The organism is Pedobacter cryoconitis (genome assembly GCF_001590605.1).
GTDB lineage: Bacteria > Bacteroidota > Bacteroidia > Sphingobacteriales > Sphingobacteriaceae > Pedobacter > Pedobacter cryoconitis_A.
Window position 1 is genome coordinate 2,133,675 of sequence record NZ_CP014504.1, and the last position, 230,686, is coordinate 2,364,360.

197 protein-coding genes, 1 tRNA gene, 2 pseudogenes and 1 riboswitch (1 of these 201 running past the window's edge) are annotated in these 230,686 nt (G+C 37.9%); of the genes and pseudogenes, 79 read left to right on the plus strand and 121 right to left on the minus strand.

All coding sequences use genetic code 11. The annotated features are described in order from the left end of the window. A protein-coding gene (locus tag AY601_RS09155; RefSeq protein ID WP_068399607.1) for a PAS domain S-box protein crosses the window boundary here: on the minus strand, positions 1 to 1,327 show its 5' portion. 881 nt of this gene lie to the left of the window's left edge; only the first 1,327 of its 2,208 coding nucleotides appear in the window; it begins with the start codon at positions 1,325 to 1,327; its stop codon lies off the left edge, out of view. A gap of 532 nt (positions 1,328 to 1,859) precedes the next feature. On the opposite strand from AY601_RS09155, the gene AY601_RS09160 reads away from it, so the two are divergent. Both AY601_RS09160 and AY601_RS09165 read left to right on the plus strand, forming a co-directional pair. Further along, positions 1,860 to 3,242, plus strand: a complete 1,383-nt coding sequence (locus AY601_RS09160) for a PAS domain-containing protein (RefSeq protein WP_068399610.1) — start codon at positions 1,860 to 1,862, stop codon at positions 3,240 to 3,242. Between the two features lie 16 nt (positions 3,243 to 3,258). After that, a complete protein-coding gene (locus AY601_RS09165) occupies positions 3,259 to 3,747 on the plus strand; it encodes a DUF4385 domain-containing protein (protein WP_068399613.1) in 489 nt (162 codons plus the stop codon). Here the strand turns inward: AY601_RS09165 and AY601_RS09170 are convergent. Beyond that, entirely contained in the window at positions 3,744 to 4,037 is a 294-nt protein-coding gene (locus AY601_RS09170) for a hypothetical protein (protein WP_068407351.1), read from the minus strand. The genes AY601_RS09165 and AY601_RS09170 overlap by 4 nt on opposite strands. A gap of 228 nt (positions 4,038 to 4,265) precedes the next feature. On the opposite strand from AY601_RS09170, the gene AY601_RS26205 reads away from it, so the two are divergent. From AY601_RS26205 to AY601_RS09190, 4 genes are all read left to right on the plus strand, one after another. Beyond that, the gene (locus AY601_RS26205; RefSeq protein WP_068399616.1) at positions 4,266 to 5,600 is read left to right on the plus strand and encodes a hypothetical protein; all 1,335 of its coding nucleotides are present in this window, start codon (positions 4,266 to 4,268) and stop codon (positions 5,598 to 5,600) included. Between the two features lie 98 nt (positions 5,601 to 5,698). After that, complete coding sequence (locus AY601_RS26040; RefSeq protein ID WP_232324723.1) at positions 5,699 to 5,995, plus strand: hypothetical protein; 297 nt, start codon at positions 5,699 to 5,701, stop codon at positions 5,993 to 5,995. A 36-nt stretch (positions 5,996 to 6,031) separates the two neighbouring features. Continuing rightward, positions 6,032 to 6,286: a hypothetical protein gene (locus AY601_RS09185; protein WP_068399620.1), complete on the plus strand. Its 255-nt coding sequence runs from the start codon at positions 6,032 to 6,034 to the stop codon at positions 6,284 to 6,286. A 154-nt stretch (positions 6,287 to 6,440) separates the two neighbouring features. Further along, positions 6,441 to 6,704, plus strand: coding sequence for a hypothetical protein (locus AY601_RS09190; protein WP_068399623.1), 264 nt, complete (start codon positions 6,441 to 6,443; stop codon positions 6,702 to 6,704). Between the two features lie 214 nt (positions 6,705 to 6,918). Here AY601_RS09190 and AY601_RS09195 read toward each other — a convergent pair whose 3' ends face one another. Then, a complete protein-coding gene (locus AY601_RS09195; RefSeq protein ID WP_068399626.1) occupies positions 6,919 to 7,665 on the minus strand; it encodes an SDR family NAD(P)-dependent oxidoreductase in 747 nt (248 codons plus the stop codon). An 18-nt stretch (positions 7,666 to 7,683) separates the two neighbouring features. Then, complete coding sequence (locus tag AY601_RS09200) at positions 7,684 to 8,436, minus strand: SDR family NAD(P)-dependent oxidoreductase (RefSeq protein WP_068399629.1); 753 nt, start codon at positions 8,434 to 8,436, stop codon at positions 7,684 to 7,686. A 133-nt stretch (positions 8,437 to 8,569) separates the two neighbouring features. Between AY601_RS09200 and AY601_RS09205 the strand changes: the two genes are divergently transcribed. The 3 genes from AY601_RS09205 to AY601_RS09215 all read left to right on the plus strand — a co-directional run bounded on the left by AY601_RS09205 (position 8,570) and on the right by AY601_RS09215 (position 9,837). Continuing rightward, the gene (locus AY601_RS09205) at positions 8,570 to 8,932 is read left to right on the plus strand and encodes a winged helix-turn-helix transcriptional regulator (RefSeq protein ID WP_232324724.1); all 363 of its coding nucleotides are present in this window, start codon (positions 8,570 to 8,572) and stop codon (positions 8,930 to 8,932) included. A 119-nt stretch (positions 8,933 to 9,051) separates the two neighbouring features. Next, positions 9,052 to 9,279, plus strand: coding sequence for a hypothetical protein (locus tag AY601_RS09210; RefSeq protein ID WP_198163657.1), 228 nt, complete (start codon positions 9,052 to 9,054; stop codon positions 9,277 to 9,279). Positions 9,280 to 9,366: 87 nt separating this feature from the next. Beyond that, the gene (locus AY601_RS09215) at positions 9,367 to 9,837 is read left to right on the plus strand and encodes a hypothetical protein (protein ID WP_068399638.1); all 471 of its coding nucleotides are present in this window, start codon (positions 9,367 to 9,369) and stop codon (positions 9,835 to 9,837) included. 11 nt (positions 9,838 to 9,848) lie between these two features. Here AY601_RS09215 and AY601_RS09220 read toward each other — a convergent pair whose 3' ends face one another. Both AY601_RS09220 and AY601_RS09225 read right to left on the minus strand, forming a co-directional pair. Further along, positions 9,849 to 10,415: a PAS domain-containing protein gene (locus tag AY601_RS09220; protein ID WP_068399641.1), complete on the minus strand. Its 567-nt coding sequence runs from the start codon at positions 10,413 to 10,415 to the stop codon at positions 9,849 to 9,851. A gap of 349 nt (positions 10,416 to 10,764) precedes the next feature. Continuing rightward, complete coding sequence (locus AY601_RS09225; RefSeq protein WP_068399644.1) at positions 10,765 to 11,373, minus strand: hypothetical protein; 609 nt, start codon at positions 11,371 to 11,373, stop codon at positions 10,765 to 10,767. Positions 11,374 to 11,501: 128 nt separating this feature from the next. Between AY601_RS09225 and AY601_RS09230 the strand changes: the two genes are divergently transcribed. After that, entirely contained in the window at positions 11,502 to 12,212 is a 711-nt protein-coding gene (locus AY601_RS09230; protein ID WP_232324725.1) for a M15 family metallopeptidase, read from the plus strand. Between the two features lie 13 nt (positions 12,213 to 12,225). On the opposite strand, the gene AY601_RS09235 is transcribed toward AY601_RS09230, so the two are convergent. From AY601_RS09235 to AY601_RS09250, 4 genes are all read right to left on the minus strand, one after another. After that, positions 12,226 to 13,149, minus strand: coding sequence for a helix-turn-helix domain-containing protein (locus AY601_RS09235; protein WP_068399647.1), 924 nt, complete (start codon positions 13,147 to 13,149; stop codon positions 12,226 to 12,228). 16 nt (positions 13,150 to 13,165) lie between these two features. Then, positions 13,166 to 14,092 (minus strand): SDR family oxidoreductase, encoded by a 927-nt coding sequence (locus tag AY601_RS09240; protein WP_068399650.1) that lies wholly within the window; start codon positions 14,090 to 14,092, stop codon positions 13,166 to 13,168. Between the two features lie 4 nt (positions 14,093 to 14,096). After that, positions 14,097 to 14,987 carry an SDR family oxidoreductase gene (locus AY601_RS09245; RefSeq protein WP_068399653.1) on the minus strand — a complete coding sequence of 297 codons (891 nt, stop codon included), beginning with the start codon at positions 14,985 to 14,987 and terminating at the stop codon, positions 14,097 to 14,099. Between the two features lie 110 nt (positions 14,988 to 15,097). After that, entirely contained in the window at positions 15,098 to 16,009 is a 912-nt protein-coding gene (locus AY601_RS09250) for an NAD(P)H-binding protein (protein ID WP_068399656.1), read from the minus strand. A gap of 201 nt (positions 16,010 to 16,210) precedes the next feature. Between AY601_RS09250 and AY601_RS09255 the strand changes: the two genes are divergently transcribed. From AY601_RS09255 to lepB, 3 genes are all read left to right on the plus strand, one after another. Beyond that, positions 16,211 to 17,014: an SDR family oxidoreductase gene (locus AY601_RS09255; RefSeq protein ID WP_068399659.1), complete on the plus strand. Its 804-nt coding sequence runs from the start codon at positions 16,211 to 16,213 to the stop codon at positions 17,012 to 17,014. 64 nt (positions 17,015 to 17,078) lie between these two features. Continuing rightward, positions 17,079 to 17,984, plus strand: a complete 906-nt coding sequence (locus tag AY601_RS09260) for a helix-turn-helix domain-containing protein (protein ID WP_068399662.1) — start codon at positions 17,079 to 17,081, stop codon at positions 17,982 to 17,984. Positions 17,985 to 18,114: 130 nt separating this feature from the next. Then, entirely contained in the window at positions 18,115 to 19,224 is a 1,110-nt protein-coding gene (lepB, locus tag AY601_RS09265) for a signal peptidase I (RefSeq protein WP_068399665.1), read from the plus strand. Positions 19,225 to 19,417: 193 nt separating this feature from the next. Here lepB and AY601_RS09270 read toward each other — a convergent pair whose 3' ends face one another. Further along, positions 19,418 to 20,053 carry an OmpW/AlkL family protein gene (locus AY601_RS09270; RefSeq protein ID WP_068399668.1) on the minus strand — a complete coding sequence of 212 codons (636 nt, stop codon included), beginning with the start codon at positions 20,051 to 20,053 and terminating at the stop codon, positions 19,418 to 19,420. 342 nt (positions 20,054 to 20,395) lie between these two features. Between AY601_RS09270 and AY601_RS09275 the strand changes: the two genes are divergently transcribed. Next, positions 20,396 to 21,193, plus strand: coding sequence for a M57 family metalloprotease (locus AY601_RS09275; protein ID WP_068399671.1), 798 nt, complete (start codon positions 20,396 to 20,398; stop codon positions 21,191 to 21,193). A gap of 151 nt (positions 21,194 to 21,344) precedes the next feature. On the opposite strand, the pseudogene AY601_RS26335 reads toward AY601_RS09275, so the two are convergent. Continuing rightward, positions 21,345 to 21,654 (minus strand): annotated as a pseudogene (locus AY601_RS26335) (peptidase domain-containing ABC transporter); the annotation flags it as partial. Positions 21,655 to 21,878: 224 nt separating this feature from the next. After that, positions 21,879 to 24,233, minus strand: coding sequence for a TonB-dependent receptor (locus AY601_RS09280; protein ID WP_198163658.1), 2,355 nt, complete (start codon positions 24,231 to 24,233; stop codon positions 21,879 to 21,881). A gap of 286 nt (positions 24,234 to 24,519) precedes the next feature. On the opposite strand from AY601_RS09280, the gene AY601_RS09285 reads away from it, so the two are divergent. Then, positions 24,520 to 24,936: a MauE/DoxX family redox-associated membrane protein gene (locus AY601_RS09285; RefSeq protein WP_068399677.1), complete on the plus strand. Its 417-nt coding sequence runs from the start codon at positions 24,520 to 24,522 to the stop codon at positions 24,934 to 24,936. Here the strand turns inward: AY601_RS09285 and AY601_RS09290 are convergent. Then, positions 24,933 to 27,368, minus strand: a complete 2,436-nt coding sequence (locus tag AY601_RS09290; protein WP_068399681.1) for an outer membrane beta-barrel protein — start codon at positions 27,366 to 27,368, stop codon at positions 24,933 to 24,935. The two genes, AY601_RS09285 and AY601_RS09290, sit on opposite strands and share 4 nt — an antisense overlap. A gap of 130 nt (positions 27,369 to 27,498) precedes the next feature. Between AY601_RS09290 and AY601_RS09295 the strand changes: the two genes are divergently transcribed. The 3 genes from AY601_RS09295 (at position 27,499) to AY601_RS09305 (ending at position 29,748) form a co-directional block, all read left to right on the plus strand. Further along, positions 27,499 to 28,842, plus strand: coding sequence for a sensor histidine kinase (locus AY601_RS09295; protein WP_068399684.1), 1,344 nt, complete (start codon positions 27,499 to 27,501; stop codon positions 28,840 to 28,842). Then, complete coding sequence (locus AY601_RS09300; protein WP_068399688.1) at positions 28,839 to 29,525, plus strand: response regulator transcription factor; 687 nt, start codon at positions 28,839 to 28,841, stop codon at positions 29,523 to 29,525. The genes AY601_RS09295 and AY601_RS09300 overlap by 4 nt, the downstream gene beginning before the upstream one ends. A gap of 133 nt (positions 29,526 to 29,658) precedes the next feature. After that, positions 29,659 to 29,748 (plus strand) — tRNA-Ser (locus AY601_RS09305). A gap of 652 nt (positions 29,749 to 30,400) precedes the next feature. Here the strand turns inward: AY601_RS09305 and AY601_RS09310 are convergent. Beyond that, complete coding sequence (locus tag AY601_RS09310; RefSeq protein WP_232324726.1) at positions 30,401 to 32,728, minus strand: GH92 family glycosyl hydrolase; 2,328 nt, start codon at positions 32,726 to 32,728, stop codon at positions 30,401 to 30,403. 202 nt (positions 32,729 to 32,930) lie between these two features. On the opposite strand from AY601_RS09310, the gene AY601_RS09315 reads away from it, so the two are divergent. From AY601_RS09315 to AY601_RS09330, 4 genes are all read left to right on the plus strand, one after another. Next, on the plus strand, positions 32,931 to 35,297 hold the full coding sequence (locus AY601_RS09315) for a glycoside hydrolase family 3 N-terminal domain-containing protein (RefSeq protein WP_232324727.1): 2,367 nt from the start codon (positions 32,931 to 32,933) through the stop codon (positions 35,295 to 35,297). Between the two features lie 188 nt (positions 35,298 to 35,485). Beyond that, entirely contained in the window at positions 35,486 to 36,655 is a 1,170-nt protein-coding gene (locus AY601_RS09320; RefSeq protein WP_084359534.1) for an esterase, read from the plus strand. Positions 36,656 to 37,032: 377 nt separating this feature from the next. Beyond that, positions 37,033 to 37,692 carry a metal-dependent hydrolase gene (locus AY601_RS09325; RefSeq protein ID WP_335340591.1) on the plus strand — a complete coding sequence of 220 codons (660 nt, stop codon included), beginning with the start codon at positions 37,033 to 37,035 and terminating at the stop codon, positions 37,690 to 37,692. Between the two features lie 400 nt (positions 37,693 to 38,092). Next, the gene (locus AY601_RS09330) at positions 38,093 to 40,672 is read left to right on the plus strand and encodes a TonB-dependent receptor (RefSeq protein ID WP_068399697.1); all 2,580 of its coding nucleotides are present in this window, start codon (positions 38,093 to 38,095) and stop codon (positions 40,670 to 40,672) included. 74 nt (positions 40,673 to 40,746) lie between these two features. On the opposite strand, the gene AY601_RS09335 is transcribed toward AY601_RS09330, so the two are convergent. Both AY601_RS09335 and metE read right to left on the minus strand, forming a co-directional pair. After that, positions 40,747 to 41,313, minus strand: a complete 567-nt coding sequence (locus AY601_RS09335; RefSeq protein ID WP_068399700.1) for a DUF4256 domain-containing protein — start codon at positions 41,311 to 41,313, stop codon at positions 40,747 to 40,749. A 240-nt stretch (positions 41,314 to 41,553) separates the two neighbouring features. Continuing rightward, positions 41,554 to 43,869, minus strand: a complete 2,316-nt coding sequence (gene metE, locus AY601_RS09340) for a 5-methyltetrahydropteroyltriglutamate--homocysteine S-methyltransferase (protein ID WP_068399703.1) — start codon at positions 43,867 to 43,869, stop codon at positions 41,554 to 41,556. 236 nt (positions 43,870 to 44,105) lie between these two features. On the opposite strand from metE, the gene AY601_RS09345 reads away from it, so the two are divergent. Beyond that, positions 44,106 to 44,567 (plus strand): Lrp/AsnC family transcriptional regulator, encoded by a 462-nt coding sequence (locus tag AY601_RS09345; protein ID WP_068399705.1) that lies wholly within the window; start codon positions 44,106 to 44,108, stop codon positions 44,565 to 44,567. A gap of 37 nt (positions 44,568 to 44,604) precedes the next feature. Here AY601_RS09345 and AY601_RS09350 read toward each other — a convergent pair whose 3' ends face one another. Then, positions 44,605 to 44,988 (minus strand): acyl-CoA thioesterase, encoded by a 384-nt coding sequence (locus tag AY601_RS09350; RefSeq protein ID WP_068399708.1) that lies wholly within the window; start codon positions 44,986 to 44,988, stop codon positions 44,605 to 44,607. Between the two features lie 248 nt (positions 44,989 to 45,236). Beyond that, positions 45,237 to 45,422: riboswitch (cobalamin riboswitch) on the minus strand. Between the two features lie 308 nt (positions 45,423 to 45,730). On the opposite strand from AY601_RS09350, the gene AY601_RS09355 reads away from it, so the two are divergent. Together AY601_RS09355 and AY601_RS09360 are read left to right on the plus strand one after the other, a co-directional pair. Next, positions 45,731 to 46,309 carry a Crp/Fnr family transcriptional regulator gene (locus AY601_RS09355; protein ID WP_068399710.1) on the plus strand — a complete coding sequence of 193 codons (579 nt, stop codon included), beginning with the start codon at positions 45,731 to 45,733 and terminating at the stop codon, positions 46,307 to 46,309. A 72-nt stretch (positions 46,310 to 46,381) separates the two neighbouring features. After that, positions 46,382 to 47,350 (plus strand): quinone oxidoreductase family protein, encoded by a 969-nt coding sequence (locus AY601_RS09360; protein WP_068399713.1) that lies wholly within the window; start codon positions 46,382 to 46,384, stop codon positions 47,348 to 47,350. A 57-nt stretch (positions 47,351 to 47,407) separates the two neighbouring features. Here the strand turns inward: AY601_RS09360 and AY601_RS09365 are convergent, their stop codons facing one another. Continuing rightward, on the minus strand, positions 47,408 to 48,406 hold the full coding sequence (locus AY601_RS09365; protein ID WP_068399716.1) for an Rpn family recombination-promoting nuclease/putative transposase: 999 nt from the start codon (positions 48,404 to 48,406) through the stop codon (positions 47,408 to 47,410). Between the two features lie 175 nt (positions 48,407 to 48,581). Here AY601_RS09365 and AY601_RS09370 point away from each other — a divergent pair, with 175 nt between their 5' ends. Beyond that, positions 48,582 to 49,148 carry a Crp/Fnr family transcriptional regulator gene (locus AY601_RS09370; protein ID WP_068399719.1) on the plus strand — a complete coding sequence of 189 codons (567 nt, stop codon included), beginning with the start codon at positions 48,582 to 48,584 and terminating at the stop codon, positions 49,146 to 49,148. A 75-nt stretch (positions 49,149 to 49,223) separates the two neighbouring features. Continuing rightward, positions 49,224 to 50,501, plus strand: a complete 1,278-nt coding sequence (locus AY601_RS09375) for an adenylosuccinate synthase (RefSeq protein ID WP_068399721.1) — start codon at positions 49,224 to 49,226, stop codon at positions 50,499 to 50,501. 43 nt (positions 50,502 to 50,544) lie between these two features. Here the strand turns inward: AY601_RS09375 and AY601_RS09380 are convergent, their stop codons facing one another. Together AY601_RS09380 and AY601_RS09385 are read right to left on the minus strand one after the other, a co-directional pair. Continuing rightward, positions 50,545 to 51,966 carry a serine hydrolase gene (locus AY601_RS09380; protein WP_068399725.1) on the minus strand — a complete coding sequence of 474 codons (1,422 nt, stop codon included), beginning with the start codon at positions 51,964 to 51,966 and terminating at the stop codon, positions 50,545 to 50,547. A 95-nt stretch (positions 51,967 to 52,061) separates the two neighbouring features. After that, on the minus strand, positions 52,062 to 52,682 hold the full coding sequence (locus AY601_RS09385; protein WP_157287808.1) for a hypothetical protein: 621 nt from the start codon (positions 52,680 to 52,682) through the stop codon (positions 52,062 to 52,064). Positions 52,683 to 52,913: 231 nt separating this feature from the next. Here AY601_RS09385 and AY601_RS09390 point away from each other — a divergent pair, with 231 nt between their 5' ends. Continuing rightward, positions 52,914 to 55,925 (plus strand): amidohydrolase family protein, encoded by a 3,012-nt coding sequence (locus tag AY601_RS09390; protein ID WP_068399731.1) that lies wholly within the window; start codon positions 52,914 to 52,916, stop codon positions 55,923 to 55,925. 1 nt (position 55,926) lies between these two features. After that, positions 55,927 to 57,225, plus strand: a complete 1,299-nt coding sequence (locus AY601_RS09395; protein WP_068399734.1) for an amidohydrolase family protein — start codon at positions 55,927 to 55,929, stop codon at positions 57,223 to 57,225. A 95-nt stretch (positions 57,226 to 57,320) separates the two neighbouring features. Here the strand turns inward: AY601_RS09395 and AY601_RS09400 are convergent, their stop codons facing one another. The 8 genes from AY601_RS09400 to AY601_RS09435 form a co-directional block, all read right to left on the minus strand. After that, positions 57,321 to 58,079 carry a hypothetical protein gene (locus tag AY601_RS09400; protein ID WP_068399737.1) on the minus strand — a complete coding sequence of 253 codons (759 nt, stop codon included), beginning with the start codon at positions 58,077 to 58,079 and terminating at the stop codon, positions 57,321 to 57,323. Positions 58,080 to 58,293: 214 nt separating this feature from the next. Further along, a complete protein-coding gene (locus AY601_RS09405; protein WP_068407363.1) occupies positions 58,294 to 61,023 on the minus strand; it encodes a glycoside hydrolase family 3 protein in 2,730 nt (909 codons plus the stop codon). Between the two features lie 72 nt (positions 61,024 to 61,095). After that, positions 61,096 to 62,529, minus strand: coding sequence for an alpha-L-fucosidase (locus AY601_RS09410; RefSeq protein ID WP_068407366.1), 1,434 nt, complete (start codon positions 62,527 to 62,529; stop codon positions 61,096 to 61,098). A gap of 99 nt (positions 62,530 to 62,628) precedes the next feature. After that, a complete protein-coding gene (locus AY601_RS09415; RefSeq protein ID WP_068407369.1) occupies positions 62,629 to 64,236 on the minus strand; it encodes a SusD/RagB family nutrient-binding outer membrane lipoprotein in 1,608 nt (535 codons plus the stop codon). A gap of 114 nt (positions 64,237 to 64,350) precedes the next feature. Continuing rightward, positions 64,351 to 67,617, minus strand: a complete 3,267-nt coding sequence (locus AY601_RS09420) for a SusC/RagA family TonB-linked outer membrane protein (RefSeq protein ID WP_068399740.1) — start codon at positions 67,615 to 67,617, stop codon at positions 64,351 to 64,353. A 75-nt stretch (positions 67,618 to 67,692) separates the two neighbouring features. Then, on the minus strand, positions 67,693 to 68,871 hold the full coding sequence (locus tag AY601_RS09425; protein WP_068399743.1) for an ROK family protein: 1,179 nt from the start codon (positions 68,869 to 68,871) through the stop codon (positions 67,693 to 67,695). Between the two features lie 258 nt (positions 68,872 to 69,129). Continuing rightward, complete coding sequence (locus AY601_RS09430; protein WP_068399746.1) at positions 69,130 to 69,420, minus strand: hypothetical protein; 291 nt, start codon at positions 69,418 to 69,420, stop codon at positions 69,130 to 69,132. 67 nt (positions 69,421 to 69,487) lie between these two features. Then, positions 69,488 to 70,597, minus strand: coding sequence for a hypothetical protein (locus AY601_RS09435; RefSeq protein WP_068399748.1), 1,110 nt, complete (start codon positions 70,595 to 70,597; stop codon positions 69,488 to 69,490). Between the two features lie 211 nt (positions 70,598 to 70,808). Here AY601_RS09435 and AY601_RS09440 point away from each other — a divergent pair, with 211 nt between their 5' ends. The 6 genes from AY601_RS09440 to AY601_RS09465 all read left to right on the plus strand — a co-directional run bounded on the left by AY601_RS09440 (position 70,809) and on the right by AY601_RS09465 (position 79,308). After that, on the plus strand, positions 70,809 to 72,212 hold the full coding sequence (locus tag AY601_RS09440; protein WP_068399751.1) for an alpha-amylase: 1,404 nt from the start codon (positions 70,809 to 70,811) through the stop codon (positions 72,210 to 72,212). Between the two features lie 135 nt (positions 72,213 to 72,347). Further along, a complete protein-coding gene (locus tag AY601_RS09445) occupies positions 72,348 to 73,382 on the plus strand; it encodes a hypothetical protein (RefSeq protein WP_068399753.1) in 1,035 nt (344 codons plus the stop codon). A gap of 590 nt (positions 73,383 to 73,972) precedes the next feature. Then, complete coding sequence (locus AY601_RS09450; protein WP_068399756.1) at positions 73,973 to 76,858, plus strand: TonB-dependent receptor; 2,886 nt, start codon at positions 73,973 to 73,975, stop codon at positions 76,856 to 76,858. A 211-nt stretch (positions 76,859 to 77,069) separates the two neighbouring features. Next, on the plus strand, positions 77,070 to 77,744 hold the full coding sequence (locus tag AY601_RS09455) for an HAD family hydrolase (RefSeq protein ID WP_068399759.1): 675 nt from the start codon (positions 77,070 to 77,072) through the stop codon (positions 77,742 to 77,744). Positions 77,745 to 77,857: 113 nt separating this feature from the next. Further along, on the plus strand, positions 77,858 to 78,349 hold the full coding sequence (locus AY601_RS09460; protein WP_068399761.1) for an Lrp/AsnC family transcriptional regulator: 492 nt from the start codon (positions 77,858 to 77,860) through the stop codon (positions 78,347 to 78,349). After that, positions 78,346 to 79,308 (plus strand): EamA family transporter, encoded by a 963-nt coding sequence (locus AY601_RS09465; RefSeq protein WP_068399763.1) that lies wholly within the window; start codon positions 78,346 to 78,348, stop codon positions 79,306 to 79,308. The genes AY601_RS09460 and AY601_RS09465 overlap by 4 nt, the downstream gene beginning before the upstream one ends. Before the next feature lie 73 nt (positions 79,309 to 79,381). Here AY601_RS09465 and AY601_RS09470 read toward each other — a convergent pair whose 3' ends face one another. After that, positions 79,382 to 79,690 carry a hypothetical protein gene (locus AY601_RS09470; RefSeq protein ID WP_068399765.1) on the minus strand — a complete coding sequence of 103 codons (309 nt, stop codon included), beginning with the start codon at positions 79,688 to 79,690 and terminating at the stop codon, positions 79,382 to 79,384. Positions 79,691 to 79,952: 262 nt separating this feature from the next. Between AY601_RS09470 and AY601_RS09475 the strand changes: the two genes are divergently transcribed. Continuing rightward, positions 79,953 to 80,825, plus strand: a complete 873-nt coding sequence (locus tag AY601_RS09475; protein WP_232324728.1) for an N-acetylmuramoyl-L-alanine amidase family protein — start codon at positions 79,953 to 79,955, stop codon at positions 80,823 to 80,825. Between the two features lie 212 nt (positions 80,826 to 81,037). Here the strand turns inward: AY601_RS09475 and AY601_RS09480 are convergent, their stop codons facing one another. The 8 genes from AY601_RS09480 to AY601_RS09515 all read right to left on the minus strand — a co-directional run bounded on the left by AY601_RS09480 (position 81,038) and on the right by AY601_RS09515 (position 89,723). Continuing rightward, the gene (locus tag AY601_RS09480) at positions 81,038 to 81,610 is read right to left on the minus strand and encodes a DUF1572 family protein (protein ID WP_232324729.1); all 573 of its coding nucleotides are present in this window, start codon (positions 81,608 to 81,610) and stop codon (positions 81,038 to 81,040) included. 129 nt (positions 81,611 to 81,739) lie between these two features. Continuing rightward, positions 81,740 to 82,426 (minus strand): hypothetical protein, encoded by a 687-nt coding sequence (locus AY601_RS09485; RefSeq protein WP_068399768.1) that lies wholly within the window; start codon positions 82,424 to 82,426, stop codon positions 81,740 to 81,742. A gap of 72 nt (positions 82,427 to 82,498) precedes the next feature. Continuing rightward, positions 82,499 to 83,374 (minus strand): AraC family transcriptional regulator, encoded by an 876-nt coding sequence (locus tag AY601_RS09490; protein WP_084359180.1) that lies wholly within the window; start codon positions 83,372 to 83,374, stop codon positions 82,499 to 82,501. A gap of 117 nt (positions 83,375 to 83,491) precedes the next feature. Beyond that, a complete protein-coding gene (locus tag AY601_RS09495) occupies positions 83,492 to 84,934 on the minus strand; it encodes a M16 family metallopeptidase (protein ID WP_068399775.1) in 1,443 nt (480 codons plus the stop codon). A gap of 31 nt (positions 84,935 to 84,965) precedes the next feature. Next, on the minus strand, positions 84,966 to 86,279 hold the full coding sequence (locus AY601_RS09500; RefSeq protein WP_068399778.1) for a M16 family metallopeptidase: 1,314 nt from the start codon (positions 86,277 to 86,279) through the stop codon (positions 84,966 to 84,968). A 200-nt stretch (positions 86,280 to 86,479) separates the two neighbouring features. Beyond that, on the minus strand, positions 86,480 to 88,621 hold the full coding sequence (locus tag AY601_RS09505; RefSeq protein WP_068399781.1) for a hybrid sensor histidine kinase/response regulator: 2,142 nt from the start codon (positions 88,619 to 88,621) through the stop codon (positions 86,480 to 86,482). A 120-nt stretch (positions 88,622 to 88,741) separates the two neighbouring features. Next, positions 88,742 to 89,206 (minus strand): hypothetical protein, encoded by a 465-nt coding sequence (locus tag AY601_RS09510; RefSeq protein ID WP_068399784.1) that lies wholly within the window; start codon positions 89,204 to 89,206, stop codon positions 88,742 to 88,744. A 34-nt stretch (positions 89,207 to 89,240) separates the two neighbouring features. Next, positions 89,241 to 89,723 (minus strand): hypothetical protein, encoded by a 483-nt coding sequence (locus AY601_RS09515; RefSeq protein WP_157287810.1) that lies wholly within the window; start codon positions 89,721 to 89,723, stop codon positions 89,241 to 89,243. Positions 89,724 to 89,838: 115 nt separating this feature from the next. Here AY601_RS09515 and AY601_RS09520 point away from each other — a divergent pair, with 115 nt between their 5' ends. The 5 genes from AY601_RS09520 to AY601_RS09540 all read left to right on the plus strand — a co-directional run bounded on the left by AY601_RS09520 (position 89,839) and on the right by AY601_RS09540 (position 95,485). Then, positions 89,839 to 90,426 carry an RNA polymerase sigma-70 factor gene (locus AY601_RS09520; protein WP_198163659.1) on the plus strand — a complete coding sequence of 196 codons (588 nt, stop codon included), beginning with the start codon at positions 89,839 to 89,841 and terminating at the stop codon, positions 90,424 to 90,426. 19 nt (positions 90,427 to 90,445) lie between these two features. Next, positions 90,446 to 91,435, plus strand: coding sequence for a FecR domain-containing protein (locus AY601_RS09525; protein WP_068399792.1), 990 nt, complete (start codon positions 90,446 to 90,448; stop codon positions 91,433 to 91,435). After that, positions 91,419 to 93,953 (plus strand): TonB-dependent receptor, encoded by a 2,535-nt coding sequence (locus AY601_RS09530; protein WP_068399795.1) that lies wholly within the window; start codon positions 91,419 to 91,421, stop codon positions 93,951 to 93,953. Before AY601_RS09525 ends, AY601_RS09530 begins: the two co-directional genes overlap by 17 nt. Positions 93,954 to 93,955: 2 nt before the next feature. Then, positions 93,956 to 94,909, plus strand: a complete 954-nt coding sequence (locus tag AY601_RS09535) for a DUF4249 family protein (protein WP_068399798.1) — start codon at positions 93,956 to 93,958, stop codon at positions 94,907 to 94,909. A 219-nt stretch (positions 94,910 to 95,128) separates the two neighbouring features. After that, positions 95,129 to 95,485 carry an RNA polymerase sigma factor gene (locus AY601_RS09540; protein WP_068399800.1) on the plus strand — a complete coding sequence of 119 codons (357 nt, stop codon included), beginning with the start codon at positions 95,129 to 95,131 and terminating at the stop codon, positions 95,483 to 95,485. A gap of 83 nt (positions 95,486 to 95,568) precedes the next feature. On the opposite strand, the gene AY601_RS09545 is transcribed toward AY601_RS09540, so the two are convergent. The 7 genes from AY601_RS09545 to AY601_RS09575 all read right to left on the minus strand — a co-directional run bounded on the left by AY601_RS09545 (position 95,569) and on the right by AY601_RS09575 (position 101,121). Next, positions 95,569 to 96,345 carry a glycoside hydrolase family 16 protein gene (locus AY601_RS09545; RefSeq protein ID WP_068399803.1) on the minus strand — a complete coding sequence of 259 codons (777 nt, stop codon included), beginning with the start codon at positions 96,343 to 96,345 and terminating at the stop codon, positions 95,569 to 95,571. 228 nt (positions 96,346 to 96,573) lie between these two features. Continuing rightward, complete coding sequence (locus tag AY601_RS09550) at positions 96,574 to 97,488, minus strand: hypothetical protein (RefSeq protein WP_068399806.1); 915 nt, start codon at positions 97,486 to 97,488, stop codon at positions 96,574 to 96,576. 57 nt (positions 97,489 to 97,545) lie between these two features. Continuing rightward, the gene (locus AY601_RS09555; protein ID WP_068399808.1) at positions 97,546 to 98,472 is read right to left on the minus strand and encodes a TIGR01777 family oxidoreductase; all 927 of its coding nucleotides are present in this window, start codon (positions 98,470 to 98,472) and stop codon (positions 97,546 to 97,548) included. 44 nt (positions 98,473 to 98,516) lie between these two features. Further along, the gene (locus AY601_RS09560; RefSeq protein ID WP_157287812.1) at positions 98,517 to 99,005 is read right to left on the minus strand and encodes a hypothetical protein; all 489 of its coding nucleotides are present in this window, start codon (positions 99,003 to 99,005) and stop codon (positions 98,517 to 98,519) included. 82 nt (positions 99,006 to 99,087) lie between these two features. Continuing rightward, positions 99,088 to 99,594, minus strand: a complete 507-nt coding sequence (locus tag AY601_RS09565; RefSeq protein WP_068399814.1) for a GbsR/MarR family transcriptional regulator — start codon at positions 99,592 to 99,594, stop codon at positions 99,088 to 99,090. A 95-nt stretch (positions 99,595 to 99,689) separates the two neighbouring features. Beyond that, a complete protein-coding gene (locus AY601_RS25305; RefSeq protein WP_157287814.1) occupies positions 99,690 to 100,631 on the minus strand; it encodes a bifunctional helix-turn-helix transcriptional regulator/GNAT family N-acetyltransferase in 942 nt (313 codons plus the stop codon). Next, positions 100,618 to 101,121 carry a GNAT family N-acetyltransferase gene (locus AY601_RS09575; RefSeq protein ID WP_068399817.1) on the minus strand — a complete coding sequence of 168 codons (504 nt, stop codon included), beginning with the start codon at positions 101,119 to 101,121 and terminating at the stop codon, positions 100,618 to 100,620. Before AY601_RS09575 ends, AY601_RS25305 begins: the two co-directional genes overlap by 14 nt. 350 nt (positions 101,122 to 101,471) lie before the next feature. Here AY601_RS09575 and AY601_RS09580 point away from each other — a divergent pair, with 350 nt between their 5' ends. Further along, a complete protein-coding gene (locus AY601_RS09580) occupies positions 101,472 to 103,781 on the plus strand; it encodes a glycoside hydrolase family 3 protein (RefSeq protein ID WP_068399819.1) in 2,310 nt (769 codons plus the stop codon). 94 nt (positions 103,782 to 103,875) lie between these two features. On the opposite strand, the gene AY601_RS09585 is transcribed toward AY601_RS09580, so the two are convergent. The 3 genes from AY601_RS09585 to AY601_RS09595 all read right to left on the minus strand — a co-directional run bounded on the left by AY601_RS09585 (position 103,876) and on the right by AY601_RS09595 (position 107,702). Then, on the minus strand, positions 103,876 to 106,209 hold the full coding sequence (locus AY601_RS09585) for a hypothetical protein (RefSeq protein WP_084359185.1): 2,334 nt from the start codon (positions 106,207 to 106,209) through the stop codon (positions 103,876 to 103,878). After that, positions 106,139 to 107,179, minus strand: a complete 1,041-nt coding sequence (locus AY601_RS09590; protein ID WP_068399825.1) for a hypothetical protein — start codon at positions 107,177 to 107,179, stop codon at positions 106,139 to 106,141. The genes AY601_RS09585 and AY601_RS09590 overlap by 71 nt, the downstream gene beginning before the upstream one ends. A gap of 97 nt (positions 107,180 to 107,276) precedes the next feature. Further along, the gene (locus tag AY601_RS09595) at positions 107,277 to 107,702 is read right to left on the minus strand and encodes a DUF3995 domain-containing protein (protein WP_068399829.1); all 426 of its coding nucleotides are present in this window, start codon (positions 107,700 to 107,702) and stop codon (positions 107,277 to 107,279) included. A gap of 225 nt (positions 107,703 to 107,927) precedes the next feature. Between AY601_RS09595 and AY601_RS09600 the strand changes: the two genes are divergently transcribed. Then, the gene (locus tag AY601_RS09600) at positions 107,928 to 108,578 is read left to right on the plus strand and encodes a response regulator transcription factor (protein WP_068399832.1); all 651 of its coding nucleotides are present in this window, start codon (positions 107,928 to 107,930) and stop codon (positions 108,576 to 108,578) included. Positions 108,579 to 108,633: 55 nt separating this feature from the next. Here AY601_RS09600 and AY601_RS09605 read toward each other — a convergent pair whose 3' ends face one another. From AY601_RS09605 to AY601_RS09625, 5 genes are all read right to left on the minus strand, one after another. Further along, positions 108,634 to 109,872: an MFS transporter gene (locus AY601_RS09605; protein ID WP_068399835.1), complete on the minus strand. Its 1,239-nt coding sequence runs from the start codon at positions 109,870 to 109,872 to the stop codon at positions 108,634 to 108,636. A gap of 205 nt (positions 109,873 to 110,077) precedes the next feature. Then, entirely contained in the window at positions 110,078 to 112,756 is a 2,679-nt protein-coding gene (locus AY601_RS09610) for a TonB-dependent receptor (RefSeq protein WP_068399839.1), read from the minus strand. A gap of 1 nt (position 112,757) precedes the next feature. Beyond that, positions 112,758 to 113,672, minus strand: a complete 915-nt coding sequence (locus AY601_RS09615) for an SAM hydrolase/SAM-dependent halogenase family protein (RefSeq protein ID WP_068399842.1) — start codon at positions 113,670 to 113,672, stop codon at positions 112,758 to 112,760. Between the two features lie 137 nt (positions 113,673 to 113,809). Then, on the minus strand, positions 113,810 to 118,279 hold the full coding sequence (locus AY601_RS09620) for a Pls/PosA family non-ribosomal peptide synthetase (protein WP_068399845.1): 4,470 nt from the start codon (positions 118,277 to 118,279) through the stop codon (positions 113,810 to 113,812). Between the two features lie 475 nt (positions 118,280 to 118,754). After that, a complete protein-coding gene (locus AY601_RS09625; RefSeq protein ID WP_068399847.1) occupies positions 118,755 to 119,735 on the minus strand; it encodes a glycoside hydrolase family 43 protein in 981 nt (326 codons plus the stop codon). Positions 119,736 to 119,912: 177 nt separating this feature from the next. On the opposite strand from AY601_RS09625, the gene AY601_RS09630 reads away from it, so the two are divergent. Further along, on the plus strand, positions 119,913 to 120,374 hold the full coding sequence (locus AY601_RS09630) for a VOC family protein (RefSeq protein ID WP_068399850.1): 462 nt from the start codon (positions 119,913 to 119,915) through the stop codon (positions 120,372 to 120,374). 255 nt (positions 120,375 to 120,629) lie between these two features. On the opposite strand, the gene AY601_RS09635 is transcribed toward AY601_RS09630, so the two are convergent. From AY601_RS09635 to AY601_RS09670, 8 genes are all read right to left on the minus strand, one after another. Further along, on the minus strand, positions 120,630 to 120,833 hold the full coding sequence (locus AY601_RS09635) for a hypothetical protein (RefSeq protein WP_068399852.1): 204 nt from the start codon (positions 120,831 to 120,833) through the stop codon (positions 120,630 to 120,632). A 195-nt stretch (positions 120,834 to 121,028) separates the two neighbouring features. Continuing rightward, entirely contained in the window at positions 121,029 to 121,895 is an 867-nt protein-coding gene (locus AY601_RS09640; protein WP_068407378.1) for a glycine betaine ABC transporter substrate-binding protein, read from the minus strand. 72 nt (positions 121,896 to 121,967) lie between these two features. Next, complete coding sequence (locus AY601_RS09645) at positions 121,968 to 122,798, minus strand: ABC transporter permease (RefSeq protein WP_068399855.1); 831 nt, start codon at positions 122,796 to 122,798, stop codon at positions 121,968 to 121,970. 1 nt (position 122,799) lies between these two features. Then, the gene (locus tag AY601_RS09650) at positions 122,800 to 124,038 is read right to left on the minus strand and encodes a quaternary amine ABC transporter ATP-binding protein (RefSeq protein WP_068399857.1); all 1,239 of its coding nucleotides are present in this window, start codon (positions 124,036 to 124,038) and stop codon (positions 122,800 to 122,802) included. Between the two features lie 17 nt (positions 124,039 to 124,055). Continuing rightward, positions 124,056 to 125,279, minus strand: a complete 1,224-nt coding sequence (locus tag AY601_RS09655; RefSeq protein ID WP_068399860.1) for a hypothetical protein — start codon at positions 125,277 to 125,279, stop codon at positions 124,056 to 124,058. Positions 125,280 to 125,818: 539 nt separating this feature from the next. Continuing rightward, positions 125,819 to 126,616, minus strand: a complete 798-nt coding sequence (locus AY601_RS09660; RefSeq protein WP_068399862.1) for a hypothetical protein — start codon at positions 126,614 to 126,616, stop codon at positions 125,819 to 125,821. Between the two features lie 103 nt (positions 126,617 to 126,719). Next, positions 126,720 to 130,385: a phosphoribosylformylglycinamidine synthase gene (gene purL, locus AY601_RS09665; RefSeq protein ID WP_068399865.1), complete on the minus strand. Its 3,666-nt coding sequence runs from the start codon at positions 130,383 to 130,385 to the stop codon at positions 126,720 to 126,722. Positions 130,386 to 130,487: 102 nt separating this feature from the next. Next, entirely contained in the window at positions 130,488 to 131,279 is a 792-nt protein-coding gene (locus tag AY601_RS09670) for a methyltransferase domain-containing protein (RefSeq protein ID WP_068399867.1), read from the minus strand. Positions 131,280 to 131,389: 110 nt separating this feature from the next. On the opposite strand from AY601_RS09670, the gene AY601_RS09675 reads away from it, so the two are divergent. Further along, on the plus strand, positions 131,390 to 131,992 hold the full coding sequence (locus tag AY601_RS09675; protein ID WP_068399870.1) for an HD domain-containing protein: 603 nt from the start codon (positions 131,390 to 131,392) through the stop codon (positions 131,990 to 131,992). Positions 131,993 to 132,098: 106 nt separating this feature from the next. On the opposite strand, the gene AY601_RS09680 is transcribed toward AY601_RS09675, so the two are convergent. The 3 genes from AY601_RS09680 to AY601_RS09690 all read right to left on the minus strand — a co-directional run bounded on the left by AY601_RS09680 (position 132,099) and on the right by AY601_RS09690 (position 134,218). Next, positions 132,099 to 132,635: a DUF3828 domain-containing protein gene (locus AY601_RS09680; RefSeq protein WP_068399873.1), complete on the minus strand. Its 537-nt coding sequence runs from the start codon at positions 132,633 to 132,635 to the stop codon at positions 132,099 to 132,101. Between the two features lie 173 nt (positions 132,636 to 132,808). Further along, positions 132,809 to 133,330, minus strand: coding sequence for a DUF3828 domain-containing protein (locus AY601_RS09685; RefSeq protein ID WP_068399876.1), 522 nt, complete (start codon positions 133,328 to 133,330; stop codon positions 132,809 to 132,811). A 45-nt stretch (positions 133,331 to 133,375) separates the two neighbouring features. Continuing rightward, the gene (locus AY601_RS09690) at positions 133,376 to 134,218 is read right to left on the minus strand and encodes a DUF3828 domain-containing protein (protein ID WP_068399880.1); all 843 of its coding nucleotides are present in this window, start codon (positions 134,216 to 134,218) and stop codon (positions 133,376 to 133,378) included. A 312-nt stretch (positions 134,219 to 134,530) separates the two neighbouring features. Between AY601_RS09690 and AY601_RS09695 the strand changes: the two genes are divergently transcribed. Beyond that, a complete protein-coding gene (locus tag AY601_RS09695; protein WP_068399883.1) occupies positions 134,531 to 135,586 on the plus strand; it encodes an endonuclease/exonuclease/phosphatase family protein in 1,056 nt (351 codons plus the stop codon). A gap of 17 nt (positions 135,587 to 135,603) precedes the next feature. Then, complete coding sequence (locus AY601_RS09700) at positions 135,604 to 136,647, plus strand: hypothetical protein (RefSeq protein ID WP_068399885.1); 1,044 nt, start codon at positions 135,604 to 135,606, stop codon at positions 136,645 to 136,647. A gap of 6 nt (positions 136,648 to 136,653) precedes the next feature. Here the strand turns inward: AY601_RS09700 and AY601_RS09705 are convergent, their stop codons facing one another. The 7 genes from AY601_RS09705 to AY601_RS09735 all read right to left on the minus strand — a co-directional run bounded on the left by AY601_RS09705 (position 136,654) and on the right by AY601_RS09735 (position 147,033). Further along, entirely contained in the window at positions 136,654 to 138,468 is a 1,815-nt protein-coding gene (locus tag AY601_RS09705; RefSeq protein ID WP_068407381.1) for a 7TM diverse intracellular signaling domain-containing protein, read from the minus strand. Between the two features lie 184 nt (positions 138,469 to 138,652). Then, entirely contained in the window at positions 138,653 to 139,537 is an 885-nt protein-coding gene (locus tag AY601_RS09710; protein ID WP_068399888.1) for a polysaccharide lyase, read from the minus strand. 430 nt (positions 139,538 to 139,967) lie between these two features. Continuing rightward, positions 139,968 to 141,101 carry a sensor histidine kinase gene (locus tag AY601_RS09715; RefSeq protein WP_068399890.1) on the minus strand — a complete coding sequence of 378 codons (1,134 nt, stop codon included), beginning with the start codon at positions 141,099 to 141,101 and terminating at the stop codon, positions 139,968 to 139,970. A gap of 13 nt (positions 141,102 to 141,114) precedes the next feature. Continuing rightward, positions 141,115 to 142,164, minus strand: coding sequence for a sensor histidine kinase (locus AY601_RS09720; RefSeq protein ID WP_157287816.1), 1,050 nt, complete (start codon positions 142,162 to 142,164; stop codon positions 141,115 to 141,117). Further along, complete coding sequence (locus tag AY601_RS09725; RefSeq protein WP_068399895.1) at positions 142,161 to 143,588, minus strand: S41 family peptidase; 1,428 nt, start codon at positions 143,586 to 143,588, stop codon at positions 142,161 to 142,163. Before AY601_RS09725 ends, AY601_RS09720 begins: the two co-directional genes overlap by 4 nt. A gap of 48 nt (positions 143,589 to 143,636) precedes the next feature. Further along, positions 143,637 to 143,819, minus strand: coding sequence for a class I lanthipeptide (locus AY601_RS09730; RefSeq protein ID WP_068399898.1), 183 nt, complete (start codon positions 143,817 to 143,819; stop codon positions 143,637 to 143,639). Between the two features lie 91 nt (positions 143,820 to 143,910). Continuing rightward, entirely contained in the window at positions 143,911 to 147,033 is a 3,123-nt protein-coding gene (locus tag AY601_RS09735) for a lantibiotic dehydratase (protein ID WP_084359189.1), read from the minus strand. 378 nt (positions 147,034 to 147,411) lie between these two features. Here AY601_RS09735 and AY601_RS09740 point away from each other — a divergent pair, with 378 nt between their 5' ends. Further along, positions 147,412 to 148,152, plus strand: a complete 741-nt coding sequence (locus tag AY601_RS09740) for a LytR/AlgR family response regulator transcription factor (RefSeq protein WP_068399904.1) — start codon at positions 147,412 to 147,414, stop codon at positions 148,150 to 148,152. Between the two features lie 7 nt (positions 148,153 to 148,159). Here the strand turns inward: AY601_RS09740 and AY601_RS09745 are convergent, their stop codons facing one another. Together AY601_RS09745 and AY601_RS09750 are read right to left on the minus strand one after the other, a co-directional pair. After that, positions 148,160 to 148,957 (minus strand): NIPSNAP family protein, encoded by a 798-nt coding sequence (locus AY601_RS09745; protein ID WP_068399906.1) that lies wholly within the window; start codon positions 148,955 to 148,957, stop codon positions 148,160 to 148,162. A 38-nt stretch (positions 148,958 to 148,995) separates the two neighbouring features. After that, a complete protein-coding gene (locus AY601_RS09750) occupies positions 148,996 to 149,685 on the minus strand; it encodes an ATP-binding cassette domain-containing protein (RefSeq protein WP_068407383.1) in 690 nt (229 codons plus the stop codon). A 735-nt stretch (positions 149,686 to 150,420) separates the two neighbouring features. Here AY601_RS09750 and AY601_RS09760 point away from each other — a divergent pair. Continuing rightward, on the plus strand, positions 150,421 to 150,930 hold the full coding sequence (locus AY601_RS09760) for a GNAT family N-acetyltransferase (RefSeq protein WP_068399911.1): 510 nt from the start codon (positions 150,421 to 150,423) through the stop codon (positions 150,928 to 150,930). Positions 150,931 to 150,995: 65 nt separating this feature from the next. Here the strand turns inward: AY601_RS09760 and AY601_RS09765 are convergent, their stop codons facing one another. Beyond that, positions 150,996 to 152,102 carry an alkene reductase gene (locus tag AY601_RS09765; protein WP_068399913.1) on the minus strand — a complete coding sequence of 369 codons (1,107 nt, stop codon included), beginning with the start codon at positions 152,100 to 152,102 and terminating at the stop codon, positions 150,996 to 150,998. Positions 152,103 to 152,225: 123 nt separating this feature from the next. Here AY601_RS09765 and AY601_RS09770 point away from each other — a divergent pair, with 123 nt between their 5' ends. Beyond that, positions 152,226 to 152,624: a winged helix-turn-helix transcriptional regulator gene (locus tag AY601_RS09770; RefSeq protein ID WP_068399916.1), complete on the plus strand. Its 399-nt coding sequence runs from the start codon at positions 152,226 to 152,228 to the stop codon at positions 152,622 to 152,624. Between the two features lie 13 nt (positions 152,625 to 152,637). Here the strand turns inward: AY601_RS09770 and AY601_RS09775 are convergent, their stop codons facing one another. The 3 genes from AY601_RS09775 to AY601_RS09785 form a co-directional block, all read right to left on the minus strand. Next, positions 152,638 to 154,020, minus strand: coding sequence for a L,D-transpeptidase family protein (locus AY601_RS09775; protein ID WP_068399919.1), 1,383 nt, complete (start codon positions 154,018 to 154,020; stop codon positions 152,638 to 152,640). 222 nt (positions 154,021 to 154,242) lie between these two features. Beyond that, complete coding sequence (locus AY601_RS09780) at positions 154,243 to 154,977, minus strand: DNA-formamidopyrimidine glycosylase family protein (protein WP_068399922.1); 735 nt, start codon at positions 154,975 to 154,977, stop codon at positions 154,243 to 154,245. A 25-nt stretch (positions 154,978 to 155,002) separates the two neighbouring features. Further along, positions 155,003 to 155,458, minus strand: a complete 456-nt coding sequence (locus tag AY601_RS09785) for a ferritin-like domain-containing protein (protein ID WP_068399925.1) — start codon at positions 155,456 to 155,458, stop codon at positions 155,003 to 155,005. Between the two features lie 245 nt (positions 155,459 to 155,703). Here AY601_RS09785 and AY601_RS09790 point away from each other — a divergent pair, with 245 nt between their 5' ends. Continuing rightward, on the plus strand, positions 155,704 to 156,255 hold the full coding sequence (locus tag AY601_RS09790; RefSeq protein WP_068399928.1) for a Crp/Fnr family transcriptional regulator: 552 nt from the start codon (positions 155,704 to 155,706) through the stop codon (positions 156,253 to 156,255). A 16-nt stretch (positions 156,256 to 156,271) separates the two neighbouring features. On the opposite strand, the gene AY601_RS09795 is transcribed toward AY601_RS09790, so the two are convergent. Together AY601_RS09795 and AY601_RS09800 are read right to left on the minus strand one after the other, a co-directional pair. Then, the gene (locus tag AY601_RS09795) at positions 156,272 to 156,811 is read right to left on the minus strand and encodes a YceI family protein (protein ID WP_068399931.1); all 540 of its coding nucleotides are present in this window, start codon (positions 156,809 to 156,811) and stop codon (positions 156,272 to 156,274) included. Between the two features lie 101 nt (positions 156,812 to 156,912). Further along, positions 156,913 to 157,500: a Crp/Fnr family transcriptional regulator gene (locus tag AY601_RS09800; protein ID WP_068399934.1), complete on the minus strand. Its 588-nt coding sequence runs from the start codon at positions 157,498 to 157,500 to the stop codon at positions 156,913 to 156,915. Positions 157,501 to 157,637: 137 nt separating this feature from the next. Here AY601_RS09800 and AY601_RS09805 point away from each other — a divergent pair, with 137 nt between their 5' ends. Further along, positions 157,638 to 158,084, plus strand: coding sequence for a MauE/DoxX family redox-associated membrane protein (locus AY601_RS09805; RefSeq protein WP_068399937.1), 447 nt, complete (start codon positions 157,638 to 157,640; stop codon positions 158,082 to 158,084). A 40-nt stretch (positions 158,085 to 158,124) separates the two neighbouring features. After that, positions 158,125 to 158,397, plus strand: coding sequence for a hypothetical protein (locus AY601_RS09810; RefSeq protein ID WP_068399940.1), 273 nt, complete (start codon positions 158,125 to 158,127; stop codon positions 158,395 to 158,397). Between the two features lie 66 nt (positions 158,398 to 158,463). Here AY601_RS09810 and AY601_RS09815 read toward each other — a convergent pair whose 3' ends face one another. The 6 genes from AY601_RS09815 to AY601_RS09840 all read right to left on the minus strand — a co-directional run bounded on the left by AY601_RS09815 (position 158,464) and on the right by AY601_RS09840 (position 165,976). Continuing rightward, a complete protein-coding gene (locus tag AY601_RS09815) occupies positions 158,464 to 159,822 on the minus strand; it encodes a TlpA family protein disulfide reductase (protein ID WP_068399943.1) in 1,359 nt (452 codons plus the stop codon). A 26-nt stretch (positions 159,823 to 159,848) separates the two neighbouring features. After that, positions 159,849 to 161,219: a RagB/SusD family nutrient uptake outer membrane protein gene (locus tag AY601_RS09820; protein ID WP_068399946.1), complete on the minus strand. Its 1,371-nt coding sequence runs from the start codon at positions 161,217 to 161,219 to the stop codon at positions 159,849 to 159,851. A 10-nt stretch (positions 161,220 to 161,229) separates the two neighbouring features. Further along, positions 161,230 to 164,265, minus strand: a complete 3,036-nt coding sequence (locus tag AY601_RS09825) for a SusC/RagA family TonB-linked outer membrane protein (protein ID WP_068399948.1) — start codon at positions 164,263 to 164,265, stop codon at positions 161,230 to 161,232. 264 nt (positions 164,266 to 164,529) lie between these two features. Next, positions 164,530 to 164,829 (minus strand): hypothetical protein, encoded by a 300-nt coding sequence (locus AY601_RS09830; protein ID WP_068399950.1) that lies wholly within the window; start codon positions 164,827 to 164,829, stop codon positions 164,530 to 164,532. 1 nt (position 164,830) lies between these two features. Next, positions 164,831 to 165,427, minus strand: a complete 597-nt coding sequence (locus AY601_RS09835; RefSeq protein ID WP_068399952.1) for a TlpA family protein disulfide reductase — start codon at positions 165,425 to 165,427, stop codon at positions 164,831 to 164,833. Between the two features lie 72 nt (positions 165,428 to 165,499). Then, a complete protein-coding gene (locus tag AY601_RS09840; RefSeq protein ID WP_068399954.1) occupies positions 165,500 to 165,976 on the minus strand; it encodes a hypothetical protein in 477 nt (158 codons plus the stop codon). Between the two features lie 415 nt (positions 165,977 to 166,391). On the opposite strand from AY601_RS09840, the gene AY601_RS09845 reads away from it, so the two are divergent. Both AY601_RS09845 and AY601_RS09850 read left to right on the plus strand, forming a co-directional pair. Further along, positions 166,392 to 166,664 carry a helix-turn-helix domain-containing protein gene (locus AY601_RS09845; RefSeq protein WP_068399957.1) on the plus strand — a complete coding sequence of 91 codons (273 nt, stop codon included), beginning with the start codon at positions 166,392 to 166,394 and terminating at the stop codon, positions 166,662 to 166,664. A gap of 62 nt (positions 166,665 to 166,726) precedes the next feature. Next, positions 166,727 to 167,221, plus strand: coding sequence for a hypothetical protein (locus AY601_RS09850; protein ID WP_198163660.1), 495 nt, complete (start codon positions 166,727 to 166,729; stop codon positions 167,219 to 167,221). Positions 167,222 to 167,546: 325 nt separating this feature from the next. On the opposite strand, the gene AY601_RS09855 is transcribed toward AY601_RS09850, so the two are convergent. Further along, positions 167,547 to 169,733, minus strand: a complete 2,187-nt coding sequence (locus AY601_RS09855; RefSeq protein WP_068399960.1) for a family 16 glycosylhydrolase — start codon at positions 169,731 to 169,733, stop codon at positions 167,547 to 167,549. 71 nt (positions 169,734 to 169,804) lie between these two features. Between AY601_RS09855 and AY601_RS09860 the strand changes: the two genes are divergently transcribed. Beyond that, positions 169,805 to 170,638, plus strand: coding sequence for a glycosyltransferase family 32 protein (locus tag AY601_RS09860; RefSeq protein WP_068399963.1), 834 nt, complete (start codon positions 169,805 to 169,807; stop codon positions 170,636 to 170,638). A gap of 411 nt (positions 170,639 to 171,049) precedes the next feature. Here the strand turns inward: AY601_RS09860 and AY601_RS09865 are convergent, their stop codons facing one another. The 3 genes from AY601_RS09865 to AY601_RS09875 all read right to left on the minus strand — a co-directional run bounded on the left by AY601_RS09865 (position 171,050) and on the right by AY601_RS09875 (position 174,771). Then, positions 171,050 to 172,984, minus strand: coding sequence for a DUF262 domain-containing protein (locus tag AY601_RS09865; protein WP_068399966.1), 1,935 nt, complete (start codon positions 172,982 to 172,984; stop codon positions 171,050 to 171,052). A 685-nt stretch (positions 172,985 to 173,669) separates the two neighbouring features. Then, positions 173,670 to 174,233 (minus strand): hypothetical protein, encoded by a 564-nt coding sequence (locus tag AY601_RS09870; RefSeq protein ID WP_068399969.1) that lies wholly within the window; start codon positions 174,231 to 174,233, stop codon positions 173,670 to 173,672. After that, positions 174,223 to 174,771: a hypothetical protein gene (locus AY601_RS09875; RefSeq protein ID WP_068399972.1), complete on the minus strand. Its 549-nt coding sequence runs from the start codon at positions 174,769 to 174,771 to the stop codon at positions 174,223 to 174,225. The genes AY601_RS09870 and AY601_RS09875 overlap by 11 nt, the downstream gene beginning before the upstream one ends. A 539-nt stretch (positions 174,772 to 175,310) precedes the next feature. Between AY601_RS09875 and AY601_RS09880 the strand changes: the two genes are divergently transcribed. Then, positions 175,311 to 176,105, plus strand: coding sequence for a hypothetical protein (locus AY601_RS09880; RefSeq protein ID WP_157287818.1), 795 nt, complete (start codon positions 175,311 to 175,313; stop codon positions 176,103 to 176,105). After that, a complete protein-coding gene (locus tag AY601_RS09885) occupies positions 176,071 to 176,502 on the plus strand; it encodes a hypothetical protein (RefSeq protein WP_157287820.1) in 432 nt (143 codons plus the stop codon). The genes AY601_RS09880 and AY601_RS09885 overlap by 35 nt, the downstream gene beginning before the upstream one ends. 49 nt (positions 176,503 to 176,551) lie before the next feature. On the opposite strand, the gene AY601_RS09890 is transcribed toward AY601_RS09885, so the two are convergent. The 5 genes from AY601_RS09890 to AY601_RS09910 all read right to left on the minus strand — a co-directional run bounded on the left by AY601_RS09890 (position 176,552) and on the right by AY601_RS09910 (position 180,934). Further along, positions 176,552 to 177,880, minus strand: a complete 1,329-nt coding sequence (locus tag AY601_RS09890) for an MvaI/BcnI family restriction endonuclease (protein WP_068399981.1) — start codon at positions 177,878 to 177,880, stop codon at positions 176,552 to 176,554. A gap of 2 nt (positions 177,881 to 177,882) precedes the next feature. Continuing rightward, positions 177,883 to 179,121, minus strand: coding sequence for a DNA (cytosine-5-)-methyltransferase (gene dcm, locus AY601_RS09895; protein WP_068407389.1), 1,239 nt, complete (start codon positions 179,119 to 179,121; stop codon positions 177,883 to 177,885). Positions 179,122 to 179,299: 178 nt separating this feature from the next. After that, a complete protein-coding gene (locus AY601_RS09900) occupies positions 179,300 to 179,719 on the minus strand; it encodes a very short patch repair endonuclease (protein WP_068399984.1) in 420 nt (139 codons plus the stop codon). 710 nt (positions 179,720 to 180,429) lie between these two features. After that, entirely contained in the window at positions 180,430 to 180,714 is a 285-nt protein-coding gene (locus tag AY601_RS09905; protein ID WP_068399987.1) for an IS110 family transposase, read from the minus strand. Next, on the minus strand, positions 180,707 to 180,934 hold the full coding sequence (locus AY601_RS09910; RefSeq protein ID WP_068399990.1) for a hypothetical protein: 228 nt from the start codon (positions 180,932 to 180,934) through the stop codon (positions 180,707 to 180,709). Before AY601_RS09910 ends, AY601_RS09905 begins: the two co-directional genes overlap by 8 nt. Before the next feature lie 257 nt (positions 180,935 to 181,191). Here AY601_RS09910 and AY601_RS09915 point away from each other — a divergent pair, with 257 nt between their 5' ends. From AY601_RS09915 to AY601_RS09925, 3 genes are read left to right on the plus strand one after another with little or no spacing between them, the layout of a single operon-like run. Further along, positions 181,192 to 182,211 carry a hypothetical protein gene (locus AY601_RS09915; RefSeq protein ID WP_157287822.1) on the plus strand — a complete coding sequence of 340 codons (1,020 nt, stop codon included), beginning with the start codon at positions 181,192 to 181,194 and terminating at the stop codon, positions 182,209 to 182,211. Further along, positions 182,195 to 183,715 carry an LA2681 family HEPN domain-containing protein gene (locus AY601_RS09920; protein WP_068399996.1) on the plus strand — a complete coding sequence of 507 codons (1,521 nt, stop codon included), beginning with the start codon at positions 182,195 to 182,197 and terminating at the stop codon, positions 183,713 to 183,715. The genes AY601_RS09915 and AY601_RS09920 overlap by 17 nt, the downstream gene beginning before the upstream one ends. Positions 183,716 to 183,730: 15 nt before the next feature. Then, positions 183,731 to 184,633 (plus strand): hypothetical protein, encoded by a 903-nt coding sequence (locus AY601_RS09925; RefSeq protein WP_068399998.1) that lies wholly within the window; start codon positions 183,731 to 183,733, stop codon positions 184,631 to 184,633. Here AY601_RS09925 and AY601_RS09930 read toward each other — a convergent pair. Further along, complete coding sequence (locus AY601_RS09930) at positions 184,620 to 184,787, minus strand: hypothetical protein (protein ID WP_157287824.1); 168 nt, start codon at positions 184,785 to 184,787, stop codon at positions 184,620 to 184,622. The two genes, AY601_RS09925 and AY601_RS09930, sit on opposite strands and share 14 nt — an antisense overlap. A 549-nt stretch (positions 184,788 to 185,336) precedes the next feature. Beyond that, positions 185,337 to 185,498 carry a hypothetical protein gene (locus AY601_RS25625; protein WP_157287826.1) on the minus strand — a complete coding sequence of 54 codons (162 nt, stop codon included), beginning with the start codon at positions 185,496 to 185,498 and terminating at the stop codon, positions 185,337 to 185,339. A 223-nt stretch (positions 185,499 to 185,721) separates the two neighbouring features. Here AY601_RS25625 and AY601_RS09940 point away from each other — a divergent pair, with 223 nt between their 5' ends. From AY601_RS09940 to AY601_RS09960, 3 genes are all read left to right on the plus strand, one after another. Further along, complete coding sequence (locus tag AY601_RS09940) at positions 185,722 to 185,973, plus strand: hypothetical protein (protein ID WP_068400007.1); 252 nt, start codon at positions 185,722 to 185,724, stop codon at positions 185,971 to 185,973. A gap of 412 nt (positions 185,974 to 186,385) precedes the next feature. Next, positions 186,386 to 186,583, plus strand: a complete 198-nt coding sequence (locus AY601_RS25630) for a hypothetical protein (RefSeq protein WP_157287828.1) — start codon at positions 186,386 to 186,388, stop codon at positions 186,581 to 186,583. A 642-nt stretch (positions 186,584 to 187,225) separates the two neighbouring features. Continuing rightward, positions 187,226 to 188,557, plus strand: coding sequence for a hypothetical protein (locus AY601_RS09960; RefSeq protein WP_157287830.1), 1,332 nt, complete (start codon positions 187,226 to 187,228; stop codon positions 188,555 to 188,557). 21 nt (positions 188,558 to 188,578) lie between these two features. Here the strand turns inward: AY601_RS09960 and AY601_RS09965 are convergent, their stop codons facing one another. From AY601_RS09965 to AY601_RS10045, 14 genes are all read right to left on the minus strand, one after another. Continuing rightward, the gene (locus AY601_RS09965; RefSeq protein WP_068400030.1) at positions 188,579 to 189,490 is read right to left on the minus strand and encodes a DUF5677 domain-containing protein; all 912 of its coding nucleotides are present in this window, start codon (positions 189,488 to 189,490) and stop codon (positions 188,579 to 188,581) included. Between the two features lie 11 nt (positions 189,491 to 189,501). Next, positions 189,502 to 190,302, minus strand: coding sequence for a DUF5677 domain-containing protein (locus AY601_RS09970; protein ID WP_068400033.1), 801 nt, complete (start codon positions 190,300 to 190,302; stop codon positions 189,502 to 189,504). A gap of 409 nt (positions 190,303 to 190,711) precedes the next feature. Then, entirely contained in the window at positions 190,712 to 191,524 is an 813-nt protein-coding gene (locus AY601_RS09975) for a hypothetical protein (protein WP_068400036.1), read from the minus strand. A 524-nt stretch (positions 191,525 to 192,048) separates the two neighbouring features. Further along, positions 192,049 to 193,602 carry an IS66 family transposase gene (gene tnpC / locus AY601_RS09980; protein ID WP_068400039.1) on the minus strand — a complete coding sequence of 518 codons (1,554 nt, stop codon included), beginning with the start codon at positions 193,600 to 193,602 and terminating at the stop codon, positions 192,049 to 192,051. A 178-nt stretch (positions 193,603 to 193,780) separates the two neighbouring features. Next, positions 193,781 to 194,137, minus strand: a complete 357-nt coding sequence (tnpB, locus tag AY601_RS09985; RefSeq protein WP_068400042.1) for an IS66 family insertion sequence element accessory protein TnpB — start codon at positions 194,135 to 194,137, stop codon at positions 193,781 to 193,783. Beyond that, positions 194,137 to 194,439, minus strand: a complete 303-nt coding sequence (tnpA, locus tag AY601_RS09990) for an IS66 family insertion sequence element accessory protein TnpA (RefSeq protein WP_157287832.1) — start codon at positions 194,437 to 194,439, stop codon at positions 194,137 to 194,139. The genes tnpB and tnpA overlap by 1 nt, the downstream gene beginning before the upstream one ends. Positions 194,440 to 194,529: 90 nt before the next feature. Beyond that, positions 194,530 to 194,832, minus strand: coding sequence for a hypothetical protein (locus tag AY601_RS09995; RefSeq protein WP_068400050.1), 303 nt, complete (start codon positions 194,830 to 194,832; stop codon positions 194,530 to 194,532). Continuing rightward, positions 194,829 to 195,158 carry a nucleotide pyrophosphohydrolase gene (locus AY601_RS10000; protein ID WP_068400053.1) on the minus strand — a complete coding sequence of 110 codons (330 nt, stop codon included), beginning with the start codon at positions 195,156 to 195,158 and terminating at the stop codon, positions 194,829 to 194,831. Before AY601_RS10000 ends, AY601_RS09995 begins: the two co-directional genes overlap by 4 nt. A gap of 975 nt (positions 195,159 to 196,133) precedes the next feature. After that, on the minus strand, positions 196,134 to 196,472 hold the full coding sequence (locus AY601_RS10015; protein ID WP_068400062.1) for a DUF4280 domain-containing protein: 339 nt from the start codon (positions 196,470 to 196,472) through the stop codon (positions 196,134 to 196,136). Further along, positions 196,453 to 197,256, minus strand: coding sequence for a hypothetical protein (locus tag AY601_RS10020; RefSeq protein ID WP_068400065.1), 804 nt, complete (start codon positions 197,254 to 197,256; stop codon positions 196,453 to 196,455). The genes AY601_RS10015 and AY601_RS10020 overlap by 20 nt, the downstream gene beginning before the upstream one ends. Before the next feature lie 4 nt (positions 197,257 to 197,260). Further along, the gene (locus tag AY601_RS10025; protein WP_068400068.1) at positions 197,261 to 197,512 is read right to left on the minus strand and encodes a hypothetical protein; all 252 of its coding nucleotides are present in this window, start codon (positions 197,510 to 197,512) and stop codon (positions 197,261 to 197,263) included. 761 nt (positions 197,513 to 198,273) lie between these two features. Beyond that, positions 198,274 to 200,127 carry a RagB/SusD family nutrient uptake outer membrane protein gene (locus AY601_RS10035; protein ID WP_068400073.1) on the minus strand — a complete coding sequence of 618 codons (1,854 nt, stop codon included), beginning with the start codon at positions 200,125 to 200,127 and terminating at the stop codon, positions 198,274 to 198,276. Between the two features lie 4 nt (positions 200,128 to 200,131). Then, the gene (locus AY601_RS10040) at positions 200,132 to 203,278 is read right to left on the minus strand and encodes a SusC/RagA family TonB-linked outer membrane protein (RefSeq protein WP_084359191.1); all 3,147 of its coding nucleotides are present in this window, start codon (positions 203,276 to 203,278) and stop codon (positions 200,132 to 200,134) included. A gap of 148 nt (positions 203,279 to 203,426) precedes the next feature. Further along, complete coding sequence (locus AY601_RS10045; protein ID WP_068400078.1) at positions 203,427 to 204,533, minus strand: family 43 glycosylhydrolase; 1,107 nt, start codon at positions 204,531 to 204,533, stop codon at positions 203,427 to 203,429. Positions 204,534 to 204,879: 346 nt separating this feature from the next. Here AY601_RS10045 and AY601_RS10050 point away from each other — a divergent pair, with 346 nt between their 5' ends. From AY601_RS10050 to AY601_RS10060, 3 genes are all read left to right on the plus strand, one after another. After that, positions 204,880 to 206,439, plus strand: coding sequence for a DUF6377 domain-containing protein (locus AY601_RS10050; RefSeq protein WP_198163662.1), 1,560 nt, complete (start codon positions 204,880 to 204,882; stop codon positions 206,437 to 206,439). Between the two features lie 729 nt (positions 206,440 to 207,168). After that, a complete protein-coding gene (locus AY601_RS10055) occupies positions 207,169 to 208,104 on the plus strand; it encodes a proline dehydrogenase family protein (protein ID WP_068400086.1) in 936 nt (311 codons plus the stop codon). A gap of 189 nt (positions 208,105 to 208,293) precedes the next feature. Then, entirely contained in the window at positions 208,294 to 209,832 is a 1,539-nt protein-coding gene (locus tag AY601_RS10060) for a WG repeat-containing protein (protein WP_068400090.1), read from the plus strand. On the opposite strand, the gene AY601_RS10065 is transcribed toward AY601_RS10060, so the two are convergent. Genes AY601_RS10065 through AY601_RS10080 form a run of 4 tightly spaced genes read right to left on the minus strand, consistent with a single transcriptional unit; the run spans position 209,823 to position 212,392 of the window. Beyond that, positions 209,823 to 210,308, minus strand: a complete 486-nt coding sequence (locus AY601_RS10065; RefSeq protein WP_068400093.1) for a transposase — start codon at positions 210,306 to 210,308, stop codon at positions 209,823 to 209,825. The genes AY601_RS10060 and AY601_RS10065 overlap by 10 nt on opposite strands. Before the next feature lie 56 nt (positions 210,309 to 210,364). Continuing rightward, entirely contained in the window at positions 210,365 to 211,063 is a 699-nt protein-coding gene (locus tag AY601_RS10070) for a hypothetical protein (protein WP_068400097.1), read from the minus strand. A gap of 34 nt (positions 211,064 to 211,097) precedes the next feature. Continuing rightward, positions 211,098 to 211,562, minus strand: coding sequence for a hypothetical protein (locus AY601_RS10075; protein WP_157287834.1), 465 nt, complete (start codon positions 211,560 to 211,562; stop codon positions 211,098 to 211,100). A 56-nt stretch (positions 211,563 to 211,618) separates the two neighbouring features. Beyond that, positions 211,619 to 212,392, minus strand: a complete 774-nt coding sequence (locus AY601_RS10080; protein ID WP_068400103.1) for a hypothetical protein — start codon at positions 212,390 to 212,392, stop codon at positions 211,619 to 211,621. Positions 212,393 to 212,523: 131 nt separating this feature from the next. On the opposite strand from AY601_RS10080, the gene AY601_RS10085 reads away from it, so the two are divergent. The 5 genes from AY601_RS10085 to AY601_RS10100 all read left to right on the plus strand — a co-directional run bounded on the left by AY601_RS10085 (position 212,524) and on the right by AY601_RS10100 (position 216,456). Continuing rightward, the gene (locus AY601_RS10085; protein WP_068400106.1) at positions 212,524 to 213,231 is read left to right on the plus strand and encodes a hypothetical protein; all 708 of its coding nucleotides are present in this window, start codon (positions 212,524 to 212,526) and stop codon (positions 213,229 to 213,231) included. Positions 213,232 to 213,300: 69 nt separating this feature from the next. Beyond that, complete coding sequence (locus tag AY601_RS25635; protein ID WP_157287836.1) at positions 213,301 to 213,441, plus strand: hypothetical protein; 141 nt, start codon at positions 213,301 to 213,303, stop codon at positions 213,439 to 213,441. Positions 213,442 to 213,632: 191 nt separating this feature from the next. Beyond that, positions 213,633 to 214,130 (plus strand): hypothetical protein, encoded by a 498-nt coding sequence (locus tag AY601_RS25640; protein ID WP_157287838.1) that lies wholly within the window; start codon positions 213,633 to 213,635, stop codon positions 214,128 to 214,130. 223 nt (positions 214,131 to 214,353) lie between these two features. Continuing rightward, a complete protein-coding gene (locus AY601_RS25920; RefSeq protein ID WP_068400112.1) occupies positions 214,354 to 215,778 on the plus strand; it encodes a hypothetical protein in 1,425 nt (474 codons plus the stop codon). 69 nt (positions 215,779 to 215,847) lie between these two features. Continuing rightward, positions 215,848 to 216,456, plus strand: coding sequence for a hypothetical protein (locus AY601_RS10100; RefSeq protein WP_068400115.1), 609 nt, complete (start codon positions 215,848 to 215,850; stop codon positions 216,454 to 216,456). 248 nt (positions 216,457 to 216,704) lie between these two features. Here the strand turns inward: AY601_RS10100 and AY601_RS10105 are convergent, their stop codons facing one another. Further along, entirely contained in the window at positions 216,705 to 217,382 is a 678-nt protein-coding gene (locus tag AY601_RS10105; protein WP_068400120.1) for a macro domain-containing protein, read from the minus strand. A gap of 246 nt (positions 217,383 to 217,628) precedes the next feature. Then, positions 217,629 to 219,233 (minus strand): hypothetical protein, encoded by a 1,605-nt coding sequence (locus tag AY601_RS10110; RefSeq protein WP_068400124.1) that lies wholly within the window; start codon positions 219,231 to 219,233, stop codon positions 217,629 to 217,631. A 333-nt stretch (positions 219,234 to 219,566) separates the two neighbouring features. On the opposite strand from AY601_RS10110, the gene AY601_RS10115 reads away from it, so the two are divergent. Continuing rightward, on the plus strand, positions 219,567 to 220,301 hold the full coding sequence (locus tag AY601_RS10115; protein ID WP_084359193.1) for a DUF4369 domain-containing protein: 735 nt from the start codon (positions 219,567 to 219,569) through the stop codon (positions 220,299 to 220,301). A 200-nt stretch (positions 220,302 to 220,501) separates the two neighbouring features. On the opposite strand, the gene AY601_RS10120 is transcribed toward AY601_RS10115, so the two are convergent. The 4 genes from AY601_RS10120 to AY601_RS10140 all read right to left on the minus strand — a co-directional run bounded on the left by AY601_RS10120 (position 220,502) and on the right by AY601_RS10140 (position 223,623). Beyond that, a complete protein-coding gene (locus AY601_RS10120) occupies positions 220,502 to 220,762 on the minus strand; it encodes a helix-turn-helix domain-containing protein (protein WP_068400130.1) in 261 nt (86 codons plus the stop codon). A gap of 206 nt (positions 220,763 to 220,968) precedes the next feature. Beyond that, positions 220,969 to 221,523: a peptidoglycan-binding protein gene (locus AY601_RS10125; RefSeq protein ID WP_198163663.1), complete on the minus strand. Its 555-nt coding sequence runs from the start codon at positions 221,521 to 221,523 to the stop codon at positions 220,969 to 220,971. A gap of 402 nt (positions 221,524 to 221,925) precedes the next feature. Beyond that, positions 221,926 to 222,588, minus strand: coding sequence for a DUF6266 family protein (locus AY601_RS10135; RefSeq protein WP_068400139.1), 663 nt, complete (start codon positions 222,586 to 222,588; stop codon positions 221,926 to 221,928). Positions 222,589 to 222,843: 255 nt separating this feature from the next. Further along, positions 222,844 to 223,623 (minus strand): hypothetical protein, encoded by a 780-nt coding sequence (locus AY601_RS10140; protein ID WP_068400141.1) that lies wholly within the window; start codon positions 223,621 to 223,623, stop codon positions 222,844 to 222,846. Positions 223,624 to 224,261: 638 nt separating this feature from the next. Between AY601_RS10140 and AY601_RS10145 the strand changes: the two genes are divergently transcribed. Further along, entirely contained in the window at positions 224,262 to 224,717 is a 456-nt protein-coding gene (locus AY601_RS10145) for a hypothetical protein (RefSeq protein WP_068400144.1), read from the plus strand. 182 nt (positions 224,718 to 224,899) lie between these two features. Here AY601_RS10145 and AY601_RS26340 read toward each other — a convergent pair. Further along, a pseudogene (locus AY601_RS26340) lies at positions 224,900 to 225,073 on the minus strand (hypothetical protein); the annotation flags it as partial. A 379-nt stretch (positions 225,074 to 225,452) separates the two neighbouring features. On the opposite strand from AY601_RS26340, the gene AY601_RS26210 reads away from it, so the two are divergent. From AY601_RS26210 to AY601_RS10165, 5 genes are all read left to right on the plus strand, one after another. Further along, positions 225,453 to 225,584, plus strand: coding sequence for a hypothetical protein (locus AY601_RS26210; protein WP_257722239.1), 132 nt, complete (start codon positions 225,453 to 225,455; stop codon positions 225,582 to 225,584). Positions 225,585 to 225,809: 225 nt separating this feature from the next. After that, complete coding sequence (locus AY601_RS10150) at positions 225,810 to 227,147, plus strand: C1 family peptidase (RefSeq protein ID WP_068400147.1); 1,338 nt, start codon at positions 225,810 to 225,812, stop codon at positions 227,145 to 227,147. A gap of 360 nt (positions 227,148 to 227,507) precedes the next feature. Then, positions 227,508 to 228,953, plus strand: coding sequence for a hypothetical protein (locus AY601_RS10155; RefSeq protein ID WP_157287844.1), 1,446 nt, complete (start codon positions 227,508 to 227,510; stop codon positions 228,951 to 228,953). A 10-nt stretch (positions 228,954 to 228,963) separates the two neighbouring features. Next, positions 228,964 to 229,383: a hypothetical protein gene (locus AY601_RS10160; RefSeq protein ID WP_157287846.1), complete on the plus strand. Its 420-nt coding sequence runs from the start codon at positions 228,964 to 228,966 to the stop codon at positions 229,381 to 229,383. A gap of 325 nt (positions 229,384 to 229,708) precedes the next feature. Next, entirely contained in the window at positions 229,709 to 230,272 is a 564-nt protein-coding gene (locus AY601_RS10165) for a hypothetical protein (RefSeq protein WP_068400156.1), read from the plus strand. Positions 230,273 to 230,686: the final 414 nt, after the last annotated feature.

Sequence of the window (230,686 nt, forward strand, 5' to 3'; positions counted from 1 at the left end):
CATTTTTCAAACTATTGATAATCCTTGTTCTATCTTGAGGATAATAGTAAAAATCAGAAACAGGCTGACCAATAATGGCCTCTCTGGAAAAGCCGGAATATTGAAGAATTGACGGGCTGATTTCAGTTACTAATCCAGCTTGATCAGCTTGATAAAATACGTCTTGTACATTTTCAAATATAGAACGGTATTTCTTTTCGCTTTGCTTCAGGTCACCTTCAATTTCTTTTCTTTTCGTGATGTCTTCAATCTGTGATACATAATGAAGTGCCCTGCCCTGGCTATCTTTTAACATCGTTGCCGCAATTACGACCCAGATGATATCGCCATTTTTATGAATATACCGCTTTTCAACTTTAAGACTTTCGGTAACATTATTAGCAAGATCAATAAGTTTGGCAATACTTTCCGGTAAATCGTCCGGATGTGTAATATCCTGTATACACATAGACTGCAATTCTTGTTCAGTATATCCTGTTATCAGACATAAACTAGCATTAACACGTTTCCAGCATCCTTCAGGAGAGATTAAAGCCATCCCCACCAAAGAGTGTTCAAATGCCCGGCGAAATTGTTCTTCACTCTGGTACAGATTTTCTTCAAGTTGTTTATGTTTCGTTATATTAAAACAAACAGCTCCTACTAAACTCATATTTCCTGAAGAATCTAAAAAAGGAAATTTGAACGTCATAAAGTATTGAGGAAAACCATCCTGGTCACGAATAGTTTGTTGAAATTCTTTATTTTTCTTTGTTTTCAGGATTTCTGAGTTATTAAGGAACGCATCTGCTGCCACATCATAACCGAAAATGTCTCTTTTATTTTTACCTATTACTGTAGACGGAAGATGATGCGTATTTAAAAAATGTTTATTTGCATAGGTTAAAACATTAGCTGAATTAGTGATCCAGCAAAGACCAGGTATATAGTCCATAAAAACACGAAATTGTGCCTCTTGATGCTTACTGCTTTTTATTTCTGTAATATTTTCACAATATAAGACAAACCCTCCGCAGCCTGATGTACTTGCAGTCCATTGATTAATTTGCCATTTGATCCAGATCTTGCTTTGATCAGCAGGATCGATCCTCTTTGTTTCTCCCTGGTAATTAATACCAAGCAGACAATTATCAAAAATCTCCTGCCACTTGTGACTATTCACAGGGAATAGCTCACTATGCAATTTGCCAACGACTTGCACCCCTTCAAGCCCATTGATGACCAGCCATTGATTAGACACAGCCTGGAATCTCCTATCTAAGTCTAAAATAGCCATGGAGACCGGGCTATTGTTTAAAATATTATTTAAATCAGCGAAAGAAAGCATAATTTACAAATCAATTAATTTTTAATTAAAATTACATCTGGTCAATAATCTGAAAAGTTAAACATAAGCCTAAATTTATTTGAGATCGTTTATGATTTCAGATACTTAATAAGGCACTTAAGACCAAAAAAATAACATTTCAGAGATAAAAACTATATATTAAACAATATAACGCTTTAATTCTTTAGTGTTACATTATACCAACATACGTAAAAAATAGATTCTGGTTTGTTATTTAATATTTAAAACTTTTAATATATTATTTTTGTTAAATAACCAGAAAACGTCAGTTATTTCATTAAAAACGAAATACTATTATCATAACCAAATATCACACGAATTGTTGTTTTGATTAAAAATGATTAAACTTTCTTAAAAAAAAGGTTGTTTTTACTTAAAAACACAAACAATCAGTTTTCCGATACTAATTAGCTTATTATAGTATAGCTATACATTTAATATTCAATGCGCGTTCAGCTACTATTTTCCTATGCCTGTAAGCTTATTTATAAAAAATACTATTCAATAATTTATGGACTTTCGAAATAACCTTTATAAAGATACCTTCCAGCTGAGCCCACAGCCAATGTGGATTTATGATATCGACACCTTACGTTTTCTTGAAGTCAATGAAGCTGCTATACGCCATTATGGATATTCCAGAGAAGATTTTCTAAGCATGACTATCAAAGAAATAAGGCCAAAAGATACTATCCGTAAATTTGAGCTGGCTATGGAGAATGTTCACAGGTATAAAGAGCGTTTCACGAACAAACGCTATAAACACTTAAAAAAAAACGGGGATATTATTTCTGTCGAGATTAAGAGTAATCTATTTGAATTAGATGGAAGGTCCGTTGAACTTATAATCGCTACTGATATAACTTCACAGTTACAATATGAACAAGCAGCAAAAAGATTAGAAGAAACGCTGCTCCTCAGTGAAAACAGATTTAAAGCACTCGTACAAGCAGGATCAGATTTAACAGCTGTAATCGATATGGACGGAAAATATAAGTTTCTAAGTGAAAGCTGTATCAGTTTGCTTAAACTATATCCCGAAAAAATGACAGGTAAAATTGCCTATGATTATATACACCCCGAAGACCGGGAAAGAGTTAGAGAACAGATAAATTCTTTGCTTGAAGTTGAAAGGATTCACATAGAACCTTTTAGGTTCCTGAATGGCGATCATGAATGGCGATGGCTAACTACTACCGCAAGAAATATGCTAGGAGATCCCGCTATTTTAGGTATTGTGACAAATTCTACTGACGTAACTGAACTAATCAATAAAAATGAAGAACTAAAGCTAAGCAATGACAGGTATAAGTTAATGCTTAGAGCAGCAGATGAAGCTATCTGCGATTGGGATATTGAAAATGATATAGCTAATTGGAGTGTGGGTTTTAATGAAATTTTTGGTTATAATCTGGACGTTTATAATAATACATTATGGTCTGACAATATCTTTCCTGAGGATAAGGAACAAGCTTTAAAAGAGTTAAATGATGCAGTAAAAAATCCAGAAACAGAAGTGCTGCATTCTGAATACCGATTTTTTAAAGCAAATAGAGAAGTTGCTGTTATCCATTATAGAGGCATATTTCTGCGGGATAAAGACGGAAATGCAATTAGAGCTATTGGCTCTTACAGAGATATTACAGCTTATAAAGAGACCATCTCCCGGGTGCAAAGACAGACTATGCAATTGCAGGAAATTGCATGGACACAATCCCATAAAATCAGAGACTCTCTCGCGAAAATAATTGGATTAGTTGACTTGCTCAAGAATGAAGATTTTACCACCGATTCTCAAAAAGAGATTTTAAATTATTTAAATGAATCCGCAACTGAACTGGATAAAGGAATCAGAAATATAGTAAGTATCGCCTATACTTTAGATAAATCTTAATACCCGATTATTTAGCATGACCAGGCAACGAAAACCCACCTACCTTAATTTTGATAAGGAAAGCTATCCCTGGAAACCAGACATAGACTATCGGGAAAATCCGGAAGCCTACAGCGTGGGAAAAGGAGAACAAGGTGTATTAATCTGCGAACCCTACAAAGCAGAGATCGGAAGCCACTGGCGTTTTAAAACTCCAGAAATTGCGAGCAAGAGCAGTGAGGAAATATTTATCCTTTTCCAGGAATATATGAACAACAATGATTTCGTGGGCGCAGACATGGCCAGGAAATTCCTGCAAATGGGCTACACTCGTGCCAGACGTTATGCAAACTACAAAGGCGGAAAAAAATATGACAAGGAAAACGATTATGCCCAGCTGGAGCGCGGAACAGGGGAAACAGAAAAAGCAGCATCAGCAGCCATCTTTTATAAAAAATGGAAAGCTGCTGAAGCCGATATAAAATATGCTAAAATGAAGTCAGCATGGAAAAAAGAGCGGGGTTAACCGGCTTTCAAAGTCAAAAATTCCACCAGGTGCTGTTCCAGCAATTCGGTGTTATAAGTTCCCTCAGTTGTATGATCTGTGAGCTCCAAACTATTATCGCCTACGGTAACAGTATAAGCATTACCTTCAATAATTTCCGGGAAACTGATGTTGACAATGTCTGAGACATGAGCAAACTCAACTGCCAGGTTACTCCCCAATTTTTCATTTACATAAGCAGGAAATTCAGTTTTTAAAAGATCAAATAAGCTTTCAGAACTTAATGGTTGTACGTTGTTTATAGAAATCATATGTTTTTTTTCATAAGCATCCAATAATGGTGCCCCAAAATCCAAACAGCCATTTACCCTTTCATATGCAGCTAAAATGACCAGGTCTGCAAAAAGTGTATGATTTGAACGAATAACTGCCTAAAAGAATATTATCCGGTAATTAACAAAATTTAAATAGTCTCTTAAACTTTTTCGTCATTTGTTTATCTTAGTTTTAACGAAAACTAATTAGTCCGATCAATAACTATGAAATTTTTCATTACAGTCCTTCTCTCTTTAATTTGGTGTTTACCAGCAATTGCTCAATCTCCTGTGAGCAATGCAAAAACAGATACGCAAAAATATCTTCTTGAATATGATCCTGCTGTATTACGTATTGAAGGCAATTCGTTACCTATAGGTATTGTAGTACTAGCTGACAAAGGGCAAAAATCACAAACTAAGGGTTTTTTAAATGGCCTGGATGATTGGTCGAAATATAAAATAGAAGTAGATAGCGGCAATTATTCAAATGGAAAAATCAAAATAAAAGGTAGCAGAACAGCCTATAAAAAGGGAGATTCACTCACAGTTAATGTCTACACAAAAAAGTGGTTTTGGGGTGGGAAAGACAAATGGTTATTCATGCAGAAAATACCTTATAATTATGAAACAAACATCAATATTTTAACTGCAGGGAATTTTTCGAAAGCACCTGGCGATCACGTTCCGTTTGGTGTCCGGAAATTCTTTGATAACAAAATGTTTATTGACAAATGGGCCCCGGTTAAGAAGAATTTAAAAGATTTTGTTTTCCTGTTTAATGGTATTCATATTTCAAGATCAAAAGGTGATTTAAAAATTGATAACGACCCAACCAAAATTCAAAACAATAAAATACAGTTAATTACTTTATTAGCTAAAAACACCGCTATCACTGATACGCTGAATGTTTTACTGGATTATGTTGCAAATTATAAGTTCAATACGCGATCTAACGGAACAGGTTATGATTTAAATGTTATGGCAGATATTTATTATGATTCGGCTATTAATGCGCAATTGTTAAAAATTAAGATACAAAATCAGACTACGCATCAAATCTATAATTATTGGGTAAATACAAATGGAGGTTCGATTGCTATTTCAAGTAAAAGTGCTCATGGAAGCGATGGTTTAAATGGCTCGGATGGTGATTCAGGTACGTCGGGATCTCCTGGTACAGTTTCTTCTACTGTAGAGACAAAAACAAATACCGATGGAACAACTACCACTATTACCAATACAACAACTGGTCAGGGTGGAGATGGTGGAAATGGTCAGGATGGGGGAAATGGTCAGGACGGCGATGCAGGTGGTAACGGCGGAAACATTACTATTCATTATTCCCGCGATGTTACCCCCTATTTAAACTTGATTCAAGCATCTAGTATCCCGGGCAGAGGTGGGTCTGGTGGCAAGGCTGGCAAAGGCGGTGCGGGTGGAAGTGGAGGCATTGGAAATCCGAATGGAAATAATGGTTCAAATGGCAGAGATGGCCGCAATGGTTTCGATGGTTATAATGGACGGAAGGGAAATGTTACTTTTAAAATGACCGATTAGCTAAGGTAAAACTTGAGCTGGTTATAGCTGTATCTGTTAAGGGTTGTCTTTTAAATGAGGATTTAGGGAATTATGATTTTTTATAAATAGATAAAGCTATGGCAAAAAATAAATTACTGCGAATGGACAATCTCGGAATCGTTGTGGAATCGCTCGATGACACTATCTCTTTTTTCACAGAAATAGGCTTAAAACTCGAAGGCAGGGCTACGGTTGAAGGCGAATGGGCTGGTCGTGTTACCGGACTTGATTCTCAGTATGTAGAGATTGCGATGGGCAAAAGATGGACTTCTAATCGGCTTGGCGGTCTCCGTACCCCTATTTTGATAGGACTAACGCTTTTTGCATTTGGATTTTCAGGCCTGTTTACAGCTGGTATGCATACTTCTTTCTGACAGTTATCAATTCCATTCCTGCTTATTTCTTTAGGTATGGGCCTTGCTGTTCCTGCAATGACTACTGGTATTCTTTCCAGCGTTGACAAGACACTTTCAGGAACTGCCTCTGCAGCTTTGAATACGGTTAGACAAGCGGCTGGTGCAATTGTTGTTGCTATTTTTGGCGCTATTGCAGCAAATGGTGGAAGTGCGATTTTACATGCGATAACCGTAAGTATTATAGCTGCTATTGTGTGTACAATTCTTACTATTGTGCTCAGTCAGAAGTACCTTAAAAAGGGAATTTAATAGCCCCCTAACAGGATCCTGCAATATTAAAAAGAATCTATCGCAATGGGTGGATCGTTGCAATTGATCAGCTATTGATCACTTGTAGTGTTTGTGATTAATTTCCTGTCAATTTTGTATATTAGTTTTATCACACAAATTAAACTTAAATCTTATGAAGTATTCAATTGACATTAAATCAGTTACGATTGGTCTTTTTATCGCAACACTATTATTCGGCGCTTTTAGTTTTAAACAAGATGGTGCTGAACCAGTTGGAAGGTATCAGACAGCGGTAGGAGTAAATGGAGTGGTTATTTTAGACACTAAAACGGGTGCATATATTACCAACACTGACGCTACTAACAATGGATGGCGTAAGGGCAACTTTGCTCATACTTCTGAAATAGTTACCGCTACAAAAGATAAAAATCTTTAATCAAGGCAGAACATTATTAAGCCTGCTTGGTGAAACTAGTTTTACATTTTTAAGACTAGTTTCACTAATAGCTTATATTACTATAGAGAATTTTAATTAAAACCAGCAGAAAACAATAACCCCTCTCTATTTGCCTTAAAGAGGGGATTATATATTTAGTTATGCACTATGCTAAGATGTTCGGCAAGCATCTCTTTTTGATGTTGTTAAATAATTATAATAATCCACCTGAAACGGTAATTCTTTCACCGGTAACCCAACCAGCGTCTTCTGAGGCCAGAAAAACTGCGACTTTTGCAATATCTATTGGTAGCCCAATGCGCCCTAATGGTGTCAAAGCAAGAAATTGTTTTTCCATCTCACTACCAGGTCTCCCATCTGCGGTGGAACCCTCTGATTCTGTCATACCGGGAGCTATGGTGTTGACTCTTATATTTCGATGCCCAAGTTCTTTAGCCAGTGTTTTTGCCAGACTATCAACAGCAGCTTTAATAGCGCAATAAATCAATGTGCCTGGTATTGGGTTCAAACTTATAGTGGAACTTAAATTAATGATACTTCCTCCTTTTTCGCCAAACATAGCCACGGCTTGTTGTGCGCAAAACATATGCGCCATAAGACCGGTATTAATCTGTAATTGAAAGGTTTCTTCGCTGATGTCCTCTAATTTTTCATACCTCCACACACTTGCATTGTTGACCAGGATATCTAACCTGCCATAAGCTTTTTTAGTCTCCTCAAAGAGTCTGTTTATCTCAGAAATCTTTGAAATATCTGCTTGTATTGCAATAGCTGTTCCACCATTTTGGATAATCTCTTCGACAACTTTGTCTGCTGATTCTTTACTGGATGAATAATTCACCACTACTTTGGCACCTTCTTTTGCATATTCTTTAGCAATACCAGCGCCGATTCCTTTTGACGATCCTGTAATGACCGCAATTCTATCTTTTAATTTCATCTATTTTATTTAATTAATTTATAATTGTCCTCCAGAAACTTGAATTCTTTCTCCAGTTACCCATCCAGCATCATCTGACGCTAAGAAAACAGCAACTTTGGCAATGTCAAGGGGCTGTGCTATCCGCCCTAGTGGAATTTGCGCAAGAAGTTGCGCTTCCCACTCACCTCCTATAAAACCCTGTTCATGAGCACCTTCTGTTTCGGTTATACCAGGAGATATCGTATTGACTCTTATTTTTTTTGGACCCAACTCTTTCGCAAGTACTTTAGTTACGTTATCTATAGCTGCCTTTGTTGCAGCATAGATTAGTGTACCAGGCATGGGATTTATACTTACAGTAGAGCTTATGTTTATAATATTACCTCCATCTTTTTCCATTACCCCTGCAGCTTTTTGTACACAAAGAATAGCACCTATTAAATTGGTGTTGAGGTTAGCCTGTAAAAGTTCTACTGTAATAGCTTCGAGCATAACAATATCATAAATACCAGCGTTATTGACCAGGATGTCTACTTTCTCAAACGCTTGTATGGCTTCATTAAATAGCCTTTCAACGTCTGTCGCTTTTGATACATCAGCTTGCACGGCAATTGCTTTACCGCCAAGTGCCCTAATTTCATCAACAACTTTCGTAGCGCTGATTTTGTCCTTTGCATAGTTTACAACCACTTTCGCTCCTGCTAAGGCATAGGCTTTGGCGATGCCTGCGCCTATGCCTTTTGATGCTCCGGTTACTATAGCAACTTTATCTTTTAATTTCAATGTCATTTGATTAAACTTTAGTAGACTACAAAACTATATTGTATATACCTTTATGGAAAGTACCTACTTTTTAGTAGCCTAGCTACCAAAAAGTAAGTAATCTGATTATCAGTATATTAATATTATATAAATGGCAAAAATGACAAGAAAATGTTCTGATTCACCAACTTGTTCAGTGGATTATGCATTTAGAAGAATTGGTGGCAAATATAAAGGCAGGATCTTATGGTCTTTAAATGAGTATAAAGTTATACGGTTTGGAGAGTTAGGAAGGATTTTAGCAGATGTGACAACCAAAATGCTAACACAAACCTTAAGGGAGTTGGAAAAAGATGATTTAATTATCCGAAAAGTCTATCACCAGGTACCGCCTATGGTGGAATATTCTTTGTCGGAAACCGGATTGGAACTTATTCCTTTTATAACCTATTTAAAAGAATGGGGAGATAAGAAAATTGCAAAAGAGAAAGGTAAAATTGAAATAGCTTCACAACTGATCTGATTGCTGTACTGCCGCGGCATTGACACGATAGAACAGAAATTTAAGGAATTATATTTGGCTTCTGCCTACCCTATTTTACGCGCGAAGAAGCTATTCAGTTAATCGTAAATGTCTCAGATTTGCTAAAACCAGGTGGCGTTTTTTATCTGAGCACTATGGAGGAGGATGAGCACAACAAATCGAGATATCAAATAGCTGGTGCAGGGGATCAGGTGTATGTAAATTACCATCAGGAAGGTTATTTATCCAAAGTACTCCGGGAGAACAACTTTGAGATCATTAGTTTAAAGCGCTTTAGTTCTTTAGATACGATTATCGATCTGGTATGGATAGGGAGATTGAATTGAGTATGTTAGCACTGAAAAACAGATTTAAAGCTCAAATTAGAATTAACTAAACACGGATGTATATTCGTTTAAATAAGACATACTATCTTGAAAGAACAATATTTGACAGAAATTGAATTACCTGTTTGGGCTGACCCACAGGGTGATGTAATCCTTGAAAAATCAAGAGATTATTGTTATTTATATTTTGACTGTTGGTTAGAAAAAGAACTATGGATTAATGAAGAAGTTACCTGGGCCGATTATATTGGAAAGATTACTTTTAATAATGCCTGGGCGGTCAAGTCTCTTGACATTGAATTTTATGATATATATCCGAAAGAAGAATCGATATATAAATCTTCAATTTGTAGAGTTGAAAATTCATTATGGTTAGAAGAAATGACTATGAAAAGGTCAAAAACCTATAAGGAATGGCTTTCTTGGGACGAAAGAATTTATAAACATTTTCACTTCTCCGGACACGATAATTATTTTGACATTATTGCAGAAAATTATAAAGTTGAAAAAATCCTGAAAAAAGACATTAAACATTATGAAAATCTATGGACACAATGACTAAACACAAATTATTTATAAAGTTCTTTGATAACCTCATCCAGGTTGATTGCACTTTGAACAATCATCTTTGCGGCATCTTTCATATCACCAATTTCGGTACTGGTTTGCATTATTTTGCCAAGTCCAATTAAATTTGCGACATGCCGTCTTACTGAATGAGAGTGACTTATTTTCACCTGCTGGAGTTCGCTGGTAATTTTCATCAGTTCTGTGATATCATGACCAATACAATAAATTCCGGCAGGAACCCCTGTATCATCAAAAACAGCCTTGTACTCCCAGCGTGTAATAATGAACCCACCATGTCCATCATATTTACGAATAGTTGCCGGAAAAACCGAATCAGGATTTTTAAAGGCCATTTCTGAAACAATTTGACAGGTTTGCTGATCATCAGGATGCATAGTTATGGCATAGTTCTTACCGACAAGATCTCCATGGATAGGTTTGAAAATGTCTGCATAACGTCTATTTATATAGCTATAGTTAGAATTCATATCTACCGCTATAAGATAATAGGTCCCTGAATCTCCCAATAGAGATTTAATAACTTCAAATTGTTGATTACCGGTCATTTATATAAATAATATAGTCAGCTATCACAAGTAAGCAAACAGATTACTGCCATTGCCCAGTTTATAATACCATCATTTCCTTAAATATACATTACAAATGAATAGATTATTTAGTTTTCACATAAAAACTATCTGGCTTATTCAGAAGTATTCAGAATTTCAGTTTTCCAGGATTTCAGATTAAAGTGAATGCTTATCCTGATTTACCTATTCGTAGTGAGATATATAATTTTGCACTTATCAATCGCGCGAAAATGGCATTGCGACCACCTGACAAATCTACGGGAAATTTCGTAAAAGTAGTACAGCGGATTTCTGTGAAAATAAAAATCACTTTATCTAAAGATGCTTATTTAAGTACTTCCGGATACATCATATTATAATATTCCTTAATGGATATAACCTTAGGATCAGTGCTATTCTCCATCCGTGTTCCTCTTTTTACAAAAATAAAATTGGTAGTAAAAAAGTTTCTATTACTCTTATCATTCGAGATTCCCTGATACATAAAAATCCATGCATTTAGAGTGGGTATATCCCAAAAAAAAGATTCGCCATTTCCTTGTGTGTTTCTTCGCTCGTAATTTGGATATGTCTTTTTTAAATAGCTGACAATGGACTTCGTTTCTTCTTGATTAACAGAAGCATAGTTAAATCCTAAGTAGTTTGGTTTATCCTTATCGGCAACAAACAAAGACAAATTATTATAATCTGCAAGGTTTCCATCAGGAAAAGAATAGGTACTGAGTTTAATGCCGCCCAGCACATAATTATCTGGTTTATTTGTAGTATAATTTCTCAATCCAAGATTACGGTCCTGATCCTTTTTCAATTGCTTATCTCCCTGAAAAATGCTTAATACATTTTCATCAAATTTTAATGCTAAAAGATCAGTTCTTGTCTGTGATTTACAAGAGATCACAGTAATTCCTATCAGAAGTAAAAGAAAATATTTCATAGAATTATTTTTTATGATTACCAAATGACTGGTTAATAAGTTCAATTCATATAATCAAATATAATATTTTTATCTTCAACGTAATTTGCATCCGTTCAGGTTATTATTATTAATTTGATTCATTATAAATGATATTAAACTATCCGCCATATCCAATCAATAGTATGCTGAAAACAACTGCAATATTGCTTTTTGTTTTGCTTGCACATCCCCTGTCTGCACAGCCAAAAAACAGCCTAAAGGTCATCAATTCCTTGAAAGTCTATCAAAACACTTATGCGCGGGATCCAAATCAGGAGTTGATAGAGCTCAAAAAAATAATCCCGGACTTAGTTCTGGATATTCGGTATGCAACGGCAAACAATTTCATGAAACAGGTTATGTATCCGCAAGCGCGCGCTTTTGCCAGAAAACCAGTTGCAGAACAGCTCAAAAAAATCCAGGCACACCTCCGCAAAAAAGGATATGGATTAAAAATTTATGATGCTTACCGTCCTTACGCTATCACGGTTTCCTTTTACAAAAGAGCTTCTGATAAACGTTTTGTAGCCAACCCGGCAAAAGGTTCCAAACACAACCGCGGCTGTGCGGTAGACCTTACCCTTATCGATTTCAAAACGAAGAAAGAAGTTCCGATGCCCACCCCCTATGACAGTTTTGCTCCGGAGGCTGCCGCAGCTTACCAAAAATTACCAGCTGCCATTATCCGTAACCGGGATTTCCTGATCCGGACAATGCGGACATATGGTTTCAGGGTCATCAAAAACGAATGGTGGCACTATGATTTTATAGGATGGCAGAATTATGCTTTGATGGACATTCCTTTCAAAAGTCTTTAAGACAGACCTGCATTTAATTGAAGGAATGCCTGAACTCCATGGGTGAAAAGCTGGTCTTGGTCTTGAAAAGTTTGCTGAAGGATTGCAAATGTTCAAAACCCAATTCGTAAGCGATCTCACTGATCGATAGATTGGTAGTAGAAAGTTTTTCTTTAGCCAGGTCAATTAACTTATTGTGCAAATGTTGCTGCGTATTCTGTCCGGTAAGGGATTTAAGCAGACTGCTAAGGTAACCTGGCGAGATGTTTAAGTTCCCGGCAATATAAGTCACACTGGGCAGCCCTTTTTGAGCCAATGCGCCGCTGTTAAAATAATTGATCAGCAGATCTTCAAGTTTGGTCAATATTTCGTGGCAGGTAATCTTTCTGGTGAGGAACTGGCGCTGATAAAATCTTTCAGAATAAGTGAGCAAGAGCTCTAATTGAGCGATGATCACACTTTGGCTAAAACGGTCAATATTTGCATTGTACTCCTGTTCGATATTTTGTGCAATGGTGGTGAGCATCGTTTCTTCTTTATCGGATAAATAAAGTGCTTCATGAACCGAGTAATTAAAGAATTCGTATTGTTTAATGGTTTTGGCGAGCGGTGTGTTCCACAAAAAATCAGGATGGATCAGGATCATCCAGCCTTCGGGACGGTGTATCACACTCCCCTTTTCAATCTCCACCCCAAATACCTGACCGGGCGACATAAAGAACAATACACCTTCGTCAAAATCACTGGCCTGCTGACCGTATTTAAATTTAGTGTTCTTGACTCTTTTCATGGAGATCGAATAAAAATCATAGATCAAACTGAACGAGCCTTCGGCCAGTGGCCTGTTGAGCTCATCCATATGCACCAGGCTAATAAGCGGATGCCCAGGGTTGGGCAGTCCCGCTGCCCGCTGATATTCGGTGATTGTATGGAAGCGAAAAAGCTGGTGATTATTCATAGCTATACTAATTTCGTTATTTTTTATGATAAACTGCAGCGAACTCTTGTGCGAAATCAGCGAGTTTGACTTTACCCATTTTTGGCTGGCTCTTGTGAAAATTCTCCAGTGTTTTTCCGCTGTGCATCGCAGCCTGCATTTCTACCAGCGCTCCGGCGAGTTCTTCGGGTAATTTGGCCATCTTCAATCCTTGTAACATTTCCTTGTCCGAGAGCAATACCCATTTGAGCCAGGGTTTACCTATAGCTGTGCCAATGATCTTTGCGGCTTCATTACAGGTCATTTCCTCACTGCCCACGTAACGGATGGTTTTCCCTTTGGTCAGTAATACCAATTCCTGGGCAACCGCATCTGCAATGTCCGCTGGAGAAACAAAAACAACCCGGTCATCTCCGCCATAGTTTCCCATCAAAAGGCCCATCTTGCCAGTGAGCAAGGACCACAGGCCAGAGTAACGCAATGTCAGGAATTTGCCCAGGAGTCCCCTGCCTTTAATGAGGTCTATGGATTGGTAGAAATTGGTATAAAATGAGCCCGGCCGCATGATCGTAATGGAAGCGTCCAAATCATCAAATAGATGTTCGACGTTTTCGGCTTTAACCAGATCTGCCGCCCACCCGCTCATAACCACGATCTGTTTGGTACCAGCTTCCTTGAGTGCCTGTGCATAATTCTGTGCCATCCGCCGTAAATAATCACCCAGATCTGGCTCGGTAAAACTCAGGGGGATCATGGCGTAAACAGCATCTGCATCTTTGAATGTATGCGTCAAAAAGTTGACATCTGAAATCGATCCAATTGCAGGTATCGCACCTGATTTTTCGATAGCTGTTTTTTTCTCCGGGTTACTGCTGACCACGGTTACAGTATGCCCCTGTTTAACTAATATTGCTGTCAGCGGTTGACTGATATTTCCTAAAGAACCGGTTATAATAATTTTCATTGCTTTATTTAGTGTAAACGCCGTTTTCAATATCAACAAGTAAGGTAGTGTTCTTTGGCTGCCAGTTTAAATGTTCTTGTGTCCAATTACTTGATGCAGGACAGTCAATAGCAGCCATGTGCGAGAACCATCCAAAATGTCCGGCTGCTGCTTCAGGCGCTACCGAAACTATTGGAATATTCAGTTGTTTACCTATGGCTTCGGCTATCGTTTTAAGTGTGATAGCTTCCTCGGCAGAAGCATGATAGCGAGTACCTGGAGTAGCATTCTCCAATACTAGCCGGAATAAATGAGCGGCATCCAGTACGTGTACAGCATTCCAGCGGTTTTGTCCATCACCAATATAAGCAGATACTCCTTTTTCTTTGGCGATATTGACTAAAATGGGTATGAAACCATGTTTATCCTGGTCACTATGTACCGATGGTGATAAGCGAATGGCTGCCGCACGTACATCCAGTTTGGCTACCGCATCTGCTGTTTGTTCAGAAGCACGTGGCCAGGCAGGATCGACTGGCGGGGTTACATCTTCGGTAGCGAGCTTTCCCGGGCTAACCAGAGCTGTACCTGAGGCAACGATAAAAGGGCGATCAGAACCTGCCAATACCTCTCCAATAGTTTCAATAGCAACTTTATCTGTCTCGCAAACTTCCGCAAAGCGCGTAAAGTCATGAATAAAACCAGTGTGGATAACACCGTCAGCCTGAGCAGCGCCACTACGCAGACTGCCGAGGTCTTCAAGGTCTCCGCGATGAACTTCCGCGCCAGCATCGATCAGCTTTTTTGCCGATGCTTCTGAACGGGCCAGCCCCAGTACCTGGTGACCAGCATTTATTAATTCCTGCACAATGGCAGTACCAATGAAGCCTGTAGCTCCGGTGACAAATACACGCATAATTAATTTTCTTTTGTTTACACAAAAATGGGCTGTTTTGGCCAGCTCGATTTATCCAAATCTGCTTTTGATTTAGCCAAAACCCCGAAAGCGACAACAGTGGTAAGAACTTATTCTTCCTGCTGGTAAACCGCAGCAAAGTTTCTCGCAAATTCAGCAAGTTTGACTTTACCCAAAACTGGTTGATTACGGTAATAGTCTTCGTACAATTTGCCAGTACCCTGATTGGCTTGCATTTCTATAAAGCCTTGAGCAATCTGAGGATTAAACCCTACGCTTAACCAGGAATTTAAAAGCTGTTCATCGGAAATGACTTTCCATTGCAAGTCAGGCTTTCCGATCGCGCTTCCAAGCACCCGGGCAATTTCATTAGGCGATACTTCTTCGCTGGCAATATAACGCATAGTTCTTCCCTCAAAAGGCCGGGCAATTTCTTCTGCTATCACCACCGCAATGTCCAAAGGAGAAACCCATGGTTCTTTTTGATCACCACCGTAGTTAGAGATGATAGCACCTTTGTGTTTGATAGTTGAAATGAAGGAGAACATATTGGTATAGAAACCTACTGGGCGTAAAGTTTTAACAGATACTTCGGCAGGCAACTGTTTCAATATATGCTCCACATTATGGTGAAATACTAAAAAGCCATTTCCTTTATCCATGTGTGCGCCAATACTGCTGAGATGGATTACTTTTTTGACTCCTGATTGTTCGATGGCCTGCTTATAATTAAGTCCAATCTGGCTAATGATACTAATAAAATCTACTTCTTCATCAGATTCGTCTCCGCCCGCGGCATCGAGCGTTTCCATGAGATATACGATATCTGCACCTTGAAAAGTCCTGGTTAGAAAAGAAGCATCTTGCATGGAGCCAATGGCTGCTTGTGCACCAAGCGCTTCAATTGCTGGCTGTCGCTTTGCTTGACTACTAATGACTGTTACGGTATGACCGTTTTGTATTAAAGTCCGGGTAAGGGGTTTTCCAATGTTTCCGATGGAACCTGTAAGTATAATGTTCATAAAATTTGTGTTTTGTTGAGACAAATTTCGGAAGCAGTGTAATGGGAAATATAACCAAATACCTATTTGTTGTAGCCAAATGGCGGAGTCAGTTCAAAATTATTAGCCCTTACCCAAACCTGGATACAATTAACCTCGGTTTGGAAACACAGATTTCTAATTTATCCAGAATCTTTGTGCTGTAAAATTAAAAGCAGAAAAATGAAAAAGACAATTTTTATCACCGGAGCATCAGCGGGTTTGGGAAAGGCAACTGCCAGATTATTTCACTCAAGAGGTTGGAATGTAATTGGTACGATGCGGGATCCGAAAAAGGAAACGGAACTCACTGAATTGGAAAATGTAACTATTTTACCAATGGATGTAACTAACCCGGAACAAATTAAGACTACTGTAGCTAAGGCTATTTCTTTATACACTATGGATGTAGTCTTTAACAATGCAGGGTATGGCTTGATGGGCGCCATGGAAGCATTGAGTGATGATCAAATTTTAAGACAGCTTAACACTAATCTTTTAGGAGTATTACGTGTTACGCAAGAATTCATTCCACATTTCAGAGAAAAGAAAAGTGGTTTATTTATCAGTACAACCTCAATGGGCGGGTTATTTGGATTTCCGTTGCATTCTATTTATCATGCTACAAAATTTGCTATAGAAGGGTGGTCAGAGAGCATGTCATTTGAATTAGGTTTACATAATATAGGTATCAAAACTATTGCTCCGGGTGGTATTGCAACAGATTTTACAGGAAGATCACTCGATAGAAGTTCGCATCCTGAATATCAGGAAATAGAAGACAAGTTATTTTCAGCTATAGATGGAATGATGGAGATGGCTTCGACTGCAGAACAAATTGCTGAGGTAGTTTATGAAGCAGCAACTGACAATAAGGATCAAATCCGTTATCTGGCTGGTGAAGATGCAAAAGCTATGTATGCACGCCGGTTAGAAATTGGCAACGAAGAATTCAGGAAAGAAATCAGAAAGCGAACATTAGGATAAAAACTAATAGAGATAATTGAAAGAAAATTGCATTGCTTGTTGTAAATTTAAAAAGCCAGTTCAAATGAAAATTATTAATTCCATAGCAGAAAAACATCGTTTGATGTCCTTACCTGATCCCTTACATCCATTGGTGAGTGTAGTCCGCATTTCAGATCTGCGTTTTAAAGAGGATCCGATATGGAGACAGTTTTCTGTCAATTTCTATTGTATATCCCTGAAAAGGAATATTGCAGGAAAAACAAAATATGGTCAGCAATATTATGATTACAATAAAGGTGTGATGACGTTTCTAGCGCCTAAACAGGTAATGTCGCTGGATGCGGATCAAATGGATATACTCAAACCTGCATCTGGATATGCATTATTTATCCATCCTGATTTTCTTTACAAACATCCGCTTGCAACTACAATCAAAAATTATGGGTTCTTTTCTTATGCCGTAAATGAAGCATTGCACCTTTCGGAAAAAGAAGAAAAAAATGTGGAAGAGATCTTTCAGAAGATCGATGAAGAATACCAGCACACTGACCGGCATACGCAGGATATCATTCTTTCTCAAATTGATCTGTTGTTAAGTTATTGTAACAGGTTTTATGAACGACAATTCATTACCCGAAAAGCTGTAAATCATGATGTGCTCACCAAAATGGAATTATTGCTAAACGAATATTTTGACAAAGAGAAAATCTTGAAAACAGGCCCTCCTACTGTCGAAGCGCTGGCTGATCAACTCCATATGTCGCCCTATTATTTAAGCGATCTTTTACGCAATCTCACCGGACAAAGTGCTCAGCAGCACATTCAGGAAAAACTGATTGAAAAAGCAAAAGAATATCTTTCGGTAACCAATCTTTCAGTTGCCGAAATTGCTTACCAGTTAGGTTTTGAATATCCGCAATCTTTCAATAAACTGTTTAAAAAGAAAACCAGCATTTCTCCTTTAAAATTCCGGCAAACGTTTAATTAACAAGCTTTAATTCATTTCCAGAGGGTATACTTTATACAGGCTGTTTTTCCTGTTGATTTTTTTTTCATTATCGACAGGCTTGTAACAAACCTTAAATTTCATTGTCAAAAGCTTACTAAAAACTAAAGTTATGAAATGGAATTTCCCACTCAAGAAAAATACGGGAACAACCAAACCCAGAAAAACAAAAAAACGGGAATGGTTTGATGCCTTGTTATTTGCCCTTATCGCCTCGACTGTTATCAGGGGTTTGATATTTTCAGCCTACGCTATTCCTTCGGGCTCAATGGAAGGAACGTTACTGACTGGCGATTATTTGTTTGTGAGCAAAATCAGCTATGGGCCAAGAATGCCCTTTACCCCTGTTCAAAATCCTTTTCTGGAGTCTACAATTACAAAATACCATATCAAAACATATTGGGATGGTATAAAATTGCCATACTTTCGTTTACCGGGTTTAACAACGATTAAAAAGGGTGATATTGTGGTATTCAATAAACCAGAGGAAGCTGATCCAGCTTATGATAAACCTGTAGATGTAAGAACGAACCTTATTAAACGTTGTCAGGCCACCCCTGGAGATGTGCTGACGATTGTAAATTCGCAGGTTTATATCAATGGAAAAGCTGCTCCAAATGCTGAAAAGGCCCAGACATCTTATCGGGTCATCACTTCTGGAGATATGATTAATCCTGATATTTTTCGCGATATGAATATTGAAGTCTGCCAGCAAGTTGATCTCAATACTTATGAAATGATTATCCCGAAAGAACAATTGACAACTTTTAAAGGATTCTCTTATATCAAAAGTGTAATACCAGTCGTTGAGCCGGTGGGTAGTTATGATGCAAATGTTTTCCCTCACAACGAAAGATTCAAATGGAATGCGGACAATTTCGGCCCACTGACTTTACCGAAAATTGGCATGTCAGTACCGCTAAATCAAGAAAATTTAATCTTATACCGCCGGGCGATTGAGTTGTATGAGCACAATAAGGTAGAATTAGAAGGAAAGGATATCTTGATCAATGGTAAAAAAGCAAAAAGCTATACGTTTAAAATGAACTATTACTGGATGATGGGTGATAATCGCCATAATTCATTGGATTCACGTTTCTGGGGATATGTGCCCGAAGACCATGTAATTGGGAAAGCTTTAATTACCTGGATGAGTGTTGATTCGACAAAAACCTTTCCGAATAAGATAAGGTGGAACAGGCTTTTAAAGCCGATTGATTAACAAAGATTTGATTTAAGCTGAATCTAAATAACATCAAATACTAAAAGTATAAAAAGAGGGTGCATTATACACTGCCCCCAGAAAGTGTCTAACTTTTTGAGGGCAGTGTATAATGCACCCTCTTTTTACTTTCAATACCAAGACTCTTTTCGTTTATTTTCAATACCAGGATTCTTTTCCTGCAACCTTGATGTTAGAACCTCTTTCCGATACCCAGGCTAAATAACCAGGGGTCTATTTTGGTATTGGCAATTACAGTTGCGCCACCAGCAACGCTTGATATGGTAGTTACAGTTGCGTCTGTTCTTAGCCAGATTTTCTTTACATCAATATTCAGGAATAAGTTTTTACCGATATCAAAATCACTACCAACCTGTGCAGCGAATGCAAATTTATTTTTATAGTCTGTATGTGCTATAGCAGGGCCATTTTTGGCGCCGTAAAAAATTGTATAATTGACACCGGCACCTATATAAGGTAAAATGCCTTTTGCAACTGGTGCATGGTACAGAAATGTTAAGGTTGGTGGTAATAGCCACACTTTACCCACGTTTACATTTCCCAAAGCAGTCTCTGTAGCTGTTATTTGATGACGGGTTGTACCCAGGATTAAATTTGCAGAGAAATTTCTGGTTAAGAAATAAGTAAAATCCAGTTCAGGAATTACCGTCGTACTAATATCTGCCGATCCACCTATTGTAGTAATAGTTGCACTAGCTTCAGGAGCAACTACTGTTCCACGTAATCTTACGCGCCACTCCCCTTTTTGTTGCGCCAAACTTGTCAATGTCACGCTTACCAAAAGCGCTAGTATCCATACTTTTTTCATAATGAAATCATTTAAATTATGATCAAATGTATTTAGCACTACCCGGTCTCCAAATGAGCTTAAACAGTTTTCAGCATGATCTATATCATGAAAAAATTATCAATCGGCACTATGATATTTGCATAGACGATCTGATGATATAATTGATTTGTCTTCCATCACAATAAAGGATTTTTGATTATCATTTATCATTGCAAACTTACCTCGCCCCTATCCAATAAAATTAACCATAGAAGAATAATATTTCAATAAAAATCAAATAAAATCTAATTTTAGATAAAATATGCACTTATAAAACGTATATTCATTCAAAATCTAACCTTAATTTAACCAAAGGAAAACATGAAAAAGGAATTTTGTAAAAAAACAATCAAATTGCTGTTTACGCTGGTCTGCCTGAGTATTGTTGCTACTTCTTGTAAAAAAGATGAAGCCACGACAAATCCAAAAGCAGAAGATAATATTAAACAGCTTACTGCTTATCTCACCGGGAAAGGATTCAGAGTCGAAAACATTGCTTATAAAGACGGAAGATTCATCCTCGAAAAAGATATTGTAATGACCCGGGAAGACGTAGAGACAAGGATGAAAAACGAAAGTACTCCGCAGACCGAACACTGGAGAGGACCTTACCTTGTTAAAGATCCTTATCATAAAAACATTAAGTACTATATGGATGCTGGTGTACCATTTGAATGGAATAGTGCAGTGTTGGGCGCAGTAATGAACTGGAATAATATGGAGGATCATTTTTATATGACGCTCAATATGTCATTATTAGCATCCAGCGCTGGTGGGGATGTCAGGGTATTCATGGGATATGAGGATGCGAACTGGATAGCAAGAGCTTACCTGCCAGGATCAAATGGCAGAGCTGGCCAGAGTATTGAGATCAACAGCAAATTCAATAATTTGCCGGCAAGTGAGAAACTTTTCGCAATTACACATGAAATCGGTCATACCATTGGTTTCAATCACACTGATGAGAACAAGGGATCATTTATCAGGGGATTTATCCCTTACTTTGATACTCCTGTTGTTGATCCGGGATCTATTATGAATTCTACTGTATTACCCTGGAGCAATTTTACTGCTGGAGATGTTCTGGCTACTAAGAATTTATATCCAAAAATATTCTGATAACCCTAAAGGATAGGCAATATGACATGAAGCAGTATTATTCTGCTTCATGTCATATCTTTAAGTCAATACTATTTTAAACTGTCCATACTAATAGCCCATTTGTGAAAAATATAAAGGCATACCAATCAATTGATATTTTGACTCATGCTCAGCTTCCTAACTCCAGTTGATTTTTCACCAGATCATAATATTCCTTTTTAGAGGTTACCAATTCCTGATGACTACCCTGCTCAACCACCTGTCCATGATTCAGAACGATAATTTGATCTGCATTTTTCACCGTCGATAACCGATGAGCAATAACCAATACGGTTTTACCTCTAAAAAATGACTGTAAATTATCATGAATTATTTTCTCATTTTCTGCATCTAATGCTGAAGTAGCCTCATCAAAAAACAGGTAATTCGGATTTTTATAAACTGCTCAATATACGCTGTTTCTGTCCCCCGGAAATACCATTTTAATCATAAAGGCAATATTTGTTGATTAACAAGGTTTTAAGAATAGCCCCTTGAATAACTAAATTTATTAATTTGATTAATAATCAGATTAATTATAATCTCAATAAAGAACATGAAAGAGAAGAGATTATATGCTGTTTCATTTGGCACCAATTAAAAATTGAAAATCAAGTCTTTGAAACGAAGATTTCAACAGGTATTGATCTGCTGCCCCTCGATTTTACAATCTTTGTGATTCATTTTGCAGCCCCGATTCGCGGTTATCCTTTGTCTTAATCTTATTGTTGCCAAACCGATAAGTAAAATTCAAGCGTATCTGACGAGTTTCCCCTGCATAGGTAGTATGGAGCAATAAATTATTCAGTTGTGTATCTGTATTGATCTTGTTTGTTCTCCATAGATCAGTAACAGCCAGTCTGATTGTTGCTTTGTCTCTCATTAAATTCTTTTGCAAGCCAAGGTCAAGCTGTGAATTGCTTTTTACATAAGTATTCAGACTACTTATATTTTTTGAGTTCACCACACCAGCAACTTCAGCTGTAATATGTCCAGGCAAGTTAAAAGTTTGTTGTATATTAATTGTACCTGCAAAACGGCTGCGGCTATAATCTCCATATTCCAGAGTTCCTACTTTATTCTCTAAGCGGTACCCTATCCCTGTCAGGCTCACATTCCACCATTTTGCCAGCGCAACCTGTTGGGTAATGGTCAGATTAAGATTATTCTGGAACCCTATATTTCTGGGTATCATAATAATTCTGTTCTCTTCCAAAACCTCAGTTATTCCACTACTCAGATCGCTTGTTCTGGTATAACCAGCAGATATCGTTGTACGCTTATAACTATACTGCAGTGACAGTATGTTCGCATATTGAGGCTTAAGAAATGGATTTCCTTTCCAATAAGAAAGCTCGTCAACAGGATACGAAAATGGATTCAGATCATTATAAGCAGGACGATCAATACGTCGGGCAATACTCAAATTATAAGTACCTGAATGCCCCGTTTTATAAGTAATCCCGGCTGTTGGAAAGACATTCAAATAATTTCTAACTACTAAAGCCGGCGACTGGTTGCTCCCTTCTCTTGGCTGTAAATTTCCTTTAGAATGCGTATTTTCTAATCTAACACCGATATCCATGCTCAATTTATCATTAACAGGTGTCTCATACTTTAAGTATCCTGCGGTTATTTGTTCTTGATATTTGAAGGTATTTGATACGTTTATATCAATAATATTTACACCGCTATTTATAGCATACTGATCAAATATATTATCAGCATTTACACTGGAAAATTTTGCACCAGTTACCATTCTCCCCTTCCCAACAGGAAAACCATAGTCTATTTTAGCCGCATACAATTTAATATCCCGGCTATTGGCCACCAGGAAATTATTGGAAGATTGAAAATCTCCATTTGGAGCATAAAAACTATTTGTACTCAGGTTTTTTGTCGCTGCATCGAAGATTCCATAATCTGCATCTATATCCAGGGTCGTATTATTGATGCTTTTATACCGGTAATTTAAGTTGAAATTGTACCTGTTGGCCTTTTGATCCGGATAAGCACTCTGGCTCTTTAACGTTTGTAAAAGCTCGCCTGTTGGCTGATCATAAATATTCGTTAAAGGGGTGATCAAACCACCACCGCTCGAAAAATTACCATTCATCACTATTCCAATTGTTTTGGTCGTGTCTATAGCATAATCAGCGCCTAAAGTTGACCCTATACTACGCCGCTTATCTACGTCATGATTCGAATTCAGATAAATCTTTCCATTTGTTGTCCGGTCATTGTCATAGTCCATCGCAAAATGTCCAAAATTATGATTATAACTGCCAAAGAGATTGACTTTTCCTTTACGGAAGTTAAGATTCATATTGGTATTTTGTTTCAAAGTTTGTCCGTATGCAATCCCATTGTTGATGCTCCCATTGAAACCTTCAGCAATTGATTTCTGAAGGACAAGATTAATAATACCACCGGTGCCGGAAGCGTCGTATTCTGCAGATGGATTTCTAATAATCTCGATAGATTTTAAGTCGGAAGAAGACATAGTTTTAAGCAGCTGTGCAAGTTCTGCGGCCTGTAAATAAGTTAGTCTGCCATTGATCATAACCAGTGCACCATTAGCCCCATTCAGCGTAATTGAGTTATCCTGATTGACAATTACCCCAGGAGTTTTCTTTAAAGCTTCCAGTACATTTGTACCCTGCGCAGTTATACTTTTCTGGATATTATATATCATTTTCCGGCCTTCAATCTTTACAATAGGCTTATTACCAGAACTCTGAATAACGACTTCCTTTAAGCTACGTGCCGTTGTTTCAATTTTAATCACTCCCAAATCCACACTTCCAGCTAATTTCAACAACTCACTTTGATAAGACAATGAACCGAGATAACTCACTGAGATTACATAAGTTCCAGCAACTGCAGTAAAAGCAAAAGCCCCATCTATATTCGTTAATTCCTGTTTAAGAACCTGACCTGTATGGCCATCCTTTAAAAATAAAGTTGCACCATCAATTGCCACGTTAGCTGTGTTCTTAATGATACCTTTTAAGATCATGTTGTTCTTATTATTGCTTTGTGCGAAGCCAGTTGAGAAACATAGGAGTAGAAAAATTAACAGGATATTTTGCTTTAAGTTAGAATCAATCATAAATAAAGAGCTGTGGTATTTCGGTTTCGTTACAGTATAGTGGAGAGAAAGTTAAGATAAATTACCCATTGGATCGATAAAAATTCAAATTCGCCATACTGAACTATAACAGACACCACTTCATTTTGGGACATTTGTCCCTACCCATAGCCCAAAAATCTTCAGACATTGGTATTAACCAATAAGGAAAAATATGATACTTACAATCCTGACTTATTCCATCACTGGCATCTTCATCGCACTTTGGTCTTACGCATCTTTTCCAAAGTTCCGTAACCTGAGATATTTCAGAGCAATACTACGCAGTCAGGCAATTCCCAAATGGATTGTCTCACCCCTTACTATCTTACTGCCTTTAACTGAAATTGGTATTATTATTCTCCTGATCAACTCGGCCACCAGATTATTTGGAATGTATTTATCATTAACAATGATGCTCATCTTTACAATTTATGTAGCCGGAATAATGTACCAGGCATATGACCGTTATCCATGCCCTTGCGGAGGGCTTTTTAGCCATATGGGGTGGAGAAAACATTTCAAAGTGAATATTGCCCTGACCGTACTCGCTTTAGTCGGCGTAATCTTGCTGGAACGTTTATCACATTAATTCTTTACCCGCTTCTGTTCGCTTTCCGCTCCATTTCCTTCATGTTTACGCAGATTAGAGATAGCTTTACCGAATCTATAGTTCAAAGAAAGAACCGCGGTACGGCTATCACCTACATTATGATAATCAGCGCTGGTCAGTGCTAAATTATTAATCACACCACTATTCACATACGAATGAAACACATCATTAACCACTAACTTAACCGTGGTACTTGGTGATATTTTTTTAGCAACCGCTACATTTACCCTTTTCTGTTCACCAGCAACAAACTGCGCATTCGTTACTTTACTTTGGTAATAACCATCCAGCTGTATTGTCCAGTCTTTTCTACCTTTAAATTGTAAAATTGGCTTTAGATAAAAGAAAGTCCCTTTCGTATCCAGTTCACCAGTATAAAATGCACTGACTGTATGGATATTGATTACCTGTCCATAAAAATGAAAGTTAAACCAGGAAGCCAGATCAAAAGTCCCATCAAAAGATAGCGACTTCACTATAGTGCTCCCGATATTGCCAGGTCTGCTGTAATAAATACCATTCACAATTTCAATAGTTTCATTTACCTGATCTATTGATTTCCCATAACTTAAAGACGTGGTAAACTTGCCTTTATAAGTATGCGAAAGCTCTATATTATTTGTATAAGATGGCTTCAAAAATGGATTCCCAGTATAATAAGTAAACTTATCAATCGGTGATAAAAATGGATTTAAATCTTGATAGTATGGTCTGTCAATTCTTCGCCCATAATCAATACTTAACAAATTGGTACTTGCGGTATCCAATTTATACTGTAAATATATTGTAGGAAACAGTCCGGTATAGTTACGTTTAAAAGTTGAATCCGTCTTCTGTATATTTCCTAACTGGTGTCCGTTAGAAATTGTATGCTCTAGTCTCAGTCCAGCCTGTACTGTTAAACGGTTAAATTCCTTATTCGCATTCATATAGGCAGCATTGATATGTTCTTTATATAAAAAATGATTAGTCTTATCGTAATCAGGTTTGGTGATCTGGTTTACTGTATAAAAATAATCAGCAATATTGTCCGTCTTTGTATAACTGGTTTTAAATCCAGTTTCCAATTTGACGCCATTTTTCAAAGGATGTGAGTAATCAATTTTAGCTGAATATATATTTATCCCGGCAGGCAGAGATCCTGTTAATAAATAATTGTTTGCTGGCAGTCCATCTTTCAGATAACTATTATTATCAAATGATTGATCATTCTGAGTTTTGTAATTGACATAAGCTATATCTGCTGTTAATTCTCTGCCATTTTTATCGTACAAGTGCCTGTAATTTAAATTTAAACCCATATTTCCAAATTTATTCTGCTCCCTGTTATCAGCTAATACTGTAGAGTCAGTCAAATTCTGAGCATTCGTAAAAACGCTCTTAACGAACATTTTCTGTTTCAAAGGACGGTACAACCCGGTCAGACCAACACCAAAAGTAGTTTTGTCAGATAAATAGTAATCCATACCGACGTTGCTTGTATAACTTTGTCCTGTTGTCCGGGAAAAAGAATTCTGTAAGAAATTAGAAACGACTTTCCCATTAATATCTTCAAAATGGCGGTTAATATCCAGGTCGCTATAGTTATTAATCACAGCAAAACCTAAATTACCAAACAGGTTCACTTTATTATAGCGGTAATTGAAGTTAAAGCTCTGGTTAGTCCGCGTATATTTACCCTGAACATAGCTAAGATTAATCCCTCCATTAAATCCTTTCAATTTGCTCTTCTTTGTCCGGATATTGATTATCCCACCATTGCCCGCTGCATCATATTTAGCAGGTGGATTAGGCATCAGTTCAATCTGGTCAATAGTGGACGAAGGAAGTGACTTTAAATAGCTTTCTAACTCAGCTCCTGAAAGATAGGCTGGCTTATCATCAATAAATAGAGTAGCGCCCTTTCCCTTTAAACTTACCTTACCGTTTTGATCAATCATAATTCCAGGAGATTTTTCCAGCACTTCCAAAACAGTACTTCCTGCATTGCTGAGCATTGCGTCAACATTGATCACGGTACGGTCTATCTTTTTTTCAACCAGAGCTTTCTGACTGCTTATTTTTACCTCCTGTAAAGCTAACCCAGTTTGCTGCAGCCGGATTACAGGTAAAACTGTATTCACTTGTAATTGGAAATTACCTCCTTTATAAACTGAATATCCGATCATTATCACAGCGACCCGGTAATTACCTGCGTTTAAATGAGTTAAATTAAACGTCCCTTTTGAATCTGTCATTGTGGTTTGCACTGGTACTGAATCCGCAATTTTATAAAGATAAACAGTAGCGCCATCCAATGGAATATTGCTATTAACCTGGCCACTTAATAGTAAATTACTTTGTGCAGCCGCGAAATTTGAAATTGTAATTAGCCAGGTGACCAATAGCGTTATAATTCTAGGTTTCATCATCGTTTATTTGAGTTGAAACAAAAATGCTGTCGTTCTACAGAAGCGATGGTTAATAAAGTGTTAATGAAGAGTTAACGGGCCCCTTGCTATAACCTTTTATACTTAGCTATGCTTATATTTGACACAGCAGATGAATAAGAATCATACCACCAGGGCACTTCTAATAGCATGCGTAGTTATTGTATCCACCTTATCATTTATTCAGTTTTATCTGGTCAGGAATACTTACAGGCTCACCAGAGATCACTTTTATACAGAGGTAAAAGAAGAAATAGTGAAGGTTACCAACTCCCCGGCTATGATTTCCTTAGCAGAGCAAATCAGGGCAGAGTTGCGCCAAGCTGTAATCCAGTATGTGACCAACCCAATGAGCAAACCTGGTTTTATAAAATTATTAAAAAGCAACACGAAGGAAAGCGGTCATAAATTAAATATTTATCTAAAAAAAATGCTGGATAAAAAACCTAACCTTGAAGGCATAATTTATAAATCACAATTTGATGAAATCATCTTTGAGATCAATGGAAAATCCGATACATTGCTGACTGCCCCTGCAAAGCCTGTTGTATTTTCCGGGGATGATTTCCATACAGCGCATACAATTATTTTAAATAAAGATGTGACGCTGAGTACTGGAGAGGATTTACGTATTACAATCAGGCAATCAAATTTCATGGATATTTCTAAGCAGGAAAATGAAGTTATCAAACGGATGTCTGGTGTGTTATTTCTCGCTATTGGTTTAATTGCAGCTGTGATTATTTTATTATATCTGGTTTTTAGTGCGATGATCAGACAAAAGAAACTAGCAGAAATTAAAACAGATTTTGCAAATAACATTACGCATGAGCTGAAAACTCCTTTAAGTTCAGTGAGTATAATATTGAAGAGCATTTTGTTAAAAGAAGTACAAGCAAAACCGGCTCTGTTGAATGACTTGCTGCAATCATTAAACAGGCAGCATGGAAAAATAAGGCAGCTAGTGGATAGCGTACTGGACAGTGCAATGGTAACGGCTACAAAAGTGGAGCAAAAAGAACTCGAAATCACACGTTTTCTGCAGCACTATGCCGATGATTTAGCTATTGCTAATCATGAGCTGATCGCTAAAATAGAGACAATTCCGCAAACGTTACTGACCAATGCTGCAACATTAGAAAAGATATTAAATATATTAGTTGATAACGCTGCAAAATATAGCGAAGAAGGTGTATCAATTTATTTAACTGCTTTTAAAACCCAGACTCATTATCATATAGAAATCACCGATCAGGGAGCTGGTATTCCCTTAAAGTATCAACAACATATCTTTGATAAATTTTACCGCATTCCAGAGCAAAATAAGCATACCGTTAAAGGTTTAGGCTTGGGATTATATCTAGCTAAACAAGCAGCCTTACAACTCAGCGCGGAGCTTACTGTGAGCAGCAAACCGGGCAAAGGCAGTACCTTTATAATCAGTTTACCAGTATGAATATCAAAGTATTAATTGTAGAAGATGATATTGATCTGGGAAACCTGTTAAAACAATATCTGGAAATAAACAAATTTCAAGCTCACCGGGTATATAACGGTATTGAAGCCCGCGAAGAACTGAAAAGAGAAACTTACGATATTTTGATCATTGATGTAATGATGCCAAAAGAAGATGGATTTACTTTGGCAGAAAAACTAGTGCAAACTTATCCGCAACTCCCCTTTCTGTTTGTAACTGCCCGTAAGCTAAAAGAAGACATACTACATGGCCTGAAACTTGGCGCTGATGATTATATATTAAAACCCTTTGACGCGGATGAATTGATTCAGCGCGTCCGGAATATTTTAAAACGAACTAAGATTAATCCAGTTGCCCAGGAAATCATTCGAATTGGCAGTTACAAATTCGAACCAGGGAATTTAATACTGACTTCTTCCGAAGATCAAAAGATACTTACAGAAAAAGAGGCTGATTTACTTCATTACCTCTGCCTGCATCAGAACCAGATCATCAAACGAAATGATATACTCAATCACCTTTGGAAAGAATCCGATTTCTTTAACGGCCGGAGTATGGATGTATTTATTAGCCGGCTCAGAAAGTATTTAGCAAAAGATAAAGCCATTTATATAGAAAGTATAAGAGGAATTGGCTTCCGTTTTATCACTGATAACCGATGATATTACAAGTTCTCCGACAAAAATACCGCCTATTTTGATCTAAACAGCATTTTTTCCGATTCATAATGAGGCATTTAAACACATAAAGCAGATTAACGTTTGCAGAAATGCGCATTATTTGTACTTTTGTCGCGGAGAGTTGGCAGAGTGGTCGATTGCGGCAGTCTTGAAAACTGTTGACTTGTCAAAGGGTCCGCGGGTTCGAATCCCCCACTCTCCGCCAAACAAAAATGCTGCCCGATAGGGTGGCATTTTTTGTTTTAAATCGGCCTGAGCCCTTCAGCTCAGAGGCCAGATTAAAAACAAAAAATTGCTATTGAGCGCAGCGAAAAGCATTTTTGTTTGAAGCCTCCCCCCAAAGGGATCAGCGAGCGCAGCGAGCTAATCCACATTGGAGGATAAACCCAAGAACCTCGCCCACTATTGAAACCTGCGATCGGAGCGAAACCAAAATCACTCCGTTCAGAAGAATATGTATAACGTATTAATAGAAAAATGAAGTCATGGGATTGGAAGGGGCTTTTCCCGATCCAACTTTTTTAAAATTCTCTAGATCTATTTTGCTAATATGCTCTGTAAAGAGATTTTCGAAGTAGAATAAATAAATCCAGCTCTTCTATTAAACTTCAGCAAACCACAGAACAGCAGAGGATAAGTCATAGTACTATAAGTGGTCGGTGTTGGTAAGGGGTTGGTAAGGCCAATGGCCTTACCAACCCCTTACCAACACCGACCACAATACGACCCAGAATAGTAGTACCTATGTTAACACAGCTAGTTTTAATTGTCATAATAATAGGTTTATAAGCATTAATTACTATTGCTGCAAATAACCATAATTTCATTTCCGGTTATTTGTTTTCTGTCTTTTTGACTTATTCCCTACCAACCTCCAACTCCAAAACCCCGCCCTTAACCAAATCTTCAAACCCAATCGACAAACCCTTCAAATCAACCCCATTAAACCTACCACTCTGGATATAAATATCACCTGGATTCTGTTGATTAACCTTAATCAGAAACTCATTCTTCCTCAACTCTTTAGGAAGTTTAATCCTTACCATATCAAACAACGGTGCCCCTACTAAAAAAGAAGGATCAGGCCCTGTCAACCCTTTTACATCAAACAGCCCTATGGAAGACAATACATACCATGCACCCAACTGCCCTTGATCCTCATCCTGACCATACCCATAACCATGTATACCATCAGTACCATAAAATTCATTACAAATTGCCCTAACCCATTTCTGACTCAGATCCGGCCTTCCTGCATAATGAAACAACCAGGACACATGTAAATTTGGCTGATTCCCATGATTATACAAACCCTGGATTCCTGCAAAAGCATCAATCTGTTTTCCGCCACCAAAGGAATTTTTCTGAGAAACAGTAAAAATACTATCCAATCTACTGCTGAAAGTTTCCTTTCCAATCAAACTCACCAGTTGCTCTGGCGCCTGAGGCACATAAAATGTATACTGCCAGGCATTACCTTCCTGAAAACCTTTCCAAGCTTCGAAAGGATCAAATTTATCTAAAAATCTCCCTTCACCATCCTTAGGCCTGATGAATTTTGTGGCCGGATCATAGAGCAACTTCCAGCCCTCAGACAGTTTACTGAACTGTTCATAATCTTTTGTTTTGTGAAGAGCCTTAGCGAAAGTTGCCGCTGCAAAGGCAGAAAAAGAATATTCTAAGGTATGAGAAGCCCCAAAAGGAGAACCTTGCTTGTTTAATTCCGGGCTACCAGTCTGATCTTTTACATAAGGTGAATAGCCCTTCTTCACAAAAACGCCCACGTCTAACTTTCCCGCACCCGGAATCCGGCTTTTAGCTTCCAACTCATTTTTTCTTACCGCTTCATACGCAAGAGGGATATCATAATTCCGGATTCCTGCATTATAAGCTGCTGCAATCGCTAATCCCGTAAAATTCGTTCCAACACCAGATACATATTTACTAGTGGCAATACCATCACCCAGCCAACCTGCATCCTTATAAACCAACAATTGACTTTGTACCCAGTCGTTATAATATTCCGGATAAGCAATCGCCCAGAGTTGGGTCAGGTTCCAGAAGGCACCCCAAATAGCATCCGTATTATAATGATGATATTCAGGAATACCATTTTTCAGTAATGGGATCTGCCCCACACTCCCATCATTTTTAGGATAAGCACCATTCACATCACTTGCCAGGCCTCTGCCTAAAAGCGCGTGAAAGAGTCCGGTATAAAACTTAATACGATCGTTTTCCAACCCACCTTTTACTTCAATCCTGCCTAATGCCTTATTCCAATTTTGAATAGCATTAGCTTTTGCCTTTGCGAAGGTTAATCCTGAAGCTTCCTTTGTCAGATTAAGTTTTGCATTGTCTACCGAAGTATAAGAAAGACCTGTTTTTATTCCAATTTGCTCGCCTTTTGTTGTTTTAAATTGCAAATATATCCCTGCTCCTTTTCCCCGAATCGTCTTAAGCCCTTTAAATTGTGTACTATCCCTGAATGCACCATAAGAGGCCGGTATTTGATCAAGCACAGCATAAAAATACAGCGTCACATTTGCTGATTCCTGATACTTTTGAACATATACAGGTTTGGTAATCACATAACCCCACACATGGCCATGATCATAAGTTACTTTTGCATCGAGCACAGGCCCGCTCTCTCCCATCTTGTGACCAATATCAAAGATAACATTGGCACTATCTGTTTCCGGAAAAGTATACTGGTGAAAACCAACTCTTTCTGTTGCAGTAAGCTCTGCTTTAATCTGGTAATCCTTTAAAATCACCCGATAATATCCAGCGGTAGCATATTCGTCAGACTTATCAAAAGATGAGCTGTATCCCGAATTTTTCTCCTCCTTTTTACCGGGAAATGTTTTCAGCTTTCCTACTGTTGGCGCAAATACGATCCCACCAATTTGAAACTCATGGAAATTTGCAAAGCCCTCTATAGACCTATGGCGATCGTCATAACCTACAGCTTCCCATCCTGATGGATTGCCTTCACTCCCATTCGTGCTGGGTGCTAGTTTCGCCATGCCAAAAGGAACTGCTGCAGGAGTATAGAAAAAATACCTGCTATGTGCAGAACCGATATTAGGCCTCACATATTGAGCTGGCCCACCCTCTTTTTGTGCAAAAAGTAAGGTTGCCTGAATACTAGTTAACAAGAGGAGAACAATCCTTTTCATCATGGTTTAAGGTTTTGGGTTTATTAAACAAACAATAAATGTAAATACAAAAAGACTCAAATGTACATACATAATTGACAAATATATTTTAAATTCTCAACAATCCAAAACACATTCAAACAACTCATTAAACCGACAAACCTCTCATATTTCATAAAAACAATTCAATTACGCTAAGTTAATATTCAAATTTAGCTATACTTGTATGTACATATATTTAGAAATCAACATGACGAACAGACTTACCCTATTAGCCTGCTGTGCTTTTCTTTCCTTACCTATTAGTTCCTATTGCCAACAACCGCTTTACAAAGACGCCAGTCAATCTATAGCGCTGAGAACTCAGGATTTAATCCAAAGAATGACACTCAAAGAGAAAATAGGTCAACTTTTAAGTCCGCTGGGATGGGAAATGTATGAACGACAAGGAAATGGGGTTAAAGTATCTCAAAAATTTAAAGACATCGTTGCCGAAAAACAAATTGGGATGCTCTGGGCAACATTCAGAGCAGATCCATGGACACAAAAAACATTAAAAAACGGTCTTAATCCTGAAATGGCAGCAGAAGCAGCAAATGAATTACAAAGATATATGCTAAAAAATACGCGCCTTGGTATTCCGATATTTCTGGCAGAAGAAGCACCTCATGGCCACATGGCAATTGGTACAACTGTATTTCCAACCGGCATTGGTCAGGCTTCTACCTGGAACCCGTCGTTATTAGAAAAGATGTCAGCAGGTGTAGCTAAAGAAGTGCGTTTGCAAGGAGCCCATATCAGCTATGGCCCTGTGTTGGATTTATCACGTGATCCCCGCTGGTCTCGTGTGGAAGAAAGTTATGGTGAAGATCCTGTACTAACAGGTACGCTTGCTGCTGCTATCATCAAAGGTACCGGGGGAGGAAAGCTTTCTGATCCTTATAGCACAATAGCTACACTCAAACATTTTGTAGCCTATGCAATTCCTGAAGGAGGGCATAATGGAGCAGCTGCAAGTGTTGGTGAACGGGAACTTCGTGAATATTACCTCCCTCCTTTCAGGTCAGCTGTAAATGCCGGAGCCAAATCAATTATGGCCGCTTATAATTCCATAGATGGTATCCCCTGTAGTTCCAATAGTTTCTTATTGACTGATATTTTGATTAAAGAATGGGGATTTAAAGGTTTTACAGTATCGGATTTAGGAAGTATAGAGGGGATAAAAGGAAGTCACCGAATTGCGCGGGATTACACTGAAGCTGCTGTACTGGCAATCAAAGCAGGTTTAGATGCGGATCTCGGAGGGAATGCTTACCCCAACCTGGTCGCTGCTGTTGAAAAAGGGACAATCGAAGAACGTTTTATTGATACTGCAGTATCCAGAATACTCCGTTTAAAGTTCGAAATGGGTTTATTTGAACATCCTTTTGTAAACCCTCAAAAAGCTAAAACGGAAATTAATACGCAAGAACAAATCTTGCTTTCCAGGCAGGTTGCCAAAGAATCTATCATCCTGTTGGAAAATAAAAATAACATTCTCCCTTTAAAAAAGGGAATCAAATTGGCTGTGGTAGGCCCTAATGCGGACAATGTATACAATATGTTAGGTGATTACACAGCTCCACAAGCCCAGGGAAATGTGATCACTATAGTACAAGGGCTTCGTGCTAAATTAGCTGCTGCGCAAGTAAGCTATGTTAAAGGATGTGCCATTCGTGACACTATACAAAACACCATTCCTGAGGCAATTGTTGCCGCACAACAAGCAGATGTGGTTATCGCAGTAGTAGGTGGATCAAGCGCCCGGGATTTCAAAACAGAATACGCAAAAACAGGAGCCGCAATTGCAACAGATCAAACCATCGGAGATATGGAGAGTGGTGAAGGATTCGACCGCTCAACGCTCGGCCTTTTAGGTAAACAAATGGATTTATTAAAGGCCTTAAAAAAGACAGGTAAACCTCTTATTGTCATTTATATACAAGGACGGCCACTAGACATGAACTGGGCTGCTGAAAATGCGGATGCATTACTTTGTGCCTGGTATCCTGGCCAGCAGGGCGGCTCAGCAGTTGCAGATGTCTTATTTGGAGATTATAATCCCGCCGGCAGACTTCCAATCTCCGTTCCCAGAAGTGTCGGACAAATCCCCATTCACTACAACAGAAAAAGCCCGCTTGACCATCGTTATGTTGAAGAAGAGGCTACTCCGCGTTATGCTTTTGGTTACGGCAAAAGCTATACGACTTTCGCTTATCATGAGCTGAATATCAGTAAAGAAACTTCTAAAAGTACTTATCGGGTCTCATTTACCTTAGAAAATACAGGATCATATGATGGAGACGAAGTAGTCCAGCTTTACTTGAAAAACCAATTTGCTTCAACTGCTCAGCCTATCAGGCAATTGAAACATTTTGAACGGGTTAATCTCAAAGCGGGTGCATCAAAACGTATAGAATTTATCATAACAGCTGATGACTTATCGGTCATTAATATGGATATGAAAAAAGTATTTGAATCCCGAAGCACATTCACCATCATGATCGGATCATCTTCCGATAAAATCCAATTGCAAAAAGAATTGGAAATTTAATTAAACAAGAGAATTGTTTTTTCAGCTTTAGGATGGAACAGTAGTTGGGGCACTGAAATATCCGATAGTTAACATTATAGAAAAAAAAGGTAATATTACCAATAGAATAGAGTAGCTTGGGGAAAATGAAAGGTATATATCTATCTGGATTTTGATAATAAAATGAGATCGGCTATAAAATGAAAGTTATGAAATATATCAGTATGCTACTCCTTAGCTTCTTTGCGTTCAATGGTTACGCGCAGGAGAACCTTAATTTTGGCAAACAAAAGGAGATTATCTCTCCAGAGGTCCATGAAAATGGCACGGTTACTTTCCGGTTAAAAGCACCTGCTGCCAGAAAGGTAGAAGTGCAGGGAGATTTTCAACCCGCTGGCAGTAATAGCGCTGGTACTGATCGTATGGTCTTAAACGCAGATAGTGTCTGGACTTTTACAACTAAAGTTCTACCCTCAGAATTATATAGCTATTCCTTTATAGTCGATGGATTAAAAATACGTGATCCCAATAATGTTTATCTTATCAGAGATGTAGCTTCTGTTGTAAATGTATTTCTTGTTGGTAAAGGCATTGCAGATTTATACAAGGTCACAGATGTTCCCCATGGAACGGTTTCCAAGCGCTGGTATAACTCAGATGGATTAAAAATGTCCCGTAGATTAACTGTTTATACACCTCCTGGCTACGAGTCGACTAAAGAAAATTATCCGGTACTCTACCTTTTACATGGTGTAGGTGGTGATGAAGAAGCGTGGATGCAGCTTGGCCGGGCTTCACAGATATTAGATAATCTTATAGCCACAAAAAAAGTAAAACCTATGATCGTTGTAATCACTAACGGACATACCATTAACAGCGCTGCTCCAGGTGAATCGAGTAAAGGTATGTATAAACCCGTTATGATGACACCAGACGTATTTAATGGTGATATGGAACAGTATTTCCCTGAAATAATTAAATTTACGGAAAGCAATTACCGTATTAAAAAGGATAAAGCCAACAGGGCTATAGCTGGCCTTTCAATGGGTGGTTTCCACTCGCTTTACATCTCGGCAAACTATCCCAATACTTTTGCTTATGTAGGTCTTTTTTCTCCGGCAATTTTACCTCCTTCAAACAATCAGCAACCAATCTATCAGCAACTTGACAAAAAACTTAGCATACAAGCGAAAAATGGCTTTAAACTTTACTGGATAGCTATTGGCAAAAAAGATTTTTTGTTTAAAAACGTAGAGACTTACCGTAAAAAATTAGATACCATCCCTTTAAAATACGATTACGTAGAAAGCGAGGGCGGACACACCTGGTCTAACTGGAGAGCTTACTTAACAGAATTCTTACCTTTACTTTTTAATTAAATTTCCGGAAATTCTACAATAGAATAATCTTTAACAAAAGACATAGAAGCCGGAAATAATAATCCCTTTTCCTGAACAGTTCATTTGGCAATTAATTTGTTATCCTCAGGTAATACCTGTTTGGGTTTGTGTAGAATTTATCGGAATAGCTGATGACTTACTGGTCATTAATATGGATATGAAAATTATTTGAATCCCGCAGCACATTCACCATCATGATCGGATCTGCGTCAGCTAAAATCCAATTACAAAAGAACCAGACAAATCATTTAACTTTATGAAATAATTTTCAGATCAGATAAAATACATGGATACAAAAGGAACAACTTTACAATTATTAGGACACGCCACTTTTAAAATTATAAGGCCTGATTATTATTATTGATCCATGGCTAATTAATAATCCATACATCCCTGCTGATTTAGCAAAACAAGACAATATTGAGCTGATTCTAATTACTCATGGCCATGAAGATCATTTAGATATCCGTTTTAAGGAAATCCTGGATGCTACAAATCCAACCATAATTGCCAACAATATTTGCAGGTGGCATTTAATAGCACAAGGGATAGATGAAACCCTATTTGAGCCCATGAATTTAGGTGGGACATTATCACTATTTGATATCGAAGTAACTATGGTCAATGCTTTTCACCATTCCCATATATACGTTACTGATAAGACAATTACTTCACCACATGCTGCTAACGGTTTTATTATCAAAATGTCTGATGATACTACAATATATTTTGCTGGTGATACCTGCATTTTTGGTGATATGAAACTCATTTCTGAGATATATAAACCAAATATTGCGGTACTTCCTATTGGGAACCGTTCTATGATGGGGCCTTTAGAAGCCTCACATGCTGTAAAATTACTAGATGTCAAACACGTAATTCCTTTTCATTACGGAACATTTGCAGGCTTTACCCAAACACCGGATGAATTTATAGCGCTTACAAAAAACTATATCAATACCGAAATCCATATAATGAACGCAGGGAACACTATCATCTGTACAGAACTTGACTAAGGATTAAAAACAAATCAACATTTACAGGCGTAAATGTTGATTTGTTTTCTAACCATAATATGCTCTTAATCATAACATTGCAGGCTTTACCCGCCCTTTACAAATAAAAACTACAAAATCTATAGATTTAATCTTTTTAAAGAAAAAAGAATCCTATATTCGTGTAATCAAAATAAATCTTTACAATGAAAACAGATTTACATTTTATAAAAATGAAAAGAAAAACAGTTAAAGAAGGAATCCTCTTTCTATCAAACTGTTGCTGTTGATTCTGTTCAGTAATCACTGATTATAACTAAAACACCTCCAAACATCATATTTTGAAACCTGGCCGGATGCTAAAAACATCCTCATGGCTTTGCTATGCAATAATCACCCAAAACCATTGAATTTTAACATTATGAAGAAACATTTACTCATCATCCTTTCACTCTTGCTAACGGCAAATTTTGTCTTTGCCCAAAGTGCGATAACGGGCGTTATAAAAAGTAGTAACGGCGTTCCAGTACCACATGCTACACTATTGATCAGAGGGACCAAGAATTCTGCAACTGCTGATGCAGATGGCAAGTTCAGTATTGATTCAAAGCAAGAACTTCCATTTTACTTGCGTGTGAGCTCAGTTGGTTACAAATCTCAGGATTTTCAGATTTTAAAGCTTCAGGATACACCTTTCGAATTAGTGCTGATTGAAAGCGCATTATTGGATGAAATCGTTGTTACCTCAAGAAGACGTTCAGAGGTGCTACAGGATGTGCCTATTGCCATTACTGTTATCGGAGGTCAAGCTGCAGAAAATGCAGGAGCTTTTAACGTTAACCGTTTGAAAGAGCTGGTTCCTTCAGTACAATTATATGCTTCAAATGCAAGAAATACGACACTTAATATCAGGGGGCTAGGTTCGACATTTGGCTTAACCAATGATGGTATTGATCCTGGAGTAGGATTTTATGTAGACGGAGTTTACCAGGCGCGTCCGGCAGCTACTTCTACTGATTTTCTTGACATTGAACAAATAGAAATACTGCGTGGCCCGCAAGGAACATTATTTGGTAAAAACACAACTGCAGGTGCATTTAACATCACTACTGCCAAGCCATCTCAAACACCAAGCGGAAAAGTTGAATTGAGTTTTGGAAACTATAATTTTATGCAGGCCAAAACATCGGTAACCGGAGGTGTTGGAAAAAATCTTGCAGCCAGACTATCCATCTCAGGAACTCAAAGAGATGGCACAATTTTCAATACCAAAGAAGAACGCAGATATAGCGGACAGAACAATCTTGGTTTTAAAGGTCAGTTCTATTATACACCTTCAGATAAGCTGCAAATCTTGTTTAGTGGGGATGCAAGCATCCAGCATCCTGCAGGTTACCCGCTGGTAATTGCAGGAGTCACTGCAACAGAAAGAAGTCCTTACCGCCAATATGCTAAAATTGTTTCTGACTTAGGCTACCAACAACCTGTAGCAGATCCTAAATCCAGAACAATCAATACGAATACGCCTTGGAAACATGACCAGTCAATTGGTGGTTTATCTGTAAATGTAGATTATAAGATAGGTAATGGAACGCTTACTTCAACTACAGCCTGGAGATTTTGGAATTGGAATCCTACAAACGACAGGGATTTCTCTGAATTATCTGCATTGACTAAATCTCAGGGAACATCCCGCCATGATCAATATTCGCAAGAAGTAAGATATGCTGGTAATCTGTCTGAAAAAGTAAGTGGTGTAATTGGTGTATATTTCCTTGGTCAGAATTTAAAAGGACTAGGTCAAACAGAAGAAGTAGGTAAAGATCAGTGGAGATTTGTACAAACAAGTAATACTGGTGCACAGGCATTATATTCAACACCAGGTTTGTTAGATGGCTACGGTATCAAAACTAATTCAACTATTAAATCATTGAGTGCTGCTGTATTCGCACAGGTTGATTGGGAAATTGTGAATCACCTGCATGTTTTACCTGGATTAAGATATACTTATGATAAAAAAGATGTAGACTATGACAGGACAACTTATGGAGGCCTGCAAACATCAGACCCTGCTTTACTTGCATTAAAAACAGCGGTTTATGCCAATCAGCGGTTTAATACCAACGTAGATAACAATAATTTGTCTGGTAATATCACAGTTTCATACCGCCCTACCACTAAATTAAACGCTTATGGAACTTTTTCTACCGCTTATAAACCAGTTGGTGTTAACGTAGGCGGCTTGCCAACTACCGCGACCGGAGAGGCAGATTTGTCTGTGGCCGTTGTAAAACCAGAATATGTTCAACATTATGAGTTAGGTCTTAAAACCAAACCTGTTAAAGGGGCGATAGTCAATGTCAGTGCCTTTAATACAGACATCAAAGATTACCAAACGAATGTACAATCACCTCAATTAGGGGTAAACAGAGGCTATCTTGCCAATGCAGAAAAAGTTAGGGTGAAAGGTTTGGAAGTTGATGGAATTTATCAAATAGGAAGATTCTTAACCTTAAATGCTGCTCTTGCTTATCTTGATGGCAAATACGTGAAATTTACAAACGCTCCCCTGCCATTAGAGGAAACCGGACATACAGAACTTGTGAACGGTGTAGCTACGCAGGCAGCATTTAAAGATGCTTCAGGAGGCAAGTTACCAGGAATATCTAAATGGAATGTTTCTGGTGGAGCAGAGTTCAGCAATCCAGGTAAACTGGCTACTACAACAGGCAGATATTTTATTGCTGCCGATGCGAGTTACCGTTCAGAATATTCATCAAATCCGACACCTTCAAGGGTCTTAAATGTTGAAGGCTATTCGTTATTGAATGGTAGATTAGGGTTTAAGTCAGATAAATTCTCTGCATTTATTTGGGCGAGAAATATTGCGAATAAAAATTATTATGAACAATTACAGGCAGCTGCAGGTAACTCTGGCTTATATGCTGGAGTTCTTGGTGATCCAAGAACTTATGGGGTAACATTACGTTATAATTTATAATAACTTCCAGGTTATAAAAGAGCCGTCTTTTTATGGAGACGGCTCTTTTCACCCTTTTACCAGCTTACCTATCTCTAGACCCTTAATGAACCACGGAAACCACGGGCAGCATAATAAGATTCCGCTCCATTGTGATAAACAAAAACCGTTTCATAACGCCGGTCACAAAAAACAGCTCCGCCTAATTCCCTTATATTCGCAGGTGTTTTTATCCAGCTTGACGTTTTGGTATCAAACTTTCCCATTTGCTGTAAATACTGGTATTCTTCTTCAGTTAAAAGTTCAATACCCATATCTGCTGCCACATCAATAACATTATTTTCCGGTTTAAATTCTTTCCTTGATTTATGTGCTTCAAGGTCATAACAAAGACTTCTGCGCCCCTTAGGACTTTCTGGTGAACAATCATAAAAAATGTACTCCCCTGTCTTTTGGTCATAACCGACAACGTCTGGTTCACCGCCGGTTTTTTCCATTGCGACCAAAGACCGGACTTTTTCAGGATGAGCATCTAATTTCTCCTGTACCCCAGTCCAGTCCAAATCCTTATGGCGGTTCATATTCTTCTCAAAACGTACCTTCCATATTGCAAAAAACTCTTTTTGTTCCTCTGCTGAAAACTCTTCTTTGTAACTGTCCATGTGAGTAGAGATTAGTTTGTTTTTCATTCTGCGTCGCTGTATCTGGCTTTATCTTCATCCATCTGTTCCACAATTCCCTTGTTGCCACAACACAAGTTACATTCTTAGAGAACGTTTCCCAAATAAAGTATCCGGAACGTTCTGTTACTTTCAATTCACCTGGTTAAAAAAAACACGGATTAAAAATTTCAATCCGTGTTTTTTTATTAAAGTATAAGACTAAAGGTAAGCTAGTTACACCTAATTTAATGCATATTCCTTTGCACTTAATTCTTTAGCTGCTGCTACCATAGCAATCAAAGCACTTTTGGTTTCTGGCCAGTGGCGGGTTTTTAATCCGCAATCAGGGTTTACCCAAAGTTGCTCAGCTGGAATTACAGCTTTCGCTTTTTCTAAAAGTGCTACCATTTCTTCTTTTGAAGGTACTCTTGGAGAATGGATATCATAAACACCTGGCCCGATGTCATTTGGATATTTGAAATCTGCAAAAGCATCTAACAATTCCATTTGTGAACGAGAGCATTCAATGGTAATCACATCTGCATCCATATCAGCAATGTTCTGAATGATATCGTTAAACTCAGAATAGCACATATGCGTATGGATCTGTGTTCCATCCTTTACCCCGCTTGCTGAGATTTTAAACGCATTTACTGCCCATTGCAGATAAGCTTGCCAAGCTGCTTTTCTCAGAGGCAATCCTTCCCGGATAGCAGGTTCATCAATCTGAATAACTTTGATTCCCGCTTTTTCCAGATCTACTACCTCATCACGAATCGCCAATGCGATTTGATTACAAGTAACAGGGCGAGGCTGATCATTGCGGACAAAAGACCACTGTAAAATCGTAACAGGCCCAGTTAACATACCTTTGACCAAACTCTTCGTTAATGATTGTGCAAATTCTGTCCAATAAACCGTCATTGCATTTGGTCTGTGCACATCACCGTAAATGATAGGAGGTTTAACGCACCGGCTACCATAACTCTGTACCCAGCCATTTTTTGTAAAGGTGAAACCATCCAGCTGTTCGCCAAAATATTCTACCATGTCATTGCGTTCAAACTCCCCATGAACCAATACATCAATACCGACTTCTTCTTGCCAGCGAATTGTTTCTTCCGTCTCTTTTTTCAATAAGGTATCATATTCTGCAAGCGTAATATCGCCTTTCTTAAACTGCGCTCTCCAGCTTCTTACTTCAGGAGTCTGTGGGAATGAACCTATAGTTGTAGTTGGGAAAATAGGCAATTGTAAAATTTCCTGCTGTGTCTTTTTACGGATAGAGAAGGGACTTGTACGCGTTGCATCTTTAGCCGTAATAGCATTCACGCGTTGTTTGATCTGCTCGTTATGAATAAGTTTGGAAGTGCTGCGGCTAGCGGTAGCCTTTTTGTTTTCTTCCAATTTCTCCAATGCAATTGCATCCGGGTTTTCAGAAGCCAATGCTTTCAATACCACTACTTCATCAATCTTTTGTTTAGCAAAAGCTAACCACTGCTTAATTTCAGGAGTTAAGGTTTTATCGTTGGTTTCTAAATCCAAATCACAAGGTGAATGTAATAATGAGCAAGAAGGTGCAATCAATACGCGGTCGCTTCCTAATTGAGCTACCGCTTTTTTTATGATCGATAAGGACTGCTCAAAATCATTTTTCCAGACATTTCTTCCATCGACTACGCCCAAAGATAAAATTAATTGTCCAGGGATAGCAGTGAGCACCTCATCCAGCTGTTCTGGATTACGCACTAGATCAATATGCAATGCATGAACAGGCAATGATGCTGCTAAAACCAAATTATCTTTTAAACCTTCAAAATAAGTAGCTACCAGGATTTTTAGCAGTGGAAATTTCTTTTTCAGCTCAACGTAAACATACTGGTAAGCTTCTTTCGCCTGAGCATTAATATCTAAAGCAAGAAATGGCTCATCAAACTGTATCCATTCCGCGCCATGCGCTTTTAACTCTGTTAAAATCTCTACATAAACTGGAAGCAAACGTTTCACCAAATCCAATTTATCAAAGCCTTCCTCCTTTTCTTTGCCCAATAACAAATAAGAAACTGGTCCAATGATTACAGGTTTACTATTGATCCCTAACCGCTTTGCACTTACAAACTCGTTAACGATTTTATTAGAGAATAATTTGAACTCCTGATTTTTATAAAATTCAGGAACGATATAATGGTAATTTGTATCTAACCATTTTGTCATCTCCATCGCTGTAATGTCCAATCCTTCCTTCTGATATCCCCTTGCCATAGCAAAATACAAATCCATTTCATTGTTGGATTTTAGCGCTACCTGGTTATAGCGTTTTGGGATAGCACCTACTGTTAAGGACATATCCAGGATCTGATCATAATACGAAAAATCGTTAGAAGGGATCAGATCTATTCCTGCTTCCTGCTGTAATTTCCAGTTGTGCTCGGATATATTTTTGCCTTTACTTAATAATTCGGTTAAGGAAATCTTGCCTGACCAATATTGTTCACAGGCTTTTTTTAGTTCTCTGTTGCTACCAATTCGTGGGTAGCCAAGGTTGTGCGTTTGCATCTTTGTTCAACTTTTTAAATGGTTAATAATCATTGTAAAAAAATTTCCCGGTTATTGCTTAATATCCGGCGTTTTATTCGCTACAATCAGTTTTTAATTCCTAACAAATGTATATATGAAGATTTTAAAACTACACAAAACGCAATAAATAAGGATAAATAACTTTTTAACGATCAATCATAAGCATATTATGCTTTTAAGTGATTATTTTTGATATCACTAAGGGAAATTATTCTATGGAAGAACTGGACGGCACAGATTTATTACTATTAAAGATATTAGGTAACAATTCAAATTACACAATAAAAGAGCTTGCTGCCAAAGTAAGTTTATCACCATCTCCTGTTTTTGAGCGCGTGAAAAGGTTGGAAAGTAATGGATATATTAAGAAGTATATTGCGATACTTGACCCCGAAAAATTTAACCAGGGATTTATTGTTTTTTGCAATATCAAGCTTAAACAACATGATAGAAAAATAGGCCATCAGTTTGTAGAAGATATTTTAAAGATCGATGAAGTTGTGGAATGCTATAATATTTCGGGGGATTTTGATTTTATCTTAAAGGTTTATGCCAGGGATATGAAACATTACCAGGATTTTGTTTTCAACAAATTGGGGTCTGTTAAAAGTATAGGAAGTACACACAGTACTTTTGCAATGGCAGAAATAAAAAACTCGTATAACATTAGTTTTTAAAAATTAACCCGGGTCCAAAGCCGGGTTAATTAAAAATTTACTGGATTAAAACAGGCTTATTATCCTCATCAATCGCTACTAATGTAAAAGCACCGCAGACAACTTTCTCCCTGAACTCTTCCCTCATTTTTTCTAAATAAACTTCTACTTGAATGGTGATACTGGTATTGCCAATATACTGCACCCGGCCGACCAATTCAACCATGGAACCAGCAGGAATAGGCTTTTTAAAATCTATCTGACCACTGCTTACCAGTACAAAACTCTTCCTGCAAAACCGGGTAGCAGTCATAAATGCCGTTTCGGTCATCATCATTAATATTCTTCCGCCGAACATCGTATTGTGATGATTGGTCGTATCAGGAAATACCACTTTAAAAACATGCGTTTCCGATTGATCGATTTTTTCTTCTGTTGTCATGTATAACCAAGTTTATTTAAAACAGGAAGTTGGAATTTAAGATTGTTTGTTTGCATTGTCAGTTTTTTTAGAAAAATTAGCTTCGGTTAAAATGTTCTTAGATTTTTAATACAATGCTGCTGACGGGAAGATTTCAAAAAAAAAGGAGGAATAAAAATACACGGCAATACCAGCACCTGAATACCAGGGACGTATTTTTTCATGTATGAATAAACATCTTTCAGACTAAAGGCTTCGAATCGCGAAAGCATTGTCCATTCGGAATAGGCAGGTCTCCTGACTTGTAACGATTTTCATCATTCTATGGGTAGAACAGTGGATATTTTTTAAATGAAAACCTTTTTTAGTTACTTACAGTTGCGCGACAGTTCGTGATTTACACACGATTCCCTATTAATCTACAATTAAGTATAACCATTTCCGTTTGATGTAACATGCAAAGAACAGTTTTGCAATGTAGAAAATAAAACCAGCTAAAATTAGCTTAACACCGTTAATTGTTCACTTTAATTTTACCCAATTTATAGATTACATTTTTTTAAGCACACCTACAGCATTTAAACGCAATTGACCTATTCTTAAAAGACTTGAATCAATACTGCTGCTACAAGCTCTAAGAATATCTCTTTAATGAATGTTGGCTAGCAAGGATGTGATAACATCAACTCTTATTGTTATAGACAGGATATTAAGTTCATGTTTTGTTTGAAATAAATTCCGGATATTCAGCAAAAAACAGTGTATGCTTGAACAATTAAAGAGAAAATTCCGGATGAGCGATAGTCAGTTTGCCGGATTTTCGGGTTGTCTTAAAAAACTGAAAGTCCCGGCAAAAACAACCTTGCTTGAAGAAGGCGAACTTGCAAAAAAGATATTCTTTATTGAGAAAGGCTGTATTCGTGTCTGGTTTAATAATGATGGCAAGGATCTCACCACGCAATTCTTTTTTGAAAATGAGACGGTGGCTTCCATAGAAAGCCTGAAAAAAGGAATACCAAGTATGCTCAACATAGAAACTATTGAGCCGTGCATACTCTGGTATATCAGTAAACAGGATCTGGAAAAAATACTGTCAGAACTGGAAAACGTACAAGAATTGAAAAACGAATTTATCAATAGCTTATTCGACCGGATGTTTCACTACATGAACCATTTTTTTTCTTTTCTCAGAGATTCTCCGTTAAAACGATACCAGGCATTGATGCAGGAAAAGCCAATGATCATTCAGCGGGTACCTCAGCATTATATAGCATCCTATTTAGGCGTAAGTTCCGTTCATCTCAGCCGTATTAAAAGCCAGCTTATCAAAGAGAAGTCCTGATTTCATTTGATAACAAATGTTATCGCGGACTGAGTAGTGCAGCCGTAAATTTGCTGTATAAATTGATAAACTATGAAAGCAGCAATAATATATCAGGCAGGAGAAATACCTCAATATGCAGAAATACCTGAACCAGTGGTTCAGCACGATCATGAAATTTTAGTGCAGGTAAAAGCCGTATCTATCAAAAACCTGGATAAATTAAAAGCCAGTGGCAAGCATTATTCTTCAGAAAAAACAGCTAAGATACAAATAGTAGGTACCGACGGAGTTGGAACCTTACCAAACGGACAGCGCGTTTATGGTGTTGGTACTTCTGGTACGATGGCAGAACAAGCAACATTTTTAAAAGAATGGTCTTCACCTGTACCCGATGGATTGGATGACGCTACTGCCGCAGCAATGCCAAATGCAGCTATGGGTTCAGCTTTGGCATTGCGTTTCCGTGCCGGATTACAGCCTGGGGAAACAGTTTTAATCAATGGTGCGACTGGTTTTACTGGTAAAATGGCCATTCAGCTTGCAAAATATTATGGCGCAGGAAAGATCATTGTAACCGGAAGAAATGAGGAAATATTGAAGACTTTACCTGCCCTTGGAGCAGATCAGATCATCTCCCTGAATCAGGACGATGTTTCTTTTGTTGACCAGTTAAAAAAGATACACGCAATAACACCTATTAACGTCGTTATCGACTATTTGTGGGGACATTCCGCAGAACTGATTCTCTCTTCCTTAAAAGGCAACGGAACTTTCTCTGCCCGTACCAGATATGTATCTATAGGCTCGATGTCGGGAGACACCATCAATTTATCCTCACAAATACTTCGCAGCATTGACCTCCAGCTTTCCGGCTCCGGTTTGGGAAGCTGGACAAAAGAAGAGGTCGGCTTGCTTTTTCAAGAGATTCTTCCGGAAATGTTTCGCCTTGCAGCAAATCAGCAACTAAAAATGGAGGTAACCACAGTTCCGATTCATGATATTGAAAAAGTCTGGGGCAGCAAAATCACAGATGGGAAAAGACTTGTAGTAATTATTTAAGGGCTTTTTTAAATGCACATTAAGAATAAGAGGGAGGTTACCCCCTCTTATTTACGTTTAAAGCCTTTCTATTACCTGAACAGGGAGCGCAGTAAATCCTGCAATTTTATCAATATCAAATTTTTCCTCTTTCATTTTTCTTGCGATGGCAACGGCAGTTTCATACTTCCCTTTTTCCATTCCTATTTCTAATCCTTCCTCTTTACCTTCCTCTCTTCCCATTTTTATCCCTTCCTCCTTCCCCTCTTCTTTCCCTTGTTTTATCCCTTGTATTACCCCTTGTATTACCCCTTGTTTTATCCCTTTCTCTCTCCCTTCTTCTTCTGCTCTTTCTTTTAAACATTCAAACAGGCCTTCTTCATCTTCTTCTTTCTGTAAAGCCGATATATATAAAAGTTCTTGTTCTGGCGATAGTCTACTCATTTCGGCGATTTTAAATATTTTTTGAAATATACGTTTATCCAGATACTTAGGAATATTATTCAGACTGTGCATGTGTTTAAGCATATAAACCCATTTATCCAGCTGATTCTTCAGTTCTTCTTCTTTCTTCTCAAATTTAGGAAGTTCCAAAAACTTAAATCCCAGTCCATTGTGGAATATTTTACCTGTACCTGTATTGACCAGTGAAATACTTTGCAAGTAATGATCACTCAGGCAATTTTTCATCTTAAAATCCAGAATTGCAATCAGAAAAACTTCTTTCAATTTAACTCTCCAGTTCCCCTTGCCTATTGATTTCTGCTGGTGAATCAGCCTGCTCAGATAAAAAATACAGCGGTCTTCAAAATTATCATGGGCTGCCCGCTGCATCTCCACAATAAATTGCTCCCCCTGATTTCCCGTACACAGCAAATCGAAGCAGATCTTTTTTTGATCCTTGTCATCACCTGCAAGTTCAGTTGGGTTGTAAACAATATCAATAATATGCTTTTCTCCGTCGAACAGTGCGTTCAAAAAGTCAATCATGACTTCTTTATTAGGCTCACCGCCGAAAAGATGTTTAAATCCAAAATCTGATAATGGATCAATGTATTTATTTGTTATAGCTAACATAATTCTTAATGATTTAGGTCAAGCTACTCCTGTTTTACATTTAAAAGGTAATAAATATCACAATTGTGAATAAAAAAAATAAATAAGAAATTCATATAAAGATTTTTAACGCTATATCTCCACACTTTTTGCCAAATGGCAATTCTTCTTTAACCAAGACTGATTAACTTTGGATATGGAAGAATTAATTAACTACCTCCTTCAGTTTGGACACCTCAGTCAGGAGCAGATTGCAATGATTCAATCCAAAGTAAAACCAAAAACAATAAAAAAAGGGGCATACTTTTCACAAGCTGGTCAAATAGCAGATAAAATAGGATATATTACCGACGGTGTATTCAGAGTCTGTTATTATGATAAAGCTGGTGAAAGTTATACCCGTTATTTTGTTTATGAAAATCGCTTTATAGCCGACATCAACAGCTTTCGTGATGAAATACCTACTGCAGAATATATTGAAGCAGTGACAGATTCTACCCTGCTGGTCTTTTCCAAAGCAGGTTTTGAAGAGCTTTCCAATACAATTACCGGTTGGAGCAATCTCTTTTCAAAGATCACTTCGTATGTGATGGAAAACAAAATGAGAGCAAGCAGTAATATGCTGGTTCAGGATGCGCAAACCCGTTATTTGCATTTTCTTGACCATTACCCTGGCCTGGCTAACCGCGCCCCACTTTCCATGCTGGCCTCCTATCTTGGAATTACAGCATCCTCGCTGAGCCGTATCAGAAAAAATTACTAATTTGTTTTTTTGCCATTTGGCAATTGACACCTCCCCGGTTATCCACAACTTTGCTTCAACAAAAAATAATAGATAATGGTTGTTGATGTTTTATTAGGCCTCCAATGGGGCGACGAAGGTAAAGGAAAAATTGTGGATGTTTTAAGTCCGGATTATGATTTGATTGCCCGTTTTCAGGGAGGCCCGAATGCTGGACATACCCTGGAATTTGAAGGCAAAAAGTTTGTACTGAATACAATTCCTTCGGGCATATTCTTTGAGAACACGATGAACCTGATTGGAAATGGGGTGGTTATCGATCCGGTTGCTTTAAAAAGGGAACTGGACAATTTAAAAGAAGCAGGACATGATTTATTTGCAAAGAAAAAGTTGATGATTGCAAAAAAAGCACATCTGATCTTACCTACACACCTGCTGCTGGATACCGCTTCTGAAAAAAGAATGGGCGATAGCAAAATTGGTTCTACACAAAAAGGAATTGGACCTGCATATATGGATAAAACCGGCCGTAACGGTTTACGCATTGGTGATTTCACTTTACCAGACTTTAAGCAGCGTTATGAAAAACTGGTTAACAAACACAAAGCTATACTACAATCCTTATATGATGAAGTGATAGACTTCAGTGAACAGGAAAATGCATTTTTCGAAGCACTGGATTTGATTTGCCAGTTTCCATTAGTGGATTCAGAGCATGTAGTCAATGACTATATAAAACAAGGTAAAAAGGTATTGGCTGAAGGCGCACAAGGTATGATGCTGGATATTGATTTTGGTTCCTACCCATTTGTGACTTCTTCAAACACCACTACTGCTGGTGCCTGCACAGGATTGGGTATTGCACCTAACCAAATTGGTGAAGTAATTGGCGTTTTCAAAGCTTATTGCACAAGAGTAGGCAGTGGCCCCTTCCCTACTGAACTTACGAATGAAACAGGTGAAGCATTACGTACTAAAGGGCACGAGTTTGGGGCGATAACCGGAAGATCCAGACGTACAGGATGGATTGATCTGCCTGCATTGAGATATGCTATTATGATTAATGGAGTCACACAGCTGGTGATGACTAAAGCAGATGTACTGAGTGGATTTGAGCAGCTCTATGCCTGTACACACTATCATTACCAGCGGGAAGCCATTGATTATATGCCTTATGATATAAGTTCTATCATTCCTATACCTGTTTTACAGGAAATTGAAGGCTGGAAAGAAGATATAACTGGTATAACTTCAACGGACCAGATACCCGCAAAACTGAAAACTTATATAAGTTTTCTGGAAGAACAGCTGGATGTGCCTATTAAATACCTTTCTGTAGGCCCTGATAGAAAACAGACTTTGATTTTAAATTAATAAATGCATAACCGGTGAGGTTCCTCACCGGTTATTTACAGCACTATAATTTTTCTATAATCCCTACACCTACGCTATCAGTTTCAACCTCCGAATTAGAAAGTACAACTACAGCCGTCTTTTTATTGATATTGATAATGATAAAACTTCTGCTTCCTCCAGTTCCACCATTATGCCAATAATAAGTATCCGCTGCAGGCTTCATGATGTGCCAGCCCAAACCAACCATAGGTTCTTTTGAAAAAGTAACCTGATGGGTAAGTTCAAATGCTTTTGCCAAATCTGGATTTTTACTTTCAATATTATTAGCCGCATAAATCAACATATCATTGACAGTAGATCGAAGACCTCCGGCACCAACAAGGACATCGAAATCCCAGGCTTTAACTTCCTTAGTCTCCTTGTTATATACTTTCGTAAAGCGTTTTGCCAATTCAGGAGTCAGGTGCTGGAATGTGCTGTTCATTTTTAAAGGATCAGTTATAATTTCTTTCACTAGCTGCTCATAAGTTTTACCGCTGATCCGCTCTAAGATTACACCTAGAAGCCCGGTTCCAATATTGGAATAGCTATAAGTCCCGCCCGGCACAGAAACCAACTTATACGACTTCAAATAACTGAATAACAAATCCTTAGTATAGTTTTTATAAGGATTCGCAGCCTCTAGATTTTTGCTGATCATATTGTCAGGTAAACGAACTAATCCAGAAGTATGGTTACTTAAATTTACAATCTTTATTTGCTGGAGTTCAGAATTTGCCGCTACTGAATCCGGCAGATATTTCGTAACCGGATCTGTTAAACTGATTTTCCCTTCGTTCACATAGTACGCTAGTAATTGAGCAGTAAACGTTTTGCTAATGGAACCTATTTCAAAAATAGTATTTGCATCAGGAACCACCCCATTGCTTTTTTGTGTAGTACCATATCCATAAGTATATGTCTTTCCATCTTTCAGAATACCAATGCTTAAGCCTACAGTATTTGAATTTTGAATATATTTTCTTGCCAGCGTATCAACTTCTTTGTCCAGTTTCGATTTCAAAGGATTGGAAGAAGGAACCAATGCAGTCTTTTTAGTAACAACAGGTTCAAAAGGTGAAAAAGAGAGTTTGTCTAATTTATTATTTTGATCAAGCGAGAAAGAAAGTTCTACACTTCCAGCTTCAAACTCCAGTTTATATTTGCATTCATTTTTTTTAGCGCTGATAAAAGAAGATGCCTTTATTTTTCCCAGGATATAAGCGTTTTTTACTATAAAATCAGTTAGGTTTCCTTCACTAATTGAAGCTTTATAGTTTTTACTGCCCAGCGCATAAATCTTTTCCGGAGTCTTTTCAGTAATATATTTTTTGATCAGTACCACAACCAGATCACTTTTTCTTTGTCCGCTACTTTGCGCAAATGTCATCAAAGGTGTAAGGCACAGGAAAATAATCACCACCTTAAAATTTGTAAGTTTCATAATTTAAATTATATAATCAACAGTGTATATTTAACACTTATAATTTAAACGAACGAAACAGAAATACCCCTATTAGTCTCAAAAATGAGTAATTTTTACTTTTTCAGTAACATTCTCAACTGATCCAGATCTTCTTTTAATCCACTGATCACCTGCTTTAAAAGTTCCACATTATTATCATCTGTATTCAGCAGTCTCGACCAGCTCTGATCAGGAGAATTAAATTGTCTTTTAAATACCAACGGAATTTTATACCGCTGCACAGTGATTGCAGCAGCATAACTATACAAACATGCGATAATCCCCTCCAAGGTCCGTTCATAATAAAGCTTTAACTTTTTATAACTTTTCGCCTTTTTATAAATCAGGACATAAGGTTTAAAACGCTGTGCTTGTATAATAATGTCAGCATCTTCCAGATCTTCAGTTTCTGTAAACCCAAATCTCCGGATCAGTTCCAATTTAAACTCCATGAGCTTGAACTGAGTTTTAAGCGCATTCTGAACAAAAGGATCTTCTATCTTTTCAAAAAACTTATCTTCATCCAAATATTGTTCCCATGCATCTTTGAAATCCTTTGCATAAGATTTCATTACCTTTTTGAATGTAAAATAATAGATGTATTCATAAATATCAGAATGCATGTAAGTGGTTAGAACTCCTAATCCTCTGATACAAAGATTCAGGTTAAAGGGATCGTCTCTGGAAATTTTCATAAAATGGCTCTTGGTTCTAATGTCGTAATATTATCTCCTTAAAGTAAGTCTATATATCGATACTTTCACAATATCCGGTAAATACAGTTCCAGATCAGCTTTTGCTGCTATAATAATTAATTAGTGTAATGATCGATATTTACAGGTCTGTTGAATTGTAAAAATTGAGTGATTAAGTGTGTTGGTTATTAATTTATATTATTTTTAAATTAATTAACCCCTTAATCTATTATGAAGAAACTTTTACTCGCCGTTGTGCTGGTATTTTATGCTGCAATCCTTTTTGCACAGCAAACCACCTATCCTGTTAATGGTTCTTTTGACACCAGACCAGGCCAGTTTGCATTTACCAACGCAACAATAGTCGTCAACTCCAGCCAAACTCTTACCAATGCCACCCTATTAATAAAAGGCCAAACTATACAAGCTGTTGGATCTGGCCTTGCCGTTCCTAAAGGGTACGTGATTATTGACCTGAAAGGAAATTTCATTTACCCTTCTTTAGTCGATGCATTTACGGGTTATGGCTTACCTGAAGCCACTTTGCAACCGCGTGCGACACGTCAATCCATTTTTATTTCTACTAAAAAAGGTGCTTATGGATGGAACGAAGCCATCAGACCAGAAACACAGGTAAAAAACATTTTCTCTGTGGACAGCAAAAAAGCAGATGACTTACGGAAAGCTGGTTTCGGGAGTGTCAATGTGATTAACCGTGATGGAATTGCACGCGGAATTTCTGCGGCAGTGACTTTAAATGATGGCGCTGACAACACCATATTTCTGAAAGATCAGACTGCGGCTAACTATTCATTCAGCAAAGGGACGTCTTCAAACGATTATCCCACCTCTTTAATGGGTTCAATTGCTTTATTGCGTCAAACTTATTACGATGCACAGTGGTATGGCAAGCAGAAAGAGGAATATAATATTTCGCTGGAAGAATTTGGGAAACAACAAAATATCCCCCAGCTTTTTGAGGTGGATGGCTGGGCTAATATCCTTCGTGCCGATAAAATCGGAAAAGAGTTTGGCAAACAATATATGATCAAATCTACAGGTGATGAATATCAGCGTATTCAAGAAGTTAAAGCAACTGGAGCAAGCTTAATTATCCCGTTGAATTTCCCTAAAGCTTACGATGTAGAAGATCCTTCGGAAGCAAGAAACTTAACACTGACCCAAATGAAAGCCTGGGAAATGGCTCCTGCCAATGCAGCTGCTTTAGAAAAGGCAGGGATTAAATTCGCATTGACATCATTCGGTTTGGAAAACACACGTGATTTCTGGGCGAATATCCGCCTTGCAATTGAAAAAGGCCTGACTGAGAAACAAGCCTTACAGTCCATCACCGAAATTCCAGCTTCTCTTTTAGGGATCAGTGATAAAGTAGGTTCACTTGAAAAAGGTAAAGTGGCTAACTTCCTGATTTCATCCGATAACTTGTTTAAAAAGGAGAATATTATTTTTGAAAACTGGGTACAGGGAAAACGCTTTATTATTAATAAAATCGACGTCACTGATATCCGTGGAAATTATAATTTAAATATCGACGGTTTAGGTGCTTTAACCTTAAAAATCACCGGAGCATCAGGCGGTTCGGTCGCAGCAATTGAAAGAGTTGGTGTAGATAGCGTTAAAGCTACCGCTGCTTTTGCAAGAAATGGCGATTGGATAAGTATCAACTTCAATTTAAAAAAGAATCCAGCAGGTAATGTCCGCTTAAGTGGATTTTTAACTGCTGCTTCTCCCCTGGTATTCAAAGGTGAAGCAGTACTTCCGGAAGGAACTTCAGGCAGGTTTACAGCAACTTACAAAGACGCAGCTAAAGAAACACCTAAAAAGGAAGAGCCAAAATCCACTTTAGCTATGGGCCCGGTAATCTATCCCTTTGGCGCTTTTGGAAATACAGAATTGCCAAAAGCAGAAAATGTGCTGATTAAAAATGCGACAGTCTGGACAAATGAAAAAGAAGGCATCCTGCAAAATGCAGATGTATTGCTGGAAAATGGAAAAATCAAAGCAGTAGGTAAAAACCTGAATGCAGGCCATGCAAAAGTTATTGATGCAACGGGCAAACATGTAACTGCGGGAATTATTGATGAGCATTCGCATATTGCAGGCAGCGGTGGTATCAATGAAGGTGCACAGTCTGTTTCTGCGGAGGTTCGTATTGCGGATATTATCAATTCGGAAGATGTGAATATTTATCGCCAGCTGGCAGGAGGTGTAACGACTTCTCATATTTTACATGGTTCTGCAAATCCAATTGGTGGTCAGTCTCAGTTGATTAAGTTACGTTGGGGCAAAGCACCCGAAGAATTAAAGTTTGCAGATGCTGATGGTTTTATCAAGTTTGCACTGGGTGAAAACGTAAAGCAGAGTAATTTTGGTACTGGTGCACGTTTCCCAGTAACACGTATGGGTGTTGAACAGACATTTGCAGATGAATTTACACGTGGAAAAGAGTATGAAAAAGCAATCGCTGTGAAGGAAAATAACGTCCGCCGTGATCTGGAATTAGACGCTATAGTTGAAATTCTAAAGAACAAGCGTTTCATTACCTGTCACTCTTATGTGCAAAGCGAAATCAATATGCTGATCCATGTTGCAGATAGCCTGGGTTTCAAGATCAATACATTCACGCATATTTTAGAAGGTTATAAAGTTGCCGACAAAATGAAAGCGCATGGTATTGCTGGCTCAACATTTTCTGATTGGTGGGCTTATAAAAACGAAGTAGCAGAAGCTATTCCTTACAATGGAAAGATCATGCATAATGTAGGGATTACAACTGCTTTCAATTCTGATGATGCAGAAATGGCGAGACATTTAAACCAGGAAGCAGGCAAGGCTGTTTTATATGGCAATGTTCCTGAAGAGGAAGCTTTTAAATTTGTGACCTTAAATCCTGCCAGGATGCTCCATATTGATAAACAGGTTGGAAGTTTAAAAGTTGGTAAAGATGCTGATTTGGTCATTTGGTCAGACAATCCACTTTCTATCTACGCGAAAGCTGAAAAGACTTTTGTAGATGGCGTTGCTTATTGGGATATAGAAAAAGATGCATTGGTTATCAAAACTCAGCAAACTGAAAAAGCACGTTTAATTCAAAAGATGTTAGAGAGCAAAAGCAGCGGTTCGGGTACACAACGTGCACAGGGAATTGCTCCACGTCTTTACAATTGCGAAACTTTAGAGAACTATTCAGCAGAATTAAACGAATCAGAACATGCACACTAAGATGAAAACATATCTATTTAGCCTGGCTTTATCGGCATCAAGCCTGATGTGTTTTGCACAGGCCAATATATCACCGGCGAAAAAACAAAGTAAGACCATAGCGATAACCGGAGCAATAATACATGTTGGGAACGGCACAGTCATTGAAAACGGAACACTTCTTTTTGGGAACGGAAAAATTATAGCAGTAGCTGCCAGCGGACAAGTTCCCCAAGGCGATATATTGCGTATAAATGCGAGTGGAAAACATATTTATCCGGGTTTTATTGCAGCAACAACAAATTTAGGATTAACAGAGATTGAAGCTGTAAAAGCAACACTTGATTTTGCAGAGATCGGTGATTATAATTCTCATATCCGCTCTATTGTAGCTTACAATACAGATTCAAAAGTACCGGCAACCTTACGCAGCAATGGTATCTTGATGGCACAACCGACACCACAAGGTGGAATAATTTCAGGCAGTTCTTCTGTGGTACAGTTAGATGCATGGAATTGGGAAGATGCTGCGCTGCGGAAAGATGATGCAATGCATATGAGCTGGCCAACGACTCCCAGCTTCAAAGGTTACGGTCGTCCTCAGGTTACACCAGAAGTATTGGCAGAACGTACACAGACTGCTATTAATCAATTAACTTCATTCTTTGCTGAAGCAAAAGCTTATGCTGAAATGGGTGAGCCTGAAGTGATCAATACACGTTTTGAAGCGATGAAACCTGTTTTTACGGGTAAAGAAAAGTTATTTATTGCCGCAGAAAGTCAAAAGGACATTATTACTGCGGTTAATTTCGCAAAGAAATTTGGCATCACACCAGTAATTACGGGCGCAGATGAGGCTTATTTAATCATTGATTTCTTAAAGGCAAATCATATTACAGTAGTGGTTAAACAGCCACATGCATTACCAAATAACAACGATGATGATGTAAATATGCCTTATAAAAATGCAGCTATTCTGGCCAATGCTGGTTTAAATGTTGTTTTAAGCATTGATGGTTACTGGCAACAACGCAACTTGCCTTTTATGGCGGGAACTGTTTCAGCATGGGGTTTGGATAAAGAGAAAGCATTAGCTACAATCACTTTGAATGCGGCAAAAGCTATGGGAACAGCTCAAACGACCGGGAGTATTGAGGTTGGCAAAGATGCAACTTTCTTTATCTCTGCGGGCGATGCGCTGGATATGAAAACAAACAAAGTGGAACAGGCTTTTATCCAGGGAAGAGATATTAACCTGGATAACCTGCACAAGCAACTGGACAAAAAATTCAGCGATAAATATGCGGTAGAAAAACAATAATCAGCCAGTTGAGCTGAATATTGTCAGTTAACAAAAAATGCTGCTCAGATTGGGCAGCATTTTTTGTTAACTGACAACTGATAAAGTAAAAAAGGCTATTTTGACCTCTTTTTTTGAAAGCTATTTAGATAATCTACAGAATTTTGATTGAGCTTTTCTACTTCCTGCTTATAGCGCTTATCATCGTTGAATATCAACTGAAACTGTTTGAACGCTTGAATTCTATCTAAAATCTCTTTTCCAGCTTTAAGATCATCTTTAAACCGTTCATAAACACTAAGTTCTCGTTTCAAGAATTTTGCATGAGATTCATTAAATAGCGCTGCATCCCTCACTTTAAATGAACTATCATAAAATAATAGGTCAGCACTTACGAATTCAGGAGTAATATCACCGTTTTTTGTGCGATAGTAATTTAATAAATTTTGATGATTAAGCACTACTTTTTGATAACTATCATAGCTATCAAAGAATGGGATTAAGCTTTTTATTGTTTCTTCCACAAGATGTTCAGCAAGTAGCAAATACTCCCGCGTTAATGGATAAGTCATTTTAAATCCTGCTGAGATTTCAAATGCTTCCAGAATCCAATATGGGATTGAAGGATCAGAAAAAAGTGGTTTTATAGCTATTTTTATTCTGAAATCAGTTTTAGAACTCAGGGTCTCAAAATAAATGGCTTGTTCAAAATCTTCAGTAAACCTATAAAATTTCTTTACTGTTTTTGATTCCTTCAGTTTAAAATTCTCTTTAAACAGCTCATCCGCTATATAATGTGCGAACTTTTTGAATGATGGAGAAATCTCTTCTGCTTGTAATGGCCTGTAAACTTCCAGTTTTTTCCAATGTGTCATGATCAAATTGATATCCGGGTATTTGTTGTCCAATAAAAACTTCGCTAATATAGTAACGTATCAGTCCAAAAAGCAAAGTTAATAAGATAAACCACATTCAGCTCCAATTTGAGCAAAAGAAACAGGGAAACGATTAACCCAGGCCAGCGCAATCAGATCCAGATGCTGCAAGTTTACACCACCGGGACCTGACAGGTTACCTCATTTTTTCTGATTATTTACTCACCTTTAAAGTGTCTTTTAACCACAGTTCTTTGCTCGAAGAACCGATCATTATTCTAAAGTCTCCGGGCTCGATTACCATCTTCATTTCTGCATTCAGCATTTTTAACATCTGGGCTGTGATCTCAAATGAAACTTGTTTAGATTCTCCAGTTTTTAACCTGACGCGTTCAAAACCTTTCAACTCTAAAACTGGTCTGGCTACCGTACTCAGCAGATCACGGATATAAAGCTGCACCACTTCTTCCCCATCATAAATTCCTGTGTTCTGTAAAGTAAAACTTGCTGTTACAGGTTCCATTTGTGATATATCTGTTTTACCCTTAATCTCTCTTTTACTTAACTTCAAATCTTTATACTCAAATTTTGTATAACTCAGCCCAAAGCCAAATGGGAAAAGAGGTTCACCACTCAGGTTATTATAATCATCGCCTCTGCCTGTTGGTTTGTGATTGTACACCAATGGCAGTTGTGATTCATGAACCGGATAAGTAATCGGTAGGCGGCCACCAGGATTATAGTCTCCGAATAAAGTTTCTGCTACTGCATTTCCCCCTTCTTCACCTGGATACCAGATCGCCAAAACTGCTGCAGCATCATTGTACCAATTGTTCATCGTGATTGCGCTGCCTCCAACCAATAAAACAACCACTGGTTTCCCGGATTTCTCCATAGCCTGAATCAGTTCTTCCTGGTTACCTGGCAAGCTCAATAATGCGCGATCCTGGAATTCTCCTTCTTTAATTCCCGCAGCTACCACAATAACATCTGCATTTTCAGCAAGTTTAACCGCATTAGCTAAATCTTTAGCACGTTCATCTGCCACACCGTAATTCCAGATTAACTTGATATGTGCATTGCCTTTAGGTTCTTTAAATTCTACACGGATTGCATAGGATTTATTCTGATCAAAAGAAAATGGAACTAACCGGGTATGATAAGATATTTTCTCCCATTGATCAATTAATAGTTTTCCATCCAGATAAAGACGGTAGCCATCATTGCCTTCCAATCCAATTTGATAAGTTCCGGATTTCGGTGCTTGAAGCGTTCCGTCCCACCGGATTGCATATTGATCTTTCTCTAAACGCTTATCCGGAGCAGATAGCGTCCACATAAAGTCTATGGCCTGATCTATTCGTGTAAAAACAGGTTTACCACTTAAAGAAAGATTATCAAAATAGGATGCGAGAAGTCCTGAAGCAGTGTCTGTCTTCAGAAATTGTTTAGCTACGGGTACATATAAAATCGGGTCACGTGTGCTCCCTTTACTGTAAGTCACTTTAACCTGCTCACCAGCTCTTTTTTTCAAACCATCTACTATATTAATCTTCCCATTACCAGTTCCACTGTAGCCTCCCAAGCGGGCTTCTGCAGCATCCTGTCCAACTACCAATATGTTTCTAATATTTTGTAGAGGTAACATAGATTTTTCATTCTTCAGCAAAACAAATGATTTCAAAGCAGCCTGCCTGGCAATAGCTTTATGACTTTGATCATTCAATGCATTCTCAGCATCCTTTTCAGAAACATAAGGGTTCTCAAAAAGTCCCAGTTCAAATTTGGCTCTTAAAACCCTGGAAACTGCATCGTCTATTCGCTGTTGAGGAATAGACCCATCAAGAAAAGGAGGAATAAACAATTTGTAATGTTCATATTCTGTTTGAAAAATCACATCCAAACCTGCAATAATCGCTTGTCTGGTCGCATCACTATAACCTGATGCTGTATAATGCAAAACGTTTGCACCACCAACCGCTCCGGCATCAGAAATAACGAACCCTTTAAAGTCCCATTCTGTTTTTAATTTTTGGGTCAGCAAATAAGCATTTGAAGTAGCAGGAGTTCCGTTTAAGCTGTTATATGCAGTCATCAGAGACCGGCTTTTTCCTTGTTGTATGGTTGCTTTAAATGGAGGAAAGTAAATTTCTTCCAGTAAACGTTCATCAGCATGAATTGGATAACTATCCCGGCCACCATCGCCAACATTAGCTACAAAATGCTTAGGTGTGGTAATAATATTCTGTTTTTCAAACGCACTGACAAAAGCCAGTCCCATTTGAGAAGTAAGAAAAGGATCTTCACCATAAGTTTCTTCCGTGCGTCCCCAACGCACATCCGCAGCAATATTGACTACCGGTGTTAAAATATCCCTGATTCCTCTGATTTTAGTTTCCTGAGCAATTGTGCCAGCAACTTGTCCCATCATAGCGGTATCAAAGCTGGCTGCAAGACCAATAGACTGAGGAAAAGCCGTAGCTCCTTGTCTCACCAATCCATGAAGCGCTTCATCAAATGCTATAATAGGAATACCCAAACGGCTTTCTGTGACGAAATAACGCTGTATTGCATTAATCTTTTTGGCCAGCGTAAAAGCATTTTCCTTCGTATTATAGCTAAGCATTTGTCCGGCGCCGCCCCCTCCCTGAGAAACTGCACTAACCTGTAAACCAAAGATCCCGTTTTTATAGCGGTTTTTATCCACTCCATCCAGATCTCCAGGAATCATAAAAAGCTGCCAGAATTTCTCTTCCGGAGTCATCCTGGAAAGCAAATCCTTCACTCTTTTTTCAATGCTGATACCTGGATTTTTATATAAGGGCGAAACTGATGACACCTTTATCCGGCTTTTATTTTTAACTACTTTAAGTGTATCATTCGCAACAGCAACATAACTAAACAAAGAAAGCAGGAACGGCAATAAAACAACTTTATATTTCATCTGATAATTATTTATTTTTCTGTCAGCTGAGCCCGACATAATTATAATTTAAAAAGGCACTTCCTATAACAACTAAGTAGCAGGTGTAAATTCAAAAGACAATGCGGCTTCTGCACTCCCAGCATTTGCTGGTAATTCTACCGTGGTTTTATCATTTGACACAGTCCATTTTAGAGACTGACCAGTAGAAACAAGCTTCAGGACTGTCCCCTTCTTTGGTGAATTCCCTATCCAGTTAATAGTCCTTTCCGGCTGTTCTCCAACATTTCTACAGTAAATCGCATACCTTAATTTACCATCTTTACTTTGCGTAAACCAGGTTTGGCCACTGTGGTAGTTCTTAGTAATCCTGGTATTGTAAATGGCTTTACCATTTTTAGAAGTCCACTGACCAATCTCATTTAATTTAGTCACAACCGAGGCTGGTAACGTACCATCTGGATCAGGCCCAATCCCTAAAAGCAAACTTCCACCTTTAGCTACAATTTCCACGAGTTTGTGAATCACCTCACTGGCAGGTTTATACTGATCATTCGGAACAAATCCCCATGCCCCGCCAAGGGTCATGCAGCTTTCCCATGGATGATCCAGTTGTGTATCAGGAATCTTTTGTTCTGGCGTCTGATAATTCTCGTAAGGCCCATGAACAGTTCTGTCAACCATTAAAATACCAGGTTGCGCTTTTCTGGCCATCCGGGCTATTTTAGGCATATCTATATCCTGGCTCCATTTTGGAATCTCAGCGCCCCAGGAGCGCACTTCTTCATTGACAGTCTCCAATGGTCTGACCCACCCTCCATCAAGCCATAAAATATCAATACCGCCATAGCGGGTCATGAGTTCTTCCAGCTGATTATAGGCAAAACCTTTAAATTTGTTCCATCTCCATGGATTTTTCTGAATATCATAGTTGTTGTTCCGGTTAGGCGTAGCATATTTAGACCACCAGTAATATTCAGAATGCCAGTCAGGCTTGGAAAAATAAGCACCAATCATGAAGCCCTCTTTTCTAAAAGAATCAAATACATATTTGGCCACATCTGCTTTCGGATCTTTTGCAAAAGGGCCTTTAGCAATACTAAAATCAGATTCCTTCGTGTCAAACATGGCGAAACCGTCATGGTGTTTGGTAGTAAAAACAAGGTATTTCATCCCTGCACTTTTACCCGCTTTTGCCCATTGTTCCGGATTAAAGTGCACCGGGTTAAAAGCTTTACTCAATCCCCAGTACCACTTCTTATAATCGTCATAAGTCTTTGTACTGTCGCGTTCTATCCAGTCTTCTGAACAAAGCGTCCAGGATTCTATGATACCAGGTACGGCATATAATCCCCAGTGAATTATCATTCCGAATTTCTGATCCTGCCATTTGTCAAGTTTCTTTTTAACCAGCGGATCTGTTGGTGCTTCATAAACGGTTGATTGCTGATGAACTCCATTTTCTTGTGCTGTTAACTTGCCGGCAGCACAAATCAGCATCGCCGCAATTATAATTTTTGTTTTCATTAGGATCGGATTTGTTGAACTGATTTTATCTCCTGAATATAAAAATGTCCCGGCTAAAACAACTAACCGGGACAAGGTATTAACTAAAAATGCTATAGCTTACGGTTGCCAGAAAATCTTGGTTTTACGCGTATCCTTAGCTTGAACAGCCTGATAATTTGCTGCATTCAGAATCTTTTCTTTACCTGGATAAATTAACCTGTTTGGAGGAGTATCAAAACCTGATAGTTTACCATCTGCAGGGAAAGTTAAAACAGGGAAACCAGTTCTTCTGTATTCAGACCAGGCTTCTGTAGATTGAAGTACCCCTAAATGCACCCATTTCTGAGTATAAATATTAGCCAGTTTATTTGCAGAAGTACCCGCATAAGCAGCTGAAGATGTATTCACCCAGGTATCTATAGTAGCAGCGTCGGGAGCCTGAACATTCACATATCCACCACCCTGATTTAAGTTATTCAGGTAGTAATAAAAAGTAACAGATTGTCTTAAGGCATTTCCATAAGCAGTTTGTGCACTGGCTGAACTACCCCATCTTTCAAAAGCCTCTGCTTTCAAAAAATTCACTTCAGAAGCAGTGATCACAATACCTGGTAATTTTTGATTAAACAGGAAAGTTGCAGAGTCAAGTACTGAATAATCCGCAAATTTAGTTTCCTGCTCTGATGCAATCATCGTAACCGGCATAGCCTTATATGTTTTATTAGGCACAAATACATCCTTTTTATCAATCTTCACTATCCTGCCGTATTTATCATAAATTACAGGAATACGCGGATCATTGGCTGGCAACATCACCGTGTTTAACATATAATCTGTAGCATACCAGCTACCTTCCATAAAAGCAGCCCTTAAATCACTGGTGCTATTGGTTAAAGGTTGTAGTAAAACATCGGATGCCCCCGGGTTATATGAAGGATTATTTCCTCCATCGATTAATGGAAAAGCGGACGGATTGTTTAACATATCCAATACTGCTGTTCTGGCTGTTCCTTCGTCAACTTTTGAAATGCGCATCAGTAATCTTAAGCGTAAAGAATTGGCATAGCGCACCCACTGATTGACATCGCCTTTCAGCAAAATATCCGCTTTGGAAAAATCTTTATTGGTCGGGTTCGCTTTGAAGTAAGCAGCAGCAGTAGTCAGATCACTGATAAAACTGGTATACAATGCTTTTTGCTCATCAAATTTAGGATTTACAATCGTACTGCTTGTTTCCAGACTCCCTGTTTCACTATAAGGAATATCTCCCCATAAGTCTACCATTTTTGCGGCCTGCTCTATCAATACAACCTTTGCAGCCTGCATAATTATAGCCTGAGTCGCTTTTTCCGCATCCGAAAGTGTTTTGAATTTGACTTCCATAGAACGATATTGTGCCATACTTCCACTACCGTTACCACCTGTAGCATAAAAATCATCCCAATAGTTCTGAGAATAACCGTCATTTTGCTGATAAACTGAAATTGCATTCGGGAAATAAGAAGTCTGCGCATATACGCCAGGCATCTGACATAAAAAAGTACGTACATTCCAATATTTCGCCGCGACTCTGTCATTGTTCAACATCGCAGTAAAAAGGCCTGGAACACTAGCATCACGTGCTTTTTCCGGGTTATAGAATTTATCTTCAAGTGCTTTTTTGCAACTCACTAATGACGTCGCTGCAACTAAAACAAAGCTTATATTTATAATTAATTTTTTCATCTGTCTGAATTTATTTTTATCGGTGATGAAGCTATCATCTGCTACCCAATCCAGTTCGTTTAGGTTTCTGTTTTGCTGCAAATGATGGTTTCATTTTTATCAGGATTAATGCGATTAGAAATTCGCGCTTATAGAAAAACCATAATTTCTTGAGGCAGCTGTTGAACCTACATCTACTCCTTGTGACCACCATTTATTTCCTAGCGGTGCTTCAGGATCCAAATCTTTCATCGTACGCCAGATATAGAATAAATTACGGCCAATCAATGAAACTCTCAGGTTGGTGATTTTAAGTTTACTGGTAAATGAAGCTGGCAATTTGTAGCTTAATACCACTTCTCTCATTTTGATAAAACTGTTATCAAAAATTTCTCCATCTGTCAAAGAACCTTCTCCCCAGTTGTAAGTATTGATATAATAATCAGCAGCAGAAATAACTTTGGTATTCGGTAAGCCTGTAGTCTGGTTTACACCTTGTAATAGTACACCGTCGTTATACGTTTTACCATTACTGGTGTAAGCAATTCCACCGTGTTCAGCATCTCTGAATTCCATAGAGTTTTCCAGCATACCTGCTCCACGCATATATTTAAGATTTGGAGATAGCATCTTTCCGCCGAAACGGCCATCAATAGTAAAATCTAAAGAGAAGTTACCATAGCTGAAGGTATTAGAGAAACCACCTACAACTTTCGGCATAATGTTCCCTGCTTTAACATAAGTACTGTTGTCCATCACATACAAACCATCAGCATTAATGATATAATTGCCTTTGGAATCTGTTGCTCTTGGGCGTACATAGATATTACCTAATTCTTCTCCGGCTTTAGCTACAATTTTAGCAGTTGCCTGATCTGAAGAATAGAAATTCAACTCTGACATACCTTCCATTAATGAAATTACACGCGATTTATTAGAGGAGAAGTTTAAACGTGTGTCCCAACGGAATTTACCAGCTTTTACAGGAGTTGCATTTAAAGCGACTTCAAATCCTCTGCTTCCAATTTCACCCACATTTACAATTTGACTGGTTGCACCAACAGTTGAGCTTACTTGTAGTGGTACAATCTGGTTTTTAACACGGTTGTTGTAGTAACTCACGTCTAAACCAAGACGTCCTTCTAAAAAGCGGGTTTCCAGACCAAATTCTGCTTCATGTTTCTTTTCTGGCATTAAACTGTTATTTCCATAAGCATTAGCAGCTACTAACGAAGGAACTGAACCATTTATAGTTTGAAGAGAAGTTTGTGTATAGACAATATTTGATTCATATAAAGGTGGCGCATTACCAACCACACCATAAGAAGCCCTTAATTTACCATAGTTCCAGAAACCTGGTAATTTCACTACATCGCTGAAAACAAAACCACCATTTAATGAATAGTAAGAGTATTTGTTATTTTGCGGAGGCAGCGTAGATGCATATTCCTGACGGGCTGTACCTTCTAAGAACAAGAAGTCTTTATAGCTTAAATTTAAGATTCCCAGGTAAGCATATTTAGATTGTTGTTTTCTGGTGTCAGATGTTTCAGCAACACTGAATGAATTGCTGATTGCAAACCAGTCTCTTGAAACCAGTCCATCTTTCGTATTCGATTGCTGGTCTTTATAAGTTTCATTTCTACCCTGGTAACCTCCACTTACTGACAGGCTCAGATCTTTACCAATTTTGTTGGAGTAAGTTAATAAAGCGTCTCCATATAAAACTGCATATTGACCTTGTGTTGTCGTGTATCCACCAGTACTGGTATTCCCATTTAATGCAATCGGAACTTCAGTAAACTGACGGTTTTCTGTTCTTGCACCTGTATAGTCATTACCTATACGTCCTCTGAATTTCAGATTTTTAGCAATATCATAGTTTAAAGTAAAACTTGATAGTAATCTGTTTTCATTTTCAACATACTCGTTTTTCAATTGCTGCCAGTAGAAATCCAATAAATTGGTTGCTCTGATATTGTAAATGAATGGCTCAGGGCGATCCAGCTGGTCGAAAGTGGCATATTTATACCCGTCACTAGTCTGGAATTTTTGTTTCATCAGGTTCATATCTTCAGCACGGCTAAAGAAACCACCGAATGAGCCTAAAACCTGGCCCAATTGATAAGGTCTGTTTTTTGTGATCGTATTTACATAACTCACAATTACATCTGCGGAAAGTTTTGGCGCAAGTTTAATCGTAGAGTTTAAGTTGAAAGAGTTTTTTGAGCCTGTGTTTCCTGGCTGTGTACCTTTATAATCCAGACGTGATGCTGAGAAACGGTAATTGATAGCTTCACTTTGGTTAGAGATAGCCACGTTTGCGTTTGAGGTATAACCTGTTTGATAAACGTCTTTATAATTATCCGGTTGCGGAGAATAAGAACGGATCGAACCATCCCACCATTTTACTTGCTGACCTTCCATTTTAGGGCCAAAGTTTGAATAGGCTCTAAAATATGGTCTTAACCCTGTTGGTGAAGTCGCATCTACATTCCAGCCATCTTCACGGCCGACATTGGCTAAGTTAGTTTTCCTGTCATAACCTGGCCCATATACGTTTTGGAAATTTGGTAAAAAAGCAACCTGATCAACTGATCCCTGGTAATTAAAATCAATTCCAAGACCTTTTCCTTTGATTCCTTTTTTAGTGGTAATTACAACTACACCACTTCCAGCATCCGAACCATATAAAGCAGAAGCACTCGCTCCTTTTAAAATAGTCATACTTTCAATATCCGCAGGATTGATATCTAAAATACCGTTTCCCCTGATACGCTGATCTCCCCAGTAGTCATTGTTGTTAGCACCTTTAGCTCCATTCTGGCCATCATTTCTAATCATTACCCCATCTACAACATATAAAGGTTGCTGGTTATAACTGATCGAATTGATTCCACGGATTTGTACGCTTACCGCACTGCTCGCACCACCTGGTGCAGTAGTAATTTTTACTCCGGCAGCTTTACCATATAAAGCGGATGCAAAATTGGTATTACCAGCTTCTGTTAATTGTTTAGCTGTGACCGTACTTACTGCATATCCTAATGATTTTTCTTGTCGTTTAATCCCTAATGCGGTAGTTACAACAACTTCATTCAGACTGTTTGCACTTTCAATCAAGGTAACGTTTAGTGAGGTTTGATTCCCAATAGTGACTTCCTGTTTGGCATATCCTACCGCAGAGAAAGACAAAACATCATTTGTACTGGCGGTAATTGAAAACTTTCCAGCGCCATCTGTCTGGGTAACTTTAGAAGTGCCTTTTAGTGAAACACTAACTCCCGGCACAGGGCCGGAAGCATCCCTTACTGTCCCGGTAAGGGTTTTCTGTGCAAAAGCGCTGACTGTCAACAGAGTTAACAGAAAAACGCTTAAATACTTTAAGTAAATTTTTCTCATGTTTAGTGTGATCTAGGTTAGTTATTCGATTTAGTTTTATTTTATATTAGTTGTTAATTTGAATTAAAAGTTAAATCAGTCAAATTCGCAATGCTCAATGACTAAGCTTGCTCCTGCCAGTAATTCTGCATCTGCGGCTAATTCTGAGAGTACGACTGAGGTCTGAGCAGCTATTCTTGGAATACAGAACTCATTGATAGCCTGTTGTATAGGTGGAAGTAATATTTTACCAGCTGCTGCACCCCTACCGCTTAGTACGATACATTCAGGATTCATAATATGGATTAATGTGGCCACACCTTTTCCAATATGAAACGCTGCTTCAGAAAGAATAGAAACGGCTAAAGGATCGTGGTTACTGGCTGCTTCTAAAAACAACTCCCCTGTATTTCTGCTTTCATCTTTAAAAAGCTCAGTCATACTGGTTGCTTCGCCAGCTTCCATAGCCAGCTTAGCTTTATGTGTCATCACCAAAAGAGAGGTTTCCACTTCCAGACAGCCGCGTTTGCCACAAGAGCATAACGTATTGGTTGTAGATAAAGGGATATGGCTGAATTCACCTGCGTATCCGCTGTTTCCACGGTATAACTGGCCGTTGATAATCATACCTAAACCAGTTCCCCAGCCAATATTAACGACCATTACATCTTTCATTCCTACTGCGGCACCAAAAAACAACTCCGCATTGGCGATCAGGCGTGAATCATTATCTATAAATACCGGAAGTTTAAGCCTGGTTGTTAAATATTGACCAAAATGAGATCCGTCTTTAGTTTTTAGATGCGTGTAGTTTACGCCTTCTTCTGCACTGATAAAACCAGGCATACCGATGCCAATCCCCAAAAATTTCTTTTGATCTATACCAGATTCTTTAATATTTCCAGCAATAAATGAAACAAGTTTGTCTACTGCTTCTTCATCATCCAGAATGTCAAGTTCAAGTTTTTTAACGGGAAGAATGATTGTATTGGCCAGATCATAGATGATTAACCTGGCGGTGAACTGATCTGTAGCGACAGAAATAACATAGCGCTGTTTTTCAATATTTAAAAGGAATAAAGAGGCTCTTCTTCCCCCTGTTGAAGGCCCAAGGCCCTGCTCCTGCACATATCCTTCTGAAACCAGGTCATTGACTACTTTAGTAACCAATGGTAAACTCTTAGCAGTCAGTTTACTTAGCTCAGTTAGCGAAAGTGGATTTTTATAATAAAGTTGCTTGATAATATCAACTCTTAATAGTTCCCTATTATTCATAGTTGCAATAGTCTGGTTTAGTTGCCTTTACCAAACTTAATAATTAAATTTTAAACATTACTAATACTTATTAAATAAAATAAAAAGTATTAGTAATGTTTAAAATTTAATTATCAACTATAATATTGAAGCTATATTTTGTTCAGGCAGAAAAAAAATATTCCTTTTTGAGAATACTCATCTTACCGGCCTGCTCTAAATGTATTTTAGCCAGTGACTTAAGGTCATTAAGATTACTATTTATTCTGATGCTTTCCATCAAATATGTTCATCATGGTATAAGTCAATTTCATGGCCTACACCCTCAACCAGATATTCAGAAAGGGAAATATCCTCATGATCATCATTTGCAGGGTCTGGCTCATACATCGGCAGGTCTCCAGCAATGACATCTGCAGGAGGAACCTGTTCCCAATTATGCCCGTCAAAATAGACAGCCCCCAATATTCCTCCGAAATAAATTACTTTGAAATAGCCCTTGTCGTCGGGCAGGATGGTTAAGGTAATTTCTTTTTTACCGTGTTTGATTTTAATGTTAAATGGTTCCATATGCTGATTACTGCCCTTTTGTGGGTGAAAGGTTTAAACATCAGCTTGTATAAAATGTTTTTAAATTCTATGGAAGATCTTTTTTGAATTTTTCAAAAAGCTCAGGATTCAATACTTTAAAGTTCTTTTTTAAATCACCTTGTTCAGCATCAGCGGCCACGATTACAAAATCACTTGTTTTATTCAGCTTGAATTCATTCAGCACTATTTTCAATTTCAGCACCACGTTTAAAATTGCTTTTCTTGCTTCCTTATATTTTTGCCGCATTTCAGTTTCCTGATTATAGAATTCAAAAAAGTCCGCTGTTTCCTGATCCATACTCACTTCCCTATTATATTGATAATCTGCAGGATTCCAGACGATCCATTTAGCTTTAGCTCCTTGAGCAGCTTGCCAATGGTCCTTTTCAGCTTTGGTACCATAAGCAATAGCGGGTGGAAAAAAATTACTATTCCCATAATTGATGTATATACAGTATATTTCTTCTTGTATACTATACTCGCGGATGTTTTGCTGAAGCACTGAGAATAATCTTTCTTCAGCTATAGTAGTAAGCTGGATAAAACTTATTGATTGATCAGGCTTCCGGTAAATGACCTGTTCCTGATTTTCTATAATAGTTTCCAGCAAACCAAACTGATCATATTTGTATTCATGGTCCCTGTCTGTTTCAAAATCATCAAATTCCAGGTGCCACTTCTTTTCGGTCAGCTTTTGATTTTGGTTATAATAATAAGTGGCATAATCACATTTGCATTGCGTATCAGCAACAGTGATATGTTTGGTGAGCTGACCTTGCTCCTCATAAAACATGGAAATACTTTCTATCTCCTGCTCCTCATAAGAAAACCTATAACGGATTATCATCCCTTGAGTTCTGACATAAAATGTCTGATAAAAATATTGCTCAAAACTAGTGTATTGTCTTTCAACGATGATTTCACCTTGATTATTTAAACCATACTGACAATGCTCCGCTTTTTTTTCAGGCTCTGCTTTGAGTTTACGCCCTCTTGTCCAATGATTACTTTCATAATGAAAAGGTTCCGGATTATATAAATCACTGGTTGCCCAGAACCATGTTGTAACCTGGCGCTCAGTTTCGATTTTTAATTGTTCAAAAGCTGCTTTTGTAAAGTGCTTGAATTTTATTTTAAGATCGGCTATTTCTTTCATTATAATCTACTGCAGCTATGAATTATCAATCCAGCTAAGATAGCTGAATCGATTTCTTAACCAAAGACTGATGAACTTAAATGAATAATCTTGTTCAGATTAAATAAATAATTGTATTTTTATTCTGGTTCGGGAACGTTCCCGAACCAGAATAATCTGTTGGGAAACAGCACAGAGACCAAACATTAAACCAAATAAATAACCAAATAGTATGAACAAAGAATCATCTTACCTACCAGGAAGGACTGCCCTTATTATGGCCTTTTTTCTCTCCTTTTCTGCCTGCAAAAAGTCAGCAATCACTGACCTTGCCCCAGCAGATAATTTTAAACAGACTCAAGTAGATGCTGCTACCGGTTCGGGAAGCGATGTCATGATGCAAGCATTTTACTGGGACGTTCCTCAGGGCGGCTGGTGGAATACACTGAATGACAAAATCCCAGCATGGAAAGCAGCAGGAATTGGTGCAATATGGCTTCCACCCGCTACTAAAGCACAAGGTGGTGCAACAAGCATGGGTTATGATCCATACGATTATTTTGATTTCGGCAGCTACAATCAAATGGGAACAAAACCCACACGATTTGGAGATTCCACCAGCCTTGGCAAATTGATAGCTACTGCGCACAATAATAGTATAAAAGTATATGCTGATATCGTGCTCAATCATTGCAGCGGAGGAACCTTAGAAGCGAACCCTTATACCAGTACCAGTACTTATACTAAATTTACTCCGCTATCCGGTAAATTCCAGCGTACCTACAATGATTTCCATCCAAACGACATAGAAGCCGCTGATGAGGGTGCTTTTGCCGGATTCCCGGATCTTTGCCATAAAAAAGCAAATGTCTCTAACTGGATTTATAACGCATCTTATAGCATGTCTAAATTCTATAAAAACAGTCTCCACTTTGATGGATTTCGTTTTGATTATGTAAAAGGTTATGGGGCCTGGGTAGTCAAAAACTTCGTGAACAGCGTAGGTGGCCCTGCAGCTGTTTTTGCTGTCGGTGAGGAATGGGATGGAAATGCAGCAAATTTACAGAACTGGGTAGATGCAACTGAACAAACCTCTTCAGCTTTTGATTTTGCCTGTTTTTATGCCATGAACAGTGCTTTTGATAAGAATGACCTGACGCGTCTTAACGATGATATGTTATTAAAGAGAAACGCAGCCAAGGCTGTTACTTTTGTGAGTAACCACGATACAGATATTACGACGAATAAATATTCTGCTTACGCTTATATCATGACACATGAAGGCTATCCTTGTGTCTTTTATAAAGATTACGAGAATCTGCTGGACAAAAACAGGATGAATAACCTGATCTGGATCCATAAAAATCTGGCTGGAGGGACAACGACCAATTTATATTCAGCCGCTGATCAGTATATTGACAGAAGAAATGGATACGGTACGCTTCCTGGATTAATTGTCTACTTTAATGGTTCTGATAACTGGCAACAACAGTGGGTAACTTCTAACTGGGGTGGTAAAAAGATAAAAGAATATACAGGCGCATCTAACTGGGAGCCAACTGTTGCAGCTGACGGAAGGGTATTGATACAAGTTCCTCCACATGCCTATTCAATCTGGTCTGTTACCGGATTATAACTCAAATCATAATTCATGATCAGGGGTTGAAGTGTTTTTTTAGTTTAAACGGCTTAAACTATCAAAACTACTTCAACTCCCTATTTATAATATTTATCAAATACGCATTAAATCTTTGATACACATCCATTTCCTATGAAAAGACTCGTTCCTTTACTCCTCTTCACCTTACTCTTTGCCTGTAAAAATCATTCCGAAACTAAAAGAATCAAAGGTGATTTGAACTATATACCAGTTACCATGGAGTCTGAGCAAATCATCGCCGGGCTCTATCTGACTGCTGATATCCAAACACAAGAACTACGTGCTGACATTGACCTTAGCAATCCGGGCAGCGACGTGTTGACCATTAGTGAAATTGAAATAGCCACAGCAGCAGGACTCCGGTCTTTACCCCTAACAGGAAGTACTGGTCCAATTGTCCTGAAACCGGGAGAAAACAAATCTCTTTCTTTAAAATTCCAACCTTTAAATGATCTTAAAACCAATCAGCTTACGGGCAGAAATGGATATTTTAAATCCCTATACAATCTGGTCATCAATTATAAAACGAAAGACAATAAACCTGCAACACCTAAAGATTATAGCCAGGATCAACATTCTGGTAGCGCACCAACAGTAACCAGCATGACAACGGCTTTAGCACCGGATGACTATAAAGCCTATCTTAAAAAGTATCAAGTTACTGCCAATAGTTATTCATTTAACACATCTTCTGATTTCACTAAAAAGCAGCAGGCTTATTTAAGTGGTATTAAACAAGTTAAACAGCCACCCTTCGTTTATGTAAGTGCTCAGGAAATTGCCGTCTCAGGTGTAAATTTCAAGTTGAGGAGTTATCAGGAGCGTGACACCTTAAATGCAGAAATATTTATTGTAAACCATTCAGGTTTCCCTCTGAAAATAAACAAAGACAACCTGGATATCAGCTATACCGATGAGTCTCCTTCAGTTCATTTGAACGAGGCGATCACTGTAGAAAAGATATCAGGATCAAAACAGGATTTATATACTTTAGAAAAAGGTGACCGGGTTTTAATCCGTCTTAAAAAACCGTTTAAAACTAAAGCTGAAAAAGTAATTTTATCATTCAATAAAGTGTTCGAATTCAACAATCAGACTCCATTATTTAACGATAACATTGAATTGGTGAAAGTTAATTTGCCATAGCTTATCAAAAAGCTATCATTATCTCACTACAAAGGTATTATCCTAAATAAACTTAAATAAAGAATATTAAGGATACGGCCTGAAAACAAGTCACATTTTTTTTACGCTGAATTTCGGGATTACAGAGAGCTGATTATCTATTCCAATGAAATTAAATCGATTTTTCAGGCCCTAACCTCCGCATAGTCCTAAAAAAGAAACGGAAAATCCTCATCTCACAAAAAAAACAATCAAATACAAACAGAAAGCTGAAATAAAACCACACAAAATCATACATATACTATAGAATTAGATTACAATACAATTTAAAAACAGCTCAACATAGAAAGATGAAAAACAAACTTAGATCATACTACTATATAAACTCGAAGAATCAATTTACAATGATTAAACCTAATAAACAACAGCTAAACTCAGAAAACTTATAAACAATATCTTATTAACCCACAACATCTTATAAAAACTTCCCAAACGAGCCCAAAAATTGACAATTAAAACAAATACATAAAATAAAAAAAACGATAAATAGAATTGTAACAATAAATTTATCGTAATATTTTAGTTAGCTTACAGTCTAAACAAACCTAACTATGATAAAAACCTTACACAAGATCGTTTTCATCGCCTTTTTTCTGATGATTTCGAGCCAGCTATTCGCCCAGGTACTCAAGGGCAAAGTCACTGATTCTGCAGGACTCGCAATTCCAGGCGCAACATTACAGGTGACCGGCCTTAAATTGGGGACTTCCACAGATTCTAATGGAAAATATGCCATTAAGTTTCCAAAAAATGGTGCTTACAAACTCCGTATATCTTTTACAGGATATCAGAACACAGAAGCGGCAGTTCAAATAGACAGCAGTTCAAAAACCACAGATTTTGTTTTAATGGACACTAAAACATTATTGCAGAATGTTGTTGTAATTGGTTCCAGATCTTCAGTACCCAGAACAAACATCGAAAGTGTAGTTCCCGTAGATTTAATTACGACCAAGGATGTGAAAACATTTGCACAGGTAGATCTGACCCAGATTTTAAATTACGTAGCTCCTTCATTTAGTTCTAACAGACAAACTGTTGCCGACGGAACAGACCATATTGACCCAGCTTCACTGCGCGGATTAGGCCCTGACCAAGTACTCGTTTTAGTGAATGGAAAACGCAGGCATACTACAGCGCTGGTTAATATCAATGGTACATTTGGCCGTGGCTCTGTAGGTACCGATTTAAACTCAATCCCTGTTGCAGCTATTGAACGGATAGAAGTTTTGCGCGATGGTGCAGCAGCTCAATACGGTTCTGACGCTATTGCAGGCGTTATCAATATTGTACTGAAAAAGATAACCCCTTATAGTTTCTCTACTTCTTTCGGCCAATCTGACTCTAAGGCCTTAGGACGCGATTTTAGCGACGGACGTACTTTTCAAGCCGACTTCAGCAAAGGATGGGCATTTAACAATGACAAGGGTTTTATCAATTTTGCAGGCCAGTATATCAAGCGCGACTATACAAACCGGGGCGGTTTAGATACCCGTCCGCTTTTATACTCAGCAGCACCGGCAAAGGGTGCACTGGAAACTGAAGCCGCGTTTGAAACCAGATATGCAGGTCTGAAAGCTGCAGATGATGCAAGAGCAGCTGCCAATGGACTGGATAGAAATAATATGCGCGTAGGAAACTCTGATTCAAAAAACGGAGGCTTCTTCTTAAACGGACAATATAATTTCACTAAAAGCTCCAACCTTTACTTTGCAGCCGGATACACCCATAAAACAGGGAACGCTGCTGGATTTTTCCGTTTACCGACCCAGACTACACAGATTGACCTGACTTTATTTCCAAATGGATTTCTTCCTTTTATAGCCACAAAAATTAATGATCTTTCTTTCTCTGTCGGCTCAAAAGGTAAAATCGGAACATGGGATTATGATATCAGTAATACCAGTGGGGAAAATAATATTAAATTCAATATCAACAATACGGTTAATGCTTCCCTCCCGCTGGGCACAAGTCCAACTTCATTTTACGCAGGGGAATTATTGTTCAGACAAAACACCAGCAATCTGGACCTGAATAAAAAACATGAGTTTGATGGCGGCTTTATTACTTCCTTAAACACAGCATTTGGTGGAGAATTCAGAATAGATAATTATCAGATCAAACCAGGCGAAGAACTTTCTTATTCTTTCGGCCAGCCATCGGCGGGTATTCCGGGAAGATTAGTGGGCACTTCATTTACAGCTGCAGGCGCACAGGTATTTCCTGGTTTTAAGCCCGGTAACGCAATTGATAAATCAAGAAATAACGTCAGTGCTTATGCTGATTTTGAAGCCGAATTTGGTCCAAGAGTCTTATTAGAAGCCGCAGGACGCTATGAAAAATACAGTGATTTCGGTTCTAACTTTTCTTATAAATTCACGGGTAAAGTAAAATTATTTGGCGACATCTCTTTACGCGGTGCATACGCCACAGGTTTCAGAGCCCCTTCTCTACATCAGCGCTATTTCAACAACGAGAGTACACAGTTTGTTGCAGGAAATCCAACGCAAGTTTTAACAGTTAACAATGACAATCCTATTGTTTCTCAGTTTGGTGTTGGTTCTTTAAAACCCGAAATTTCCAGATCAGGAAGTTTGGGTTTAGCAGGAAAAATAGCTAAAACTTTTACTTTCACAATCGACGCCTATAATATTGATATTAAAGACCGTATTGTTTTCTCTAGTCAATATGCGCGCGAAAGAACAAGTGCAGGCGCATTGATTCCAACAGGTGTAGTCAACCAGATTTTAAATACAGTTGATCCGAATGCGCAAGTGAACAGCGTACAGTTTTTCACCAATGCCATTACCACAAATACAGCTGGACTGGATGTAGTACTGACTAATAAATTTTATTTAGGCAGTAAAAGCAATTTATTACTAAGCATTGCAGGAAACTTAAATAAAACTGTTGTGAGAAGCATTAATGGAGGGGATAAAATAGAAAGCGATCCGACACTAAAGGCTAAATTATTTGACCGTTTAGAACGTTCACGCTATGAAAGTTCAGTTCCTAAAAACAAACTGAACATTACGGCTAACCTGACTATTGACAAGTTAAGCTTTGTAGCAAGAACTGTTCGTTTCGGAGAAGTTACCTATTTGAATGCGATTGACCCAAACATTCCATCGAATAATCTGCCAGTACAACTGGATCAGACATTTACACCAAAATGGGTTACCGATTTCTCCGTAAGTTATGCAGCAAACAAAACTTTAACATTAACTATTGGTGCGAATAACATTTTTGATGTATATCCTGATAAGCTATATATCAATCCAAGAAATAATGCCAATAATTTAAGCGGTATTCCTACCGAAAATTATACTGGAAACCTTGATAATACTTCAAACGGAAGGTTCCTATATCCAAGAGCAATCAGCCAGTTTGGATACAGTGGTCGTTATGTATATGCAAAAATTGGCTGTACATTCTAAGCTTTAGTAAAATGGGAAAGGGTTAATCAACCTTTCCCATTTTATACTCCTATCCCCCCCTTTCAGCAATCCCATTGCTTCCGTTAAGGACTTAGTTCCAGAGCTCTTCACCACTGCAATAAGCTAGTGCATAAGTTTCTTGCTCAATTATCCGTATGCAAAGTCAACATACCTGGGTAAATAAATGTTAAAATCATCTTAACTTTGCAGCATGAATAAAGAAACTGCAGTCATCTTTGATATGGACGGGGTAATATGCCATACCAATCCATACCACTCTCTGGCTTTTCGGGAATTTTTCTCGGCACGCAACCTTAACCCTACAGATGAAGACTTTGCTCACCACATGTTTGGAAAAAGCAATAGCTACATCTTATCTCATTTTTTAGGCAGGCCGATTATTGGCGAAGAATTATTGCTGCTGGAAGAGGAAAAGGAAAGTCTTTTCCGGAAAATCTATGCACCACATATCCAGCCTATTGATGGCATCCTTGAATTTATTACTGATTTACAGCATCATGGTGTTAAACTTGGAGTAGCGACCTCTGCACCTGCCGCCAACCTGGACCTGATTTTAAGCGAAGTGCCTATCCGTGAAAAACTAGGCTCTATCCTGGCTAGTGAAGATGTGAAAAAGCATAAACCAGATCCTGAAGTATACCTGACATCTGCCAGGAACCTGGGGGTTACGCCCGAACAGTGCCTTGTTTTTGAAGATTCCTATTCGGGCATTTCAGCTGCATTAAATGCAGGAATGCGCGTAGTTGGCGTACTCACTTCTCATACTATAGAAGAATTACCAAAATGCAATTTATACATAGACAACTATAAGGATTTGTCATTTGACAAAATCAAATCTTTGCTTTTCAATCCCGATGACTTGTAGATGCTAAACAGTTCCTCTTTTTTCGTACACCAGCCACAAAAACAAGACAGAACTTATTATATTTATTTTACAATATAAATGAATATAATTCTGATTTATCATATATTTATAGAATGATAATCGAAAACAACATCAATTTAGATCATATCGATCTTTCGATATTAAGGCTAATGCAGGATAATTCAAGAATTTCTAATGTCCACCTGGCAAAGGAGCTTGAGATGGCGCCCTCTGCTGTTTTGGAAAGAGTAAAGAAACTAGAGCAAAAGAAAGTAATCGTCCAATACACAACCAGAATTAATCCTGCAGCGGTAGGACTGAAACTATTAGCTTTTATCTCAATGAAAGCATCTCACAGTCTGGGCTGTACCACTACAGCAATTGAACTGGCTAAAATTGAGGAAGTCCAGGAAGTGCATATCATTGCAGGTGAAGACTGTTATCTAGTGAAAGTCAGAACCGCAGACTCGGCTTCTTTAATGGAATTGATGCGAAACTCCTTTAGTAAAATCACTACCATAGTATCTATCCGTACTACTATCGTATTGGAGACCGTAAAAGAACAACAACAATTAGTCATTCCTGAAAACAAAAAAATATCATGACCAACAAACCCGCTTCTCCGCTCCTGGTATATCTCGCATTTGCTACCGTATATATTGTCTGGGGATCTACCTATTTTTTCATTCAAAGAGCTCTTGCCGGCTTTCCACCGTTCTTTCTTGGTACTTTTCGTTTTATCATTGCGGGTACCCTGCTCATGACCTGGTGTAAATTCAGGGGAGAGAAGATATTCGATTGGAAAAACATAAAATATGCAGTAGTAAGTGGTCTGTTGATGCTGGGAGTTGCCAATGGTACAGTAATTTGGGTAGAACAATTTATTCCAAGTGGGCTCGTAGCCATTATGGTGGCCTCTGCTGCCATCTGGTTTGTGATCCTGGATAAACCTAAATGGAAAGAAAACCTAAACAGCAAATCGACAATTGCAGGTTTGATTATAGGTTTTATAGGCGTGATCTTATTATTTTCAGAACAAGTTCTTCAGGCAGTAAATACAACTCAAAGTTCGAATCAGATATTAGGCATGATATTATTAGTTCTGGGACCTGTGGCCTGGGCAGGCGGGTCTTTGTATTCTAAATACCATTCAGCTCCGGGAAGTTCCGTGTCAGTCAATACAGCATGGCAAATGTTAGCTGCAGGTACAGCTTTTATAGTGGGAAGCGCATTAAGTTCTGAATATCAGCATTTCCACTGGGACAGTGTGCCACTCAGCGCGTGGCTGGCCATCATTTACCTGATCATATTTGGTTCTATAGCTGCTTTTAGTGCTTATGTATGGCTATTAACAGTTCGTCCTGCAACACAAGTAAGTACTTATGCTTATGTTAACCCTGTGGTAGCTATTCTCTTAAGTGTATGTTTCACGAGTGAAACAGTCAGCCTGATTCAAATTCTCGGATTGTTCGTCATTCTTGGAAGTGTACTTTTGATTAACCTGGCTAAATACAGAAAAGATAAAGTCATCGCTTCGGCACCACTCCTGTGTGCTGATAAATAATCGGAACAACATAGCAGGCCCGCTTCTAAGCGTGCCTGCTATGTTGTTATAGGATGAGATCCGGTTTATATAATTAAGGTTTTACCGGATGCGGATTTTGATCGCCTGTCGTTCCTGGAGTTGTTGTTGTGCCAGGGGGCGGCGTACCTTGTCCATTGGTACCTGTTGCACCCGCTCCTAATCCTTCCGTGCCCGGGCCAGAGCCGCTCACTCCTACACCAGCTGTGTCCGATTTAGCCGTATCATGCCTTGCCGTATCCACTATGGTCGTGTCCGTCACCCCAGTACTTGTCGTATCACTGCTGCTTTTTTTGTCTGAATGACATGCCGTAAAAACCATTCCGGTTAAAGCTACGGCTACTAAAAATTTTGAACCCATCATATCTATTAAAGTTAAATAGCTGTTTATGAACAATTACTATCTTAAAATCAAAAAAAACATATAAAGTTTTATCTTTTTTAAAATTCGTCCTGATCAGTTTCCTCGGCAGACATGAAAAAGCAAAAGAATAAAGAAAGGTTCCCAATTAATTTTTCATGACAATGAAATCGAACTAAGTTTAGTATTTCAGCGTTATCTTTGTAAATTTGTAAATTAACCCTCAAGAGGATTACAAACACACTTAATAAACCTGCAAAAAATAATGCCTGAAAACATTAAAAACCAAACAGCCTTTAGAACTGCTTTTACTGTTCTTTTTCTGCTTAGTTCTTCCTATATATACGCACAAACAACTCAGCAAGTACAAACAGCACCACAGACACAAATAGCACCCGTGGTACAGCAAGTCAAACCAGCTCCTGTTCTTAAACCCATGATTATCGTTATCGATGCAGGTCATGGTGGAAAAGACGGTTCAACAAGAGGTCTGTTTTCCAAAGAAAAGGATGTAGCACTTGATGTTGCCATGCTGCTGGGACAAACGATTGAGAAAGAAATTGAGAATACAAAGGTCATATATACACGTACCGAGGATGTTTTTATTCCATTATACGAACGTATTGATATTGCGAACAAAGCTCATGCTGACTTATTTATCTCTATTCACTGTAACTCCATGCCAGGAAATATGAGAGGCCGGACGGAAACTTCCGGAGTGGAGACTTTTGTTTCCGGTTCAGGAAGATTAGGTGAACAGGATGTAGCTGTCAGAGAGAATGCAGTAATCTTGCTAGAGAAGGATTATAAGGAAAACTATGACGGATACAACCCTAATGATCCGGAAAGTTTTATCATCCTTTCGCTGATGAAAAATGCTTACCGTCGTCAAAGTATTAAACTGGCAACTTTAATTCAGCAGCAATATATCAAAGTTGGCCGTGTTAACCGTGGAGTAAAAGAACAAAGTCTGGCAGTACTGGCAAGAGCAGGTATGCCAGCCGTATTAACTGAAATTGGATTTATCAGTAACCCTGACGAAGAAGAATACATTAACTCTTTAAGCGGAAGACAAGAGATCGTTCAAAATATTAAAAATGCCATTCAGGAATATACAAAGCAACTGATCGCTAATTAAAACTGTTAAATGATAAAAGCCTCTGAGGAAATTTTATCATTTAACCACCGTTCAAACAAAGAGCCCTCTTCAAACAGAGCGCGCTTTCTGAGCAGGTATCGTAAAGTATATCGTAGTCACCAGGCCAGGTTCACTTTCCAGCCAGATACTTCCACCACTAAACCGACAATAAAAAGAACTTACCTATTTCACAATCAACCACATAAACAAGATTACTTCTTCCTATTCAGGAACTCATCTGTAAAATGAGTTTTCTTTTTAGGCTGCGCGAATTTTTCTCCATTAAATTTCTGAGAATCTCCACGGGGTATAGACAAAGAATCCCATTCTTTATCCTTTAGCATTTTGCCTGAAAATACAATTTGACCAATGTGATATGGGTAATGCGCCAACTGTCTGTTAATAGCTTCGGTAATAGAATGCCCTTGATTCCTGATATAAATAATCTGCTCAAAATTATCTTCATTGATAGTCCTCAAGGCGTTAAATAAGCACCCCCAGCCTTCATTCCATAACAACATCAAGTCTGCTCTGCTCTGGACATCATTATCAAATTCAGCTTCCCGGTTACGACTATCCTTTTCCCCGTCAGTGGTCAGAAAATCAGTCCAGCGAGATAACATGTTTCCAGATATATGCTTAACAATAGTCGCAATACTATTACTTTCCGGGTTATATTGATAAAAAAGCTGTTCGTCATTTAACTGCGAAAAAGTATTTTCCCCAAGCATTTTATAATATTCAAACTGTTTGGATACACTTTCAAGATAATTATCAAGCATCATAAGGCAAATTGATATAAATGATTTATCTAATTTACAGCATAAAAATTAAATTTAACAAGCAATTAAGCCCTACTATTAAAAACCAGAGATCGAGTAAAATATCCGGTCTTATTTCATTAATCCGTTTCATTATTGCCAGAATCCTTGTAATTTGATGCTTCCATTAAAATCACTGCGTTGTTTTAAATGCCTGCGGAGTTGCATAGCAGTTGGACTATGACCAGCGATATAAATAGTTTCGTTACTCAATTCCTGCTCATTCAACCAGGAAATTAAAGAAATATCTTTTTTATTTTCCTCTATAGGTTGCAAATAAGTATCAAAATATTCTGAGAATTCACGGGCATGTGATTCCATATTGAAACTAATTGCCCCATAGATTTCCCCAATACCTAAGGCCAGCTGCTTTAAAGCCAGAAAATGTCCGATACTGCTGCTGTCTCCCAAACACAATAACCTGCTATCAGCAACCGGCTTGTGAAAAGTCCCCCCTATTCCCACATAAGAAATTACATCTCCTTTTTTCAGTGAGCTTACCCACTCACTACCAGGCCCCTGGTGGTCTGAACTGATACAGAGTGTACAAGTTTCAGTTTCAGCATCCCATAATGCCGGTGTATAATCACGGTAAGTATATTCAGAAACTTTAACTTTCATATGCTGGACTGAGGTCCATTTTTCCATATCTACCCCTGGCAGGTGTAAGTCAACTTCAAAAAAAGTAGCGGGATTCCACGCTCTCACATCTAATACACATCCTTGTTTTAAAACGCGGCTTTCAAAAATTGATAAGACTTTCTTTTTGATAATATTCATGAGCTTAAGTTTTATACAAAAAAACGATAAAACAACAGCCCATTCAAGAGACTATCCAAGGTTTAACTTGGACTATTCACGGTAGTCCTTCCGGAATTGCACAGCCGGGACACCCGCAACCTTACTGAATAGTCTGGAGAAATAAGCATGATCATCATAGCCTAGTGAAAATGCAATCTGTTTCACACTTAAATCACTATAGTACAGCATTCTCTTAGCTTCAAGAATGATTTCGTGGTGAATCCAGTAGCTTACAGGAAACCCGGTTACCGCTTTAACCACCTCATTCAGATAAGAAAGGGAAAGCGAAAGTATATCCGCATACTGACTTGGATTTTTAAGGGTTTTAAATTGACTGCTCACTAATTTCCGGAATTCGCTGGTAATCATCTCAGGTCTTAGCTGCTGTTTATCCTTTTCCGGGCTGCTTGATTTATAAAGCGCAGCAAAAATCCCTACATAAGCAGAAGCCAGAGAATGAATTACAGTACCCGGCATCAATGCTTGTCCGTCACCATCGAACATACCACATAAAAGTGCTGCACATTTCTCTAACTGAGCTACTTTTTCGGTACTCACCAGCATAGTTTGCTGATGCAGCGCGAGTTCTTCAAAAACCTGCTGATAACTCTTGTCTACTAAAGAGGAATCTATCGCCATAAACCAACCGGTCGTTTCTTCAGATTCTGGTACATAATGGACTTGTCCCGGTAAAATAAAAAAAGCAGCACAACCATCAACAACTATAGTCTTAAAATCAATATTCACATGGCTATGTCCATATTCCTGAAGAATCAAAATATAATGATCATCCCGGTGTGCACCCAGCTTCCGCATGTCATGTCTGTTGAAATTGACAAAATTACGAATTAGTATACCCAGCGAAGTTCGTTCCTGCAACTTATGAACAGGTATTGAAGTTCGTTTATGTTTTGATAGTTTCCCCATAAAATTATAGCATTCAAAGATGATAAATTCTGACAGAATAATACAAAAACCCCTGACATATAGCTGAAATTAAGTTTCAACTACACATCAGGGGTTTTAATCCGTTAAAAAACCTGCCTATTCAGCTGCTTTTTTTGCTGCTTCAGGAACCGCAGTTACCGGAGCCGCAAACTTGTCATAAGCTTTAACCAAAAATCCCATTTTCTTTAAACCCGGAACAAATTTTTCCTGGTTACCTACAATAACAATCCTTGCATCATCATAACCAAAATACTTTTTACTTACACGCAGAATATCATCGGCAGTAACTGCATTGATCTTTTGAAGATAAGTACGGTAGAAATCTTTCGGAAGATTATTAATCAGGATATTACTTGCAAAACCAGCCGTACGTGCTGGATTTTCCAATCCTAAAGCAAATGACCCATTGTAAAGGTTTTTCGCATTCTGAAGATCATCAGCACTTACTTTTTCGGTACGCATCACCTTGATCTCTTTTAAAAACTCAACAACAGCGCTGTCTACTTTTTCATTTCTCACAGCCGCATTTGCACGGAATGCTGATTGAAAGCGACCTGAACCTGTGGAAGCATAAGCACCATAAGTGAAACCGTGTTTCTCTCTCAGATTTCTGAATAACTTTGCATCAGCACCACCACCAAGAATTTCATTCGCCAGTAAGACTGCATGATAATCAGGGCTGCTGATCGGAAGGTCAATCAGGTTAGTAACCGTAATTTCTGATTGCACTGCACTTGGCACATCAATTACATTTACCTCAGTCTTTAAAGGGTTTTTCACCACTGTCAATACAGGAAGTGATAAAGTTGTGCCTTTCCAATCACCTAATGCTTTGATTGCGATAGCTTTTGCTGCTTCAGGCTTAATATCACCGACAAAAGTAAGATACCCTCTTGAAGGTGTTACATATTTACTATAAGCTGCTTTAATATCATTTAAACTAAGCCCTTTGATGCTTTGTTCCGTTTCAAATTCTCCCAGAGGATGGTTTACGCCATAAGCAAGCGCATTTACTACACGTCCTGAAATAGCCTTGGCACTACGTTCACTTGATTTTAAACCGGTTAACGCCTGGGACCTTAATTTCTCAAAAGAAGCCTCCGGGAATGCAGGATGACGCAAAGCATCAGCCATTAAAAGAAAAGCACTATCGAAATAACGGGTCAGTGCAGAGGTATGGCCGCCATTGGCAGAAACACTAACATCTGCACCCAACTGATCTACAGCCTCATCAAACTGAGCTTTAGTTTTCGTTGTCGTTCCCTCGTTCATTAATCCACTCAGGAAAGAGATTGAACCCGCTTTCGCGCCTTCAGTAATCGGGCCGGCATCGATGCTGAAAGTAGCAGTTACCTTAGGTAATTTATGATTTTCAACAACCAGAACCGTAATTCCATTCGGAAGTTTATAAATAACAGGGTCAGTAAAAGTAAGCACAGGTGCCGGTCCTGGTTTTGGTTTCTGACTTCTATCTAATTTTTGCGCTACTACAGACTGTACAAACAGTGTGGCAAAGGCAAGTATGAATATTTTCTTCATTTTGTAATTTTAATCTTGATTAGAAAGCGGACTATTTCTTAGGTAAGTAGTAAAGAACGATACGTTGGTTCTTATTTAAATATTTACGGGCAACTTCCCTGATTTCTTCCCGCGTGATTGACCTCACTTTATCCAATTCCTCATTCACATCATTCGTATCCTTATTGTGGAAAGTATAGCCATTCGCAAGATTCTCAGCAAGGCCGATCATTTTACTGTTTTTACTCACATAGCTGTTTTCGAACTGGTTTTGTAATTTAGCCAGTTCAGATTCGCTGATCAGATCAGTCTGTAAACGGACAACTTCGGCGTCTATATCTTTCAAAAGATCGTTCAGCGGTGTATTGTTATTAGGCAATGCCAATGTGATATAGGCCCCATAATCCTCCAGAGTATAATTGAAAGCCGCAACCTGAATTGCCGTTTTCTTCTCATCCACCATTTTAGTACTTAATCTTGAACTACCACCACCAGAAAGCAAAGTACTGATCATTCCTAAAACCTGGCTATCATGACTTTTCATACCCGGTACGCGGTAAGCCGCAAATATTGCAGGGATCTGAATGTTGGCATCATAAGCAGTATCAATGATTTCTTTTTCCACAGGTTTAACTTCATAAACTGTTTTCACAACCGGGGCACCTTTTGGAACTTCCTCAAAATACTTCTGTACTAAAGCTTTCGTCTGTGCAACATCGATATCACCAGCTATAGTCAATACGGCATTATTCGGAACATAATACTTTTTAAAGAACGCGATAAACTCACTTAACTTTGCGGCATCCAGATGCTCCATTGAGCCAATTGGCTGCCAGCGGTAAGGATGTCCCTGGAATAAACGGTCAAATATCTTTTCCGTGAACTTTCCATAAGGAGAATTATCAATACGTAATCTTTTCTCTTCTTTAACAACTTCATTCTGGGTTTTAACGCCACTCTCGTCTATTTTAGGATGAAGCATACGCTCACTTTCCAACCATAGTCCTAATTCTAACTGGTTAGAAGGAAAAACTTCATAATAAAAAGTTCTGTCTTGCGAAGTATTCGCATTGTTTTGTCCGCCATTGCTACTCACAGTTTTCATGAATTCTCCGCGTTTCATGTTATCACTACCTTCAAATAACAGGTGCTCAAAGAAATGCGCGAAACCAGTTCTCTGCGGGTCCTCGTCTTTTGAACCCACATGATACATGACAGAGACAGCCACTACTGGAGCTGTTTTATCCTGGTGCAAGATGACGTGTAAGCCATTATCCATATCATACTCGGTAAACTTTACCTTTTGCGCCGAAGCGCTTAGGAATAAGCCCGAAATGGCCATTGTGATTAGTAATTTTTGTTTCATATTTTAAATTTATCGATAATTTGTAAATGATACGGTTTTTTTTGAGCTGTCCTCACAATAAAATCATTTCTTCTGCCTATCACTAAAACAGATCAGCTGCGCCCTGGGAGTAGATGATTTTGAGAAAAATTCAGCAATCCCTCACTTAAGACTCCGGAAGAAGATTAAAATTACAAAAAACAATAAAAATATTTATCAGCCTATGCTAATGGATGCTGAAGCGCAGCAGCGATTTTCCTGACCAGTTCTGATTCGACAAATGGCTTTCTGACCAATCCAGAAAATCCATCTACTGAAATTTTCACTTTATCCAGCTCAATTTCATTTCCTCCAGTCACAATTACCGGTAGCTTATGAATAGCCCCCTGAGCCGACCGAATGGCAGTAAGCAGTTCATAACCATCCATTTCAGGCATTTGAAGATCAGTTAATACTACACTTACACTATTTTTATGCAAAATATCCAAAGCATCAGCCCCATTTGATGCCTGGTAGAATTTGACGTTCCATTTGCTGGTTATCATTTTCAGGAACATTAAATTCAGCTCATTGTCATCGACAGCCAGAATACTGATCCCATTTAACAGCACGAGCGGGTCATCAGTTGCAATCTTAACCGATCCGCTCTCTGCAGTAGCTATCCCTTCCGGATAAGGAATATAAAATTGGAAAGTACTGCCTTCTCCAGCCTTGCTTTCCACGCTGATTTCTCCCTTTTGCAATTCGACCATTTGCTTGCAAATATATAAGCCAAGGCCAGTTCCGTTTTTTCCTTTAGCAGAATTAGTCTGATAGTATTTAGAGAACAGGTTGGTTTGCTGCTCCTGGCTGATTCCCATTCCAGTATCTGTAATGCTAACCTCCAGCCTGTTTTGCTCCTTCACCCTATTCAGTTTTGCGTTCACGGTAATACCTCCTGTATTGGTATACTTAATGGCATTACTCAGTAAATTAACCAGGATCTGTTTCAATCTGAAACTATCCCCTGACAGGACAACCTGCTTATCTCCTACAAAATTATACTCAATAGTCAGCTTCTTTTTAGTCGCGCTGAACTCCATACTTTCGATCACTTCTTTCAAGGCATAATCCGCATTAAAAGGTTCAGAATTGATCTTAAATTCATTGTTCTCCATTTTAGCGGCGTCCAATGTATCATTCAGCGTGAGCAGCAGCATATCAGAAGATAAGGTAATGGAACCCAGCATTTCTGTCTGACGTGGAGAAAGACTGGTGCGGCTGAATATATAAAGAAAGCCCTTGATCGCTGTTAATGGATTACGGATCTCATGGCTCATATGCAGCAGTAAATCCATCTTTTGCTGTGCAATGGCTACTGCACGATCATTTTCCAGGCGCAGGTCTATTTCGGATTTATCCAGCTTAATGATAAATATGATCAGTAATATAGCAAATACCAGGACCAGAAAAAGTGCTGCAAGGTAAAATTTATTCAATAAAGCAGTAGTTTCCTGATAGCTTTTGAAAGCCATCTCCTTAAATTCAGCAACAATACTATAATTAATCTCCTTCACCCCGTTGATAATACGTTCCATCTCATTGTTGATGCGGATATTCAGGGTAATTAATTCCTTTTGCGCATTTAATAACTTTTCATTACGCTCCTGCAGTTGTCTGATCCCTTTTGTATAAGCTCTTTTATCATTTCCTGCAATTTTCATGGTCACAGAATCAATAGAACCACTGGTACGGTTGTGGTTAATCTCGATTATGCCTGTAGAAGTATTGTTATTAGAAATAGCATCTTTCAACCTGCTAAAAAGTCCTTTCTTTTTAACTTCTACTTCTTTACGGATCGTATCAGTTTGATTTTTAGTTATTTTTTTATTCGCATAGACTACAGTCCGGATACCTGGCAAATTCTGATTATTCAGGTTAAAATCAGTATAAGCAGTAAGCAGAGAATCAAAATTATGTTTAAGCGTATATAAGTTCTCAGACAACTTTAACTTCTGATGATACCAATATCTAACTTTATTACGCTGTACAGCAGACAAACCTGCGGTATCGGTATTTTCTTTAAGCAAGGAATCGATTTCATCAAATGCTTGTGACAATTTTACCTTGTAAGCCTTACTTTTAGTGCTGTCAGTACTTAAAAGTGATTCCTGAAAATCATCCTCAGCCTGGTGAAGTAATAATAAAGCCCGTTGTGGTTTCGATTGATCACGTTCTATATCATAAGCGAATTTCGAAAGGTTCTCTAATTTATGAGTGATTGAATAGCGTACAAATAAGGCAGCTATAGCCAGTACAATAACCCCGGCCAGGAAGGCAAGAATAATTTTTCTTGATAGAAATTTAGTGTATGTGGGTTTCAAATCGTAAATATTTCATTCAATAGAACTACAAAAATACCATTATTTTTTTAGCCGTCCCTTATATTTAAGATACGAGGTAACAACCCCTGTGGTTACCTCATCACACAGGGGTTGTTTGTTTTATAAATATACCTTCAGCTCCAGCATCATTCTTTCATGTATCTCAATCAGTTGAATAATATAGCGGCCAACTCCAGACTCCTGAAGTTCGTTCCCGAAGTAAACAGCTTTCTTTCTCAGGCGGATGATTAAACTTTCATGATCTTCCAGCAATTCATGAATAAGTCCCAGCCCATCGGTCCTGACCGGAGCTTGTTCAGCCAGCTGTTCCAGCGCTGAAAATATTTCGAGTGTAACCGGGATATTATAACCTGTGGAATGTATATGCGCTGCAATACTATCCATGGTGGTTTTCAACTGTTCATATTGTCCCTTAATTAATTTCCGATGCAGCTCATTGTCATCCAGATTCTGATAGGTGTTCTTTGTTTTGGTGTAAAGCAAAAATTCATCTGCTAAAATCACATTCAGCGTTTGTGCTACTTTTGCTGAGTTATTTTCTATAATTCCGATAATTGGTTCCATGTAATTTATTATGTAAAATTATACTGATCAGGACTTAAAATTTATAGGCGATACCTGCAGTTAAAAGACCTCTGTACCCCCAGCCCAGCTCGCCAAAACCAGCTATACTTCCATTGCCAATCCGCATGGCCAGGGGATTAATTTGATAAAGAAACTTATTGGCATGATTGCCGGTAAACAAGCCATATCCTGTACTGGCGGAGCCGTATAGCTCCACTGTTCTGCCGTGTGAATAAGTAAAATCAATACTGACCGCACTGTTATATTCTTTCACTTTGCTGTCATAATAAGTACCTGTATGATAACCCAGATCAGCACCGAATTTTATTTCCTCACTGAACTGGTAACGATAGCCTAAAACAGTCAATACCGAAAGATTTGAATTTCCTCTCACAAAGCTTTCAGAGAGACGTAAACTATTTAACCGCCCTGATTGAAGGCCCTGGGCTTTAACCTTATGGAACAACCCGGATAAAACAATTATTGTAACCATTGCAGCAATTTTTCTTCTAAACATTGGGTATAATATTTTTTTCCTTTCCTCATAGACGGTAAGAATCATAAATACCCCCATGTTATATTTTAAATTAATTTATCTTTGCACATTGCAAGCCCAGACCGGGTATTCATATATGCACATACAAGAACCTTTATATTCAGATTTTCAGAAGTTATTCCGTTTGCATTACAAGACATTGTGCATGCATGCTTATAAATACCTGGCCGACGCTGACGAAAGTCAGGATGCCGTGCAAGAAGTATTTGTAAAGTTCTGGGAGATAAAGCAGGAAATGGTGAATGATAAAAATGCCTTATACTATCTGATTACTGCAGTACGCAATAATTGTATTTCAAGGCTGAGGAAGAAAGTTCATACAATTTCTATGGAGGATGAAACTGTTTTTAATAAAATAACTGACACCCCATTAGAAGAAGAAGAAACAAAAGAAACCGCAGATATACAGACACTTGTTGATGAAGCACTAGCGCTGCTCCCACCAAAATGCGGTGCTATTTTCAGGATGAGCAGGCTTGACAAGCTTACCTATCAGCAGATTGCTACAGAATTAGGGATTTCCATTAAAACAGTTGAAAACCAAATGGGAAAAGCGATCAGTATTATGCGCGAGTTTGCCAGGACACACTATATTCCCCTTTCTGTTTTGCTTTCATTAATTTATTTTCTGGAACATAGGGGTATTTTAAATTTTTACGTTTAATCTTTGTTTAACCGCTACCATGCAAAATCAAGATATTAATTCTCTTCTGGCCAAACACTTCAACGGTGAGCTTTCTGCTGAGCAAAACATGGCTGTGGAAGAATGGATTAAATCCAACCCGACAGCGTACAGCAGTTTGAAATCATTAATAGAAAAAGCTGATCAGACAGTTTACAACCCGGATTTCGACTTAGAAGATGCCTGGCAGCAGGTAGATGCCCAAATCAGAGCAAAACAACCCCAAACAGTTAAATTGATTAAAAGAACAGGACAGCGTACCTGGTGGATGTCTATTGCCGCATCACTGTTCCTGGTTACCAGCTTTGCGCTTATCTACTATAGTTCTTATTATAATCCTCTGATCACCGTCAGCTCAGGCAATTTTGCCAGGCAGGTTACCCTGGCAGATGGGTCGCTGGTTACTTTAAATGCAAACAGTACTTTAAAATATTTCAAACTACTCTCAGGAGATAAAAGAGAAGTAAGACTAGAAGGAGAAGCTTTCTTTGAAGTTACCAAAAATCCGGCAAGACCATTTGTTATTGAAGCAGGAAAAGGTCAAATCAAAGTACTGGGTACTTCATTTAACGTCAATACCAGCCAGGCACAGGTAGAAGTTACCGTTAGGACCGGGAAAGTACAACTGAGCAGCACCAATAAACGCGGCCTTGCCGTTACACTGTTACCAGGTAACCGGGGAACATTACATAACGATCAGCTTCAAAAAGACACTGTACTGTCCGGAAATGAATATGCATGGAAAACAGGCATTTTGGTTTTTAGAAAAGAGCGGTTGTCCAGCCTGGTCAAAGTACTTGAAAACACCTATCACAGAAAAATTATATTAGATAATAATGCGGCATCCTGCGCGGTGACAGCAACTTTTAAAAACCAGACTTTAGAAAGCGTATTAGAAGAATTAAAACTCATTCTTAAGTTTAATTACGAGGTTAAAAAAGATTATATATTAATCCATAATTTAGCCTGTGAGAATGACAACAGGGAATAAAATCTATATTTTCCTCTTATTAATTCTGGCCCCTGTTCTTTTAAATGCACAGAACCGGATCGGGCTATTAAACACGCCTATAAAAATCACTCACCGAAAAGGATTAATTTCTTCCTTTATGACTCAGGTTGAGCAAACCGGTATCTTATTAACTTATAACCCAGATAATATCAGGTTAAACCGAAAGATAACCTTATCCAACCGGATCAGGACTGTCGGAGAATTACTGGAAGAAATTTTACGTGCAGAATCTATTCAAATTAAAGAATACGAAGGAAAAATATTGCTGATTAGTAATCCCAGGCTCATTACCGTAAGCGGATTTATCAAAGAACAAGGGAGTGCTGAGGTCATTATTGGTGCCAATATTACAGCGCGTGAAAATAATATTGCTGTAACCAACGGTTTTGGGTTCTATAGTATTAGTCTTGAAAAAGGCAGTTATGAATTGACAGTTACCCATACTGGCTATTCGCCAATCCGTATCAAGGTTGATTTAGAAAATGAAAATATCCGGAACGATATCTTTCTGAAATCCGGAGTAGACCTCCCTGAACTTGTCGTTACCAAAAGCAACGAATCCCGGAATAATTTAAATTTAAGCGGAGACCATGTCGATCTGGAAGCCGCAAATAAACTCCCCTCCTTTCTGGGTGAAAAAGACGTGATCAGGGCCGTGCAGTTATATCCCGGTGTTTCTGGTAACACAGGGGGCTCGGTAAGCATGTTTGTCAGAGGCGGAAATGCTGACCAGAACCTGGTTACCCTCGATGATATCTCTATTTATAATATCAATCACTTTAACGGGATGTTTTCTATATTTAATCCCGATGTACTTAAAAGTGTAGATTTTTACCGCAGTGATTTTCCTTCAAAATATGGCGGCCGTCTTTCTTCGGTATTGAATGTCCGTTCTAAAGATGGTAATATGGAAGAATATCATGGCCATACCACCATTGGTCTATTATATGCATCTACGGGACTTGAAGGCCCTATCGTTAAAAACAAGGCTTCTTTTTCTTTAAATACCAGAAGAAGCTGGCTGGACTTACTGGGTGCCAAAGCATTAGAAGATGCAGGCCTGTACTACTATTTTCTAGATTTTAACTTGAAACTCAATTATATAGCAAATCCAAATAATAGGTTCTATGTCAGCACTTATTTAGGGAATGATTCTTACCGGCAGAAATTAGAATATCCCGAAGAAATCAAAGAGACACTCAGGTCAACCTTAAAGTGGGGAAACAGACTGGTCGCATTTAGATGGAACAGCATTTTAAGTCCCCGTCTGTTTAAGAATACCACAGCTACGTTTAGCCAGTACAGAAATAGTCTGGACTTAAACCTATTGTCTACCTTGGTTGGCTTACCAAGCCGCGTTTACAGCACAGTAAAAGATTATGGATTAAAAAGTGATTTCAATTATTATTTAAGACCCGATCTTAAACTAAATTTTGGAGGTGGCGTGAGTATGAATTCATTTATCTTTCCGGTTGGTTTAAGTACCGAAGAAAGCATTACCATCAATACCTTAAATCTGGATGCTTATATTGAAGATGAAGTTAAGATCGGGTCGCGTTCAGAATTAACGGCAGGTTTACACTATACCGGGTTTAAATCCGGCAATACAGTTTATAACACTTTGCAGCCAAGGATCAGATTCTCTTATCGTTTAAGTGACAACCAGGTAATTACTGCTTCTTATTCAAAAATGTCGCAATTTATACATCAGTTTACGACAAATGGTCTTTCAGTTCCAACGGAATTCAGGATCCCCAGCAGTAAAAATATTAAACCGGAGTCTTCAGAAATCTTAAACCTTTCTTACCGGCTGCAAGCTGGAAAAACAAGTAGCTTTACTTTCGAAGCTTATTACAAAAAAATGGATAACTTGCTAGCACTGGGCTCAGGGCAAGACATCGCCAATGGCTATTTTGCCAGAAAAATTGAAGACCGGCTGGCATCTGGAAAAGGAATCAGCAAGGGCATAGAATTTAGTTATGTACAACAATTAAACTGGCTGAGATTTCAAATGGCCTATACCCTGTCTAAAACAACCGGCCAGTTTAAAGCATTGAACCTTGGAAAAAGCTTTCCTTTAGATCAGGATTTAAGACATAACTTTAACTTTGCAGTTAATGCTTCTTTAGGAAAAAGACTGGAAATATCTGCCCTTTGGACCTACATCACAGGCCGGCACGTTACTGTACCTCAAACCATCCATAAAAGCATCGATGAAGTGCTGGGCAATACGACCTCACCAGATACGTATGTAATTTCAGGACTAAACAATTACACACTGGGCAACAATTATAAACTTGACATTGGTTTAAACCTTACCCGGAAATTTAGCAACGGACATCAGAGAATCTGGACATTGGGAATGTACAATGCAATTGCAAATTCACCATCTGCTTATTTATATGTATCGACAAATAATCAGTCCAATAAAGTTAGTATACTGGAGCAAGAAAAGATAAAACTAATTCCCTATTTTACCTTCACCTATAAATTTTAGCTATGTCTGTTTGCAGGAAAATAAATCTTCTCGCCTTGTTCTTTTTAATAGTTTTGAATGGCTGTGAAAAAGAAACTACAGTAGACATCTCAGGCAAAACTCCCCAACTGGTTGTATTAGGGGAATTTAACCAGCAAAATGATGCATTAATCAATCTAAGTACTTCTATTTTTTCTTCAGCAGCAGGTGGATTTCCCAATGTTGAAGATGCTCAGGTCAGTCTTCTTGATCAGAATAATAACCTGATCGAAAAGTATCTTTACCAGGGAAAAGGAAATTACACTGGAAAAAAGGCTTTTGCTGGTCAAAATTATAAATTGTCTATTGCCTATCAGGGAAAAACATACCAGGCAGCAACGACGATTCCACCTGCTTTTCAACTGAACCTGATTGAACGGGATTCAAACTATATGGAGGTCGGAATTACTGACTTTAATACAGAACCTAATTTCTACACCTTTGAACTGAGCGCAAGGAATTATACTATAGACAGATACTACCTGACCAGCGGACAAAAGGTAAAGGTTAATTCAGAAGCTGAATTTACTGCATTATTGAAAACCAATCCTGCTCTGGTACTTCAACGGGACACTACCTTTGATACTAAATTTAATAGATTAACTATTACGACCGACGATCCCAGAACTGAGAATGTAAGATTCAATGTATTAAAAGATCATTCAGGAAGGATTTTTTTAACAGATAAAACATTTAACGGAACGCAGACAAAATTAGAAATTGACTTTGAGGAGAGCACATTGAAGCCTGAAAATACGCAGTATACATTAATTGTAAAGTCAACCGCTGCTGTCTATTTTGATTATTTATACAGTATTGATCTGCAAGCTGCCAAAGGTCTCGTTGGTGTGCTGGATGTCCCTATTAAAGGAAACATATCAGATGCTTTTGGAATTTGGGGAGCTGCTTATATCCAAAAAATCAATATCAAAAACTAAAAGCTATGTTTAATCTGCTTTATAAAAACACAGCGGCTGAAAACCGTTCAGGAATTTTTGAAGCCTAAAAAAAGCCATTAGGAAAAACATTAATATTGACGTTATAAATTGTTTTAGCTATAAAAAACTGAATTACAGTCATTTATTATGCTAAAATAAGCGGTTATTTTTTTATACTTGGTAAATAAAAGCCAATTATATTGACCAAAAGGGATTACTATGGAATCAGAAAAAACCGTTTACAGTTATTTTAGTGACACGATGTTACTCAAACATTTAAAAAAAGGTGACCGGCTCGCATTCACAGAAATTTTTGAACGGTACTGGAAGAAAGTCTATAACGAGTCTTATAAAAGAATACAAAATCCAACGCTTGCTGAATCAATTACTGAAATTGTTTTCGTTGGTCTTTGGGAAGAAAAGGAAAATAAAAAAAAACAAAAATTACTTCCTTATTTATTAACTTCTTTACGTTCTCATGTGCTGCAACTCTATAGAGAGGGAAAAGCAGTACCACGTGTTGAGCGCAAGTCAAATTATTCAATGTTAACGTGCATCCATACCGGAATTAATTAGAGTTCCTGTTGTTCTGCATCTGTTTAAAAGCAGCTAAAGAAAGCTGGTGAATAATTCATTTCACCAGCTTTCTTATCAACTGATTACTGAGGCGTAAATTTAAAAGAGTGAATGATCATTTCTACTTCCTGTCCATTTATAGGAGCATGGCCACTAAACAACCATAAATTCATATGTACCGGCAGCGCTTCTGTACTAACCGGGAAACCTGCAGGAGTATTGTAGGAATAAAAAGCATTGGCTTCGTTTTGCGTATGTCCATGATAACTTTTATAAGCCACCTGTTGGTTCGTACGGGTGAATTTATAAGTACTATAAGTACCATTTAAAGCTAGTTCATAAGTTTTAGAATCTCTTGTGTCTGGATTTCCATAGGCAGGATAGACTGTATAATTAAAATTAGGCCATTGGCTATTTCCCCATCTTGCAAATTCAATATCCACTTCATGATGACCGTCATCGCCATCCTTATAATTGAACAAGCCAAATACCAGGTTTGGATCTAACTGATCCGGGCGGCCTTCTATTTGCCAGACATAAGAACCATAGCCAAATTTCTGCTGCGAATAAATCTCCGCACAATTCCATCTGCCAGTTGCCGGATCTTTTTTTAATTTTAAGTGAAGGAATCCCTGAGCATCCACCCAGACACTGTTTCCAGACCAATAATTAGGACCTGGGCCTACAGTCGTATTACCCAGGTCCTTCACATTCCAGGTAAGACCGCTAAAGAAAATGGTACTGACTGCAGCAACCGATTTTTTGTCTGTTTGCTGCCCGGTATTGTAAGCAGTGGCCTGATCTTTTTTACAAGAGATGGAGAGCATCGCAATGACTGCGATAAAATACATGTTTTTCATAAGTTTTTGGTTTTGGTAGGTTTAGTTATTTATATAATCATCTAACCTATTGACACTTAATAAAACAAACAGGGGTAATGAAATCACAAATATTTCTCAGACAGCCAGTCAAGCATTTCAGGTTTACAGAAAAACATCCACAATTTGAACCAGCTATCAAAAACCTGGGCAAATAAAGGTATAGTTTTTAAAAAGCTAAACCTCCTGACAATGAAATAGAACATAGTCTTATCTCGTTTCACTTAGCTCTTTAATATGCTCCATCACTCTTAAATGTACATTTCTGGTAATACTTTCTGCCCACATATCATAATACCAGGTTGGAAAAACATGTAATTTATACCAGCTATTCCCAATTAGTGTAGTCGTACCATTGCCATTATCTTTAAGTATAAATTGACCTTTCAGGATATCAATATGCCCCATGATTTCAGGATCCTTTGGCTGTCCGATAATATCGAAAGTAAGATTCCTGTTCACATTATAAGTCACTATTTTTTCGTCAAAAATATATCCATTACTAAAAATACATTTGCGCCCCGCCCCTTTGTAATACCCGGTTACCGTAGTTGCAGCAGGGCTTGGCATCCCGATATTAAACAACCAGTAACTATTCCTATGCTGTATCGGCTCAAATGAAACTACATTCCTCCATATTTCCTGAGGGCTTGCCTTAATAATGATTTCATCAGCAACCATATGCTCATAATGATGTTCCTGAACTGCATCAGTAATGAAAAGGACAACCATTAAGGAAAAGACACTTACATTTAGCTTTTGACTCTGCTTTTTCAAGATCATGCGGCCAATAAATGCACCAATGATAATAAAACAAAAAACCAGGGGAGAAACGATTATCAGACAAATGAATCCCTCTCTAAGAAAAACAAAACTGAGTAATATTGCTGTTAAACCACTCAAACAAGAATAGCCAACAACTGCTTTACTGCTTAACTTCAGGCTTTTCCAGAACCAGCTATTAATCATTCCCATAAGCAAAGGGAGAATAACAAACTCGGAATAAATCATTACTCCGTCCCTGTTCGTAAAGAAATATCCGGTAAGCCCAATGATGAATAAGGCTAAGAGATTTGAAAAAAGAAATCCCGCTAATAAGGAAAAATTGAATGATTTACGTAGCATATAAAAATTTTAAAACTTATATTATTTGATAAAAACCAAGTTATTAACCGGGTAAATCTAAATCCGTATGCTTAGAATATCTTTCACAGCATGTTCTGCTTTGGAAAATAAAAAAGTATAACCGTTATCCAACAGACGTTTGGGCGTAACCCATCTGCTTTTTAAAATAAGCTCAGTTTCTGTTCCAATCAATTTTGCACCAATTTCCAGTAACCATGCTGGAGCAGGGAACCCGAAGGGAATGCCGTAAGATCTGCGAAGCAATTTCATCAGGTCTGTGTTACTGAGCGCCTCTGGCGCAGCACAATTAATAATCCCACTTAATTCTTCCTTTTGTAGTAACCATTCCGTACATTTTGCGGCATCCTGCTCATGAATCCATGAAACATACTGTTGGCCATCTCCCTGATGCCCACCCAGTCCAAATTTCACCAGGTTCAGCAAACGGGGAAATGCACCATCGCTCCGGCCAAGAACAATAGCCATACGTAAAGCAACCTTCCTTGTCTTTGGCGTATCTGTCTCAAAGAAAGTACGTTCCCATAACCGGCAAACATCAATAGAAAAACCATAACCAATATCTCCGGTTTCTTCATCCTGAGGATGGTCTTCAGCGTGGCGGTAAATAGTTGCAGAAGTTACATTGATCCACAGCTTAGGAGGAGCCTTCATTTTACCAATGACCAAAGCCAGCAGTTGGGTCGGTTGCTGTCTTGACGCAATAATTTCTTGCCTATTTTTCTCCGTATACCGGCAATTCACATTTTTACCACAAAGATTTATTAAAAGATCAGCTCCTTCTAAAATATCAGCCCATTCTCCCTCATTTATTCCATCCCACACTAATGTTTTAATATTTTCATCTGCTGTCTTTTGAGTTCTGCTCAGGATGATAACTTCAGCAGCCAGTTCCCGATAATATTGTGCCAGTACACCCCCCAGGTAACCATTACCTCCGGCCAGAATAATTTTATTATACTTCATCTGCTTATTTGTTTTTTAAATGGGACCTTTGATATAGGTTCATATTAATGGATTAAAAGAATAATCAAAAGAATTACTAAACGATAGAACATCCACGTAATGGTCAATGTCCAGCCAAGTTTCAGAAGTTTAGTTCTGCGGATATGCTCCAGAAACATTAAACCAGCAACTCCCATAAAGTAAGTTGCATAAACTAATGGAGGAAAGATTATCCAGTGTACGCTCCATATACCTGGTAAAAGTAATAATGCGCCTCCAAAAGAAATCGTCATCATATGACAAAGGTAATTCCATTTTATATCGGTATTTACCTTCATCCTGCTGACCACCAATCCCTGAAAAAATAGCTGCCCACCACAAATCAAATACTCCCGGTAAATATGACCTTCAGGTAACAAGCCATTCATTAGCCCTGCATAACCTGAGAGCACATAAGCAACCCCGGCCCAGCTAAAGATCAAATAAATGATCCGGTAATTGACCAATGGAAATTCAGTGTCTGATAACATTAATAAGCTCCTTAAAGTACTCATCTTTTATATATTTAATTTTCAGTAATTTTTGAAAGTTTAGTGGGTAAAAAAAATCTTCCAATGTGAAGATTTTAATATTTACTTATTTAAACATCTTAAATATGGACCCCCAAAACCAGCTTTCTTCTGCCTTAAGCATTGTATCTAAAGTTTTATCCACATTTTTAGCTAATTTATTAATGTCTTTAACAGATTTCGTAAAGGTCATAAATTCAGGATCTTTTGCATCTCCTTCCACTTTAGACAATTCATCAAGAATTTTGATCACCGGATCAAGTTCTCTTTTTCTTCGTTCCTTAGCTACTTGCCTGGCGATATTCCAGGTATCTTTATCTGCAAAGAAATACTCTTTACGCTCCCCTGCTTTATGTTGTTTTTCTACTAAGCCCCACCCAATTAATTCTCTGAGCGTCATGTTTGCATTACCTCTTGAAATACTCAGGGTAACCATGATTTCTTCGGTCGTTAGCGCTTCAGGTGAAATTAAGAGTAAGGCATGAACCTGTGCCATAGTCCGGTTGATCCCCCATTCAGAACCCAATTTCCCCCATGCCTCTATAAACTTCTGTTTTGCTTCTGATAATTCCATGAACAAATATACATAATTTATCGAACTTTCAATAATTACTGAAAGTTTATTTTAAACTAAAGCCTACTTATTAATTACAAACACCAATCCCTTTATTAAGCATTAAAAACCATTTTATAATAAAGACCACCCTTTTCCTCCAGTTGCTTACCTTTTTTCAAAAAACCTGTTTTTTCAAACCAGGTTACCAAAGCCAGAGGGGAATGCACGTAAAAGCCCCCCGCTTGTGCAGCAGTAATTGCTTTGATCAGGGCTTTCCCTACTCCCATTCCCCGGTACTGCTCTAAGATAGCCAGTCCTTCGATTTTGTTTCCCGTTTTAGTTTTGTGATAACTGCAGGTTCCTGCTGGCAGATCATTTACAGTAGCCAAAAAATGAGAAGATTGTACATCTGCAGAAACAGTAAACAACTGATCTCCATCCATTTCCCTTAAAACTGATTTTAATATCGCACCAGAAGTTTTCAATCCCGCTGCGGTTTCTACTAACTGAACCTCCAATTCAAGAGGCTCTGCACCAAGTTCAACCTTAACCGCTTTGAGCTGCGCTACCAGAACCATTGCGCGCTCCAAAAAGCCCATCTTCCGAAGCTGTTCTTCAGATTCGTTTAAAGCCTTCAACAAGTTATTTTCATTCCCGGTAATCTCTGACAGCACTTTAACCATAACATCCCACACCGGTTTCATTTGCTCAATCAGTTCCCAAGCCTTACCGGTTAAAATAATCAGTCTTTTCCTTTCATCAGTTTTATCGCGCAAAGAGCTGATCAGCTTTTGCTGTTCCAGCTCTTTCAGCAAGCTAATTGTCGAAGGATGTGCATAGCCAATTTCAGCAGCGAGTTCCAGAATACTCAAAGGAGATTTGAACTGCAGCGTATAAATTACAGGAAACCACTTAGGTTCAAACTCTATTCCAAAAGCTTTATACAATAGTAAACCATCCTTACGGAATTGTTCGCTTAAGCGTTGCAAACGTGTTGAAATAGCTAGTATCCCAGATTCATCGATGAGGTTAACAACTTCTTTATTTGCCATCATTCAGGTGTAAAACAAAAAAATGGGTATCCAGTTTCATTAGCGGCATACTCGCTGGTAAGTTCGCTTTTTCAATCGGAATAAAGCCATTACGCTCATAAAAACGAATTGCTGCCTGTAATTTCTCGACAGTTCCCAAATAAATTGCATTGATTCCTTTGGTACTGGCATAATCAATCAGCGTATGCAGTAGTTTTTGTGCAATCCCTTTCTCTTTACCTCTGTAATGTTTATGAACGAACATTTTACGGATAACTCCGATCCCATCTCCTATATTAATTAAGGCAATAGAGCCGATAACCTGATCCTGATCTTTCGCAATCCAGAATTCTCCCCCGGGTACTTTGTAAAACTGATCTATCTCACTCAGGTCAGGCTGATCTGCAGCAGTAATCGGAATATTAAACTCTTGTTGTTGAATTGTAAGTATTAAATCAATGATTTGTTCAGTTTCTGCAACTGTTGATGTGGTAATTTCAAATTGTGTTTCCATCTCTATACTATATAAGTGTAAAAGTACGTAGTCACCTACATAAATACAAACTATTATCAAATAATTGCATTTGACCAGATTTCCAGTCAGGATTTACTTCAAAATATAATTGCCGGATTAAACATGAATTTGGAAAAACAGAAAATAAAGTTTACCATTGCTTCCTACTGAAGCAACAAGGTGCAAACCATAAAGATTAACCACTATACCCCTGAAGACAAAGCAGATAAACTATCAAATCACCAGACAACTAGCTAAATATGCTCCAGACCACATAAACCAAATAGTTACCAGACCTACACCAACCAGATAATTACCAGACCAACCTAATAGTTACCAACCAAAACTGTATGAAAAAAGAAATACTAACACTCCTTGCCTTTTCCTGCCTCCACGCTGTAACTGCACAAGAAGAGAAAAACTTTAAATTGATTACTAATCCAAATGGAATTGTATTGGGCTATAACCCGATGTCCGGCGTCAAAATATTAACAGTTGACGGGCTTAAATTCAAAGATCTGAACAAAAACGGGAAGCTGGATAAATACGAAGACTGGAGATTGTCAGCCGATCTTCGGGCCAGAGATCTGGCACAGCAAATGACTATTGCACAAATTTCCGGATTGATGCTTTACAGCGGCCATCAGATGCTTCCCGGCTCCGATTCCGGTTTCGGTTCAGCCACCTACAATGGAAAGGCCTTTAGTAAAAGTAAAGCCAAAGCAGAAGACCTCAGCGATAATCAAAAGAAATTTCTGAAAGAAGACAACCTGCGGCATATCCTCCTTACCAAAGTACAAAGCCCTGAAGTTGCTGCCGCCTGGAATAACAATATGCAAGCTTTTGTAGAAGGCATAGGTTTGGGTGTGCCTGGAAATACCAGTACAGATCCCCGTCATACCGCAACCATCAACAGTGAATTTAATGCAGGCGCTGGAGGTACTATTTCCATGTGGCCAGACGGACTGGGAATGGCCGCAACATTTGACCCCGTTATCGTCAAAGAATTTGGACATATTGCTGCTCAGGAATATCGGGCTTTAGGTATCTCTACGGCACTTTCCCCACAAATAGATTTAGGGACAGAGCCACGCTGGTACCGTATTGCCATGACCTTTGGCGAAAGCCCGTTAATGTCTGCGGATATGGCCCGCGCTTATATTGACGGTTTCCAGACCTCCTTCGGAAAAGATGAAATCAAAGATGGCTGGGGTTATAAAAGTGTCAATGCCATGGTTAAACACTGGCCAAGCGGAGGCGCTGAAGAAGGCGGCCGCGACGGACACTGGGCTTATGGTAAATTTACCGTTTATCCTGGCAAGAACCTGGAACAGCATCTTATTCCATTCATTAACGGCGCTTTTAAGTTGGATGGTAAAACTAAAAAAGCAGCAGCAGTCATGCCCTATTATACGATTACTTACGGACAAGATCCTTCCGGTCAGAATGTAGCCAATGGTTACAGCAAATACATGATTACGGATCTGCTGAGAAAGAAATACGAGTATGATGGTGTAGTCTGTACAGACTGGCTGATTACTGGTAATGAAGGTGCTACACCTGATATTTTTGCAGGCAAACCATGGGGCGCAGAAGCTTTAACAATTAACGAAAGACATTATAAAGTGATTATGGCTGGTGTAGATCAGTTTGGCGGTAACAATGAAATCAAACCAATCATGGCGGCTTATCAAATGGGTGTCAAAGAATACGGGGCAAAATTTATGCGCGCCCGTTTTGAAACCTCTGCAATCCGGTTGTTGAAAAACATTTTCAGCGTAGGACTTTTTGAGAACCCTTATCTGGATCCTCAGGAAAGTAAAAAGATCGTAGGGAATACTGAATTTATGAAAGCAGGCTATCAGGCGCAATTAAAGTCGGTAGTTTTGCTTAAAAACAAGTCTTCCATCCTGCCAATCGCGAAAAATAAAACTGTGTTTGTGCCAAAAATCTACTATCCGGCCTCCAAAGACTGGTGGGGAAACTTATCTGCTCCAAAATTTGATTATCCAGTAGATATCAATCTGATCAAAAGATATTATAGTGTGACAGAAGACCCTGCTCAGGCCGATTTTTCAATTGTCTTTGTATCCAGTCCTTACAGCGCAGAAGGCGGCTATGATTTGAAAGACAGAAAAGCAGGAGGCAATGGTTATGTCCCCATCACTTTACAATACGGTGCTTATACCGCCTCTACAGCAAGAACACAAAGTATGGCCGCAGGAGATCCGGTAATAGATCCTACAGTCAGCAATCGCTCTTACGCTAACAAGACCGTTACAGCTTACAATACGATGGATTTGAGAACGATCCTGGATACAAAAGCAGCGATGAAAGAAAAACCAGTTATTGTAGTGGTCAATGCCTCAAAACCTATGGTATTTAATGAGTTTGAACAGCAAGTGGAAGGAATTGTATTACATTTTGGCATTTCCGGACAGGCTGTGCTCGATATTATCTCAGGAGCGACAGAACCATCCGGTTTATTACCCGTTCAGATGCCCGCTAACATGCTAACAGTAGAACAGCAATATGAAGACGTGCCTTTTGATATGACCTGCCACAAAGACGCGCAGGGACATGTTTATGATTTCGGTTTCGGATTGAACTGGAAAGGACAAATCAAAGATCAGCGCAATGCTAAATATCATTCCAAATAAACCTGATATAATTCCGCGGAAGTTTAATAACATTCCATAAAAAGGAGCAGTTAAAAAAACTGCTCCTTCCTCAAAGTTATGAATACCAATACTATTAATGCTTCTTGCTAACGTAAGCCTTAAAGTAACCACACTCATTTAATACTTCCTGATAATATCTGGTCTGGCTATATTGTGCTTTCAATTCCGCAAAGTATTTGCCTGTTGGTATTTTACTAAAATCAAAGCTCCAGCTATACTTCCTGTCATTATCCGGACTATTGTATTGCACATTGTAAATCTCGTTCCGCTCACATTTAGCCGCCATATAAGTGTACTTTGCTTTTAGCTCCTTAGTTTTAGCATTGGCACGGGCCAGCAGATAATACTTCTCTGCTACCTTACTATCAGTCACTATCTTTCTATAAGGCACCGCAATACTATAAGGAGAATCTCCATAGCTTTCTGTTACCGTAGCCGAATAGTAAAACACACGTGCATTACCATAATGCGTAATGTTATAATAAGCATTCCCCAGCAATGCTGCATTTCTGGATACCTCTTTACCCGCAGCCAGGTCTCCTTTAATTGTCTTTAAAGCCTCTATAAAACCCAATACTGTAAAATGTTTTTTATTCTTATCGGCCTCATGGTCACAATCATGACAATCCTGAATCTTGCTATTAAAAGGATTAGCCAAAAGTTCAGTACTATTGACGGTATCAGCCTGTTTCATCAGCACAATAGCTTCATCCAATTTCTCCTGATAAACTAATAATATAGCTTGTAAATAGCTCAGCTGTCTAACATTAATCGAATAATAGTTCAGCATGGCCAGCTCAAAAGGAGTCTTGTTCTGCTTGTTTAAAAGTGCTTTTGCTGCTTCTATCCTTGCATTGCTACTGTAAAAAGCCATTTCCGGAGCAAAAAAGTATGCTTTCAAAACATCACCTTGTTTTTTATACTGTGCTGATAACATCGTCATGCTTTGTGCGATCGCACTATTATAACGAAGGTTAGCAATTGACTTCTTATTCTTGCTCAGACTATTCAACCAGTTTAAAGGTTCTACCATTTCCGCTTCTGCTTTCGCATCAATATGTTTCAGCGTTTTCAAATAAAGCAACCAGTTCAGCACTTTATATTGCGCCATAACCAAGGTATCATTTGCCGGTAACTGCTTTCTCCCCTTTGTATAAAATGTTTTGGCCAGCGCATAATTACCCGAAAGTGAATTCAGATAACCTGCAGCCAGGTTCCAGTAGTAAGGTTTTGACGTTTTCTCTTCATTCGCAATATTACCAACCAAAATCCGCTCCGCCGTTGTTGCCACTCGTGTTGCCGGATCAATTGTGCTTGTATCTTTCCACGCCTGCCCTTGTGACTCCCTGATATTGACCAGTCTGCTCAGTAAAAGATCAAGCTTCTCAGATTTAGGGTCAATCGCATAAATTTCCTTAATCGCACGGGCTTCATCCCTGCTGCTGCCCAGCATCTGCCATAAAGTAATTTTCTCATCCCCATTTTTGGCCAGGCTTAAAGTCTGTTTCCAGTCTGACTCATTCTGAGGATGAAAACTCCATCTGCTTGGGATTTTCATTTCAAAAGAGTAATTATAACATAAGCTATACAAGTAATTTGCCTGCGCAAAGTCTCCCTTTTGATAATAATAACCAGCCAGGTATCCCAATGCACGGTAATACATCATATTCTTTGGAAAAGCAGCTTCTTGTTTAGCAAAATATGCTGGCAAAGGTACATTAGCCTTTGACGCATCAGCTGCATGCTGTCTTTGCTTGAAATAGTAATAACGCACCATCTGAAACCATAAACGCTGTTTAATAAATGGATCTTTTGCCTCATCCACAGCTTTCAATAAAATATTCTCCAAAGCTTCGGGCACCTCTTTTACAGGAGCTTTCTCGTAAGACCAGTAATCACCTGATCCCACCGCGTAGACCTCACATTCTTTAGCCAAAAGCAAATAGTCAAGAAAAGCATTAACTTTCTTTTTATTTGCTTTTGTACTTTTCAGGTCAGGTATTCCTGCTGGCAATACATCCAGTTTTCCCTTATAATAACTTGCAGCAGAGTCAATGCCTCCTGAACTAGCTTTAATCAGCAATGTTTTCAGCGTGGTGGTATCTACTTTATTTTCAAACCACGAATTCCATTCACTCACAACCAATTGATTATAACGGGTATTGCTATCATCCAGGTTATACCCATTGTAATAAGTAATTTCACTGGTAAAGAAAAACGGAGAATAAGTACTGTTTACAAAGGCTTCAGGTGCAAAGCTGGAACTTTGTAAATCATCATAATAGCCTCCATCACCACAGGCGACAACAACACCTGCCACCGCAATGGAGCAGACACTAAAAATGAGCAGAAACTTCTTTGATATCTTTTGCTTCAAGCGCTGAAGCAGCGACCGTTGATAATTCATAGTATATTATATTTCTATTTTCAAGATGTGCAAGGTGTTTGGAGAGTTGTTTTGCTGCAACGTTCAAGAGCTTCGGATTTACATCCTCCAGTTTAAACAAATCATTTTCTTTAATATAAAGACCTGACAGATAAAAGCTTTTGTTTGCTTTATAAACATTTGATTGAGCTGTTTGCTGAAAGTTATCCTGGTCTGATAATTCTTTCTGACCTATCTTTCCATAAAGCTGAATGACTTTTCCTTCTCTGATTTGTATGGCCCAGGAGAATAAAGGCAGCGCAATATCTAAAGGCAACTGATAAGTTGGCAGATAGCTGATATATTTCGAGGCATCTGTAGCATTGTAAATAGAATTACGCTGTTTCAGCTGGCCTGATAGCTTACCCATATTATAAAACATCAATAAGCCCTTATCAACAGGCGGCACACCCGTACGGTCAGCATATTTAATCTGGTGCAGGCGGATTGTTGCTTCGAGTTGTTTTTTATTAACCGCTTTAAAAGCTTTAAGGAAAGAAAAATAACGGTTTTTAGTCCCTGTAGTCCAATCGCAATCGATTTGCACACACCGGTAAGACACTTTATTCTGTGTCATGATCTCATTGATTAACTTATTCACCTTTTCAGCTAATGGTTCTATTTGACCAGGAGTTAGTTTTTCAAAGGTCTTGTTGGTGATATAAATAACTGGTACGATATGAAATTGATGCACATCCTGGTTGATGCTGATTATAGCATTAGGCCGGACATCATTTTTTTGTTCATCCCAGATCACATCGAATAAACGAAGATACAATTGATTGGCGGCCCCATCCTTTAAAAGCGCAGCCTGAGATTTATCTAATAAAAAGGTAGTTTTCCAGTAATAAAAAGCAGCATGAGCCGTGGATTTTTCTTCTTTACAGCCCGTCACGAAACAGGTAATCAGACCAATGAGAATTAACCCGAATAAAAGTACTTTTTGACGCATAGCAGCAAATTAATATTTCATCCCCAATACGATTTAAGAACGCCATAAAGGTAGACAAATCTGGTTTCCTTTTTCAGCAGAACGAGATTTTATCCATTTAAAATCCTATAAAGATCAGCAGATGAGTGAGGAAAAAGAATAAACACAAAGGCGAGTAAAAGAAGCTATCGCGCCTTGCAAAATCTGATGTTTTATGTTTCTTCATCAATCCGACATAATTAAAATCACCTACTGCGCGTACAAGGAAGATCAGTCCGATGACAAGGATTCCATATTGGAGGAATAACGGGTTTAAAGGCAAAACAAGTAAATACTTAATACTGAGATTACACAGGGCAAAAATCAGCAATCCTATAGCCACAATCAGTGTAGAAAGAACGTCTGGAACAAATAATTTCTGACCCGATTTACCTGTAGGCACGACCACATCTTTTCCCCAGAATCCGCCAAATGCCCAATAAAAATGGAGCAATGCTAAAACGATAAAAATTATTGCGTTCCATAAAGCCAACAAATTAATCATACCCAAAACTACAATTTTTCAGGCATGGCCAAAGAAAATAAAAGTGTCTTATTCTGGTATTAGTTTACAGAATTAAAACTGCCCAACTACAGATTTCCAAACACGTGCTACTACGGTAGTCATAACGTAGTTCTACGTAAACCAGGATCAAAAATTTGATACTTTATCAGAATTGAATTACATTTATTTCTCAGGTTAGTATCAAACTATAATTCTCTCTCTCTTATGATACCGCTAAAAATAGCAATCGCTGACGATCATAAAATCTTCAGAAAAGGATTAACGGGCATAATCAATGATATTAAAGAATTCGATCTTGTTTTTGAGACAGGGAATAGTTTCGATATGCTCAATCAGCTTTCCTCTAAAAAGCCGGACGTCATCATCATAGCTATCAAATTGCCGGGCCTGGATGATTTGAAAATGCTTAATTACATTAAATCTAATTTTGAAGGGGTCAGGATACTGATGCTTTCCACCATTGATGAAGGTCCATATATCATCAAAGTAATGAAGGCGGGTGCAAATGGTTATCTATCAAAAGATTCAGAACCCGAAGAAATTATTATGGCTATTCATGAAGTATATGAAAAAGGCTTTTATTTCAATAAACACTTATCGATTACTTTAATCAAAGAACTATTGGTTCAGCCACCTGCAACAATTGGCAGTAAAGAAGCTATGCTGAATGACCGGGAAATTGATGTTTTGAAATTAATTTGTGAAGAAAGCACAAATGCAGAGATTGCAAATAAACTCTTCCTGAGTGTGCGGACTGTGGAGGGTTACCGGACTAAATTATTTGAAAAAATAGGCTCCAAAAAGATCGCCGGACTGGTAATTTATGCGGTAAAAAACGGGATCATCCACGTTTAAGAAGAAGATCCCGTTCGATTTTTTAACAAGATTTTTGCCAGTCACTATCTTTAGGCTATGTGGTCTGCGCTACTGGTTGATTTGCAGCTTTTTTGTTGATATTGGAAATAATCAGCATAATCACTACTGATAATGCAATCAGGATTAAGTAACTGTAGCTCAGATTTGTTTCATCTTTTGCTGGTACGACATTCACAATTCCATAACTTAAAAACGAAACAATTACATAAGTAATCCCACCGGTCAAACCACCTGCAATACCTGCATTCTTTGGAAACTTGCCTAAACAGAAGGTGAAATAATTATTAAAAGTATAACCTGCACCTACGTGAATGATAAAGGCAAAGAAGAGCATCGAGTATAAGTTGCTGACAAAGTTCAGGCTGATAATCATTACAGTTACAAAGGCAACCTGCAGTCCTACATTAACAGCCAGTCTTCTGAAAAAAGGTTTGTTAATAGTTGCTTTACCAATAAAGCCACCGACCATCCATGCAAAGCCCAGAAACAAGGAGCTATAGCCTGCAATAATAGGTGACAGCTGCAGATGATGTTCGATGATAAACGGCCCCGTCATGTTGTAAATCATCACCATACAATAAGCCAGACCAAGCATTACAATACCCAGTGAAAAGCTTGCCGTTTTCACCATCGTAGTATAGATATTCAAAATATTACGGAAACGGAATTCGGTAAAATGCACCAGACTTTCGCCACTATAAATCAGTTCCAGCATCAGCAAAACCAGTGCAAAACCTCCTAAAAAGTAAAAGTTAGATTCCCAACCAAAGGCTGCCTGTAAATAACCACCTATAAAAGGGGCTACAATCGGCCCTGTAGACCAGATGATAGAGAAAAGGCTTAAATAATGTTTGAGTTTATCTCCAGAAAACACATCGACAAAATAAGCACGTTTGGCCACGATAATAGCGCCAACAGTTAAGCCATGGATAATCCGCATCAGATAAATCAGGTAAATATTGTGTGTAGTTGCAATCGTAAAACTTGCGAGCGCAAAAATTACCAAAGAAATCAGGGAGATTTTATAACGTCCAAAACTATCCAGGACACTCCCGATAAAGAGTTGGGACACACCATAACTGATCAGAAAAATACTTAGCGTAAGCTGCACCTGGATACTGCTTACATTCATCTCCCCTGCCATAGTTGGCAAAGACGGAATATAAATATCAGTTGCAAAGCCAGATAGAGGCAATAGCGCAAAAGCTAACAAGGTGGCTATTCCCTGGTGTTGTTCTTTAATAGCTTTCGGTTTGGAGGTAATCGTTATCATAATGGCACAAAATTACCACTTTAGCAACTCCTTCAATTACAATAATCAAATAAATGATTACACAATTCAATGATGCTATATTAAATAAGCAGCGAAAACACTCTCCACATAGCTTGAAACAATAAAAACAGCTATTCGTTAACTTACAAATATTACACAATTCAAACAAAAACAGGCTTAAGGCAGATAACCTTAAGCCTGTTGCTTATCTTTTTTTATTTGGTAAATCTAATGTCGCCCGCAGGAAATAATAACTTCCAAGAGTTCCCATTTGTACTGAAGCATATTTAAATACACCAAAATAACTGTTGGCATAAATTTGCTGATCAGGAAAGATATCAAAAAGGTTATTAGCACCGATAGTAAAAGTAATTGGTTTTACAGCATAACTTAAAGATAGATCCGTCACTACTTTTCCACTGTGAATTTGTTCTTCTCCATAAGGGAAGCTATTTCTGGCTACTTTTCCAAAATAAACGTTACGCAGCAATAAACTGAAATTCTTATACCCGTAATTCAGGGCCAGGTTAGTTTTTACCCCTGGCGTCCCTTCTGTAATCAAAGTTCTGTCATTGGGTGAGAAAAAGATATCCTCCTGCCCTTTTAGCTGGCCGGGAATATGCAGATCGCCAATAATTTTATTCCTGTTGAAATTAAATCCTAAGGAAGCACCATAGGTATGGTTTGCTGATTTGATATTGTAATCCGCAACCACATCTACACCAATAGTCCTGGTATCAATTGCATTGCTGAAGAAGCGTGCAGAAGATACACCATAAGAATTAAGAATACTTTGAACTTGTGGGACAGGGTCACCAAATGCATCATATCCAAAACTTCCAGTCAATACAATCCTGTTTTTAATAGCAGTGAGGTAACCATCTACCGAAATGTTAAAATTAGCAAATGGCTGGGCGGTAAAACCAAGACTATAATTCATGGAGGTTTCCTGCTTTAATTCAGGAATCCCCAACGCTTTTGCTACAGGGCTGTTATTGATAAAAAAACCTGATTGTCCAAGGGTATTGTCCGGTAGAATGTCTGTACTTACCGCACTAAAATATTGCTGATGCAAGGATGGTGCTCTGAACCCATTACTGATCGCTCCTCTGATATTAAATTTAGAGGTGATTTTATAACGGGTTGCAAATTTACCACTCACTGTAGAACCAAAATCACTGTAATGTTCAAATCTTGCTGCACCACTGATCAACCATTTTGAAGTCACATCCAGTTCTGCATCTGCATATAAACCCGTATTGCTCCTGTTTTTATGCACTACGTTACCAGGAGAAAAGCCATTGAATGATTGTGACCCTCCTGCTAATCCTGAAGGGTTGGAGACTGTACCGTCAGGATTTGTAATCAAAGCATAGTTTTTCCAGGAAGCCTCCTCACCTGCCCGGATCTGATAATCGTCCACTCTGAATTCTGCTCCAAAAGCAAGGTTCAAGCCTGAAGCGACATCAAGTTTACGGCTAAAATCGACGTTGGTCGTATTTTGCAGAAATTCATGTCCTCCTGCTTTAAAACTGGTTGGAGATTTATCTTGTAAGGATGCATTCACGGTATTGTTCACCTCATAGTCAAATCTGTTATCACCCAAAGTATTGCTCAGGTCAGCATTCCAGTTTCCCAGTTTCTGTTTAAATCCAAAAGCTAAAGATCTGTCGTTGATCTTTGAGGTGGTATTGGGCTGATAACCGTCAGGAAAAATACTATAGACATTAGCTGAAGGATTATTCGGTAATCTGCGAAAGCCAAAGCCCTCTCCGGTTCTGTAATTATAACCTCCAAAAGCATAGAACTCAGTCTTTCCATTTTTAAATGGCACTCCAAGGTTAAAAAAGGCAGACAGGTTCTGAATCTTAGCATCTCCGATCTGGAAATTAAAATCGTCTCTGGTCAAGCCTCTTGCTTTTAGTTGTGCATCATCATAAGCACGCGTTGGATTAGCAGACTGGTCAAAGATAATCAGGTCATTGTTCTGATCACGTGTAGTTTTACCCCGGTAAGCACCTTCAGCAGTCAAGTTTAAATAACCACCATTTTTGCCAAGAGCAGTTCCATAATTCAGATTGAGCTGCCCAACCTGGCCATCACCTCTGGAAGTGATCCCTCCAGTAGCTGCAACCATTAATTTATCGGTATTCTGTTTCAAAACAATATTAACAACACCTGCAATTGCATCTGAACCATACTGTGCAGAAGCACCATCCCTCAAAACTTCAATTCTTTCAATTGCCGAGGCCGGAATAGCGTTCATATCTGTACCTACAGAGCCATTACCCATCGTTCCCTGGTTATTGACCAAAGAAGTAGTATGCCGGCGTTTTCCATTAATAAGTACGAGTAACTGATCCGGTCCTAAGCCACGGATACTGGCAGGATCGATGTGTTCACTACCATCAGAAGAAGATTGGCGATTAGAATTGAAAGAAGGTGAGGCATATTGCAACAGCTGATTTAAATCATTCTGCGGGGCCATCATTTGTAATTTTGGAATATTGAATACATCTACAGGAACTGCGGTATTCAATCTTGTTCTGCCTGTACTGCGTGTACCAACTAAAACAACTTCATCCAGTACCGCTTCGTCTGCTTGCAAGCTAATGGCATAGTGGTTTGCAGTGGTCAGCTTTTGTTTAAAAAGTTTATAGCCTACAAAGTTGACCCCGATGAGTTGTGCCTGGGCAGTCGCAGTTATTTTAAACGCTCCTGTCTGATCGCTGCTGGTTTGTTTACCATCGGGCGATATAACAACTGTTGCACCAGGCAACGGGTTGTTATGCTGGTCCGTGATCCGGCCGGTTATCGTCCTGATTTGCGAGAAGGCAGTAGTTGAAATCAGTAAAAAAAGGAAAGCGTAAATTAATCTCCTCATCTTATTTACCCTTCCTTAAAGTCACTTCCACGCTCCATTCATTGCCACTGGCAATGTGATGCACTGCGGCAAAGTTAGCTTGGTTTAAAGCGAAAGATAGTTGTAACAGACTATTCAGGTAACTTAAAGGCTTACCTTCGGCAACAGCACCAAAAGTCTGACTATAAGGCGCATCTCCTTCATAAACCTTCTTTCCTTTGTGAAAAATCTGCAAGTGAAGCAGGTCTCCGTATTGCGGATTAAGTTGTTTAACAAGGCCTGCGGGAATGTCTGTCCAGATATTCCCGAATTGTACGTCAAGGATAGCAATGCTTCCCTTAAGTTTTCCATTTTCCAGGGTCGCTTTCTGATAAGGGATTTCTACAACTTGTTTTGGAAGTTCATTTCCAACCTGATCATAGGTGATTGCACCTGAAGCTAATCTTGCACCTGTAAAAGCGTAAACGTCACGACCGTGGAAGGTATAGGATTTCTCCGAATCTTTACGTCTGTTTTTAACTTCATTGATTTCACGGACTTCTTCGATCCCCAGCGATTGCGCCACTAAGGTCAGTGTACCATTGTCTGGTGTCACGATAAATTGTCCTGTTTTAGTTTTAAGCACCACAGATTTGCGGGCAGTTCCCACGCCAGGATCTACTACAGAAACGAATACTGTTCCGGCTGGATAATAAGGTACAGTCTGGACTAAACGGTAAGCGGCTTCCCAGATATTATAGGCAGGGATTTCATGGGTCAGGTCGAATATTTTAAGTTCTGGCGAAACACCAGCGGCCACCCCTTTCATTGCAGAAACTGCACCGTCTTTTAAGCCAAAGTCTGATTGAAAAACAAGAATCTTGTTTTGGGCTGTGGCCAGGTTGGTAATAAAGAATAGAAAAATTAAGGTAATACGCTGTTTTAAGTTTATAATCATCGGATCTTGGTTAAAGTCTACAAATTTAGTAGATAAAACCAGAGTTACAACAACTAAACCTATATAATCCAGGTTTATTTCACCTTGTTATTTTTCTATTCTACTTTTTCACCTCCCTATTTATCTATCCTACTGAATTACTTCACAAATTTGGCTGGTGAACCTGCCCATTGTGTCTGTTTTGGGATCGTTTCGCCTTTCATAACTAAGGATAAGGCTTGCAGCGTAGCACCTTCTTCGATCGTAGAATCGTAGAGTACTACACTCATTGCTCCTACATTACAATTATCACCAATATGCAAATGCGCCATTTTCATGACACGGTCTTCAAATAAGTGAGTTTGTATAGTACACATATGGTTAATGGCTACATGGTCACCTATATGCACCAGATCAAACTCTGTGATTTCACTTGTATCCATATAAACATCTTTTCCAATATCACAACCCATCATCCTGAAAAATATTGGTGCAAACGGTGTTCCCAGTAGTGTGTTGACTAATAAAGGATAAACCATATTTTCACACAGGGAGTTAACGAGTTCATTTTTCCAGACAAACATACTCCATAAAGGTTGGTTGGAAGGTTTATAAGTTCCGATCAGCACCTTTTTAAACAAGACAGTAATTAAAGCAGCCACACCAATCAAAGCCAACAATAAAAATGGGGCCAGACTCAAGGTATAAATGATATGTCTGCTGGAATGATCATAATAGTTATCAATTAAATGATAGAATAACAAAAGGATCACCGAAGTAATGGCATAAGGCAATGTAATCTTGAAAAGTTCAATCACACCACGCTGAAAGTATAATTTATTGGTCGGCCTGAAGGTCAGGTCATCCGCAAACTTCACACTCTCCTGTCTTTTAGGTAAATACATAGGTGGTGCACCAAGCCATGACGAGTCATTGATATATTTTCGTTCAATATTTGATGGCGGGGTAGACAATACGCCGATCAGGCAATTGCTGCCAATCGTATCCCCTGCTGAAATCACCGCGCTGTTGCCAATAAAGGTTTTATTCCCGATCGTAATCTGACGCAAATACATTGTACCCTGGTGTACTTCCGGAGAACCTAAACTGACAGAATCGGCCAGAAAGCTTCCTGCACCTATTTTCACCAGGTCAGTTGTGATTTGATTTACAGTTGATATTTCCGTCGCTTTACCGATACGCGTGCCCATCAGTCTTAACCACGAAGACAGGTATATAGTGGCATAAACAGACCTGAAATAGGTTAAGCTCATGTTCATGAGGGAATCTACTGCCCATTTCCGGATATACTTAAAACTGTACATACTAAATGCTTCTTCTTTGAGCTTACCTATAATAAGCCATTTGAACAGCGCTACCGAAGCACAGTAAATGATAATATACATAGCCGAAATTGGAATAGAAAGTACCATTGCCCAGCCTAGTCCAAAAGACAAGATCACTTCGTAATAGATCACGATAAAAGGAATACTTAATCCGAAAGGAAAGACAAAGACAAAACCTAATGTTAAAGCCAGCACGGCCACATATAACGCAAAATTCATGGGTTTGTTCTGCCCAGTGAAATTGATAGCCGGCGCCGCTTTGTTTGGCCCGATATGCACTGCAGGTGTTCCTTTCCAGTAAGCTCCGGCAGGAATCGTAGTATTTGGCTGAAGCTGCGACAGCTCTCCTATTCCAGAGCCGTTTTCCATCACTGCACCTGGAGAAATCACCGAACGCGTACCTACAAAGCAGTTTTCCCCAATAGTTAAACTGCCGATGACCAGCGCACCGTCTTCAATTTTATAACCGAGTAAATGTGATTCTTTGGAAATGCTGGAACCATCTCCGATAGTCAATAAATCGAATACCCGGATTCTGTCTGAGCCAAGGAATACACGTTTTCCTATTTTTGCGCCCATCAGGCTGAAATACCATTTTAGAAATGGTGTTCCGCTTAAAATGCCAATCGGACTCAGGTCAATCAGTTTCTTTACAATCCAGAAACGCAGATAATACCAACCCCAAAGTGGATATCTCCCTGCTTTGAATTTACCAATCAGTACCCATTTCGCTACAATGGAAAGGATAATGATAGAAAAGAATAAAGCAGAAAAACCAGTAACACCATAAACCAACAGGTCATATACCTTGGTCGATGAGCCGAAATGGCGGATCACAAAGGGTGCCATCAACCCTGCGGAGCCAATCATAAAAAAGATGAATACACTGATTAATTGCAAGAACGAGGTTAAGGCCTTCATACCTGCTGCTACTTTTAACCTGACAGTGGGTACAGCTTTTTCTTTTGGCAAGTTTTCGTTATCATCTGCAATAGAACTGATTTTCGCCGCAAGTTTTTCTAAAGTACGGCAGGTATAAATATCCTGTACAGAAATTTGTGCCGCAGCACCTGTCTTCCTTAATTCTGAAACCATCATCGAAGCGACCAGTGAATGTCCGCCCAAATCAAAGAAGTCATCGATCACGGAAACTTCTTGTGGTTCAAAGTATTTTTTCCAGACATCCAGCAGCATCGTTTCTGTTGGGGTACGGGCGGCTACAAGTTTGCGTCCTTCTGCTTTATATTTTTTAACAGGCTGAGGTAAGACCTTACGGTCTACTTTACCGCTGGCCAGCAGTGGAAAAGCATCCATTATTACAAATACTGCAGGCACCATATAAGGTGCTAACCTGGATTTCAGTTGTGTTTTACAGCCTTCTTCGTTAAAGGTATCTGCCTCCCCTTTCAGGATCAGGTAAGCGACCAGTCTTTGTACTTTCTGCTCGTCTTCTTTAACAGTAACAACTGCATTTTTAATGCTTTCAATTTGCAGCAATTGCGATTCTATTTCTGAAAGCTCTATTCTATAACCCCGGAGTTTGACCTGAAGATCTATCCGTCCTAAAAATTCAATATTCCCTTGTTCGTTGAAACGGGCAAGATCACCACTGCGGTATAAGCAGGGTGGTATGTTAGCTGAAAGCGGAAAAGCTGGCTGGATGAATTTTTCTGCGGTAAGTTCCGGCTGATGCAAATAACCGATAGCCAGCCCTGGCCCACCAATACAAAGTTCACCAGGTACGCCAATGGGTACTGGTAAATGTTGTTCATCCAGGATATAGGTCGAATAGTTAACTGCGGGTTTCCCGATTGTTATTTTACGTAAAGGATCAAAATCGGCATAGGTAGCAATGACTGTTGCTTCTGTTGGCCCGTAAGTATTTACAATTCTCAGGCCGCTGCTATGCCATGGCAGTAATAGTTCGTGCGGACAATTTTCGCCACCAAGTATCAACAAACGCAGTGACGGCAAAGGGTATTGCATCATCGAAAGCATGGTCGGCACAGTAGACAGCACAGTCAGCTGATGGGTTGCAATATAGTCACTCAAATCTGATCCGGAGTGCATCACGGCTTCTGAAACAGGAAATAACGTCGCTCCTGATCTGAAAGCCAGCCAGATTTCCTCTAAAGAGGCATCAAAGGCTACAGAGAAAACTTGCGCAACTTTATCCAGTGAGTTCAATTCAAATAAACGGTCTTCGCCTTTAACCAGGTTACTGATGGCTGCATGAGCTATAATTACGCCTTTAGGACGTCCTGTTGAGCCGGAGGTATAGATCATATAGGCCGGATCGGCTACTGTAATTGCTATTTCCGGAGCTTGAGTATTATGGTTTTGGCGAATGTCAAATGAACTGCCATCAACGATGATCACTTCGCACGAAAGTTTGAAACTGGCAGAGCAGGCTTCATCACTTAACAAAAATTTAGCGCCGCAGTCTTCCAGAATAAAACTAACTCTGTCTTCGGGATAACCAATATCCAGCGGAACATAAGCCGCTCCTGCTTTAAGAATGGCAAGCATAGAAAGATAAACTTCCGGGGAGCGTTTAAGTAGAATCCCAACAAAATCACCTTGCTTTATCCCTTTTGCAATCAGGCGGTCGGCCAGTTCATTTGCGGCCAGGTTTAATTCCTGATAGCTTACTTGTCTGCTTGCTGAATGAACTGCCTTGTTTTGAGGAAAAGTTAATGCAGTGCGTTCAAATATAGCGTGTAATAATTCGGGTGTTCCAACTGTATTATCGATCAGACCGGTGTTAAAAACGGCGAGTTGTTCCAGCTCATCTTCGTCCATAAAGGAGAGTTTGGAGATTTGTATCGCCGGATTTTCTGCTACCTGTTGTAATACATTCAGAAAGTGGTTGTGTGCTTGTTTAAAAACGGCTGCGTAAAATGCAGTGTCTTTGCAACTGAATACTGAGCCAGCCACATCACCATCTTCTATACGGATAATACATTTATAGTCATGGGCCTGATCGTCACTTTTCCAGATAATCACTAAAAAGAAGTCATCAGTAAACTTGCTATCCAGGGTATCGATGCTACTAGAAATACGATCGCTTAAGGTACTGAAAGTCAATGAGCTCTCTAATGGATATTGAAATCCAATTGCACTTTCTATGGTTCCGTTTTGCCCTTTTTCCTGAATGCCCAGTTCAATTTTTACTACATCGTTCAGATAGGCCTGATATTTATTCAACAGCACATAAACAACTCCTGTAACAGCACTTAATAAGTTTAAAGTTTGTTTAGAAGGCCCGGTTAATTCATTCATTTGTGTAGCAGCGTATTTAAAATTCTTAGCAAAAATCAGTCTGTAATCCCTATCGATATGGGATGTACAACTTAGTTGTTTTTTCTGTTATCCCATAACCCTATTGTTATTAAATAGGATTTAAATCAATCAGGACATTATTGTTTGCTTTTATAGTTTACAAAAACCAGTCCTAAAGCATTATTATTAAAGTGTTCAATTTATCCTTTATACAATATCATTCCTTTTTGCGCTCTTATCATTTCTTCCTTTTGCGCTGTTATAATTTATTCCTTTTGCGCTATTATACACTTCTCTTCTGGTTCTCTTTGTGCTACTGATCCGGTACGCTTTGAATAGCCGATCCGGCAGACTGCTCTTTAAGTGCTTCAACAGGCTGCCCTATTTGCTAAAACACGAACAAAACGCCATTATCTGACTTTAGTTGTAACAGTTCACAGAATAATTGTCGTTTTATTTGATTGGGTTGCTGTTATCATTTGATCGGATTACTTTTTACCCCCTCAAATGTAATCTGCACTGGCTTAATCAATCCATCGGCATCAAATTCCATTTTATCGATACAGGTTACCCGGTGGTTTCCATTGGTTTCATTTAATGGTCTTCTATGGTAAACAATATAATAATCACCAGTTTGAGGATGTTTGATAATAGAGTGATGGCCTGCACCAGTGGCAACTTTTGGATCTTGTTTAAGTATTTTATCTACTCTTTTGAACGGGCCCATTGGTGAATCGGCGATAGCATAGGCTACGGAATAGTCAGGACCTGTCCATCCCCCTTCTGACCACATAAAGTAATATTTTCCGTTTCTGATAAACATATAAGGGCCTTCCACATAACCTTTAGGAGTAATTTCTTTGAATAACTTGCCATCTTCAAATGGAACAAACCCCGTAAAGTCGGGTTTCATTTTCCCAATATTACAATGTCCCCAGCCACCGTATATCAAATAATACTGACCGTCTTTATCTTTAAATATAAACTGATCTATAGGCTGGGCTCCGTTATAAAATTTATCAATTAAGGGTTTTCCCAGATAATCTTTAAAAGGGCCTTCAGGCCTATCGGACACACCTATCCCTATTCCTCCTGTTTCCTGATCACTTTGTATATCATTTGCACCAAAAAAGAGATAGTATTTATTGTCTTTTTTAGTGATAGAGGGTGCCCATACTGCTTTTTTTGCCCATTTAAAATCGGCAGTATCCAGCACATGGTCATGTTTTTTCCAGGTTACAAGATCTGAAGATGAAAAAGCATCCATAAATACTTGCTCTTCATATTTAGCAGAGTAAGTTGGATATACCCAGAATTTGTTATCAAAAACTATGGCTTCAGGGTCTGCATACCAACCTTGGAAAATCGGATTACCAGAGGTTTTAACTGGTTTTTTCTGCGCAAAAAGGCAAGTTCCGAATGCTGAACAAGCGAAAAGGATCAAAATACGTTTCATGGTTTTGGTTATTAGTTTAGGCTATACAGGTACAAATCCCCCCTTTAAATGTCTGTTTTCCCCCTTCATTAAATCAAATTACAAAGGTATATTTAAACTTTAAACGGGCTTGGATACGACTATCCCTAAGGTATGGGTAAATAAATTAAAATTAATTAACCACCAAATATATTACGTATGAAAAAGATAACCCCATTTTTATGGTTCGATAACAATCTGGAAGAGGCGATTCATTTTTACACTTCCATCTTTAAAAATTCAGTGATCCAAAACATTTCTTATTATGGAGAAGGAGGCCCGATGCCAAAGGGTTCAGTCATGTCTGCTTCTTTTCACCTGGATGGGCAGGATTTCCTGGGGATGAACGGAGGCCCTATGTTTTCTTTTACCCCGGCAATTTCTATGTTTGTGAACTGTCATTCACAAGAAGAAATTGATGAGTTCTGGGAAAAGTTAGCTCAAGGAGGAGAAAAATCAAGATGTGGCTGGCTTAAAGATAAGTTTGGGTTATCATGGCAGGTTGTCCCTGCTGATTTAAGCAGATTGTTAAATCACAATGATCCTGAAAAGGCTGCCAGGGTGATGAGTGCAATGATGAAAATGGATAAGCTTGATATAAAGACGTTGAAAGACGCTTAAAAGGCAGTATAAAGATAGCTGTGTAAATGAAATGTGGGGTTAGGGTATCAGACCTTAACCCTTTGTTCAAAAATCTACACAGAGCGCTGACCAGTATTAATTTATTTATGTTATCTGGTTTTAACCATAAATCTACATCGCCAGTGCTTCTTGCGTAGCCATGAAATATTACAGAATAACCACCAATTACAATAAAATCTACGTTCCTTAATAAAAGCTCCTTTAATAAGTCTTGATGCTTTTCTATGAACAAATTCATCCGGAAGTAATTATTCTAATTTTACCTGTAGCAGTTCTGTTCTTTAGATCTTCTCTACTTACTTGATGTACACGTAAAATAAGTTCAACTGTTTGCCTTAAACGATCAATAGGTGATTGGTTGATAATATTCTGAATTTCACTTTTCTTAGCCTCTTCAAATGAGTTGAAGATTCGTATCCTGTCTTTTACCTTATTCATCACAATATCATTTAGTACTTGAATCAAATGTAAATATATCTATATAAACATAAAAAAGCGACAGGTCGTGGTGGACTCAGCTAAGAAAACAGAAAAGGCTATATGCTCCTTGATCAAGGGACATATAGCCTTTTGAAATTAATGGCACTTATTAGTAATAGGACCATAGAAATTATAGTACCAGAGAACTGTTTACTATTTTACAGATTCAGTCTTTAAAAAAGAACTCATTCTGAGCGCAAATTCTGTATTAGCTGCCAACCATTTCTCAATCGCTGCTTTATCATCATCAGTTCCTGTTAGCGCTGCCATTAGTGAGCCTAATTGGGTATCATCTAACTGGAAGTTTCTGAAAAAAGAAATAACCTGAGGATTTGATTTCACAAAATCTTTATTCGCAACAGTTTGTAAAGTTTCAACTTTTCCGAAAACGCCTTTAGGATCAGCCAGAAATTTCAGTTTATAAGTACTAAAAATATAGTGCGGAGACCAGCCTGTAATTACTACTGGCTTTTTGGCATCAATACTTTTCTTCAGAATAGCCAGCATAGCCGCTTCACTTGCCGATTGCAATTCAAACTTTAATTTATAGTCTTTAATGGCAGCCTCTGCTTTATTCATAATTCCCGCACCTGCATCAATTCCAGTAATTTTACCTTCAAAAAGTGCAGCATTTGCATTCAATTCTTCGATACTGTTTACTTTTACATAATCAGGAACAACTAAACCGATACGTGCATTTGCATAATTGGTACCCAAAACTTCTAGTTTTGCACCAAACTTATCCATGTATTCTTTATGGGTAACTGGCATCCAGGCATCCATAAAGACATCTGCATCCCCTCCTGCTACTGCCGCAAAAATTGGGGCAACATCTGCATTTTTCAGTTCTACAGTATAACCTTCTTTCTCCAGTAATACTTTTGATAACTGCGTCATGGCCACACCTTCTGCCCAGTTTACATAACCTATAGTTACCTTTTTATTGTTCGCAGCGCCTCCACAAGAGTAAAGTGTGGTTGCTGTCAGTGCTATTAATAATCCGCTAATTACTTTCTTCATTTGAATAGATTTAATTTTTTGATTCAATATCATTTAATACTTTTTGAGTGCGATTTATACCTAAACCTGCGCTTAGGCTATATTTTTCTTTTTAGTATTTCCAAAAGACTGTGTAATACGATCCAGGATAATGGCCAGGATCACGACAGCGATTCCACCTTCAAACCCTAATCCTATTTTAAGTTGTGTAATTCCTTTCAATACGACTTCACCTAATCCTCCGGCTGCAATCATAGCTGAAATTACAACCATAGAAAGTGCCATCATAATCGTTTGATTTACTCCTGCCAAAATAGTAGGCAAAGCTAAAGGCAACTCTACTTTAAAGAGCAATTGTCTGGGCGTAGCACCGAACGAACGGGTTGCTTCTACAATTTCTTTAGGCACCTGGCTAATTCCAAGCGTAGTTAAACGAACTGCTGGAGGCATCGCAAAGATGATAGTCGCAAATGCTCCTGGTACTTTACCCAATCCAAAAAACAAAACCGCCGGAATCAGGTAAACGAATGCTGGCATAGTTTGCATTAAGTCAAGTATAGGTCTCATGATTTTTCCCGCTAAAGGATTCTTTGCAGCCCAGATTCCCATTGGTACACCTATCAGCAGTGCAATAAACGCAGCAGACAAAATCAGCGCCAGTGTAGCCATTGTTTGTCCCCAGTAGCCCATTGCCCAAATCAGTGTTAAGCCCAAAATGGTAAATATGGTCACACCTAAACCAGTACGTTTCCAAGCCAGGAAAGCAACCAGTAAAATAATCACGTAAAATGGAGGGAACATCAATATCCATTCAACAGAATCCACTACTGAGATCACGATGATCTTTATGATGTTAAATAAGGCTCCAAAATTGTTGGTAAGCCAGTTTATAAATTCTTCTATATAAGGTCCTATATGTATCATATTATATTACTTCGTTTTGTAAATTATCAATTGAGTTTCCATTCACATTTTCCCAGGAAGTTCCTGTAGTCTCTATCAGCAGAGAAGTTTGTGCAACGATTCCAAGCAGTTTATTAGTTTCTCTGTCCACAATCGGCACTGCTCTTCCGTTTTCTGCAATAAATGGAAGCATTTGTTCTACTGTAGTTTCCGGATAAGCAACGGGTACATCTTTGACAATAGCCATTTCTATGGTTTGGTGCCCTTTGGCTTTGAGCTCCAGAATATCTTTCAGATAAACAAAACCCAGAAAATGCTTATCTACAGAAACAGCTGGCAGCGATGTCAATCCTGAAGAACGCATCTTTCTTAAACTACCTTCTACCCCATCTTTTTTGAAAATCGCTACTGTAGGTTTTTCAAATAAAAGGCTGGCCGCAGTAATAATTGATTTACGGTCCACTTTTTCTACAAAAGAGGACACATATTCATCTGCCGGGTTAGTTAAAATATCTTCCGGAGTACCAATCTGGATCACTTCACCATCTTTCATAATGGCAATACGGTCTCCAAGACGGATCGCTTCGTCAAGATCATGCGTAATAAATACAATTGTTTTATGCATTTTTTCCTGCAAATCAATCAGCTCATCCTGCATTTGTGTACGGATCAGCGGATCCAATGCAGAAAATGCCTCATCCATTAACAAGATCTCAGGATCATTTGCTAAAGCGCGTGCCAAACCAACACGTTGCTGCATACCACCTGAAAGTTCTGAGGTATTCTGATTTTCATATCCTTTCAGACTCACCATCTCAATAACTTCCTGAGCCTTTGCTTCGCGTTGTTCTTTAGGAATATCCTGTAATTCCAGACCGAATGCTACATTTTCCAATACTGTACGGTGAGGTAACAGCCCAAAATTCTGGAAAACCATAGCCATTTCTTTTTTACGGACATTCTGTAATTCCTTGTCGCCAAGGCTGGTGATATTTACATCATTCAGAATGACGCTGCCCGAAGTAGGTTCAATTAACCTGTTCAGACATCTCAGCAAACTAGACTTACCACTACCTGATAAACCCATAATTACAAAGAATTCGCCTTTTTCTATATTAAAACTGGCATTTTTCACCGCAACTGTACATCCTGTTTCTTTCAGGATCTCTGCTTTGGTTTTTCCTTGTTTTAATAGTGTGAGTGCCTCCTCTTTTTCTTTACCGAATATGAGTGTAAGGTCTTCTATCTTAAGTTTAGACATAGTATAGATGTTTTACGTTAAAAATAATAGCCAATATTAATATTGAACCGGCTACTCCATTTTGAATCCGGATTACCTGTAGATAATCCGTTTTGCCAATCCGGCCCTAACCAGGGCTGATTTTTTCCTGCTGCCCAATCCACATAAGTCACCAGGTTTCCTGCATTGATCATACAGCCAAGTACATTCATCTGTGTGTCTTTAAATCCAGCTTGTGGTTTGTTCATATAAGAGTAGTTTTCATAAAAAACAAGCGACTTAACCGGGCCCAATTTTACAGGCTGTGTATAAGCGAAAGATGCGGTATGCAGGTAAGCCTTGCGGGCGACATCATAGGATGAACCATAGGCAGCTAATTGTACTATATTTTTATACTGAGATGAGTCAGATAGATTATATTGATAGTACATTGATTGCAACTTAACATTAAGCTTACCAAACCTGAGATCTGTGTGTAATGCAGCGGCCCACCTGGCTCCCATTCTTCCTGTTGGGATATTGTATACGCCACCAACCATGCCGGAAATTCCAATTTTCTTATCTTCTGCTATCAAATACTCTGTTTTGATATTACCTTGATTCACCTCTTTGTTTCTGCCGGCAACGTCATAAGAGTAACGGGATGGGTCTGTTCCGGATTTATCACCGAAGTTCAGCTCCATGGCATTTTTAAAGAAGGCAATATCATAAATCCAACGGTTTCTGCGTTGATGGAAGTTAACCCCCATCGAGAACTTATCTTCAAAACCCACATAATATGGAAGGTTAAAGAACCAATTGTGAGAGTTATAGGCTGTATTTCCAAATGGATTCTGAACAAGTCCGATATCCAGATGGGTACTGTCATTGAAAAGATATCTCACATAACCCTCTTTCAGAAAGCTTCCTCCAAAATCTTTAGAATAAAAGCGATATTCTGCATGAAAATCCAGCTTTTTATAAGCAACGTCTGCGTTGATACGAAACATATCAAGGCCAAAATCACCTCCTCTTTTAACTTGTTCTTTTTTCCAGGACGATAAATTGTAGTTGAATCTTAATGCACCTCCAATTTTCAGCACTGGTTTGTCAGGACGCAAAGGAGTGATTGTAGTATCCTTTTTTAAAGGAGTTGTCAAGGTACTTTTTTTTATTGCTATGGTATCCTTTTTTATTGATGCAGAGTCTTGCGCTATTAGTGTTAAAGGTAAAATAACGGTAAATACTATACAGCTTAATAAGTGCTGTAATTTTATTTTCATAAATAAAGTTTATATACGCTGACTTAATTGCCGCGTACCATAAAATGCTTTAAATAAAACATTAATTAACAAATGCTCAGGGAGTAAATTCCCTGAATATTTAAACAGAAATTGTGCTGTTTCTTTCTAGAATTTAACGCTCAGATGGCGTCTTTAACAGCGGACGTTTAAACTAAAACCGAGGCAAAGGTAAGCATAATTTATCGGTTTTTAGCCCCTGTGGCGGATATGGAGCTAGAATCAGCGGAATTTAAGGTGGTAAAAACAAGAAAAAAAAGGGGATAATTCAGCTGATTTTATACTGCAAAAAAGACATGAAATTTCTTCCCGGTTTTATTACCTTAAAAGAGGATTTACAAGAATTATTGAACAATAAAAAAAGGCGTGTCAGCAAACTTAAGGCTTGATTTTTACCGATATTCAGTCATCCTTAGCTGGTTCATTTTCCGGAATCTGAATGCATAATTTCAAACCACTTGTACCGTAAATCTGACTCCTGAATAGAACGCTTGAATTTTACCGTTCAAAGTGACGATATTTTATTTTGTTTTTTTTTCTTTTTCAAAATATTCGTAGCTGAAATTAAGCAATTCTGGCTTCGCACCCGACTCTTTTACTGATTTTTCAGGCCCGGATAACTGCTGTTTAATGGTGCTCAAAGTGACAGGTAACCCGTTCTCCATTTTAAAGACCAGATGTGATCGGTTCGTGTGAATTGTCTTATCCAGAATCAGGTTTCCCTTGACATCGTTAAAGAAGTTTTCTGTCATCATATTCATTTCATCATCATCCGGATGCTCTTTATAATGGATGGTCAGGGGCAAATCCCAGTTCGTATTAGAATAAATCGTTATCGGTTGTGATAATTTATCAGCATGCTTATTCACTTTATGAAAAATTCTGCCTTTGCGGACATAACGGTCTATCTTTTGGTTATGCACTGAAATTACCGTATCACCAGCATACTGAAATTGATTAAAGCTACCAGAATGGTTTATAAATTCATCAGGTGCACCATTTTTATAAGTTACAGCTAAGGTATCATTTACAGTTTGCATTGCTTTCCACTGCCCTCTTCTGTTAAATAGGAGTACAAAGTTTTTAGATGGATCAGCAAGATTTTCAATTTTCATCTTTTTAACGCCATTAAGCCTAAAAAGTTGCAGCGGCAGGTAACGGTCAGGAAAAAGCAGATCAAAAGCGAGATACATCGCTAATCTGGGTGTAGGATCTTTTTGATACTTACTTGCTGTACCAATTTTAACTTCGTAGACTACATCCTGCGCGTACACACGGTAAGTAAATAATAGCAGCAATAATAATAAACCCTTTTTCATAAAACCTCCTGATATAAATATGGCCTGATTACTATACAAAGATAGTACATCAGGCCATTCTAAAGAACTTGTTTATTTGCAAGTTCCAGCTATTTTAGCTAATTTATTTTGCTAATTTTTCAATCCATTCTCTTGCATTCACAAAAGCTTCCATCCATGGAGAAACTTCATCCTTACGTCCTTCAGGATAGTTAGCCCAATGCCATTGGAACAATGAACGTTCAATGTGCGGCATCATCACCAAGTGTCTACCTGTTTTATCACTGATCATTGCAGTATTGTAATCAGATCCGTTAGGATTGGCCGGATAGGTTTCATAAGCATATTTTGAGACGATATTGTATTGATCTTCTGCATATGGCAACTGGAATTTTCCTTCACCATGCGAAACCCATACCCCTAAAGTACTGCCAGCTAAAGTGGAAAGCATCACTGAATTGTTTTCCTGTATAGTCAATGAAGTAAAGATACTCTCATGTTTAGCACTATCATTGTGTAACATTTTAGGCTTTTCCTCATGATCTTCATTGATCAGACCAAGTTCTACAAACAACTGGCAACCGTTACAAACACCAACTGATAAGGTATCTTCACGTTTAAAGAAGTTTGTAAGCGCTTGTTTTGCCTTCTCATTGTATAAGAACGCCCCTGCCCAGCCCTTAGCAGATCCTAAAACGTCTGAGTTAGAGAATCCACCAACTGCACCAATAAACTGAATGTCTTCCAATGTTTCTCTGCCTGAAATTAAATCAGTCATATGCACATCTTTCACATCAAAACCAGCCAGGTACATCGCATTTGCCAATTCTCTTTCTGAATTACTTCCTTTTTCACGAAGCACTGCAGCTTTAGGTCTTGGTTTAGCAGCATCAATAACTGGTTTTTTTCCATCGAAGTTTAAAGGAAAACTATAATTTAATACATGGTTTTTATAGTTATCAAAACGTTCTTTAGCCTTAACCGGGCCGCTTTGTTTTTCATCAAGCAGGTAAGAAGTTTTAAACCATACATCACGTAAATGATCAATATCAAAACTCCAGTTACCAGCTGCGTTTTTAACAGTCAGCTGGGCTGTTTCTGTCACAGTACCAATTTGATGATAAACAACACCATTCGCATTCAGAAGCGCTTCAGCACTCACATCAGCCTGGAATACGATACCTATATTTTCAGCAAAAAGTGTCTCTATAATATCCTGATCCCCTAAAGCAGAAAGATCAAGGGATGCTCCCAGGTTACGGTCTGCAAAACATAATTCTAAAAGCGTAGTAATTAAACCACCACTGCCTATATCATGTCCTGCTTGTATTTTTCCAGCTTTAATTAATTCTTGTAACGTATTAAAAGTCGTTTTAAATTGTCCCGCATCTAAGATATCAGGAGTTTCTGTACCAACTTTGTTTAAGATTTGTGCAAATGATGAACCACCTAATTTATAACGGTCTCCTGAAAGATTGATATAATAGATAGCACCACCGCTCTTACGTAAAACAGGTTCTACTACTGCGGTAATATCATCGCAATGTCCGGCAGCAGAAATAATTACTGTACCTGGTGCGATAACTTCCCCATCTTTATATTTCTGTTTCATCGATAAAGAATCTTTACCAGTAGGAATATTAATTCCTAAACTGATCGCAAACTCTGAACACGCTTTTACAGCTTTATACAAGCGTGCATCTTCTCCTTCATTTTTACAAGCCCACATCCAGTTGGCCGATAGTGAAATACTTTCCAAACCATCTTTTAATGGAGCCCAAACAATATTTGAAAGTGATTCTGCGATGGCATTTCTGCTTCCCGCTGCAGGATCAATCAGTGCAGAAAGCGGCGCATGCCCTATAGAAGTTGCGATACCATCTTTACCCTGAAAATCCAAAGCCATTACACCACAGTTATTCAATGGTAATTGTAAGGGTCCTGCGCATTGCTGTTTAGCTACACGCCCACCTACACAACGGTCAACTTTATTTGTTAACCAGTCTTTACTGGCTACAGCTTCTAATTGTAATACTTGTTCGAGGTAAGTATTCAGTTCTGCAGTATCATAAGTTACAGGCTGATATTTTCTATCAATCGTTTTATCCTGCATAATTACTTTTGGAGAACTGCCGAACATATCTTCCATTTTCAGATCCATTGGTTTAGAACCATTGGTTGCAGATTCAAAAGTAAAACGATGATCACCTGTCACCTCACCTACAGTATACATTGGAGCCCTCTCACGGTCAGCAATTTTCTGTAAGGTGCCGATGTTTTTCTCACTGATCACCAGCCCCATACGTTCCTGAGATTCGTTACCGATAATTTCTTTAGCAGAAAGGGTCGGATCACCAACCGGCAATTTATCTAAATCAATCTTTCCACCAGTTTCTTCCACCAATTCAGAAAGACAGTTCAGGTGCCCGCCAGCTCCATGATCATGAATAGATACAATCGTATTGTGATCGCTTTCTACCATACCACGCACAGCATTGGCAACTCTTTTCTGCATTTCAGGATTAGAACGCTGAATGGCATTCAATTCGATACCTGAACCTAAAGCGCCTGTATCTGCTGAAGATACCGCAGCACCACCCATTCCTATTCTATAATTTTCTCCGCCTAAAACAACGATTTTGTCATTCAGCGCTGGTTTTTCTTTTTGAGCCTGGTCAGCTTTTCCATAACCTACCCCGCCTGCTTGCATGATTACTTTATCATAACCTAGTTTTCTGGCGTCTTCTTCATGTTCGAAAGTAAGAATCGAACCTGTAATTAATGGCTGACCAAATTTGTTACCGAAATCAGAAGCTCCGTTTGAAGCCTTGATCAGGATGTCCATTGGAGTCTGGTATAACCAGTCTCTTTCATTTACTGCTTTTTCCCATGGACGATTTTCTTCCAGACGCGAGAACGAAGTCATATAAACAGCAGTACCTGCCAATGGCAATGAGCCCTGGCCACCGGCTAATCTGTCCCTGATTTCTCCTCCTGAACCTGTAGCAGCACCATTGAAAGGTTCTACAGTAGTCGGAAAGTTATGCGTTTCTGCTTTGAGTGAAATTACTGAGTCAAAATCTTTAATTTCATAATAATCCGGTACATCAGCTCTTTTAGGTGCAAATTGCTGAACTCTCGGGCCTTTAACGAAGGCTACGTTATCTTTATAGGCTGAAACAATTCCGTTAGGATTAGCTTCAGATGTTTTACGGATTAGTTTGAATAATGAAGAAGGCTGTTCTTCTCCATCAATTACAAAAGTACCATTGAAAATCTTGTGACGACAATGTTCTGAGTTGACCTGAGAAAAACCGAATACCTCTGAATCTGTTAGCTTACGCCCAAGTTTTTCTGCTAATTTATTTAAGTAATCTACTTCTTCTTCACTTAAAGAAAGACCTTCCTGCTGATTATACGCTGCAATATCTTCAATTGGCAGAATTGACTCTGGTTGAATGCTGATGGTATAAATCTCCTGATTAAGTTCACTGTACTTTTGAAACAGCATCGGGTCAAAGTCAGTAAAATCTGCTGTTGTGTTTTTGAACTCTTCAATTCTGATGATCCCGTGAATATCCATATTCTGGGTAATTTCAACAGCATTCGTGCTCCATGGAGTTACCATTGCAGCGCGCGGACCAATAAAGAACTCCGTCAAAACGGTTTCTTGTTTGAATTGGGCACCGCCAAACAGCCAAGTTAACTTTGAAATATCTGACGATGAGAGAGTTTGCTCTGATTGTAAAGCAAAAACAGTATTAAGCTCGTTGGAGAAGAAATAAATCATGGTATGTTTTTATGGCGCAAATTTAATTTAAATAAATTCTATGTTGCTATATATTGCAAATATATACGTGTTATTTTGCAGATTATACCATAAGATGTAGAATTACAGAGCTATTCTCCCTCTTACTTCTTTTAACTTCATGATCATTTGCTCTGCATCAGTGCTTATCCACTGGTCATAATCTTCAATTGCTTTTAATCTAAGGGAATCTTCCAGATAACCCTCTTCAACCATTTGTGTGGAACCTGCAACTTTTGACCAGATGCCAATCCGTTGTAAAAAATTGTCATCCTGCTGCTGGTAAACCTCTTCAGCATTAAACACTTCAATTTCCAGAAAACCAGTTTCGGCAAAATAACCGGCCAGGTCTTCGGCGATATGATTGTTCATTCCTGCATCAGCACGCCACTTTAAAAACGTCTGGTAAAAAGACAACATACTTTCGGGTGGCTCTGGCTGCCAGCTTAACTGTTCATGGTTATAATCCAGAATAGAAAGTTGACCTCCTGGTTTTAATAATGATTTGAATTTTAACAGGGCTTCTTTTGGATTGCTTAACCACTGTAAAGTACGAGCGGAGACAATCAAGTCGAATTTCTCTTCAGCTTCATAGCTAAATAAGTCATGGTGAACAAGTTCCAGATTTGAGGTTGTCTGATAACTTTCTTTACCACTAATGATAAATTTCTCCGTATGATCAATTCCGGTGACAGAGCCATCAGGGCCTACCCTTTCGGCAATATCTTTTGATATCGCTCCGGTTCCGCAGCCAATGTCCAGTACACGCAAACCATTTTTAAGGATCGGAATTAGCGTAGCGTAATCTTTCTCCAAACTTCTGTTATCAAATATTTTATTCGTGGTCTGATGGTCGCGGTGTATGGTTTTATTCATTTTATATGGAGGTTACGCTAAATGATTATTCTGCGCTTTAAGTTAGAAATTCTTACCGGATTCCCCTATTAACCATTTCACTTTCTATATTTGGGAACGATTTTATCATTATGAATTTAGATATATTACTACAGCAGGTCGCTTTTATTCACGAAATCGACAAACTTAAATACATCCAGAGGAAAACCCGCCTTTTCAACAGTGACCGCAGAGAAAACGATGCTGAACACAGCTGGCATCTAGCGGTGATGGCAATAACATTAGCTGAACATTCCAATGAACCAATAGACATTTTAAAAGTCTTGAAAATGCTGCTGATCCACGATCTGGTCGAGATTGATTCGGGTGATGTTTTTCTCTATGATACCATTGTAAACCATGACAATACAGAAGCTGAGCGTAAAGCAGCAGAAAGAATATTTGGTTTACTGCCTGCAAAACAAGCAAAAGAATTTGTTGCAATCTGGGAAGAATTTGAAACAGGAGATACTGCAGAAGCCATGTTTGCGCATTCCATGGATAGATTTGAACCAATTTTACAGAACGTATCCAATCAAGGCGGCACCTGGACTGAACACAATGTACCTTATGATACCGTGATGGACAAAACCAGCAAAATTCAGCATGGATCTAAAACGATCTGGGATTTTACTGAAACATTAATTGATGATAGCGTATTGAAAGGATATATAAAGAAGCCAGACCAGGAATAGGATCGATTTAAATGACCATCCTGACCACTTACTCTGGTCAGTTTTTCACCTTGTAGCCTGTCCATAAATGAACAGGCTATTTTAAAAGGTATATATTGTTTGTTTTTTATCCGCCAACCATCGTCCCGGGTGTAGAAACTGCAGCAGAGGAGAATTGAGTTAAAACTGCTTTGATATTTTTGCCTGCACCTGCATTCTGTTTATAATTGACGTTATCAATCTTCCAGGCGCCGTTCTCTTTAATCAGTACCACATCGTCTTTCCATGTCGTATTGTTATAATTCTTATTGGTAAATTCTACAGTGACTATAGCTTGATCACCTTCAATTTTAGTCTCCCCAATTTTGAACCTGGTATATCCCTCATTCAAACTGGTAAAGATATCGCCTTCAATCATATCTGGCTTATCTGTTGATTTCGAGGCTTTCATCTTTTCTGCTGAAGCCGCTTCTTTTTCAAGTGCTTTATCAATTAACCCAGCTAACGAGGCCGAAAGCATTCCTTTATCAGCGCCGACATATTTGCCTTTATAATATTTGTAAAATGTGTTAACCACCTTAGTGGTCCCACTACTTTTAGTATTGTCACAGCTAAATAAGAGCGTCACAACAATAAGAGGAAAAAATAGAATTTTGGTTTTCATAAGCTTAATATTTGGTTTTTAGCTAAAAAATAGCACTATCTAATATAAGCAATTATTCAGACAGGACAATAAATAATATCACCAAAATTAACCTATAAGTATTTGAATGATAACACAATAACTTCATTTATCAATTCAATCGTTTTGCTGTCTTTTACATCTTCCAGAGCTTGTTAACTTTCGTTGACAACAGGCTCCGGAGCCAGGAAATCTGACAGCCCTTTTTTAAGGTTAGGGCGGGGCGCATTTTTCAAGCCGTAACGTACATCATCTATTTTCCAGTTCCCATTTTGGCGAATCAGCCGCACTTCATCTGTCCACACTATATCTCCTTCCCGGTTATTGGTGAACTCCACGCGGACGGTAGCCAGATCCCCATCAGTTTTCACCCGGACTATTTTAAAAGAAGTATAACTTTCGTACAGACTTGTAAAGATATCTCCTTCTATCATGGCTGGCTTACCTGTTGAATTTGCAGCTTTTAATTCAGCAGCTGATTGCGCTTCCAATTTAACAACCTTGTCTATTAATGTGGCCAGTTCTCTTGACAATAAGGTCTTATTGACTTCTTCAAAGGGACCTTCATAATTTTTATAAAATGAGTCTACAGCCTTAGCCGCGCTATTGCTTTTAGAATTAGTACAACCGAATAAAATTACAGCGGCGATAATTGATAATAAGATTTTGCTATTCATTAGGGTATGGATTTATTTTTACAGGTATTTTAATGGATGACTATGCTATTCAACATATCCTGAATAGATAGTTTTACCGTCTTTCAACGCTCCGAGCCTCCAGACATTATTTCTTTTCTCCAAGAACACACCTTTATCAGAAAATTCTGATTCATAAGCCGTTAATGACTTTTTATTCAATACCCAGCTGGTGTTTTGTGTAAATACTTCTGCTTTTTTCTGATCATCGGAAAAGATGACACTTGCTATTGAAGTTCTATCCATGCTTCTTAATTTGATAGGCAATTCAAGCACAAGGATACATCCTTTTTTAAGATTACTCCATTGATATTGATTGCCCGCAGACAGTCTGCACCGCTGATCATCGGCATCTGATTTTACTGCGGTGATTGGGGTCAAAAACTGCGATAACACATCTTTAGTGCTTTTTCCAAAAGAACGTTCTCCTTTAAAACGCACATTATCAATTTTCCAGGCCCCATTCTCTTTAATCAATTCAATATCGTCTTTCCAACTCTCGCTGCCGATCTTGCTATTGGTAAATTCGAGTTGAACAGTGGCTTTATTGTCATAAATAGTAGTTCTGCCAATCTCATAAGAAGTGAAACTTTCTGATAGGCTGGTGAAAATATCGCCTTCAATCTTATTCGGCTTATCTGTTGATTTTAAAGCGCTGAGTTCTTCGACAGATTTGACTTCTTCTGCAATCGCTTTGTCTACTAAAGCGGATAAACCAGCGGAGAGTAAGTTTTTATTCACCTCTTCAAACGGCCCTTTGTGGTGATCATAGAAAGCATTAATCACTTTGTTAATCTCATTATTTTTGAAAGGATTGCAACTGAGTAAGAGCGTTGTTACGATCAATGATAACAGGATTTTTAATTTCATATAATTATTTTTTTTAAGTTTAGAGCGCTGCTAAAACGACTTTTATAATTCTGTAAACGCGATTCGGTTGCTATACCCCTATCTCGAGCAATAAATTAATATCCGTTATCGTGAAAGAGGCTCAAAACTGAGTTTGAAAATATCCGGGAACAATACTTGCGCTGAGGGGATGGAATACCAGGATTAATACACAGTCTTTAATGGTAAACTAAAATTAAGCTGATCCCTGCAAATGAGAAACCTGTTTTGGTGAGCCGGGATAAATCACTAAGTTTAAAAAAATATTTAAATAGTTCTTTTTAAAATCGGCGAATGCACGCGTTTATTATCACATTATCAATTCTTCTGCTCTCTTTTACTTTACTATCAATTGTCAAACACGACTATTGGACTTTCCGGATTTTCGATTATCCAAGGTTGCAAAAGCTGGTACTTTCTATTATTTGTTTACTCCTGATTATCTTTTTTTACCATGGACAACTGCTGTATTATTGGTTGCTGATTGGTTTAGTCACGTTGAATATTGGCTATCTTTTTATACAAATTGTCCCCTTCACTCCGCTGGGGAAAAAGCAAGTAATCCGTGTAACAACAGCTATTCCAACGCAGAGTCTGAGTATTATGATTGCTAATGTTTATCAGGACAATACCAATTCAAAGGGCTGTCTGCAGGAAATACATAAAAATGACCCTGACCTTGTCCTGCTATTAGAGACTAACCAACGCTGGGATACCGAAACAAGGGAACTGGAAAACACCTATAAGTTCCATGTTCGCATACCACTGGAAAATACTTATGGCATGCTTTTGTATTCCAAACTGGAATTGATAGCGTCAGAAATTCTTTACCTCGTAGAAAAAGATATTCCGTCTATTCATACCGGTGTTATGCTTAAAAATGGAATGCGGATTCAGTTATATGCGTTACACCCAACTCCACCTGTACCTAATGAAAACCCAAGATCAACTGAAAGAGATCAGGAATTGCTGCTCACTGCAGATCTTGCGCAGAAATGTAAAGATCCCGTGATTGTTATTGGCGATATGAATGATGTAGCGTGGAGTTATACAACGGAGCTATTTTTAAAAATGAGTGGCTTGTTAGACCCAAGAAGAGGGAGAGGATTTTTCAATTCCTTTCATGCACATTATCCAATTATGCGTTTTCCACTAGACCATGCTTTTATCTCTACAGACTTTAAACTAAAGCAAATCAAACGCCTGGCAAATTTTGATTCCGATCATTTCCCAATTTATATCGATCTTCAATATGAGAAAAAGGCCTCCCTTCAACAAGAGGCAATGGAACCAGATGCTGAAGATATAGCGATTGCAGCAGAAAAGAAAGCATATATTACCAGTGATTAAGCGTAAATTACCAGTACATGGAATCTAATGATGTAAAAATATCCCGCAAAAAACCAATTTTCCCAGTTACCCCTGCTTTGCAGAAGTACCTGAGAACCTATCAGCGGGATTCAAAACTTCCGATTACTTACAATGATTTGTTAGTCTTTGACGAAGCTTATCCAATTATGGATAAGTATGGAAAAGACTCACTTTGGGAAGGGCCTATTTATCCCGCAGAACGGATTGAGCAGCTGCATAATGGCTTGAAGGTCATTTACGCCAATTTAAAAGCATCTGGTAATCTGCGTATTGTACAGCATAAGTACATTGAGAGAATTGAATACTGCACCTTTGGGAATACACATCCTTTCCGGATTAAAATTGTAAACCGTCTAAATGATGTATACGACTATTTTTATGTTAAAAAAGCTGATGCATCACGGATTTATGGACTTGAACTGGAAGAAATCCTGTCTCCAAACCAGGTCAATTATCTTGTGGATGGAGAAACATTGATTGAAGAGCATGTGGCTGGAATACCAGGAGATGTTTTCGCAAAAATGTATTTACATAATCCAGAATACAATCCTACGCGTATAGCGAAGGAATTTGTAAAATTCAACGAACGCTGTTTAGTTATGTTATTAGGCGATATGCGGGCTTATAATTTCGTAGTACAGATTACGCCAGATTTTGACGACATCCAGTTCCGGATCAGGGCTATTGACTTTGACCAGCAATTTTATGAAGGAAATATCAAAGTATACCTTGCGCAGTTCTTTAAAGAGAACCTTCCATATGTAAAGATGTGTATGGAGCAATTATCTGATAAGACCTTTCTGCAATACCAGCAGGAAGAGAAGTCTTCAATACTACATCGCGTTCGTAGTGAGCGGCATCGTTTAACAGATTTGCGGGATGTATCCAATACCGAGATATTAACTACACCAGAAAACATAGCCTCTTTGAAAAAAGGAATGTCCGAACACTTTGCTGACCTGAACTATTTAAACTGCAATACCATGACTGATATCGTAGAATTGAATATTAAGAATATCATCAGGCAGGTGAAATTATAAGGACACTTAATGATTTGAATCCAGCACCAGTTTGCTCCATCCCCCTTCCCCACTGGCTTTTAATTCCTTTTTACGTTCTTCCAGGATCTTCTGCATTTTACTATTATAAGCCCAGCATGTACTTTGCCTGATGAGCAATAATCCGGAAAGCTTATGAGAAGAAATCTTCCCTTTGGTAGAATACACGAGAAAAAGCATATAAAAAGCCTTATTAATCGGGATCTTGCTATTTTGGAAAATGGTATAGGCGATTACAGATTCATCATACCCACATTTTGTACATCTCCTGCTATAGGGTAAGAAACCGGCAAGAAAAAACGTATTCATACATTTACGGCAGGCATATCCATTTGCCCATTTCAGCTCAGAAAGATATTTAAAACAAGTTTCTCTATCTGGATAAATCTTACTGAACTCTGCAAAATCAACATGGTCTGACATCACCCTGGCTTTCGTTACCTTCTCGATATTCACATGCAGCTCCTGATTATCCTTTTCCAGCATCGCATTCATTAAGGAAATTTCTTCATTTTGTTTTTCAATAATAGAAGCTTTTAAGCTGACTTCTTGTGTGCGCTCATCAACCAGCGTGGACAATTCTTTATTCAACGTATCTTTCAGACTTTCATTTACTTGTAATTGATGGATCATTCTTTTTTGCACCTCACTTTCATTTTTACGTAAGGTGCGGACACTTTCACCAATAGCAAAAGAAACCAGGATCATCTCAAAAACAAAACAGAAACTCAGACTATAATAAGAAAATGGTCCATATGGCATCCAGGACACATTGAGTAACAGCAGAATTTTAATGAGAAAACCAATGACCAGAAATGAATAACCAATTACAAAAAACATTGCAGGCCGGTAATGGTTCTTCAGAATATAGATACCAGTTCCATAAGCAACCAGCAATGGGATCAATTCTACCAGTTTATAACTAAATAGCTGCTTATTAAACAGGCATATGATAAAAAACAAACTGCGTAAGCTGATAACCCAGATAATTAATTGATAAAGTCTGGGAGCCTTAGCTTTAACACCGAGAAAATTAAGCGTAAACATTAACGCAAAAACACTACTTGAATATAAAGCCATGCCAATACCGTATTCATTCCATAAAGGCGAGTTTGGCCACAAGTATTGAAAGGCGATACCATCAATACTCATTTCGTATAAGCCGATACTCAGATTATACAATACATAATAGAGGTACTGCATTTGCCTGACCGCAAAAAACATGAGCAGATTATACAAACTAAAAACAATTACCATCCCATAGAACAATCCGAAGATCAGGTATTCATTCAATGCATATTTCACGAACCAGCGGATATCCCTTAATACCATAATGGCACTTACAGATTGCGAAGACTTGATCCTTACATAATAGGTAAGTGTGGCGTCAGTATCATTATTAAGTTCATAAATGAAGTTTTTGTGTTGATATTCTCTTTGACTAAATGGATAAGCAGTCCCAGAATAATAAGCTTGATAATGACCATTTTTCTTGGGTACAAACAGACTAAAATGATTAACTGACTGATCAAAAAATTCAAGTACCCAATTTTTAGCAGATGCCCGGGAATGCTTTATTTTAAATCTGTACCAGTAAGCAGAAGTTAGATGATAGTTTTTAGGAGTATACTTTTCATTGGGAATAAATTCTGACTGCATAGCAGGCTTTAAAACATCAGACAATGTTAAAGCGTTAGTGCGATCTTCCAAATACTCGATTTCTCCATAGGAAAAAATATAATGAGGGACTTTATCTTGAATAGCAATGATCTTTTGTGCGTAAGACAGTTGGATTGTCAGCATAAAAAATAAACATATGCCCAAAAGGATTCTAATCAAATGGCCTATATAAGAGAAAAAAACAGGTTTAGTCATTAAAAATTGTAAAGATGTTAATCACCGGATTATTAAATATAATCAATTGCAATGAACAATTTAACAATCAAATAACTGGCCCGGTAAATGAAAGCCAGGCCAGTTGAGTACATTAATTGATTTTATTCACAACTAAATTATCGTAATAGATATAATCTGTAGTATTAGCTTTCCATTCTTCCTGGCTTCCACCTCTGAAAGTATGGAATGTAAGCTTATTGATTAATCTTTGACTATCATTTGTAGTCCAGCGGATATCATTATCCAGAATAGTTTGTCCATTGATAATAATTTGTGCATGTCCGTTTGTGCTTGAACCTGTATTGCTTTTCACATACATATGGACGTGGTACCAAACCCCTTTTTGAAGCGATCCGCTTGCAGGGAAACGTTGAGTATAAGTATCTCCAAACTTAGTAGGCTGATCTTTATGATAAACATAAGGCTGAAAAAATACCCTGTCTGCACTTGGTGAATACCACATTAACCGAAGTGTTCCACCATTTCCATCCCATCCTGGATCTCCACCAGTATTTCCTTCACCAATAGCAAAGCCAAAACCAATCTTTCCACCTCTGCTAAAATTGAAATTACTGTGAAATTTCACATCGTAATCTACTTCGTAAGTTGTTCCCTGACTTAAATTCACATTTCCAATCAAGCCTCCTGCTCCTGATAGGGCATTGGGCAATAAAGTAACCCTTAAGCCATTAGAACCATCTTTTCCATTAGTCACAAAAGCTCTTGATTCTTGCCATCCCGAAATATTTCCAAAGTCTGCAGCTGCTTGTGAATTGGTATAAGTTGAACCATTGGTCCTGTTCTCCCAGTTCAGATTAATATCACTATTTACAGCATTCACCGCCGTTGCTGGAGTTTCCTGATCCTTGTTTCCCGATTCGTTTGTATTGACGTCTTTTTTACAGGCCGCCCCGAATAAAACTGCCAGTAAAACTATACTAGCCATTAACTGTCTTTTGTTAGTCTGTTTTTTCATTAGATAAATATTTGGTTTATAAATTGGTTGCTATAAATTTAAAGGAGTTTTATTGACATAAGCAAGAAAATAATTTTACAATAATCTGTATATCAAATAATTAAAAAATAATTGATACGCTATAAATCATAGATTTTTTAATATAATTATTGCCTTTATCAAAGCTGTAACCGCTTTGTTTGCTTTAGCCTGGCAATACTGATACGCTTACACCACAAAAAAAAATATTTATTCTTTTTTTCAATTGCCTGGCAATTGTCTTCAGAGGATTAAAAGAAAGCTGGTGAATATGAACTGCAGGTCTATTCTTAAACTTATTATTTGATATATTCGGTCTATAATCAGCCCAAAAGACTGTTATGTGATTGGTGGAGTACCTGCACACTGGAAATAAGAAAACAGCCCACTATTCGCAGAGTACACCTACTGATTAAGAAAGATTAAGTTTCTTTTTTGCAAATAACCTGGCCCATTCAACCTTTTCATTATTGAGCTGGTCATCTTTTGAGGTATAAAACTCAACTTTATGAAAAACAGGTAACTTAAGTGACAAGGAATAAAAAATATCATTATTATCAATAATTAACTCATAATCATTCCTGTAATGATGAGCAATACGTTTTCTGATATTTTCAACACCTATTCCGCTGGAGTGCTCAGCTGCCCATTCACTCCTTTTATTGTAAGTATTCAGCAGAATAAAACATCCATCTTCAGAAATTGATAACCGGATTTTTGCTGGATCATCCGGCAATGTACAATTACCATGTTTTAGGATATTTTCTACAATAGTAATAATTATCAAAGGGACAATTTGAATTGATGAAGAAGTAATCCCAAAATCAATATCGATTTGTAAACGATTGCTAAACCTCATTTGATTCAGCTTAATCACGTTTCGTACATGTCCGAGTTCATCAGAAAGCATGACCATACGATTACCGTCATTCCTATCCAGCGAATACCGCATAATTTGGGATAAAGTCATGATAGCATCGGATAGTCCATCTGATAAAGGCAAAGCTTTTGCGTAAAAGAAGTTCAGCGTATTGTTTAAAAAATGCGGATTAATTTGTGCGCGGAGAAATGCATATTCGGCCTCAAGTCTTTCTTTTTCCAAACGGTTGCGTTTTCTTTCATGTCTGATCATCTTAACAGCAAAAGCATAGGCAAAACCAAAAATCATGTACTTCATTGTAAGATATGCTACTGCCGACTGAATAGCATAAAACCCCTGTGGCGGAGCTACAGGTCCAGGATTGACATTAATGAATGGCGTGATGTGGTTTTCAACTATGTACCAATCAATACAGTTCACGATATGAATTAATAAAATACCTATAATTAATGCTATAGGTTTATTTGGAATAGTATATTTTAAAAACAGATAAATACTTAGATAAACAATAATTAAGTTAGGGATTTGTGTGACTAACACATCTGGTAAACTGAAGAAATACGTTTCAGGAATATTTACAAATTCATTAACTGAATACAGAGAAAAATAAATCAACCAAAAAATGAAATGATAAAATATTAAACGCTGTCTTATAGATACTTGCATAATCCGTCTGAAATTAAGAGTAAAAATCAACTTGATGAAAAACTGGCAACTTTAATTTCAGCATGTAAAAGTCATCATTATTATCCACGACCAATTCATAATTATTACCATAATGATAATCCAGACGCTTTTTAATGTTTTCCATTCCTATTCCACTCACATTTTTTATCAAAGTTTTTTTCTTTCTGTTATAAGTATATAGATGAAGAAAATACCCATCTTCAGAATTGAACAGGTGAATGACAGCAGGATCTTTAGCCAGCGTACAATCACCATGTTTTAATACATTTTCTACAATAGTTATCATGATCAATGGAACAATCTGAATTGAAGGAAAAGTATCTTCAATTTTAAGGTCAATTTGTAACTGGTTACTAAACCTCATCTGATTAATTTTAATCACATTGTTTACATGCTCCAGTTCATCAGAAAGCAAGACCATTTTGCTATCCTCATTCTTTTCCAGAGAATAGCGCATAATTTGAGATAAAGTCACAATTCCATCCGATAATTCATCAGATAAGGGCAATGATCTTGCGTAAAACAAACTCAGTGTATTAAACAAAAAATGTGGATTGATCTGCGCCCGGAGAAATGCATATTCAGCTTCAATTTTCCCCTTTTCTATCATTGCCATATTCTTTTCACGTTTGATAACTTTCATGCAAATTGCGTACCCAAAGCCGAAAAAAGCAAACTTAACAAATGCCCAAAGAACAATAACAATTTCATACAGAAAATTAAATTGAGGTACCGGCGAATTTTTCAGGAATGGTCTGAGCACAAAACTTATCTCATACCACATCAGGAAATACCACCAATAAAGTAAGATAACCCCGATAGTCAACGGTACAATCTTTAAAGGGACAGTATACCTTGAACACAAAAATATGATGAGATAAACCAATAAGATATTTATTCCCTGCGCATACAGTACATCAAGCCACACCATCCAATAATTATTACCAGGATGAAAAATGGAATCATACCTATTGAAAATAATGTGGAGTATCCAGAATATTATATGATAAGATATTAGCTTATAATCTATTGAATGTTTCAATTGGCAGTTTTATAAGTCCGTACAAAATCTATCCAATCTGAAGTTTGGTCTGGAATTACAATACCAGGAGTTATCCCAATATTGTTTAATGGGCGCTTTTCGATCCTGTCTGACCTGAACGCGGGATATTGAACAGTAAAATAACTACATGAAATTTTCCCACTCACAACCTCAGTATAATCAATAGCCCCAGCACTATTCTGGCCAAAGAGTGTCACTTTTTTACTTTGCTCAGCTCTTAAAATAAAATGTTCAGCAGCACTCGCACTTCCTCTGTTCATCAGTACAGAGACACGCTGTGGATTCTTTAAAACATGAGAAAATTCAATAGTATCTGCACCATAAAGAGGATACAATTCACCAACATGTGCCTTTAATTTTTCGGTCTCTTCCCTAAACTTCTTTTGAGTCTGTTCAGGAAAACCAGAAATATCGGTATCATATCCATTTTTAATATTATCTGGAGTTGCCCATACCACTCCACCATCGGTATAAATTGGATTGGTATAAATATAGGGCAATAACTGCTCGAAGGTACTTGTCAGTCCTCCAGAATTATTACGGATGTCAATAATAAGATGCTTGCTTGTTTGCAGCAATCCTTTATTTTTCTTCAGAATACTGTCTACTTCTTTTTTGTATTTAAAAGCAAAACTCGGTATGACCAATAAATCAGTTTCTTTATCAAGTACTTTAAACGATGGTGATAAAGACTTTTTGACTAAGGTCCTGGGTTCGTATTTATTTGTAAAAAATTTACTTTTATACCATACACCGAAATAACCAAGCTCCAGGCTATCTTTAGCTACAATTAACCATGGGAATTTTTTCCCATGGTCAATTCCTCTGAAATAAATGAGCTGATAATTACCTTTTATCTTTTTTATCCTGAGCTTTACTTGCTGATTCTTCCAGGCAGGAACATTTGTTCCAACAATAAAGCCAACAAATTCATCACTATCAGGAGTACTATCTTTTACTATACCGATCTTATAAGTATCAGGAGCATAATTCCAATACCCCTCTATACCATCAAGACGGCCCTTGTTCCGAAGCAAATAGGCATCTAAGGTTTTCTCATTCCATGCTGTCTTTTCTGCTGTAGAAAAAAAATCATTAACCTCTTCTTTTGTAGCTTTTCCAGGCGTAAAAGAGAGACCAATATGCTGATCCTTAAAAAAAGACAACCACTCCGCACAAATATCAAAACACTTCATTTTTTCGGATGATTTAGCGATTTCTTGTAAACTATCCGTAAAAACATCAAACCGTTGTTGATTTGAAGCATTTACTTTATCCTTATAACCAACGTAATTGTTCTTTATTTTAGCTATCAGAGATTTGAAATTATCACTACAATTACAGCTTTGAGCATTAGAAAAAAAGGGCAATAAAAATAAAATCAGTATAAGTATTCTCTTCACTTTAGTGTGGTTGATATTTTGTAATCGGTTTATCAGCAATATATTTGCTTAACCAGTAGTTTGAACAGTGTCACAAGTAGTACGTCCTGAGTCACCATCGTTGGTATTAATAATGCGGTTTGCACCTTTCCCGCCCCCTCTTATTTTCATCATTTCCTTTTTGCCAAGTGATACGATAACAGTTTTTTCAAATGATAACGACTTGTCGGTATTTTTTCCTTTTTTCTTCATAACAGTATTAGATTTCTAAATATATAATTTACTTTTTTTAATATGCAATAATTACAATACAGAACTACACAATTATTTTTCTCTTGCTAAATCATGCCTGAGCTCTGTTTTTCATTCCCTGTACACTCTTATAATATTGATATAGAAAATCATAGATAACAGCTTCATGCAGTCTTGAAAATTCGGGAATAATACGGTTAACCAGCATATGTACATAACTAATCAACAAATCCACAATTGAAACCTTTAGCGTTCCGTTCATCTCCATTTCCCTGAGCTGCAAGATGATTGGATCAATCTGTTCAGTTCGTCTTCTCAAAATAAGGTAAAACTCATAAAATTGATCATCTGGCTGCTGTACACTTAACGAAGCGTAAATTTCACTTTTCTTTTCTCTGAAAGATTTGGCAAGTTGCTTCCTTTGTTCTGCTCCAAACTTAAATTCCGAAGCAAATGCCTCTTTGAGGTTCCTGATAAATTCAAGTTTATGTTCTATTGTAAACTCAAAAGCTTCAAGCAAAGTATCAATAGAAAGAATTGCATATTGCCAGCGAAGATTTTCCCTTTCATCACCCGAACTTTGATCAAGAAAACCCAGGAAGGAAATACTGTCATAATAAAAGAACTTTTCAGCCAGCGCTAATGTGTTGAAACCATAACGGCCCTGTTCCGGTTGATAATCATCAGTCATTATTTTCCAGAGAAAACCAGTTTTCCTATAGGGTTTAAATGTGTTATGAAATACCCTGGTGATATATGGCAGCCATTTGATGTCATTCAGTTTTAAACGAAGCCTGATATGAAAATCACTATCCGTATAACGAATAAAAAACCACTCTTTGATCCAACCCTTTTTTTCACAGTGCTCAACCAATGCTTTTATAGGATTTGCGAGCAATACATCAGCATTACGCACACCGCAATAAAGCTTATAATATAACCACTCAGTATCAGTACAGGAAGTTGCAGTCATTTCTTCCTGCATAGATAAATCATCTTTTTGTGCCGCTAATTTCATATTAAGTTCAGGTTTCATTGTAATAAAAGCTTGAAACTCATGCATGTAATGTTCCTCATTTAAATTTTTCACTAAGCGGGCCGGTTCCAGAAGTTCTTTGAAAACGAATTGACTTCTGCCTTTTAAATGCAGCTCAAAAATATGATGAGTTTCTTCATAGGCTTCAAAATTGATAAGCAATTCATTATCACCATCTGCAAGAAAAACTTTTTGAGGTAAATTATATTCTTGTATAAAATTAAGAAGCAATTCCCGGAAGAGAGTTATGCTTTTTTGAAGCAGCTTTTGAATGTCCTGCTCCAGAAATACCCAGCTTGCACGCTGTAATATGACGTTCTTAAAGACAACCTGTGGTAAAAAGCGATATTGTTGCCGCAGGCTTCCCCAATTAAATTTTAAATCAGTAATCTGATCCTGATCCTGAAGATCACAAAGAAAATGATATACTGGCAACCCGTTTATACCAAAATTATGAGCATTACTTAACCGTGGTATAATTATCTTATTCAGATTTTTCGAGTACAAGACAATTTTTCCTTTCTTATAAGATATAAACAGGTCCTGAACACGTATTTGTTGATTTTCTGGTAATAAAGATTTTGCCAGATAAGGTATTTCGTAATTTCTGAAAGCAGGACGCTGGAGAACATTTCCGACCCTTCCTTCAGGAAGATGCACAATTTCTGCAAAAAGCACTCCTGGTGCGTTATTTTGCTCGGCTATAGTTAGCTCAGAGGCTAATTTAGTAAGTTCAGGATCAGACTGTGCAAAACGGGCAATCATATTGACAGGGCTTGTTCCACCAGCATGTTTTACATAGATTTGTCCGGAAGATGTGACTTCAAACATCAGTTGAACGGAAAAAGGGAATACTGGATTTGCAGGAATAATATCCTCCATATCCTCCTCAGAGATCTCAATATGACGCTGATCAAATTTATAAGCCTTTAACCATTTTTTCTGCAATGTTTGCTCCCACTTACCCCAGGCATGCAATTGTATTTCATCGGTTTCAGACAAATACAAGCCTTCTAAAATAGGTGAAGGGACCAAGTGCTTATCAGGCACATAGCCAATCCCAGTTTCAGTATCCAGAACTTCCAAAAGAGGCATTACCCGATCACCATAACGCTCATAAAATCGTTTAGTGAAGGAAACCAAATGTGTCTGTTTATTACTCCTCATTTTATGGAGGATTCCGAGGGCTGTTAAAATTTCCGTTTGTAAATCAGTTGACAAACCGCTTTCTAAGTTGACTATACCTGTTACATCAGTTTGAAATATTTTTCCTGCCTCATATGGAACGTCCAGTGTATCAATTATATTTAGTATTTCCTGATAATCAGTTATATTACTAACTAACTGCAGGTCTAATTTATTTAACAGTTGTTCTATTTGTTTAAGTTTTAGAACGATACTATTAATTTGCAAATCCTTTATATTATATTTCTCAAGAGTCCTAAGTAGCTGTGTCAGTAGCCCATCACCCGTAACTGCAGGATCAAGTTCAGGAATCAGAAGCTGGGAATCCAAACAGTTATCAATAAATTTAACCGCACTATCAGTTTGAATGCCAGCTTTTTCTAAAACAGCTATAAGATTAATCCTGGTCAAGCCGTCTCTCGCTGCTTCAATAAGCTCCATTAAATAAATTGAACTCTTTACAGCACTAATCTGATGCTGTCTTTTGCCATCTACATATTTATATTCTACATAACGGATATCCTCACCCATTACATACCAGCTACTGTTTGGAAAATAAAGTAATTGATCTCTAACACCAGCGAGTGCCGACAAATAAGCCGCTAATGCACAAAGATAATGCATGTCCAGGCGGGTATGGCGTCTTAAATTATTGTTATCAATGATAACTTCAGATTCCCCCTCCCTCCACTTTGTAAGTCTGCAAGAAGAAAATAAACCGAATGGAGTACATCGATTGTGCATTCGGGAGTAGTACTTGTAAAGTGAATGCCTAAATTTTAAAATTTCTTTCTCCACTAAAATCAATCCACTTCTGTACTTCAGACAAGCATTATATAAACTCGGAGAAGCGATATAGATGGCCTCTAAAAAGACTGGGTCGCAGATTAATTTTTCTACCACGAAACTTTTGTCAAAGTCAGCTAAAGAATATATTGGGGTCCGAAGAACTAAGCGCTGATCAAAAGTATGTGTCTTTGTTATGTCTATCAATTCTAATGACCTCCTAAATAAATTACATTAACCTTAAAACATACTCTCCAAAGAATTAAACACACCTCTGAGTATAAATAAAGAGAGCATATTTTAAGGCAAATGTCGCTAAAATCTAATGAAGTTAACATTGATTAACAAATTGCTTTTCTATTATACTTTAACTCATAATCAATAAAATGAATTTTAAGCCCGTTGACTTAACCTTCAAACATATTAATTACACCAAAAATAATATTAAGTGATATTAACCCGAAGCATATTATCTGTAACCCTAATTAAGCTTGCTCAAACTATACTTTTTACTGCTTAACCCGATTTTATTCTTCAATAAAATGTTACTTTCGTAAGTAACTACCACCCAAAAGATCAACTACCATGTATAATTGTATAATAATTGAGGATGAAATTCATACCATTGAATTATTAAAAACATATATTGATTCTATTCCTAATTTAAATCTCGTTGAGTCTTATTCCAACCCCGTAGTTGCTTTAAATAACATTACGACAAAGGTTCCTATTGATTTGATTATTATGGATATCGAAATGCCCGTTATTTCTGGATTGGAATTATCAAAAGAATTAATTGGTAAAACTAAAAAGCTGATTTTCATTACCGGACACATGCAATATGCATATGAAGCTTTTCAAGTACATGCTGATGGCTTTTTGTTAAAACCTTTTACGATACTAAAATTCACTTCATTAATTAAGAAACTTTTTCCTGACGAAGAACCTGTCAATGAGGAAAAATCAAAAGATGACCACGATTTTTTCTTTGTAAAAAATAAAAGTGAAGATCTGAATACAACAAAAATAAACTTTAATGAAGTTATCGCTATTGAAAGCCTTCATAACTACATTAAAATTTATACCGAAAAAGCTGAAATTGTAGCATACCTCAAACTGAGTGATATGAAAACTTTATTAGAAGATAATAATAATTTCATCCAGGTACACCGCAGCTTCATCATTTCAATGCGGCACATTAAAACAATTAATGGCCCCAATTTAAAGATGGAAGGCGATCTATTTATCAAAATAGGAGAATCTTATGGTGAAAAATTCATCTCTTTTGTAAAAACCAGGACTTTGACAGTGGGCAAAAAGAAATAATATTTAATTATATCTGTGAATAAGCCACAGGCAATAACAAAGTAGAAGTAATTTTACTCACCAGCAAAGCATCCGAATAGCCATCAACTGTACTTATCTTTTTCCACTCCGGGTCATCTATAAAAGATTTCCAATGCGCGGCTTTAGCTTCCTGATCATCAAAGGTCACCATATAGGTCAGATTCGGTCTTGACGGTCCGATTATCGTTTCGCCCCAGAACACAGGCTTAAAATCTAAACGCTTAAAAATATCAATCTCGCCCTGATCATTAAACATTTCGATCTTCTTCTTCCCTGCTGCTTCACTTGCACTTTGATATTGACGCATTTCAAAAATACGAGACTTATTTGGAGGAACCACCATTTTAGGAGCATGTGCAAAAGCCTTCATTATTGAACTTTCAATACGCTCATAAGCAGGTTTTATTGCCGGAGCAGTAAAATATGGAATACCCTTTTGCTGAAATACTTTATCCTGTTCCAATTTTATAATAACATCATTGAAATGCACAAGGCTATGATAAGGAATTAACACAAATAACCTGGTCTGGCCTGCTGGTATTAACTCAGTGAAAACACCAACGTTTTTAACCCCTAGCCTATTAAACGCTGGTATAGCTGCCTGACTATAGAAATCTTCCACCAATTTCTGTTGAATATCATTTTTCAAAGTATAAACTCTGAGTTCATAAAATTCAGCAGCTTCCTGCTGATTGTCTTTAATTACAGCTTTACTGATCATAGGAGAAATAATTGTAGCAGTACCAGCCATCACAGAGGCTTTTACGAACGAACGTCTTTTCATATAATGAAATTAATAATAAATAAGGATATTAATATAGCTTATGTAAATGTATTTTTTTCGAGTTCAATAGCATACTTATCAGGTAAATAACCTAAATCGACTAAATCATTTAGCCCTCCGATCTTTTTAATGGCACCCTCGTGTAACAATATAACACGCGATGAAATGGCTATAACATTTGTATAATCATGATCAGTTATAATAAAGCCTTTTTTTACAGTATTTTGCTGAATCAAGGTCTTAATTTTCTCTATATGCATTGGAGAAATCCCGTTAAAAGGTTCATCAAATAACAAATATCTTGCAGTTGAATAAATCATAATTAAGACTTCTATCATTCTTCTTTCACCACCAGACAATTCACGACTTTTTTTTGCAAGAAACGGTTTGACCATGTCATGTTCAAATAATATAGCTGCCTGATGCGGGCCACAATATAAGTTTACTATACTTTTTATCTTAATATGTCCCGGCAAAAAGCTCTCCTGCGGCAAATAACCTATTAAGCCTTTATTTTGGAACAACCCATTTGTCCGGATATCATCAATAGCTACAAACCTGTTCTCAGCAGCTAATGATCCAAAGATAATCTTTAATAAAGTAGATTTACCAGATCCATTTCTTCCCAACAGTCCAATAACCTCACCTTGCTTGCAAGAAATAAAAATATCATTCAGGACCTGTCTGAATTTAAAATGCTTTCTGATACTATCCACATGCAAACTCATAAACATAAAAATGCAACCCCAATAATCAAACTTGTAATCACAGTATTCACCCACAGAAACAGTTTGCTGAGCCCAAGGTTATGATAAAAATAGTATTCATTAATATTGTTTACCTCATAAGTGAAGTAATGAACAACCGGCGTAAAAATAATATAGGAAATTCCTATTCCAATAGAAATCCGGACTATAGAAGCTCCAAATAATGCCAGCAGAATTGATAATGCCAATGAAGGAATAATAAGTTTTTTATAAAAAATCCATAACCCTTTGATCATACGCATGAATTATATTCTACTTTTAGTTTAACAATAATAAGAATTAAAACTATCATTGGAGACAGTCAACAATATAAATTATCTGATATAAAAAATCAAATCCAAAATCTTTTATGAAATTAATTTTGTTTTTATATATTTGAGCTAATGATTTTGTAACCACTACATCGCTTAGCCTCTATCTGACGGCAAATATATCTATCCCTACAACTGGGGATGATTTCTTGTATAGCTTAAAAAAAACAAATTTTATCGCCTGTTAATTATATAGCGGGATCATATAAACTAAAAATTAGCTGAAGCTTTCCTGAAATCATCAAAACCATACCCGCAGCATAGCTAAACGATATGTTTACAATAATGAGGCTACATTATTTAATAAAAAACAAATAAGAAACAGTACACAAAAATCCCGCATAGCCCCAGATACAGGGTTGTGCCAAAATTAGCCAACCAGAAAATGGTCACTACAGAAAGATTAATTATAAAGCCTTTAAACCTTCAACAACTTCAGCAATACATCTTAACTGACGGATCTTTAGAAGAAGAGCTTAAAACGAATTATACGACAAGAACCATCACATTTGAACTTCAGGAAGCACTGGAACAAACTATCATTCCTAAAATAAATGAGAATAAAAGCGATTATCTCTATTCCACACTATGGGTAATCATTGCAGCAGATTCAAATTATCTGATCGGTGATCTTTGTTTTATCGGAGAACCGAACGAAGAAGGAGAAATTGAAATCGGATATGGTATTTATGAAGCCTTCAGAAATAAAGGATATATGAAAGAGGCCATAAAAGGGATGATCCAATGGGCATTAAAACAGAACCGCGTAAAATCAATAGTTGCACACACAACGAAAATTAACCAGGCATCCTTTATACTACTGCAAAAGAATAATTTCGTCAAAATAGACGAATTAGAATTTCTATATAAATGGCAATTTATGCTTGATAAATAAGTATAAAACACATCGGCTATCCTGTTAAGCACTACCAGGATGGCCAATGTGTTTCAAGAACGAAACTATGATGATACTACCTCTGCAAAAGGATAATCAGTATACCCTACTTCACCAGTAGCACTGGCAACATATAAAGTTGCCATATCAGGTTGTGCTAACTCCAGGTTATTCAAAAACTTATAAGGCAAATCAGGATTAGCGATAAAAGCTCTACCAAAAGCAGGTAAATCAATTGTTCCATTTTCAATATCTGCTACAGCAGTTTCTGCCGTATAATTTTTCACCCCCACAATAGTACCTTTAAAATTAGCTCTCATTCCCTTTACCACTGAATCAGTTAAAGCTGGTGCCCCCATACTACTATGATCAACCAGATGAAGATATACAATACCAATTTTGCTTAATTCTGCCGCCAGGTAAAAGAACGTATCTTCCATTTCAGGATAAATAATCATTCCATTAAATAGTCCATATGGAGATATACGGGCCCCTACTTTATCTTTACCAATAGCATTAACTACCGCAGCCGTAACTTCAATATAAAAACGTGCCCTGTTTTCTATACTTCCACCATATTCATCACTTCTCTGATTAGAAGCCGGGTTTAAAAACTGATCTAACAAATAACCATTTGCCCCATGTAATTCTATCCCATCAAAACCAGCCCCAATAGCATTCAATGCAGCCTGCACAAATTCATTCTTTGTTGCTTCTATGTCAGCAATAGTCATTTCTCTTGGCAAAGACGCTTTTTGCATTCCCTGGGTATCCGTCCAAACATCTGAATCTGTAGAAATTCCAGAAGGAGCTAATATTTCTCCTCCCTCAGGTAAATTATCTACGTGTGACGACCTGCCCGTATGTATAACCTGCGCAAATATCTTCGCGTCGTTCTCATGAACAGCAGCTGTTATCTTTTTCCAGCCCTCAATTTGGGCTTCAGTATAAATCCCTGGAATCCTGACATATCCAGTTCCATTAGCTGAAGGCGCAACTCCTTCAGTAATAATTAAACCCGCGGTGGAACGCTGTTTATAATATTCAAGCATTAAATCATTTGGCATGTAATTCAGCGCACGGCTTCTGGTCATCGGCGCCATTACAAATCTGTTTTTCAGCACTAAAGATCCTAAGGTATAAGGCTGATGTAATATTTCCTGACTTTTCATTTCTATCTTTTTTAAATTGATTAATAAGTCAAAAGTATCTACATTTGCTTACTATTTGTTAGTACTATCCTAAAGGTTAGCGGTAACCTTTAGGATAGTTCACTGATTATCAAACACAAACACATGACTGAACTAAAAAAAGAAGAAACTATAAGCTGTAATGCAAAGCATACTCCTGATGAATGTAACAGAGGTATAATGGCATTAGAGGATACGCTTTATGTGATTGGTGGAAAATGGAAATTGAAGATTATAAATGCCTTACGTACGGGAGGAAGCAGCCGTTTTAATCAATTACAGCAAACCGTAACTGGAATTTCAGCAAGAATCTTATCAAAAGAGCTTAAGGAATTAGAATTAAATGGTTTTGTAAAACGAAAAGTATATACTGACACTCCGGTTGTAGTTATCTATGAAATTACCCCTTATAGCGATACACTTGAAACTTTGCTGAACGAAATGATTAAATGGGGTACTACGCATAAAGATAAAATCAGGAAAGAATACAAGAAGGAGCTATAATTCATCATTCTTTTCAAAACTGTTTCTTCTGCATTTCGTCGTACACCAATTGATCAAGGCCATAAATATCTTGACCAAACCTTACTCCCCCTCTATCATTGAGCCAAGCTGTATAATAAAACAACCTTACTGGAACCGGCCGCGGTAAACCCATAAACTTTGCACGCGGGTAACTACTCTCCATTCCTCTTTTGAGCTGATCATACCTTTCTCCTTTCCCGAATAAGGCAAAAGCCAGGTCAAGAGGTTTTTCTACCCGAACACAGCCATGACTGATTGCTCGCATTCCCCGCTTAAACACACTTCTTACCGGGGTATCATGCAGATAAATACTGCTTCCATTTTTAAAAAGAAACTTGATTTTACCCAAAGAATTTTTTACTCCAGGTTGTTGTTGAAAAGAATATTCACGTACATCAATCGCTGACCAGTCAATAGCTTCCGGATCTCTAACCGGTTTACCTTTTTTAAAAACTTTGATATTATTATTGGAAAGGTAATACCTATCATCTGAGGCATACCTGGAAATCTCATTCCGTGCAATGCTTTGTGGGATATTCCAGACAGGATTGATCTGGACACTGTGAATTATACTGCCAAGCTGAGGCGTTTGTTTATCTCCCGGTTCCCCTACGCAAACTTTCATGTGTAATACAGATTTCTCCTTATCCATTACATCCAAACTAAAATCAGCAATATTTACCGATACAAATTTCTGTTCAGCAGGTTTGTTCTTCCATCTCAACCGCTCCATATTCACTACCACTTTCTGTCGCATGATAATTTTAACACTATCTTTATTTTCCGTCGTATCCGCATCCAGCCGCTTCAATACTTTTTGTAAGGCCAGGTAAGTTTTTCCTTTTGGTTGTATACTATCCAGATAAATTTTGAGGTTCACTATTTCAAAAATCCTGATCACCGAATTGCTATCAGGGATTAAAGTCGGAGTCGCATAATGACTGTAAATCTTAGCCGGATTTGTCACCCCATACTGCATTGCCATACTATACCGGATTAAGGAATTAACAACAGCTAATTCCAGTTTAGCCAAACCGCGCTGGATTCTTACAGTATCCGATGATTTTTGGTGAATCACTTCATCCAGCTGATATTTCAAACCAGTAACATAGAACTGTTCAGGATCTAATCCATGCGCAACAGCTTTATCCAAATAATCAGATAGCATTTGCAACTGCTGATCGGAAAAGAACTTTTGAACCAGCATCGGCTGATATCCTTTTTTTCCATAAATACTATTGATCAGATTGGGAAAAGGTAAATCGGTGGATTGTGCTTCCAGAACATCAATAAACGCTGCACGAAGCGCTTTCTCTTTTCTAGTTAATTCAGGAGGATTTTCCAAAGGAAGCCTGCTTAGTATCAGGCCATGCATGTATAGAACTTTGGGTAGGATAATCTAAAGCAGCTTTTGATGTATTAACCGTATTACGTCTAACCCCACAAGAACTGAACAACAACAGACAGACTGTTATTCTGATAAGATAGTTACATAAGAAACTACACTCAAAAATCCTCATCTTATTCTCACTGAAAATCAGTCATTTAAGAAACAACTCCCTATCAATTTTTGTTTGAGCAGTCTTTTGAACACGTGTTAAGAAAATAATTTCTGACAACGTTCACAGAAAAAGGTGTTTCTTTTGGTTTTACCAAGAGATTCTTTTTCCACAGGATGACCCATAGGGCAAACCTTACGTGAATACACTAACCATTTCTTTTTAAGGACAAAAGCCCTTTTCCACTCGAGGAAATCAAAACTATATAAACGAGCCTCTTTGACCAATTCTTTCAATTTACCAGGAGGCAGACCAGCCACCGTACTTAAAGGGTGTACCCCTATTCTGTACAAAACTTCATTTTTAATGATATTTCCAACACCAGAAAATATATTTTGATCTAATAGTACATCACAAACCAAGCTTTCCCCATTTTCCTTAAGCTTTTTTATGGCTAGTTTTGGATCCCATTCATCAGACATTACATCACCAGACCAGTCATAAGTCTGATTGATATCTCCTTCAATGAATTTCAAAGCACAAGTATAAAAATTGAGCTCATCGTTTTCAAAAATCAAACCCAATCTGGCAGGTCTGTCTTTCCTTTCATTAATCCTATAACTTCCGAACATGAGGAAATGAATACGTAAACTAAAACCCTTAAAACAAATCAAAAAATGTTTGCCCCAGCTTTTAAAAGAAACAACTTCCTGATCCAGCATTCGGGCCTTATCAATAGTCGTATCACCTACTACATTGGTAATGAAAGCACTTTCCAAATGAAGTTCTTCTACAAGTTCTCTTAATATGACTATTGACGGGCCTTCGGGCATAACATTTTTTGATTGATGTATTAGCTTATCTTTCCAGACGTTGGTGGTAAGTCTCAATTTCTCTAAGCGCTTCCAGGATACCAGTTCTTTGTTTCTGTAATAATCCGATATGATCAGCATGAGATGCGTAGTCCTCCAGGCATTTATCAAATTTCTCTATCGCAGCCTTTTCACCAGTTTCAATTGCGCCCAGAATAGCGGCATCTTCTTTACTGCTTAAAGCTTGTTTGATATCAATCCAGGTGCGGTGTAAACTTCCTAAAATACCACCATCTTCATTTTCAGAATCCCCACCATGCTGGGCTATATGCTCTTTAAGTTCCATCGCATAACCTGCACGCTGCGCAGCGTATTTTAAGAATAATCCTTTCAGCTCAATACTGTCAGTCGTTTCACTCGCAGACTCATATCCTTCTTTTCCATCGTTAACAATGTTAACCAATCCTTTAAGGTCACTAATGATTTCTTTATTGCTTTCCATATGTTCTAGATTTTTTCCCTGTAAGAACCCAGAAAATTGGAAATAGTTTTGGATTGTTTTACAGAATAAGATTTTATTCTTTTTCAGTTATAATTCTGTACAGACAAAATTTTAACAATAATTTAAAGATAAAATATTAAATTAAAATAAAGTATATTGCAAATTAATTATAACCAAGGTTATGACCGAAAGCTCTTTAATTACCAAAGCCAATTGCATCTGGGTTATTATTAATGTAACCTGATATGAAAACGCTAAACCAAAAGCTAATTGACTTTAAAAATTCAACGCCTATATCCATTCGGTTATTCGAAGAACTATGTCATCCATTTTTCTTCAAAAAAAATGAAATCATAAACACATTCTCCCATCACAACGATAAATTCTATTACATAGAGACGGGAATTGTTCAGGGAATCTTCATTAATAAACTCGAAGAAATGACAGCCTATCTTACAACTGATGGTTTTGTCACCCCTAGCTTTCTTTTCTCCAGAAAGGTATCTCCTATTGAGTATATCAGGTTTTTAACTGATACAGAGGGCTGGGCTATAAATTTAGCCCAAGCCCCTATCCATGATCCGCAATTTGCTTTAATCCTTCTTGAAATTTATGAAGAGAACCTAAATGCCAGTTATGAACGCGAAAAACTTACCAAAATAAAAAATGCAAATGACAGATATATCTATTTCCTTAAAAACCACAAGCATTTGATAAATAGCGTTAGTAATAAAATTATTGCTTCATTTTTGAATATACATCCTAAACATCTTTCGGAGATTAAGAAAAGAAACTAACGCAATTGCAGCCTATCTACAAAGGGTTGTGTGCTATAGCCTGAATATAAATATGGAGTTTTATTTCTTCTCCAATCAAGATTCCCCCAGCTTCGCTTAACATATTCCATGTCAGTCCGAAATCTTTACGGTTAATATTACCCTTCACTTCAAAAGCTGCCCTTTTTTCTCCAAATCTGCCTTTATCTGTTCCTAAAAACTCAGCATCCATAAGAATATCTTTTGTAACCCCATGAATAGAAAGCTGCCCATTAAGCAGGTATTTTTCATCTTGCTTTTCAAGGTTACCTATAAAGGCAATTTCAGGAAACTGCTTAGTGTCGAAAAAGATATCCGATTTGAGATGCTCATCCCGCTGCGCATTATTTGTATTGATGCTATCTGCCGAGATTTCGAAATTGATCTTTGCACCTTCAAACCCATCATTATCACTTTTTATTTGACCTTTAAATGTGCTGAAAACACCAGTTACCTGACCTATAGCCAGATGTCTTACTCTAAAATTTACTGATGAATGTCCTAAATCTACATTCCATGTTGCTGTTTCGTCTTTCATGTTCTTATGCTCTTTATTTAAGATTGAACACAAAATTACCTCGTAGCAGACAGCAGATCTTTAAGACAGATTAAGAAATACTTTTAAAAACTTAACCTAGATTAAGTCCTGTTTGCAGACAGCTTTTTTCGAACTTTACTCAGGAACTCTGGTGTTATTCCCAGATAAGAAGCAACATATTTTTGAGGAAGGTACTGTTCTATACCTGGAAAAGTCTGTTGAAACTTTATATATCTCAGCTCCGCACTCACAGAATGGCTTTCTACAAAGCGCATCTGCTGTCTCATCAATGCCGTTTGAAATAAATTACGGAAATAACACTCAAACTTCATGTACTTTTCCAAAAGCAGGTTCTGAGCAAACCTGGGTAACATCAAAAGCTCCCCATCCGTTAATGCCTTTGTTGTTAGCGGGGTATTTGGCTCTTTACTCAAACTGTATATATCACCCGACCACCAGCCTGAAGCTGCAAAGCGAATTACATGATCAGCTCCCTGATCATCCGTATAATAAGTGACCACGTAACCAGAATTTACATACGCAAGGTACCGGGCAGCATCGCCACTTTTTGTAAGAATTTCCCCTTGTTTAAATGATCTGGGAATGAGTAACGACTCCAAAAAGGTTATTTCCTCTTCCTTTAGCTCGACAAACTGTTTGATATGCGCGAGGAGTAATGTATTGTCCATAGCTAGCAAATGTATTAGAAAATCAAAGTATATAATTATTTGATAAAAAGGGAAGAAATCTTACCTCCGATGGTAAGATTTCTTCCCTTTTATGTTTAAAAATCACCCGAACTTGGTATAACCAAATACAAACGGACATGAAAACTCTTAACGCAAATAGCCTGCAATTAACCGCAGCTGTAATCTTGATAGTGTTATTCGGATACACAGCCGTTTCTAAGATTCTGGCGTATGATAAATTTATATTTCAGCTAAGGTTGGTTCAAATGCCAATCGTTGCATTGTTAGCTCCATTAATAGGTGTTTTAGTACCTACCGTAGAAATGATTATTGTCTGGATGCTATGTAAAGATAACTTAAGGATGAGAGGGCTTTACGCTTCATTCCTGTTGCTGCTGGTATTTGAAATCTACATCACAATAATGCTATTATCCGGAAAAAATCTTCCATGTACCTGCGGAGGAATTATCTCACATATGAGCTGGAAAACACATCTTGTTTTTAACGCAGTATTTATGATTATCTCCATACTGCCAAACATTTATAAACCAAAATACCGAATATTCTCAGGGTCCCACGAATAGAATACAATTAACAGAATTTCTAACCTTAAATATTAAAATCATGTTAGTATTAAAAAACACCATGCTGGCCATTGCACTAGTGGCCGGCATAAGCGGAGCATTCGCTACAAAAATTGCGAACAATCCAAGAGTTGATGAGCCAAAGTATGATTGGAATGGTTCAGGGCCAAATTACTCAGGTACCTTGAGTGATAAAACTGTCTTGGAAGCTAAAGACATGTACGGCTGTAACGGTGGCGCAATACAATGCGCACTGGGCAAACTTTCATCAGGTGCTGGCCCAATAACACAGAGGATCTTTATGGATAACTAATTGTTCGTCATAGAAAATCCCTATAACTCAATGCAGCGATGGCTGCATTGAGTTATAAAATTAAGACTATCTTTTTCCAGGATGGCTTAAATCCTTAAGTACTAAAATCTCATAAGATCGTTTCTTTTCCTCCTTATATAAACCAAATTCATTTAGTCTAGCCCAGATCTCTTGTGAAGTTAGTTTCCCATTTTTGCTGATAATTTTGAAACTTAGTAAACCACCATACCCAGTTTCATTTATATACGGGACATTGTCAGTAAATTTCTCTAATAAAAGATTTAAAATATTATTGATAGATAGGCTATCCACTATTAAACTATCTGAATTTTTGGCCAGTGATAACTCTTTTTTATTCAAAAAAACTGACCTTTGAAATTTCGCCTGGTCTAATTTCACAACGTTACAGATCATTCGCTTCTTTCTTGTCGAAGCCTTTACATTAAAGAATCTTTCAAGATCAGGAAACATATACTCAGAAGACTGTCTTAGCTTAATACTTTTGGACATCATAAATTCGTAACAGTAGAGATTATCTTTTTCCCATCTCTTTTTTCTTGTTAAAAAATCATCCCCATTATTATATCTTGATCTCTCAAATAACGCCCTATCCAATGTTGGCTGAATAAATCTGGTAGAATCAGAAGAATCCAGTTCAATTAAATTCCAATTCATTCTGTAATTTTGCTGATTGGTATAGCCAAGCCAAAAAAACTGAGTAATCGGCCTATTCCAGGCAAACATACGATTGAACTCTTTATCTTCATTACTATCACCATACAATAAACCGCTAGTTATCCCATTATTAAAACCAGAAATACAACTGCGAAACCGGATCATACTATCAGGAACATGATAAGTTTTTAGCGCACTAAAAGTTATATCGTCGTTTTTAATATCAAGTTTACTTGTATTGCCCTCTAAAAATTCTTTTACATTTTTTTCATTGATTTCGTCTCCCCCTGTTGAAGCTTTAATAATACCATTTTTATCTATCCATATATTATGAGGAATTACCCTATGTTTAAAAAAGTCATGAAATACCTTATCATTACTCGTAATAATCATCGATCTGGATTTAGGCATTCCATTCTTCTCAAAGTGTTTCCTAACTACTATTGAATCCTCATAAGTAGTAGATAAAACTGATAATTCAGGGTAAATTTGCATTAAAGAATCAAGTCTTTTTTGTTCCTTTAAGCATGGAGCACACCAGGTTGCCCAAAAATTAATTATTAACCCACCTTTTTTGTATAAATCTGATAAAGCAGATTTTTGAGTACCACTTATAAATGCTCCACCAATTTGCAAATCCGGAACCTTGCTTCCAATCGCTTGCCCAAATGCAGAAGGAACCAAACTTGTTCCAGAAATAGTAAACAGAAAAAAACTAACAGCTATTATTTTAAACCAATGATTGTTCATTATACGCGTTTTTAAAAGATTAAATTTTAATACCCAGCATTCTGGATTAAGTTGTGATTGTAAGTAATTTCATTTTTAGGAATAGGTAACAAAGAACTTGTTCCGCTCTGCCACGTAGACTTATAGCTACCCATTACCGCATTCAACTGACCACTTCGTTTCAAATCAAAAAAGCGATGACCATTTTCAGTAAACAACTCCACCCTTCTTTCTTTAACAACGGCCTCTAAACACTCCTGAATACTTAAAGAGGTAGGTAGTAAGCTTAGTCCTGATCGTTGTCTGATCACATTGAGATCATCAACAGCACCTTTCGTATTTCCAAGCATAGCACGTGCTTCAGCCCTGATTAAAAACTGCTCAGCAACCCGCATAACCACCAGGTATTCAGGATTACTTATACTAGCTGTCTTATTCTTATATTTAAGGTTATAATAATAATTCTTACCTACCCCGCCTGTAACTATACTTTTTATACCTATCCAACTGCTTTTGCGTAAATCACCCAACTCAAAAATGTTATACAAATTTTGAGATATGGTGTATTGAGGTATCGAAGTTGAAGAGGGTGCAACAATACTACCGCTATTCGTTATGTACCCATTTTGATTCCAAAGCTGTAAAATAGTCTCCTTACTACCAGCTTTAAACACAGATTCTGGTGCTTCTAATGGCGTGTAAAGCTTAGAATCAATTACTTCATCAGCTTCTTTTTCAGCCAATATCCAATTCTTTTGATAAAGATATATCCGGGCAAGCAAAGCAGATGCAGTCAATTTATTGGCACGAACCTTACCGATGCTTATATAAGACGAGGAGAGCTCAACTTTAGCTTCATTCAGATCTTTGATCATCGCGTCATAAACAATAGCTTCAGCCTCTCTTTTAGCCTTCGCTGTGACTAAAATATCAGTCTGCACCAACAAGGGAACATCACCATACAAATTCACCAGATAGAAATAAGCAAATGCTCTTAAAAACCGGGCTTCACCAGTCAACTGCCTAACTAATGATTTTGATAAAGAGCTATTGGCCTGCAACTGCGATAAAACATCATTGCACTGATAAATTGCACTATAAAGAAAAGACCAGGTATTTTGATTTGTTGGATTAGCAGATGTCAACCTGCTGTTATAATACTCCGAATTATTTATCTCACTTCCAGTATAACTAATATCGTCAGTATACAGACCTATATAAGTACTATAATTAGGCTCAAACTTATTTTCAAAGCTTGCATAGGTATTTAACAATACAGCAGATGCCGAAACAGAATCCGCAAATACTTTATCAGTTGTTAATTGATTTTTTGGTGATTCGACCATGATCATTTTCTTGCAGCCGTAAACCAACATTACAGGTAAAAACAGCAGAATAGTCATATTTATATTTCTCATAATAAATAAATTAAAATGTTAATTGTAAACCAATTACAAAGGATTTTACAGGTGGAACATTACTCTGGGCACTATTAGCAGCACCAGATTCAGGATCAAGGACAGCTGCGTTCTTATCCCAATAAGTCAACAAGTTTTGTCCTTGAACATATACTTTTAACTGTTGCATATTGATACGGTCTAAAAGCCTTTTAGGAAAACTGTAAGAAAGTCCTACATTTTTAAGCCTCAAATAAGAAGTGTCAAAATAATTAACCTGACTATACTGGAATTTGGAATCATTGACTATTGATGCTTTGGGAATATCGGTGACCTGTCCGGAATTTCTCCAACGGTCTAAAATACCAACGTAATAATTAGTTGGCTGACCAGGTGAACTTTCCAACCCACCCCTCCCCATCTGCTTTGCAAACTGGAAGAAAACATCCATGCTCCAATTCCCATACTGGAAAGTATTCCCTAACCCTCCATAAAAATCCGGCGTCTGCTTTCCTATCTTGAAATACTCATAAACACTAGCAGACCCCGGAGCAGTATCATACACAGCTTTCCCCGTAGCCGGATCAACCGTCAACTGCGTCCCATAAACCCTTGAAATATCATAACCCAACTGCAAAGTCTGCGCATAACTAGAACTCTCAAACCCCTCAAAACTCTTCAACAACGTCTTTGGCAACGTGATATTAAAAGAACTCGTCCAGTTGAAAAGTTTCCCCTCCACATTCCTTGTATTCAACTCAAACTCCCAGCCCGTGTTCCTAATCACAGCAGGTAAATTAGCCTGATAGCTTGCAAAACCAGTCATCCGCGGAATCGCATAATTCACCAGCTGGTCATCACTACTATTCCTATAATGATTCACATTCAGCAAAATCCTGTTCTTCAGGAACCCCAGCTCAATAGCAAATTCCAGCTTCCTTGTCGTTTCCCAATGAAAATTCGCATTCGAAATCCGTGAAGGCACTAAACCAATCACCCCCTGATACGGACTTCCCCCATTCCCATAAGTAGACAAATACTGATAATCCGTAATCTGATCATTCCCCGTCAACCCATAACTGCTCCTTAACTTCCCGTAACTTAAAAAACTCAGCTTGTTTTTAACCCAGGGCTCATCCGCAAATAACCAAGCAGCACCTACAGAACCGAAATTGCCAAACTGGTTTCCATCCGCAAACCTCGATGAACCGTCCCTTCTCATCGTCGCATTCACGATATATCTGTCCTTCCACACATAATTAATCCGGCCAAAAACAGAAACATACTTGTACTGCGTATAAGAATTTGTACGTGCAGTAATCGTCCCCGCAGAAGCCATATTTTCCATCAACCCCTCATTGCTAAACCCAGTTCCTCTAATCAGCTGTCCCTCAGTAACCTTATTTTGATACGTTCCACCAAGCAACAGCGAAACCTTGCCATCCTTAAAAGACCTTACATAATCAACCTGAGGTTCAAAAATCACAGAACGATTACTATTCATCCCAAAAATCGAGTAGCTATCAGTTCCCGGATACAGAGATCTAGTTGGATAAAGCTGCACCTGGTTCAGGTTATTCTTATTATAACCCGCACTTACCCTGAATGCTAAATCAGGTAAAACCGTATACCTCATCAATACATTGCTAATTGTATTATCCGTCCTTGTCTTTGAACGCGCATTAATCTCAGCGATCGGATTTGTACCCGCATACCAGTTAAATACACCCGGAGATTCATAAACAGGATAATTAGGAGGCAATAATAAACCCGCAGAAAAACTCAGGCTCGGGTTATACAAACTATTACCATCCAGATTTAAAGAATTGGCAAACTGGAGATAGAACTTTTTATTCTTTGAAGTATGCTGGAATGTTGCACGTAAACCACCACGTTTATAATTGCTGTTCCCCGGCAAAATAGTGCCCTCGTTCCGATAATTACCCCCAAAGTTGAAATTAGTACTTTCATCACCTCCCGATATGCTTAACTGCATATTACTCATCTGGCCCGTATTTCCTAAAAAGTGCTTAGCCCAATCCGTCGATTCCGTTTGGCTCCATACCGTTAAATCGGGCGCATAGTTTGCAGAATTCGGGTCACTGGAAGGAATCTTGCCATCGTTAGCAAAGGCCTCTCTTCTAATTTGTAAATATTGATCCAGATTAAGCAGCCGCGGATAATTGGCAACCTGATTAATCCCCTGCGAAACATTGAGTTCAATTTGGGTTTTACCAGATTTTCCTTTTTTAGTGGCAATCAAAACGACACCATTTGTTGCCCTGCTCCCATATATTGCGGTTGCATCTGCATCCTTTAAAACCGTGATACTTTCAATATCAGCAGGGTTTAAACTGTTTAAAGGACTAGTGGCACCAGCAATATTTGAAGCGCCTATAGCAGCACTTAATCCGGCAGCGTTTGCATCCATAGGCACGCCATCAATAATGTATAAAGGATTTGTGCCCGCAGCAATAGATCCTTTACCCCTAATCTGGACATTGATATTACCACCCGGCAGGCCATTTGTAGTTTGCACAAATACCCCTGGCATTCTACCAGATAAAGCAGACAGGATATTTGCTATAGGCTGTTTTTCAATTTGTACAGCAGTAATGGCAGATATGCTTCCTGTATTGAGCTTTTTAGTGGTTTGCCCGTAACCTATTACCTGGACTTCGTTTAAGGTAGATTCATTGGTTTCCAGGACGATTTTTAAGGGGTATTTGATGGAAGGATTAAACGGGATTTCGAGAGTTTTGAAAGAGATAAAAGTTATTGTTAAAGTGCCGGATTGGTTGGCAGTTTTAATGGTAAAATGCCCTTCCTTGTCTGTTAAGGTCGAGGTATTCGTATTGGGTATTCTTACAGTTGCTCCGGGTAATGGTTTACCGTAGCTGTCGGTTACTGTTCCAGTAATGAGCTGTCCGCTTGTCTGTGCGAACAGGTAGTATTGGGGTAAGCTGAGCAAGGTTATTACCAGCAAAAGAAAGGTTCTGATCTGGTAAGGATTCCTGAATTTTAGCCAAAGCGCGGCCATAGCGATTATTGAGATCGTCTTTTTCATGTGAATTGGTTTGTGAACCCTGCATTGATTTTAAGCAGGTATCAAGTTGTCAGTGATAGTTTTACGTGTGTTTCATACGGCTTTTGAGATACTGGTTTTATTGGTTAGTTTTATTGATGTACTGATATCTTGGTATCAATATGAGGTGATGGTATTGGTGTTAGCTCTGATCAGAGGCTGGTAATGGGAATAGTTTTTACTGATGAAACAAAGCAAGGCGGCACTACCAAAACCTCCGTTCATTAGGCCGCCCGCTTTGTAGATTTAATTTTTTGGATGGTTCACTGGTTTTGGCAAATAACCATCCTTCACCCCTTTTACATAAGAGACTTCCATGAATTCAATAAGCTGCTCCTGGAAAAGTAACATGGCCGAAATATCAGAAGGTTCCGCATATACATTAACCTGGCGTAACCATGCCCGAAGTAACAAGTGAAGCTTCTGTCTAACCTCTGTTAATGGATGAAAACTGAAAAAGGTATTAAGACCTCTGTTCGGGTCAGCAATAAATTCCTTGGAAACTGTATGAGGCTGATAATTTAATATTCTAATGTAATCCTTCATTTTATTGTTTTTTTAGTAAGCTGGTCAATGATTTAGAATTATTCATATCCACTTTCACGCGCATATTTCCAATATTATCATTGCTTAAAAAGTAATCGACATTTTCTGCGGTGACTTGTTCGGCGGTTGTTGTTGCTACGACTTTACCAGTTTGATCCAGCCATACATAATGCGGCAGATGGATATGAGGAAATAATTGGTGCAATGCTGAATCATCGGTAACTACTGGAATAGCTGATGGCTGTGTTTCGTGGAGTTCTTCCAGAAAAGGTAATATTTCTGATTTGGGCTGATTGGTCACTTTAATAAACTGAACCTCTCCTCCATATTTCTTTTGCAGCTCTTCTGTTTTTGGAAAATTAGCCAGACAAGATGTACACGAGGTTGTCCAGAAATCAAGAATGATCAGTTTAGCTTTAAAATCAGAAAGATTGGTTTTCGTAGTTTCATAATTGTAGACGTTTGTCAAGGTTACATCAGGGATTCTACCTCGTATTTTAACGGGTTTAAATGCAGGTGTTATAGATTGAGCTTGGGATGGTGCGCTGAAAAATAGGCAAAGCGTGGCCATGGCGATTATTGAGATCGTTTTTTTCATGTTGTTATGTTGAGTTTATGATACCTGTGAATTGTTTAAGCTGGTATCATGGGTAAATTGGTTTGAAGAGAATTATTGAGATGCCGTTTGCTGGATGAAATGGCCTTGGATAGGTACACTACTCTGGGAAAGCGGAAAGTGATAGTAATAATCATCAAGAATCATTTCAATAGTCAGCCTTGTTCGATAATTTGTGAAGTTTATCCAATTTAGCAGAGCATAAAGGCTCTTTGTTGCCTGAAAATCATTTCCTTTTTTTGGAGTTAGTTTTTGGATTTTAGCAATGTTATTAGTCATCTGTGCCTGGTATTGTTTTTTTACACTTTCTGACATTTTCAGCGAATCAAGCAAGCGAACTATGGTAAAAGCAAAGTGTTCAATACTCTTTAATTCAGTTGCTTTTAGGCCCGAGAGATCACTGTTTCCAAGGATGTGCAGAATGGTTTCATGAAATACACATACTCGGTTGTAAGTGTGTTTAGCATTGACAGAATCAATTGATTCTTGCTCTTTAGTAGGAATGGGATTATTTGGCTTTTTCATACTCATTTTTAATTGGTTAAAATTTAAATGAGCCGAATAGTTAGAGAATCTGCCTAATGAGACGGGGCTGACCACTCGCTGACTAATTGCAAAAGAGGCTCTGGTAGGCCCACCTCCATTTTAATTGCTTAAAACTTCGGCTTCACTATTTCTTGCGAAACAGCTATCGTGCAAAAATAAGCGAGCGCCAGCCCCACCTCGTAATAGGGTTTGCAAATATAGGATTTTGGCGCTCAACTTACACTCGCACGATTAAAATTTACCAGATTCCTTTCGCGAGGCTCGTATTTATTAATTAATATTATTTGACCATATATTAGTTGTTAGCTGTTTTATCGCAACACATCAAATATACACTATTAGTAGAATTATTCCAAATTTGGAATAATAATATTTAATTAATTAAAGTCCATTTGTCTGTATGGCTGAGCAATATATTGACATAGATTTTTTAAACATTATTAGAGATAAATTATGGAAGATTTCTAATGACAAGAAGATCACATTAGAAGATATTCAAGACAGAACAGGCTTCAGTTACAGCCAAGTATACAGAATTGTCAGAGGCAGTAATAATATGTCAGTTAGCGGATTTCTAGCTATCTGCAAGGCTTTAGAAGTCCATCCATCAAAAGTTCTTGATTTTGACTTTGAAATCCCTAAGTATCCTCCGACAAGGAAGAACTTCAAATAATCAGAAAATATCTCTTACGCTCTCCTATTTACTATTAAAATATTACGTTTAATTAACTTCTCATGGATTTGAAATATAACAATCTACATCATCTACAAGTTGGTAGAATCGGTGAATACTGGATTAAACTAATGCTTACTATGCAAGGTTTCGACACCTATTATTCCGATGTAGACAATAAAGCAATAGATTTTGTAGTACGCTTAGATAATTCTAAACACATAGATATTCAAGTCAAGACTATAAGATTAAAAAAATCAAGTTACGTCTTTGTAACTAAAAAGAGTTGGGCCGAACATGAAATGAGCAGGGCAAACCTATATTTGGCTTTAGTTATCTTAAAAGAAGATCAATATCCAGAATCATATTTAATTCCTTCCAGTGCATGGCTACGGCCAGATGAATTATTTTGCGATAGAAAATATCAGGAAAAGGGTCTCAAAAGTCTTGATGAATGGGGCTTAAATATATCAACGAAGAATATGCATCTATTAGATCCGTATAAATTAGAGAAACAAGTCAAGATTCTAAATCAATTGTCACTCACTAATACTTAAATGGAAATCCTTAATTATCACAATCTCTTTGCACAAATAACAGGATTGACTGAGAGATATAGAAACATAAATGAAATTACTGGTGAAGATTTTAACCTCTTCTGAATACTTTAAGTACCTAAATAAATCAAAAGCCCTGATTCTCGAATTTACGGTGTCTGAAAATTGGGGAGAGGTCAAAAGTTGCGAATTTTCGCATCTTTTACAGTTCGATTTTTAGGAGGGGTTACAAACATCTGAATCAATTCTGGGCTGTAGATGCCCTTGATAAGAGAGCTTTAAAGTGAAAGGCAGCTTTCTCAAGCAAAAAAAAACAGGTAATGAATTAAGACAATGAATAGATCGAAACAGATAAAATGTGGGCGGTGACAGGAAGATTTTGACCAATAAAAGCACCAGCAAGTTCTTCGGATTGTGAAGGCCAAAGATTTACAAAAAGCGTCATAGGTTGATTAGGAATTGGTGAAGGTTGCCAATTTGCACGCGAATGAATTAGCTTTCCATCAACAAACCATCTTATCCCATTTGGTTCCCATTCAATTGAATAAGTGTGGAATTCTTCTGAAGCATCAAAACCAAGGTCTACAGTTACAGGCGTGCCTCTTACTCCAAAATTCCAACCGTACCCATTGCTTCCAGGATTAAAGTATACATTAAGAAGTACCTTAGTTGTATCATTACCGATGAATTCTATGTCCAACTCCTGCCATGGATCGTTTCTGTGTAAAAAGAACGCGGTTATAACTCCATCCATTTTAACAGGTTTCATAGTCACCTCAAATCGTCCATATTGGTAGCGGGACTGACTTGCTATTGAGGCTGAAGAAAACAGACGGGACTTTAGTGGTCGATTTTCAAGTACAAGATCAAAACCACCCAATGGATTAATTTTAAAATTACCAGCGGTAAACTCCGCTAAATTTGAAGGAAAAGATTCTTCAAGAAACCTCCAATAACGTTTATCAACCTGCTGAAATGTCTCCACAAGTACGGGTTCAAAACTATCAATTGGATTTCTCTGGAAGTAAAGCTCCGTGTTTACTCCGAAAGCAGAAAGTCTTTCAACGGGTATTATCCAAGGTGTTACATCATGCTGTAAATAAGAAAAGTCTCTAATGTCTCTATCTGATTTTAGATTTTTGCCGAATTTGTAATCTGGAACAGATTCTAAGATCGGAAAGGGAAATGGAGGTATTTTGCATTTAAGAAATTTGCATAACTTTTTCCAGGATTTAGTATCATCATTTAATGACAGATGTTTGTTCCTATCATATACAAGGACGTCATTCACGCCTATAAAATATTCACTCACTATTTTTTTTGACTCAGAAAGGAAATGATCCTCAGTTTTTCCTATCCAAATAAACAATGCTGTGGGATACATTGATGCTAATAGGCTGAAGTCTGTAGAAATCGTGATACCGATGTATGCATCAAATAATAATGGTTCATTATTTTTAAGTAACCGATTAATTGTATCCGTTTGATTTCCATTATAATCCCAACTGCATCGGTAGCCCAAAATGCTAAGGGCCGTGGTCATAAGGCTGGCTTGACCAACATTTTCAGACAGGAGGAAGACAGGATTTCTACCTTTTCGTTGTTGCAATTCAAGATGTGTCTTGTCAGATTGAATTCCAATTTGTGATAAAACAGGTAGAATCGAATAGTTATTACCTGATTGTAAATCATTTCGTTGAAAAATAAGGGAAGGAGCCGATGAGTAAACATCCAGATTTCTAAACTGTAAGTTCATCCAAAGATCCACCGGACCAATCACCGGCAGAGCTTCTATGAGTTTTTTTGCTCCTTTATAGGAAAGCACATATCCTGACAACCACCACAACCCTTTTACTGGCCGATTTAAATGTTTCGTAAAACTTTGTTTTTCGGCCCCCCAGTCTACTTCACGATAGGATAGATAAAGTAAATCAAAGTCGGGTAAGCCACTGCTATCTACTGGTAATTCTTTCCAGAGCGCATTCATTTTTCTAGCGAAGAAACTTTCAAAAAATATATCGTCCTCTAAAATTAGACAAAAGGGCTGTTTTTCTTCTATTATTTTTCGCCAGCAAGAGATATGTGACAGGGATACTGCTATCTCCTCCTTAGTCATTGTAACCCAAATTTCTTTGTCTCTTATAATATCAAGAAGCCGAGGATCGGGATCCACGGCATATTGATCCCTCAAGTTAAATTTCGCATCAACCTGTTCAGAAGAAAAATTGGTTGTATCAAGAACCTTTCCATCGACAGCTTCAATTTTACGGCAAAATTCTTGCAAAGTAATATTATCAGTAACTTTCTCTCTTTTTAACTCATCGGTAATTCGTTCTAATCTGTCTGGTTGACGTTGAAGATTAATAATATAAATTGCATCAATTAATTTTCCTTTTGAATCAAATTTGTGACCAAACGCATTATGTTTTGTACTGAGAATTACTTTTCGTTTAATTTTTTTGAAGAAAAATTTGGCTCTTCTTAGAAATTGAGTGTCAAGGTTGATATTCATTAATTGAATGTTTCGCAAAGAATTTAACTAAAGTCTGAATGTAGTAACTTTACAACTAAATCCCTAATTATATGACAACTCAAGAAAATATTGATGTTCATGTTAACGACCACAAGTTAAGATCCCAGTTTATACAAAGACTTGTACAAGATAAAAATTCAAATCTAATGGAAACCCCTTTCAAAATTATTCCAAGGGTATTAATACAGTTCTGGGATAACTCCGAAAAAATACCAAGTGATGTAAAGGAGTGCATCGATAGTTGGAGCTATCTGGATGAACATGGTTTCAAGAGGCTATGCTTCGATGATTTTTCTGCTGAGTGCTTTATAAGAACTGAATTTGACGACAATCATCTTCAAGCTTATAATATGTGTCATCATCCAGCTATGAGGTGTGATTATTTCAGGCTTTGTTACCTCTACAAATATGGTGGATTTTATCTAGATGCAGATGAAAATTATTTAGGAGCTGATATTGAGCCACTTTTAGTTGGCGCCAAACTTCGTCTAAACCCACTTTGTTATAATATGTTAAATGACGAGATGGTTACTTCTAGATGTTTTCTGGATAATCAAGAATCATCTGAACATTGGATATTTTATGTAAACAATAATCCAATAATTGCACCTTCTGGGCACCCACTACTAAATCTCGCATTATCCAGAGCTACAAAAATATTATTGGAATCTAAAAATCCTATTGCCGATATACAATCCACAACTGGTCCAGGGAATCTATCAGCAAGTCTTGTTCAATATGCAATGATGCTTGATCATGAAAATAAACAATATGATTTCGAAATAATCGATAATTGGGACAAAATTTCTAATAGCCCTTGGCCACTCAGCTATAGAAATGATCAGAGAAACTGGAGGTTATGGAATCCTAATAAACCTGATTGATATTAGGTTATCACATTAACCAATCAATATGTAGCTAGCTGTATGATAGAATTTTAATGTCAGCTCCACGTGTAACCCCTCCTAAAAACGGACTGTATAAAAGGTGACCTCCCCCGAAAAACCAGACCGCTGAAAAGTCGAAAAAATCCGGGCCATACCTAGCCCCTCTTTCAATACGAAATACAATAGGCCAAGATTATAGTCCGACTTTGTAACCGTAAACTAAAAAACTGATAATTAATTATCAGTTTTTTAGTTTACGGTGAGTGTTACTGTTGTTTCCCAGTTAATACTATTTTGCTTGCAATAAAATAAATGGCTTTTACCCATTTTGGAAGTGATGACTTCGTACAACGATTAAAGGGTTTATAAAAATTGAAGGTACGGACATTGATATTTTGGCCTGTCTGCCTAAACATTAATTACAGTTGTTTTTTCATTTGGAAGTTTCCAACGCTCTAAAGCAAACTTTTTAAATACCTCTTCCCGTTGTTCACAAATCTTATCAGCCATTTCTCTCCAATAATTTTTCGTCTTACGTCTTTGCGTCATTTCATTATCAACCAACCTGAAAATTTTACTCAGTTCTGCAACCTGAATCATATCCAAAGCACCCTCTCCCGCACCATTCAGCTCCTCCAACTGAGCAATCTTACCTGGAATATTCTTGTTGCTTAAGCTGATATTGCTACTAAGCCCACAAAGAACAAAGTTTCCTAACCTCCTTTTAGTATGAAAATCAGATGGAAACTCTACTTCCATATTTTTTGAAGCCCAAATATGTTCAATAGATAATTGGTCATTCTTGTTGTGCCCTATATTCTTCTTTCCTGTCAGTAATCTTTTCCATTCAAAAGAACGTTTAGCTTTCTGTGAGCGAATATGTTCCTCGTAACATGAAAGAAAATACCTAATTCCAATCCAACGATAATAGTTGAAGCTTTCTCCATAATCTAACTCTAAATTATCTATAAACCGGTTTTCTGGACAGAAAGCATCGGTAATCTGTACAAGATTTTCAAAAAGCCATTCAAAGACATCACCTTTTATTGCAACCTGATTATAATAAGTTATTGCAGGATCATTCTCAGAATTCCAATTTCGATCATTGAAGAATTCCCATGCAAACTCAAACATATCAGCTTGTTTACTATCAGCTCTCCTGAAAATATCTGGTAAAACATAAAGTCTCATATTAACAACTTCTAAAAGATTCAATAATCTAACGACCTGATGTGGAATATCCAACCTGGACATGATTGACAGATACAAAGGCATAATCGAAGCATAAGTTGGCTGAGAACGGAGGTAAGTTAAACAACGGGTTAATTCAGTTTTAATTTCTCCATTATATACAATATCAAATTGGTCTCCATTAAAAAACCAAGAATAATGCTTTGCTGAAAGCGCAACAAATTCCACAAAATCACGCATTCTGTCAACAGCATTATCGATATAATCTTCATTACAATCTTTTACGTTGAAAAGCTCCTTACATTCATCATAAACATACCAACTCTTATCTTTACTGGTTTTAAAGAAAACAATAAAACAATATCTTAAAAATGCATTTTCATCATCATTACTTGTTCGATGTGCCTTACTGAGACTGATTTGTATATCGGACCATCTCAGGTTTATTTCTTTTCTTAACCTCTCTCTACTATGAACTGTGGCATAGTAAATAAAAAAGTTTTTAATTTTTTCAAGTTCCGAGAGCTGTTTACCGCGGTTATTTATTACTTCAAACATAATCCCGATTTCCCGATTTTGTTCAGGAGTAAAGAATAGGAAATTAAGCTTTGTCAAAATCGTATTGTAGATTACACTTGGATCAACATCATCTTTTCTCAAAAATTCCTTGAAATATTTTGATGCATTAATTATTGATTCATGGGATTTAGTTTCAGCATTAAAATCCTGGTGTTGGATAATCGCATATTGGAAACATTTCCTTGTTTCTATATTAGGCGTCAATACGTTCCGCTCATTGCCTTTCGTTCCTCGTGAAATAAAAATGGGGTAAATATCTTTGAATAAATCAGGGTCATAATGATATATTTCATTTAAGAAAATTATCAAAGTGGTAAGGCGTTGTTGTCCATCAACAAGCTCGTATGTATTTGACGTAGATTCATTAATTGCTGCAACGATAGTCCCTGTATAGTGCTTGCCATCTATCTTTGTAATATTAAGTATATCCTTAGTTAGATCTTCAAGATGTTCAGTTTCCCAAGAATAACCTCGCTGGTAGTCAGGAATAATAAAATAATTGTTTGTAAAGAGTTCTTTCAGGTTAAACGTTTTCGAGCCTAAGACAGTCAGTTCTTGTTGAATTGAGGGCATAAAAATTGATATTTGCAAGCTTTCTTTTTAAGGATATAAGATCTAAAACTAATATCTTTAAAATTTAATTATTTTTTTTGTAAAACTAATATTTTAACCCATATTATTTACATAATTAACCTCGATAAATATGACTTTGCAAATTTGTTTGAAGAATTTCACTTGTTACTATCAGAGAGAGACGAATTAAAATATTGGATTTTATGAAAACATACAATATGTCTCATTAATAAAAGGAAGAAAACCTTCCTTCAATCCAATTAAATTAGCTTTTTCCTCAATTGAAGACCATTTACTAAAGATATCAATAGTAACTCAGGAATTTTTGCTCCTATACCTTCGTGACAACTTAGAATGATTTCAGCTTCTATTCATGAGTAATCCGTATCACGTCAACATTTGTGAACCATTTTAACATTTTTAGGTCTGGAAACAAGTTGTTGTTTATATTGACTATCAAAAGGCTTTATACCCTCTATTAATGGTGGAACTGGAGACTTTCAAGTATTAGAAATATGCATGGATATTTTCTCCAAGTTTACATAATGCACTTAATAACAAAAGAGGATGTAAAATAAAATGTGTCTCTAAATTAATAATTAACTAGCTGACACATTTTATTTTACATCCCCTTTGCTTTTTCACGCATTTTACCAAATAGATATTAGCAGAAATGTATTTGTGTTTATTTTCTAAAATGTAATAATTCCCTCATTTTCCTTATTTGCTTTTCAACTTCGATGGAAATTTGTTTTTTAGGCATATTCTGTTTCTTGAATTTTGTTTTAAGAATTTCTCTTAAAATTTTATTCCATCTTTCATCTTGATTCAAATTAGGAACCTCCATTAAAACTATATATTGATCTGCTCTATTAGATATTTTATCTCCAGGAAATCCGTATAAAATGTTCAGTCCTCTTGATTGAAAAATTGCATCTATTAATGCAGGGTTTTTCTCTAATGAGAATTCAATATAAAACTCAAATTCTCTTGGTTTCGCGAATTTCACAAGAAGTAGCCAATTCTTAGGTTTGAAATATTGTAATAATGGAGATGCCCATTGTGTAGTTACATCGCCTTGATTTATACTAGTATTATGTGCTTTCAAAAAATCTTTAAGTTCTTCACCATTTTGATAATTATTCAAAACTACATATGGAATTAATCTTCCATCCGCCCATTTAGGATCTGATATTAATCCATTTTCTTGAATTGTATAAATTGGTAATTTACGCCTATCAATGTTCATATAGTATTTCTTTTATTAAATTTGAAGTTACTTTTGAAGTATTTCCTTGTCCATCTTCAATTATCAATTCATAAAAATCTATTCTTTTTGCGACTAAAATTTGAGGAAAATTAAAAATCACCCATCCTGATTTTATTTCTTTTTCGTCAATTCGAATTTCCAAGGGAAATTTACCTAAATTACTATGGTAATTTTCATGAAATAGAGAAGGTGAATGTTCGATAATAATTTCAGTAGTTTGATTACCGTTATAAAAATATACTATTCTGAGTTTGGGAAGTATTGAATTTTTTGTGTTTGAAAAATTTGTGATTCTAATATTAAACAATAATAATTTTTCGTTTACATTTTTATAATTAAATTTATAACTATCTTCCAGATATATCGAAAATTTAGATTTTCTATTATCGAAATCAATTTTATCTAACTTAAATTTCTTTCTATTCAATCTGTAAATTAAAATAGAGGTAATTAGTGCTAGAATTGCTATTAATGGTGTAATATTACCCTTAAGGTACACTGAAATTTCTTCAATCATATTATATTTATTACTTCTGCTAACAATATGATTAGCGAGCCCTGACGCCGCTAAGTCCCCTCTATATCCGTATTACAGTACATGTATCAATAAAATTAACATTTTTTTGTGAATCAGCAAGATAGTCGCCATCAAAATTAATTTTAGGTTGATAAAGGGAAGCCCCACTACGTAAGCTACAGAAATAGACATTGTCATCTTGTGAACTTAACCCGATTAATCATGCCCTCTAGTTGTACTGCAAGAAGGACAACGATATACAAAATTAATCCGCTCTTGGCATTTGGCCTGGGGAGAATGGAGGCGCGACTGGGTATACCTTTGCGATTTGATACCCTCCGGAACACCGAACCTTAACCATATACTTTTATCACAAATCAGTCACGCATCGCCTCATATGATCGGAAATCAAGATAATAAGAATTAATATTTTATCTTAGAGGTAATTATGAAAATTCAAGAATAGAATTAAGTTCCTATAAAACTTTCCATAATTGGTACGGTATATGCGAACAACTATACTAATTGACGCAAATACCATGAACTTAGAGCAACTAAAAGTCGAGATCTCAAATGCTCAGCAACGGCCGTTGTCAGGAGGAATAACAAGTAATAACATGACTATATTTGATAACGGAAATGGTCAGCTTACACTGTCAGGTGACATAACGATTACCATCAAAGTTTTAGACCTCACCTCTACCGGGGTTTATACACTAAACAGTTTCATGAATTTCACACAACAGACCATAGCCAATAAATTAAAAGGAAATATATTTGTTGGTGGTTTTGGCTTTTACAAATATGATTCGAATCGTAAAAAGTTCACGAATAAGCCCTGTACGTACACTATTAGGTACAACTTCAATTATATTGTTAAATTGACTCAAATAACGATGTTAAGCCAACTATCTGGAAATGATTTTGTCCTCGCCGTAGTTGACGATATTCGATCTTCATTTACTGATAAATATGGCAAATCACGCAAAGTTAGCGGGTTAACTAATGGAGCAGGAGGCCCTGCTATTGTTAGTTATAACGACTGGGCTAAATATCCATATCTAGCCGTGCATGAATTTTTTCACACATTAAGTTTGGGCGATATAGAGGATAATAGCCAAAAACAAAAGTTGATGTATCATTTAGGAGGAAATACTGGATCATCTGTTTCAAATCAGGAATTGATTGATGTAAATCGTTATATTATGAGTGATATAAGTAATGTGGCACGTGGCCGTTATACTAACCCCGGGCTAAATACAGTTAATAGATTACGTACTTTTTTAAATAGCTCTTCAAATGGTTTTATCTTCAATAAGGCTAAGTTTAGGTAGCCTGGGAATGTGTGTCCTATTCGCATGTACGGGTTCGGTTAATAATGAAAATAGAATACCGCAAGTTATTAAGGCAGTAAAAGATACATGTAACCTTGATCTTACTGGAGGCCGCAGATTAATAGCCAATTTAAGCTGTACCAACTGCCACATAGTCTGGGACAACGGGCCTAGAATGCGGAAGAATATCCCTCTATTTACAGAGTTATCTGCAATGGATAGTGTAAAACTAAGAGATTATATTTTTAAGACCAAACACAATGGGATGTATATTAAAGATTTTCCAGATGCTGGAAAAAGAATTGACAGCCTATCTGAATGCGATAAAAATAATTTGATCCACTATATTAAAGATCATAATAAGGATCATATAAATTCATCATCTAAAAATAAATAACGATGCAGGTAGCTAATGATTTAGTGGTCTATCGCCCTTTATTTACGAGTTAATTTCCGAAAATATTTAGATCATCGACCAAGTGAACTATTTCATTCTCTCTATACAAGTGCGGAAGGTATTGTGATTTTATCCTGAACTGACTTCTCTTTTTTATTTTTGGATTAGTAGAAGCATTTTCCATTTTAATACCTGGATCATAATAAATATTACCCATAGCCATTTGTGCTAAAAAAAGATGAAAATCGGTTCCCCTTCCAAGAATTGCATGTTCACCATATTTATAAGATTTCAAATTGGTCACATCAGAAATTGAGGGAATATAACACGCTTGATTATGTTTTCTATTCCAATGCAATAGCATTGAAGAAAAGTCCCATGAGGCAGTATCATTTCCATTAGAATCTATTAAAGCAATCTTACCTGTGGCATTTCTTATTTTCCCTGACTCAATATCAAAACCATCAATTACCAATGTCAAATTAGTTAACGGATGTAATACCCCTACTTTATGGATTCCACCAAAATTTATCCTATCGATACGTCCAGCTTTATCGTCATATCCATATGTTCTTAAAAATTTTTCCGCTCCATCGAGTTTGTATAAGCCATTTGTTGGTTCAGGGGTCATAAGAGTGATAATAGCACTACTTATTCTTGTAAAATTTGCAACTCCAAACTGCTTAATCTCCCACCCCAGATAATCTGGTTCTGAATAGCCATTGGGTGTAATCCCTAATTCGGCTTCAAGAGTATACCCACCACAATTAGACGCCTCACATGGCAAAATATTTCCAAACCGATCTAATCTCTTAGATCGTATCCAACCTAATTGATTGATTCTTAATAATTCTCTAAGTAGTTTTATTCTGTTACTATTTTCATCTGTCAATTCCAGTACTCTAAAGACCCCATAAACGAGAGGTGATTTTAATGAATTAACTTCATTTGCAAGTTGGGAATCTGGTGCAGTAACATAACCGATAACACGATTCTCATCCGTCACCGAAAAGAAAAACAACCTATCGGGTAGCCTTTGCTTCATAAGTTCGCTTGGCGCGTTTCGGCATCCTTTTAAAAATCCAGAAAATCTTACCTCAGGATATTTGGGGTATAAAATTAATTGGGAATTTGGTGCTAAATCCAACTCCCCATCGTCCAATATCCATGAAAAATCTAGTGATGCCTTAAAACGTTCCTTCTTCCACTCTCCTGCATCTTCAGCAATTATATTAATTACTGGTAGAATATTTAGAAATTCAAAGCTTCCAGCAAAATATACCTGGTTTTTGGAATTGTCATTGGGTGCTAAATTTTTAACATAGATCTTTTTACAACCATTATCAGAAAAAATGCTTTTAAGTCTATCAAGAGTCATACTTATAACTGCTTAGTAAGTTGCTTTCCAATAGCCTGAATTAATGGCATTACTACTGAATTGCCAAATTGCCTATAAGCCTGATTGTCTGAAACCGTAATTTTCAAACTTTTAGTTTTGTCATTGGTGTTTATCGGATAAATAGGATAGCCTTGTAATGCAGCTGCTTCATGAGGAATTAATCTTCTAGGGTTTTTACCCGACTGGGCAATTAAAATTTCTGCTCCATCTTTATAATATCGGGCACTTATAGTACGACTAATACTTTCAGGATTGGCTAATCCGAATCCAAATCCATTACCTTTTTCTTTATGCTTCTTTGCATATTCTTGAAGGTAATTCCATAACTTATCACTTAAGGTATACTTTGGATCGACATCAGACTGTAGAATGGTCTTTAACATTTGAGGTTCTGTAGGGATTTCGACTTTACTAAAGTCAAATTTCACATCATCGCCATAAACACTTTTATCGAAACCAACCATTAAAGTTCTTTCTCTATGCTGAGGAACAAAATGCTTACCATCAATAACTTTATGATCAAAGGAGTAGTTTAGAGCTTCTAAAGTTTCTTTAATAACTTTAAAAGTTTGTTTTTTATCATGTGATACAAGATTTTTAACGTTTTCAAGAAAAAATGCCTTTGGCCTGTGCTTTTCTATAATGTCAGCAATGTGAAAAAATAAATTCCCTTGTTTTTCGTCTGCGAAACCATGTAGTCTTCCAAGGCTTATTTTTTTTGAAACCCCCGCAATTGAAAAGGGCTGACAAGGAAAACCTCCACAAATAACATCAAATTTCTGCGGTATATATTGCTTTACATGATCCTTAGTAATATCACCAAATGGATATTCGCCATAATTTGCAAAATATGTTTGCCTCGAATATTTATCCCATTCAGAAGTAAAAACACATTGTCCTCCAAGATTTTGAAGTGCCATCCTAAAACCACCAATCCCTGCAAATAAATCTATAAATGTGAATAACTCTTTTCCTTTCTCAGGACCAGGGAACGGCACATTCGTATTATCGAACATCTTTGTTTGTACTGCATTATATAAGTTCTCTACTCCCGGTTCGTGCACTGAATTAACAAATTTTTCTGCTACAGAAACAGCTTCACCGTAAATTGGCTCATTTGTAGAATGATAATGGGTTAAAAGGGCCAAATCCTGATCATCAGGATATGTAGGTTTTACAATTTTCTTATTTTTACTCTTAATAACTATTTTCTCTTCCATTCTTAATCCAAGCATTTGTGCAACAAACTAACAAAATTAAATGATAAGTGTCTATTAAAATCTTTCAACATGGGACAGTATTGAGGTATGGGTAGTTATTGAAAGAAGAATCGAGCCAACAACATACTAATATTATTAGCAAATATACGTTTTGATTTTGATTCTCAGGAATATTTATTTAATGACTTCTTAATGTTGCTATTAATGAGCTAAATACAAAATCAACAGTATTCTTTTTTAGTTCGCATTCCCAAATTACAATAATGTTCCATCCAGATTCTTTCAATAGCAGAATAGATTCAGCATCATTTTTAATATTTCTATTAATTTTGTTCAACCACCATTCAGTCCGCGTTTTAGGTATTACATAATACCGACATCCTTCATGGCCATGCCAGAAACATCCATTGATAAATATTACTGTTTTATATTTTGGCAGAACGATATCAGGTTTACCAGGTAAATCTTTAACATGCAATCTATATCTAAAGCCTTGACTATGAAGGAACTTACGTACATATAGCTCAGGTTTGGTGTCCTTGCTACGTATTTTACTCATATTATATGAGCGGATTTCTTTAGAATGTACATCTGCCATAATGATTATAAACGTGCTTGTATAAATTTTGTTTCTATTTAAAAATTAAATCATCTCATAAAAACGAACTGTAGATTTTAAATAATTTATAAAACTAACCAACCCATTATCCATTTACACAATTAATTACAGTTACAGTTTTTCTGATAAACCCATCCACAAAAAAACCTTCTATTCTTTTAAAACTAGTGAAAGGGGCATTAAATTACATTATAGATGAGGCAAGCCCGTATATATACAAAGGCTTTGGTATCGCCGCATCTGGATTAGGAAGGAAAGCTTTGATCACAACTGAATGGATATCCTAACTGAATAAGTTCAATAACAGACCAGATAAATATTTGCAGAGTAGCACATATATAAGAGAGCTAAGCTTTTTTGGAAAATTTAATAAGGTCGCAGGAAAAACATTAGGTATTGCTGCCAAAAATTTAAATAGATTTGGGCCTATAATGACGTATTATGAAATATTAAGCGTCAACTCGCCTAACATGATTACGGTAGAATCAATACAAGATGAGACTAAAAAACAGCTGACCCGTTTATGTAATAATCCTCTATCTTATCGATAATGAAGTTAAACTTTCGTATTCAATCACAATTTATTTAATTATAGTATTTGTAATAGGCTATGTTTTCTCAAATCTTGGATCTATTCGTGAGCACACATTAGGATTCATATTCTATCTCACTCTTATAGTGATTGCCTTTTATTTCTTCTTATCAAGATTTAGTGTTTTATTTACTTTATCATCAACTTTTGGCAAGGCTAAAAATGATTCCTGAACATTTAGGAGCATGCATAACTGCTTTTTGAACTGTCGAAATAACATAGGCTTTTGACGTAGTTTTTGTATTGTTAAACTCGGTAATTTATAAATAGGAGGCCTCATTTTTTCTCCATAAAGGGCAATTAACTTAGCATCCAGGTTATCTGTTTTTGTAACATTTAGCATCATTTTCGAAAAATGATTGATCTGTTTAGGATTAACCATAGAGACGGGCTATTTGTGCCTCTTGGAGCATATAAACTAAAAGATTAATGTAAGTGCCTGTGGCTTCAAGGATACAATAGTAAGCGTCAGAACCAGGCGAGGTAATGAACTTTTTAATACCTTTACTATCGTTTTGAAAAACCTCCAAACGATAACTGTTTTCTGTGGGATAAGCAACTGTAAAACTGAGTTTGCTTACGTCAATTCCAATACATTTCATAACTTAGATTTAGAATTAAAGTAACATCTTTAGAACTATCGTCGTAAATGCGGATTCAAAGATCCATCGAACTATCCAGTTTTAAGATGGAAGAAAGCGCGTGGCGGAACGTCTTGTGCGGTATCCAACTACCAACGAGACAGCTGCCTTAACCACGCTTTCTTCAAATCTACAAAATCATATTATTTTTGATAAATCAAACATATGACGAGACACTCCACTGATAGTTTACCTTTTTAATCTATAATATGCCAGCCATGAAAAATTTTACAGCCCCCAGGGGAATTTTCTCCTTAAGCATACCAGTCGAATGGCAGTATATCAATGTAGCCGGCGGAATGGAGGAAAAGTCGCCATATTGTTTTCAGCACTATCAGGAATCCAAAAGCGCTTTCCAGATCAGTTGTTATCCCAAGCCGGCCAAATGGAACAACAGGATACCCGATCAACAGACCAATACCGATCACCTTCAATTCGAGCAGGCGCGTACGTATGATGAGGAATTTAACATCCATCTTTGGTTTGCGAACGTGGAAGGCCATTATTTCATGGCCAAGTTTATTTATGATGCTGAGCGGGCACAGACCGCTGAGGTCGCCGCAGAGCTTGGCCAAGTGACTCATGCACTTTCCACCCTGCAGTTTTTGACCGGCGTGGCACGTGTAGTTACCATGGAGCTTGACATTTATGATAAATTTATCGCCTCACTGGCCGCATCCTTTGATCTGCGCAGCAGGGCATTTGAAAACATGGCGCTGATCGAACTGGTGATCATTATCGCAAACCAGATCGATGCCTACTTAAGGATGAGCATTGTGCTACATAAACAGCTAAGGGACCAGACCGAACGGATTGAAGTCGGGCTGCTCAGACAGGAAAAAGGAGACCGACCGATATTCGAAAAGCAAATTTACAGCATGGCGGCAGATCTGGAAATTATCAGTAGTGAGCTTCGGGACAGTCTTTTTTCACTGTATTCAGAACGCAATAAGGTGGTACACCGCTATATCATTTCCGAGTTCAACACCCGGAACCTGACGCATATCGTTTATGAATATGACCAGGTCTGCGAAAAAGTGCGGTTGAGGCTCAAATACTTTGAAGATCTGCAGGTCACGCAAAAGGCAGGTATTTATGCCCACAAAAACCCTAGCGGAATGCCTGACGCAATGGCAATGGACATCCTTTTTGCGCAGGTGAATGATAAACATTTGGACAAGAGTCTTTTCAGAAAGATCAATCCGGAAAAACAGCTCATAAATGAAAAAAAAGAATAAAGGAATCATGTCCGTGGATGACGGAAATCCCATCAGCATTACTGAAAGTATTGCCCTTATTGGCCAATACTTTGATTATGCCTTAGATAATGGTGATCCTTCTTATATCACCAGGGGTATTGCGCTGGCTGAAAAGATCAATGAGGCAAATTGCACTCAGCAGGAGCTGATTACCCTGCATTATTTTCTCTCCAATGGCTGGTTTTCCTTGCAGGGCTTTCAGCAAGTGCACCTAGATGCGGATTTGACACTCGGTCGGATGGAGATGACCAGAGGATTGTTTCACCTGCGGCGTTGCATTGCCTTTCCGGGTTTTCAGAACACACAAGCAGAACTTCAATGTCAGGCGTACACCAATCTGGGCAATCACTTTTCTCATGTGGGTCAGTTTATAGAGGCCATCCAATACTGGCGCAAGGCTTTGGAAATCATTCCATATTTCCCGATGGCTATGGGAAATATGGGCATGGGTTTGTACCGTTATGCTTCAGCACAGCATCTGGATACCCACAGGGATATTTTTGTCCACCAGGCCTACCAATGGCTAAAAGATGGGTATTCGCTTAGAAAATTTATCCATCCCTCTGCGGCAGGAGAATTTAGGAGTTTGCTTAGGGCGATCGAGAAAAACTGGCCGGAGGAGTTCTTGACCAGGAAGATGGATTTTTCCTTTGCACTTGGTAAGCAGCGAAAGATAAAGGAATATCGGGAATGGGGTATCGCCAATGGCCTTTACCTGAATCCGCTGAACGATCTGGGCGCTCTTGAACTGGCTTCCCATGATTGCCTGCACCTGCCATCAATAACTGTCTCGCTGGATTCCAGGCCCAAATATCATTCACTTTATAACCAGCTCAAGCAGGAATATGGGACGGCTAGGTTCCTATTTTACGAGGGCACGCAGCTGCCTGCCCATTCGTATTCCGACAAGGATATCAAGCTGGTGGATACCCTGGACTACGCTGATTACTCTTTCAACCTAGAAAAGGTGAAGATTGCCTACCGGCTGATTTATTCTATATTTGATAAAATTGCATACTTTCTCAATGATTACCTCGCAATTGGCATCCCTATAAACCAGATCAGCTTTCGCGTACTCTGGCATGCAGACCGTAAGGGCGAAACCATTAGGCCACAATTTTCAGGAAGTTCGAACCTGGCGCTTAAAGCTTTGTACTGGCTGAGCAGGGATCTTTTTGACAAAGGGAGCAACCAGGAGCTTCTGGAACCTGAGGCCAAGGAACTTGCCGACATCCGTAACCACATCGAGCACCGTTCCTTTAAGATCAAGCAGTATGGCAACTGGGGCGAGATAGAGGACGGCTTTACTTTTGCAATAGGCCGGGAGGAGTTTGAACAGAAAACGCTCAAACAGCTGAAACTGGCCAGGGCTGCACTGATTTATCTCTCGCTGGCCATCCATGAGGAGGAAAAGCACCGGGTGAGAAAGGGACATACAATCCCCTATTATCTCCCTGATATGCGGCAGGATTATAAAATTTAAATGATAACTACGGACATGAACTATAACGAATACCATTTTAACTCTAAGCAGCTGGCGGAGATGGAAAATGAAGCGAATAAGATGATCCGGAACCAGCAGTACATCAAAGAATTTTTAGCGGATTTCATGGATGGTACCCGCAGCCTGGAAATACCGGCAGACTACATGACTTTTTTACTTTTACTGTTTAAGATTTATTTTAACCTGGATGTGGTTGCTGCATTATTGCCAGCGCTTAGGACGGGTGTCCGCCAGAAAATCAGCATCAATCTGCTTTTCCGCTCGGTTATGGATGATGTCATCAACCTGTATTACCTGCTAGGTACAGTGACTAGGGGCTCAGGCAGGCGGATTTCGCTGAAAAACGAACTCAATGTACTCCACAAGGAGTTTTTGATGAGCTGCGAGGAGATCATCCGTGCAGAGGCAAAGATCCAGGGATATGGTTATCATGATCAGCACTTCAAACAGTCCGAAAGCCCGGATGTAGAAGCAACACTGCTGGAAATGCGCGGGGAGAATCCCGAAGTTTATGATGATGGGAAAAACGAGTATCGGAAAAACAAGGATATCAGGACAACCAGTCTGGCTTCGCTAAAACCATTGTTTGAAATGACTGATTACGCCGGCTTTCTATCCGAAAAACAAAAAGTCCGGTTTATCGCCGCCAGGGGATTTAGCCACAGTGAAATGTTTACTTATCTGTTCAAGTATTTTTCCCAGTACCAGTACTATAGTCCAAAGGCGCATGAGTTCCACCTATCCGACGCCCTGTTGGATCTGAAATGCTACCGATGGGCGCTTATGGAAGTGCTCAATAGCATTGGAGAGATTAACCGGATACTCTCTCTGAATAATACCCGTGAAATGGAACAAAAGTTAAACAAAAAGATTCGGGCCAGCATTAATTGGGAGTAAATGACTCAGGAAGAAGTACACAAGAAAATCCGCCATCCTTTTTTGGCTGGATGTCGAGCTCATTCAAAAAGGACATCAGGTGAAGGTAACCGTCCAGGCAATGGTCGAGCTGTTGCTTGAGATATACAAAAAGATTGTCTAGCTCTTCATCCATTTGTACAACCACGGATTCATCATCCCCGGACCGGTCGAGAAACTTGCCGAAAAATTCATTGTCATAACCTTTTTGGTGCACAAAAAACTTTCTCCGTCCGTTGAATTTGGGGTAATCTTGTCTGGAAAATCAACCAGCCACTTTAGGTTTTCAGAATTCATCAGGTATGGATATTTTGAGCAGATATGTTCAAAGAGATGGTGAAAGTAAGTTCTTCCGGACAACTTGAGAATGACCTCGGGAAAAAAGCTGGAGAGATAATCCGAGATGCGCTGTCAATACTTGTAGATACTTTCAAAAGCGATGGGAATTTCGCGTTTAAACCTTGCATCTTCCAGGCGTCTGATCATAGACGAAGTGTTTTTTTCCATTGTGGTAGCGGTAACTGTATTTCAGCTGCAGAATATAGGGATGGTAAAGATAAAGCGATCCGGTACTTGATCTCCGCGGTAAGGGAGAACAGTTCGGTTTCGGCATAAAAGTAGTTTTTATCAGAGAGAGCCATCTTCATCTCGGTGAACACCTGCTTGAAACTTTTGTGTAGACAACCTACACGGTCCTTAATATGGCCGGATTGGACAAGGCAATAACGGAAATACCTTTGTAAGTATAATGATTATCGCCCAAAGTCTTCAGCTCTTCGCGCTGATAAATATCAAAAAGCAGGTTGTTGTAGCTGTCAATGATCGCACGTGGGTCTGTTTTCTTCATTGGGATAGGGACTGTATTTTTAATTGTTCAATTCTTTGGGACGGCAGCTTTTCCCTCAGGTTACGTTCGGGTTCATGAATGCAAAGGTTAAGAGTCGTGAAAACGGATTCCGCCTGCGGATTTTTTCGATCAGGACCTGCATCTGGACAGTGGAAAGTGCTTTATCTTCCCCATCCACGCATCTTTTAAAGGTCTTGTACTTAAGTATTTCCGCGGTTATGGGATGGCTTTTAGCGCGATCGGTAAACCAGCTGCCATGGATCATGAAATTGCGCTGGCCGATGAGCTCAGAGGTAAGGGCAAACAGCCTGTCCACATGGTCAAACTCCAAATCCCTGCCACCATACCGGATACTGAGGAGGCTCCTAAGCGTCTGCAAGATCGGGTATCCAGTCTGATCGGCGAGCAGCACATGGCCATATCTGACTTCTTTGAGCCCTTCCAGCATCATTATGGTGTAAATGGAGACTTTTAGGGTCAGTACGAGCCTTTCAAATTCGGTGACTAGGTGGCCCAAGCCATTCAAAAATATTATGTTTGTTTCCCGCGGTATTCTCCGTTAAGGTTGATATCTTAATAGCTCCAAGATAAGCAAAAAATAACCAATTAGACATTATCGCTTTTATGATCGTCATTGAAAAAGGAACCAAAACCGTACTTTCATCCAGGTTCCATTTAGCCAACAACATCTGCGCCTACCTATATGACCAGATCACTGAAATTCTCGATGCGCCCGAGTACGAAAAAATGGCCAATACCGACATCAATTTTAACGGCGATCCCGAACTCAGGTCTATCTTTGAACGAGAGATAGCCACCCCCTGGATATTCTGCAGCAGTTTGAGCGCAAGGCGGAACTGGAGCTGGTGGTGACCAAGCACCTAGTGATGTCGATGCTCTCGGATATGGTGAATTTCATTTACGAATCAATCATCATTGCCCAGAAGGGAAAGATGAGCGTCGCCTATTCCCTGATCCGCAAACCCTCTAAGGATCAGCTTTGCCTGCTTGAGCAGATCCTGGTAAACCAGGAAGAGTTTTTTCAGCGGTTTTCCATCATGGAGATTCCAGCGCCTATGATCTGAGTGCTCCAACGCTGGACAGACGGGAGATCATCAAAAAGGTATCTGCAAAGATCAAACTTCTGACCCTGCACGCAGACTTCATCTATGACATCCGTTATGACCGCTCCATTCAGTGGGGGCTGAGTGCTCTTTCGGACAAGGCGATCCATATCGTGACTTCCAATAAAAATTATAGAACGCCACATCAGGAAATGAATTTCATTTTTGTAACGCCGGAAGAGGTAGAGGACCTGCAAGAACATTATTATTTTTCGATGCCGCAGCTGATGATCTACACCACGGCCGTGATCGATGGTATCGTTTTCGGTGTCATCCCATATGACCGGAGCCTGAGGTTCGAAAAAGAGCTCAAACGGTTTCTGGCCTAGATCATGCTCATGGACCATCCCGGTGGCGTAGAGTCCAAAATGGCCTACCGCTTCCTTTTTTCGAACCTGAAGTCCACCTGCCCGATATGCGGCCATAGGAACCGCTATACCAAAAAGGATTTTATCGATTATTTTCTTGAGCATGCGTTCTACTGCAAAAAATGCTTCAACCCGGTGCCCCTGCCTGGGGAGTCGCTTGACTTTCTGGCGGATTTTTTCGATAAAAGTCCGGCCTCAAAAAGGGAATGATGGGGAATAAATCTTAATTTTAGGCATGACAAATTCAGCGCCCCAGCTCCAGGCCTATTCCATTCAGTTCTGTGGAATGTTCAACTTCAGTCCCATCCAGCGCGAAATGCTGAAGAAGCAGCCGATGTACCAAAAGGCGGTCATTACCGATCAAAGGGTGCGGAGCATCATTTCCAGGCAATATTATTCGGCGTTCCGGCCCTTCATCCTCAACGACTGCCCGGACAAAGAGTACATGGAACTGATTTCTGTTGCAAGCGTGGCTTTTCGAAGCTGCACGTTTGCGGATTACAAGCAGAACGGTCAGGCCATGCCTTCTCCTGTTTTTAATGTTCAAAAGGTTTCGATCACTTTCTATAACGAACAGTTCAGGACTGGCATTTACAGCTTTGAGATCAGGATCGTGGATGCGCAGGGGGCTGAGGTGCCACTGAATGTAGATGAACTCTCCCGCTTGGTCAAATTTGCGAGGGAGTTTGACAGCAAAATCATCGCCGGCGGGCAGACGATGAGCATTTCGGAATTTATTGAAAAAAAAATGCTCGTATTAAACAGCAATGGGGATTTTATTTCCATATCCGAGCAGCAGGGTTCCGTGTATTATAACGGTTCCAAACTTAAAACCTGGATCACGGCGGATTTGGCAAATTTTCCCGCGGGTTATGAACCTGACCATGCGCTTTTTGAGCTGGGTACTTCAGCTCCATACCTATCGGCGAGTACCGCCGGTGACTTCCGTCCGAGCCAGTTATACTTTGATTCGATCATCGGCGATAAGATCAGTGTATTTGACAATTGGTCGGCGCTCTGTCTGCACGATAGTTTCATACTGCTGGCTAGCAATTACCTGCTGCAGGGGGAAATCGTTTGGCGGGATACTTATCTGAAGATCTATAAATTTAACCTGTACTGCAAATTCTATCTATTCAAAGTAAACTCTCAGGTGACCACTAAGGGAAAACTCTCGGTTACCAGAACTGAGCTTGCCCGTTTTTTAAACCTATACAATATGGAAATGATCTCCTATAACTTTCTTCCCAATCTGATCTTTGCCAACATCAAGGAAGCTTTGGGGATCCATGGGGAATCCATAGCGCTTATGGAAAAAATCGAGAACAGCTCAAAGATCTTCAGGGAAGAAAGCGATAGGCTCCTGAATATACTCCTGGCTATTATCGCCTTTACCAGCCTAGTTTCGGTGATGGGCGATTTCAGTGCGCTGGTAGCCAAGCTGTACGGCAATCCGAACCCTTCAATGGATGCGCAACAGAGTAATACTTGGATTGCGCTTTTGGTACTTTTGGCACTGATCATTTTTGTGACCGGCCGTTATTTTTTGCGTAAACGCAAGCTTTAACTCACCGCATTCCGTATGCATTTATAGCAGGCTTTGGTAAAACGGGCTAAAGGCAAGGTACCATTCAGCCACATCGATTTCACGATGTGGCATGCGATGGCTGATATATGCCCTATAGGCAATCAGACCAAGTGAACAGGCAAATTGGGTAACGGTTTTGGTGTCGGTGAGCAAACGGATCTGGGAAATGGTGAAGTGTCCGTCCTCCATGCCGAATTTTCCCTTGAGAATATCTTCACCATGGATGGATCCCGACCAGCCCCGGTAGAGCACTTCATAAAAACCCTGATGACTGAGTTTTTCGGCAAGCTGTTCGATGGTCGGCGGACCACCAAATAACTGATACCAAGCAGGATTTCGTATACCAGAAGCTATGGTGCGCTGGTATTCGGCCTCGACTTTTTCATACAGGGGATGGGCAATGAGGTTTTTTAGGTTTTCCCTGTGTGCAGGTAGGCCGGCAATGGTCGGTGGCAGCATGTCATCGGGTAGTGACCGGTCTGCCCGGAGTTTGCGGCGAAGCTGTTTAAACTGCTCTTTTCCGGGCGTAAGCTTCTCGGTGAGCTTGTTTTCACTGTGGTAATTGCAAATCAGAAAGGCCAGCCCGTTTCGCTCTATCTCTCCCTGGAACATAAATTCCAGGTTCAGTACCGATTCGAGCACCACACGGAGCAGGCTTTTGCAGGGATCAATCGAACCGGCCCGGACCAGTACCGAAATGGCATCGAGGTTTTCCAAAATGTTGCGGAAGATCATCAGCTGGGGAATTATCTCATCTCCCCCATCAGTGGCATCAAGTCCCCAGCTCAGCACATGTGTGCCGTAGTTAACAAGCTCATCTATTCCTTGTGAATAGTTATTTAATGTGTTCTTTTCCAACGAATCAAGGTGATCCAAGCCGGGATGGAGCTCAAAAACAGGCTTAGTGTTCATGCCATTCTTTTTTAGTTATTACTGTATTTGATGGCATAGCGCTCTTTCAGCTCCTCATCCACCAGAAGTTCCAGCCTTTCCCGCTTGGTAAAATAACGGAAGGATAGCTCGATGGTGTTATAGGCGTAAAGGATGACCTCTTCGATCGCTTTCAGGTTATGATCATCGTCCTCTCTGGTCAGTTCCCTTTCAAATGTTGCATTGGAATAATGTACAAATTCGGAGGTATCCTTCCAGGAATAATAGGCACGTTGGCTGAGCTTACTGAGTTCAAAATCCGTGATGCTTGTGGCAATTTCGGTTAAGGTTTTGAACCGTTTAAAACGGAACCTGTCTTTATCGAAAAAGAAAACTTCGTTTTCCGCTCGGTGCTTAAAGTTTTCGATTAATGCTTCAAACTCTTCAATGGTTTGGTAGTAGGGATACTTGCCTTCAAAATGTTTGTGGTTGGAATCCACAAGGATGCGAAGGGCAAGAAATGCTTGTCGGTGTACATCAGCATTGAGGGCTATTATAGCTTCCTGTTCATCCACATCGAGCTTGAAGTAAAAAACATGAAGGAAATCGTCCAGCAGACAGCGGCAGAGTACAAAAACACCGGTAATGTTGTGATGGGTCGTATGTTCAAGCAGCGTGGCAATATCGTTGAGCAGAATCACCTGGCGTCTGATCATGCCCAGGTAATAGTCCTGAAGAAGCTGTTTTTCAGGGCACCGACCAGCGAGCTGGGCAAGGTTCTCATCGCCATAAGCGGCAACTTTTCGGGCTTCGACAATGATGCTTGGCAGGTCGATGTCTTTTATTTCTTTCATTTCCGAGCGGTTTATATTCGGGATTTAACAGATTTCGTAACAGCATTAGTTCAGGTTACCTGAGCTGCAATTTAATAATTTAGGCCCAATGAATTGCTGGAAGTAGGCTATGACTTTATTTTTTTGGGATGTCTTCGGCAAAATCGAAATAAACATCAGTTTGCAATTATGAGTATGACTTAAACACTTCGTTTCTCCAAGATAAATATAACTGACAAATTTGGCGTTTATTTCCAGTTCGCAGTCTCCCCCTCCCACTTTACTCCCTACTAACCTAGTCTGATAGAAACCTATACGAAAAACATTAAGACTAAAAGTCCTGGGGTCGGTCGTGGCGGCACTTGGCTTAATTCAATCTCATTTCTTATTCAAATGTTTGATCCGGAAATGGGACAAGGATGTAATGGGGTTAAAAAACAGTTTTGATAGTCTTATCAACGCCTGCAATCAAATCTTCAACATCTTCGGCTGTGGGCTCACTTGCTTTGCTGTGGCTGCATTTGTTCCTAAGGTCGCCAAGAAGCTGGATGGACCGCCATTGCGGAGTATCGATCACGCCGCTTTTCTTAAGGGCTTCATTGAGGTCATTGATTGATGGGTTTTTCTTTATCGCGATTTTACGGTCGGAAATAACCTGAAAAAGGTGTTTTTCGAGCACGACACCAGCAACTGCGCCTGCTGCACGTGCAAATTTGTGTTTTAATAGTTCTTTTGCAACAGCAAGTTCCGAATCCAGAAAATCCGCATGTACCAGCTGACGGATATCAAAAAGGGTACTTTCAAAGCGTCCCTTGATGGACCGCAGAATGCTGAGCTGCTGTTGGAACTGGGGGATGGCGGCAGACACGCTTACACTGGTGGCATTGGTGTAGCTCGAATTTCTGAAATTACCCTGTAGATAATCTTCAATGGTATAATTTTCAAATTCCAAAAGCTTTCTGCCTTTTGGCTTTTCGTAATATTTGATGAAGTCCTGAAGGCGGTCGGGTAAGATCTGTTTGATTAAAACAATCGATTCAGAATACCAGCGCTGATAGGTGGTTTTGAAGTTGGGCAATTGTTTGATATATTCAGCGACTTCTTCATCAGATTTCATGGTTGATTTGAGATGTTCAATCGTCTCTTTTGGGAAAACGGAATTTTGCATGGTATAAAACAGGTCTTTGCCAAGCTTGAGCAGTTTATCCAGGTCTGATTTATATCTATCGATATTTGATGCCATTTGAGAGTGTTTTTTTTTGCAAAGATAAAAGAAAGAGGTTAAAATAGATGATTTTGGATCTATTTTTGATTAAAAAATAGCATTAAGTTATAGGATTACCGGTCCCCACCCGATTTACTAGCAATACCGAATTGTCCGAATGTTGGTGGTCGATAAAAAACCGCATGAGATTCTCTTTGACATTCTGTTCAAACCGCTCGGAACTAATCAGGTAGATGCCCACCAGAAACTCTTTGAGAGTGCCCACGGAGATGAAAATGGGCAGATCAACTTTTTCAAATTAACTGATGATCGAGGTGCACTTTGATTCGCTGAGCTTAATGGCTGAAAGTCCTACTGGATGATCACCGTCATAGAACACCGTACTATTATCCTGTAGGTAGTACATATAATTACCTACCTGTACGCTTGGATGTAACACAGATTTATTACCTCCTCCTACCCAAGTTACAACATAATCACTATCGTAATCTGTTAATGCGCAGTATGCATACGGGCTATGCCCTCCACTATTCTATAACTGTTTACATCTGGGAGTTTTTCCAGCGTTGCGGCATGAGATCGCTATATTTCCCTTCATATTCTGGGTCATTGATTTTGTAAAGCACATCAGTTATCCAATTTTGCGGATATACACCATGCTTTTTGCAGGTAGCAAAGAGCGAATATACCATAGCTGCATTCTGGGCTGTATCATGTGTTCCGCTGAACAAGTGGTTACGCCGACCAAGCGCGATTGGTCTCATGGCATTCTCAATACTATTGGTGTCTAATTGTAAATGGCCATGTAAAGTATAATAATGCATATTGTCCCAAAGTTTAAGTGCATATGCCATAGCCTTTCCAATCGGACTTTTGGGCAATACTTTAGGATACTCTGCTATCATCCACAGCTTCATTCTTTCTAATATCGGTTTCACTTCTTTGAGCCTTAGTTGTACAATGGCATCCTCTGCCATAGCCGGTGATGCCTCCCTAATATGCTTTTCTATCGCATACATTGCTGCGATCTCCTGGACAGCGTGTTTTGCCCTGGGCAGGTCGTTATCAGCAGACTCGTCGAATTTTCGGCGGATATGACACATGCAGAAAAGCTGTTTTACCCGCTCATTTCCTGCCAATGCCGTTCCATATGCCGGGTATCCGTCAGTTTGCAGTACACCATGGAAGTCCTGCAACATCTTTTTTGGATGCACATGTTCACGGCTATTACAGTATTGAAAGAAGAGCAATCCCGAGGGTGGGGAATGAAAAGCCCACATATAACCGTTATGACAACTGCCTTTTTTGCCTCCCTGAAGCACCTTATAAGTAGTTTCATCAGACTGCAGGTATAAACTTCCCAGTACTTCTTTTTTTAACGCATTATAAATAGGCTGAAGTGCTTTGCAGACTACCGTCACATTATCTGATAAGGTGGAAGCTGATATGGGAATGCCTTCCCTGGCAAACATTTGCCGGATCCGGTACAATGGTAGGTGATAAATATATTTGCTGATCAAAAGAAAAGCCAGTACAGATTCGTCGAACAGACCTCTTTTTACTGTTCTTGAGGGAGCAAGTGCTTCCAGAATACCCGGCTTGGTGACATCGTGGCTATCTTTAAGTGCCCATTTGCGACGAATGATACATTTCACCCACATCCTGATCGGTTCGATAACCAGTACCTCAGTCTGCTCACTACCGATGAGTTTGTAATCACTTAAATCGCCTTGTGGATCAATGATCACTTCCCTGCGTTCCAGGTGGGCAGGCAACACCATACGTTTTGCTGTCCGTGGTGCCTTGTCTTCTTTCTGCCCAGCTTTGATCTCTTTGCCCAACTCCTCTGCTGCCTGTTCTACCACCGCTACGGGCGCTTCCAGGGTGAATAGCTCCATCTGACCGGGGAGGGCAAGTTTAACGCGGTTATCAGCGCTGATGCCGAACAGCTGCCTGCGCAACTTGTCCAGACTGGCCATTAACTCTGCCCGCTGCTGATCCCAGGAGTTTTTTTCAAACGCATAGTTTCTTTCCAGTACGGCTTTCTCGCGCTGGCTGTCCTCATATAGCTTTTTATAGTCGATCACTTCTCCCACAGCACAAAAATAACAACCCTGGAATAAAGTGCAATAACAGAACAGATTTTGTTCTCCACCCCAGCTGAACCAGTATTGTGGAAAACCTTTGAAAACAGTAGCCTACTGCCCAAAAGATATCTTTAAAATGGCACAGAAGTGCTCCGTTATGACACGAGCTAATTCCGCTATGGAAAACTTAACCCTGCCCAGCCAGCGAATATCTTTTGCGCCGACGAACACTGTCCAGCCGGATGCCCCGCAAGATCAGCAGCAGGGCTTCGCTACTTAAACGGATACTGTCCTGGCTGGTACCAGAAGGCAGTTCATAGGTGCCACGTTCCAGACGTTTCTGGTAAAGGGCAAAACCATCCCCTTCAAAGTGGAGCAGCTTGACCTGATTACGTCTGCGGTTGAAAAAGATATAAATATCACCGCTCAGCGGATCCCGCTCAAGTTCTCTGCGCACGATCCCACTCAAGGAGTCCATGCCGCAACGGAAATCGGTAATCCCCCGGTAAATGTAATAATGATAGGCTGATGAAAGGGAAAGCATCAGCCCAGAAGTTCCTTAATAAAACTAACCTCAATGGTCTGGTAAAAACTGATCCGGTGACCATTTTTATGGCTGATTTCGAAAATAGGCATGCCTGAAGGCGCTACTTCTACAGCGACAAAGCCGGAAGCTGATGGTGTGATGGGCTTGGCCTCACTGCGTAGTTTGCGCACCCAGTAGTTAAACTTGAAAAAAGATAGGCCCTCAGAATTGCAATAACCTATCTGACTCTGTCCGCTAGCCTCCCAGTTGCAATAATGAGCATACATTTGTGCGTGTAAATTGTTTCTTGTCGTATCCATTCTCTAATTTTTATGTCTGGAACAAAATTAAAAAGGGATACTATACGATCATAGATGGCTCTGGGCGGATGCATACAATGCGCATTTCTCTCATTGTTTGAGTTCGATAATTACAGCATTCCGTTTTTGATATTTGTCTTTACCGCAAATGATCACATCAATACGTTTTCCACTTAAAGGGAGCTTGTATTCAACCATTATACCCTGATCAGTAAGATTTGCACGCTCTAATATATCAGACAGGCGAAAAAGAGAATTCCTCCACGACATGACCTCATTAATCTGTGCTTTGTAGCCAAATTGCTTTAAGAATTCAGTCTCCAGTAAACCTGCAATTTGATTATTTACATTAAGTGCGATGAAGTTCGTTGACGAACCAGCGTATAACCTCATAGTTCGTTATATTTTTTAGATGTTCCTTTGGCTTTATCTACAGGATATTTCTCTGCATTTTTCAGGACTTTATTGGAAACGATTTCGTTAATATCCAGATTGTACTTTTCAGCAAGCAAGATTGCATACGCAAATACATCAGCCAATTCATCTTTGATTTTCTCTACATCCGCTTCTTCCGATTTCTTCCATAGAAAAAGTTCATTTAACTCAGACACTTCTATAGATAGTGCTAAAGCTAAATCTTTAGGGTTATGAAACCGCTCCCAATCTCTCTCATTCCTGAATTCTACTAAAATATTCTTTAAATCTTCCCAATTTTTCATTCCTTATTAAAATATTTTGAAAAATAAGTAAAGTTTGTGAGTAATTAGATGCTTTGGAGGAATCCATTATATTTCGTTCAAATTTAATTATGAACACCAGTTCATTGCTATTTTTGATGTAAGGGTTAAGATCTAATACACTAACCCCAAATTTCATTTACACAGTTTAATGGATACTGCCTCTTATTGCTTTAATATAACATCAGTGTACTAGTTGATTTAGACCGGCATCCTTAATGAAATGAATTAAGTTTTGCTTCTGGCAATCATCTAAACTGTCAACCCTTTTAACAACCTGCGGAAACACCTTTTTGTACATCCCATTATGTTTACCTACAAATATGAAATTACTCAACTTTAAGCTATCGAAAGCGGCCAGTTCTTTAAAAATTGGAATATTTTTTTTAAACCTTGGGACATCATTAATCAAATGGCAGTAACGACATTCACCAAGCTTTAATATAACAGCTTCGCCCTTTGATAAATCTAGTCTACAGGTGTCATTTTTAGTATACGTGACATCCTTAATATGCTTTGATTCCTGACTGTTACAAGAGGACAAAAACAAACAAATTGTGAAACTACCTAAACTTAGCCTTATTATATTTGAAACCATTGGATTTATCGTTTAAAAAGGTTCTCAATTGATTAACCATATTATTCCCCGGATTTGAATAAGATCCTTTTGTCATATCTCTTATATCATACATAATAAACTTGTTCATTATTGCTCTTTCATTATTCGTGACATTGCTCCCCACTTTACCAAGATGATACATTAGCCTATTTTCAAGGCCGTTATCTTCTAGATCAGGAAGACCTAAAGTATGAAAAAATTCATGTACGCCTATTAGATAGTGACCTCTCCCCGTAAAACCGGACTTTTGTAAAGTAAAGATTTGTTTTAAAAAGTCAATATTTTTGAATGAAGTCTTTGCAATAAGGTCGCTTTCAGTTATAATTCACAACGATAATCTACGATGCATCGTGTTTTTCATTATGCCCTTTGTGTTGCACCACTATTTTACCACCAACAGCACATTGGCAAGTGGAAGCTTCAGTTAGTATCTTAAAACCATTAATCTCATCTTTTGAAGTAGGATTACCCCATTTTATAATTGAAGGCACACATTTACTTCTTGTAACAGCACAGATCCCAAAATTAGGTACATTGACTTCTGCTTGTTTATCTTCTTCAGTAGCTATCAATTTATCCTCAGCATGACAAAAATCTTGACTACTAACCTTTAGCTTACTCGGTTTTACTTCTTTATCGCATTGCACTAATGCACCTTCAGTAATTTTTTGCGCCATGATTATTCAAGTAAGCTACTCCAAAAACCTTTATCTCCGTTGTCTGTCCCATTTTGCCACCCTTATTTACACCTACTTTCCTGGCGCCACTTAGTTTTTTATCATAAATCGTCTTATGTTCTCCATGCTTTCCAAATGTTTGTATTACCCGAAGTATATCTCCTGTTTTACCATCTATATCTATTGAGTAGTTACCAACAGTACCTTCATATTCTCCTGTATACTTTACAGTCCAGGTACATACTTTTGTTGATTGGTCGTAGAATCGGTCAATTGTGGTACTGTAGGCATACAAATCAGCTTTCCTCTCTTCGCAAAATTTAGCAATATCTTCAAAAGTTATGATGAAAGGCTTATCCGTATCTGTGGTTTTAATTAGATTGCCCTTTTCATCGTAGTCAGTCCAAATACCTAATTCAGTAGTATTTTTAAATGTTTGTCCTTTTGTCTTTAAATTACCTGACGGATCAAATACTAAATTAGTAGTAAACAAAGACTTTTTTTTAGTAATGTCTCTCATGTATTCATGATTATTAAGTCCTGTATACTCTTCTACCACACTCCCATCTTCTAAAGTATATTTATAATTTTGAGACTCATCTTTATGGGCATCAAATTTTTTTATGTCAAAGTGTTCCATTTTTTTATTCTTTAGTAATTGGCTGTATGAGTGTTGTTTGACTAAATTGCTGTGTTTTACGGGTTGCGGTTTTTTCGTCTTCTCGCTTTGGGCATCACAACTATTCAGTATGAAGGCTAAACCGATAAAAATAATGTATTTCATATGCTTATATTTTAGTTGCTTTAAGCCATATTCGGCTCCATTGCCAATGATATAGTGTATTAACTGGTATTACAACAGGATTCGATGGAATGTCTGAATAATCCATGATGTTATCTGTTTTATTTATTTCAAAGGTGAATTCGCTGTCATTATCGAAGGTATGATATAAACCCATGGCATGTAAGGTTTCGTGCGAAACCTTGCTATCAGCAAATCCCCTTGCGTAAACAAGCACTGTACGGGTATCGTTATCCATTATTAATCAACAAGATGTAACTATAACAACAAATCAAATGTTACATATTTAATTTAGTTTTATGGTGCTCGGATTAATTACAGTGTAGCGTCAAAATCAATATACAAAAGCTTTATTTAGCTGAGGTTTGGCGATTGATAATAATGACATTCAATTTGGTACTAATGTTTACTAATGAATATTTTCACAACGGCAGAGTGAATTTTGGCGTAATAAAATATTCTTCTTGTAAATTTATTATTTTAATCGCCGAACTAAAGCAGGTTCTGAAAATAATACGTTCAGAAGCTAATATTATTCGATCTGTTCCTGTTGCTGAGTTAAATAGGATTCAATTATTAAATACAGACGATAATGCAAATTTCACCGGTTCTATGATGATGTATTGCTCTGGCAGAAGAATCTATACATCAGCCGAATACAAGAATAGCTACGGGTCAATGAAAGTATAAACTCAACAAACATAGCAAAAAGAGCATCTAAATGATATAAAAAGACAAGGGGTGGCAAAATCAAAGTATGTTTTATTTAACAAAAATTCTTCACAAAACAATAGCGTATCATCCGTGGTGTCCCCCAGTTATGAACCTGGCAGAATTATATAGCATGGGATGTTTTAAGTGTATGACTAAGTTTTTCGGCTCAGATGCAGGGACTGCTAGTAATGTTGTACCCCTCTTAAAAATCGAACTGTAAAAGTTACGAATTTTCGCATCTTTTACAGTTCGATATTAGGAGTTACAGGAGGGTTACACTGGCAACTACCATCCATAATTTTGTACAAGATTTGGATCCTTATCAATCTCCGTTTGAGGTATAGGCATTAGATAATGCTTATCGGCAAATACACGATTCTGTAGCGTTACCGTTTTGTAGAATACTGCTACGCCAGCTGCTTCACTACTCTCGTTGAGGCCTGTAGCTTGTAATTCAGCTGCAGACGGGCGTGCATTTAAGCCGAATGCGGGTGCATTATCTACGGCTTCAGCAATCATCCATCGTCTTACATCCCAAAAACGGTGGCTTTCAAAAGCAAGCTCAACCCGGCGCTCATTCTGTATACGCTTGCGCATACCTGCTTTTGTTTGATCATCAGGCAGGATAGGCAGCCCAGGCATCGATACTCGTGCACGAACCTGGTTAAGATATTGGTAAACCGATTGATCTGGTGTATCACGGTATTCGTTCATCGCTTCGGCATAGTTCAGATAGATCTCTGCAAGGCGGAAAATAGGGAAATTTCTTGTTCCTGTACCTGAATTAGCATTGCGGTCATAAGCAGGCGATAAAAACTTCCTTATGTTATATCCCCATGGGTTAGTACCCGGCTTACCAGTAGCCCAGCCATCGGTGATTCCGTTACCCGATCCGAACCATGCCAATCTTACAGGGCGTTTTGTAGCATCAAAGCGCCAAACATCATACTGAAAAAAAATACTTGCATAAAAACGCGGATCGCGGTCTTTATACATGTTTGAGATATTAGTTACATCCTGAAATTTAAGGCCATCCCAAAGTTGTCCGTTCCAGAAACCTGAGGTGGTATAGCCTGAGCCTGTAATATTAATAGGATAACCATTTTTCATTTCATAAGCATCAATCAGCTGCTGTAACGGAGTCAACTTACCATTTCCTTTAAATGGGGCTCCGTTAGGTAGATAATTACCATCTATGTCTGTAGAGTTACCTATAATTCTTGGCAGGATAGTCTCTGAGTAATCGCGGGTGTAAAATTGCGCAGCATAGTTTTGTACAGGATTACTTGGGTTAGGGCTATACAGGCTATAAATATTCAAGTCTATTACGGCCTTTGCAGCATCCGCAGCTTGTTTCCATTTTTCTCTATCGTATGATGGATTGAAAAGGGATTTGCCATCTTTATTCCTTATACCTGCATAAAGTGGGTTTCCATTAAACAGCGGACTGGCAGCATATAAAAGTGTCCTTGCTTTTAAAGCCAATGCGGCACCTTTAGTAATACGTCCGGTTTGCGCGGCATCCTGGGTAGAAGGTAAAACCGCAGCAATCGCATCACATTCAGTACTAATGAAATTTACTACTTCATCTACAGCGTTACGCGCTACCTGTGTATCTTCCAGTTTATCAGGATTTACATCTTTGGCGGTGGTAATTAAAGGCACAGCACCATAGCGCTTAAATAATTCAAAGTAGAATTGTGCACGCACAAAACGGGCTTCGGCTTTATATCGCGGTTTCCAGATAGCGTAGTAGCTCTCTCTATCAAGCGGTACAGGCACTCCATCAATCCGAGCAATGAAAATATTTGCGCGCCTGATGTCCTGGTATTTGCCAGACCAGTTGCCCAGTGGGTTATCATTAACACTCCAGCTGCCCAGGTTATATTTATAGGCATCTATGGCCTCGCCATTATCAAACCAATGGTGATAGCTTTCATCAGTGGCGGCAGTATAGTAGGCTGTTAGCTCGTTTGGTAAGGCATTGTAAAGACGGGCAAGCGCTTGTTCAGCCAGATTGATATTGTTAAAAACATCATTTTCGCTGGAGTATTCGGAAGGTACCACATCCAGGTATTTTTTGCAGGACGTGTTGCTAATTAATAATGTTGCTAAAAGTAAAGTATATATCTTTTTCATGGGGTTACATTGAAACGTTTAATCCTAAATTTATTACCCGCATTTGCGGATAGTCGCCAAAGCCATTGGTCCGTTCCGGATCAAAAATCTTCATCTTAGACCAGGTGTAGATGTTGGAGCTATTTGCAAACGTGCGGATGTTTGACAGGCCTATGCGTTTAACCCATGCTTTTGGGAGGGTATAACCTATCTCGGCATTTTTTAGGCGCAGATAATTTGATGACCTTAGCCAAAAGGTTGAATTTTGATTATTATTTATGTTGTTTGACGACGCAAGCCTTGGCCATTGTGCATCAGGGTCAGGGTTTTCAGTCGTCCAGCGGCCGGTTAAGTAATCGGCGAGCACCGAACTGTTGCTGGAGAAAGCCCAGGCCGATGTACCGTTTAACCATAACTTGCCACCTGTGGCACCTTGAAACAATACGTTAAAATCAAAATTTTTATAGGTGTAGGAAAGGGTTATGCCCATGATGGATTTCGGCGTAGTAACCTGGCCCAGGTATCCCTCATCCTGACTGTTGATCACACCATCACCATTGCGGTCAAGATATTTGATGTCACCAGGACGTACAGTGCCAAACTGTTGCTTCGGACTGGTATCAATATCAGTCTTATCTCTGAATAAACCCAGGGCGGTAAGACCATAAGCTTCGTTAATCTGGGTACCCTTCAATCCCCGGTAAGCCAAAGCATAAACCGGCTCTGCCGCATATTGTATGCGGTTGGTCGCATAAGAATATGAGCCACGTATCATCAGGTTATGATTGCCAAAACGTTTGCGCCAGGTAAGCTCACCTTCAAAACCTTTGTTATCTACAATACCTGCATTGATGGATGGTAGATTTTGTACACCACTAACATCAGGGATAATGGAAGCAGTAGTTAAGATCTGCGAACGCCTTTCTTTAAAGACATCTGCCGTGAAAGCAATTTCACCTTTAAATAATTCAAGGTCAATTCCTATGTTGGCTTTTTTGGACTTCTCCCAGGTAAGAAATGAGTTACCGCTAGCACTTTCCTGAGCACCGGGATAGCTATCTCCGTCAGCTGCAGCACCAAACTGATAACCACTTCCGTTACCGGTTTGCCAGGTGCTCAAATAAGCAAAGCGGCCAACGCTATTATCAACACCAATGATACCGTAAGAACCTCTGAATTTCAACAGGTTTAAATATTTAGAATTTTTCAGGAATTTCTCGTTTGACAATATCCACCCTACCGATGCTGCAGGGAAGAAACCCATGCGGCGACCTTGCATAAAGTTTTCTGAACCGTTGTAACCCGCATCAAACTCTACGACATATCGCCTGTCATACGCGTAATTCGCCCGGCCTACTAAGCCCAATTGCTTGTAAGGTAGTGCAGCAATAGCGCCATTGTCAGTATTGGTCGCCAGGAAACTTTGCGACTGGTTGTAACGCAACATGCCTGATACCGCATGTTTTTGCTTAAAGGTCCTGTCGTAGTTCAAATAAGCCTCCAGTGTTGACCTGCGGCTGCCATTTGCGTCGACCTTAAATCCAAGCAGTCCATCGCCAGTAGTTAACTCTTCATATCTCCCTTTACTAAGGTCAGTTTCTTTTTCATCGATGATAAAGCGGTACGTAGAGTAATTGCGCTGCCGGGTGATGTTACGAACGTTTTGTGCATCGTAGGCAAAACGCGTCCTGAAGCTTAAACCCTCGGTAATAAAAGGCATTTTCAGCGTGAAGCCGACAATCGAGCTTAGCGTGTTTTCAAAGAAGCGGCCATATCCAAATTGTGTCAAACGGCCAAATGGGTTTGCCGGCGAATCTTTCTGGCCAGGTACCGAACCATTAGGGTTGGTTAAAGGATATAGGTATGATGGCGTATTGCGTATCTCGCTCCAGAAAGCACCCGCAGTTTCCGTAGGATAATTCCTGTCGCGTACGATATCTGAAAGGTTTAATTCCAGCTTTAGCAAAGTGGTAAGGTCAATATCAATGTTACTCCGGAAATTGTACTTGTTCATTACCGCATTAATGTTGTACGCGTTCAGGTCATCGTACTTGTATAAACCGTCCTGTTTTAAATAGCCCATTGACACAAAATATCTTGCTGTTGACGAACCACCATTTACATTAAGGTTACTCTGGGTCATGATGGAATAGGGTTTGATCAGTTCTTTTGTCCAGTCAACATTTGGATACAAATATTGATAAGTTGGATTGCTGCGGTCGCGGAACTTATTGATATATTCATCTGTATAAAGGTTAGCGTTCAAACCATCGTTATTTAACGCCTCGCGAAACAAAGTTAAAGCATTGTATGAATCGAGGTATTCAGGTACGTTGAAGGGTTGTTGTGCCGCTGTTTGCACAGTTAATGAAATGACCGGTTTACCGGTTTTCCCTCTTTTAGTAGTAACCAGCACAACACCGTTAGCACCCTTCATCCCGTAAACGGCAGTTGCTGCTGCATCCTTCAATACGCTAACAGTCTCTACATCATTCGCATCAATCCCATCAATACCATTCTCAATACCATCAACCAGTATCAGCGGGCTTTTACCCTGATAGGTGCCAAAACCGCGGATATACAAAGCGGATCCATCTGCACCGGGTTCGCCGCTGCTTTGCATGGTTATTAAACCAGGCAGGCGGCCGGCAAGACTGTTGGTCAGACTGGCTGTTGGGGTGCGCAGTAGCTCTTTAGACGATACCGATGTCAGCGCACCAGTAACATTGTTTTTTTGCTGCGTACCATAGCCCACCACCACCACATCCTCAAGCAGGTCTATATTTTGTTTAAGCTTTATGGCGATAAACTCTCTCGAGCGTACTGGCACTTCCTGACTCAGGAAGCCCATCATACTGTAAACCAGTGTGGCATCTTCGGGTACTTTGACCATATATCCGCCATTAACGTCGGTTAAGGCACCGTAGCCGCTGCGTCCTTTAATGGTAACAGAAACGCCTGGTAAGCCTACGCCACTGGTATCGGTAACAGTACCACGCACTTCAATGTTTTTAGATGCCATGTGGCCAGTGGCTATGTAATGACTATGAGCATCGTGGTTAATTGCAGCCTTTGCCGGCAAGCAAATAGCCGTCATGATGCTGATGAGTAAAACACATAAACCGACGAGCGGGTAAATGCTTTCTCTGTTTTTATATAAAAGTTTTCTCATAATTGTTTTTTAAGATTTTTATTTTGAAATGTCTCCGTCCATGATTGAGCCTTAAAAACTGGGCATGGAGCAGGTGATCTTGCTCTTTTTACAGCGCACAGTAATTGTATTGATAATGAGCCTTGGATCCTACCTGGAGTCGCTGGTGTTACTCGCCTATCGGGCGCGCTATGTCAATACCGGTGCTAATAGGTCTTCCGAAATTAGGAGAACCATCCGTATTCCAGGTCAATTTTTGTATGCGTACTGTTCGCGGCTGGTCAGGCTTGCCCGGAAGGGATCGGGCATGGTAAATAAACCAGTTCTCGGTTTCGATAGCGCCTTTATCATTTGTACCGCTGCTAGTGAAAAAGCCATTATGCCCCGGTCCGTAAACCGAAATTTCATCACTTTTCTCAAAAATAGGTTTCTTGTTAATCCAATTGCCGGCAATCAGCGGATTGCTGCCAGCTGCCAACTGGATCTGAGCCATGCAGTAATTATCGCTGCTATATCGGCTGGCCGAAAAAATAATAAATAAGGGGCTTTGTTTATCGCGTTGTAAGGCGATAGGCCCTTCGTTAACACCGGCCCCTAAAAAGGTTGGCTCCCATCTTTCCCAATCATTGGTTGGCGATGATATTTTTACCCTGGGCCCGCTCAACGTCCATGGATTGGACATTGGAGCGATGAAGATATATTGTTTGTATTTCTCATTCATATTTTCCCATCCAGACCATATAAAATAGTTTTTATCGCCTATGGTAACGATGGAGCCGTCAATAGCCCACTGATCATTTGCCTGGTCAAATATCCTGCCTTTGAATGCCCACGTACCCAGTGTAAGGTCAGCACTATCATTTTCCAATACAAACATGCGGTTACTATCGTTAACATCGCTTTGGGCAGCAGCGAAATAGATATACCATTTCCCCGAAAGAAAATGCAACTCCGGTGCCCAGATATCGGCCGAATGGTCTGTATGCTGTGGCGGAGTCCATACTGTTATTTCGTTGGCCGCAACGAGTTGCGACATGGCCTTGGTTTTTAAGATAGTAATGCGGTTGCCCCTGGTGGAAAGGAAATAATAACTACCATCCTTTTGCGCTACAAAAGGGTCTGCATGATCACCATCTATAATCGGGTTCTTAAAATATTTTACCTTACTTCCACTTAGGTTTACTTTGATGGAATCATCGCCCGCTTTATTTTTTTGACAAGCCTGGGCAAACAGGGGGATTAACGCAATTAACAGCGCAAGTAATTTGTTTCTCATACAAGCATAAAAAGGTTTATTATATTCGGTTAACCAAATGTATGTATTAAAATTGCACGCATTTTAAATGCGGTAAGCCACCAGAATAAAAATCAAACAGTTAAAAATTATAAAAACCTAATTACCAGATAAATATATAATATTTTGAATCTAAAAATCAAAACTTTTCCACTAAAAAACAACGCATAACAGCCCCGGTCCAACCATTTATATTCGACCGTCCGGTCGCGATCCGGCTATGAATTATTTTTTATCGTAGTTTTATGATCAAGACATATTTTGTTATATAAGTAAACTGATGGGAAGAAGATTTTTGGTAATTATTGTGTTGTTATTTCCCGCTCTTATGGGATATTCGAACAACATAAAAGTAGATAGCCTATGGAAAGTTTTGAAGGCCGAACTTAAAAAAGAGAACAGCTACATCAAACGCAAAGAGCAAAAGATACAAGCAATAAGGCAGCAGTTAGTGGAAACTCCGGCAAAGGAGTTCAATCCTCGGTTTAAGTTGCTTTCCGATCTATTCAACGAGTATAGCGCTTTCCGTTTTGATTCTGCCATCACCAGCGCTCACCGGATGATAGCCATTTCACAAAAATTTAATAAAAAAAAGCAACTCATTAAAAGTCAAATGAGTCTTGCAACAGTTTTAATGAAATCTGGATTCTATAAGGAAGCGTTTGATGCTATGGCTACCATAGATACCAACCGCATGTTGAAACAAACACGGTATGAATATTTACTATTGCGTGGTTTTCTACATGCCGAGATTGGTTCGTTTAATAATGATGCTTACTACGCTAAACAATATCACCTGGCATCGAAAACAGATTTTAAAAATGCCGGACAGCTCATCAATCCCGATGAAATGGAGAAAACCATAAGCCTGGCCTTTCTGCCAGATTCGGGAAGCAGAAAAAAACCAACTGCCGGGTTTTATTACAATTATTTGTTAAGTCATAAACTTACTGAACACCAGATAGCGATTGTGGCTACCCGCATAAGTCATGCCTACGCTAAGGATGATAAGCTGTTGCTGGTGACTCTGGCCGCTATTAACGACATCCGATCAGCCACTAAGGAAACCTTCGCTATATTTCTATTAGGGCAGGAGCTATTTCAACACAATAGGAACAATGATGCTTATATCTGTATGCAAGAAGCACTTGGTAACGCGGCATTTTATGGTACACGAAACCGCGCGGCGCAGATAGAATCGGTGCTACCTCTGATAGCCAGCAGACTGATAGAAGAGAAGCAGCACGAAAAGGACATGCTTTGGATAGGCTTTGTGATATTTATGTTTGTGGCCATTGTGCTTGTTTTTCAACTGGTGATTTTTCGGAAGCAAATGATACGCATTAAAACGAACGAACAGGTAATTCAGCAAAAGAATAAAGAATTAGAGGATGCTAACGGCAGGCTTTGGGAATCATCACGGATAAAAGAAGAACTAATAGGATTATTTTTTAAAACCTGCTCGTCATACATAGAAACACTGGATAAGGTAAAACGCAAAGCGCAGCATAATATAAAAATAGGAAAATACCAGGATGCCAACATAGTGCTGGGAAATGTGCATATACAAACGGAAAAGAATCAACTATACAGCACATTGGACAGAGTTTTCCTTACCCTTTTCCCCAATTTTGTCGCCTCATTTAATTCATTGCTAAAGCAAGAAGACCAGCTATGGCTGAAAGAGGGCGAATTGCTGACGGCTACTTTACGTATTTTCGCTTTGATACGCTTAGGTATTACCGATATTGAAACCATAGCCAAAATACTCGGCTATACCGTCAATACAGTGTATACCTACAAAGCCCGGATTAAAGGCAAGGCAGTGGTACCACCCGAATTGTTTGAACAAAAGATCATGGAGATCAAATTCACAGACAACCATTGACAATATATCCGCGCAGTCAAGGAAATCTGCTGAAGTCACCCGAAATCACCGATATATACAGTTCTCGCACATAAGCTGTATCATAAAGTTAAAAAATCAAATTCTTAATTCCTTCCTAAGGAATGCCTTATTAGCATGCGGTATGGTGCAGTTGAATATTTGGATTCGATTTCAGGAATCAGTTCTTTTTGCAAGAAATACATAAATTTTTCTCCTCCTCCTCACGAAATGGCTGATACGCTGTCGAAAATATTCCTGAATTTATGTGTGTCGGAGTAAAATCTCTTATCCTGTATAGATCTTGCTGTGAGTAATCTTGCATATAGTGGGAAAGGAAACTTTAAATTGTATAATAATTTTATGGAAATCGTCAATAATAAGCATTGTATTTAAATCTTTACCGGATACCTTCTGTCCGCTAAATTTTTTAGTGGCATAACGCCAGTTGAGGTTTTCTAATTTATAAAACTTCTGCTCAAATTCAGACCTATCTTAGCTAATTAAATGAAAACGTTATGGAGCCTTTTATTTCAACTGGCCTTAGTCAGAAATTCGTGGCTTTGATCTTATTATTATTACCGTATTTCAACCTGATCAAATAATGAAGAATAACCTATATCCATTTCGTTTTGCTAAATCGGCTTCTATGAAGATGTAATTTTACTTCTAGCTGAAACGAATACCAATCGCAAATCTTATCATTGCAATTCATCAGAAAAAGAAATTAAAATGGATAAAAACTTATTGCAAATAGGAGCTCAAGCATTAAGAAAAGCAGCATTGAATGAAGATTCAAAGGCATATATTTTAGCTAATCCAGTCCTATTTCAACTTTTCAAGAAAGCTGCTGATAGGTATATTGGAGGTGAAACCCTTGAGGAAACAATCGTTAAAGTCAAGGCTTTAAATAATTTAAAAGCCTCCATAGAATTTATGGGAGAAAGTACCAGAACAGAGCAGGAATCGAACGACTCAACTCAAGAATTTATCCGTATTTGTAAACAAATAAGGTCACAGCATTTAAATGCCACAGTATCTTTAGATCTATCCCACATAGGTTTATCCGTATCAAAAGACCTTTGCCTAAATAATTTAAATGCTATTTGTAATGAAGCCTCTAAATCAGATATTGAGATTATTATAAGTGCAGAGGGAACTGAAAGGACAGACGCCATTATTGATACTTATAAAAAGGCAATACAAAATTATGATCATTTGGCAATAACCCTGCAGGCCTATCTATATAGAACGAAAGACGATTTTAAGGAGATTAAGAAAGAAAGTGGTAGAATCAGGATTGTAAAGGGTGCATTTGAAACAGCTAGTGGGCATTCTATGCCCAGAGGTGAAAAACTTGATGATACTTATTTGGATTATATTGATCAGTTACTTGCGCAAAACCATAAATGTTCAATAGCTACACATGATCCAAAAATACAAGAAAATGCCCGATTACTAATTCATAAACATAAACCGGAAAAAGAAATCTATGAGTTTGAAAGTTTATTTGGTATATGCAATGATCAACTTTTCTCGCTTAAAGATCAGGGCTATCAGACCAAGCTTTACTTTGTTTATGGAAAAGAGTGGTACTTATATCTATGTAATAGAGTAGCAGAATACCCGATGAACATATTTCAAGTATTAAACGACATTATACAATAGGCCATATAGCTATATTCGGTCTTATTAACTGAGTTTAACTAAAAATGCTTCCTGTTTTCATAGGTTGCTTTTTTACCAGGCAGATTTACCTATATGAAATGTGCAATCCATTATAATACTGGGGCATCATCCAGGCAGTCATCGCTTTGTTAATTCTGGCATTTAAAGCATTTATACAATATTAAAATTATGCATTTATCCGTTCATATATTATATAATCGCAAACCTATTGTGATCATCAGTTTATTCCTAATTTTTATGTCTCAAACTTTTAGGGCAATAGCTCAAGACTCATCAGAAGAAATACTGTACCCATGGAAAAGCAAATCTGGTTTAATAGGCTATAGTGATCAGAAAGGCCAACTGAAAATTCAACCGCAGTTTAAAGATGCCAGTCTTTTTACCAATGAATTTGCAATTATAGAAAAAGACGGTCATAAAGGAATAATTAATAAAGAAGGAGTGATTATTATAGGCTGCAAGTATGATGAAGTACAATTGGCTGCTGTGGGAAATGAAACTCTTGCGATTACCCGAAAAAAATATAATGCATGGTGGAGAATCAACCAATGGAAACTATTCCCCGGTTTTTCAATCATGGGTGGTGCCAGAGATAAAAGATTTTTTGATACGGAAGTTCAGAGAATGAAATGGGAAATTACCCTACTCAATAACAAACAGACATTTGTTAGCACAGACCATCGGAATGGTGCCTATCCTTATGAGACTTCCAATATTAGGCACTTTAAGAATAAAGTATTAATTAACGATCATTTATACCAAATTGACAAGCGGAATATCAAGCATCTATCAGGACTCTTTAAAGGCTTCTTAATAGACTCCACACTTCTGCGCCAGCAAGGGGACTCGTATCAAATCGTGGATTTGGATGTAAAACGTCAAGGTGAGGCTATTTTTAACATTCCCAGAGTGGTCAATTTAAAAGTAGGTGAAGAGCTAAAAGAATTAAACACGGTAAGCAGAATTTCCGGCATTGAAGTAAAGTTTAATTTTATGGAAGATCAGCAAGCCCATATTTACATATACCCCGATTTAAAAAAAATCTTCCCTCTGCAGATTAGTAAATATTTAGATGACAATACCAACGCATCTGAAATTATCGGGAATGCAAAAATGATCTGGTCAGTACCTGAAACAGATTATTTTCTCATTTATAGCATAATTCATCTGCAAAATGGATTTTACCTCCTTCATAAAAATGGATTCTGGGAAAGTGACAGAACCAAAACTAAAGATTTTGTCGTCACCTCCAATAGTGGCAATTTAATGTATCCGACAGTACATGATCTTGGAATGGATCCTTTGCTTCCTCAAAACTTTTTGGTCAAAAGAATCGAACAAACACGTGATCATAAACACTGGTTTGCTGTATCTGGAACGACTAAGTCTGATTCCTCCTCACTTTCTGGAATTTTTGACAGTGCTGGTAAGAAATGGATATTGCCTATGAGATATGGTAGCTTAGAGCAAATGAAAGGTTATCCATACATCTGGAAATTCGAATTTGAGTCACAAAGTGACTATAAAAAGAAAAAATATGGTTTAATTGATATTAAGACAGGAAAGATCATAATCGATCCTATCTATACTACTTTAACTGCAGATGGAAAAGCGGGCATTTACAATGCGGACAAATGGGAATGGTTTTATATCAATCCGATAACAGGAAAGGAATATAGAGAATGTGATTCTAAAAATCAATACTGATTTGAATAGGACAATTTACATTCATATTTGACCTCTCCCTGTAAAACCTGACTTTTGTAAAGTAGAGATTTTCGGGACAGAATAGTAATTATGACGATAACTGATTGTGCCATGTGGCTTACCTTTAGTGTAGATAGGTCCATTACCTGGTACCGTCGGAGAGAAAGTGCAGCCAAGGCCTGTTTGTCTATACCATTAAAGACGGTTTCAGGAATCTTTCTGGTGGTGCCATGAACACGCTTATTACAAACTTCCTTATTCCAGACTTTAAGTTCGCAGACTAGTGCGTCATAATCAGATCCCCTAAAGTTTTTCAGAAAGTCGTTTTTCACATACTTAATCGCCGATTCAACTTTTCCTTTATCTTCAGGTCTGCTGAACCTGCATGCAATGGGGGCACTATTATAATGAGCAGGAAAAGTTGTATATATCGGTGATTCCGTGTCAAGTTGATATTCGTGAGGAAATTTAAACACTTAAACTTTAATTTTTGTAAAGAGGATGGAATTTTTCAACAGAATGATAATAACAATTACCTGTTAGCTTCATACACTGTGATATCTTTTTTTCGCTGAATTAAGATCTGTAAGAAAAGCATTATTCCTCCAATCACTGATAATGGGATTGATTTCTGCTTAAAGGCAATTTGAAAAATGAGAAGACAAATCCAGCCAATCCCTAATAAAATAATGATGTAATTACCAATTTTTGTGGCAAATAAATTTTTCTCCAATAAGATCTTGCACTCTGCAGAATTGTTTTCATTATATCCCTTTATTTCTTTCATAATAATGTTAAGTATAGAATCTCCTTCATCATATTCTTCCTCAACAAAAATATAATTTACACTCCCGCCTTCTCTTAACCATATTTTCAATTGAGAAGAGCTTTCCGTAGTGGATTCAAAAGTTCTATAGGATTTAATGTCATTGTAAAAATATTTATGCACGCTCACTACTTCATCTTTTTTTGAATCAAAAACATTAATATCGAAATAGCTATCAGTACATTCTACACTGACCTTTTTTATAAAAGGCCTTCTATAATACTTTTTAAATATAATCGGACAAATACCAAAAATTATGAAGCCAATACACAATATAGCCAGGTGATGCAATTGCCAGGCTGCAAAAGCCGATAAAAATGTCCCTCCCAAAAAGTAAGAAAGAATTAAAACAGAATATTTTCTGGCCTCAACAATCTTAGCATATTGCACCCCTATTTCACTCATATTCTCTTTTTAAACAAATTATGTTTCATCAAATCTACAATCCACCTTTGTAAAAAAGAAGAGTAAACATTGAGAGAATAAGGACGTAAACCAGTACCTGTTTAATCAGCTTCCATCTTTTGCGTTCAACAGGTTCTAAAAATAATGCGTTCACAATCACAAAAATCAGGCCCACGAGTAAACCAACAGGAAAGCCGATCCAAATTGCGACAATCATCGACACAAAAGAGTCTGAAAATAACATAAACCAAATCATCGAGCTGATGATGGCGCTCAAAATCATAAAAAGTAACGCTGTAAAAATCCGGGTTCCTAAAAAGCCATACAGCGAAAGCAAAACACCAATGATTAAAGTAAGATAAGTGTAATGGAATTCGGCTATCGTAATAGCTTTGCTTTTTTCTATTGGGAAAATTACAGCGATTGCCATTATCACTAAAATACCTCCAGCAATGATGAATAATTTTCTATTTCTCCATTTATCTAAGAATGCCATCATCGAAGGGGTTTAAATCAATTATTTTTATGTACCATATTTTATGAATATATAGCTGTTTAAAAGAACCGTTTGTCGGTAACTGGCGCGCGTAAGGCAACAAATTCATATAACTTGCCCAAAACATCATCTGCAAGTTCCAGGTTACCAGAAAAAAACAAATCCACTTGATGGTCTGTACCTATGATGTAGCGCAGTTCAATAGGCGTTATTGAAAAAAAATCTATCCGATTCTTCACAGCCTCAAAAATCTTAAGTTTCGGAAATTCCAGCATGTACTCTTCATAGTCAATCACCTTTGGAAGCAAAGTTAAGAGTTCCTCAAATTCAGGGGTTTCAGGTTTTGCATCAAATAGTATGTTTACACGATCAAGATTTTGCTCATATTCATCTGCTGTACCAATTGCCAACTCCTTCAGCTCTGGATGGAACAGGTTTGCAACAACCTCCTTATTATTGCTTTGTTCTAATTGGTCCAGATCTTCTATATCCGGTGGCGGAAATGTAACAACTACGGTGACCGACTGGTTTATGATCTCTTCTCCAATCCCGGTTGCTTCCTGTTCTTTACGTTTTTGCTCCCACTTATTCATTTCCTCTTCCTTGGTGGTAAGCTCTAAAATATTGATGGCTTTAGCAAAATGATTTGTTCGAACTTTGATTAAACAATCAAAGCCATCCATTTGGAATGTCCCGTCAACCTGAACAGAACTATGAGCTGTATGCTGCTCATGCCGATAAGGAAATTCTTTGAGAAAGGTTAATAGAACTACACGGGATTGAGAATGCTTAAGTATATAGTTAGCGATTTTATTTCTCCCAATCAGGTTCATAAGGTTTGCGTTAGACTGCAAGTTACAAATTCTCAATGATCCTGTCGGGCTGCCTGCTGTTTAGGTAAAAAACATTTTAAATTATTAAGTTTGAGAGGAAAAAAAGAGCTGCAAACTGGCAAAATTGAAATATGAAAATAAACTGGTTTACAGGTATAAAGTTACTACTTGCCCTTTTTATAAGTTTAGGGCTAGGCTTAACAATATTTATGATTTTCCAGGATGTGAAAATTATTGGTGCTTATATCGTTTCCGTACTTTTCTTTTTAGTGCCGGGCATGATACTTTATGGCCTCACATTTGGGTTTAAAGTCTCAGAGCAGTCTATAAAGAAACAAGTTGAAAGACAAGAAAGCGTTACATTTGACAACAATGGTATAAGTTATAAATTACCTCTTTTTGATACCATTCAATTCATTGGCTGGAGGACTATAGAAACGATAATTTATACAGACTACGATTCTGACGACAATTCACAATTTATTTTCTATTTGACAGAGCCGCCAGGCCAAAGCATTCAAGAAAACCCTTGGTTTTTAAATAGACTTTTCCCATTTGGATTTCGAAATCGCAGGGAAATAACAATAAAAGATGACTGCAAGAACTTTCACGAGATTCCAGGGATGCTGAATAAATATCTGGTAAAAACAAATCCTATTGATTTAACTGAAGATTATAAAAGAGGAACATTGTTAAGTTCAGAAACAAAAATTAAAGGTGATAGGATTAAAACAGAAGAACTTTGGAAGCCTAATCATACTTACGAAAGGGAGAAAGTAGTTTATGACAGCTATAATCGATCGTTTCAGCAGATAAAACAAGCAAGAAATACCGGATAAGATACAGATGAGTTTAGCCGAATCTGTAATTGATAAGCTTTTGCAGGAATTTCTCCGGCCAGCCGCGTTTTGAGACCGAAGAATTCTGGTACAGTACCTGCACGCTTGACGGCCAAAAAGATTATCCGTTACAAATACCTGTTACCTACACCTGACGGTGATCCGGGGAAGACCAGCAAGATTTTTATTGCCCACTACCTGATGAAGTAATCAGAAAATGGTAAATTACTACTTTATATAAATTACAAAATTTGATTATTATACAATAAAATATGCTGACGGCCTGATACAACAAGACATATATACACAAGCAGTATTCAATCTACCAATGAGCTTAACAGCCATTATGAAGAGAAGACCTATATGGCTCGTTTATGTAATAATCCTCTATCTTATCGATAATGAAGTTAAAACTTTCGTATTCCATCACAATTTATTTAATTGTAATATTTATAATAGCATATGTTTTCTCAAATCTTGAATCTATTCAGGAGCATACATTGGGATTCATATGCTATCTCACTCTTATACTGATTGCCTTTTATTTCTTCTTTTCAAGATTTAGCTGCAAGCTTAATATTGATGGCAGTACACTCCATATTAAATACCTAATGCCCTGGAATAAGAATGTCCATATTGATTTAAAAAACTTTAAATATTTTGATTACGGAAGAGGATTTTATAATCTTGTTTCTGAAAGAGAGAAAGGGTTCATGAATTTATTAAGATACCCTTATGATACTATTGTTTTAAGCGAAGGGCCCGACTTTAGCAGTAATATTTTAATACTAAAAGTCAACTTAAGACTTGGGCAATTCAATAAATTACTCAACTATCTAAAAAACCCAGTGGGACTTAAATTAACAGATTCAAATGGTTCTGGAGGCTATTTCTGGTAAAACATAGGTTTCTAATCACATAGGAGATAAAACTCCGCAAGCTTCAGAATCCCGATTGCTTTACCATCTCATTTTGACCTCTGACTGAAAAATCCAATAAGTGAAGAAGAAAGTTACGGGTTTCCGTATTTGACAGATTTTCACCGCGTCAAAACCTCATTTGACGTAAAAAAAAAATTCCTACTCGGTTTAATAACTATACTTGGTTAAATGTAAATTAAGTATGAAGAAAATTTTAAAGAATAGTTCAGTTAAGCTAGTTTTTTCACTAGTATTTCTCACGTTAACTTATGCTTCCTGTAAAAAGGACAAACCCGTAACGCAGTCTACTTCTGACGTTGCAGGAACATCAATATCAAGTGCAAAACAAAGTTTTGAAAAAAACTCAAAAATTATTGAACCTAATTATACGGGCGAATCATTTTTGTCAAAAGAATTATTGGGTAAAAGGAAGTTAGATTGGGATAACGCCTTTTCACAAAGTAATGGTGATACAGTTGCGGTATTTGTGCCTGTTAAACTTGATGCAAGAATTACACTTGAAGATGGAGGTTTATCTGGCACTCGTTTAGATAATTTGTTGTACTTAAGGCTTATGACAACATCTAAAGCGTTTGATGGAAGTGAAGCGCAAATGATTTCTATGATTCCTGATCAAGTGTGGGAAAAAGACAAAAATTTCAGTGGTCACATGTTTATAGAAAACTGGTTTGTGCCAAACTTATCAGTTGTTAGTAGAACAAGAAACTCGACAATCCCTACAAATAGCACTGAACATAAACCAGGAGACAAAGTTGTAAATGGTTTCCCTCAATGTTATACAGCCATAGAGACGGCTTGCGTTGGTGCTGGTGATGGACAGACATGTTATACGACAACTCACACGGCATGCGCTGGTGGCGGTGGTGGTAATGGTGGTAGTGGCGGTGGCAGCTGGGGAGGTGGCGGCAATAGCGGTGGCGTTAGTGGCGGTGGTGGTGGTACTGGTACACCCGGTGGTGGCGGAGGTGGTGCAGGTGGAGGGGGGAATGGTGGTACCTCTGGTAGTATCGCCAATAAAGATATAATTGATTCATTAAGAGGATATCCTTGCGCACAAGCACTAGTAGCGAGATTATCTACTTTAAAATCAGACATACCAGGTCTAATAAAAAAAACTTTTTCTGTAAGTGATGAAGTAAATTTAACATTTGAGCCAGATAAAAGACTTATAGGCAGCACAACTGACGGTAGGTTTAATTCGGCAAGTGGGTCAGCTTACGTAATTGGCTTAAATCCTGATGTTTTAAAAAACGCTTCTAAAGAATACATTTTAGTAACTTTATATCATGAAGCACTACATGCATACTTCGCAGAAAAAAAGGAAAGATTGGGGGAGGCAGAATTTAACAGACAATTTCTTGGGATGAATGTTAACGGAGGAAGGCTCGTGGCTGTTCAAGATCAAGCCCACATGCCAATGGGATATGATAAATATATTCGTGGGCTAGCAGACGTAGTAATAGCTTTCAATCCAAGTTATGACCGTAACAGAGCATTGGCTTTGGCTCAGGGCGGGATTATTATGCTCTCTAATGTTGACAGTCAAACAAATTCACAAGAAAAAGATACTAGTAAACCCGGATATACCGGCTCAAAATGCCCGTAGTTGGCAAAGCAATTTTACAATAACAAAAAATTGCAAAAAATATTTATTTAGTTATATAAACCAATCTCTATGAAAAAGTTTACCAACATATTTATTACCAGCTGTTGTTTTTTAATTGCTATTTCTACAGTGGCTAATGCTCAAGCCCCAGGAAAAAGTAAAAAAACGCCGTTCATAAAATCAATCGATTTATTTGTTAACGGTGGGTTTAAGCAAAGTGAACTACAAGATAGTATTGCGTTATATGCAATTAATTTCAGAGTTGATTTGATTAAAAAAAATGACGGAAAAATTGAGATAGCTGGAGTTAGTGTGAACGATAGTTTAGCATATAAACTGTTTCCATCTTATAAAAAATTATACACTATTGACTATAGATCGGTGATTGGCACCAGAAAAAAAGCATCATTAATCATTCCAATATTAATTTCTAATAGTTCAGCTACCGCTAAAAAAAGATATGTAAAAAATGACGGAAGTGATTTGATTGAGATGAATGCAGCTGTTAACGCAGCTTTTGCAATATATTCAACAATAAAATATGATAACCGAAAAGAGGCCAATATCTCACTTTATGAAAGAATATATAAATCTGAGAACTATAGAGCAGAACAAGATTTTGACCCTAATAAGGTCTTTTTAACTCCATATTTTATTAAAATTGTAAACATTCAATAAAACATACTTAGTTGGCCAATAGCTATTAAATAACAAACTATATTACAGGAAGGATCTAAGGTAAACTTAGATCCTTTTTTCTTTTTAGATTCGAGATAAAATTTCTTATGTCTATGAAGGATTTAAATGATGATTTATGATGTATCGTTCGATAAGTAGAGCCAAGGTCCAGTCGGTAATTCATCAATTGGTAGTTTTTATGGAAATGATGACAGCAAGGGTCAATGATGAGCGGGGGTATTACTTATTTAAGTCAGAGTGTTTGTATTAAGTACATATCCAAATGCTTTTTCTAATGTCTTTTCTCCAATACCGTCATAATTAGCTAATGTAATCATTGAGTTTATTTCTCCGTTTTGGATTATCTCTGAAATTTTTCTTGCGTATTGTGGTTGTATACCTGTTTCTGCTTTGATTATCTTCTCGTCTAATGACAACCATTTTGTTTTGAACAATGCAAATAAATCGTCTGTTTCATTTGGGTCATAATCGTATATTTCAATGTCTATAGCACATTTTCCTAAATACTCGTCCATAAGTCTTTTTACTTCGTTTGTGTCTAATCCTCCGTTGTGCGTGCCTAGTAAAGGAAAGGCGATCGAGGTAATTCCTTTCTTCTCGTAGGTTTCTGCGAATTTTTGTACGCCTTGCTCAATCCATTCTATTTTGCTTGGATATTTCCAATGAAACTTTGTGGGAAAACTTAAAATCCAAGGTGCATTTTCTTGTTTCGTATAAAGCCACAATGAACCTGTTTTGATGAGTTTATTTTTACAATGCTCTTTGTATTCTTCATACATTTTTGGATAACGAAGTCTATGCACAAAGGCAATTCCTTTGCCCATTACGCCAACACAATTCACGGTGTTCACAATGGTTTGACACTTTGTATTGAAAATATTTCCTTTTATATGTTTTACTGCCATTTCTTATCTGTATAATTCAAAAATTAAACCAAAATTGAAGCGTATCATTTTGTATGTACAAACAAATTTCTGTTTGATTCATCTATGAAGCCATTTCATTTGCAGTTGAAGGAGAAGTAAAAGCGACTGTCCAATCCGCCAGGTTAGAAGATACTAATGCGGTATTTGATAATATGAAAAAGGGAGATATCAGCGGTCGGATAGTACTTGAAATCGCAAAACCATAAATAATGTTTATTTAAATTACTATAGGTCATTGCTAATAAAAGAACCGTGAAACCCAGGGTGATCAATCTCTATGATTTTCATACTTTCCAAATATTCCCTTTGCTGTTTTGTTACAAATAAATAAGCATTATATTGATGGCTGTTATTAGCTAATTGAATGAGCTGATATTCGTTGTACTGCTTTTGGATAATCTCATTAATGAGATAATAAATTATTTTGTCATTAAATTCTTTACCAATTAAATCGTAATCCAATTCATGATAATTACCATTACACTTGAAAGAAATCTTGAAAGTTGCTGCTGTTCCAAAATTAAACTGTCCAGGAATTCCATCGCTAATTTCTGTGAAGTTTAGCACACCATGTGAAATGTGGTTTAGTGCCAATAGAAAATCGCGATATGGTTTCTGCCCGGCGTTTATCATGTGACTGGCAAATGCGGTCATATCCGGAAAAACATCAAACAGATCTCTTATATTACTATAAGTATTTTTATAAACATCACTCATGATCGTATCAAGCTGTTCATCCCCTAAGTGGAATAATAAACCACACTTTTTGATATGATAGAAAGCATATTGTATATGCGTATAAGATAGAGGGGATTTGTATAATAGCGGAGAAAAAGTATGGATTAAAAATCTTTGTTGCATATCATAAAAATCCAGGACATTATTGTTTTCCTCTCGGAAACGACAAATGGCAAATGGAGATTTGCTATCTTGAAATAGTTGTTCATGTAAATTATTGGAGATTCCGGTCAACCTGTAACTCCGGTTGAAATCAGCTAGCATCTGATTTACAAAGCGCAAAATATCATACATGAATATCTTGGGATTATACTCGGTTCGGGTTTCATTCTCAAAAAATATGGAGCAATACTGATGCTTTCTGTTCCCAGTATCAATAATCACTGTCCTCTGTTTATTGCAATCATCACGCGCTCCCTTAAAGTCTTCCTTATAAGTTGTTATCTCTAGGATAGAGAATGCGTCATCAATCAATTCGTTTAATATTTTAACCAGGTTTTTTAATAGATCCTGTTCCTTATTCTTATAAGCGGAGAGTTCAATAAACCTGCATCCATGGCAATAGCTGAAAAAATCGAGATTGGTTTTAAGCTTACCAGCCTTTATATCGAAGAATAATTTTTCTTTCTCCTGTTCATTAATCAATCGGCCAGAACCATTAGAGCTTTCCGCGCTGAGCAACTCAGCAAATGCTAATTGCTCCTCCAAGCTGAAAAATCTGGAAAAGGACATGAATTCAATGGATAAATGCAGCACGGAGCAATAGCTGAATTGATCTCCTTTCAGAGGAACCCTTTTTATCTTCTGATAAGCAATCTCAGATATTACTTCATTCCGATAAAGAATCTCAACAAACTTCAGAAACATGGGTTCATCTGGAAAATAATCCTTATGATCTTCCTGTGGCAGACTGTTCGTCCAAATAGTGCCCGTATTATGCTTGTCAGCTAATATTTTTTCCTGATAAAACCTACATAAGACCTCCAAAACTTCATTAGGCTCAGATGTACTGTGTTCCAGGGCCTTATTTAATTCTACAACTTCTTGTTCTTTAATTATTCCTGCTTTGAACAGGTCGTTGAATAATGACATAATTGGGGTTGCTCATTCTGTTTTACATTGCCTAATATACAAATACTTAAATAATCAGCGAGTCAGGGAGCATAACTTACTAATTCAACACGTATATTTTGAAGAAAAACACACTTTTAATCTGTTTACTCTTGTTTAATTTTTCACTTATAAAAGCACAAGAAAAATCTTTTGTTGTGAATGAGAACAGAGACCGGCTAGTCAATCTGGTACTACAACAAAAAGCAAAACATAGGTTCACTCCTTCAACAGAGATTAGTTCTTCATAATTGTAGTCTTCCAGATTGGTTGTATTCATAAATTTTACTTATTTTAAACCCATAAAACCCAATAATGAGAGCTATAATAGTCATTTTAATTTGTGTAATCCCTTTAATAACAAGATCTCAGAATAGCATTACCATTCAGGGCAGAATGAATAAACTTAATGACTCAACAAAAGTATATTTGCAATACCCCGATACATCAGGTCTTATTTTCTCGGCAATTGATTCCGCATTAATTATTAATGGTCAGTTTTCATTTGTCCTGAAAAACAAGGTGCCCGAAAAAGTATTTCTTACTATTCGCCGTAAAAGTATAACATCGCCACCTGCGGATGACTCTGACCAGCTCCCTCTGTATCTTGTATTTTCCAATTCATCTATTTCGGTTGTATCAAATACAAATCATATTAAAGATGCCACTGTGATAGGTTCTAAAACTAATGGAGATTATACCGCCTACAATAATCTGCTAAAGCCTCACGAAAAAGAGAGTCAGGCTCTGCTTGCTAAATTCAAAGCAAGAGGCCCTAATGCCATCAAGGATACTTTATTTATGAAAGAGCTGATTAGTCAGAGAGACCTTCAAAATAAAAATAATTTGGACCTGGCGATACGATTTATGAGGAGAAATAATAATTCTTATTTTGCACTTGAGATCTTGCAATCCTGTTTTTTGCAAGGTTTAATAAATCACGACATTGCTGAATCCGAATTCAATAAATTTCCAATTGAATTAAGAACAACTAACCTCGGAAAACAAGTTTCTAAGGCAATCATAAATTCCAAAATTGAGCCCCGTTGAGATGGGCCACGTTCATGAGATATTAAGTGCCCAATGTCCTCAAACAAATAATGAAACCGAAGTAAAGCCTTGGGTGTCTCGTCCTGAAAAAACCTCAATTAATATTCCTGTTAATTATAGTCGATGCTCCGTGATGTAACATCGACTATAATTTGTTCAATTTACTAAGATTCTTTGTTGGTGGAAATCTAATCTTCATTTTATCTCATCCTGAATTTACTTACCATTAAGCTCATCACATCTTCTCTTCTGTAATAAAGACAGCCGACAATAATCACAGACTTCAATAACTTTTTATTTCGCCATCTTCTTAAAGTACGGTCGCTAATGCGGAACATAGATTTCAAATCATTGGTATCTAACAAATTTCTTTCATGAGTAACAAATTTCTCCTCCTTTTTCGTACTCATCATTTCAGCCAGGACATTTATCAACAAATTCACTTTATCGTTCATTTCCATATTCACATGATTAAATTTTAAACTATCTGAATTATTCAACGATTGTTAAATAGTCACATTAGGGAGGAATAATCAAAAAAGTATGTATAACTCTTTTGCAGAATAATTTTAAGTTTTTCAAAATAAATAGGTTTAATAATACAGTAATATAATAAATATTATTTATCAAAAAGAAAACACAATATCTTATTTAACAAAAATTAACACTAATCAACTTTTACCCAATCAGAAATTCTGTAAATAGTCTTGATATGTCTCTTTTTTCTATAGACTCCATCACCTTCCCTGCTGCCCTGAATATTCGTATTCCCTTCTACACTATTTACCCAATCTCCTTTTTGATTAACTGTCAGTCCAACATGGGCTATTCTTTTTAATTTAACAAAGTATATACCCAGCAAATTACCTGGTAAAGCAGAACGTGCTAAACGGGATAAAGGGAAAAGATCTGGTGTCCAACCTGATCGTGGTTTATCATAGCCAGCCTGTGCAAAAACCCAGCTCACAAAACCTGCACACCAGGGCTGCCCTTTTTTTAAACTTACACTGGTCAAATAAGTCTCTACACGAAATCCGTCATTGTTTCCAGTCATTTCCCTCACCCCTATTTCTTTTTCCGCAATACGAACAAGAAGCTCTCTTTTTTGGCACTCCAGAGCGTTGAAGCTAAATTTCTTATTTAACAAATCGCGATCAAGCAAGCCGAAGCCACTAATAATAACAAAGCAAATGATGCCCAGTAAAAGCCTAATTGTTGCCATGACGGTAAAATATTAAATTGTGAAACCATAAATGTTAGAGCGGGTAACTTCATAAGTAGCCAAAACCATTGTAATAACCACCACGATAAAGCGGTTATTAAAAGAAAGCTAATCATGCTCAATAAAATCAATAGCCAGATACTTTGATCTATGCTACCTACCCTTTCATCAAATAAGTTGAGAAACCTGGGCGCAAAGCACCATATTAACAGCAAAACTGCGAATATCATTCCAGGTTCCGATCTTTTTAAGGAGGTATTAACAACCGGCGATAATTTAATTATACCCGGCAATTCTATAGTTTTTATATTCATCACATTTTAAATTTTAAGAATTTATCAGTTATTAGCAATCTTATTATATAAACCGGCAAACTCGTCAGCTTGCCGGTTTATTCAAATCCTACGCAATAGCTTTGACAGACCCCAGATAAACACTGGTACTTACCTTTTTACCATTTAAAGAAGAAAAGTAAAACCAGCAATGTAAAGTGTTACCAACGATAGTTTTAGACAGCATACGTGCTTCTAATTTACCAGCGGTTCTGACCGCGGTAGATGGAATTAGAAAATAATCCTTCGTTTCATCGTAAATTATTATACTAGCTCTATCCGTAGAACGCTCCAAACGTTCATCTTCTGTGTTAAAATCCAAAGGATCATAGGCCCAGCTGATTCCTACTTTACGTCCTGAAACTGGCACTGCTAAAAGGTCTTGTGGACTGTCCAACTTTCCAAGAGTCAGTTTTAACTTAGCATAATTGATCGTAAATAATGGAGACACACCTGAGATAGCTTCTTTCAGATTAAATTTAACCGCCTCGTTCATCGGGCCAGACAGTTTGTTGCCGGATTGGTATCCTTTACTCACAACCTCACTAATAGCACCTAAAAAACCGGTTATTAAGCCAAATTTTTTACGTTGATCAATTTGTGATCTGACTGGTGGCTTACTGGTTTTTTTGGGTAAACTTCTCATTACATCCAACGTACGCCAGCTGGCACCGATTACTGTTCCTACTTTTCCTGAGAATCCACCAAGGATTCCTGTTCTGATCTTTCCCATTTTCTTTAATTTTAAACAATGAATTATTCTATTAATTCAAGTCAATAGCATGCCGGCCGCTTAAACTCGTTAAACGAAAGTATATCAATAAATTAGCTAAAAAATAAATTGACCGCAATAGTCCGTTATTGTCCGCACTTGACCGCGTTTGACCGCAATTGTCCAACACTGAAAAAGCTTTATTTATTAAAAACAGGGTTAAAACAAGAAAGGCCCTCCAATTAAGGAGAGCCTTTGATAATAGCTGCTGCAAAATTAACCGAAGTTCAAACCTGGCATTTCCATCCATGAATGATTATCCTGATTGGTAAAAGTGCCGGGACTTAAGATTGCATCACATATGACAGCGGGATTAAATGATTTACTATTCAACAAGGTAATACCATTATAGAAACTCAAAAAAAGTACAGCGATGCTTAGACAACCGTCTGGAATTTTAAAAGAAAAATCAATCAGATTTATTAATTCTTCGTTTTTTTTAAGGGTAATGCTATACTTTTCCGGACTAAGAATTCTTTTACCATCTTTCAGCCGGATTAATCCGACTACGAATGTTAGTTTGCATTGAGTTGCATACTTTGGAAAACGCAATTTTGGCGCGTTACCTGACTCATCATAAACAATCTTCATAATTCCCTGATTGAGTTCGATTTTCGGTTTTAAATTCAAAATCTTTTTTACAGGAGATTTAATATTAAATTCAAAACCAGCCAAATTACCAAAACTGTTTCGCTTAAAAAGGTATCCCGTTTTTGTGGGATTCTCACATGCTGTAAGGACTGTAGTCAGCGCACTGGTGAATCGAAAAACATAACTTGTTTCGTTCATTCCACCGTTGGTATTATGAAATATGCCTCTAATATGTTTTCCAAGCATGCTACTTTTACCAAAATTCTCTGATGCCTTTTTGGTTTCCACTGATTGTTTCATTGTACCTGGCACAGGTCTTTTTGAAACAACCTGTACCCCATCTACTACTTTAAAAATGAAATCGCCCAGGATTCCCTTTAAAAATTTACCGTCGAAAATTGCCATAAATATTTTCTTTTTTATCAATGTAAAGCATTTGTGCTAAAGCGTATCATCCTGAGCAGGCAATGTCCATAATTGTCCGCGGCTGTCTGCAATTGTCCGTAGTTGTCCATGTTCTGGTCAAAGGAAAGATTATAAGGTTCATCAGTCTTCAACTAGTTATGCTTTGTTTGTGCCTGAGTGGTGGTCGGTGTAAGACCAAGCTTTAAACAGCCTTTAACCATAGGTACTCCAAGTCTTTTCAACTAGTTGTTTTTACTTGGACTTGCCATGCTCTCACGTTACTTTAGCATTGCTCTTACCCTAACGAGTACTCGGACAGTACTCAGGCAGTACCCGACGGATACTCATGTAAATTAGAAGGCTTAACTCTTTCCAAATGATGTGCATCGCTCAATTTCTTCCAGGTCTTTTTTACTACACAGATTCAATCCCTCAAACTTACAAAGCCTATAAACTCTGTAAATGCGTAGCAGGATATTACGCGGCAAAAACTAGCAAAGCCATCGAAAGTTATTACGTTTGAAGAAAAACCTGATTTTACCTTCATAAGGATATGGCTTTGGCTTCGAAAATTCTGCTTTTGAACTAAGAATTGATAATAATAGTGCCTATAAAAACTCGTATAGACTTTATAAAAAATGATAAAAACAAAATATTTATTCTTGTATTTGATAATTTCTACGCTTATCTCTTGTATAAGTAAAGACAATAAAAAGATCAACAAAGTAGATTCAGAGAGATTAGTTACTGTTTCTTTAAATTACATCCTAAAAAACAAAAAACTTGCGAAAGAATTTTACGACGAGCCAATTCAGATTATAAAATCAAATAAATTGCCGATTAATTCTATAATAGTTGTGAACGATAAAGTTTGTGTTCTGTTACCGGAAAACACCAATATTAATAAAATATTGAAAACAATGGACTTATTTAAGCCTAAACCTATAGTTGAAATAACTGGCTTTAGATTTGAAGGAAATTTAATTAAACTTGATCTTATATTCAGAACAATTGGGCGAAGTTTTAAGCTAGGAGTTAATGCCCAGGAAAATACAAATTACCAAGTTATAAACTTAATTGATTCAGATATATAAATCAGAATTTGGGCGATATCCAATAAACTATATAAACGGAATCTATGATTAGCCTGGATTCCGTTTATATTTTAGAATTAGAGATTAACTGTCTGGTAATCAATTAACATAACCTTTATTTAAAAGCAAAACATCGATGGTCAAATATTAAATTAGACTTTCTCGTTCCGAATTCAAATAATCTAGTTGCTTATCTTCAAAAACTTGTCCAAGTGCTTCGACACCAGCTCCAATTTATAATCCATTTCATGCTCGGTTATTGGAATAAACCAATAGCAGCTTATTCTTTTTCCATTAAATTCAAAAACCTCCGGCTCTTCCCCAGCCAAATAAGGAAACGAAATAAAACCATGATTACACTTTGAATTTTCCGTTTTTTATACTGATTTTTCTGTTTTGAAAAACTTTCTTATGTAAATTCTTTTCAGGAACGGACGCGTCACAAACACTAGAATCAAGGAGATAAAAAGCCCAGAAATAGTAGAGATCTTACCCGTTCTTACCGTCATGTCTATAGATTTGCCGCAGTGAATCTGTTTCGCCAAAGAGATGGTGCTTTCCTGATAATCTTGAAATTGTTGAGAATCCGTGTATATATGCCTTTAAAGTTAGTCGCGGTCAATATGTAATATGTTTCTTAAAGTTGACTAGGAGAACCTTCTTTTGCATTAATTCCGAAATTAAGAAATAAATAGCTAAATTGTAGTTATAAATTAACCTCAAAAAAGAAAAACAATGGGAATTAAACCAGGACCAAAAAAAATTGCTGAATCCACAGGAAAACCAGACAAGCGTCAACGAGACAATAAAGAAACTCCGGGCAATACACCTTCACTAAAACCACACAAACATACAAAAGGAAAATAATTACAAATAATCACCAGAAGACACTAGTAAATGGCTTGTGTCTTCTGAGGGTTCTAGTGAATTTAAGCACCTTACAGCTAAAAATTATATCGTTCTGCCAGATATAATGAAATCCTTTTCGTTTTCTAAAAATCTTTTTATTGAAATAAAATTATGCGTTTTCAATTTTAGAAAACTAGATCCGTCTCAAAAAACGAAATTTTAACCTCTCTAATTTATATATAAATGAAATTTAAATTAACAATGTTAGGGCTATTTATCGTTATTAACGGTTACGCCCAAGATTTCGCCATTGGTGCTATTGAAACCGATGCAGCAACATATAATCGGATAGGCCAGGCTCCGATGCCTGTAGGAAGTAATATCCCGGCTTCGGTAGATCTAAGTCCAAGGATGCCACCGGTGGGCGACCAAAACATTCAATTTAGCTGCGTGGCTTGGGCAACTAGCTATGCTGCATATGGTTATGCAAATAACCAATCAACTAACTGTAATTACTTTGATGCAAATGGTGCCCAAAATGGTGATTGTTTATTTTCTCCTTCGTTTATATATAACCAGATTAATGGGGGGCAAAATAGAGGGACAAGATATGAAGATGCATTCAGTGTTATGAAGAATCAGGGAAATGCGACTTTAAATTCAATGCCATATATACCAAATAATTGGCAAACTCAACCTAACTTTCAAACTCGTCAGATTGCTGCTAACTTTAAGATAGATTCCTACTGGCAATTGGGCGTGACTGGAGGGGATATGTTTTTAGAAACAAAAGCCTACCTGGCTCAGGGAGTACCCGTAGTGGTTTCCGCAAAAGTTGATGACTACTTTAAACCAAGATCTTACTACCCAAATCCTTATGTATGGTCGAACTGGAGTGGGCAAGTCAACGATATGAGCCATGCTATAGTAATTGTTGGTTATGATGACCATACTGCCAGATTCAAGTTTATTAATTCTTGGGGTACAAGATGGGGAACTCAAGGGTACGGCTACATCAGCTATGATATGTATAGAGGGGGGGCAGTATCACAGGCCTGGATTATCAAAACAAAGAATAGTTCTATCAATTCACCTGTTGTTCTCGCGAGAGAATCCAAGAATATCAATCAGGAAGATGTAAATGCTGGTCTGAATTTCACCATTAATTATCCCAGCTTTTTTATATTTCCTACAATGCCAACTCCTCAGCAATATAACTCTGCCTTAATGACTTTTACAGGGTTTGCATCCATTCCTGTAGGATTAGGGAGCAATTCTCAGGTAGTGATCTATTTCTATTTTAATAATAATGGAAGTAAAGGTAATTTTGTAGGTTCGATTAATCCAGCTACAAGAACTTTAAAAGGACAGGCAGTAATCAATACAATGGTGACACCTTTATATCCAAATACTAATTTCACTAGTCCAATTACCCTAAGTATTGCATATAGTGATTTGGGAGTTCAGAAAGGTTATCCTTTTGTAGCAATCACAACTAGCCTTATTGCAGAGCCCGTGCTATTGATTGATAATTTCCCTGTTAGAATTGGCAGATTGCTACCCTTCACAGTTTCTCTATAATCTAATTAAATTCACGGCAAAGTAGATTATCCAACTAAGGATAAAGCAATATATCATGGAGCCTGGGATTTACTCAGGCTCCATTTTTTGTAGATCTTCGCCGAAGATAATTCCGATGATCTCAACAAATCATTGTAACCCCTCCTAAAAATAGAACTGTAAAAACGCGAAAATTCAAAACTTTAAAACAGCAAGATTAGGCTAAACCGACCGGAGGCGTAATCAAAATTAACCTAAGTGAAGGATAAAAATACGGGTTTCCGGATTCACTGGATTTTCACCGTGTGAAAACCTTGGTTGGTGTAAAAAATTAATTTTCAATCAACTTAACAACTATACTTGATTAAATCTGAATTAAGTATGAAAAAACTATACGTATTGAAACATCTATTTTTAGTTGTTTCTCTAATGCTCTTTTTGCACTCATGTAAGAAAGACAATGTCAATGTAGTTGTCAAAGACCAACCTTCTACGCAATCTCTTGTAAATATTGTTAAGTCATCTCTTGAAAAACAGTCAGTAGCAGGAAGTCCAATGATAAGCAGTTTAAAATCTATCGGTCTGACACCAGACTGGTCTAATGTTAAGACCCGGATAAACAGTAAAAATAAAACTGTACTCGCTATCCCTCTTGAAAAAACTATTAGTTCATTTTCTGAGTTAAATGTTATTATAACTAATGGAATTCCGAATGAAGTAATTAAAAAATATACTGTAGCGGAAGATAAAACAATATTGTTAGAATTTTATGCCTTAAATGGTAATCTATTAAAAACTGGAAGGTATAATCCTGCAACAAGAAAATTCTTGGAATCGAAATCTTTGCTTAACAAGGTAAGCCTATATGAAAATTTAAAAAGTGGGTTTAGAAGCAATGGCAATGTACTACTGTTACTATCAAATAATAATGTTAAAATGTCATCAAAAGACAGAGCTATTGCAGGTATCAATGAGCCTAAAAAGCCGACTGACACTCCAGATCTTGGTATCCCTCTAGATGAAGTAGATATAGTTACAGAAGGCCCTAAAAAACCGGACGTTCCTGATCCACTAGGTCCACCTTCACCAGATCCAAATACTGTAGATTCCTGGCCAATTGAGCCTATAAATGAAGCAGGTGGAGCTAGTGAGACTACTGACCCTGCTAATAGTTTTGTAGACAAAATTGACGATACAAAATTAAAGGATTGTTTTAAAAAAGTAGTGGAAAATATAAAAACTATAGATAAAGCTTGCTTTCCAAATATGGTTAAAGTTTTCGCTGGTACAACTCCAGGCTATAATTGGAAAATGCAAGATGGTTATAGCGGAGGCAATAATGGAGATACTAATTCTATTTATGATAAAACTTCGCAATCAGTGACCTCAACATTTGATTCTAATTTATTTAAAGGCGGTAGTGACTTAGCAATTGCTAAAACTATTCTTCATGAGTCTATTTATGCTTATTTAGTTGCTTATTTTGCCAAAGATGCATTGTCAGCAAATATTACTTATTCAGATCTTGTTACAAAATGGGAGACCTCTCATGACTTAAATGGGATCCAGCATGACGTAATAGTAAATCGCCTGATAGGTAGTGTAGCTAGTAATTTAATAAACTATGGAAAAAATCAAGGATATAATTTGCAAGATCAATTTTATTATGATTTATCTTGGGGTGGACTACAAAACACTTCAGCATTCAAAAATTTCAGTCCAGACGTACAGAAAAGAATTCTGAATGTAATTAAAATAGAACAAAGTGGAATAGACACCGATGGAAATCAAAGTAAACCGAAAGGAAATACATCTGGAGGCTGCTAAACAAATACTTATGAATTATATAAAATTGATAAAAACAGCTACAATGCTTGCTTTTGTAGGGTTTAATATAAGTTGTTCAACAAACCAGGGTCTTGTAAAGAGAAAAGATGGCTCTTATAATTTGAATATAGTTAATTCAACCAAGGGTGCTGAACCACTTGTTATTGGTGTTATTTACGAATATACAGCAAAAGAAATATTACCAGGAGCATTTGTAAAAGCTGATAAGTTACCGAGAATTGCGAATGATAAAGTAGGTAAATATGTATTTAATATCAATCCTGGAAAGCATTCTTTTGAAGGATTTTGTGTTGGATATAAATCTACTTATACAAAACCTATTTTAATTAAAAAAGGAGATACAGTTAAGATTGATTTTTATCTTAAACAATATGATACCAGACTTGTAGAATCGCCAATACATAAATAGAGGCATAAATCCATGGAAATTATAGGAGGTTGAAATTGATAGCGCGAGGTTATAAAATGGACTTTTATGGCCTGAAAGCTATTATTGTTCAAATCATAATCAACCATTATATTGTGAAATGCAATGGTTGATTGAGTTGTCCGCAAACTCTTATCAAAGTGTCATTGTCGAGGTTTATCTATTTAGGCTAATTTCCTAACCCATTGTTTATCAGACTATTTCTGCCCAATACTAATGGAATAACAGTCTTACAATCCATATAAATTTAATTTACAAATTAAATTTATATATTTTTAAAGTAGAAAATTATTTTAATAACACTGAAATGAAAAAATATAGTTACATCTTATTCTTCTTAGCATTTTCAACTTGTTTCGCTATTTCTTGTAAGAAAGAGACCGAGATAGATCATAATTTACCAATATTTGAAAAGTTAGATGGCAATTATAATATAATTAGTGCATTCTCTGACCGTCCATATGATATAAATATGGACGGTTCTTCCAGCACAGATATGCTTAGTGAAATTCCCAATTTAGAGCGAAGTGATATAAATATTGTTGTTAATAAACAAAACAGAATATTTAGTCTTTTATGGATAGAACAATATGAAAATGTAGAGATTAATCTAAGTAGTGCTAGATTTTCATATAATAAACAAGGCGTTTCCAATTATTTTGATACAGATGAAGGTTTAAACTCAATTTTCTTAAAGAAGAACTTAAATCAAGACATAAGGTTTAATTCTCCTAACTCAATTAATACTCAAGGGCCTAATGTTATCAAAATTGAAATCACAAAGAACATTATCACATCCACTGGGAAACAAACCATTCTGATAAATGCAATTTATAAAAGAAATAAAGATTATAAAACAACCTATAAATAGTGACCTCCCTGAAATTTTAAGACAACATAAAACTGGAGAATGAGAAGCCTCACCAGCACCCTGTATTTGAATCAATAACTGGCAGCCATAAAAAAAAAGGCCATTCAGGCCATTTGTAAAACTTTGTTATAATCATACTTGTGGCCTTTTTTGCCTTGTGTAAAGCGATCAAATCATTCTTTAACTGAACTTTTAACCAAACGTCTACTGGAGTATGAAAGAAATGGGAAAACTTCATGGCAAATTCAATATTAAATGCCCCCCGCCCATTAAGATACTTATTGAGTGCGAAACATCGGTATCAACATGTGAGGCAAATTGAATTTTATTTAATTTTAAAACCTTGCAAAACTCTTCAATAAAATACGCAATGGTATAAACCTCTTTGTTATCTCCATTTTCTTCCTGTAAATA

Excerpts from the sequence above, each read along its gene's own strand:
- AY601_RS09160 (WP_068399610.1), top strand. The coding sequence starts at position 1,860 with ATGGACTTTCGAAATAACCTTTATAAAGATACCTTCCAGCTGAGCCCA.
- AY601_RS09165 (WP_068399613.1), top strand. The coding sequence starts at position 3,259 with ATGACCAGGCAACGAAAACCCACCTACCTTAATTTTGATAAGGAAAGC.
- AY601_RS09170 (WP_068407351.1), bottom strand. The coding sequence starts at position 4,037 with ATGATTTCTATAAACAACGTACAACCATTAAGTTCTGAAAGCTTATTT.
- AY601_RS26205 (WP_068399616.1), top strand. The coding sequence starts at position 4,266 with ATGAAATTTTTCATTACAGTCCTTCTCTCTTTAATTTGGTGTTTACCA.
- AY601_RS26040 (WP_232324723.1), top strand. The coding sequence starts at position 5,699 with ATGGCAAAAAATAAATTACTGCGAATGGACAATCTCGGAATCGTTGTG.
- AY601_RS09185 (WP_068399620.1), top strand. The coding sequence starts at position 6,032 with ATGGGCCTTGCTGTTCCTGCAATGACTACTGGTATTCTTTCCAGCGTT.
- AY601_RS09190 (WP_068399623.1), top strand. The coding sequence starts at position 6,441 with ATGAAGTATTCAATTGACATTAAATCAGTTACGATTGGTCTTTTTATC.
- AY601_RS09195 (WP_068399626.1), bottom strand. The coding sequence starts at position 7,665 with ATGAAATTAAAAGATAGAATTGCGGTCATTACAGGATCGTCAAAAGGA.
- AY601_RS09200 (WP_068399629.1), bottom strand. The coding sequence starts at position 8,436 with ATGACATTGAAATTAAAAGATAAAGTTGCTATAGTAACCGGAGCATCA.
- AY601_RS09205 (WP_232324724.1), top strand. The coding sequence starts at position 8,570 with ATGACAAGAAAATGTTCTGATTCACCAACTTGTTCAGTGGATTATGCA.
- AY601_RS09220 (WP_068399641.1), bottom strand. The coding sequence starts at position 10,415 with ATGACCGGTAATCAACAATTTGAAGTTATTAAATCTCTATTGGGAGAT.
- AY601_RS09225 (WP_068399644.1), bottom strand. The coding sequence starts at position 11,373 with ATGAAATATTTTCTTTTACTTCTGATAGGAATTACTGTGATCTCTTGT.
- AY601_RS09230 (WP_232324725.1), top strand. The coding sequence starts at position 11,502 with ATGATATTAAACTATCCGCCATATCCAATCAATAGTATGCTGAAAACA.
- AY601_RS09235 (WP_068399647.1), bottom strand. The coding sequence starts at position 13,149 with ATGAATAATCACCAGCTTTTTCGCTTCCATACAATCACCGAATATCAG.
- AY601_RS09240 (WP_068399650.1), bottom strand. The coding sequence starts at position 14,092 with ATGAAAATTATTATAACCGGTTCTTTAGGAAATATCAGTCAACCGCTG.
- AY601_RS09245 (WP_068399653.1), bottom strand. The coding sequence starts at position 14,987 with ATGCGTGTATTTGTCACCGGAGCTACAGGCTTCATTGGTACTGCCATT.
- AY601_RS09250 (WP_068399656.1), bottom strand. The coding sequence starts at position 16,009 with ATGAACATTATACTTACAGGTTCCATCGGAAACATTGGAAAACCCCTT.
- AY601_RS09255 (WP_068399659.1), top strand. The coding sequence starts at position 16,211 with ATGAAAAAGACAATTTTTATCACCGGAGCATCAGCGGGTTTGGGAAAG.
- AY601_RS09260 (WP_068399662.1), top strand. The coding sequence starts at position 17,079 with ATGAAAATTATTAATTCCATAGCAGAAAAACATCGTTTGATGTCCTTA.
- lepB (WP_068399665.1), top strand. The coding sequence starts at position 18,115 with ATGAAATGGAATTTCCCACTCAAGAAAAATACGGGAACAACCAAACCC.
- AY601_RS09270 (WP_068399668.1), bottom strand. The coding sequence starts at position 20,053 with ATGAAAAAAGTATGGATACTAGCGCTTTTGGTAAGCGTGACATTGACA.
- AY601_RS09275 (WP_068399671.1), top strand. The coding sequence starts at position 20,396 with ATGAAAAAGGAATTTTGTAAAAAAACAATCAAATTGCTGTTTACGCTG.
- AY601_RS09280 (WP_198163658.1), bottom strand. The coding sequence starts at position 24,233 with ATGATCTTAAAAGGTATCATTAAGAACACAGCTAACGTGGCAATTGAT.
- AY601_RS09285 (WP_068399677.1), top strand. The coding sequence starts at position 24,520 with ATGATACTTACAATCCTGACTTATTCCATCACTGGCATCTTCATCGCA.
- AY601_RS09290 (WP_068399681.1), bottom strand. The coding sequence starts at position 27,368 with ATGATGAAACCTAGAATTATAACGCTATTGGTCACCTGGCTAATTACA.
- AY601_RS09295 (WP_068399684.1), top strand. The coding sequence starts at position 27,499 with ATGAATAAGAATCATACCACCAGGGCACTTCTAATAGCATGCGTAGTT.
- AY601_RS09300 (WP_068399688.1), top strand. The coding sequence starts at position 28,839 with ATGAATATCAAAGTATTAATTGTAGAAGATGATATTGATCTGGGAAAC.
- AY601_RS09310 (WP_232324726.1), bottom strand. The coding sequence starts at position 32,728 with ATGATGAAAAGGATTGTTCTCCTCTTGTTAACTAGTATTCAGGCAACC.
- AY601_RS09315 (WP_232324727.1), top strand. The coding sequence starts at position 32,931 with ATGTACATATATTTAGAAATCAACATGACGAACAGACTTACCCTATTA.
- AY601_RS09320 (WP_084359534.1), top strand. The coding sequence starts at position 35,486 with ATGAAATATATCAGTATGCTACTCCTTAGCTTCTTTGCGTTCAATGGT.
- AY601_RS09330 (WP_068399697.1), top strand. The coding sequence starts at position 38,093 with ATGAAGAAACATTTACTCATCATCCTTTCACTCTTGCTAACGGCAAAT.
- AY601_RS09335 (WP_068399700.1), bottom strand. The coding sequence starts at position 41,313 with ATGGACAGTTACAAAGAAGAGTTTTCAGCAGAGGAACAAAAAGAGTTT.
- metE (WP_068399703.1), bottom strand. The coding sequence starts at position 43,869 with ATGCAAACGCACAACCTTGGCTACCCACGAATTGGTAGCAACAGAGAA.
- AY601_RS09345 (WP_068399705.1), top strand. The coding sequence starts at position 44,106 with ATGGAAGAACTGGACGGCACAGATTTATTACTATTAAAGATATTAGGT.
- AY601_RS09350 (WP_068399708.1), bottom strand. The coding sequence starts at position 44,988 with ATGACAACAGAAGAAAAAATCGATCAATCGGAAACGCATGTTTTTAAA.
- AY601_RS09355 (WP_068399710.1), top strand. The coding sequence starts at position 45,731 with ATGCTTGAACAATTAAAGAGAAAATTCCGGATGAGCGATAGTCAGTTT.
- AY601_RS09360 (WP_068399713.1), top strand. The coding sequence starts at position 46,382 with ATGAAAGCAGCAATAATATATCAGGCAGGAGAAATACCTCAATATGCA.
- AY601_RS09365 (WP_068399716.1), bottom strand. The coding sequence starts at position 48,406 with ATGTTAGCTATAACAAATAAATACATTGATCCATTATCAGATTTTGGA.
- AY601_RS09370 (WP_068399719.1), top strand. The coding sequence starts at position 48,582 with ATGGAAGAATTAATTAACTACCTCCTTCAGTTTGGACACCTCAGTCAG.
- AY601_RS09375 (WP_068399721.1), top strand. The coding sequence starts at position 49,224 with ATGGTTGTTGATGTTTTATTAGGCCTCCAATGGGGCGACGAAGGTAAA.
- AY601_RS09380 (WP_068399725.1), bottom strand. The coding sequence starts at position 51,966 with ATGAAACTTACAAATTTTAAGGTGGTGATTATTTTCCTGTGCCTTACA.
- AY601_RS09385 (WP_157287808.1), bottom strand. The coding sequence starts at position 52,682 with ATGAAAATTTCCAGAGACGATCCCTTTAACCTGAATCTTTGTATCAGA.
- AY601_RS09390 (WP_068399731.1), top strand. The coding sequence starts at position 52,914 with ATGAAGAAACTTTTACTCGCCGTTGTGCTGGTATTTTATGCTGCAATC.
- AY601_RS09395 (WP_068399734.1), top strand. The coding sequence starts at position 55,927 with ATGAAAACATATCTATTTAGCCTGGCTTTATCGGCATCAAGCCTGATG.
- AY601_RS09400 (WP_068399737.1), bottom strand. The coding sequence starts at position 58,079 with ATGACACATTGGAAAAAACTGGAAGTTTACAGGCCATTACAAGCAGAA.
- AY601_RS09405 (WP_068407363.1), bottom strand. The coding sequence starts at position 61,023 with ATGAAATATAAAGTTGTTTTATTGCCGTTCCTGCTTTCTTTGTTTAGT.
- AY601_RS09410 (WP_068407366.1), bottom strand. The coding sequence starts at position 62,529 with ATGAAAACAAAAATTATAATTGCGGCGATGCTGATTTGTGCTGCCGGC.
- AY601_RS09415 (WP_068407369.1), bottom strand. The coding sequence starts at position 64,236 with ATGAAAAAATTAATTATAAATATAAGCTTTGTTTTAGTTGCAGCGACG.
- AY601_RS09420 (WP_068399740.1), bottom strand. The coding sequence starts at position 67,617 with ATGAGAAAAATTTACTTAAAGTATTTAAGCGTTTTTCTGTTAACTCTG.
- AY601_RS09425 (WP_068399743.1), bottom strand. The coding sequence starts at position 68,871 with ATGAATAATAGGGAACTATTAAGAGTTGATATTATCAAGCAACTTTAT.
- AY601_RS09430 (WP_068399746.1), bottom strand. The coding sequence starts at position 69,420 with ATGGAACCATTTAACATTAAAATCAAACACGGTAAAAAAGAAATTACC.
- AY601_RS09435 (WP_068399748.1), bottom strand. The coding sequence starts at position 70,597 with ATGAAAGAAATAGCCGATCTTAAAATAAAATTCAAGCACTTTACAAAA.
- AY601_RS09440 (WP_068399751.1), top strand. The coding sequence starts at position 70,809 with ATGAACAAAGAATCATCTTACCTACCAGGAAGGACTGCCCTTATTATG.
- AY601_RS09445 (WP_068399753.1), top strand. The coding sequence starts at position 72,348 with ATGAAAAGACTCGTTCCTTTACTCCTCTTCACCTTACTCTTTGCCTGT.
- AY601_RS09450 (WP_068399756.1), top strand. The coding sequence starts at position 73,973 with ATGATAAAAACCTTACACAAGATCGTTTTCATCGCCTTTTTTCTGATG.
- AY601_RS09455 (WP_068399759.1), top strand. The coding sequence starts at position 77,070 with ATGAATAAAGAAACTGCAGTCATCTTTGATATGGACGGGGTAATATGC.
- AY601_RS09460 (WP_068399761.1), top strand. The coding sequence starts at position 77,858 with ATGATAATCGAAAACAACATCAATTTAGATCATATCGATCTTTCGATA.
- AY601_RS09465 (WP_068399763.1), top strand. The coding sequence starts at position 78,346 with ATGACCAACAAACCCGCTTCTCCGCTCCTGGTATATCTCGCATTTGCT.
- AY601_RS09470 (WP_068399765.1), bottom strand. The coding sequence starts at position 79,690 with ATGATGGGTTCAAAATTTTTAGTAGCCGTAGCTTTAACCGGAATGGTT.
- AY601_RS09475 (WP_232324728.1), top strand. The coding sequence starts at position 79,953 with ATGCCTGAAAACATTAAAAACCAAACAGCCTTTAGAACTGCTTTTACT.
- AY601_RS09480 (WP_232324729.1), bottom strand. The coding sequence starts at position 81,610 with ATGATGCTTGATAATTATCTTGAAAGTGTATCCAAACAGTTTGAATAT.
- AY601_RS09485 (WP_068399768.1), bottom strand. The coding sequence starts at position 82,426 with ATGAATATTATCAAAAAGAAAGTCTTATCAATTTTTGAAAGCCGCGTT.
- AY601_RS09490 (WP_084359180.1), bottom strand. The coding sequence starts at position 83,374 with ATGGGGAAACTATCAAAACATAAACGAACTTCAATACCTGTTCATAAG.
- AY601_RS09495 (WP_068399775.1), bottom strand. The coding sequence starts at position 84,934 with ATGAAGAAAATATTCATACTTGCCTTTGCCACACTGTTTGTACAGTCT.
- AY601_RS09500 (WP_068399778.1), bottom strand. The coding sequence starts at position 86,279 with ATGAAACAAAAATTACTAATCACAATGGCCATTTCGGGCTTATTCCTA.
- AY601_RS09510 (WP_068399784.1), bottom strand. The coding sequence starts at position 89,206 with ATGGAACCAATTATCGGAATTATAGAAAATAACTCAGCAAAAGTAGCA.
- AY601_RS09515 (WP_157287810.1), bottom strand. The coding sequence starts at position 89,723 with ATGTTTAGAAGAAAAATTGCTGCAATGGTTACAATAATTGTTTTATCC.
- AY601_RS09520 (WP_198163659.1), top strand. The coding sequence starts at position 89,839 with ATGCACATACAAGAACCTTTATATTCAGATTTTCAGAAGTTATTCCGT.
- AY601_RS09525 (WP_068399792.1), top strand. The coding sequence starts at position 90,446 with ATGCAAAATCAAGATATTAATTCTCTTCTGGCCAAACACTTCAACGGT.
- AY601_RS09530 (WP_068399795.1), top strand. The coding sequence starts at position 91,419 with ATGACAACAGGGAATAAAATCTATATTTTCCTCTTATTAATTCTGGCC.
- AY601_RS09535 (WP_068399798.1), top strand. The coding sequence starts at position 93,956 with ATGTCTGTTTGCAGGAAAATAAATCTTCTCGCCTTGTTCTTTTTAATA.
- AY601_RS09540 (WP_068399800.1), top strand. The coding sequence starts at position 95,129 with ATGGAATCAGAAAAAACCGTTTACAGTTATTTTAGTGACACGATGTTA.
- AY601_RS09545 (WP_068399803.1), bottom strand. The coding sequence starts at position 96,345 with ATGAAAAACATGTATTTTATCGCAGTCATTGCGATGCTCTCCATCTCT.
- AY601_RS09550 (WP_068399806.1), bottom strand. The coding sequence starts at position 97,488 with ATGCTACGTAAATCATTCAATTTTTCCTTATTAGCGGGATTTCTTTTT.
- AY601_RS09555 (WP_068399808.1), bottom strand. The coding sequence starts at position 98,472 with ATGAAGTATAATAAAATTATTCTGGCCGGAGGTAATGGTTACCTGGGG.
- AY601_RS09560 (WP_157287812.1), bottom strand. The coding sequence starts at position 99,005 with ATGAGTACTTTAAGGAGCTTATTAATGTTATCAGACACTGAATTTCCA.
- AY601_RS09565 (WP_068399814.1), bottom strand. The coding sequence starts at position 99,594 with ATGGAATTATCAGAAGCAAAACAGAAGTTTATAGAGGCATGGGGGAAA.
- AY601_RS25305 (WP_157287814.1), bottom strand. The coding sequence starts at position 100,631 with ATGATGGCAAATAAAGAAGTTGTTAACCTCATCGATGAATCTGGGATA.
- AY601_RS09575 (WP_068399817.1), bottom strand. The coding sequence starts at position 101,121 with ATGGAAACACAATTTGAAATTACCACATCAACAGTTGCAGAAACTGAA.
- AY601_RS09580 (WP_068399819.1), top strand. The coding sequence starts at position 101,472 with ATGAAAAAAGAAATACTAACACTCCTTGCCTTTTCCTGCCTCCACGCT.
- AY601_RS09585 (WP_084359185.1), bottom strand. The coding sequence starts at position 106,209 with ATGAATTATCAACGGTCGCTGCTTCAGCGCTTGAAGCAAAAGATATCA.
- AY601_RS09590 (WP_068399825.1), bottom strand. The coding sequence starts at position 107,179 with ATGCGTCAAAAAGTACTTTTATTCGGGTTAATTCTCATTGGTCTGATT.
- AY601_RS09595 (WP_068399829.1), bottom strand. The coding sequence starts at position 107,702 with ATGATTAATTTGTTGGCTTTATGGAACGCAATAATTTTTATCGTTTTA.
- AY601_RS09600 (WP_068399832.1), top strand. The coding sequence starts at position 107,928 with ATGATACCGCTAAAAATAGCAATCGCTGACGATCATAAAATCTTCAGA.
- AY601_RS09605 (WP_068399835.1), bottom strand. The coding sequence starts at position 109,872 with ATGATAACGATTACCTCCAAACCGAAAGCTATTAAAGAACAACACCAG.
- AY601_RS09610 (WP_068399839.1), bottom strand. The coding sequence starts at position 112,756 with ATGAGGAGATTAATTTACGCTTTCCTTTTTTTACTGATTTCAACTACT.
- AY601_RS09615 (WP_068399842.1), bottom strand. The coding sequence starts at position 113,672 with ATGATTATAAACTTAAAACAGCGTATTACCTTAATTTTTCTATTCTTT.
- AY601_RS09620 (WP_068399845.1), bottom strand. The coding sequence starts at position 118,279 with ATGAATGAATTAACCGGGCCTTCTAAACAAACTTTAAACTTATTAAGT.
- AY601_RS09625 (WP_068399847.1), bottom strand. The coding sequence starts at position 119,735 with ATGAAACGTATTTTGATCCTTTTCGCTTGTTCAGCATTCGGAACTTGC.
- AY601_RS09630 (WP_068399850.1), top strand. The coding sequence starts at position 119,913 with ATGAAAAAGATAACCCCATTTTTATGGTTCGATAACAATCTGGAAGAG.
- AY601_RS09635 (WP_068399852.1), bottom strand. The coding sequence starts at position 120,833 with ATGAATAAGGTAAAAGACAGGATACGAATCTTCAACTCATTTGAAGAG.
- AY601_RS09640 (WP_068407378.1), bottom strand. The coding sequence starts at position 121,895 with ATGAAGAAAGTAATTAGCGGATTATTAATAGCACTGACAGCAACCACA.
- AY601_RS09645 (WP_068399855.1), bottom strand. The coding sequence starts at position 122,798 with ATGATACATATAGGACCTTATATAGAAGAATTTATAAACTGGCTTACC.
- AY601_RS09650 (WP_068399857.1), bottom strand. The coding sequence starts at position 124,038 with ATGTCTAAACTTAAGATAGAAGACCTTACACTCATATTCGGTAAAGAA.
- AY601_RS09655 (WP_068399860.1), bottom strand. The coding sequence starts at position 125,279 with ATGAAAATAAAATTACAGCACTTATTAAGCTGTATAGTATTTACCGTT.
- AY601_RS09660 (WP_068399862.1), bottom strand. The coding sequence starts at position 126,616 with ATGAAAAAGGGTTTATTATTATTGCTGCTATTATTTACTTACCGTGTG.
- purL (WP_068399865.1), bottom strand. The coding sequence starts at position 130,385 with ATGATTTATTTCTTCTCCAACGAGCTTAATACTGTTTTTGCTTTACAA.
- AY601_RS09670 (WP_068399867.1), bottom strand. The coding sequence starts at position 131,279 with ATGAATAAAACCATACACCGCGACCATCAGACCACGAATAAAATATTT.
- AY601_RS09675 (WP_068399870.1), top strand. The coding sequence starts at position 131,390 with ATGAATTTAGATATATTACTACAGCAGGTCGCTTTTATTCACGAAATC.
- AY601_RS09680 (WP_068399873.1), bottom strand. The coding sequence starts at position 132,635 with ATGAAAACCAAAATTCTATTTTTTCCTCTTATTGTTGTGACGCTCTTA.
- AY601_RS09685 (WP_068399876.1), bottom strand. The coding sequence starts at position 133,330 with ATGAATAGCAAAATCTTATTATCAATTATCGCCGCTGTAATTTTATTC.
- AY601_RS09690 (WP_068399880.1), bottom strand. The coding sequence starts at position 134,218 with ATGAAATTAAAAATCCTGTTATCATTGATCGTAACAACGCTCTTACTC.
- AY601_RS09695 (WP_068399883.1), top strand. The coding sequence starts at position 134,531 with ATGCACGCGTTTATTATCACATTATCAATTCTTCTGCTCTCTTTTACT.
- AY601_RS09700 (WP_068399885.1), top strand. The coding sequence starts at position 135,604 with ATGGAATCTAATGATGTAAAAATATCCCGCAAAAAACCAATTTTCCCA.
- AY601_RS09705 (WP_068407381.1), bottom strand. The coding sequence starts at position 138,468 with ATGCTGACAATCCAACTGTCTTACGCACAAAAGATCATTGCTATTCAA.
- AY601_RS09710 (WP_068399888.1), bottom strand. The coding sequence starts at position 139,537 with ATGAAAAAACAGACTAACAAAAGACAGTTAATGGCTAGTATAGTTTTA.
- AY601_RS09715 (WP_068399890.1), bottom strand. The coding sequence starts at position 141,101 with ATGCAAGTATCTATAAGACAGCGTTTAATATTTTATCATTTCATTTTT.
- AY601_RS09730 (WP_068399898.1), bottom strand. The coding sequence starts at position 143,819 with ATGAAGAAAAAAGGAAAAAATACCGACAAGTCGTTATCATTTGAAAAA.
- AY601_RS09740 (WP_068399904.1), top strand. The coding sequence starts at position 147,412 with ATGTATAATTGTATAATAATTGAGGATGAAATTCATACCATTGAATTA.
- AY601_RS09745 (WP_068399906.1), bottom strand. The coding sequence starts at position 148,957 with ATGAAAAGACGTTCGTTCGTAAAAGCCTCTGTGATGGCTGGTACTGCT.
- AY601_RS09750 (WP_068407383.1), bottom strand. The coding sequence starts at position 149,685 with ATGAGTTTGCATGTGGATAGTATCAGAAAGCATTTTAAATTCAGACAG.
- AY601_RS09760 (WP_068399911.1), top strand. The coding sequence starts at position 150,421 with ATGGTCACTACAGAAAGATTAATTATAAAGCCTTTAAACCTTCAACAA.
- AY601_RS09765 (WP_068399913.1), bottom strand. The coding sequence starts at position 152,102 with ATGAAAAGTCAGGAAATATTACATCAGCCTTATACCTTAGGATCTTTA.
- AY601_RS09770 (WP_068399916.1), top strand. The coding sequence starts at position 152,226 with ATGACTGAACTAAAAAAAGAAGAAACTATAAGCTGTAATGCAAAGCAT.
- AY601_RS09775 (WP_068399919.1), bottom strand. The coding sequence starts at position 154,020 with ATGCATGGCCTGATACTAAGCAGGCTTCCTTTGGAAAATCCTCCTGAA.
- AY601_RS09780 (WP_068399922.1), bottom strand. The coding sequence starts at position 154,977 with ATGCCCGAAGGCCCGTCAATAGTCATATTAAGAGAACTTGTAGAAGAA.
- AY601_RS09785 (WP_068399925.1), bottom strand. The coding sequence starts at position 155,458 with ATGGAAAGCAATAAAGAAATCATTAGTGACCTTAAAGGATTGGTTAAC.
- AY601_RS09790 (WP_068399928.1), top strand. The coding sequence starts at position 155,704 with ATGAAAACGCTAAACCAAAAGCTAATTGACTTTAAAAATTCAACGCCT.
- AY601_RS09795 (WP_068399931.1), bottom strand. The coding sequence starts at position 156,811 with ATGAAAGACGAAACAGCAACATGGAATGTAGATTTAGGACATTCATCA.
- AY601_RS09800 (WP_068399934.1), bottom strand. The coding sequence starts at position 157,500 with ATGGACAATACATTACTCCTCGCGCATATCAAACAGTTTGTCGAGCTA.
- AY601_RS09805 (WP_068399937.1), top strand. The coding sequence starts at position 157,638 with ATGAAAACTCTTAACGCAAATAGCCTGCAATTAACCGCAGCTGTAATC.
- AY601_RS09810 (WP_068399940.1), top strand. The coding sequence starts at position 158,125 with ATGTTAGTATTAAAAAACACCATGCTGGCCATTGCACTAGTGGCCGGC.
- AY601_RS09815 (WP_068399943.1), bottom strand. The coding sequence starts at position 159,822 with ATGAACAATCATTGGTTTAAAATAATAGCTGTTAGTTTTTTTCTGTTT.
- AY601_RS09820 (WP_068399946.1), bottom strand. The coding sequence starts at position 161,219 with ATGAGAAATATAAATATGACTATTCTGCTGTTTTTACCTGTAATGTTG.
- AY601_RS09825 (WP_068399948.1), bottom strand. The coding sequence starts at position 164,265 with ATGAAAAAGACGATCTCAATAATCGCTATGGCCGCGCTTTGGCTAAAA.
- AY601_RS09830 (WP_068399950.1), bottom strand. The coding sequence starts at position 164,829 with ATGAAGGATTACATTAGAATATTAAATTATCAGCCTCATACAGTTTCC.
- AY601_RS09835 (WP_068399952.1), bottom strand. The coding sequence starts at position 165,427 with ATGAAAAAAACGATCTCAATAATCGCCATGGCCACGCTTTGCCTATTT.
- AY601_RS09840 (WP_068399954.1), bottom strand. The coding sequence starts at position 165,976 with ATGAGTATGAAAAAGCCAAATAATCCCATTCCTACTAAAGAGCAAGAA.
- AY601_RS09845 (WP_068399957.1), top strand. The coding sequence starts at position 166,392 with ATGGCTGAGCAATATATTGACATAGATTTTTTAAACATTATTAGAGAT.
- AY601_RS09850 (WP_198163660.1), top strand. The coding sequence starts at position 166,727 with ATGGATTTGAAATATAACAATCTACATCATCTACAAGTTGGTAGAATC.
- AY601_RS09855 (WP_068399960.1), bottom strand. The coding sequence starts at position 169,733 with ATGAATATCAACCTTGACACTCAATTTCTAAGAAGAGCCAAATTTTTC.
- AY601_RS09860 (WP_068399963.1), top strand. The coding sequence starts at position 169,805 with ATGACAACTCAAGAAAATATTGATGTTCATGTTAACGACCACAAGTTA.
- AY601_RS09865 (WP_068399966.1), bottom strand. The coding sequence starts at position 172,984 with ATGCCCTCAATTCAACAAGAACTGACTGTCTTAGGCTCGAAAACGTTT.
- AY601_RS09870 (WP_068399969.1), bottom strand. The coding sequence starts at position 174,233 with ATGAACATTGATAGGCGTAAATTACCAATTTATACAATTCAAGAAAAT.
- AY601_RS09875 (WP_068399972.1), bottom strand. The coding sequence starts at position 174,771 with ATGATTGAAGAAATTTCAGTGTACCTTAAGGGTAATATTACACCATTA.
- AY601_RS09880 (WP_157287818.1), top strand. The coding sequence starts at position 175,311 with ATGAACTTAGAGCAACTAAAAGTCGAGATCTCAAATGCTCAGCAACGG.
- AY601_RS09885 (WP_157287820.1), top strand. The coding sequence starts at position 176,071 with ATGGTTTTATCTTCAATAAGGCTAAGTTTAGGTAGCCTGGGAATGTGT.
- AY601_RS09890 (WP_068399981.1), bottom strand. The coding sequence starts at position 177,880 with ATGACTCTTGATAGACTTAAAAGCATTTTTTCTGATAATGGTTGTAAA.
- dcm (WP_068407389.1), bottom strand. The coding sequence starts at position 179,121 with ATGGAAGAGAAAATAGTTATTAAGAGTAAAAATAAGAAAATTGTAAAA.
- AY601_RS09900 (WP_068399984.1), bottom strand. The coding sequence starts at position 179,719 with ATGGCAGATGTACATTCTAAAGAAATCCGCTCATATAATATGAGTAAA.
- AY601_RS09905 (WP_068399987.1), bottom strand. The coding sequence starts at position 180,714 with ATGGTTAATCCTAAACAGATCAATCATTTTTCGAAAATGATGCTAAAT.
- AY601_RS09910 (WP_068399990.1), bottom strand. The coding sequence starts at position 180,934 with ATGAAATGTATTGGAATTGACGTAAGCAAACTCAGTTTTACAGTTGCT.
- AY601_RS09915 (WP_157287822.1), top strand. The coding sequence starts at position 181,192 with ATGAAAAATTTTACAGCCCCCAGGGGAATTTTCTCCTTAAGCATACCA.
- AY601_RS09920 (WP_068399996.1), top strand. The coding sequence starts at position 182,195 with ATGAAAAAAAAGAATAAAGGAATCATGTCCGTGGATGACGGAAATCCC.
- AY601_RS09925 (WP_068399998.1), top strand. The coding sequence starts at position 183,731 with ATGAACTATAACGAATACCATTTTAACTCTAAGCAGCTGGCGGAGATG.
- AY601_RS09930 (WP_157287824.1), bottom strand. The coding sequence starts at position 184,787 with ATGGATGAAGAGCTAGACAATCTTTTTGTATATCTCAAGCAACAGCTC.
- AY601_RS25625 (WP_157287826.1), bottom strand. The coding sequence starts at position 185,498 with ATGAAGAAAACAGACCCACGTGCGATCATTGACAGCTACAACAACCTG.
- AY601_RS09940 (WP_068400007.1), top strand. The coding sequence starts at position 185,722 with ATGGCTTTTAGCGCGATCGGTAAACCAGCTGCCATGGATCATGAAATT.
- AY601_RS25630 (WP_157287828.1), top strand. The coding sequence starts at position 186,386 with ATGTCGATGCTCTCGGATATGGTGAATTTCATTTACGAATCAATCATC.
- AY601_RS09960 (WP_157287830.1), top strand. The coding sequence starts at position 187,226 with ATGACAAATTCAGCGCCCCAGCTCCAGGCCTATTCCATTCAGTTCTGT.
- AY601_RS09965 (WP_068400030.1), bottom strand. The coding sequence starts at position 189,490 with ATGAACACTAAGCCTGTTTTTGAGCTCCATCCCGGCTTGGATCACCTT.
- AY601_RS09970 (WP_068400033.1), bottom strand. The coding sequence starts at position 190,302 with ATGAAAGAAATAAAAGACATCGACCTGCCAAGCATCATTGTCGAAGCC.
- AY601_RS09975 (WP_068400036.1), bottom strand. The coding sequence starts at position 191,524 with ATGGCATCAAATATCGATAGATATAAATCAGACCTGGATAAACTGCTC.
- tnpB (WP_068400042.1), bottom strand. The coding sequence starts at position 194,137 with ATGCTTTCCCTTTCATCAGCCTATCATTATTACATTTACCGGGGGATT.
- tnpA (WP_157287832.1), bottom strand. The coding sequence starts at position 194,439 with ATGGATACGACAAGAAACAATTTACACGCACAAATGTATGCTCATTAT.
- AY601_RS09995 (WP_068400050.1), bottom strand. The coding sequence starts at position 194,832 with ATGAGGTTATACGCTGGTTCGTCAACGAACTTCATCGCACTTAATGTA.
- AY601_RS10000 (WP_068400053.1), bottom strand. The coding sequence starts at position 195,158 with ATGAAAAATTGGGAAGATTTAAAGAATATTTTAGTAGAATTCAGGAAT.
- AY601_RS10015 (WP_068400062.1), bottom strand. The coding sequence starts at position 196,472 with ATGGCGCAAAAAATTACTGAAGGTGCATTAGTGCAATGCGATAAAGAA.
- AY601_RS10020 (WP_068400065.1), bottom strand. The coding sequence starts at position 197,256 with ATGAAATACATTATTTTTATCGGTTTAGCCTTCATACTGAATAGTTGT.
- AY601_RS10025 (WP_068400068.1), bottom strand. The coding sequence starts at position 197,512 with ATGGATAACGATACCCGTACAGTGCTTGTTTACGCAAGGGGATTTGCT.
- AY601_RS10035 (WP_068400073.1), bottom strand. The coding sequence starts at position 200,127 with ATGAAAAAGATATATACTTTACTTTTAGCAACATTATTAATTAGCAAC.
- AY601_RS10040 (WP_084359191.1), bottom strand. The coding sequence starts at position 203,278 with ATGAGAAAACTTTTATATAAAAACAGAGAAAGCATTTACCCGCTCGTC.
- AY601_RS10045 (WP_068400078.1), bottom strand. The coding sequence starts at position 204,533 with ATGAGAAACAAATTACTTGCGCTGTTAATTGCGTTAATCCCCCTGTTT.
- AY601_RS10050 (WP_198163662.1), top strand. The coding sequence starts at position 204,880 with ATGGGATATTCGAACAACATAAAAGTAGATAGCCTATGGAAAGTTTTG.
- AY601_RS10055 (WP_068400086.1), top strand. The coding sequence starts at position 207,169 with ATGGATAAAAACTTATTGCAAATAGGAGCTCAAGCATTAAGAAAAGCA.
- AY601_RS10060 (WP_068400090.1), top strand. The coding sequence starts at position 208,294 with ATGCATTTATCCGTTCATATATTATATAATCGCAAACCTATTGTGATC.
- AY601_RS10070 (WP_068400097.1), bottom strand. The coding sequence starts at position 211,063 with ATGAGTGAAATAGGGGTGCAATATGCTAAGATTGTTGAGGCCAGAAAA.
- AY601_RS10075 (WP_157287834.1), bottom strand. The coding sequence starts at position 211,562 with ATGATGGCATTCTTAGATAAATGGAGAAATAGAAAATTATTCATCATT.
- AY601_RS10080 (WP_068400103.1), bottom strand. The coding sequence starts at position 212,392 with ATGAACCTGATTGGGAGAAATAAAATCGCTAACTATATACTTAAGCAT.
- AY601_RS10085 (WP_068400106.1), top strand. The coding sequence starts at position 212,524 with ATGAAAATAAACTGGTTTACAGGTATAAAGTTACTACTTGCCCTTTTT.
- AY601_RS25640 (WP_157287838.1), top strand. The coding sequence starts at position 213,633 with ATGAAGTTAAAACTTTCGTATTCCATCACAATTTATTTAATTGTAATA.
- AY601_RS25920 (WP_068400112.1), top strand. The coding sequence starts at position 214,354 with ATGAAGAAAATTTTAAAGAATAGTTCAGTTAAGCTAGTTTTTTCACTA.
- AY601_RS10100 (WP_068400115.1), top strand. The coding sequence starts at position 215,848 with ATGAAAAAGTTTACCAACATATTTATTACCAGCTGTTGTTTTTTAATT.
- AY601_RS10105 (WP_068400120.1), bottom strand. The coding sequence starts at position 217,382 with ATGGCAGTAAAACATATAAAAGGAAATATTTTCAATACAAAGTGTCAA.
- AY601_RS10110 (WP_068400124.1), bottom strand. The coding sequence starts at position 219,233 with ATGTCATTATTCAACGACCTGTTCAAAGCAGGAATAATTAAAGAACAA.
- AY601_RS10115 (WP_084359193.1), top strand. The coding sequence starts at position 219,567 with ATGAGAGCTATAATAGTCATTTTAATTTGTGTAATCCCTTTAATAACA.
- AY601_RS10120 (WP_068400130.1), bottom strand. The coding sequence starts at position 220,762 with ATGGAAATGAACGATAAAGTGAATTTGTTGATAAATGTCCTGGCTGAA.
- AY601_RS10125 (WP_198163663.1), bottom strand. The coding sequence starts at position 221,523 with ATGGCAACAATTAGGCTTTTACTGGGCATCATTTGCTTTGTTATTATT.
- AY601_RS10135 (WP_068400139.1), bottom strand. The coding sequence starts at position 222,588 with ATGGGAAAGATCAGAACAGGAATCCTTGGTGGATTCTCAGGAAAAGTA.
- AY601_RS10140 (WP_068400141.1), bottom strand. The coding sequence starts at position 223,623 with ATGGCAATTTTCGACGGTAAATTTTTAAAGGGAATCCTGGGCGATTTC.
- AY601_RS10145 (WP_068400144.1), top strand. The coding sequence starts at position 224,262 with ATGATAAAAACAAAATATTTATTCTTGTATTTGATAATTTCTACGCTT.
- AY601_RS26210 (WP_257722239.1), top strand. The coding sequence starts at position 225,453 with ATGGGAATTAAACCAGGACCAAAAAAAATTGCTGAATCCACAGGAAAA.
- AY601_RS10150 (WP_068400147.1), top strand. The coding sequence starts at position 225,810 with ATGAAATTTAAATTAACAATGTTAGGGCTATTTATCGTTATTAACGGT.
- AY601_RS10155 (WP_157287844.1), top strand. The coding sequence starts at position 227,508 with ATGAAAAAACTATACGTATTGAAACATCTATTTTTAGTTGTTTCTCTA.
- AY601_RS10160 (WP_157287846.1), top strand. The coding sequence starts at position 228,964 with ATGAATTATATAAAATTGATAAAAACAGCTACAATGCTTGCTTTTGTA.
- AY601_RS10165 (WP_068400156.1), top strand. The coding sequence starts at position 229,709 with ATGAAAAAATATAGTTACATCTTATTCTTCTTAGCATTTTCAACTTGT.